The 219,448-nt window shown below is 65.8% G+C and carries 226 protein-coding genes, 4 tRNA genes and 2 pseudogenes (2 of these 232 running past the window's edge); 116 read left to right on the forward strand and 116 right to left on the reverse strand.

The features are described from left to right. The 4 genes from AC2D9V_RS09415 to AC2D9V_RS09430 form a co-directional block, all read left to right on the forward strand. Window positions 1-724, forward strand: the 3' portion of a protein-coding gene (locus AC2D9V_RS09415; RefSeq protein WP_484713813.1) for a phosphopentomutase. Its footprint begins 473 nt before the window's first position; the window shows 724 of its 1,197 coding nt (coding positions 474-1,197); its start codon lies off the left edge, out of view; the stop codon is at window positions 722-724. A 67-nt stretch (window positions 725-791) separates the two neighbouring features. Beyond that, a complete protein-coding gene (locus AC2D9V_RS09420; RefSeq protein ID WP_484713814.1) occupies window positions 792-1,769 on the forward strand; it encodes an adenosine deaminase in 978 nt (325 codons plus the stop codon). Next, complete coding sequence (gene upp, locus AC2D9V_RS09425; protein WP_484713815.1) at window positions 1,770-2,402, forward strand: uracil phosphoribosyltransferase; 633 nt, start codon at window positions 1,770-1,772, stop codon at window positions 2,400-2,402. It begins immediately after the preceding gene. A 1-nt stretch (window position 2,403) separates the two neighbouring features. Then, complete coding sequence (locus tag AC2D9V_RS09430; RefSeq protein ID WP_484713816.1) at window positions 2,404-2,694, forward strand: hypothetical protein; 291 nt, start codon at window positions 2,404-2,406, stop codon at window positions 2,692-2,694. A gap of 6 nt (window positions 2,695-2,700) precedes the next feature. On the opposite strand, the gene AC2D9V_RS09435 is transcribed toward AC2D9V_RS09430, so the two are convergent. Beyond that, window positions 2,701-3,723: a hypothetical protein gene (locus AC2D9V_RS09435; protein ID WP_484713817.1), complete on the reverse strand. Its 1,023-nt coding sequence runs from the start codon at window positions 3,721-3,723 to the stop codon at window positions 2,701-2,703. Between the two features lie 143 nt (window positions 3,724-3,866). On the opposite strand from AC2D9V_RS09435, the gene AC2D9V_RS09440 reads away from it, so the two are divergent. Continuing rightward, entirely contained in the window at window positions 3,867-4,799 is a 933-nt protein-coding gene (locus tag AC2D9V_RS09440; protein WP_484713818.1) for a DMT family transporter, read from the forward strand. Here AC2D9V_RS09440 and AC2D9V_RS09445 read toward each other — a convergent pair. The 4 genes from AC2D9V_RS09445 to AC2D9V_RS09460 form a co-directional block, all read right to left on the reverse strand. Beyond that, the gene (locus tag AC2D9V_RS09445; RefSeq protein WP_484713819.1) at window positions 4,757-5,350 is read right to left on the reverse strand and encodes a thymidine kinase; all 594 of its coding nucleotides are present in this window, start codon (window positions 5,348-5,350) and stop codon (window positions 4,757-4,759) included. The two genes, AC2D9V_RS09440 and AC2D9V_RS09445, sit on opposite strands and share 43 nt — an antisense overlap. Before the next feature lie 252 nt (window positions 5,351-5,602). Next, window positions 5,603-6,940 carry a DEAD/DEAH box helicase gene (locus AC2D9V_RS09450; protein WP_484713820.1) on the reverse strand — a complete coding sequence of 446 codons (1,338 nt, stop codon included), beginning with the start codon at window positions 6,938-6,940 and terminating at the stop codon, window positions 5,603-5,605. Between the two features lie 336 nt (window positions 6,941-7,276). Then, window positions 7,277-7,352, reverse strand: a tRNA-Ala gene (locus AC2D9V_RS09455). Window positions 7,353-7,467: 115 nt separating this feature from the next. After that, window positions 7,468-7,803: a TIGR02300 family protein gene (locus AC2D9V_RS09460; RefSeq protein ID WP_484713821.1), complete on the reverse strand. Its 336-nt coding sequence runs from the start codon at window positions 7,801-7,803 to the stop codon at window positions 7,468-7,470. Window positions 7,804-7,927: 124 nt separating this feature from the next. Here AC2D9V_RS09460 and AC2D9V_RS09465 point away from each other — a divergent pair, with 124 nt between their 5' ends. From AC2D9V_RS09465 to AC2D9V_RS09485, 5 genes are all read left to right on the forward strand, one after another. Next, window positions 7,928-8,620 (forward strand): M48 family metallopeptidase, encoded by a 693-nt coding sequence (locus tag AC2D9V_RS09465; protein WP_484713822.1) that lies wholly within the window; start codon window positions 7,928-7,930, stop codon window positions 8,618-8,620. Window positions 8,621-8,653: 33 nt separating this feature from the next. Then, on the forward strand, window positions 8,654-9,301 hold the full coding sequence (locus AC2D9V_RS09470; RefSeq protein WP_484713823.1) for a GntR family transcriptional regulator: 648 nt from the start codon (window positions 8,654-8,656) through the stop codon (window positions 9,299-9,301). A gap of 131 nt (window positions 9,302-9,432) precedes the next feature. Then, window positions 9,433-9,858 carry a GFA family protein gene (locus AC2D9V_RS09475; RefSeq protein ID WP_484713824.1) on the forward strand — a complete coding sequence of 142 codons (426 nt, stop codon included), beginning with the start codon at window positions 9,433-9,435 and terminating at the stop codon, window positions 9,856-9,858. A gap of 175 nt (window positions 9,859-10,033) precedes the next feature. Further along, the gene (locus AC2D9V_RS09480; RefSeq protein WP_484713825.1) at window positions 10,034-10,945 is read left to right on the forward strand and encodes a pirin family protein; all 912 of its coding nucleotides are present in this window, start codon (window positions 10,034-10,036) and stop codon (window positions 10,943-10,945) included. 31 nt (window positions 10,946-10,976) lie between these two features. Then, window positions 10,977-11,780, forward strand: coding sequence for a class I SAM-dependent methyltransferase (locus tag AC2D9V_RS09485; RefSeq protein ID WP_484713826.1), 804 nt, complete (start codon window positions 10,977-10,979; stop codon window positions 11,778-11,780). 35 nt (window positions 11,781-11,815) lie between these two features. Here the strand turns inward: AC2D9V_RS09485 and lpdA are convergent, their stop codons facing one another. From lpdA to sucC, 8 genes are all read right to left on the reverse strand, one after another. Further along, window positions 11,816-13,204 (reverse strand): dihydrolipoyl dehydrogenase, encoded by a 1,389-nt coding sequence (gene lpdA / locus AC2D9V_RS09490; RefSeq protein ID WP_484713827.1) that lies wholly within the window; start codon window positions 13,202-13,204, stop codon window positions 11,816-11,818. Between the two features lie 22 nt (window positions 13,205-13,226). Then, on the reverse strand, window positions 13,227-13,622 hold the full coding sequence (locus tag AC2D9V_RS09495; RefSeq protein ID WP_484713828.1) for an MAPEG family protein: 396 nt from the start codon (window positions 13,620-13,622) through the stop codon (window positions 13,227-13,229). Further along, window positions 13,619-14,035: a hypothetical protein gene (locus tag AC2D9V_RS09500; protein WP_484713829.1), complete on the reverse strand. Its 417-nt coding sequence runs from the start codon at window positions 14,033-14,035 to the stop codon at window positions 13,619-13,621. The genes AC2D9V_RS09495 and AC2D9V_RS09500 overlap by 4 nt, the downstream gene beginning before the upstream one ends. Continuing rightward, window positions 14,032-14,676 (reverse strand): HXXEE domain-containing protein, encoded by a 645-nt coding sequence (locus AC2D9V_RS09505; RefSeq protein ID WP_484713830.1) that lies wholly within the window; start codon window positions 14,674-14,676, stop codon window positions 14,032-14,034. Before AC2D9V_RS09505 ends, AC2D9V_RS09500 begins: the two co-directional genes overlap by 4 nt. A gap of 88 nt (window positions 14,677-14,764) precedes the next feature. Then, window positions 14,765-16,015 (reverse strand): 2-oxoglutarate dehydrogenase complex dihydrolipoyllysine-residue succinyltransferase, encoded by a 1,251-nt coding sequence (gene odhB / locus AC2D9V_RS09510; protein WP_484713831.1) that lies wholly within the window; start codon window positions 16,013-16,015, stop codon window positions 14,765-14,767. Between the two features lie 24 nt (window positions 16,016-16,039). Beyond that, a complete protein-coding gene (locus AC2D9V_RS09515) occupies window positions 16,040-19,006 on the reverse strand; it encodes a 2-oxoglutarate dehydrogenase E1 component (RefSeq protein WP_484713832.1) in 2,967 nt (988 codons plus the stop codon). A gap of 64 nt (window positions 19,007-19,070) precedes the next feature. After that, the gene (gene sucD / locus AC2D9V_RS09520; RefSeq protein WP_484713833.1) at window positions 19,071-19,955 is read right to left on the reverse strand and encodes a succinate--CoA ligase subunit alpha; all 885 of its coding nucleotides are present in this window, start codon (window positions 19,953-19,955) and stop codon (window positions 19,071-19,073) included. A gap of 73 nt (window positions 19,956-20,028) precedes the next feature. Then, window positions 20,029-21,222, reverse strand: a complete 1,194-nt coding sequence (gene sucC, locus AC2D9V_RS09525; RefSeq protein WP_484713834.1) for an ADP-forming succinate--CoA ligase subunit beta — start codon at window positions 21,220-21,222, stop codon at window positions 20,029-20,031. A gap of 269 nt (window positions 21,223-21,491) precedes the next feature. Here sucC and AC2D9V_RS09530 point away from each other — a divergent pair, with 269 nt between their 5' ends. Beyond that, the gene (locus AC2D9V_RS09530; protein ID WP_484713835.1) at window positions 21,492-22,823 is read left to right on the forward strand and encodes an aminotransferase class III-fold pyridoxal phosphate-dependent enzyme; all 1,332 of its coding nucleotides are present in this window, start codon (window positions 21,492-21,494) and stop codon (window positions 22,821-22,823) included. 75 nt (window positions 22,824-22,898) lie between these two features. On the opposite strand, the gene AC2D9V_RS09535 is transcribed toward AC2D9V_RS09530, so the two are convergent. From AC2D9V_RS09535 to AC2D9V_RS09545, 3 genes are all read right to left on the reverse strand, one after another. Next, on the reverse strand, window positions 22,899-24,098 hold the full coding sequence (locus AC2D9V_RS09535; protein ID WP_484713836.1) for a hypothetical protein: 1,200 nt from the start codon (window positions 24,096-24,098) through the stop codon (window positions 22,899-22,901). Window positions 24,099-24,171: 73 nt separating this feature from the next. Beyond that, the gene (locus AC2D9V_RS09540) at window positions 24,172-24,711 is read right to left on the reverse strand and encodes a class I SAM-dependent methyltransferase (RefSeq protein WP_484713837.1); all 540 of its coding nucleotides are present in this window, start codon (window positions 24,709-24,711) and stop codon (window positions 24,172-24,174) included. A 107-nt stretch (window positions 24,712-24,818) separates the two neighbouring features. Continuing rightward, window positions 24,819-24,983 (reverse strand): hypothetical protein, encoded by a 165-nt coding sequence (locus AC2D9V_RS09545; RefSeq protein WP_484713838.1) that lies wholly within the window; start codon window positions 24,981-24,983, stop codon window positions 24,819-24,821. A gap of 175 nt (window positions 24,984-25,158) precedes the next feature. Here AC2D9V_RS09545 and AC2D9V_RS09550 point away from each other — a divergent pair, with 175 nt between their 5' ends. Both AC2D9V_RS09550 and AC2D9V_RS09555 read left to right on the forward strand, forming a co-directional pair. Beyond that, a complete protein-coding gene (locus AC2D9V_RS09550; protein WP_484713839.1) occupies window positions 25,159-25,671 on the forward strand; it encodes a BrnA antitoxin family protein in 513 nt (170 codons plus the stop codon). A gap of 505 nt (window positions 25,672-26,176) precedes the next feature. After that, on the forward strand, window positions 26,177-26,665 hold the full coding sequence (locus AC2D9V_RS09555) for a VPLPA-CTERM sorting domain-containing protein (protein WP_484713840.1): 489 nt from the start codon (window positions 26,177-26,179) through the stop codon (window positions 26,663-26,665). A gap of 723 nt (window positions 26,666-27,388) precedes the next feature. Here AC2D9V_RS09555 and fsa read toward each other — a convergent pair. Then, a complete protein-coding gene (gene fsa / locus AC2D9V_RS09560) occupies window positions 27,389-28,042 on the reverse strand; it encodes a fructose-6-phosphate aldolase (RefSeq protein WP_484713841.1) in 654 nt (217 codons plus the stop codon). Between the two features lie 111 nt (window positions 28,043-28,153). On the opposite strand from fsa, the gene AC2D9V_RS09565 reads away from it, so the two are divergent. Further along, window positions 28,154-30,346, forward strand: a complete 2,193-nt coding sequence (locus AC2D9V_RS09565) for a primosomal protein N' (RefSeq protein ID WP_484713842.1) — start codon at window positions 28,154-28,156, stop codon at window positions 30,344-30,346. A gap of 108 nt (window positions 30,347-30,454) precedes the next feature. Here AC2D9V_RS09565 and AC2D9V_RS09570 read toward each other — a convergent pair whose 3' ends face one another. Both AC2D9V_RS09570 and AC2D9V_RS09575 read right to left on the reverse strand, forming a co-directional pair. Further along, complete coding sequence (locus AC2D9V_RS09570) at window positions 30,455-31,243, reverse strand: DsbA family protein (RefSeq protein WP_484713843.1); 789 nt, start codon at window positions 31,241-31,243, stop codon at window positions 30,455-30,457. A 52-nt stretch (window positions 31,244-31,295) separates the two neighbouring features. Beyond that, window positions 31,296-31,586, reverse strand: coding sequence for a DUF6958 family protein (locus AC2D9V_RS09575; RefSeq protein ID WP_484713844.1), 291 nt, complete (start codon window positions 31,584-31,586; stop codon window positions 31,296-31,298). A 96-nt stretch (window positions 31,587-31,682) separates the two neighbouring features. Between AC2D9V_RS09575 and AC2D9V_RS09580 the strand changes: the two genes are divergently transcribed. The 4 genes from AC2D9V_RS09580 to AC2D9V_RS09595 all read left to right on the forward strand — a co-directional run bounded on the left by AC2D9V_RS09580 (window position 31,683) and on the right by AC2D9V_RS09595 (window position 35,108). Then, window positions 31,683-32,915: an MFS transporter gene (locus AC2D9V_RS09580; RefSeq protein WP_484713845.1), complete on the forward strand. Its 1,233-nt coding sequence runs from the start codon at window positions 31,683-31,685 to the stop codon at window positions 32,913-32,915. Between the two features lie 95 nt (window positions 32,916-33,010). Further along, window positions 33,011-33,664: a peptide-methionine (S)-S-oxide reductase MsrA gene (msrA, locus tag AC2D9V_RS09585; protein WP_484713846.1), complete on the forward strand. Its 654-nt coding sequence runs from the start codon at window positions 33,011-33,013 to the stop codon at window positions 33,662-33,664. Window positions 33,665-33,766: 102 nt separating this feature from the next. After that, window positions 33,767-34,639, forward strand: a complete 873-nt coding sequence (locus AC2D9V_RS09590; RefSeq protein ID WP_484713847.1) for a 50S ribosomal protein L11 methyltransferase — start codon at window positions 33,767-33,769, stop codon at window positions 34,637-34,639. 160 nt (window positions 34,640-34,799) lie between these two features. Further along, complete coding sequence (locus AC2D9V_RS09595; protein ID WP_484713848.1) at window positions 34,800-35,108, forward strand: hypothetical protein; 309 nt, start codon at window positions 34,800-34,802, stop codon at window positions 35,106-35,108. A gap of 84 nt (window positions 35,109-35,192) precedes the next feature. Here AC2D9V_RS09595 and AC2D9V_RS09600 read toward each other — a convergent pair whose 3' ends face one another. Beyond that, a complete protein-coding gene (locus AC2D9V_RS09600; protein WP_484713849.1) occupies window positions 35,193-35,396 on the reverse strand; it encodes a DUF1127 domain-containing protein in 204 nt (67 codons plus the stop codon). A gap of 322 nt (window positions 35,397-35,718) precedes the next feature. Here AC2D9V_RS09600 and ruvC point away from each other — a divergent pair, with 322 nt between their 5' ends. From ruvC to folD, 20 genes are all read left to right on the forward strand, one after another. Continuing rightward, entirely contained in the window at window positions 35,719-36,228 is a 510-nt protein-coding gene (ruvC, locus tag AC2D9V_RS09605) for a crossover junction endodeoxyribonuclease RuvC (protein ID WP_484713850.1), read from the forward strand. After that, window positions 36,225-36,902 (forward strand): Holliday junction branch migration protein RuvA, encoded by a 678-nt coding sequence (gene ruvA / locus AC2D9V_RS09610; protein ID WP_484713851.1) that lies wholly within the window; start codon window positions 36,225-36,227, stop codon window positions 36,900-36,902. The genes ruvC and ruvA overlap by 4 nt, the downstream gene beginning before the upstream one ends. A 10-nt stretch (window positions 36,903-36,912) precedes the next feature. Continuing rightward, window positions 36,913-37,941 carry a Holliday junction branch migration DNA helicase RuvB gene (ruvB, locus tag AC2D9V_RS09615; protein ID WP_484713852.1) on the forward strand — a complete coding sequence of 343 codons (1,029 nt, stop codon included), beginning with the start codon at window positions 36,913-36,915 and terminating at the stop codon, window positions 37,939-37,941. A gap of 117 nt (window positions 37,942-38,058) precedes the next feature. After that, window positions 38,059-38,718: a hypothetical protein gene (locus tag AC2D9V_RS09620; RefSeq protein WP_484713853.1), complete on the forward strand. Its 660-nt coding sequence runs from the start codon at window positions 38,059-38,061 to the stop codon at window positions 38,716-38,718. A gap of 186 nt (window positions 38,719-38,904) precedes the next feature. Continuing rightward, entirely contained in the window at window positions 38,905-39,360 is a 456-nt protein-coding gene (locus AC2D9V_RS09625) for a PACE efflux transporter (protein ID WP_484713854.1), read from the forward strand. After that, the gene (gene speD, locus AC2D9V_RS09630) at window positions 39,353-39,799 is read left to right on the forward strand and encodes an S-adenosylmethionine decarboxylase (protein WP_484713855.1); all 447 of its coding nucleotides are present in this window, start codon (window positions 39,353-39,355) and stop codon (window positions 39,797-39,799) included. Before AC2D9V_RS09625 ends, speD begins: the two co-directional genes overlap by 8 nt. A 52-nt stretch (window positions 39,800-39,851) precedes the next feature. Beyond that, complete coding sequence (gene ybgC, locus AC2D9V_RS09635; RefSeq protein ID WP_484713856.1) at window positions 39,852-40,253, forward strand: tol-pal system-associated acyl-CoA thioesterase; 402 nt, start codon at window positions 39,852-39,854, stop codon at window positions 40,251-40,253. A gap of 187 nt (window positions 40,254-40,440) precedes the next feature. After that, entirely contained in the window at window positions 40,441-41,136 is a 696-nt protein-coding gene (gene tolQ, locus AC2D9V_RS09640) for a protein TolQ (RefSeq protein ID WP_484713857.1), read from the forward strand. A gap of 3 nt (window positions 41,137-41,139) precedes the next feature. After that, the gene (tolR, locus tag AC2D9V_RS09645; protein ID WP_484713858.1) at window positions 41,140-41,649 is read left to right on the forward strand and encodes a protein TolR; all 510 of its coding nucleotides are present in this window, start codon (window positions 41,140-41,142) and stop codon (window positions 41,647-41,649) included. A 5-nt stretch (window positions 41,650-41,654) separates the two neighbouring features. After that, window positions 41,655-42,788, forward strand: a complete 1,134-nt coding sequence (locus tag AC2D9V_RS09650) for a hypothetical protein (RefSeq protein ID WP_484713859.1) — start codon at window positions 41,655-41,657, stop codon at window positions 42,786-42,788. Between the two features lie 91 nt (window positions 42,789-42,879). Continuing rightward, the gene (gene tolB / locus AC2D9V_RS09655; protein WP_484713860.1) at window positions 42,880-44,211 is read left to right on the forward strand and encodes a Tol-Pal system beta propeller repeat protein TolB; all 1,332 of its coding nucleotides are present in this window, start codon (window positions 42,880-42,882) and stop codon (window positions 44,209-44,211) included. An 82-nt stretch (window positions 44,212-44,293) separates the two neighbouring features. Then, a complete protein-coding gene (pal, locus tag AC2D9V_RS09660) occupies window positions 44,294-44,815 on the forward strand; it encodes a peptidoglycan-associated lipoprotein Pal (RefSeq protein ID WP_484713861.1) in 522 nt (173 codons plus the stop codon). A 4-nt stretch (window positions 44,816-44,819) separates the two neighbouring features. Continuing rightward, window positions 44,820-45,659, forward strand: a complete 840-nt coding sequence (gene ybgF, locus AC2D9V_RS09665; RefSeq protein WP_484713862.1) for a tol-pal system protein YbgF — start codon at window positions 44,820-44,822, stop codon at window positions 45,657-45,659. Further along, window positions 45,650-46,861, forward strand: a complete 1,212-nt coding sequence (gene tilS / locus AC2D9V_RS09670) for a tRNA lysidine(34) synthetase TilS (RefSeq protein ID WP_484713863.1) — start codon at window positions 45,650-45,652, stop codon at window positions 46,859-46,861. The genes ybgF and tilS overlap by 10 nt, the downstream gene beginning before the upstream one ends. Before the next feature lie 82 nt (window positions 46,862-46,943). Next, window positions 46,944-48,863: an ATP-dependent zinc metalloprotease FtsH gene (gene ftsH / locus AC2D9V_RS09675; protein ID WP_484713864.1), complete on the forward strand. Its 1,920-nt coding sequence runs from the start codon at window positions 46,944-46,946 to the stop codon at window positions 48,861-48,863. A gap of 95 nt (window positions 48,864-48,958) precedes the next feature. Then, window positions 48,959-49,936, forward strand: a complete 978-nt coding sequence (locus tag AC2D9V_RS09680; RefSeq protein WP_484713865.1) for a magnesium transporter CorA family protein — start codon at window positions 48,959-48,961, stop codon at window positions 49,934-49,936. 18 nt (window positions 49,937-49,954) lie between these two features. Then, the gene (locus AC2D9V_RS09685; protein ID WP_484713866.1) at window positions 49,955-50,545 is read left to right on the forward strand and encodes an MOSC domain-containing protein; all 591 of its coding nucleotides are present in this window, start codon (window positions 49,955-49,957) and stop codon (window positions 50,543-50,545) included. Between the two features lie 209 nt (window positions 50,546-50,754). Continuing rightward, the gene (locus AC2D9V_RS09690; RefSeq protein WP_484713867.1) at window positions 50,755-52,431 is read left to right on the forward strand and encodes a formate--tetrahydrofolate ligase; all 1,677 of its coding nucleotides are present in this window, start codon (window positions 50,755-50,757) and stop codon (window positions 52,429-52,431) included. Between the two features lie 64 nt (window positions 52,432-52,495). Then, window positions 52,496-52,807 carry a chorismate mutase gene (locus AC2D9V_RS09695; RefSeq protein ID WP_484713868.1) on the forward strand — a complete coding sequence of 104 codons (312 nt, stop codon included), beginning with the start codon at window positions 52,496-52,498 and terminating at the stop codon, window positions 52,805-52,807. Window positions 52,808-52,811: 4 nt separating this feature from the next. After that, window positions 52,812-53,702, forward strand: a complete 891-nt coding sequence (gene folD, locus AC2D9V_RS09700; protein ID WP_484713869.1) for a bifunctional methylenetetrahydrofolate dehydrogenase/methenyltetrahydrofolate cyclohydrolase FolD — start codon at window positions 52,812-52,814, stop codon at window positions 53,700-53,702. Between the two features lie 33 nt (window positions 53,703-53,735). On the opposite strand, the gene pdeM is transcribed toward folD, so the two are convergent. Both pdeM and AC2D9V_RS09710 read right to left on the reverse strand, forming a co-directional pair. Next, window positions 53,736-54,383 (reverse strand): ligase-associated DNA damage response endonuclease PdeM, encoded by a 648-nt coding sequence (gene pdeM / locus AC2D9V_RS09705; protein ID WP_484713870.1) that lies wholly within the window; start codon window positions 54,381-54,383, stop codon window positions 53,736-53,738. Between the two features lie 79 nt (window positions 54,384-54,462). Then, on the reverse strand, window positions 54,463-56,856 hold the full coding sequence (locus AC2D9V_RS09710; RefSeq protein ID WP_484713871.1) for a ligase-associated DNA damage response DEXH box helicase: 2,394 nt from the start codon (window positions 56,854-56,856) through the stop codon (window positions 54,463-54,465). A 343-nt stretch (window positions 56,857-57,199) separates the two neighbouring features. Here AC2D9V_RS09710 and AC2D9V_RS09715 point away from each other — a divergent pair, with 343 nt between their 5' ends. From AC2D9V_RS09715 to AC2D9V_RS09740, 6 genes are all read left to right on the forward strand, one after another. Continuing rightward, window positions 57,200-58,012: a TIGR00282 family metallophosphoesterase gene (locus AC2D9V_RS09715; protein ID WP_484713872.1), complete on the forward strand. Its 813-nt coding sequence runs from the start codon at window positions 57,200-57,202 to the stop codon at window positions 58,010-58,012. Next, the gene (locus tag AC2D9V_RS09720) at window positions 58,009-58,962 is read left to right on the forward strand and encodes a DMT family transporter (RefSeq protein WP_484713873.1); all 954 of its coding nucleotides are present in this window, start codon (window positions 58,009-58,011) and stop codon (window positions 58,960-58,962) included. The genes AC2D9V_RS09715 and AC2D9V_RS09720 overlap by 4 nt, the downstream gene beginning before the upstream one ends. Beyond that, the gene (locus AC2D9V_RS09725; RefSeq protein ID WP_484713874.1) at window positions 58,962-60,740 is read left to right on the forward strand and encodes an SLC13 family permease; all 1,779 of its coding nucleotides are present in this window, start codon (window positions 58,962-58,964) and stop codon (window positions 60,738-60,740) included. Before AC2D9V_RS09720 ends, AC2D9V_RS09725 begins: the two co-directional genes overlap by 1 nt. A gap of 139 nt (window positions 60,741-60,879) precedes the next feature. Beyond that, window positions 60,880-61,620 carry a YebC/PmpR family DNA-binding transcriptional regulator gene (locus AC2D9V_RS09730; protein ID WP_484713875.1) on the forward strand — a complete coding sequence of 247 codons (741 nt, stop codon included), beginning with the start codon at window positions 60,880-60,882 and terminating at the stop codon, window positions 61,618-61,620. Between the two features lie 283 nt (window positions 61,621-61,903). Next, on the forward strand, window positions 61,904-62,110 hold the full coding sequence (locus tag AC2D9V_RS09735; RefSeq protein WP_103258861.1) for a cold-shock protein: 207 nt from the start codon (window positions 61,904-61,906) through the stop codon (window positions 62,108-62,110). Window positions 62,111-62,266: 156 nt separating this feature from the next. Then, window positions 62,267-62,680: a c-type cytochrome gene (locus AC2D9V_RS09740; protein WP_484713876.1), complete on the forward strand. Its 414-nt coding sequence runs from the start codon at window positions 62,267-62,269 to the stop codon at window positions 62,678-62,680. A gap of 3 nt (window positions 62,681-62,683) precedes the next feature. Here the strand turns inward: AC2D9V_RS09740 and AC2D9V_RS09745 are convergent, their stop codons facing one another. Further along, a complete protein-coding gene (locus tag AC2D9V_RS09745) occupies window positions 62,684-63,565 on the reverse strand; it encodes a LysR family transcriptional regulator ArgP (protein WP_484713877.1) in 882 nt (293 codons plus the stop codon). Between the two features lie 136 nt (window positions 63,566-63,701). Here AC2D9V_RS09745 and AC2D9V_RS09750 point away from each other — a divergent pair, with 136 nt between their 5' ends. The 7 genes from AC2D9V_RS09750 (at window position 63,702) to galE (ending at window position 74,011) form a co-directional block, all read left to right on the forward strand. Next, on the forward strand, window positions 63,702-64,085 hold the full coding sequence (locus tag AC2D9V_RS09750; RefSeq protein ID WP_484713878.1) for an ACT domain-containing protein: 384 nt from the start codon (window positions 63,702-63,704) through the stop codon (window positions 64,083-64,085). Next, window positions 64,078-64,680 carry a LysE/ArgO family amino acid transporter gene (locus AC2D9V_RS09755; protein WP_484714477.1) on the forward strand — a complete coding sequence of 201 codons (603 nt, stop codon included), beginning with the start codon at window positions 64,078-64,080 and terminating at the stop codon, window positions 64,678-64,680. The genes AC2D9V_RS09750 and AC2D9V_RS09755 overlap by 8 nt, the downstream gene beginning before the upstream one ends. Before the next feature lie 49 nt (window positions 64,681-64,729). Further along, a complete protein-coding gene (locus AC2D9V_RS09760; RefSeq protein WP_484713879.1) occupies window positions 64,730-65,623 on the forward strand; it encodes a DMT family transporter in 894 nt (297 codons plus the stop codon). Window positions 65,624-65,733: 110 nt separating this feature from the next. Next, entirely contained in the window at window positions 65,734-67,074 is a 1,341-nt protein-coding gene (locus tag AC2D9V_RS09765) for a DUF2793 domain-containing protein (RefSeq protein WP_484713880.1), read from the forward strand. Window positions 67,075-68,478: 1,404 nt separating this feature from the next. After that, window positions 68,479-69,783, forward strand: a complete 1,305-nt coding sequence (locus tag AC2D9V_RS09770; protein ID WP_484713881.1) for a UDP-glucose dehydrogenase family protein — start codon at window positions 68,479-68,481, stop codon at window positions 69,781-69,783. 153 nt (window positions 69,784-69,936) lie between these two features. After that, window positions 69,937-73,011 (forward strand): calcium-binding protein, encoded by a 3,075-nt coding sequence (locus tag AC2D9V_RS09775; protein ID WP_484713882.1) that lies wholly within the window; start codon window positions 69,937-69,939, stop codon window positions 73,009-73,011. 13 nt (window positions 73,012-73,024) lie between these two features. Further along, the gene (gene galE, locus AC2D9V_RS09780) at window positions 73,025-74,011 is read left to right on the forward strand and encodes a UDP-glucose 4-epimerase GalE (RefSeq protein ID WP_484713883.1); all 987 of its coding nucleotides are present in this window, start codon (window positions 73,025-73,027) and stop codon (window positions 74,009-74,011) included. Window positions 74,012-74,026: 15 nt separating this feature from the next. Here the strand turns inward: galE and AC2D9V_RS09785 are convergent, their stop codons facing one another. Continuing rightward, on the reverse strand, window positions 74,027-75,133 hold the full coding sequence (locus AC2D9V_RS09785) for a hypothetical protein (RefSeq protein WP_484713884.1): 1,107 nt from the start codon (window positions 75,131-75,133) through the stop codon (window positions 74,027-74,029). A gap of 115 nt (window positions 75,134-75,248) precedes the next feature. On the opposite strand from AC2D9V_RS09785, the gene AC2D9V_RS09790 reads away from it, so the two are divergent. The 3 genes from AC2D9V_RS09790 (at window position 75,249) to AC2D9V_RS09800 (ending at window position 77,886) form a co-directional block, all read left to right on the forward strand. Then, complete coding sequence (locus tag AC2D9V_RS09790) at window positions 75,249-75,986, forward strand: SDR family oxidoreductase (protein WP_484713885.1); 738 nt, start codon at window positions 75,249-75,251, stop codon at window positions 75,984-75,986. 195 nt (window positions 75,987-76,181) lie between these two features. Continuing rightward, complete coding sequence (locus AC2D9V_RS09795) at window positions 76,182-77,522, forward strand: 8-oxoguanine deaminase (protein ID WP_484713886.1); 1,341 nt, start codon at window positions 76,182-76,184, stop codon at window positions 77,520-77,522. 46 nt (window positions 77,523-77,568) lie between these two features. Continuing rightward, window positions 77,569-77,886, forward strand: a complete 318-nt coding sequence (locus AC2D9V_RS09800) for a ribonuclease E inhibitor RraB (protein WP_484713887.1) — start codon at window positions 77,569-77,571, stop codon at window positions 77,884-77,886. A 129-nt stretch (window positions 77,887-78,015) separates the two neighbouring features. Here AC2D9V_RS09800 and guaD read toward each other — a convergent pair whose 3' ends face one another. Then, window positions 78,016-79,299 carry a guanine deaminase gene (gene guaD, locus AC2D9V_RS09805; RefSeq protein ID WP_484713888.1) on the reverse strand — a complete coding sequence of 428 codons (1,284 nt, stop codon included), beginning with the start codon at window positions 79,297-79,299 and terminating at the stop codon, window positions 78,016-78,018. A 135-nt stretch (window positions 79,300-79,434) separates the two neighbouring features. Here guaD and mgtE point away from each other — a divergent pair, with 135 nt between their 5' ends. Both mgtE and AC2D9V_RS09815 read left to right on the forward strand, forming a co-directional pair. Beyond that, window positions 79,435-80,802 carry a magnesium transporter gene (gene mgtE / locus AC2D9V_RS09810; protein ID WP_484713889.1) on the forward strand — a complete coding sequence of 456 codons (1,368 nt, stop codon included), beginning with the start codon at window positions 79,435-79,437 and terminating at the stop codon, window positions 80,800-80,802. After that, the gene (locus AC2D9V_RS09815) at window positions 80,799-81,359 is read left to right on the forward strand and encodes a 5-formyltetrahydrofolate cyclo-ligase (protein WP_484713890.1); all 561 of its coding nucleotides are present in this window, start codon (window positions 80,799-80,801) and stop codon (window positions 81,357-81,359) included. The genes mgtE and AC2D9V_RS09815 overlap by 4 nt, the downstream gene beginning before the upstream one ends. Window positions 81,360-81,423: 64 nt before the next feature. On the opposite strand, the gene AC2D9V_RS09820 is transcribed toward AC2D9V_RS09815, so the two are convergent. The 13 genes from AC2D9V_RS09820 to AC2D9V_RS09880 all read right to left on the reverse strand — a co-directional run bounded on the left by AC2D9V_RS09820 (window position 81,424) and on the right by AC2D9V_RS09880 (window position 93,544). Next, complete coding sequence (locus AC2D9V_RS09820; protein WP_484713891.1) at window positions 81,424-82,740, reverse strand: ATPase; 1,317 nt, start codon at window positions 82,738-82,740, stop codon at window positions 81,424-81,426. 62 nt (window positions 82,741-82,802) lie between these two features. After that, window positions 82,803-83,300, reverse strand: a complete 498-nt coding sequence (locus AC2D9V_RS09825) for an A24 family peptidase (protein WP_484713892.1) — start codon at window positions 83,298-83,300, stop codon at window positions 82,803-82,805. Continuing rightward, a complete protein-coding gene (locus AC2D9V_RS09830; protein WP_484713893.1) occupies window positions 83,300-84,157 on the reverse strand; it encodes a tetratricopeptide repeat protein in 858 nt (285 codons plus the stop codon). Before AC2D9V_RS09830 ends, AC2D9V_RS09825 begins: the two co-directional genes overlap by 1 nt. Window positions 84,158-84,211: 54 nt before the next feature. Beyond that, window positions 84,212-84,766, reverse strand: a complete 555-nt coding sequence (locus AC2D9V_RS09835; protein ID WP_484713894.1) for a tetratricopeptide repeat protein — start codon at window positions 84,764-84,766, stop codon at window positions 84,212-84,214. 38 nt (window positions 84,767-84,804) lie between these two features. Further along, window positions 84,805-85,794, reverse strand: a complete 990-nt coding sequence (locus tag AC2D9V_RS09840; protein WP_484713895.1) for a type II secretion system F family protein — start codon at window positions 85,792-85,794, stop codon at window positions 84,805-84,807. 7 nt (window positions 85,795-85,801) lie between these two features. Beyond that, a complete protein-coding gene (locus AC2D9V_RS09845) occupies window positions 85,802-86,770 on the reverse strand; it encodes a type II secretion system F family protein (protein ID WP_484713896.1) in 969 nt (322 codons plus the stop codon). Between the two features lie 8 nt (window positions 86,771-86,778). Continuing rightward, window positions 86,779-88,125, reverse strand: a complete 1,347-nt coding sequence (locus tag AC2D9V_RS09850; RefSeq protein WP_484713897.1) for a TadA family conjugal transfer-associated ATPase — start codon at window positions 88,123-88,125, stop codon at window positions 86,779-86,781. A 113-nt stretch (window positions 88,126-88,238) separates the two neighbouring features. Continuing rightward, window positions 88,239-89,498, reverse strand: a complete 1,260-nt coding sequence (locus AC2D9V_RS09855) for a CpaE/TadZ family protein (RefSeq protein WP_484713898.1) — start codon at window positions 89,496-89,498, stop codon at window positions 88,239-88,241. Between the two features lie 246 nt (window positions 89,499-89,744). Further along, window positions 89,745-90,392 carry an OmpA family protein gene (locus AC2D9V_RS09860; RefSeq protein ID WP_484713899.1) on the reverse strand — a complete coding sequence of 216 codons (648 nt, stop codon included), beginning with the start codon at window positions 90,390-90,392 and terminating at the stop codon, window positions 89,745-89,747. Window positions 90,393-90,396: 4 nt separating this feature from the next. Next, window positions 90,397-91,791, reverse strand: a complete 1,395-nt coding sequence (locus AC2D9V_RS09865; protein WP_484713900.1) for a type II and III secretion system protein family protein — start codon at window positions 91,789-91,791, stop codon at window positions 90,397-90,399. 212 nt (window positions 91,792-92,003) lie between these two features. Next, entirely contained in the window at window positions 92,004-92,855 is an 852-nt protein-coding gene (gene cpaB, locus AC2D9V_RS09870) for a Flp pilus assembly protein CpaB (protein ID WP_484713901.1), read from the reverse strand. A 116-nt stretch (window positions 92,856-92,971) separates the two neighbouring features. Further along, complete coding sequence (locus AC2D9V_RS09875; RefSeq protein WP_484713902.1) at window positions 92,972-93,151, reverse strand: hypothetical protein; 180 nt, start codon at window positions 93,149-93,151, stop codon at window positions 92,972-92,974. A 192-nt stretch (window positions 93,152-93,343) separates the two neighbouring features. Then, window positions 93,344-93,544, reverse strand: coding sequence for a hypothetical protein (locus tag AC2D9V_RS09880; RefSeq protein WP_484713903.1), 201 nt, complete (start codon window positions 93,542-93,544; stop codon window positions 93,344-93,346). A gap of 345 nt (window positions 93,545-93,889) precedes the next feature. On the opposite strand from AC2D9V_RS09880, the gene AC2D9V_RS09885 reads away from it, so the two are divergent. Continuing rightward, complete coding sequence (locus tag AC2D9V_RS09885; RefSeq protein ID WP_484713904.1) at window positions 93,890-94,756, forward strand: lytic transglycosylase domain-containing protein; 867 nt, start codon at window positions 93,890-93,892, stop codon at window positions 94,754-94,756. A gap of 3 nt (window positions 94,757-94,759) precedes the next feature. Here the strand turns inward: AC2D9V_RS09885 and AC2D9V_RS09890 are convergent, their stop codons facing one another. The 4 genes from AC2D9V_RS09890 to AC2D9V_RS09905 form a co-directional block, all read right to left on the reverse strand. Beyond that, the gene (locus AC2D9V_RS09890) at window positions 94,760-95,047 is read right to left on the reverse strand and encodes a GNAT family N-acetyltransferase (protein ID WP_484713905.1); all 288 of its coding nucleotides are present in this window, start codon (window positions 95,045-95,047) and stop codon (window positions 94,760-94,762) included. After that, window positions 95,040-95,681, reverse strand: coding sequence for a 3-oxoacid CoA-transferase subunit B (locus AC2D9V_RS09895; protein ID WP_484713906.1), 642 nt, complete (start codon window positions 95,679-95,681; stop codon window positions 95,040-95,042). Before AC2D9V_RS09895 ends, AC2D9V_RS09890 begins: the two co-directional genes overlap by 8 nt. Further along, window positions 95,681-96,385 (reverse strand): CoA transferase subunit A, encoded by a 705-nt coding sequence (locus AC2D9V_RS09900; protein WP_484713907.1) that lies wholly within the window; start codon window positions 96,383-96,385, stop codon window positions 95,681-95,683. Before AC2D9V_RS09900 ends, AC2D9V_RS09895 begins: the two co-directional genes overlap by 1 nt. Before the next feature lie 69 nt (window positions 96,386-96,454). Beyond that, window positions 96,455-97,660 (reverse strand): META domain-containing protein, encoded by a 1,206-nt coding sequence (locus tag AC2D9V_RS09905; protein WP_484713908.1) that lies wholly within the window; start codon window positions 97,658-97,660, stop codon window positions 96,455-96,457. 170 nt (window positions 97,661-97,830) lie between these two features. Between AC2D9V_RS09905 and AC2D9V_RS09910 the strand changes: the two genes are divergently transcribed. Next, a tRNA-Leu gene (locus AC2D9V_RS09910) sits at window positions 97,831-97,916 on the forward strand. Window positions 97,917-97,994: 78 nt separating this feature from the next. Here AC2D9V_RS09910 and AC2D9V_RS09915 read toward each other — a convergent pair. The 4 genes from AC2D9V_RS09915 to AC2D9V_RS09930 are packed head-to-tail and all read right to left on the reverse strand — an operon-like array spanning window position 97,995 to window position 99,991. Next, complete coding sequence (locus AC2D9V_RS09915; protein WP_484713909.1) at window positions 97,995-98,498, reverse strand: periplasmic heavy metal sensor; 504 nt, start codon at window positions 98,496-98,498, stop codon at window positions 97,995-97,997. A gap of 2 nt (window positions 98,499-98,500) precedes the next feature. Then, window positions 98,501-98,836, reverse strand: a complete 336-nt coding sequence (locus AC2D9V_RS09920; protein ID WP_484713910.1) for a dihydroorotate dehydrogenase — start codon at window positions 98,834-98,836, stop codon at window positions 98,501-98,503. Next, window positions 98,826-99,434 carry an RNA polymerase sigma factor gene (locus AC2D9V_RS09925; RefSeq protein ID WP_484713911.1) on the reverse strand — a complete coding sequence of 203 codons (609 nt, stop codon included), beginning with the start codon at window positions 99,432-99,434 and terminating at the stop codon, window positions 98,826-98,828. The genes AC2D9V_RS09920 and AC2D9V_RS09925 overlap by 11 nt, the downstream gene beginning before the upstream one ends. Window positions 99,435-99,478: 44 nt before the next feature. Further along, on the reverse strand, window positions 99,479-99,991 hold the full coding sequence (locus AC2D9V_RS09930; protein ID WP_484713912.1) for an EF-hand domain-containing protein: 513 nt from the start codon (window positions 99,989-99,991) through the stop codon (window positions 99,479-99,481). 196 nt (window positions 99,992-100,187) lie between these two features. Here AC2D9V_RS09930 and AC2D9V_RS09935 point away from each other — a divergent pair, with 196 nt between their 5' ends. After that, window positions 100,188-100,601 (forward strand): DUF983 domain-containing protein, encoded by a 414-nt coding sequence (locus tag AC2D9V_RS09935; RefSeq protein ID WP_484713913.1) that lies wholly within the window; start codon window positions 100,188-100,190, stop codon window positions 100,599-100,601. Continuing rightward, window positions 100,594-101,202 carry an NUDIX hydrolase gene (locus tag AC2D9V_RS09940; RefSeq protein ID WP_484713914.1) on the forward strand — a complete coding sequence of 203 codons (609 nt, stop codon included), beginning with the start codon at window positions 100,594-100,596 and terminating at the stop codon, window positions 101,200-101,202. The genes AC2D9V_RS09935 and AC2D9V_RS09940 overlap by 8 nt, the downstream gene beginning before the upstream one ends. Here the strand turns inward: AC2D9V_RS09940 and AC2D9V_RS09945 are convergent. Then, window positions 101,122-102,132 carry a fatty acid desaturase gene (locus AC2D9V_RS09945; protein WP_484713915.1) on the reverse strand — a complete coding sequence of 337 codons (1,011 nt, stop codon included), beginning with the start codon at window positions 102,130-102,132 and terminating at the stop codon, window positions 101,122-101,124. The two genes, AC2D9V_RS09940 and AC2D9V_RS09945, sit on opposite strands and share 81 nt — an antisense overlap. A gap of 96 nt (window positions 102,133-102,228) precedes the next feature. On the opposite strand from AC2D9V_RS09945, the gene AC2D9V_RS09950 reads away from it, so the two are divergent. After that, a complete protein-coding gene (locus AC2D9V_RS09950) occupies window positions 102,229-103,083 on the forward strand; it encodes a helix-turn-helix transcriptional regulator (protein WP_484713916.1) in 855 nt (284 codons plus the stop codon). An 11-nt stretch (window positions 103,084-103,094) separates the two neighbouring features. Here the strand turns inward: AC2D9V_RS09950 and AC2D9V_RS09955 are convergent, their stop codons facing one another. Genes AC2D9V_RS09955 through AC2D9V_RS09965 form a run of 3 tightly spaced genes read right to left on the reverse strand, consistent with a single transcriptional unit; the run spans window position 103,095 to window position 105,277 of the window. Beyond that, complete coding sequence (locus AC2D9V_RS09955) at window positions 103,095-103,589, reverse strand: lipocalin/fatty acid-binding family protein (protein ID WP_484713917.1); 495 nt, start codon at window positions 103,587-103,589, stop codon at window positions 103,095-103,097. Further along, window positions 103,577-104,176, reverse strand: coding sequence for a hypothetical protein (locus AC2D9V_RS09960; RefSeq protein WP_484713918.1), 600 nt, complete (start codon window positions 104,174-104,176; stop codon window positions 103,577-103,579). The genes AC2D9V_RS09955 and AC2D9V_RS09960 overlap by 13 nt, the downstream gene beginning before the upstream one ends. Before the next feature lie 60 nt (window positions 104,177-104,236). Beyond that, window positions 104,237-105,277, reverse strand: a complete 1,041-nt coding sequence (locus AC2D9V_RS09965; RefSeq protein WP_484713919.1) for an aldo/keto reductase — start codon at window positions 105,275-105,277, stop codon at window positions 104,237-104,239. A gap of 96 nt (window positions 105,278-105,373) precedes the next feature. On the opposite strand from AC2D9V_RS09965, the gene AC2D9V_RS09970 reads away from it, so the two are divergent. The 5 genes from AC2D9V_RS09970 (at window position 105,374) to AC2D9V_RS09990 (ending at window position 109,457) form a co-directional block, all read left to right on the forward strand. Beyond that, window positions 105,374-106,012 carry an ImuA family protein gene (locus AC2D9V_RS09970; protein WP_484713920.1) on the forward strand — a complete coding sequence of 213 codons (639 nt, stop codon included), beginning with the start codon at window positions 105,374-105,376 and terminating at the stop codon, window positions 106,010-106,012. Between the two features lie 97 nt (window positions 106,013-106,109). Continuing rightward, a complete protein-coding gene (locus AC2D9V_RS09975) occupies window positions 106,110-106,682 on the forward strand; it encodes a YceI family protein (protein ID WP_484713921.1) in 573 nt (190 codons plus the stop codon). A gap of 3 nt (window positions 106,683-106,685) precedes the next feature. Continuing rightward, window positions 106,686-107,228 carry a cytochrome b gene (locus tag AC2D9V_RS09980; RefSeq protein WP_484713922.1) on the forward strand — a complete coding sequence of 181 codons (543 nt, stop codon included), beginning with the start codon at window positions 106,686-106,688 and terminating at the stop codon, window positions 107,226-107,228. Window positions 107,229-107,348: 120 nt separating this feature from the next. Beyond that, on the forward strand, window positions 107,349-109,067 hold the full coding sequence (metG, locus tag AC2D9V_RS09985) for a methionine--tRNA ligase (RefSeq protein ID WP_484713923.1): 1,719 nt from the start codon (window positions 107,349-107,351) through the stop codon (window positions 109,065-109,067). Between the two features lie 216 nt (window positions 109,068-109,283). After that, the gene (locus AC2D9V_RS09990; RefSeq protein ID WP_484713924.1) at window positions 109,284-109,457 is read left to right on the forward strand and encodes a hypothetical protein; all 174 of its coding nucleotides are present in this window, start codon (window positions 109,284-109,286) and stop codon (window positions 109,455-109,457) included. 78 nt (window positions 109,458-109,535) lie between these two features. Here the strand turns inward: AC2D9V_RS09990 and katG are convergent, their stop codons facing one another. After that, window positions 109,536-111,704, reverse strand: a complete 2,169-nt coding sequence (gene katG, locus AC2D9V_RS09995; protein ID WP_484713925.1) for a catalase/peroxidase HPI — start codon at window positions 111,702-111,704, stop codon at window positions 109,536-109,538. Window positions 111,705-111,865: 161 nt separating this feature from the next. On the opposite strand from katG, the gene AC2D9V_RS10000 reads away from it, so the two are divergent. Continuing rightward, window positions 111,866-112,753: a hydrogen peroxide-inducible genes activator gene (locus AC2D9V_RS10000; RefSeq protein WP_484713926.1), complete on the forward strand. Its 888-nt coding sequence runs from the start codon at window positions 111,866-111,868 to the stop codon at window positions 112,751-112,753. A 76-nt stretch (window positions 112,754-112,829) separates the two neighbouring features. On the opposite strand, the gene AC2D9V_RS10005 is transcribed toward AC2D9V_RS10000, so the two are convergent. After that, entirely contained in the window at window positions 112,830-113,897 is a 1,068-nt protein-coding gene (locus AC2D9V_RS10005; protein WP_484713927.1) for a dipeptidase, read from the reverse strand. Window positions 113,898-114,026: 129 nt separating this feature from the next. Here AC2D9V_RS10005 and AC2D9V_RS10010 point away from each other — a divergent pair, with 129 nt between their 5' ends. From AC2D9V_RS10010 to AC2D9V_RS10055, 10 genes are all read left to right on the forward strand, one after another. Then, window positions 114,027-114,392 carry a hypothetical protein gene (locus AC2D9V_RS10010; RefSeq protein ID WP_484713928.1) on the forward strand — a complete coding sequence of 122 codons (366 nt, stop codon included), beginning with the start codon at window positions 114,027-114,029 and terminating at the stop codon, window positions 114,390-114,392. Between the two features lie 113 nt (window positions 114,393-114,505). Further along, the gene (locus AC2D9V_RS10015; RefSeq protein ID WP_484713929.1) at window positions 114,506-115,876 is read left to right on the forward strand and encodes a PepSY-associated TM helix domain-containing protein; all 1,371 of its coding nucleotides are present in this window, start codon (window positions 114,506-114,508) and stop codon (window positions 115,874-115,876) included. Window positions 115,877-115,911: 35 nt separating this feature from the next. Further along, window positions 115,912-116,412: a copper chaperone PCu(A)C gene (locus AC2D9V_RS10020; protein ID WP_484713930.1), complete on the forward strand. Its 501-nt coding sequence runs from the start codon at window positions 115,912-115,914 to the stop codon at window positions 116,410-116,412. 80 nt (window positions 116,413-116,492) lie between these two features. Further along, complete coding sequence (locus AC2D9V_RS10025) at window positions 116,493-116,981, forward strand: TrmO family methyltransferase domain-containing protein (RefSeq protein ID WP_484713931.1); 489 nt, start codon at window positions 116,493-116,495, stop codon at window positions 116,979-116,981. A gap of 89 nt (window positions 116,982-117,070) precedes the next feature. Continuing rightward, on the forward strand, window positions 117,071-117,889 hold the full coding sequence (phnC, locus tag AC2D9V_RS10030; protein WP_484713932.1) for a phosphonate ABC transporter ATP-binding protein: 819 nt from the start codon (window positions 117,071-117,073) through the stop codon (window positions 117,887-117,889). Window positions 117,890-117,918: 29 nt separating this feature from the next. After that, entirely contained in the window at window positions 117,919-118,815 is an 897-nt protein-coding gene (gene phnD, locus AC2D9V_RS10035) for a phosphonate ABC transporter substrate-binding protein (protein ID WP_484713933.1), read from the forward strand. 62 nt (window positions 118,816-118,877) lie between these two features. Then, entirely contained in the window at window positions 118,878-119,759 is an 882-nt protein-coding gene (gene phnE, locus AC2D9V_RS10040; RefSeq protein ID WP_484713934.1) for a phosphonate ABC transporter, permease protein PhnE, read from the forward strand. Further along, a complete protein-coding gene (gene phnE, locus AC2D9V_RS10045; protein ID WP_484713935.1) occupies window positions 119,759-121,081 on the forward strand; it encodes a phosphonate ABC transporter, permease protein PhnE in 1,323 nt (440 codons plus the stop codon). The genes phnE (AC2D9V_RS10040) and phnE (AC2D9V_RS10045) overlap by 1 nt, the downstream gene beginning before the upstream one ends. 3 nt (window positions 121,082-121,084) lie before the next feature. After that, window positions 121,085-121,276 carry a hypothetical protein gene (locus AC2D9V_RS10050; RefSeq protein ID WP_484713936.1) on the forward strand — a complete coding sequence of 64 codons (192 nt, stop codon included), beginning with the start codon at window positions 121,085-121,087 and terminating at the stop codon, window positions 121,274-121,276. A 58-nt stretch (window positions 121,277-121,334) separates the two neighbouring features. Further along, window positions 121,335-121,925 carry an LbetaH domain-containing protein gene (locus AC2D9V_RS10055; protein WP_484713937.1) on the forward strand — a complete coding sequence of 197 codons (591 nt, stop codon included), beginning with the start codon at window positions 121,335-121,337 and terminating at the stop codon, window positions 121,923-121,925. On the opposite strand, the gene AC2D9V_RS10060 is transcribed toward AC2D9V_RS10055, so the two are convergent. Together AC2D9V_RS10060 and phnF are read right to left on the reverse strand one after the other, a co-directional pair. Beyond that, window positions 121,922-123,073, reverse strand: a complete 1,152-nt coding sequence (locus tag AC2D9V_RS10060; protein ID WP_484713938.1) for an alpha-D-ribose 1-methylphosphonate 5-triphosphate diphosphatase — start codon at window positions 123,071-123,073, stop codon at window positions 121,922-121,924. The genes AC2D9V_RS10055 and AC2D9V_RS10060 overlap by 4 nt on opposite strands. A gap of 44 nt (window positions 123,074-123,117) precedes the next feature. Then, window positions 123,118-123,825 carry a phosphonate metabolism transcriptional regulator PhnF gene (phnF, locus tag AC2D9V_RS10065; RefSeq protein ID WP_484713939.1) on the reverse strand — a complete coding sequence of 236 codons (708 nt, stop codon included), beginning with the start codon at window positions 123,823-123,825 and terminating at the stop codon, window positions 123,118-123,120. Between the two features lie 118 nt (window positions 123,826-123,943). Here phnF and phnG point away from each other — a divergent pair, with 118 nt between their 5' ends. The 3 genes from phnG to AC2D9V_RS10080 are packed head-to-tail and all read left to right on the forward strand — an operon-like array spanning window position 123,944 to window position 126,064. After that, window positions 123,944-124,387 (forward strand): phosphonate C-P lyase system protein PhnG, encoded by a 444-nt coding sequence (gene phnG / locus AC2D9V_RS10070; RefSeq protein WP_484713940.1) that lies wholly within the window; start codon window positions 123,944-123,946, stop codon window positions 124,385-124,387. Continuing rightward, a complete protein-coding gene (gene phnH / locus AC2D9V_RS10075) occupies window positions 124,384-124,953 on the forward strand; it encodes a phosphonate C-P lyase system protein PhnH (protein ID WP_484713941.1) in 570 nt (189 codons plus the stop codon). Before phnG ends, phnH begins: the two co-directional genes overlap by 4 nt. Before the next feature lies 1 nt (window position 124,954). Continuing rightward, the gene (locus tag AC2D9V_RS10080) at window positions 124,955-126,064 is read left to right on the forward strand and encodes a carbon-phosphorus lyase complex subunit (protein ID WP_484713942.1); all 1,110 of its coding nucleotides are present in this window, start codon (window positions 124,955-124,957) and stop codon (window positions 126,062-126,064) included. A 20-nt stretch (window positions 126,065-126,084) separates the two neighbouring features. Here the strand turns inward: AC2D9V_RS10080 and AC2D9V_RS10085 are convergent, their stop codons facing one another. Beyond that, window positions 126,085-126,369: a hypothetical protein gene (locus AC2D9V_RS10085; RefSeq protein ID WP_484713943.1), complete on the reverse strand. Its 285-nt coding sequence runs from the start codon at window positions 126,367-126,369 to the stop codon at window positions 126,085-126,087. Between the two features lie 25 nt (window positions 126,370-126,394). On the opposite strand from AC2D9V_RS10085, the gene AC2D9V_RS10090 reads away from it, so the two are divergent. From AC2D9V_RS10090 to phnN, 4 genes are read left to right on the forward strand one after another with little or no spacing between them, the layout of a single operon-like run. Next, window positions 126,395-127,252, forward strand: a complete 858-nt coding sequence (locus AC2D9V_RS10090) for an alpha-D-ribose 1-methylphosphonate 5-phosphate C-P-lyase PhnJ (protein WP_484713944.1) — start codon at window positions 126,395-126,397, stop codon at window positions 127,250-127,252. Then, entirely contained in the window at window positions 127,249-128,049 is an 801-nt protein-coding gene (gene phnK, locus AC2D9V_RS10095; RefSeq protein WP_484713945.1) for a phosphonate C-P lyase system protein PhnK, read from the forward strand. Before AC2D9V_RS10090 ends, phnK begins: the two co-directional genes overlap by 4 nt. A 4-nt stretch (window positions 128,050-128,053) precedes the next feature. Further along, window positions 128,054-128,737 (forward strand): phosphonate C-P lyase system protein PhnL, encoded by a 684-nt coding sequence (gene phnL / locus AC2D9V_RS10100; protein ID WP_484713946.1) that lies wholly within the window; start codon window positions 128,054-128,056, stop codon window positions 128,735-128,737. Further along, complete coding sequence (gene phnN / locus AC2D9V_RS10105; protein WP_484713947.1) at window positions 128,734-129,258, forward strand: phosphonate metabolism protein/1,5-bisphosphokinase (PRPP-forming) PhnN; 525 nt, start codon at window positions 128,734-128,736, stop codon at window positions 129,256-129,258. Before phnL ends, phnN begins: the two co-directional genes overlap by 4 nt. Here the strand turns inward: phnN and AC2D9V_RS10110 are convergent. Then, complete coding sequence (locus AC2D9V_RS10110; protein WP_484713948.1) at window positions 129,240-129,920, reverse strand: DUF1045 domain-containing protein; 681 nt, start codon at window positions 129,918-129,920, stop codon at window positions 129,240-129,242. The two genes, phnN and AC2D9V_RS10110, sit on opposite strands and share 19 nt — an antisense overlap. 95 nt (window positions 129,921-130,015) lie before the next feature. Here AC2D9V_RS10110 and AC2D9V_RS10115 point away from each other — a divergent pair, with 95 nt between their 5' ends. Together AC2D9V_RS10115 and AC2D9V_RS10120 are read left to right on the forward strand one after the other, a co-directional pair. Then, complete coding sequence (locus tag AC2D9V_RS10115; protein WP_484713949.1) at window positions 130,016-131,158, forward strand: alpha-D-ribose 1-methylphosphonate 5-triphosphate diphosphatase; 1,143 nt, start codon at window positions 130,016-130,018, stop codon at window positions 131,156-131,158. Window positions 131,159-131,209: 51 nt separating this feature from the next. Continuing rightward, on the forward strand, window positions 131,210-132,424 hold the full coding sequence (locus AC2D9V_RS10120) for an NAD(P)/FAD-dependent oxidoreductase (RefSeq protein WP_484713950.1): 1,215 nt from the start codon (window positions 131,210-131,212) through the stop codon (window positions 132,422-132,424). Between the two features lie 73 nt (window positions 132,425-132,497). Here the strand turns inward: AC2D9V_RS10120 and AC2D9V_RS10125 are convergent, their stop codons facing one another. From AC2D9V_RS10125 to parE, 3 genes are all read right to left on the reverse strand, one after another. Further along, window positions 132,498-133,214, reverse strand: coding sequence for an SH3 domain-containing protein (locus tag AC2D9V_RS10125; protein ID WP_484713951.1), 717 nt, complete (start codon window positions 133,212-133,214; stop codon window positions 132,498-132,500). Window positions 133,215-133,859: 645 nt separating this feature from the next. Beyond that, window positions 133,860-134,813 carry a COG2958 family protein gene (locus AC2D9V_RS10130; protein WP_484713952.1) on the reverse strand — a complete coding sequence of 318 codons (954 nt, stop codon included), beginning with the start codon at window positions 134,811-134,813 and terminating at the stop codon, window positions 133,860-133,862. Beyond that, on the reverse strand, window positions 134,813-136,768 hold the full coding sequence (gene parE, locus AC2D9V_RS10135) for a DNA topoisomerase IV subunit B (protein ID WP_484713953.1): 1,956 nt from the start codon (window positions 136,766-136,768) through the stop codon (window positions 134,813-134,815). Before parE ends, AC2D9V_RS10130 begins: the two co-directional genes overlap by 1 nt. Window positions 136,769-136,891: 123 nt before the next feature. On the opposite strand from parE, the gene AC2D9V_RS10140 reads away from it, so the two are divergent. Together AC2D9V_RS10140 and AC2D9V_RS10145 are read left to right on the forward strand one after the other, a co-directional pair. After that, complete coding sequence (locus tag AC2D9V_RS10140) at window positions 136,892-137,776, forward strand: NAD-dependent epimerase/dehydratase family protein (protein ID WP_484713954.1); 885 nt, start codon at window positions 136,892-136,894, stop codon at window positions 137,774-137,776. 220 nt (window positions 137,777-137,996) lie between these two features. Continuing rightward, a complete protein-coding gene (locus tag AC2D9V_RS10145; RefSeq protein WP_484713955.1) occupies window positions 137,997-138,866 on the forward strand; it encodes an AbaSI family restriction endonuclease in 870 nt (289 codons plus the stop codon). Between the two features lie 47 nt (window positions 138,867-138,913). Here the strand turns inward: AC2D9V_RS10145 and AC2D9V_RS10150 are convergent, their stop codons facing one another. After that, window positions 138,914-139,573: a glutathione S-transferase family protein gene (locus tag AC2D9V_RS10150; protein ID WP_484713956.1), complete on the reverse strand. Its 660-nt coding sequence runs from the start codon at window positions 139,571-139,573 to the stop codon at window positions 138,914-138,916. A 117-nt stretch (window positions 139,574-139,690) separates the two neighbouring features. Here AC2D9V_RS10150 and AC2D9V_RS10155 point away from each other — a divergent pair, with 117 nt between their 5' ends. The 5 genes from AC2D9V_RS10155 to AC2D9V_RS10175 all read left to right on the forward strand — a co-directional run bounded on the left by AC2D9V_RS10155 (window position 139,691) and on the right by AC2D9V_RS10175 (window position 145,771). Then, window positions 139,691-141,460 (forward strand): bifunctional helix-turn-helix transcriptional regulator/alpha/beta hydrolase, encoded by a 1,770-nt coding sequence (locus AC2D9V_RS10155; protein ID WP_484713957.1) that lies wholly within the window; start codon window positions 139,691-139,693, stop codon window positions 141,458-141,460. 260 nt (window positions 141,461-141,720) lie between these two features. Then, the gene (ppk2, locus tag AC2D9V_RS10160) at window positions 141,721-142,650 is read left to right on the forward strand and encodes a polyphosphate kinase 2 (protein ID WP_484713958.1); all 930 of its coding nucleotides are present in this window, start codon (window positions 141,721-141,723) and stop codon (window positions 142,648-142,650) included. Window positions 142,651-142,697: 47 nt separating this feature from the next. Further along, window positions 142,698-143,351: a DUF1007 family protein gene (locus AC2D9V_RS10165; RefSeq protein ID WP_484713959.1), complete on the forward strand. Its 654-nt coding sequence runs from the start codon at window positions 142,698-142,700 to the stop codon at window positions 143,349-143,351. After that, window positions 143,336-144,364: a nickel/cobalt transporter gene (locus AC2D9V_RS10170; protein ID WP_484713960.1), complete on the forward strand. Its 1,029-nt coding sequence runs from the start codon at window positions 143,336-143,338 to the stop codon at window positions 144,362-144,364. Before AC2D9V_RS10165 ends, AC2D9V_RS10170 begins: the two co-directional genes overlap by 16 nt. A 60-nt stretch (window positions 144,365-144,424) precedes the next feature. Continuing rightward, the gene (locus tag AC2D9V_RS10175) at window positions 144,425-145,771 is read left to right on the forward strand and encodes an MATE family efflux transporter (protein ID WP_484713961.1); all 1,347 of its coding nucleotides are present in this window, start codon (window positions 144,425-144,427) and stop codon (window positions 145,769-145,771) included. Here AC2D9V_RS10175 and AC2D9V_RS10180 read toward each other — a convergent pair. From AC2D9V_RS10180 to AC2D9V_RS10190, 3 genes are all read right to left on the reverse strand, one after another. After that, window positions 145,768-147,792: a capsular polysaccharide biosynthesis protein gene (locus AC2D9V_RS10180; protein WP_484713962.1), complete on the reverse strand. Its 2,025-nt coding sequence runs from the start codon at window positions 147,790-147,792 to the stop codon at window positions 145,768-145,770. The genes AC2D9V_RS10175 and AC2D9V_RS10180 overlap by 4 nt on opposite strands. A 23-nt stretch (window positions 147,793-147,815) precedes the next feature. After that, window positions 147,816-148,934 carry a polysaccharide biosynthesis/export family protein gene (locus AC2D9V_RS10185; protein ID WP_484713963.1) on the reverse strand — a complete coding sequence of 373 codons (1,119 nt, stop codon included), beginning with the start codon at window positions 148,932-148,934 and terminating at the stop codon, window positions 147,816-147,818. Between the two features lie 115 nt (window positions 148,935-149,049). Then, on the reverse strand, window positions 149,050-150,330 hold the full coding sequence (locus AC2D9V_RS10190; RefSeq protein ID WP_484713964.1) for a capsule biosynthesis protein: 1,281 nt from the start codon (window positions 150,328-150,330) through the stop codon (window positions 149,050-149,052). A gap of 153 nt (window positions 150,331-150,483) precedes the next feature. Here AC2D9V_RS10190 and AC2D9V_RS10195 point away from each other — a divergent pair, with 153 nt between their 5' ends. Together AC2D9V_RS10195 and AC2D9V_RS10200 are read left to right on the forward strand one after the other, a co-directional pair. Next, window positions 150,484-151,080: a riboflavin synthase gene (locus tag AC2D9V_RS10195; RefSeq protein ID WP_484713965.1), complete on the forward strand. Its 597-nt coding sequence runs from the start codon at window positions 150,484-150,486 to the stop codon at window positions 151,078-151,080. 92 nt (window positions 151,081-151,172) lie between these two features. Next, window positions 151,173-151,724, forward strand: a complete 552-nt coding sequence (locus AC2D9V_RS10200) for a hypothetical protein (protein WP_484713966.1) — start codon at window positions 151,173-151,175, stop codon at window positions 151,722-151,724. Here AC2D9V_RS10200 and AC2D9V_RS10205 read toward each other — a convergent pair. After that, the gene (locus AC2D9V_RS10205) at window positions 151,709-152,263 is read right to left on the reverse strand and encodes a TetR/AcrR family transcriptional regulator (protein ID WP_484713967.1); all 555 of its coding nucleotides are present in this window, start codon (window positions 152,261-152,263) and stop codon (window positions 151,709-151,711) included. The genes AC2D9V_RS10200 and AC2D9V_RS10205 overlap by 16 nt on opposite strands. Window positions 152,264-152,298: 35 nt before the next feature. Here AC2D9V_RS10205 and AC2D9V_RS10210 point away from each other — a divergent pair, with 35 nt between their 5' ends. Continuing rightward, a complete protein-coding gene (locus tag AC2D9V_RS10210) occupies window positions 152,299-153,366 on the forward strand; it encodes an NmrA family NAD(P)-binding protein (RefSeq protein ID WP_484713968.1) in 1,068 nt (355 codons plus the stop codon). Window positions 153,367-153,370: 4 nt separating this feature from the next. Continuing rightward, window positions 153,371-153,814, forward strand: coding sequence for a methyltransferase family protein (locus AC2D9V_RS10215; RefSeq protein ID WP_484713969.1), 444 nt, complete (start codon window positions 153,371-153,373; stop codon window positions 153,812-153,814). A gap of 55 nt (window positions 153,815-153,869) precedes the next feature. Here AC2D9V_RS10215 and AC2D9V_RS10220 read toward each other — a convergent pair whose 3' ends face one another. The 5 genes from AC2D9V_RS10220 to AC2D9V_RS10240 form a co-directional block, all read right to left on the reverse strand. Continuing rightward, window positions 153,870-154,379 (reverse strand): CarD family transcriptional regulator, encoded by a 510-nt coding sequence (locus tag AC2D9V_RS10220; RefSeq protein ID WP_484713970.1) that lies wholly within the window; start codon window positions 154,377-154,379, stop codon window positions 153,870-153,872. 288 nt (window positions 154,380-154,667) lie between these two features. Next, window positions 154,668-155,006: a ferredoxin FdxA gene (fdxA, locus tag AC2D9V_RS10225; RefSeq protein WP_484713971.1), complete on the reverse strand. Its 339-nt coding sequence runs from the start codon at window positions 155,004-155,006 to the stop codon at window positions 154,668-154,670. 51 nt (window positions 155,007-155,057) lie between these two features. Continuing rightward, complete coding sequence (locus tag AC2D9V_RS10230) at window positions 155,058-155,381, reverse strand: RNA-binding S4 domain-containing protein (RefSeq protein ID WP_484713972.1); 324 nt, start codon at window positions 155,379-155,381, stop codon at window positions 155,058-155,060. Window positions 155,382-155,384: 3 nt separating this feature from the next. After that, window positions 155,385-158,285: a helicase-related protein gene (locus tag AC2D9V_RS10235; protein WP_484713973.1), complete on the reverse strand. Its 2,901-nt coding sequence runs from the start codon at window positions 158,283-158,285 to the stop codon at window positions 155,385-155,387. Between the two features lie 3 nt (window positions 158,286-158,288). Then, entirely contained in the window at window positions 158,289-158,852 is a 564-nt protein-coding gene (locus AC2D9V_RS10240) for a tetratricopeptide repeat protein (protein WP_484713974.1), read from the reverse strand. 64 nt (window positions 158,853-158,916) lie between these two features. Between AC2D9V_RS10240 and AC2D9V_RS10245 the strand changes: the two genes are divergently transcribed. Next, on the forward strand, window positions 158,917-159,204 hold the full coding sequence (locus AC2D9V_RS10245; RefSeq protein ID WP_484713975.1) for an SCP2 sterol-binding domain-containing protein: 288 nt from the start codon (window positions 158,917-158,919) through the stop codon (window positions 159,202-159,204). Between the two features lie 7 nt (window positions 159,205-159,211). Then, entirely contained in the window at window positions 159,212-160,144 is a 933-nt protein-coding gene (locus AC2D9V_RS10250) for an alpha/beta fold hydrolase (protein WP_484713976.1), read from the forward strand. 96 nt (window positions 160,145-160,240) lie between these two features. Here AC2D9V_RS10250 and AC2D9V_RS10255 read toward each other — a convergent pair whose 3' ends face one another. The 6 genes from AC2D9V_RS10255 to cobS form a co-directional block, all read right to left on the reverse strand. Beyond that, a complete protein-coding gene (locus AC2D9V_RS10255) occupies window positions 160,241-161,014 on the reverse strand; it encodes an ion transporter (RefSeq protein WP_484713977.1) in 774 nt (257 codons plus the stop codon). 136 nt (window positions 161,015-161,150) lie between these two features. After that, window positions 161,151-161,492 carry an META domain-containing protein gene (locus AC2D9V_RS10260; protein ID WP_484713978.1) on the reverse strand — a complete coding sequence of 114 codons (342 nt, stop codon included), beginning with the start codon at window positions 161,490-161,492 and terminating at the stop codon, window positions 161,151-161,153. A 67-nt stretch (window positions 161,493-161,559) separates the two neighbouring features. After that, window positions 161,560-162,027 (reverse strand): transcription antitermination factor NusB, encoded by a 468-nt coding sequence (gene nusB / locus AC2D9V_RS10265; protein ID WP_484713979.1) that lies wholly within the window; start codon window positions 162,025-162,027, stop codon window positions 161,560-161,562. Beyond that, the gene (locus tag AC2D9V_RS10270) at window positions 162,024-162,524 is read right to left on the reverse strand and encodes a 6,7-dimethyl-8-ribityllumazine synthase (protein ID WP_484713980.1); all 501 of its coding nucleotides are present in this window, start codon (window positions 162,522-162,524) and stop codon (window positions 162,024-162,026) included. Before AC2D9V_RS10270 ends, nusB begins: the two co-directional genes overlap by 4 nt. Before the next feature lie 4 nt (window positions 162,525-162,528). Further along, complete coding sequence (gene ribB / locus AC2D9V_RS10275) at window positions 162,529-163,611, reverse strand: 3,4-dihydroxy-2-butanone-4-phosphate synthase (protein ID WP_484713981.1); 1,083 nt, start codon at window positions 163,609-163,611, stop codon at window positions 162,529-162,531. A 151-nt stretch (window positions 163,612-163,762) separates the two neighbouring features. Further along, window positions 163,763-164,521, reverse strand: a complete 759-nt coding sequence (gene cobS, locus AC2D9V_RS10280) for an adenosylcobinamide-GDP ribazoletransferase (RefSeq protein ID WP_484713982.1) — start codon at window positions 164,519-164,521, stop codon at window positions 163,763-163,765. Window positions 164,522-164,599: 78 nt separating this feature from the next. On the opposite strand from cobS, the gene cobT reads away from it, so the two are divergent. Next, complete coding sequence (gene cobT / locus AC2D9V_RS10285; RefSeq protein WP_484713983.1) at window positions 164,600-165,607, forward strand: nicotinate-nucleotide--dimethylbenzimidazole phosphoribosyltransferase; 1,008 nt, start codon at window positions 164,600-164,602, stop codon at window positions 165,605-165,607. A gap of 50 nt (window positions 165,608-165,657) precedes the next feature. Here the strand turns inward: cobT and AC2D9V_RS10290 are convergent, their stop codons facing one another. Next, on the reverse strand, window positions 165,658-166,410 hold the full coding sequence (locus AC2D9V_RS10290; RefSeq protein ID WP_484713984.1) for an FkbM family methyltransferase: 753 nt from the start codon (window positions 166,408-166,410) through the stop codon (window positions 165,658-165,660). Between the two features lie 137 nt (window positions 166,411-166,547). Next, the gene (locus AC2D9V_RS10295) at window positions 166,548-169,484 is read right to left on the reverse strand and encodes a hypothetical protein (protein ID WP_484713985.1); all 2,937 of its coding nucleotides are present in this window, start codon (window positions 169,482-169,484) and stop codon (window positions 166,548-166,550) included. 161 nt (window positions 169,485-169,645) lie between these two features. On the opposite strand from AC2D9V_RS10295, the gene AC2D9V_RS10300 reads away from it, so the two are divergent. From AC2D9V_RS10300 to AC2D9V_RS10310, 3 genes are all read left to right on the forward strand, one after another. Further along, complete coding sequence (locus AC2D9V_RS10300) at window positions 169,646-170,338, forward strand: SIMPL domain-containing protein (protein WP_484713986.1); 693 nt, start codon at window positions 169,646-169,648, stop codon at window positions 170,336-170,338. Between the two features lie 107 nt (window positions 170,339-170,445). Further along, window positions 170,446-171,615, forward strand: coding sequence for a hypothetical protein (locus AC2D9V_RS10305; protein WP_484713987.1), 1,170 nt, complete (start codon window positions 170,446-170,448; stop codon window positions 171,613-171,615). Continuing rightward, entirely contained in the window at window positions 171,615-172,388 is a 774-nt protein-coding gene (locus tag AC2D9V_RS10310; RefSeq protein ID WP_484713988.1) for a hypothetical protein, read from the forward strand. Before AC2D9V_RS10305 ends, AC2D9V_RS10310 begins: the two co-directional genes overlap by 1 nt. A gap of 45 nt (window positions 172,389-172,433) precedes the next feature. Here the strand turns inward: AC2D9V_RS10310 and AC2D9V_RS10315 are convergent, their stop codons facing one another. Continuing rightward, window positions 172,434-173,723 (reverse strand): O-acetylhomoserine aminocarboxypropyltransferase/cysteine synthase family protein, encoded by a 1,290-nt coding sequence (locus tag AC2D9V_RS10315; protein WP_484713989.1) that lies wholly within the window; start codon window positions 173,721-173,723, stop codon window positions 172,434-172,436. Window positions 173,724-173,915: 192 nt separating this feature from the next. After that, the gene (locus AC2D9V_RS10320; RefSeq protein ID WP_484713990.1) at window positions 173,916-174,239 is read right to left on the reverse strand and encodes a hypothetical protein; all 324 of its coding nucleotides are present in this window, start codon (window positions 174,237-174,239) and stop codon (window positions 173,916-173,918) included. A 154-nt stretch (window positions 174,240-174,393) separates the two neighbouring features. Here AC2D9V_RS10320 and AC2D9V_RS10325 point away from each other — a divergent pair, with 154 nt between their 5' ends. Next, window positions 174,394-174,549 carry a hypothetical protein gene (locus AC2D9V_RS10325; protein WP_484713991.1) on the forward strand — a complete coding sequence of 52 codons (156 nt, stop codon included), beginning with the start codon at window positions 174,394-174,396 and terminating at the stop codon, window positions 174,547-174,549. 40 nt (window positions 174,550-174,589) lie between these two features. Here AC2D9V_RS10325 and AC2D9V_RS10330 read toward each other — a convergent pair whose 3' ends face one another. Then, a complete protein-coding gene (locus tag AC2D9V_RS10330; protein ID WP_484713992.1) occupies window positions 174,590-175,042 on the reverse strand; it encodes an Lrp/AsnC family transcriptional regulator in 453 nt (150 codons plus the stop codon). Window positions 175,043-175,115: 73 nt separating this feature from the next. Here AC2D9V_RS10330 and AC2D9V_RS10335 point away from each other — a divergent pair, with 73 nt between their 5' ends. Further along, window positions 175,116-175,715 carry a LysE family translocator gene (locus tag AC2D9V_RS10335; RefSeq protein WP_484713993.1) on the forward strand — a complete coding sequence of 200 codons (600 nt, stop codon included), beginning with the start codon at window positions 175,116-175,118 and terminating at the stop codon, window positions 175,713-175,715. A gap of 24 nt (window positions 175,716-175,739) precedes the next feature. On the opposite strand, the gene AC2D9V_RS10340 is transcribed toward AC2D9V_RS10335, so the two are convergent. Both AC2D9V_RS10340 and AC2D9V_RS10345 read right to left on the reverse strand, forming a co-directional pair. Then, window positions 175,740-176,714 (reverse strand): hypothetical protein, encoded by a 975-nt coding sequence (locus AC2D9V_RS10340; RefSeq protein WP_484713994.1) that lies wholly within the window; start codon window positions 176,712-176,714, stop codon window positions 175,740-175,742. Between the two features lie 13 nt (window positions 176,715-176,727). Then, window positions 176,728-177,519, reverse strand: a complete 792-nt coding sequence (locus AC2D9V_RS10345) for a dimethylarginine dimethylaminohydrolase family protein (protein WP_484713995.1) — start codon at window positions 177,517-177,519, stop codon at window positions 176,728-176,730. Window positions 177,520-177,709: 190 nt separating this feature from the next. On the opposite strand from AC2D9V_RS10345, the gene AC2D9V_RS10350 reads away from it, so the two are divergent. Next, window positions 177,710-179,686: a Hint domain-containing protein gene (locus AC2D9V_RS10350; RefSeq protein ID WP_484713996.1), complete on the forward strand. Its 1,977-nt coding sequence runs from the start codon at window positions 177,710-177,712 to the stop codon at window positions 179,684-179,686. Window positions 179,687-179,915: 229 nt separating this feature from the next. Here AC2D9V_RS10350 and AC2D9V_RS10355 read toward each other — a convergent pair. From AC2D9V_RS10355 to AC2D9V_RS10390, 8 genes are all read right to left on the reverse strand, one after another. Further along, a tRNA-Phe gene (locus AC2D9V_RS10355) sits at window positions 179,916-179,991 on the reverse strand. Between the two features lie 59 nt (window positions 179,992-180,050). Continuing rightward, a complete protein-coding gene (locus AC2D9V_RS10360) occupies window positions 180,051-180,227 on the reverse strand; it encodes a DNA gyrase inhibitor YacG (protein ID WP_484713997.1) in 177 nt (58 codons plus the stop codon). Next, window positions 180,224-181,273, reverse strand: a complete 1,050-nt coding sequence (locus AC2D9V_RS10365; RefSeq protein WP_484713998.1) for a ribonuclease E/G — start codon at window positions 181,271-181,273, stop codon at window positions 180,224-180,226. The genes AC2D9V_RS10360 and AC2D9V_RS10365 overlap by 4 nt, the downstream gene beginning before the upstream one ends. After that, window positions 181,270-181,845, reverse strand: a complete 576-nt coding sequence (locus tag AC2D9V_RS10370) for a Maf family protein (RefSeq protein ID WP_484713999.1) — start codon at window positions 181,843-181,845, stop codon at window positions 181,270-181,272. The genes AC2D9V_RS10365 and AC2D9V_RS10370 overlap by 4 nt, the downstream gene beginning before the upstream one ends. A 6-nt stretch (window positions 181,846-181,851) precedes the next feature. Further along, window positions 181,852-182,070 carry a translation initiation factor IF-1 gene (gene infA, locus AC2D9V_RS10375; protein ID WP_050523081.1) on the reverse strand — a complete coding sequence of 73 codons (219 nt, stop codon included), beginning with the start codon at window positions 182,068-182,070 and terminating at the stop codon, window positions 181,852-181,854. 80 nt (window positions 182,071-182,150) lie between these two features. After that, the gene (locus AC2D9V_RS10380) at window positions 182,151-184,772 is read right to left on the reverse strand and encodes an HAD-IC family P-type ATPase (protein ID WP_484714000.1); all 2,622 of its coding nucleotides are present in this window, start codon (window positions 184,770-184,772) and stop codon (window positions 182,151-182,153) included. 134 nt (window positions 184,773-184,906) lie between these two features. After that, a complete protein-coding gene (locus tag AC2D9V_RS10385; protein WP_484714478.1) occupies window positions 184,907-185,473 on the reverse strand; it encodes a GNAT family N-acetyltransferase in 567 nt (188 codons plus the stop codon). A gap of 26 nt (window positions 185,474-185,499) precedes the next feature. Further along, window positions 185,500-185,910: a ketosteroid isomerase-related protein gene (locus tag AC2D9V_RS10390; RefSeq protein ID WP_484714001.1), complete on the reverse strand. Its 411-nt coding sequence runs from the start codon at window positions 185,908-185,910 to the stop codon at window positions 185,500-185,502. Window positions 185,911-186,051: 141 nt separating this feature from the next. Here AC2D9V_RS10390 and AC2D9V_RS10395 point away from each other — a divergent pair, with 141 nt between their 5' ends. Then, window positions 186,052-186,927 (forward strand): acyltransferase family protein, encoded by an 876-nt coding sequence (locus AC2D9V_RS10395; protein ID WP_484714002.1) that lies wholly within the window; start codon window positions 186,052-186,054, stop codon window positions 186,925-186,927. 102 nt (window positions 186,928-187,029) lie between these two features. Here AC2D9V_RS10395 and AC2D9V_RS10400 read toward each other — a convergent pair whose 3' ends face one another. Beyond that, entirely contained in the window at window positions 187,030-187,860 is an 831-nt protein-coding gene (locus tag AC2D9V_RS10400) for an SDR family oxidoreductase (protein ID WP_484714003.1), read from the reverse strand. 95 nt (window positions 187,861-187,955) lie between these two features. On the opposite strand from AC2D9V_RS10400, the gene AC2D9V_RS10405 reads away from it, so the two are divergent. After that, window positions 187,956-188,348 carry a winged helix-turn-helix transcriptional regulator gene (locus AC2D9V_RS10405; RefSeq protein WP_484714004.1) on the forward strand — a complete coding sequence of 131 codons (393 nt, stop codon included), beginning with the start codon at window positions 187,956-187,958 and terminating at the stop codon, window positions 188,346-188,348. 28 nt (window positions 188,349-188,376) lie between these two features. Here the strand turns inward: AC2D9V_RS10405 and AC2D9V_RS10410 are convergent, their stop codons facing one another. The 8 genes from AC2D9V_RS10410 to AC2D9V_RS10445 form a co-directional block, all read right to left on the reverse strand. Further along, window positions 188,377-188,742: a type II toxin-antitoxin system VapC family toxin gene (locus tag AC2D9V_RS10410; protein WP_484714005.1), complete on the reverse strand. Its 366-nt coding sequence runs from the start codon at window positions 188,740-188,742 to the stop codon at window positions 188,377-188,379. Next, entirely contained in the window at window positions 188,739-188,981 is a 243-nt protein-coding gene (locus AC2D9V_RS10415) for a type II toxin-antitoxin system Phd/YefM family antitoxin (RefSeq protein WP_484714006.1), read from the reverse strand. Before AC2D9V_RS10415 ends, AC2D9V_RS10410 begins: the two co-directional genes overlap by 4 nt. Before the next feature lie 65 nt (window positions 188,982-189,046). Further along, window positions 189,047-189,439, reverse strand: coding sequence for an arsenate-mycothiol transferase ArsC (locus AC2D9V_RS10420; RefSeq protein WP_484714479.1), 393 nt, complete (start codon window positions 189,437-189,439; stop codon window positions 189,047-189,049). Window positions 189,440-189,501: 62 nt separating this feature from the next. Continuing rightward, window positions 189,502-189,981, reverse strand: coding sequence for a UPF0262 family protein (locus AC2D9V_RS10425; protein ID WP_484714007.1), 480 nt, complete (start codon window positions 189,979-189,981; stop codon window positions 189,502-189,504). Between the two features lie 60 nt (window positions 189,982-190,041). After that, window positions 190,042-191,343, reverse strand: coding sequence for a histidinol dehydrogenase (gene hisD, locus AC2D9V_RS10430; RefSeq protein WP_484714008.1), 1,302 nt, complete (start codon window positions 191,341-191,343; stop codon window positions 190,042-190,044). Window positions 191,344-191,495: 152 nt separating this feature from the next. Beyond that, window positions 191,496-191,969, reverse strand: coding sequence for a DUF2948 family protein (locus AC2D9V_RS10435; RefSeq protein ID WP_484714009.1), 474 nt, complete (start codon window positions 191,967-191,969; stop codon window positions 191,496-191,498). Next, the gene (murA, locus tag AC2D9V_RS10440; RefSeq protein WP_484714010.1) at window positions 191,966-193,234 is read right to left on the reverse strand and encodes a UDP-N-acetylglucosamine 1-carboxyvinyltransferase; all 1,269 of its coding nucleotides are present in this window, start codon (window positions 193,232-193,234) and stop codon (window positions 191,966-191,968) included. Before murA ends, AC2D9V_RS10435 begins: the two co-directional genes overlap by 4 nt. A 5-nt stretch (window positions 193,235-193,239) precedes the next feature. Then, the gene (locus AC2D9V_RS10445; protein ID WP_484714011.1) at window positions 193,240-193,416 is read right to left on the reverse strand and encodes a hypothetical protein; all 177 of its coding nucleotides are present in this window, start codon (window positions 193,414-193,416) and stop codon (window positions 193,240-193,242) included. Between the two features lie 111 nt (window positions 193,417-193,527). Here AC2D9V_RS10445 and AC2D9V_RS10450 point away from each other — a divergent pair. Continuing rightward, window positions 193,528-193,602: transfer RNA gene (locus AC2D9V_RS10450), tRNA-Thr, on the forward strand. Between the two features lie 334 nt (window positions 193,603-193,936). Here the strand turns inward: AC2D9V_RS10450 and AC2D9V_RS10455 are convergent. After that, a complete protein-coding gene (locus tag AC2D9V_RS10455; RefSeq protein ID WP_484714012.1) occupies window positions 193,937-194,938 on the reverse strand; it encodes a hypothetical protein in 1,002 nt (333 codons plus the stop codon). Window positions 194,939-196,142: 1,204 nt separating this feature from the next. Further along, window positions 196,143-196,571 carry a YybH family protein gene (locus tag AC2D9V_RS10460; RefSeq protein WP_484714013.1) on the reverse strand — a complete coding sequence of 143 codons (429 nt, stop codon included), beginning with the start codon at window positions 196,569-196,571 and terminating at the stop codon, window positions 196,143-196,145. A 316-nt stretch (window positions 196,572-196,887) separates the two neighbouring features. Here AC2D9V_RS10460 and AC2D9V_RS10465 point away from each other — a divergent pair. Then, a pseudogene (locus tag AC2D9V_RS10465) lies at window positions 196,888-197,364 on the forward strand (NAD(P)H oxidoreductase); the annotation flags it as partial. Window positions 197,365-197,510: 146 nt separating this feature from the next. Here AC2D9V_RS10465 and AC2D9V_RS10470 read toward each other — a convergent pair. Continuing rightward, entirely contained in the window at window positions 197,511-198,536 is a 1,026-nt protein-coding gene (locus tag AC2D9V_RS10470) for an AraC family transcriptional regulator (protein WP_484714014.1), read from the reverse strand. Between the two features lie 82 nt (window positions 198,537-198,618). On the opposite strand from AC2D9V_RS10470, the gene AC2D9V_RS10475 reads away from it, so the two are divergent. The 3 genes from AC2D9V_RS10475 (at window position 198,619) to AC2D9V_RS10485 (ending at window position 201,401) form a co-directional block, all read left to right on the forward strand. Continuing rightward, window positions 198,619-200,139 carry a DUF1254 domain-containing protein gene (locus AC2D9V_RS10475; RefSeq protein WP_484714015.1) on the forward strand — a complete coding sequence of 507 codons (1,521 nt, stop codon included), beginning with the start codon at window positions 198,619-198,621 and terminating at the stop codon, window positions 200,137-200,139. A 364-nt stretch (window positions 200,140-200,503) separates the two neighbouring features. Further along, the gene (locus AC2D9V_RS10480) at window positions 200,504-200,731 is read left to right on the forward strand and encodes a recombinase family protein (RefSeq protein WP_484714480.1); all 228 of its coding nucleotides are present in this window, start codon (window positions 200,504-200,506) and stop codon (window positions 200,729-200,731) included. A 190-nt stretch (window positions 200,732-200,921) separates the two neighbouring features. Further along, window positions 200,922-201,401 (forward strand): hypothetical protein, encoded by a 480-nt coding sequence (locus AC2D9V_RS10485; protein ID WP_484714016.1) that lies wholly within the window; start codon window positions 200,922-200,924, stop codon window positions 201,399-201,401. A 30-nt stretch (window positions 201,402-201,431) separates the two neighbouring features. Here the strand turns inward: AC2D9V_RS10485 and AC2D9V_RS10490 are convergent, their stop codons facing one another. From AC2D9V_RS10490 to AC2D9V_RS10500, 3 genes and pseudogenes are all read right to left on the reverse strand, one after another. Continuing rightward, window positions 201,432-201,671: a thermonuclease family protein gene (locus tag AC2D9V_RS10490; protein WP_484714017.1), complete on the reverse strand. Its 240-nt coding sequence runs from the start codon at window positions 201,669-201,671 to the stop codon at window positions 201,432-201,434. Window positions 201,672-203,595: 1,924 nt separating this feature from the next. Further along, a pseudogene (locus AC2D9V_RS10495) lies at window positions 203,596-203,738 on the reverse strand (IS5/IS1182 family transposase); the annotation flags it as partial. A gap of 79 nt (window positions 203,739-203,817) precedes the next feature. Then, window positions 203,818-203,967 (reverse strand): EAL domain-containing protein, encoded by a 150-nt coding sequence (locus AC2D9V_RS10500; protein ID WP_484714018.1) that lies wholly within the window; start codon window positions 203,965-203,967, stop codon window positions 203,818-203,820. A gap of 79 nt (window positions 203,968-204,046) precedes the next feature. Here AC2D9V_RS10500 and AC2D9V_RS10505 point away from each other — a divergent pair. After that, window positions 204,047-204,816, forward strand: a protein-coding gene (locus tag AC2D9V_RS10505; RefSeq protein ID WP_484714019.1) for an IS5 family transposase whose coding sequence is annotated in 2 segments (ribosomal slippage) — window positions 204,047-204,383 and window positions 204,383-204,816 — 771 coding nt in all. Because the reading frame shifts where the segments join, the coding sequence is not laid out codon by codon here. Here AC2D9V_RS10505 and AC2D9V_RS10510 read toward each other — a convergent pair. From AC2D9V_RS10510 to AC2D9V_RS10535, 6 genes are all read right to left on the reverse strand, one after another. Further along, the gene (locus tag AC2D9V_RS10510; RefSeq protein ID WP_484714020.1) at window positions 204,747-205,718 is read right to left on the reverse strand and encodes a GGDEF domain-containing protein; all 972 of its coding nucleotides are present in this window, start codon (window positions 205,716-205,718) and stop codon (window positions 204,747-204,749) included. The two genes, AC2D9V_RS10505 and AC2D9V_RS10510, sit on opposite strands and share 70 nt — an antisense overlap. Before the next feature lie 531 nt (window positions 205,719-206,249). After that, complete coding sequence (locus AC2D9V_RS10515) at window positions 206,250-207,335, reverse strand: ABC transporter ATP-binding protein (protein ID WP_484714021.1); 1,086 nt, start codon at window positions 207,333-207,335, stop codon at window positions 206,250-206,252. Between the two features lie 7 nt (window positions 207,336-207,342). After that, window positions 207,343-208,659 carry an alpha-galactosidase gene (gene melA / locus AC2D9V_RS10520; RefSeq protein ID WP_484714022.1) on the reverse strand — a complete coding sequence of 439 codons (1,317 nt, stop codon included), beginning with the start codon at window positions 208,657-208,659 and terminating at the stop codon, window positions 207,343-207,345. A 93-nt stretch (window positions 208,660-208,752) separates the two neighbouring features. Continuing rightward, window positions 208,753-210,060 carry an ABC transporter substrate-binding protein gene (locus AC2D9V_RS10525; RefSeq protein ID WP_484714023.1) on the reverse strand — a complete coding sequence of 436 codons (1,308 nt, stop codon included), beginning with the start codon at window positions 210,058-210,060 and terminating at the stop codon, window positions 208,753-208,755. 33 nt (window positions 210,061-210,093) lie between these two features. Beyond that, window positions 210,094-210,966, reverse strand: coding sequence for a carbohydrate ABC transporter permease (locus tag AC2D9V_RS10530; RefSeq protein ID WP_484714024.1), 873 nt, complete (start codon window positions 210,964-210,966; stop codon window positions 210,094-210,096). A gap of 4 nt (window positions 210,967-210,970) precedes the next feature. After that, window positions 210,971-211,840, reverse strand: coding sequence for a carbohydrate ABC transporter permease (locus tag AC2D9V_RS10535; protein WP_484714025.1), 870 nt, complete (start codon window positions 211,838-211,840; stop codon window positions 210,971-210,973). A 203-nt stretch (window positions 211,841-212,043) separates the two neighbouring features. On the opposite strand from AC2D9V_RS10535, the gene AC2D9V_RS10540 reads away from it, so the two are divergent. Beyond that, window positions 212,044-213,057 (forward strand): LacI family DNA-binding transcriptional regulator, encoded by a 1,014-nt coding sequence (locus AC2D9V_RS10540; protein ID WP_484714026.1) that lies wholly within the window; start codon window positions 212,044-212,046, stop codon window positions 213,055-213,057. A 210-nt stretch (window positions 213,058-213,267) separates the two neighbouring features. On the opposite strand, the gene AC2D9V_RS10545 is transcribed toward AC2D9V_RS10540, so the two are convergent. The 3 genes from AC2D9V_RS10545 to AC2D9V_RS10555 are packed head-to-tail and all read right to left on the reverse strand — an operon-like array spanning window position 213,268 to window position 215,439. Further along, window positions 213,268-214,395 (reverse strand): NAD(P)/FAD-dependent oxidoreductase, encoded by a 1,128-nt coding sequence (locus AC2D9V_RS10545; protein ID WP_484714027.1) that lies wholly within the window; start codon window positions 214,393-214,395, stop codon window positions 213,268-213,270. Continuing rightward, window positions 214,392-215,072, reverse strand: a complete 681-nt coding sequence (locus AC2D9V_RS10550) for a peroxiredoxin (RefSeq protein ID WP_484714028.1) — start codon at window positions 215,070-215,072, stop codon at window positions 214,392-214,394. Before AC2D9V_RS10550 ends, AC2D9V_RS10545 begins: the two co-directional genes overlap by 4 nt. 55 nt (window positions 215,073-215,127) lie before the next feature. Next, on the reverse strand, window positions 215,128-215,439 hold the full coding sequence (locus tag AC2D9V_RS10555) for a hypothetical protein (protein ID WP_484714029.1): 312 nt from the start codon (window positions 215,437-215,439) through the stop codon (window positions 215,128-215,130). Window positions 215,440-215,445: 6 nt separating this feature from the next. Between AC2D9V_RS10555 and AC2D9V_RS10560 the strand changes: the two genes are divergently transcribed. After that, complete coding sequence (locus AC2D9V_RS10560; protein WP_484714030.1) at window positions 215,446-216,918, forward strand: bacterial transcriptional activator domain-containing protein; 1,473 nt, start codon at window positions 215,446-215,448, stop codon at window positions 216,916-216,918. Between the two features lie 781 nt (window positions 216,919-217,699). On the opposite strand, the gene AC2D9V_RS10565 is transcribed toward AC2D9V_RS10560, so the two are convergent. Continuing rightward, window positions 217,700-218,338, reverse strand: a complete 639-nt coding sequence (locus AC2D9V_RS10565; protein WP_484714031.1) for a GntR family transcriptional regulator — start codon at window positions 218,336-218,338, stop codon at window positions 217,700-217,702. Window positions 218,339-218,424: 86 nt separating this feature from the next. Continuing rightward, window positions 218,425-219,448, reverse strand: partial view of an aldehyde dehydrogenase (NADP(+)) gene (locus tag AC2D9V_RS10570; protein WP_484714032.1) — the 3' portion only. The gene runs 518 nt beyond the window's last position; only the last 1,024 of its 1,542 coding nucleotides appear in the window; its start codon lies beyond the right edge, outside the window; the stop codon is at window positions 218,425-218,427.

The raw sequence follows: 219,448 nt of genomic DNA on the forward strand, positions 1-219,448 counted from the left end.
CCTCCGGACCGGCTGGCCGATCTGCTATACCAGCGCCGACAGCGTCTTTCAGATCGCCGCGCATGAAGAGGCGTTCGGGCTGGAGCGCCTCTTGAAGCTCTGCAAGGACCTTGCGCCGATGCTGCACGCCCGGAAGGTGGGCCGCGTGATCGCGCGGCCCTTCACCGGGACTTGCGGGGATTTCAGGCGGACCGCGAACCGGAAGGATTTTGCCATTGCGCCACCGTCGCCGACGCTGCTCGACTGGGTGGCGGATGCGGGACGGGCGACCCATGCGGTTGGCAAGATCGGCGATATCTTCTCCATGCGCGGGATCGAGAAGCTGTGGAAGGGGAAGTCGGATGCTGATCTTTTCGAACATCTTTTTCGGCTTGGGGAAGAAGCTGAGGAGGGTTCCTTGACCTTTGCGAACTTCGTGGAGTTCGACACGCTTTACGGCCACCCCCGCGATGTTTCCGGCTATGCCCGTGCGCTGGAGTGGTTCGATGCTGCGCTGCCGCGGTTTCTGGCGACGCTGCAGCCGGGGGACCTTGCGCTCTTCACCGCCGACCACGGCAATGACCCGACCTGGCGCGGGACCGAGCATACGCGCGAACGGGTGCCGGTCGTTGGCTGGGGCGTCGGCGCGCGGGAGGTGGGCCTTTGCGGGTTCGTCGATGTGGGGGCGAGCGTGGCGGCGCATCTGGGGGTGCGGAGCGAGGGGCCGGGGCGGAGTTTCCTGTGACTGGCCCCCGGGGGTTTCACACCCCCGGACCCCCGTGGGATGTTTGTAGACGAAGAATGAGGCTGGGATGAACGGATTGCCGAAGGTCGAGTTGCACCTGCATCTGGAAGGTGCGGCACCGCCGGCCTTCATCGCGGGGCTGGCGAAGGAAAAGCATCTGGACATATCGGGCATCTTCGACGCGCGGGGGCATTACCGCTACAAGGACTTCTGGGATTTCCTGAAGGTCTATGAGGCGGCGACCTCGGCCCTGCAAAGCCCGCAGGATTACGCGCGGCTGACCCTTGCGGTGCTTGAGGAATCGGCCAAGTCCGGTGTGGTCTATTCCGAGACCTTCCTCAGCCCCGATTTCTGTGGCGGGCGGGATGTGGGGGCCTGGAAGGAATACCTTCACGCGATGCAGGAGGCGGCGGATCAGGCCGAGCGGCAGATGGGGATCACCCTGCGGGGGATCATCACCTGCATCCGGCATTTCGGGCCGGAAAAGGCGAGGGAGACGGCGCTTTGCGCGGCCGAGACGGCGGGGGACTGGATCGTCGGTTTCGGGATCGCGGGGGACGAGAAGGTGGGGGCCCCGAAGGATTTCCGCTGGGCCTTCGACTGCGCGCGCGAGGCGGGGTTGCGGCTGACGGCCCATGCCGGGGAATGGGGCGGGCCGGACAGCGTGCGGGACGCCGTGCGTGACCTGGAGGTCGAGCGGATCGGGCATGGGGTGCGGGCGATCGAGGACCTGGCGCTGGTTGACGAACTGGCCGAGAAGGGGATCGTGCTGGAATGCTGCCCGGGGTCGAACGTCACGCTGGGGATCTACAAGACGTTTCGCGACCATCCGATTGCCGAACTCGACCGGCGCGGCTGCAAGGTCACGATCTCGACCGACGATCCGCCCTTCTTCCACACCACGATGGCGCGGGAATACGAGGAACTTCACAAGGCCTTCGACTGGGACGAAGGGCAATTCCGGCGGATCGCAAAGGCCTCGCTTGACGCGGCATTCTGCGACGCGGATACCAAGGGACGGATCGCGAAGCTTCTGGAGGCATGAATGCTGGATCACCTGACCGTCGTCAGTCACCCCCTGGTCCAGCACAAGCTGACGCTGATGCGCGAGAAGGACACCTCGACCGCGTCGTTCCGGAAGCTTCTGCGCGAGATCAGCCTGCTTCTGGCCTATGAGGTCACGCGCGAGTTGCCGATGACGACGAAGCGGATCGAGACCCCGCTGGAAGAGATGGACGCCCCGATGATCGAGGGGAAGAAGCTGGCGCTGGTGTCGATCCTGCGCGCCGGAAATGGTCTTCTGGACGGGATTTTGGAGCTGATCCCGGCGGCGCGGGTCGGGTTCGTGGGGCTTTACCGCGACCCCGAGACGCTGCAGCCGGTGCAATACTACTGCAAGCTCCCTGAGAAGATGGAGGACCGGATCGCCATCGTTGTCGATCCGATGCTGGCGACGGGCAACTCCAGCGCGGCGGCGGTGTCGCTGTTGAAGAAAGCGGGGGCGAAGCAGATCCGGTTCCTGTGCCTCCTGGCCGCGCCGGAAGGGATCGCCAGGATGAAGCAGGCACATCCGGACGTGCCGATCGTCACGGCGGCGGTGGACAGCCATCTGAACGATCACGGCTATATCGTGCCGGGCCTGGGCGATGCCGGGGACCGGATGTTCGGCACCAAGTGAGATGACCAAGGGCCGGGCAATCCTGCGCGCTGCGGCTGTCTGGGCGGTGCTGGCCGGGCCTGCGGTGGCCGAGTTGCCGGGCCCCGCCGAACTGCCGCCGAAGGACTACGCCGGGCAGCAGTATGTCGACAGCAAGGGCTGCCTCTTCCTGCGGGCCGGGCCGAAGGGCAACGAAAGCTGGATCCCGCGCGTGACGCGCGACGGGGTGCCGATCTGCGACCAGCCGCCTTCGGGTCGTCGGGTGCCGGTGGCCGGGGAAGATCCTGAAGCCGGCGAGACGGCAAGTCCTTGACGGCGCTCAGGTGCTGCAGATGCCTTGCAGCGACACCCAGTCCTCATCGGGAATGAGTGGAGAGGGCGCGAGGCCCTTGTAGGGGTCGCCGCTGACCAGCCCGCCTGTCACGGTCCCGTCAGGATCGACTGCCACGGCGTAGGGCGTGGCCGGGACCTGCGCGGCGGTGAAGGCCTCGATCAGGGTGGCATCGGGCAGGGCGACCGGCTGGGCGCGGAGCGCGGCCTCACCATACCCTTCGATCGCGGCATCGGACAATTCGGCCGTGGTCAGAAGCTGGAAGGTCGCGCGGAGGCCCGCGTGTTTCAGAAGCGGCACGATCGGATCGGCGCTGCGGGAGCGGAGGCGTTCCACCAGCGCGGCCCCCGCCAAAGCCTCGGGTCCGTTCGCCTCTTCCGCAAGGCGGCGGGGCAGGATGATGACATCGCCGGGGAAGTGGAGCGGCTGCTCGACCCCTTCGGGCATGATGTAGAGGATGGGCGTGTCGACCGGGCCGAAGACCCGTTCGGAAAGGCCTGCAAGCGCCTGAAGGCCCAGCTGGTTGTCGCAAGGCGCGCCGGTCACGCGGGCAAGGTCGTCAAGCAGGCGCTGGCCGATCTCGGCCCGCTGAGCCGGGGGGACGACCGATGCGGTATGGGTGACAAGCGCCCCCGGCAGCCAGAGCAGCGCCAGCGCCACCACCGCCAGCGCCGTGCCGCCAAGGATCAGGCCACGCAGCCTTCCGGGCCGGGCCGTGGCCGCCCGGACGGCGGACCGGACCGCCTCGAGCGCTGCGATCATGTCGGGGTCGGTGAGCTCCAGGCTTTCGTCGCTGTCGGCCCCCGGGGCAAAGACCGGCGGTTCCTGCCCCCGGTTGATGCGTTCGACGGCTGGAAGCGACCAATGGCTGACCGCTTCGCCGCTTTTCGGGTCCGAAAGGACAAGCGTCGCATCACCCAGCCGCACCAGCACCTCGCGGCGCTGGTCAAGCGGCGTTTCGCGCCAGAGGCCCGAGCATTCCAGCCGCTGATACTTCTTCAGTGCCGTCATCGGGCCCGTTGGTTTCTGCCTGTTTTGCCGGAAGCTTAGCGCCTGAACGCGGCGGCCACAATCACCGACGGGAGGTCGCGTTCAGGCGGGCGGAGGCGGTTTCGCTGGGCCATGAGGGTGGGACGTGAGAAGGACTGACACGCGTGACACCGAACCGGACCCTTGCCGCATTTGGCGCCGTGCTGATCTATGCCTTCGTCATCGCCTTCACCGACAATTACGTGCGGGTGATCGCGGCCGATGGCGGGCTCTGGCAGTTTCACGCCACCCGGACGGCGATGGCCTTCGCGATCCTTGGACTGGTGGCAGTGCCCCTGGGGCTGCGGCTCTGGCCGAAACGCCCCGGCCCCGTCCTCGCGCGGTCGGCCATTCATGGCGCGGCGATGCTGATCTATTTCGGGGCGCTTGCCTTCCTGCCGGTGGCGCAGGTCGCGGCCGGCCTCTTCACCGCGCCGATCTTCGTGCTTCTGATCCAGCGTGTCGCCTACGGCCAGCCGATCCGGGGCCTGCAGGTCCTTGCCGTGGCCGTGGGCTTTGCCGGGGTCGTGCTGGTACTTGGTCCCGAAGCGGTGACTGGGGCGACCTTTGCCGCCCTGCTGCCGATCATCGCCGGGGCGCTTTACGCGATGGGCAACATCGCCACCCGCGAATGGTGCGCGGGCGAGACGGCCGAGACGGTGGTGGCCGGGTTCTTCGGCATGCTGGGGGTGATGGGGCTGGTCGGGATGGCCGTCCTCTGGGCCTTTCCGGTGCCGGTCCCCGAGGGGGCGGAAGGGTTCCTGCAACGCGGGCCGGTCTGGCCGAGCGGCAGTTTCCTCTGGTGGACCTTCGTGCAGGCGGCGGGGTCGTTGCTGGGCGTGGGCATGATCGTGAAGGCCTACCAGATCGCCGAGGCCTCGAAGGTCTCGGTCTTCGAATACGTCATCCTGCCTGCCTCGGCAGCCTGGGGCTTCTTTCTTTGGGGCGAAACGCTTGGCTGGACGGCGATCGCCGGCATGGCGCTGATCGTGCTGGCGGGCGTGTTGATCGCGCGTCAGTCGTCGGCAGACCTGTCGCCCACTGCCTCGCGCCAGTGACGGCGGCAGAGGCTGACATAGGTTTCATTCCCGCCGATCACCACCTGTTCGCCTTCCCGCAGCGCCCGCCCGTCCGGCCCCTTGCGGACGACCATGGTGGCCTTCTTGCCGCAATGGCAGATCGTGCGGACCTCGCGCATCTCGTCGGCCCAGGCGAGAAGGGCGGCCGAACCGGGAAAGAGGTTGCCCTGGAAATCGACGCGCAGGCCGTAGCACATCACCGGAACGCCAAGGTCATCGACCGCGCGGGCAAGCTGCCAGACCTGGTCCTTCGACAGGAACTGCGCCTCGTCGATGAAGACGCAGGCGACAGGTCCTTGCGAAAGCCGGGCCTTCAGTTTGGCGAAAAGATCCTCGCCCGGGGCGAAGGTGTCGGCGGGTTCACCAATGCCAATCCGGCTGGCGATCCGGCCCTCACCCGCGCGGTTGTCGAATTGCGCGGTGATGAGGTAGGTCACCATCCCGCCTTCGCGGTAGTTGTGCGACGCCTGCAGAAGCGAGGTCGATTTCCCCGCGTTCATGGTGGAGTAGTGGAAGTAAAGCTTGGCCATAGGTGCAAAGCCTAGCGGATCGGCGCGGGAGGCTGCAAGCCGATGGCGGGGTCCGCCGCCGAGACCGTGAGGTTACGGACCAGGCAAGCCTGACCCCAGCAGCGGCGGACCCTTGACACCAGCCGGCCTGAAACGGCCGGCGCACTCGTTACCACCCCGGCATTGCCGGTTACGCCACTATACCGAACCAAGTTTTCTCCAGGATTAACGAAGCCCGTCGGGCCCGGAAAAGGTTGCTGCATCCGGCGGGGGTCAGCCCGGACGGCGCTTCTGACCACCATCGGTGCGGCGCGGTGCGAAGCTTCCGCCCTGCGGCTTGCCGCCGGCCTGGCGCGGCTTCTGACCGCCGGGGCGCTGGCCCGGTGCGGGGGGCTTGGAGCCCGGCTTCTGCCCGCCCGGGCGCCCCGGACGCTGGCCACGGTTCTGGCCGGGCTTCGGTGCCGCCGCAACGATCTCGGCCGACCAGGGCGCGCCGCCAAGGACCGGGATCGGCTTTTTCAACAGCTTCTCCACGGCCTGAAGCTCGCCCATCTCGGCGGGGGCGCAGAAGGCGACCGCCGTTCCTGCCGCCCCGGCCCGGGCGGTGCGGCCGATGCGGTGGACGTAGTTTTCCGGCACGTTCGGCATGTCATAGTTGTAGACGTGGCGCACCGTCGGGATGTCGATCCCGCGCGCGGCGACGTCGGTCGCGACCAGCACGTCAAGCTCGCCATTCCGGAACTCGGTCAGGGTGCGGTCGCGCTGGTTCTGGCTTTTGTTGCCGTGGATGGAGCCGACCTTGAAGCCCCAGGTCGCCAGCAGTTTCGCCAGCTTCTCCGACCCGTGCTTCGTCCGCCCGAAGACCAGCGCCTGCTCGCCCGGGTGCTTTTTCAGGTACTCTTCCAGAAGCTTTGCCTTGTCGCCGTTCGGAATGAAGTGGACACCCTGCACGATCTTTTCGGCGGGCTTCCCCGGCGGGGCGACCTGCACCTTCACCGGATCGCGCAGGTAGGTGTCGGCAATCTCGCCGATGTCCTTCGGCATGGTCGCGCTGAAGAGAAGCGTCTGGCGTTTCAGCGGGATGTGCTTGGCGATCTTCCGCAAGCTGTGGATGAAGCCCATGTCGAGCATGTGGTCGGCTTCATCGAGGACAAGGTAGCCGCATTTCTCTAGGGAAACGTCGCCGCGTTCCAGAAGGTCGATCAGGCGGCCCGGGGTGGCGACCAGGACGTCAGTGCCCTTCGACAGCGCCTGCGCCTGCTTGAAAAGGCTCGCGCCGCCGACGACCATGGTGACCTTGACGGCTGTGCCCTTGGTGAAGACCTCGAAGTTGTCCTTGATCTGGGCGATGAGTTCCCGCGTCGGCGCAAGGATCAGCGCGCGGACATGCTTCGGCCCCGGCGGATGGCCGAGGTCGAGCAGGCGGTGCAGAAGTGGCAGCCCGAAGGCGGCGGTCTTGCCGGTGCCGGTCTGGGCAAGGCCCATCAGGTCGCGGCCCTGCATGATATGGGGAATGGCCTGCGCCTGGATCGGCGTGGGCTGCTTCAGGGTAGTTTTCTCCAGCGCCTTTAGGATCGCGGGGGACAGGCCGAGTTCGGCAAAAGTGGTCATGGTTCTTCCAACAGCAAAGGGCACGCGACCCTCGCCCCGGACGAATGCCCGTGACCGTGCCGCGATGCGGCGCCCCTGCGTGACGGTGGGAACCTGGTATCCGGGCCTTTCGGTGCTCACGCGGCACGGGCGTCGGACAGGGCGGACATGGGGGGAGAGGCGCCGGAAGTCAAGCAGGTTCTGTCCGGACGGGGTGGGCGGGAGCCGGGCCGTGGTGTCTTTAGCCGGATCAGCGGCTCTTGCCTCCGCGCTGGCCGGTTGGCCCCCACCCTGCACCCGGCGACCCGCCGAAAAAGAAAAAGGGCGGTGAAAACCGCCCCTTCCTCAGGTCTCTGTTGGTGGAGCCAGGGAGGATCGAACTCCCGACCTCTTGAATGCCATTCAAGCGCTCTCCCATCTGAGCTATGACCCCACCGGAGAGAGACATCGCGGCGTTCCCGCAGCGATGCCGGGTGTCTAAGTCAGGTCGCGGGGGGGTGCAAGGGGGAAAATTGCCCCCGAAACACGCCCACGCACCCCGGTCCGGATCAGACCTCTTCCTCGTCGCCGGCCACATCGGCCAGGTCGTCGAGGCTGACGTTGTCGTCGGCGTCGTCTTCCAGAAGATCGTCGTCGAGTTCCGTATCTTCGGCGGCGCCGGCGGGCAGGAGGTCATCATCGGCCTCGATATCCTCGACGAGCACATCATCGTCCTTCTCGGGAACGGCGCGCGAGATCACGCTGGCGGCCATCTTGCGACGGACGGATTCGATGTCCACGACCTCGCCCGTGTAGGGGCTGACGATCGGGGTTTTGTTCAGGTCGTAAAAGCGCTTGCCGGTGGTCGGGCAGATGCGCTTCGTGCCCCATTCTGCTTTGGGCATGGTCATCCCTTTGAGGTGTGGGTAACGCGAAAGCTGCCGCTTGCCACAGGTGCAGGCGACTGTCAAAGGCTTTTGTCGCCGGGCGGAAATGGCTATGGTCGGGGAAGGTTTCAAGGGGTTTTCCATGCCGGTCCTGCCGGGCTCTCCTCCTGTCGAGGTGCATCTGAAGCGGTCGGCGCGGGCGCGGCGATTCTCGCTCAGGGTGTCGCGGCTGGACGGGAAGGTCACGCTGTCGATGCCGCTTCGGGCACGGGAGGGGGAGGCGCTCGCGTTCCTGAAGGGGCACGAGGGCTGGCTGCGGGACACCCTGCAGGCGATGCCGGAAAGCGCGGTGCAGGCGGTGGGGATCGGGTCGGTGATCCCGGTGGAGGGGCGGATGCTGACGCTGGTCCCCGGGGCAGGGCGCGGGATCAGGGTCGAGGGAGACCAGCTTCTGGTCCCAGGCAAGCCCGAGACCGCCGGCGCCCGCGTGGCGGCCTGGGCGAAGGCGTTGGCCCGGGACAGGCTGGCTGCCGCCTCGACCCGTTATGCGGGGCTGGTGGGCCGGAGCTACTCCAGCCTTGCCCTGCGCGATACCCGGTCCCGCTGGGGGTCCTGCTCGCCCGATGGGCGGCTCATGTATTCCTGGCGGCTGATCCTCGCGCCCCCTTCAGTCCTAGATTACGTGGCCGCGCATGAGGTGGCCCACCTGGTGGAGCTGAACCATTCCCCGGCCTACTGGGCGGTGGTGACCCGCGTCTGCCCCGGCTGGAAGGCGGAACGCGCCTGGCTTCATGCGCATGGGCAGGCGCTCCACCGCTTGCGCTTTCAGGATTGACCGGCACCGCAGCGGGGTGCTTCCCTGCCGGGCATGGTCACGACCCGTCCCACCGACCCCAACGCCGCCGCGCATGAACGGCTGTACCGCAGCCTGCGCCAGCAGGTCATGCATGGCGAGCTTGACCCCGGGCAGGCGCTGACCCTGCGGGGGCTGGGCAAGACCTATGGCGTCTCGATGACCCCGGCGCGTGAGGCGGTGCGGCGGCTGGTGGCGGAAGGGGCGCTGACCTTGTCGTCGTCGGGGCGGATCTCGACCCCCGCCCTTTCGCCCGAGAGGATCGAGGAACTGGCGGCGATCCGGGCGCTTCTGGAGCCCGAGATGGCCGCACGTGCGCTGCCCCGCGCCCATTTCGCGCTGATCGAGCGGCTGGCGGCGATCAACATGGCCAACGGCGAGGCGGCGGTGAGGGGCGATGCGGTGGCCTATGTCCGCACGAACCTGGAGTTCCACCGGACGCTCTACCTGCGGGCCCAGACCCCAGCGATGCTGGCGATGTGTGAAACCGTCTGGCTGCAGCTGGGGCCCACGATGCGGGCTGTCTATGCCAGGGTGAAGCGGAGGGAGCCGCCGCAGCACCACCGGATGATCCTTGCCGCGCTGAAGGCAGGGGACGAACCGGGCCTTCGGTTGGCGGTCCGGACCGACGTGACCCAAGGGCTGCGGCATCTGGCTGGGTGAGTGACCACAGTGGTCAAATTTGACTTATCGTTTCAAATCAGTGTGTTGATCGTGGTCATTAGGGTTTTCGTCATGATTTCGTCCAGGCCCGCCACAGGCCGTGGCGCGGCAGACCGGAAAGGGTCCTGACAATGGATACGGACGACGACGTGCTGAATGCCGCCTGCCATTGCGGGGCGGTCGCCTTTACGGTGCGGCTTGCCGGGGGGCTGGCCAGCGCCCGGCGCTGCACCTGTTCCTATTGCCGGATGCGGGGAGCCGTCGTGGTTTCGGCGCGGCTGGACGGGATCGCGTTCCTGCGGGGCGAGGACAACCTGACGCTCTACCAGTTCAACACGCGGACCGCGAAGCACTGGTTCTGCAAGACCTGCGGCATCTATACCCACCATCAGCGCCGCTCGGACCCGACGCTTTACGGGATCAACCTTGCCTGCATCGAGGGGATGAGCCCCTTTGATCTTTCTGAGGTGCCGGTCATGGACGGGGTCGCGCATCCGTCGGACACCGGGAAGAACCGGGTGGCGGGGGTCCTGCGGTTCGTGCCGTCCGGCACCTGACCTTACCGCTCGTCGTCGACTTCGTCGCTCCTCGCCGAGGGCCAGCCGACGAGAAGACGAAGTCGCACGAGGAGGCGCGTCCGGTGCGCCCTCGCACAATTGGCCCCAAGATTTGCGCATTGGCCGATGACGCGTTTCGCCCCATCTTCAGCGCAACGCAATTCAGGAGGCCCCCATGTCCATCCGTCCCGTGATCGAGACCCGCCGCGCCCAGCCGCATATCGAAGGGGCGGGCGTCCACCTGCACCGCGCCTTCGGGTTCCAGGACCCGACCGAGGCGGACCCGTTCCTTCTGTTCGACGATTTCCGGGGCGATCGGCCGCGGGATTACATGGCGGGCTTCCCCTGGCATCCGCACCGGGGGATCGAGACGATCACCTATGTGCTGGCCGGGACGGTGGAGCATGGTGACTCCCTTGGCAACCGGGGCATCCTCGGGCCGGGGTCCTTGCAGCTGATGACGGCGGGGCGGGGCATCCTGCACCAGGAGATGCCGAAGGGCGATGCGATGGGCCGGATGCACGGTTTCCAGCTGTGGGGCAACCTGCCGAAAGCGCTGAAGATGACCGCGCCGCGCTATCAGGACATCGCCGGTACCGAACTGCCGGAGCGGTTCGAGGATGACGGCACGAGCATCCGCGTGGTGATCGGGGATTACCGTGGTGTCCGCAGCCCGGTCGAGGGGATCGCGGCGGAACCGCAGTACCTTGACGTATTTGTCCCGGCAGGCAAGCGGAAGACCTTCAAGGTCGATACCCGCCGCCGCGCCTTTGCCTATGTCTTCGACGGAGCGGCGAGCTTTCGGGACGCGGCGCGGCCCGAGGGCGTGCTGCTGGAGAAGGAAGTCGCGGGGCAGGAGGTTAACATCCGCGACCTTTCCGGCAATCGGACGCTGGTGCGCTTTGGCGCGGGCGACGAGGTGACGGTGACGGCGGGACCGGAGGGGGTGCGGTTCCTTCTGATCTCTGGCGCGCCGATCGAAGAGCCGGTGGCCTGGGCCGGGCCGATTGTGATGAACACCGAAGCCGAGTTGCAGCAGGCCTTCCGCGAACTTCGGAACGGCACCTTTATCCGCCCCGCGCATTGACGACCCGCTGGCAATTGACGCCTGCCCGGTGATGCTGCACCAAGTGCCGCAGCGCCGGTCAGGCGGCGTGCCGATGGAGAGTGCGTGGATGTATCTTAGGCCGCTGGGCGCGCGATACCGGGATTTTCTGACCTGGTTGCACAGTGAACTCCTGTTCGACTGGTACCTGGAGATCGGCTGCCGCACGGGCGAGTCCTTCGCCCCGGTGCGCAGCAAGACCATCGCGGTCGATCCCTTCTTCCGCACGTCGATCAATATCATCGGCCAGAAGCCGGCGCTGCATGTGTTCCAGTCGACCAGCGACGATTTCTTCGCCTCGGGCTTTCTGGAGCGCAACGGCATCCGGCTGGGCGCGAGTTTCCTGGACGGGATGCACCTCTTCGAATTCCTCCTGCGCGATTTCATCGGGACCGAAGCGGCAAGCGACCCCAAGGGGGTCATCATGATGCATGACCTTGTGCCGCATAACCTGAACATGACCACGCGGGACCTTTCGACCGTTCAAGGCCAGGCATGGACGGGCGATGTCTGGAAACTGCTGCCGATCCTGCAGCGCTGGCGGCCGGACCTCATGCTGACCATGCTGAACCTGCGCCCGACGGGGGTGCTGTGCGTGTCGAACCTGTCGCCGGGGAACCGGGTCTTGCAGGACAACTACGACGCCATCGTCGCCGAGTTCATGGAGCAGGATATCGAGAGCTTCGGCGTCGAGCGTTACTTTGCCAGTTTCCGGTATACCGATGCGATCGCGATGAAGGAGGCGGGCTTTCCCTTGTTCCAGCCGGTTGCGCTGGATCCTTCGCAGGCGCTGGTGCCGCGGCTGCACAGCACCTGACCCGGCCCCCGTTGGGGACCGGGACAGCGGTGGCCTCAGGCGTGGATCGCGCCGTCGCCGCAGGCAAGGGCGGCTTCACGCACCGCTTCGGACCAGGTGGGATGGGCGTGGCAGGTCAGGGCGAGGTCCTGCGCCGATGCGCCGAATTCCATCGCCACGCAGATTTCGTGGATCAGGTCGCCTGCCGCCGGGCCGATGATATGCGCGCCAAGGATGCGGTCGGTCGTGGCGTCGGCCAGGATCTTGACGAACCCTTCGGCCTGGAAGACGGCCTTGGCGCGGGCGTTGCCCATGAAGGGGAACTTGCCGGCCTTGTAGGCACGCCCCTCGGCCTTGAGCTGTTCCTCGGTCTGGCCGACGTTCGCGACCTCAGGCGTGGTGTAGATCACGCCGGGGATGACGCCGTAATTTACGTGGCCATGCTTGCCCGACAGGATCTCGGCGACTGCCATGCCTTCATCCTCGGCCTTGTGGGCCAGCATCGGGCCGGCGATGGCGTCGCCGATGGCGTAGAGGCCGGGGATGCTGGTCTGGAAATGCGCGTCGGTCTTGACCGTGCCGCGCGGCCCCATCTCGACCCCCAGCGCCTCAAGGCCCAGACCGGCGGTATAGGGCTTGCGGCCGGTGGCAACGAGGACGACCTCGGCCTCAAGCTTTGCCTCGCTGTCGTCCTTTTTCAGCTTGTAGGTGACGGTTGCGCCCGTCTTGCCCTTGGTCACCGACTGGACGGCGGCGCCGAGGACGAATTTGAGGCCCTGTTTCGCGAGGATGCGCTGGAAGGTCTTAGCAACCTCGGCGTCCATGCCGGGGGTGATGGCGTCGAGGTATTCGACGACGGTCACCTCGGTGCCCAAGCGGGCGTAGACCGAGCCCATCTCCAGCCCGATGACGCCCGCGCCGATCACGACCATGGTCTTCGGGATCCTGCCCAGGGTGAGGGCGCCGGTGGAGGTGACGACGGTTTCCTCGTCCACCTCGACGCCGGGAAGGCTGGAGGCTTCAGACCCGGTGGCGATGACGATGTTCTTGGCCGAGTGGACCTCGTCGCCGACCTTGACCTGGCCCGGCGCGGGGATCGTGCCCCAGCCCTTCAGCCAGGTGACCTTGTTCTTCTTGAAGAGGAACTCGATCCCCTTGGTGTTCTGGCCGACGACTTCGGCCTTGTATGCCTGCATCTTCGCCCAGTCGACCGATGGTGCGGCGCCGATCAGGCCCATCTTGGCGAAATTCTCATGCGTCTCGTGCAAAAGGTGCGTCGCGTGCAGCAGCGCCTTCGACGGGATGCAGCCGACGTTGAGGCAGGTGCCGCCCAGCGTCTCGCGCCCCTCGACGACAGCGACCTTCTGGCCGAGCTGGGCCGCGCGGATCGCCGAGACATAGCCGCCGGGACCGGCGCCGATGATGATGGTGTCGAAATCTGCCATGGTTCTGTCCTTTCGGCGGCCGTCAGAGAAGGGCCGCCACGATCATCGTCAGGGTTGCAAGGAAGCCTACCGCCCAGATGGCCGAGCGCCAAGGGCGCCAGCCGAAGGCGTAGGCGGGGATGTAAAGGATGCGGGCCGCAAGGTAGGTCCAGGCCGCGTATTGGGTGACCGGGGTGGACTGGTTGCCCAGCGTCACGACCACGACGGCAAGGGTGAAGAGGATCAGCGCCTCGAAATGGTTGTTGAGCGCGCGCTGGAGGCGGCCGGTGACGGTGGACATTTCGCGGCTGGGCGGACGGTCGCGGGGGCTGGAGGTGTAGCCGACGCCCAGTTCCTTGTTGGCCGGGATGGCAAAGACGGTGAACTGCAGGGCCTGCAGGAGGCCGGCGAGTGCGAGGGCGGTAAGCTCGGACGTCATTGGAAGGCCTGCGGGAGTTTCAGGGCGAGGACGGTGAGGTTGATTTCGTAGTAGCGCTTTTGCCAGTCGGGATTGCCGTCGCAGAGCGCCTTCACCGCGTCAAAGGGCGTGTCGGCGGCGGGGAGCAGGTTTCCCGGTTCTGCGGCGGCCTCAAAGGCGGCGATGGCCTCGGACGGGATGGCGTTCGCTGCCAGGATGGCGGCGGCGTCGGTCACGTCGCGCTGCCAGTTCTGCAGGATCTGCGCGTGGGTGGCAGGGTCAAGGGCAGAGCAGGTGAGGAAGATGCGATGCTCGGCGATGGCCTGGGAGAGAAGGATATCGGCGGCGGGGGTGCCGGTGGGGATGATCTGGGCGGTGGCACCGGTCGCAAGGAGGGTGAGAAGCAGGATCGGCAGGCGGAACGGGCGGGTCAAGCGGCTGCCCTCTTCAGGTTCGTCCGGGCTCGAATGACGATGGCGGCGTGGAGCAGCAGGACGAAGATCGCTGCGGCTGCGTGCTGTCCGGTCGAGGCGGTCCCCGTCAGCAGGATTGCCGCGCCGAGGGGCAGGAACAGGATTGCGGCGGTCCAGAGGCCGGGATTGCCCCGCCATAGCGCAAGGGCCTGTGCCAGATGCCCGGCGCCGTTGATGAGCAGAAACCAGCCGGCGGTGACGCCCCAACCGGAGTCAATGCTGCGGGTGGCCCAGATCACGGCCGCCAGAACGGCCCAGACGCCGAGGATGTTGATCCAGAAGACGTCTGCGATGCCGAGCGCGGGGCCTTTGGCCAGGTCGTTGACGAAAAGGCGGAAGCGGTCGGCGTCGTGCTCTTCGTACTGGTGGAGCATGTAGGCGGGGAGGGTGAGCCAGGTCAGGCGGTCTGGGAAGGGCCAGCCGGCGGTGAGGATCGGGGTCAGGGCGAGGAGGACGAGCGCCGCCAAGGTGCCGCCGTAGACCCAGTTGGCCTGGAGACGCTGGAGCATGGTTTCATCTGGCGTGCCCCCCACCCCCATCCCCTTCCCACGGCGGGGGAGGGGATGTGCTTCGGGCGCGGTGATGGGGGTGGGTCGGGTCATCACGGGATCCGGGTTGGGCTGGCGTAGGGTGCGTTACAGCGCACCATCCGGAGGTGCGCTGTAGCGCACCTTACGATGTCGACGCCGCTTACAAATCCATCAGTAGCCGACGCGGGTCCTCCAGCGCCTCTTTCACCCGCACCAGGAACGTCACCGCCCCTTTGCCGTCCACGATCCGGTGGTCGTAGCTGAGCGCCAGGTACATCATCGGGCGGATGACGATCTGGCCGTTTACCACAACCGGGCGGTCCTGGATCTTGTGCATCCCAAGGATGCCGGACTGCGGGGGGTTCAGGATCGGCGAGGACATCAGGCTGCCGTAGACGCCGCCGTTCGAGATGGTGAAGGAGCCGCCCTGCATCTCGGCCATCGAAAGCTTCCCGTCGCGGGCGCGGAGGCCAAGCTCGGCGATCTTCTTCTCGATCGCGGCAAAGCCCATCTGATCGGCGTCCCTTACCACCGGCACCACGAGGCCGGATGGCGTGCCGACGGCGACGCCCATGTGGACGTAGTTCTTGTAGACGATGTCGCCGCCGTCGATCTCGGCGTTGACCTCGGGGACTTCCTTCAGCGCGTGGCAGCAGGCCTTCACGAAGAAGGACATGAAGCCGAGCTTCACGCCATGCTTCTTCTCGAAGGCGTCCTTGTATTCGTTCCGCAGCGCCATGATGCCGGACATGTCGACCTCGTTGTAGGTCGTCAGCATCGCGGCGGTGTTCTGCGCATCCTTGAGCCGCCGGGCGATGGTGGCGCGCAGGCGGGTCATCTTCACCCGCTCCTCGCGCGCGGCATCCTCGGCCGGGATCGGCGCGCGGGGGACCGCGACCGGGGCGGGCGCCGGGGTCGGGGCCGCGGCGGGCGCGGGGGCGGCGACGGCCTTGGCCACATCTTCCTTCATGATCCGCCCGTCGCGGCCGGTGCCCTTGACCGCATCGGCGGAAAGTCCGGCCTCTGCCATCGCCTTCTTCGCCGAGGGTGCGTTCTCGACATCGGCGCGGGGGGTGACTTCCTCATGTCCCGCGCCAGGTGAGCCGACGGCGGCGGCGACCGCGATCTTCGGATCCTCGGTCTTTGGCTTCTGGGCGGTCGGCACCGCGGCGGCGGCCCCTTCGGTCACGATGGCAAGGCGGGCATTTGCCGCCACGGTCGTGCCTTCCGGGGCGATAATCTCGGCCAGAACACCGGTCACGGGGCTGGGAACCTCGACCGAGACCTTGTCCGTCTCAAGCTCGCACAGCATTTCGTCCTGCTTCACCGCGTCGCCCGGTTTCTTGAACCAGGTGGATACGGTCGCCTCGGACACGGATTCGCCAAGGGCGGGAACCATCACGTCAGTCATTTCAAAGTCTCCGGTCAGGGCGTGTCAGAGGCCCAAGGCTTCTGCGACGAGGGTTTGCTGTTCATGCTTGTGGCGCGAGGCAAGGCCCGTGGCCGGCGAGGCCGAGGCCTTGCGTCCGGCGTAGGACATGCGGGTCGGCTTGCCGCGAACCTTGGTCAGGATCGTTTCCATCTCGGGCTCGATGAAGGACCAGGCGCCCTGGTTCTTCGGCTCTTCCTGGCACCAGATGAAATCGGCCTTCGGGAAGCGGGCGAGTTCCTGGCCGAGAGAGATGGTCGGCACCGGGTAAAGCTGTTCGACGCGCAGGAGGTAGACATCGTCCAGTTTCTGCGCGTCGCGTTCGGCCAGAAGGTCGTAGTAGACCTTGCCGGAACAGAGGACGACGCGCTTGATCTTGTCGTCGGCCTTCAGCTTCTGCGCTGAGTTGCCCTTCTGCGCGTCGTCCCAGAGGACGCGGTGGAAGGTCGAACCGTCGGTGAAATCCTCGGCCTTGCTGACCGCCATCGGATGCCGGAGAAGCGACTTCGGTGTCATCAGGATCAGGGGCTTGCGGTAGGTCCGGTGCAGCTGGCGGCGCAGGATGTGGAAGTAGTTCGCCGGGGTGGTGCAGTTGGCGACGATCCAGTTGTCCTCTGCCGAGAGTTGCAGGAATCGCTCTAGGCGAGCGGAGGAATGCTCCGGCCCCTGGCCTTCGAACCCGTGCGGCAGGAGGACGACGAGGCCGGACATCCGCAGCCATTTCGATTCGCCCGAGTTGATGAACTGGTCGATCATGATCTGCGCGCCGTTGGCGAAGTCGCCGAACTGCGCTTCCCAGAGGGTCAGGGCGTTCGGTTCCGCAAGGCTGTAGCCGTACTCGAACCCGAGGACAGCGTATTCCGAGAGCATCGAGTCGATGACCTCATACCGCGCCTGGCCGGGGCGGATGTGGTTCAGGGGATAGTGGCGCTCTTCGGTGGTCTGGTCGATCCAGCCCGAGTGGCGCTGGCTGAAAGTGCCACGGGTGCAGTCCTGGCCGGCGAGGCGGACGTTGAAGCCCTCGACCTGGAGCGAGCCGAAGGCCAGCGCCTCGGCAGTCGCCCAGTCGAAGCCCTGGCCCTTGGCGAACATCTCGCGCTTGGCCTCAAGCTGGCGGGCCACGGTCTTGTGAATGTCGAAGCCTTCGGGCACGCGGGTCAGGGCCGCGCCGACCTCGGCCAGTGTCTCGGCCTTGATCCAGGTTTCGCCGCGCTGGTAGTTGTTCAGGTCCTTGGTCTCAAGGTTCTTCCAGCGGCCATCCAGCCAGTCGGCCTTGTTCGGCAGGAAAGCCTTGCCGGCCTCGAACTCCTCGTTCAGGCGGGCCTGGAAGGCGGCTTTCATGTCCTCGATCTCGCCTTCCGGGATCAGCCCGTCGGCGACGAGGCGGTCGGTGTAAAGCTGGAGCGTCGTCTTCTGCTTGCGGATGCGGTTGTACATCGCCGGGTTGGTGAACATCGGCTCGTCGCCTTCGTTGTGACCGAAGCGGCGGTAGCAGAAGATGTCGATGACCACGTCCTTGTGGAACTTCTGGCGGAATTCGGTGGCGACGCGGGCGGCATGGACCACGGCCTCGGGGTCGTCGCCGTTGACGTGGAAGATGGGCGCCTCGACCATCAGGGCGATGTCGGTCGGGTAGGGCGAGGTTCGGCTGAAGGCGGGTGCCGTGGTGAAGCCGATCTGGTTGTTGACGATGATGTGGATGCAGCCGCCGGTGCGGTGGCCCTTGATGCCCGAAAGCTGCAGGCATTCCGCCACGACGCCCTGGCCCGCAAAGGCCGCGTCCCCATGAAGGAGGATCGGCAACACCGCGATGCGTTCGGCCGCGTCGTTCATCTGGTCCTGCTTGGCGCGCGCCTTGCCGAGGACGACGGGGTTCACCGCCTCGAGGTGCGAGGGGTTCGCGGTGAGGGAAAGGTGGACCTTGTTGCCGTCGAACTCACGGTCCGAGGAGGCGCCGAGGTGGTATTTCACGTCGCCCGAGCCGTCCACATCCTCGGGCTTGTAGGACCCGCCCTGGAATTCGTGGAAGATCGCCCGGTAGGGCTTTTGCATCACGTTCGCCAGGATGTTCAGGCGGCCGCGGTGCGGCATCCCGATGATGATTTCCTTCACGCCAAGCGCGCCGCCGCGCTTGATGATCTGCTCCATCGCCGGGATCAGCGCCTCGCCCCCGTCCAAGCCGAAACGCTTGGTGCCCATGTATTTGACGTGAAGGAATTTCTCGTAGCCCTCGGCTTCAACGAGCTTGTTCAGGATGGCCTTGCGCCCCTCTCGGGTGAAGGCGATTTCCTTGCCGTAGCCTTCGATCCGTTCCTTCAGCCAGCCGGCCTGTTCGGGGTCGGAGATGTGCATGTACTGGAGCGCGAAGGTCCCGCAGTAGGTGCGCTTCACGATGTCGATGATCTCGCGCATCGAGGCGTGGGTCAGGCCCAGCACGTTGTCGATGAAGATCGGGCGGTCCATGTCGGCTTCGGTGAAGCCGTAGGACTTGGGGTCAAGCTCGGGCTGGTTGCCGCGCTCGGTCATGCCCAGGGGGTCGAGGTCGGCGGCAAGGTGGCCCCGGATCCGGTAGGCGCGGATGATCATCAGGGCGCGGATCGAGTCGAGGACGGCGCGCTGGATCTGTTCGTTGGAGAGCGTCACCCCCGCCTCGGCAGCCTTGGCGGCGATCTTCTGCCCGGCGGCCTTTGCTTCCTTGGCGGGCGGCGGGGCGGCCCATTCGCCGGTGAGGGCCGCGGTCAGGTCATCGGCAGGCTGCGGCGGCCAGTCGGCGCGCGCCCAGGAGGGGCCGGATGCGGCGCGCTTTGTGTCGACCTCGCTATCGCCCAGGGACTGGAAGAAGGCGGCCCATGCCGGGTCGACGGACGCGGGGTCCGCGGCATGGCGGGCGGCCAGCTGGTCGACGTAATCGGCGTTGGCCCCGTCGAGGAAGGACGAGGCGGCGAAGGCGGCGGCGGGGGATTGGTCGGTCATGACGGGTTTCCTTCATGGGGCGGGGCGTCCCCCGCCGGGAAAGTGAGTCGGGGAGACCCCCGACCTACGCCTCGATTGCTTTCAGAACCGCTTCACCGAGGCCCGCCGGGCTGTCGGCCACGACGATCCCGGCGCTTTTCATCGCCTCGATCTTCGACCCCGCGTCGCCCTTGCCGCCGGCGACGATGGCGCCGGCATGGCCCATGCGGCGGCCGGGGGGGGCGGTGCGGCCGGCGATGAAACCGGCGGTGGGCTTCCAGCGGCCCTTCTTCTTTTCATCGGCGAGGAACTGGGCGGCGTCTTCTTCCGCCGAGCCGCCGATCTCGCCGATCATGATGATCGAATGGGTCTCGGGGTCGGCGAGGAACATCTCGAGCACGTCGATGTGTTCGGTGCCCTTGATCGGGTCGCCGCCGATGCCGACGGCGGTGGTCTGGCCGAGGCCGACGTCGGTCGTCTGCTTCACGGCCTCATAGGTCAGGGTGCCGGAGCGGGAGACGACGCCCACGGAACCCTTGGAGAAGATCGACCCCGGCATGATGCCGATCTTGCATTCGCCGGGGGTCAGGACGCCGGGGCAGTTCGGGCCGATCAGGCGGGACCTCGAGTTGATGAGGGCGCGCTTCACTTTCATCATGTCGAGGACCGGGATCCCTTCGGTGATGCAGACGATCAGCGGGATTTCAGCGTCGATCGCCTCGAGGATCGAGTCGGCAGCGAAGGGCGGCGGCACGTAGATCGCGGTCGCATCGGCACCGGTCTTGGCGACGGCCTCATGCACGCTGTCGAAGACGGGGAGGCCGAGGTGTTCGGTCCCGCCCTTGCCGGGGGTCACCCCGCCAACCATCTGTGTGCCATAGGCGATGGCCTGTTCGGAGTGGAAGGTGCCCTGGCTGCCGGTGAAGCCCTGGCAGATGACGCGGGTGGATTTGTTTACGAGGACGGACATTCTTTTCTCCGTACGGCGGGGTTCACCCCGCCAATCAATGCGTGGCAAGGCGGGGCAGGCCCCGCCCTACGGGTTATCCCTTGACGGCTTTCACGATCTTCTCGGCCCCGTCCTTCAGGTCATCGGCGGCGATGACGTTGAGGCCGGAGTCGTTGATGATCTTCTTGCCAAGATCGACGTTGGTCCCTTCCAGCCGCACGACCAGCGGCACCTTCAGGCCCACCTCTTTCACCGCCGCGACGATGCCTTCCGCGATGATGTCGCAGCGCATGATGCCGCCGAAGATGTTGACGAGGATGCCTTTCACCTGCGGGTCGGAGGTGATGATCTTGAAGGCCTCGGTCACCTTCTCCTTCGTGGCGCCGCCGCCGACGTCAAGGAAGTTGGCGGGTTCCGCCCCATAAAGCTTGATGATGTCCATCGTGGCCATGGCAAGGCCGGCGCCGTTGACCATGCAGCCGATCTCGCCATCCAGCGCGATGTAGTTGAGGTCGAACTTCGAGGCGGCGAGTTCCTTCGGGTCTTCCTCGGTCTCGTCGCGCAGCGCGGCGATGTCAGGGTGGCGGTAGATCGCGTTGCCGTCGAAGCCCATCTTCGCGTCAAGAAGGCGGAGCGTCCCGTCCTTCAGCACGCAGAAGGGGTTGATCTCCAGCATGTCCATGTCCTTGTCGATGAAGAGCCGGTAAAGGTTCTTCACGATGCCCACGCATTGCTTGACCTGCGCGCCTTCCAGCCCCAGCGCAAAGGCGACGCGGCGACCGTGGAAATCCTGCAGGCCGGTGGCGGGGTCGATGGTGAAGGTGTGGATCTTTTCGGGCGTGTCGTGGGCCACGTCCTCGATCGACATGCCGCCCTCGGTGGAGGCGACGATCGAGATGCGGCTGGTCTTCCGGTCGATCAGGAAGGCAAGGTAGAACTCGCGGTCGATGTCGGAACCGTCCTCGATGTAGATGCGGTTCACCTGCTTGCCCGCCGGGCCGGTCTGGATGGTGACAAGCGTGCGGCCCAGCATCTGGCGGGCGAATTCGGCGGCCTCGCCGACCGAGCGGGCCAGACGGACGCCACCCTTGTCGCCTGCCTCGGGCTCTTTGAACTTGCCCTTGCCGCGGCCCCCGGCGTGGATCTGGCTCTTCACCACCCAAAGCGGGCCGTCAAGCTCCCCGGCGGCGGTCTTGGCGTCCTCGGCCTTCAGGACCACGCGGCCATCACTGACCGGGATCCCGTAGCTGCGCAGAAGCGCCTTGGCCTGGTATTCGTGGATGTTCATGGCGCGCCCCTTCGACAGCCGGGATTGATCAGCGGCGTTTTGGCACGGGTTGCGCGCGGTTCCAAACGCCATATGCCTGAAAAGCAGGGAAAATGCCCTGAAATTGACGGATGTGATCACGATTTGGAAATGTGTGATCACAGGCCTGAAATTCGTGATCACATGGTGGCGGTAACGCCAGATGCGACGGCGACTCACCCCCGTCCTGGTCAGATTGACAAGGATCGGGCCGCTTGCGAAGCCTGTGGCCAGACAGAAGGAGACCGATGATGCCCCGCCCAAGCGCCAATGACATCACGCAGGGGCCGCTGCCCCGGATCAGCCACGGACGCGGCGTCTATCTCTGGGACACCGATGGGCGGCAGTACATCGACGGCTCGGGCGGACCGGCGGTGTTCTCGGTCGGGCATGGCGATCCCCGCGTGAACGCGGCCGTCGCGGCGCAGATGGAGAAGGTGGCCTATGGCTATCGCTACCTTTTCACCAGCGATCCCCTGGAGGAGTTGAGCGACAGACTGTGCCAGGCCACGGGTCTTTCGGACATGGTCTACACGACCAGCGGGTCCGAGGCCGTGGAAAGCGCGGTGAAGATCGCGCTTCAATACCACTTCGACCGGGGCGAACCACACCGGGTGAACTTCATCGCCCGGAAACGGTCCTGGCACGGCAACACGCTGATGGCGACGGCCCTTTCCGGCTTCGAAGACCGCCAGCGCGCCTTTGCCGGGGCCTTGTCTGCGGTGGGCCGGGTGAGCGCCGCGAATGCCTACCGCCTGCCGACGGGGGTGAGCCGTGAGGGGCTGGTTGCCCACCTGGCCGCAGAGCTCGAAGCCGAAATCCTACGCCTTGGCCCTGAAACCGTGGCGGCCTTCATCTTCGAGCCGGTGGTCGGTGCCGCCGGTGGTGCCCTGCCCGCGCCAGAAGGCTATGGCCGCGCAGTGGCCGAGGTCTGTCGTCGCCACGGGGTGCTGGTGATCTGCGACGAGGTCATGTGCGGGTCGGGCCGGACCGGCGTCTGGCGCGCGTCTGAGGACGACGGTTTCATGTCTGACATCATCACCGTGGCGAAGTCGCTGTCGGGCGGTTACCTGCCCCTTGGCGCGGCGATCTACACGAAAGAGATCGCCGATGTGATGGCGGCGGGCCATGGCGGCCCCCTCACCGGGCACACCTACACCGGCCACACGGCCTGCCTTGCCGCCGGGCTGGCAGTGCAGAAGATCGTCGCTGACGAGGGGCTTCTGGCCCGCATCCGCGACAGGGGCCCGCGCTGGCAGGCGGAGTTGCGCACGCGGCTGGCACATCTGCCAGAGGTCGGGGACGTGCGGGGCCGGGGTTATTTCATCGGCGTCGAGGTGGTAGCGGACCCCGAGACCAAGGCCCCCTTTGCAGCCAGCCTGGGCGTCAACGGTCGCATCCGGGCCGAGGGGCTGCGGCGCGGGCTGATCTGCTATCCATCGGGCGGGCACGTCGACGGGGCGGCAGGGGATACGGTGATCCTCGCGCCGCCGTTCAATGCGACGGATACGGAATTGGACGAGATCGCCGACAAGCTGGTCGCGACGCTGGAGACGGTCATCGTCGGGCTTCACGGCGCCTGACGCTCATCGCTTCCTTCGGGCGCTCTTCGCTGACGGCGGCACCAGCGAAGAGCGCCCGAAGGAAGCGATGAGCTGTCAGTTCAGGAACACCGCGAACAGGATCGCATCGCCCGAGACGAGACGCTCGAAGTCCCGCCAGGCATCGGCGCTGATCCGTCGGCCCTTCTCGGCGTAAGGAAGCAGCCCCTCGCCCTGAATCCAGGTGACAAGGTCGACGGCAGGCGGATTTTCGAAGGCCTTTTTCAGATTGATCCCAGCCTCGGCCCCGAAGCGCCAATGCGGGATCAACGCCTCGCCCTTCAAGAGCGCCTCGGCATCGGCCAGCACCGCCTGCCAACGCTCCCCCGTCCCCGGCGGGACGTTGAGCCCAAGGCCCGAGGTCTGCCGGTCGTTCGGCACCCATTCGCGGTCATTGTCCGTCTCGGCCGCGACCAGCGACCAGAAGCGACGGTTCTCTTCGATCATCGACAGGAAGTGCCCGTGGGCATCCAGCGCGAGGGTCTTGTCCGGGGTCTTCGACAGGGCAAAAAGGACCATCGCCACCCGGTCGACCTGGCGGCCGAACATCATGTCGAGCGCGTTCGGTGGGGGAGTGTCGCCCCAAAGCGCATAGATCGCGGCCGAGGAGTCCATCACCCGCCGGATCGCGGGTTCGGGGTCATAGGCCATGGCGGTCGAGACGAAGCCCGACAGGAAATGGGTATAGGCCGTTAACCATGCCGCGTCGGCGGTGTCGAAGCGGATGACCGGGTCGGCGACCGGTTCCACGATCATCCGCGCGCCGCCAAGGGTCAGGCCCGCGACCGAGGCGATGTCCTCGCCCTCGCCGCGGGTGCCGTTCATGTCGATGTCGAACCAGAGATCTGCGAGGCGGATTTCCAGAGCGAAGTCCCCGTCACCGAGCTGCGACAGTGCGGTGCGGGCGCTCTCCATTTCGGCGTCAAGCCTGGTCAGAAGTGTCGTGAAATCAGCGGGTTCGAAGGTGCGGGCGTTCGGGTTTTCCGGAATCGGCAGGCGCAGGATGGGAAGTTCGGACCAGTCCGCGCGGACCCCGGTTTGCCAGCGAAGCTGCAGGGCCGCCTCGACGCCACCGAGGAAGCGGAGACCTGCCAGGGCGAAAAGTTCTGCATTCTCAGGGGTTTGGATGGCGGCTAGGCGATCCCTCGTCGGGCCGATGCCGGTGCGGGCGATTTCTTCGGAAATCGTTTCGGCACCGACCGGCGCGGCGAAGAGGGCGAGGGAGAGGAGGGCGGCGCGCATCATGGAAAGCCTCATGTCACTGACCGCGTGAAGTGTCTGCCCCAAGGCCGCGCGGGTCAATGGCGATGGCGGAGGGGTCCGGAATTCCTCAGGTCAGGATCAGAAGCGCCTGCCCGCGGGGGAGATTCTCGTCCCCCCATGACGGGGTGAACCCGGCGGCGCGGGCCTCGGCCTCCACCTCGGCCCGGGGACGGTGGTAGGGCGGGCGGTCGGCATGGGTTACGACGCCGTCCGGCTGGCGCGTGGGGCCTTCGGTGTCAGAGAGAAAGAGCGTTACGAGGCCTGCGCGGAGACGTGGAAACCGGGCGCGCAGGGTGGCCAGCGCAGGGGGCAGGACCGGGGCGGGAAGGTGGGTGAAGACGCCCCAGGCGATGGCGAGGGTGATCGTCGCGGGGATGCCCGGGAAGGCAAATTCTTCATCCTTTACAAGGTGATGCTCGGGCAGGCGGTCTGGCTCGGCAAACTCGTGCAGGCGCCCGTGCCGCATCAGCTCAAGCGAGGCATCGGTGCCCCAGTAGTGCCCCGGCTTGAGGTAAGGCACGGCCAGATGGCCGAGCCGAAGGGCGCCGCAGCCGATGTCGAAAAGGTGGTCCTCGGGCGTCATTCCCCGGGCCTGAAGGACGGCCATCTGCGCCCGCGCCGTCTCGCTCCAGCGGCCGCCGACGATGTCGCGGTGGCGGCCTTGCGCGATCGCCGCCTCATAGAAACCGGGGGCGAGATAGGGGGAGGCGAGGGTCAGCCCTTCGGGTCCTTCTTCGCCGCAGCCTTCATCCGGGCGAGGAGGTCTTCCTTCGTCTCGCGCGGTGGCTTGACCGACTTCGGGGCGCCTTTCTGGGCGTGGTCGGGGCCGCGGGGGGCCTTGCCGCCGCCCTTGGGGTTGCCGGATTTGCCGTAGTCCATGGGTCGATGCCTTTCACGGGATGGACAGGGGATGCAGGATAAGCCGGGCGCTGGCAAGGGGGAAGCGGGACGTCTTCAACGCGTCTTCCTTCGGTCTTCCTTCCGTCTCTGCGCGCGCCATGCTCGGGCGGCGTTAACCTTTCCCGGTCAGGGTGGCCGCAAAGGAGACCGCCCGATGCCCGACCTGACGAAACAGACCCCCCGCCAGCGCCAGAACATGACCTACATGATGGACGTGATGCGCCGCCTGGAATGGGACCTGCACAACACCATCGAACTGACCGGGCGCATCCCGGAGGAGTGGCACGAGATCGCCACTGCCACCCCGCGCCGGGCGGGGGTGAAGGTGAACCTGCGGCTGGAGGCCGACGTGGTGAAGTTCTTCAAGTCGATGGGCGAGGGGTACGGGCCGCGGATCAACGACGTGCTGCGGAGCTACATGCACGCGCGCCTCGCCGGGGTGATCCGGGGGGCCGAAACGGTGCCGCATTACCGGCGGCGGGAGGAACTGTGGGACGGGCCGAAGCCGCAGTTCGGGGACGCGGCGCGGGAGCTGGGGGAGGCGTGGGAGGAGGAGGGGCCTTCGGTCGTGCAGGGGCCCCGGGTGAAGATGCAGGAGGTGCTGCAGCGGAGGTATGGGGCGGAGGGGCTCCCGGTGGGGGAAGGGGTGGTGCCGCTGGTGAGGTGAGGGGGGTGAGGTACACATGGCAAGCGCACGGTTCTGGGGGCACTCAAGCGGTTACGAACGGCAGCTTTGTGGACTTTTCGGACGTTCGCCCTCGTCGCTGAATCTAGGGGCCGAGAAGAAGCGAGCTTAGCATCAACTCCCAGGCGCCAGCGAACTCGGCACCCGGCAGCAGCGCAAGACGTACACAATCAACGGCCTTATGCGATGACTGTTCACAAATCGACGTCGGGCCGCCGCGATTTTGCCCAAATTGTAGCAGGCCGCTTGCTCCGAGCTCTGCCTACTTTTACTCTCAGTCCTGTCGCGGGTGAAGCGATTCAGTGAGTGACGGGGAGGGGGTACAATGCATATTAGGACCATGGCTGCAGTCGCATTCGCAGCTGCCGTGTTTGTCACGTCGTCCACGACTGCGGCGACAGTGGACGCGCATTTCGATCTTCGGAGTGGCGGCAACGACACTAACGAAGCATCTTTCACCTATAGCTCCAACGGTGTCGACCTCACAGTGAGCGGCATCCGATGCAACGACGGGGCGGGGCCGAACCACGCCAGTTGCACGGCGTCCGACATCGACAGGAGTTCCGCCTACGGCATCTACTTCAACCAACCGAACGACAGCGACCACGAAGTCGATGGCCAGAATTCGAACGAGTTCATAAAGCTAAGCTTCGCCCCAGAGGTGACGCTGAAGAAGATCAAGTTTTCGTACTGGGACTGGAACGACAACGCGCTTGTCTACACTTATGACGGCGCGACGTGGGCCGAAGTCCTCGACATCGGCACAGGGTCGACCTTCTGGTACGAGTACACGTTCTCGACCCTCTATACCGGCTCCATGTTTCTTGTCGGTGCCAGGGGCGACAATGACGAGTGGAAGCTGAAGACAGTCAGCGTCAGCTACGAGCCGGCGGTCGTCCCGCTGCCCGCCGCCGGCTGGCTGCTCCTCGCGGGCGTCGGCGGTCTTGTGGCGTTGCGCCGCAAGAAGGCGGCCTAAGCTTCCCGGGGCGAAGTCCCGCCTGACCTATACTACGACGAGGGCGGTCTTCGGACCGCCCTTTACCGTCTTTGAAGCTAGGGCGTCAGGCGGAAAACGCGCCCCTGACCATCGCCCCGGGGTCCCGGAACGGGAGCGATCGCATGCAGATACCCTCCAACGTGTTGAGTGCTTCGGCCCGCGCGGACGTCCGCTTCGGGCTCTTAAGCTGACCTTGGGGGGCGGGCCGGGCGCAATCAGATTCGCTTTGGGCAAATCTGACGAAAGGGATGTAGGGGGGCGTGCGCTATAGCGCACTCTACGATGGGGCTGATGTGTGGGTTGGAGTTTGAAAGGGAGGCTCTGCTCTTGGCCTGGAAACAAGGCGCTTGCGCCGCCGGGCCGCGCCCTCCCTCCCCTCGGGAGGGCGCTTTGCAGCGGCGGTCACCCGAACTTCGGTGGGAGGGGTCGAGGCATAAAGTGCTTCGTTCGGTCGCTGGTGCGCCGGCACGAAGGAGGGAGCGGCGCTCGTGGTCGGCGGGGGAGGCGGGCTGAAGCCCGACCTACGGGGCGCGGGAGGCGGGGCAGGCCCCGACCTACGGGGTGTGCGAGGGTTGAGCCGGTGCTCCCACCCCCATTCCCTCCCCACGGAAGGGGAGGGGAGGTGCGGGGTGGGTGGGGTGGTTGGTGCGCCATGAATGCGCACCCTACGTGGGGCGGCGTGCGGTGGGGTGGAACCCCACCCTAAAGGATCTTCTGCCCCGTCTTCGCCCAGTCCGCCGTGAACTGGTCCAGCCCCTTGTCGGTCAGGACGTGGCTCGCCAGTGCCTTGATGACGGCCGGGGGGGCGGTGACGACGTCGGCGCCGATCAGGGCGCAGTCCTTGACGTGGTTCGCTGACCGGATCGAGGCGGCGAGGATCTGGGTCTTGAAGTCGTAGTTGTCATAGATCGTGCGGATGTCGCCGATCAGGTCCAGCCCGTCGAGGTTGATGTCGTCCAGCCGCCCGATGAAGGGCGAGATGAAGGTGGCCCCGGCCTTGGCCGCGATCAGCGCCTGGTTGGCCGAGAAGCAGAGGGTGACGTTGACCATGAAGCCCTCACCCGTGAGGACCTTGCAGGTCTTGAGGCCGTCCCAGGTGAGCGGGACTTTCACGGCGATGTTCGGGGCGATGGCGGCGAGTTTCCGCCCCTCGGCGATCATGTCGTCGGCTTTCAGCGCCACGACCTCGGCCGAGACGGGGCCCTGGACGAAGGAGCAGATCTCTTTCGTGACCTCGAGGATGTTGCGGCCGGATTTCAGGATGAGGGACGGGTTCGTCGTGACGCCGTCGACCATGCCGAGATCGTGAAGCTCACGGATCGCATCCACGTCGGCGGTGTCGATGAAGAATTTCATGGGGGCCTCCTCGGGCGATCAGGCGGGCGGTTGCGGAAGGTGCCGCGCCGGGGTTCTATGCTCTCGGGCCGGGGTTTACCCCAAACGGCTTCGAAGTGAAAGGCGGGACGGGTGGCGGACCGGGTCTATCAGGCGGGCGATCTGGTCGGGGTGCTGACGACTGAGCCCCTGGGCAGGGTGCTGGATTACCGTGCGCCGGAGGGGGGCTGCGGGGACGGCGATTTCGTCGAGGTGCCGCTTGGGCCGCGCCGGGTGCTGGGCGTGGTCTGGGGGCCGGGCGTTGGCGGCTGGGACCCGGCGAAGGTGCGGCCCGTGGGGCGCGTGCTGGACGCGCGGCCGATGCGGGGGGAGCTGCGGTCGTTCCTTGCCCGCGCGGCGGAGTACACGCTGACGCCGCTGCCGGCGATGCTGCGGCTGGCGACGCGGGCTCCGGGGCTGGGGGAGCCGGCCTCGGTGCGGCGGGTGTATCGGCTGGCGGGTCCGGTGCCGAACACCTTGACCGAGGCGCGGCACCGGGTGGTGGAGGCGTTGCGGGAGTTCCGGGGTGCCCCGGTGACTTTGGGCGAGCTGGCGGAGGCGGCGGGGTGCGGTGCCTCGGTGGTGAAGGGGCTGGTGAAGCTGGGGGTGGTGGCGGAGGAGGATGCGCCGCGGGATACGCCCTATCCGCGGCTGAAGGCCGATGTGGGGATGCGGCTGAAGGGCGAGCAGGTTGCGGCGGGGGATGCGCTCGTCGCCGACGTGGCGCGGGGGGGCTATGCGGCGACATTGCTGAAGGGGGTGACGGGGTCGGGGAAGACCGAGGTCTACCTCGAGGCGGTGGCGGAGTGTCTCAGGACGCGTCGGCAGGCCTTGGTGCTCTTGCCGGAGATCGCGCTGACGGCGGAGTTCCTGGCGCGGGTGGAAGAGCGCTTCGGCGCAAGGCCGGCGGAGTGGCATTCGGGTGTCACGATGACCGAGCGGCGGCGGCTGTGGCGGATGGTGTCCGAAGGCGGGGCGGAGCTGGTGGTGGGGGCGCGGTCGGCCCTCTTTCTGCCGTTCCAGGACCTCGGGCTGATCGTCGTCGATGAGGAGCATGACACCTCCTACAAGCAGGAGGATGGGGTTCTTTACCACGCGCGGGACATGGCGGTGTTAAGGGCGGCGATTGCGGGGTGCCCGGTGGTGCTGGCGTCGGCGACGCCGTCGCTGGAGACCTGGGCCAATGTCGAGGCGGGGAAGTACCGGCGGCTGGACCTCGGCTCGCGGTTCGGCGCGGCGGAGATGCCGGAGATGCGGGCGATCGACATGCGCGCGGAGAAGTTGCCTTCGGACCGGTGGATTTCGGAGACGCTGGCGACGAAGGTCAGCGCGGTCGTCGCGCGGGGGGAGCAGGCGCTCTTGTTCCTGAACCGGCGGGGGTTTGCTCCGGTGACGCTCTGCCGGGCCTGCGGGCATCAGGTGGGCTGCGACCACTGCGACGCGCGGATGGTGGAGCACCGGTTCCAGAAGCGGCTCGTCTGCCATCAGTGCGGGGCGACGAAGCCTGTGCCGGCGGCCTGCCCAGCCTGCGGGGTCGAGGGGCGGATGGCCGCCGTGGGGCCAGGGGTGGAGCGGCTGGCGGAGGAAGTGGCGGCGCGGTTTCCGGAGGCCCGGGTGGCGGTGCTGTCGTCGGACCTCTTCGGGTCGGCCCGTGCCCTGAAGGAAAAGATCGCCGAGATCTCGGGCGGTGGCGCGGACATCATCATCGGCACGCAGATCGTGGCGAAGGGGCACAACTTTCCCCTCCTGACGCTGGTGGGGGTGATCGACGCTGACCTCGGATTGCAGGGGTCTGACCTGCGGGCGGCGGAGCGGACGTTTCAGCTGATGCGCCAGGTGGCGGGGCGCGCGGGGCGGACGGCGGAGCGGAAGGGGGAGGCCTGGCTCCAGACCCACCAGCCGGAGCATCCGGTGATCCGGGCCATTCTGGGCGGCGATGAGGAGGCCTTCTGGCGCGCCGAGGCGGCGGAGCGGAGGGCCAGTGGCGTGCCGCCCTATGGGCGGATGGCGGGGATCATCCTGTCGTCGACGGATGTGGCGGAGGTGTTTGACTTCGGAGCAGAGCTCGCCCGGCGGTCGGAGCCCTTGAAGCGCATCGGGGCCGAGGTCTGGGGGCCGGCACCTGCCCCCATCGCCCGGGTCCGGGGGCGGCACCGGGTGCGGCTTCTGGTGAAGGCCGAGAAGGGGGCGCCGTTGCAGGCGGCGCTGGCGGAGTGGTTAGCGGGGGTGAAGGTGCCGCGGGACTTGCGGCTGGCGGTGGATATCGATCCGCAGAGTTTCTTGTGAGAGGGAAAGTCTCAGAATGGTGGGTTGGCACCCACCCAACGGCTTGCTGATCGCGCCCATTCCGGGCGAAGAGGTAGCGTGCGCTACGCACGGTGTCTTTCCCGCAGCTCAGGCCCTTCCGCAGGCCAGCGGCAGGGCGGCCAGTTCCGCCTCGATGATCTGCCGGACGTCCGGGGCAGGGATCACGCCGAGGAACAGCGTCCGGCCGATGACGGTGGCTGGGACACCCCGGAGGCCGAAGACCGTGGCTATTGCCTGCGCGCGGTCCAGCGCTGTTGCGATCTCGGGCGTTTGCATGTCGGCCAGCAGGCGCTGGGTATCGAGGCCGGCATCCTCTGCAATCGAGGCCACGCGGTTCATGTCGGTGACCATCCGCGTCCGCATCAGCCGGCTGTGCATCGCCTCGTAGCCACCTTGCCGGTCGGCGGCCAGCACCGCCTGGCTGGCAAGGGTTGAGGCGGCCCCGAGGAGGGGCAGTTCGTGCCGGATGAGGCGCAGCTCATTCGGTCGGGTGGCGATCTGCTCCTGCAGGATTTCGCTGAGCGCCTTGCAGTTCGGGCAGTTGAAGTCGGAAAAGAACGCGATCGGCAGGCGGGTGTCGGTGAGCGGTCCGAAGAGCGCGTTACAGGGATCGGCCCGTACCGCCGCGACCCGGGCTTCGTGTTCCGGATCCGGCGGGGCGGTCGGCTCAAGCCCGGCCAGAGCGGCTGACCCTGCCGAAAGGCCGCCGGTCGATTGCAGGACACGGAACGGCGCGAGGCCCGGCAGATCGCGAAAGGTCAGCCGCGATGGCCAGGACGACATGAGACGGGGAAGCCCTATCACCCAGGCCGCGACGGCGATGGCCCCGCCCGCAAGGACTGCCCGCCGCCGCCACACCTTTCGCCCTTCGGTCAAGCGGCGGCCCTCGGGCATCGGTACTGGTGGCAGGCTCGGCGCATGCTTGCCCTCATGCCCGCCATAATCGTACCGGCGCTTTGGGCGCCCGTGCCAGGAGCCCCTTCGCCTCGAGATCAAGCTGCACGCATTTGACCCACCAGCCGGCGGTTTCGCCCCCGGGAAACTGCGCGTCGGAGAGGTAGGGCTTAACCGCTTCGATGATCTCGGCCGGGGTGAGGCCGGGCGGGCTGTTCGGCAGAACCCCTTCCATGGCCGCGCGCATCTCGGCGTATTTTGCCGCATCCACGCGGTAGGTCTTGCCAGGCTGGCCGACGTTCTGAACCTCGATCCGGTCGGTCATGGCTTCCTCCTTCCGCATCGGCCAAGGGTGGCGCGGGATTGTGCCGGGCACAAGCTTTGCCTTTGCCTTGGCCCCCGATTTGGCTAGGTCCTGCGTATGGCCAATCTCCTGCCCCTGAACGAGACCCATCGGCTGCCCGCCTGGCGGCGGCCTGAGGCGCTGCTTTACCTCATGGCGGCGGCGATGCCGCTGAGCTTTGCGACCTGGTCGGCGCTGCTGAACAACTTCGTCATCGAGGTGGCGGCGTTCACCGGACGCGAGATCGGCTGGCTGCATACGGTGCGGGAGATTCCGGGGCTGCTGGCGGTCGTGGTCATCGCGATCCTTCTGGCGGTGCGGGAGCAGGTGTTGGCGCTGTTGATGCTGGCGCTCCTCGGGGCGGCGACGATGTTCACGGGGTGGTTCACCTCGTTCAGTGGCTTGCTGGTGATGACGCTGCTGTCGTCGATCGGGTTTCACTACTTCGAGACGGTGAACCAGTCGCTTCAGCTCCAGTGGATCGACAAGGCCCGCGCGCCGATCGTGCTGGGGCGGATCGTGGCGGTGGGGGCGGGGGCGAGCCTGGCGGCCTACGGGGCGATTGTCGCGCTTTGGGACAGTCTGGGGCTGGATTACAACACGGTCTACGTGGCCTCGGGCGGGCTGACGATTGCCATCGTGATCTTCGCGGCCCTTGCCTATCCGCAGTTCCAGTCGCCCCATGTCCAGCACCGGCATATCGTGCTGCGGCGGCGGTACTGGCTTTACTATGCGCTGCAGTTCATGGCCGGCGCGCGGCGTCAGATCTTTGTCGTCTTTGCCGGCTTCATGATGGTCGAGAAGTTCGGGATGCATGTCAGCGAGATGACGCTTCTCCTTCTGATCAACTACCTCATCAACATGGCGGTCGCGCCGGTGATGGGCCGGGCGCTGGAGCGGTATGGCGAGCGGAATGTCATGGGGTTCGAGTATATCGGGCTGACGCTGGTGTTCCTGGCCTATGGCGGACTTTACTGGTTCGGCTGGGGGATCGTGATCGCGGGGGCGCTATACATCCTGGACCAGTTGTTCTTTGCGCTGAGTTTCAGTCTGAAGACCTATTTCCAGAAGATCGCGGACCCCAAGGACATCGCCCCCACGGCGGCGGTGGCCTTCACGATCAACCATATCGCGGCGGTCTTCCTGCCGGCGGCGCTGGGGTATCTTTGGGCGACCTCACCGGATTACGTGTTCATGCTGGGGGCGGGGATGGCGCTCTTTGCGTTCGGCCTCATCTGCCTGATCCCGCGGCATCCGGAGCCGGGGCTGGAGACGGTGTTTTCGCGCGGGGTGCCCGTCGCTGCTGAGTAGGGGCGGCGGAGTAATCTCTTGGTGACCCTCTTGTAACGCGGGTTGGGATTTCCGCCGCGCGCATTACATTCGGCAGCGGAAACGGAGGTTCAGTCATGTTCTTCACCCGCAAGTCGATGGAAATGGTCACGGCCGACAAGGCCCTGCCGGGGCGGGCAGAGCCGTTGCCTACGGCGGAGCTGCATTTCCTGTCGGGCATCCCCCTGAAGTCGCCGGTGCCGGAGGGCATGGAAGAGGCGATGTTCGGGATGGGCTGCTTCTGGGGCGTCGAGCGGAAGTTCTGGCAGACCCCGGGCGTCTGGCTGACCATGGTCGGCTATGCCGGGGGCTACACGCCGAACCCGACCTACCGCGAGACCTGCACCCAGCTGACCGGCCATAACGAGGTGGTGCGGGTGATCTATAACCCGACGCTGGTGAGCTATGAGGAGCTTCTGAAGGTCTTCTGGGAAGGGCATGACCCGACCCAAGGCATGCGGCAGGGCAATGATGTCGGCTCGACCTACCGGTCGGGGATCTATGCCTACAATGACGCGCAGATGGCGGCGGCGAAGGCCTCGAAAGAGGTCTATGCGGCGGCGCTGAAGGCGGCGGGCATGGGGCCGATCACGACCGAAATCCTGCCCGCGCCGACCTTCTACTTTGCAGAGGACTATCACCAGCAATACCTGGCGAAGAACCCGGGCGGCTATTGCGGCGTGGGGGGCACCGGGGTGACCTGTCCGATCGGGGTTGGCGTCCGCGCCTGAGCGGGCACGAATTTTCTGCGAAAATTCGGGGTGCACGGCACCCGGTCCGGCTTGAACGGCCGGACCGGGGCGCGTAAGGGCGGGGGCAAAGGAGTGCTGCCGATGCCCACCTATTCCGCCCTGACCACGCTGCCCGGCGAGGAGGCCGCCCAGTCGCTTGCCGCCGCGATGGAGCGGATGGACCCTGAGCCCACGGGTGTCGGCGTCTTCGAGATCGAGGACGGATCGGGGCTTTGGGAGGTCGGCGGTTACTTCCTGGAGCCGCCGGACGGGGTGATGCTGGAGGTGCTGGCGGCTGCCTTCGGGGCAAAGCCCTTCGCGCTGTCGGAACTCCCGGAAGTGGACTGGGTGGCCCATGTCAGGCGCGAGCTTTCGCCGGTCGACGCCGGGCGGTTCTTCGTCTTCGGCAGCCACGATGCCGACAAAGTGCCGCCCGGCCGGGTGCCTTTGCAGATCGAGGCGACGGTGGCCTTCGGGACCGGCCACCACGGGACCACGCTGGGCTGCCTTCTGGCCTTTGACCGGCTGCTGGCCGCCGGGGTCCGGCCGGAGAAGGTCGCCGATATCGGCTGCGGGACGGCGGTTCTGGCGATGGCGGCGGCGGCGACGCTGCCGGACGCGCTGGTCATCGCCAGCGACATTGACCGGGTCGCGGTGGATGTTGCCGAGGCGAATGTGGCGATCAACGGGCTGGAGGGCCGGGTCGAGTGCCTGGAGGCGGCCGGGCTGGACCATCCGCGGCTTGCCGAGGCCGCGCCCTATGACCTGATCTTCGCCAATATCCTGAAAGGCCCGCTGATCGAGCTTGCGCCCGCGATCAGTGCAGGCCTTGCAACTGGGGGGCGAGCGATTCTCTCTGGCCTTCTGGTGGTGCAGGCCGAGGCGGTGACGGCGGCCTATGTCGCAGAGGGGCTTCGTTTGCAAAATCGCAACGATATTGGCGAATGGTCGACGCTTGAGCTACAGAAGATGTAAGATCGTGGACAATGTCCGGTTGCGGGCCGGATCGGTGAACGCCGGATGAACGCGCCGCAATTTCGCCATAAAACCGCAGCAACATCGCCTTTGTGCAGAGCTGCTACTCTGGGTGGAGATTATGTGGGTAGATCCTAACCTTAATGACTTTTACAGCCGCGTGTCGCGGATCGAGAAATCGCATGCAAAGGGCTATGGCTTCGAAGCCCGGGGGACGGTCAGCCGGAAGGCGTCGTCGCGGACGGGTTCGCGCCTGCTGAAACTTGCAAAGCCGCTGATCCTTGCCCTGGCGCTTGGCCTGGGGCTTAAGGGTGTGATCCACTATTATGTCGGCGCGCAGACCTATGAAAGCCGGGTGAGCGCCCTTGCCGCCGGGCAGGGCTTTGACCCGATCGGCGCCTATCTGATGTATCCCGATCCGGTCACGCTGGCGATCTCTGGCCAGTTGCAGGCGCTTCTGCCGCGCTGAGACGGCCAGCCGGAACATGAAAAAGGCCGCATCCCGGATGCGACCTTTGTCATTTGGCACCACCAGGTGCCGACCGGAGAGGTCTTAGCGGGCGATATCGTCGATGTCGCCGCGGCACAGACCGATATCGTCCAGTTCGCGGTCAGAAAGCTTGCTGAGCGCCTTGCGGGTGACACGCGCGTCGTTCCAGGCCGACAGGGCGGCGAAGACGTTCGACAGTCCATTCAGGGCACGGTAGGTGGTGATGGCGCCAAAGGGCGCCGGGCGGGTCGTCTCGACAGCGGCCATGGCTTGCATCCTTGTTCTCAAACTGCTCATTTCGAAGGCTTGTTCCTTCATGCCGTGCCAGATAGTCTTGCTGCATGTGCAAAGCAAGGCGAGGCGAGGCATGGCCGCCTTGCAATGGCTGCATGGCTCGCGTCACGATTTTTTCATGATTTACAGGATGTTCTGCGCCGGGCCCGCGGAAACTGTCGCTTTTCTGCGCCGCCTGGTCGCTTTCTGCAACTGCACAATTTCCGGGCGGCTGTCCGGGCGGGTGTGAAAGCCGTTGGCGGATGTTCCCTTTTCGTGCTAATCGGGACCCAAGAGCAAGAAAAGGGGCAGGGTGTTGCGTGTCATTGGGATCGATCCGGGATTGCGGAACCTCGGTTGGGGCGTGATCGACGTTGCGGGCTCGCGTCTCACCCATGTCGCGAACGGCATCTGCCATTCGGACGGCGAGGACGGGGATCTGGCGCAGCGCCTGGTTTCGCTTCACTCCCAGCTGTCCGAGGTCCTGCGCCAGTGGCAACCCGCGGCGGCGGCGGTGGAGCATACCTTTGTCAACAAGGACGCCGTGGCGACGCTGAAGCTGGGGCAGGCGCGGGGGATCGCGCTTCTGGTCCCGGCACAGTTCGGTCTGACGGTCGGGGAATATGCGCCGAACGCGGTGAAGAAGACGGTGGTGGGTGTGGGGCACGCGGCGAAGGTGCAGGTCGACCACATGGTGCGGCTGCAGTTTCCGGGGGTGGTGATCGCAGGGCCTGACGCGGCGGATGCGCTGGCGGTCGCGGTCTGCCACGCGCATCATCTGCAATCGGCGGGCCGGTTGCAGGCGGCGTTGAGGGCTGCGGGATGATCGGCAGGATTTCCGGTCGGCTGGATTGGCGCGGCCCCGACCATGTGCTGATCGACGTGCGCGGGGTGGGCTATATCGTCCATGTCAGCGAGCGGACGCTGGCCGGGTTGCCCGGCGTGGGCGAGGCGGTGTCGCTGTATACGGACCTCTTGGTGCGCGAGGACCTTTTGCAGCTTTTCGGCTTTCCGACCATGCTGGAGAAAGAGTGGCACAAGCTTCTGATGACCGTGCAGGGGGTTGGCGCGAAGGCCAGCATGGCGATCCTTGGGACGCTGGGGGCGGAAGGCGTGGGTCGGGCGATCACCTTGGGCGATGCGCGTGCCGTGCAGGCCGCGCCGGGTGTGGGACCGAAACTGGCGCAGCGGGTGATCCTGGAGCTGAAGGCCAAGGCGCCGGGGGTGATGGCAGCGGGCGCGGGGCTTTCGGCGAAGGCCGGGGCGGAGGACGTAGTGGTCGTCGAGGAGGCTGCGCCTGCGCCGAAGAAGGCTGTCCGAGTCGACGAAGGATCGCAACGGCGCGCGGCGGCTTCGGCCGATGCACTGTCGGCGCTGGTGAACCTTGGCTATGGTCAGGGCGACGCGGCGCAGGCGGTGGCGACCGTGGCCGGCGATCTGCCCGAGGGTGATGCAGCGGCGCTGATCCGGGCGGCATTGAAGGTTCTGGCCCCGAAATGATCGAAGCGGCATGAGTTCCGATCCCACCCTGCGGCCCGACCGGCTGCCCGAGGACACCGACAAGGCGCTGCGCCCGCAAATGCTGGCCGAGTTCATCGGGCAGGCCGAGGCGCGGGCGAACCTTGCCGTCTTCATCGAGAGCGCCCGGATGCGCGGTGAGGCGATGGACCATACGCTGTTCCACGGACCGCCGGGCCTTGGGAAGACGACGCTGGCGCAGATCATGGCGCGGGAGTTGGGGGTGGGGTTCCGGATGACCTCGGGTCCCGTGCTGGCGAAACCGGGGGACCTTGCGGCGATCCTGACGAACCTGGAGCCGCGGGATGTGCTCTTCATCGACGAAATCCATCGCTTGTCCCCGGTGGTGGAAGAGGTGCTGTACCCGGCCTTGGAGGATTTCGCGCTGGACCTGGTGATCGGCGAGGGACCGGCGGCGCGGACGGTGCGGATCGATCTGCAGCCCTTCACGCTGGTCGGGGCGACGACGCGGCTGGGGCTCTTGACGACCCCCTTGCGTGACCGCTTCGGCATCCCGACGCGGCTTGAGTTCTATTCCGAGGCCGAGCTTTACGAGATCGTCGCGCGGGGGGCGCGGCTGATGGGGTTGCAGGCCGAGCCGGAGGGCTGCCGCGAGATCGCGCGCCGCGCGCGGGGGACGCCGCGGATCGCGGGGCGGCTGCTGCGGCGGGTGGCGGATTTCGCGCTGGTCGAGGAGGGCGGGCGGATCAGCCGGGCGCTTGCCGACCGGGCGCTGACGCGGCTGGGGGTGGACAACCTGGGGCTGGATGGTGCCGACCGGCGCTACCTGACGCTGCTGGCCGGGAATTACGGCGGCGGGCCGGTCGGGGTGGAGACGATCGCGGCGGCGCTGTCGGAACCGCGCGATGCAATCGAGGAAGTGATCGAGCCCTATCTCCTCCAGCAGGGGCTGATCCTGCGGACGCCGCGCGGGCGGATGCTGGGGGCCAAGGCCTGGCGGCATCTCGGGCTGGAGCCGCCAAGGGGTCCGGGCCAGGCGGATATGTTCGAAGCGAAATGAGCGGAGCGCGTTCCGCGCAAGCCATTTGTCTCGTCGTCGGGCTTCGCCTCCTCCTCGGCTGATGGGGGTTTCACCCCCAAACCCCCAGGATACTTGGGCAGAAAGGAAACACGGTCAGTGAAGCGTGAAACGGAAGAGCAAGAGGCGGGGCTGCGGGTGGAGGACATCGCGGCGCTCTTCACCCGATCCGACGGGACCTATCTTTTCGCGCGCTGGGGGCGGCCGGTGGTGCCGGTGGTCTTTGGCGCGGCGGATGAAAGCCTGCCGGTGATCAAGGGCGCCTTCGAGGCGGTGGTGGCGCTCGCCGGGCACCGGATGGCCGAGACCGATCCGGACCTGGGCGCGAACCTGATGGTGTTCTTCGTCCGGAACTGGGAGGAGCTTCTGTCGGTGCCGGACCTGGACCGGCTGGTGCCGGGGCTGGCCGACCTCGTCGCACGGCTGGCGGGGGTGGGGGCGAACCAGTACCGGATCTTCCGCTTTGATCCCGCGGGGGCGATCCGGGCGGCCTTTGTCTTCCTGCGGATGGACGGCAGTCTGGCCGGGATGTCGGCCGATGTTCTGGCGCTGGCCCAGGCGGTGCAGACGATCCTTCTGTGGTCGGACCGGGCGTTCGACGGATCTTCCCCGCTGGCGCGGGTGGGCGACACGGTGATCCTCAGGCCAGAGATCGGGGCGGTGATCCGGGCGGGATACGACCCCGTGCTGCCGGTGATGTCGCGCGAGCCGGCCCATGCGCTGCGGCTGGCGGCGCGGTTGACGGCGAGAGACCACTAGCCAGGCGCCGGGCGGCCATGGACCGGGGGCTGCCGATGGTCCGGGTCGACCCGGGGACCGCAGTCTTTGGCGGTACTTTCGCGCTGATTTCACGCCGCTGTTCCAAAGGGCGTGCTAGGCCTGTGGCAGAGATTTTGCCTGAACCGATTTCCCGATCACCCGCGACGCCCAGATTTCGAGGCCATCATGACCCTGCGTTCCCCCCGCGAACGGCTGATCCAGACGCTGGCCTACGAGGTCGGGGGCCTGTGCCTTTCGGTCCCTCTGTTCGCCCTTCTCGGCGGGGGAACGGCAGGCGAGGCCTTTGCACTGATGCTGGCCCTTGCCGTGGCGGTGCTGGTCTGGTCCCCCATCCACAACAGCCTCTTCGACTGGGCCGATTTCCGCCTGAGCGGGCGCTTGGCGAGCGACCGGCCGCAACGCTGGCGGGTGCTGCATGCGATCAGCCACGAGGCGACGACCCTGGTGGTCACGCTGCCGATCCTGATGGGGCTGGGCGGACTGTCTTTCCGGGCGGCGCTACTGGCCGATTTGGGGCTGACGTTGCTCTACACGGTCTATGCCTATGTCTTTCACCTTGTCTATGACCGACTGCGCCCGGTGCGGGTGGCTGTCGGAAGCGGAGCCCTTGCACATGAATGACCTTTCCATCCCGGCGACAAAACCCGAACCCTTCGGCGTGCATCTGATGATCGACGGCTATGATGCCGATGGGCCGCTGATGACCGATCCTGTCGCCCTGCGCGCGCTCTTGGACGAGTTGCCGGCCGAGATGGGGATGCATGCGATCTGCGCGCCGATGGTGGTTTCGGTCGGGCCAAACTGCCACAAGGACCCCGGCGGGCTGTCCGGCTTTGTCATGATCGCGGAAAGCCACATCAGCTTTCACACCTTTCCGGCCCGGGCCTTCGTGACGATCGATCTTTACACCTGCCAGACCGGCCTTGACCGGCAACGGACCATCGACCGGTTGCTGCGGGCCTTCCAGCTTTCGGATGCCGATGTCCATGTGCAGGAGCGCGGCCTGCGCTATCCGGCTGCGAACCTGCAGGGAGGGCTGACATCCTCCGTCGCTTTGTGAGTGCCGGAGGACTGTGCTATCGCGAAGGCGGGCACAGTATGGGAGCTTGGACTTGTCGCATCGGCACGGCGTGCGCGTCTATTACGAGGATACCGACCTTGCCGGGATCGTCTATTACGCGAACTACCTGAAATTCATCGAACGCGCGCGGACGGAATGGGTCTCGGGCCTCGGGGTGGACCAGATGGATCTGCGCGCCCGCGAGGGGATCGTCTTCGCCGTCCGCCGCATCGAGGCGGACTACCTGCGTCCGGCGCGCTTCGGGGATGAACTGGTGGTGGAAACCGTGCTCCAGTCGCTGGGCGGGGCGCGGATCGTGCTGGACCAGGTGGTGCTGCGCGGGGGCGAACGGATCTTTGCGGCGGTGGTGACGCTGGTCTGCCTGGCCGAGGACGGGCACGCCGCTCGCCTTCCGGCCGAGGTGCGGGCGCGGCTGGCGGGGCCGGTCCACTGACGGCGGAAGGCTCGTCGTCGCCTTCGGCGCTCCTCGCGTGAAGAACCGACGAGAAGACGAAGTCGCACGAGGAGGGGGCACAGGCAAATCCCTGCCGGGTGCAGAGTTCTGTTGGCATTCCCGCTGTAATCTTGGTAGATTCGCCGCTAACGGAGCCAAAAAGGCCCGACCAACAAGAGCAGGCGTAATGGAAACGGACACCCTTGCGATGGCGCAGGAGATTGATTTCTCTCTGCTTGCCCTCTTTGCACGTGCAACGCTGACGGTGAAGATCGTCATGATCATGCTTCTGGTCATGTCGTTCTGGTCCTGGGCGATCATCATCCAGAAACACATCCAGTTCCGCCGCGCGCGGGGCGAGGCGTCGATCTTCGACCGGGCCTTCTGGTCGGGCGAGCCCTTGGACGAGCTTTTCGAGAAGATCGGGCCGGACCCGCAGGGCCAGTCGGAAAAGATCTTCGCGGCGGGCATGCTGGAATGGCGGCGGAGCCACAAGCAGGACGGCGGGCTGATCGCAGGGGCTCAGGCGCGGATCGACCGGGCGATGAACGTGGCGATCTCGCGCGAAAGCGAAAGCCTGAACAACGGGTTGAGTTTCCTGGCCACCACGGGTTCGACCGCGCCCTTCATCGGGCTCTTCGGCACGGTCTGGGGGATCAAGCACTCATTCGAAGAGATTGCCCTTTCCGGAAACACGAGCCTTGTGGTCGTGGCCCCCGGCATCGCCGAGGCGCTTCTGGCCACCGGGATCGGGCTGATCGCGGCCATTCCGGCGGTGGTCTTCTACAACAAGCTCAATGCCGACAGCGAGCGGATCATCGGCGGCTATGAAAGCTTTGCCGACGAATTCGCGACGATCCTGTCGCGCCAGCTGGATTCCTGAGCCATGGCCGCGAGTGTGGTGAAATCGGGCGGCGGCGGGGGCGGGCGGGGCCGCAGGCGCCGGGGCAGGTCGACCGCGATGAGCGAGATCAACGTCACGCCCTTCGTGGACGTGATGCTGGTGCTTCTGATCATCTTCATGGTGGCGGCTCCGATGCTGACCGTGGGGGTGCCGCTGGAGTTGCCGAAGACCGCGGCGGCGGCGTTGCCGACGGAACAGGAAGAGCCGCTGACGATCTCGATCACGCCGGAGGGTGGCATCGCGATCCAGAACACGGCTGTTTCGGATGCCGAACTCATCCCGAAGCTGACGGCCATCGCGGCCGAGCGCACGTCGAACAAGGTGTTCCTGCGGGCGGATGGCGGGATCCCATACGCGCGGGTCGCGCAGGTGATGGGCGCGCTGAATGCCGGCGGGTTCAACGAGATCAACCTCGTGACCGATGCGGACGGCCCAAGCTTTGGCGCGGATGGCGCGTCCAATGCGGAAACCGGCGAGAATTCGGGCGGCTGACCGGCATGCAGACGGGAACGATCTTTTCCGGGATCGGGCACGCAGGGCTGATCCTGTGGGTCCTTGTGGGGGACTGGCTGTTTCCGGTCCGCCCGCCGGAGGAGATCATCGCGACGCAGGTCAGCCTGATGACGAGCGAGGAGTTCGCGGCCCTTCAGGCGGCGACGCCGGTGCCGTCGGAAGAACCGGCCCCAGTCCGCCCCGAGCCGCGCCCCGAGCCAGTGGCCGAACCCGAGCCGGAGCCCGAACCCGTCCCGGAACCGCCGCCAGAGCCGGAACCGGAGCCAGAACCGGAACCCGTGCCGGAACCGACCCCGCCGCCGCCGAGCGACGTGGTGCAGGCCGAGACCGAGCAGGCCTTCGAATCTACCTCGACCGAGATCAACCCGACGCCCGAGGCGGCCGAGATCGTGGCGCCAAGCCCGGTCGAGGTGGAAGTGGAGGCAGAGACCTCGGACACGCCGACCCCGGCGGTCAGCGAGGAGCCGTCGGAAACGGTGGTCGAGCAGGAGACCCAGACCGAGGAAACGGTCGCCGAGGACACCGGCGATGTCCTGGAAACCGAGGCCAACCGCGAGCAGGACGAGGCGACGGGGATGATGACCTCGATCCGCCCACGGACCCGCCCCGAGGAGCTGCCCGAGCCGGAGCTTGCCGCCGCCGCGCCGGAGGACCCGCCGGTTTCGGAACAACTGACCGTCACGCCGGTGGAGGACGCCGCGACCGACGAAGCCATCGCGGCGCTGCTGGAAGAAATGGTGGAGCCCGCGGCCGAGGATACAGCGGCGGATACCGGAGGGCAGGACCTGCCGCAGGGACCGCCGCTGACCGGGGGCGAAATGGGCGACATCTCGAGTTCAATCGCGCGGAAATGGAACCTTGGGGCGGCCTCGACCGATACCATGTCGACGATGATCGTCATCCGCGTCAGCTTTGCCCCCGATGGCAGGCCTACCGACTTCGAGCTTCTGGAAGCCGAGGGGCCGACCCAGACCGGGATCGACAAGCTTTTCGAATCCGCGCGGCGGGCGGTGAACCGGGCCCATGCCGATGGCGGACTTCCGCTGCCGGCGGACAAGTACGAGACCTGGCGGGTGCTTGACCTGGTCTTCGATGCCAATGGAATGAGGCTGAGATGACGGTCCGGGCGATGCCGAAGACGGAAACCCTTCCGCCGCAAGCGCGGATGCAAAAGACAACGAACGGAGCACAAGGCGGATGAAAAAGCCGATGAGAACAGCCTTCCGGACCCTGCTGGCAATGGTCGTTGCGACCGGGGCACTGGCCTCGGCGCCGGTTCTGGCGCAGAACGCGCCGCCGCGGATCGTGATCGGTCCCGGGGTGATCGAGCCGATGCCGATCGCGGTGCCGACCTTCATCGACGAAGGTGGCGCGGGCGAGTTCGCGCGCGAGATCACCCGGGTGGTGATCTCGGACCTTGAAGGCACCGGGTTCTTCCGCACCATCGGTGAGGACGCCCATATCAGCCGGATCACGAGCTTTGACGGCGGCATCGCTTTCGAGGACTGGAAGGCGATCAATGCGCAGGTGCTGGTCACCGGGGCGGTTTCCGTGGCGGGCGACCGGGTTACGGTGAAGTTCCGCGCCTATGACGTCTTCAACGGCCAGGTGCTGGAAGGTGCGGCGCTGCAGTTCGCAGGGACAACGCAGGGGTGGCGGCGGATGGCGCACAAGGTGGCCGACGTGGTCTATTCCAAGATCACCGGCGAAGGCGGCTATTTCGACAGCCGGGTGGTCTTTGTCAGCGAGTCCGGTCCGAAGAACCAGCGGCTGAAGCGGCTGGCGGTGATGGACTATGACGGGGCGAACGTGGCCTACCTGACCGACAGTTCCGCAATCGTGCTGGCGCCGCGCTTTTCGCCCGCAGGCGACCGGATCATCTATACGAGCTACGAGACGGGGTTCCCGCGCATCACGCTGATGGATGTGGGCAGCCTTGAACGGCGGACGCTGGACGAACAGCCCGGCACCATGACCTTCGCGCCGCGCTTTTCGCCGGATGGCGGCACCATCGTCTTCAGCCTCGAGCGGGGCGGGAATACCGACATCTACACGCTGAACCTGTCTTCGGGCGGGCTGACGCAGCTGACGAACGCGCCCTCGATCGAGACCGCGCCCTCGTTCAGCCCGGATGGCAGCCAGATCGTCTTCGAAAGCGACCGCACGGGCGTGCCGCAGCTTTATGTCATGCCGGCGACCGGCGGCGAGGGCACGCGGATTTCGGGCGGGGAAGGGCGCTATGGCACCCCGGTCTGGTCACCGCGCGGCGACCTGATCGCCTTCACCAAGCAGAACGCGGGCCGGTTCCACATCGGCGTGATGCGGACGGATGGCAGCGAAGAGCGGCTTCTGACCGCGAGCTTCCTCGACGAGGGCCCGACCTGGGCGCCGAACGGCCGGGTCCTGATGTTCACCCGCGAGACGGCGGGGGAAAGCGGACAGACGAGCCTCTGGTCGGTGGACATCACCGGGCGGAACCTCAAGCAGATCCCGACCGAGGGCCCGGCGAGCGACCCCGCATGGTCGCCGCTTTTGCCGTGAATTGTGACGCGCCGCTGATTCACAGCGGCGCGCAAAGCTGTTAAGGTCACCCCAATCGAGCCAAGAAGAAGGATGAAGCCCCATGACCCTTGCCGTCAAATCGCTGCTGATCGTTGCCGCCCTGGCCCTTGCGGCCTGCAACAACCCTGACCGCTATGGCGCGGGTGGTGCCGGTGGTGCCGGCGGGCCGGGGTCGGGCATCGACACCACGGGTCTGGGTGACCCGAACAACCCGACCTCGATCGCCTATTTCAACCAGCGTGTCGGTGATCGGGTCCTGTTCGCGGTCGACCAGTCGACGCTGTCGCCCGAGGCGCGGACGATCCTGACGGCGCAGGCGCAGTGGCTGATGCAGAACACGGGCTATGCCGCGATCATCGAAGGCCATGCCGACGAACAGGGCACGCGGGAATACAACCTTGCGCTGGGCGCACGGCGCGCGGCGGCGGTGCAGAACTTCCTGATCAGTCAGGGCGTCCCGGCGACCCGGCTGCGCACCATCAGCTACGGCAAGGAGCGTCCGCTCGAGGTCTGCTCGGACGAGAGCTGCTATGCCAAGAACCGCCGTGCGGTGACGGTGCTGTCGGCCGGCGTAGGCGTCTGACGACATGCGGCGTCTCGGACTTCTGATCCTTCTGGCCCTGGCTGCCGGTCCTGCCCTTGCGCAGGACCGCGCCCAGACGCTGGCCGATATCCGCGCCGAGCTTTCGGCGCTGGCGGCCGAGTTCAACGCGCTGAAGTCCGAGCTGATCACGACCGGGGCCGCGACGAGCGGCGCTGCGGGCGGCGATGCGCTGACCCGGATGGACACGATCGAGGCGACGCTGGCGCGCCTAACCGCGCGCACCGAAGAGGTGGAGCTGCGGCTGAATCGGGTGGTGTCGGATGGCACGAACCGGATCGGCGACATCGAGTACCGTGTCTGCGAACTGACCGAGGGCTGCGATCCGACCTCGCTGGCGGCAACCCCGACACTGGGCGGAGACACGGGTGGGGCGGCTGTGGCCCCGGTGGTGACGGATCCGGCCACTACAACCGGTGACACCACTGGTGGGGCCCAACTGGCCGTAGCCGAGCAGGAAGACTTTGACCGGGCCAAGGGGGTGCTCGGTTCGGGTGACTTTCGCGGTGCTGCAGAGCTCTTTGCGACCTATGCCCAATCCTATCCTGGCGGACCGCTGATCCCCGAGGCACATTTCCTGCGCGGCGAGGCGCTGACCAGCCTGGGCGAGACCTCGGCTGCCGCGCGGTCCTATCTTGATGCCTTCAGCGCGGCGCCGGACGGACCCTTCGCGCCGGATGCATTGCTGAAGCTTGGCGAGGGGCTTGGGAAGCTTGGCCAGGTGCAGGAGGCCTGCGTGACGCTGGGCGAGGTCGGCATCCGCTATCCGGCCAGCATGGCGGCGACGCAGGCCAGCGTGGCGATGCAGGGCCTGGGGTGCCAGTAGACGGACGGGCCGAGGGCGACCGGCTGGTCGGGCTGATCCGCGATCGGCTGCCTGCCGGAGAGACCATCGGGATTGCAGTATCGGGCGGTGGGGATTCCACCGCCCTTCTGCATCTGGCGCTGGCGGCAGGTTTGAAGGTGGAGGCGGTGACGGTCGATCACCGCCTGAGGCCCGCAAGCGCGGCCGAAGCGGCGGGGGTGGCGGCCGCCTGTGCCGCGCTGGGCGTTCCCCATGCCGTGAAGGTGTGGGAGCACGGGCCGGTGCCGGGCAACCTGATGGATGCCGCGCGGCGGGCGCGGATGGGGTTGATCCTGACCTGGGCGCGGGAGCGCGGGATCGGGCATGTGGCGCTGGGGCATACGCGCGACGATCAGGCGGAAACGGTGTTGATGGGCCTTGCGCGGCAGGCGGGTCTGGCCGGGCTGTCGGGCATGCGCAGGCGCTGGACGGAAGGGGGTGTGACCCTGCACCGCCCGCTTCTTGACGCGGGCCGCGCGGAACTGCGCGGCTGGCTGACGGCGCGGGGCATCGGCTGGATCGATGATCCGACGAACGAGGATGCGCGCTTTGCCCGGATCCGGGCGCGAAAGGCGCTGGCGGCGCTTGGCCCCCTTGGGATCACCGCCGAGGGTCTGGCGGTGGTGGCGGCAAACCTGGCCGAGGCACAGGAGGCGCTTGCGGTGCAGGTGCGGGCGGCTGCTGCCTCCTTTGTCCAGCCCCTGGCCGGGGCGCTGACGATCGGCGACGGCCTGTGGCAGACCCCCGCCGAGGTGCGGCGCCAGGTGGTCGTGCGGGCGCTTGGCTGGCTGACCGGGGCAGACTATGCCCCGCGCGCGGCCGAGCTGGACCGGCTCATGTTGGCGATGCGCGGGGGGCGGGATGCGACGCTGGCGGGATGCCGGTTCCGCAGGGGCTGGCTTCTGCGCGAGGCCCGGGCACTGGGGGGGCCATGCCCGGTGGGCGAGGTTTGGGACGGGCGCTGGCGCATCACGGGTCCGAAGGGCGAAGTGCGCGCCCTTGGGGCCGAGGGGCTGCGCCAGTGCAGGGATTGGCGGGCGACGGGCCTGCCGCGCCCGGTGCTGGAGGTGACCCCGGCGGTCTGGCATGGGGATGTGCTGGTTTCGGCCCCGCTGGCCGGTTGGTCAAACGGCTGGTCGGCACAGCTTGACGCAGGCGAGCACCTTTTCGGACTATCCGATTGAACCCGCGCCCCAAAAGCTTATCTTGTGAGGCGACGGGGTCCGCGCCCAAGCCAGGGCAGGCGGACATTTGGGGAGATGCCTCGTGGGCAACGCGCGCAATATCGCATTCTGGGTCGTCCTGCTGATCCTGGTGATGGCCTTGTTCCAGCTGTTTTCCGGGAACTCGACGACGATGTCATCCCGGACGGTCAGCTATTCCGACTTCATCCAGCGGGTCGATGCCGGCCAGGTGCAGAACGTCACGCTGGATGGCGAGCGGATCGTCTTCCGGGCGAACGACGGCAACACCTATGTCGCGATCAAGCCGCAGGGCGAGATCCTGAGCAGCAACCTGACGCGCGAGCTGATCGAGAAGGGCGTCAGCGTCTCGGCCGAGCCGCAGGCGCAGTCGGGGTTCATGTCGCTGCTGTCGCTGTGGCTCCCGTTCATCATCCTCATCGGCATCTGGCTGTTCTTCATGAACCGGATGCAGGGTGGCGGGCGCGGCGGCGCGATGGGCTTTGGCAAAAGCCGGGCGAAACTGCTGACCGAAAAGCAGGGGCGGGTGACGTTTGACGACGTCGCCGGCATCGACGAAGCCAAGGAAGAGCTGGAAGAGATCGTCGAATTCCTGCGCAACCCGCAGAAGTTCAGCCGTCTGGGTGGCAAGATCCCGAAGGGCGCGCTGCTGGTCGGCCCTCCGGGGACGGGTAAGACGCTGCTCGCCCGCGCGATTGCGGGAGAGGCTGGCGTGCCCTTCTTCACCATCTCGGGTTCCGACTTCGTCGAGATGTTCGTGGGTGTCGGTGCCTCGCGCGTGCGCGACATGTTCGAGCAGGCCAAGAAGAACGCGCCTTGCATCGTCTTCATCGACGAGATCGACGCCGTGGGCCGTGCCCGTGGCGTGGGCATTGGCGGCGGGAACGACGAACGCGAGCAGACGCTGAACCAGCTTCTGGTTGAAATGGACGGGTTCGAGGCGAACGAGGGTGTGATCATCGTCGCGGCCACGAACCGCAAGGACGTGCTGGACCCGGCTCTGCTGCGTCCCGGCCGCTTTGATCGCCAGATCCATGTGCCGAACCCCGACATCAAGGGGCGCGAGAAGATCCTGTCGGTCCATGCCCGCAAGGTGCCGCTGGGGCCGGATGTGGACCTGCGGACCATCGCCCGCGGCTCGCCGGGGTTCAGTGGTGCTGACCTGATGAACCTGGTGAACGAGGCCGCGCTGATGGCGGCGCGCGTCGGTCGCCGGTTCGTGACGATGGACGATTTCGAGCGGGCGAAGGACAAGGTCATGATGGGCGCGGAACGGCGCAGCATGGTCCTGACCGACGACCAGAAGGAAAAGACCGCCTATCACGAGGCCGGCCACGCCATCGTCGGCATGGCGCTGCCGAAGTGCGACCCGGTCTACAAGGCGACGATCATCCCGCGCGGCGGTGCCCTGGGGATGGTGGTCAGCCTGCCCGAGATGGACCGCCTCCAGATGCACAAGGACGAGGCGAAGCAGCGCATCGCGATGACCATGGCCGGCAAGGCCGCCGAGATCATCAAGTATGGCGAGGAAGGCGTCTCCTCCGGCCCGGTGGGCGATATCCAGCAGGCCTCGGGTCTGGCCCGGGCGATGGTGATGCGCTGGGGCATGTCGGACGAGATCGGCAACATCGACTATTCCGAAGCGCATGAAGGCTATCAGGGCAACACGGCGGGCTTCTCGGTCAGTGCCGAGACGAAGCAGAAGATCGAGGCCGAGGTGAAGGCGCTGATCGACGAAGGCTATGAGACCGCGCGCCGGATCCTTCTGGAGAAGTCCGAGGATTTCGAGCGGCTGGCCAAGGGTCTTCTGGAATATGAGACGCTGACCGGCGACGAGATCCGCAAGGTGATTGCTGGCGAGCCGCTGACGGGCGACGACAATGCCGACAAGCCCTCGTCCGGTGGGGGCGGGGCTTCGGTCGCGGCGATCCCGAAGACGCGGGGACGTGCACCGAAAGCCGATCCGGAACCTGCGCCGCTGTAACAGGCACGTTACGCCAAAGGCCCCGCCCCGTGCGGGGCCTTTCGCTTTTCCGGTGGTCCCGCTAGGCTTTGCCAAGGGCGACGGCGGAGCGGCGGATGATCACGGCCTTCAGGTCACAGGGCAACCGGCTGGTCCGGATGGACCTTGCCCGCGAACACCTGCGCGATGCCCTCTGGATCGACCTTGACTGCCCGACCGCCGCCGAAGAGGACGCCGTCGAGGCGACCCTTGGCATCGACATCCCCACGCGCGAGGACATGCAGGAGATCGAGGTTTCCTCGCGCATCTACCGCGAAAGCGGTGCCCTCTTCCTGACCGCGCAGATCGTCGCCACCGTCGAGGCGCGGGATACCGAGATCGGCCCGGTGACCTTTGTCGTCTGCCCCGACCGGCTGGTGACGGTGCATTATCATCACCCCGGCTCGTTCCAGCATTTCGCCGACTGGGCCGCGCGTCACGACACGCCGCTGGCCACGGGGATTGATGCGCTTCTGGCTCTTCTCGACGCGGTGGTCGACCGGCTGGCCGACATACTGGAGGGCGAGGCGCGCAAGCTTGACGCGCTGTCGAAGGCGATCTTCGCCGCGCATCGCCCGGCCGGCAAGGCCGAGACGCTGGGCGCCGTCCTGCAGCGGATCGGGCGGGCCGAGGACCTGAACGCCAAGGTGCAGGAAAGCCTGAGCACCGTGACGCGGGTTGTCGGCTATCTGACCGTGCAGACCCCTGCCGCCGATGCCATCTGCCTGACCGATGCCGACCGCCCCGCCGCACAGACGCTTCTCCAGGACCTGAAGTCTCTGGGCGAGGTGGCGGCAACACAGTCCGCCAAGGTCCGCTTTCTGCTGGATGCGACGCTGGGGGTGATCAACATCCGGCAGTCGGACGTGATCAAGATCTTCTCGGTCGTGGCCTTTGTCTTCCTGCCGCCGACGCTGATCGCGAGTATCTACGGGATGAACTTCGATCACATGCCGGAACTCGCATGGCCCTGGGGCTATCCGATGGCGCTGGGGATGATGGTCGTCTCTGCGCTGGTGCCTTATCTTTTCTTCCGCTGGAAGAAGTGGCTTTAAGCGAAACGAGGGTTCCCGATGCCTGCGCTGATCCCAACATCCCTGACCGCCCGCGTCGTCTGGTTGGGCTTTCAGCCCGTGCCGGTGAAAAAACTGGTCATCACCGCTCGGCCCCTGGACGAGATGCCGCTGACCTTCGCGGGCTATGAGGGCGAGGTCCATGCCGGGCTAACGCGGCCCTCATGCAGCCGCGTGACGAAGCAGTATCCCAAGGGCACGGAAATCCGGAACGTCCGCCAGCTTTGCGTCGTCAGCGCCGAGGAGATGGCCGAGGTCGCCGCCGACATGGGGCTGGCGGCGATGGACTATGCCTGGGTCGGCGCCTCGCTTGTCCTGGAGGGGATTCCCGATTTCACCCATGTCCCGCCCGGAAGCCGGTTGCAGGGGCCGGACGGTGTGACGCTGGTCGTCGACATGGAGAACCTGCCCTGCCAGGAACCCGCAGTGACGATCGAAAAGGCGCTGCCCGGACAGGGCAAGGGCTTCAAGGCCGCGGCGAAGGACAAGCGCGGCGTGACTGCCTGGGTCGAACGGGAAGGCACGCTGCGGCTGGGGGACAGGATGACCCTGCACATCCCGGCGCAGCGGCCCTGGGCTTACAAGGTCTGAGGCTTCGCCCGGCCAGTGCAGCGTGGACTGCGGGCTCGGTCAAGGGTCACGCGTGATGCAGCCGCGGACGTGAGTTTCCGATCGGAAACGGTCTCTGGCGAATTTCGCGGGTTTCAGGTCGGAAACCTGCCTTGGATGGCTCGCTTCCCCCGGTATCACGTCGCAAACGGCACATGTGCCGGCACATAAGCCCGAGGGGGAGACGCAGAATGGCCTTCAAGACCGACATCGAGATTGCGCGCGAGGCGAAGAAGAAGCCGATCATGGAAATCGGCGCCAAACTGGGCATCCCGGCCGAGCATCTTCTGCCCTATGGCCATGACAAGGCGAAGGTGGGCCAGGAGTTCATCAAGTCGCTGGCCGGGCGCCCTGATGGCAAGCTGGTCCTCGTGACCGCGATCAACCCGACCCCGGCGGGCGAGGGCAAGACCACGACCACCGTGGGTCTGGGCGACGGGCTTAACCGGATCGGCAAGAAGGCGGTGGTCTGCATCCGCGAGGCAAGCCTTGGCCCGAACTTCGGGATGAAGGGCGGCGCGGCTGGCGGTGGGATGGCGCAGGTTGTTCCGATGGAGGAGATGAACCTTCACTTCACCGGTGACTTCCACGCGATCACATCGGCCCACAACCTTCTGTCGGCGATGATCGACAACCACATCTACTGGGGCAATGAGCTGAACATCGACGCCCGCCGCGTGGTGTGGCGCCGTGTCATGGACATGAACGACCGCGCGCTGCGTGACATCGTCGTCAACCTGGGCGGCGTGTCGAACGGCTTCCCGCGCCAGACCGGGTTCGACATCACCGTGGCCTCCGAGGTCATGGCGATCCTGTGCCTCTCAAACGACCTTGAGGACCTGCAGAAGCGGCTGGGCGACATCGTCGTCGCCTATACCCGCGACAAGAAGCCGATCTACTGCCGCGACATCAAGGCCGATGGCGCGATGACGGTGCTTCTGAAGGACGCGATGCAGCCGAACCTGGTGCAGACGCTGGAAAACAACCCGGCCTTCGTGCATGGCGGCCCGTTTGCGAACATCGCCCACGGCTGCAACTCGGTCATCGCGACCAAGACCGCGCTGAAGCTGGGCGAGTATGTGGTGACCGAAGCCGGCTTCGGCGCCGACCTCGGGGCCGAGAAGTTCTTTGACATCAAGTGCCGCAAGGCCGGGCTGAAGCCGGCGGCGGCGGTGATCGTGGCCACGGTCCGCGCGATGAAGATGAACGGCGGCGTCGCCAAGGCCGACCTTGGGGCCGAGAACGTGGACGCCGTGAAAAAGGGCTGCCCCAACCTTGGCCGCCACATCGCCAACGTGAAATCCTTCGGTGTCCCGGTGGTCGTGGCGATCAACCACTTCTATTCCGACACCGATGCGGAAGTGGCGGCGGTGAAGGCCTATGTCGCCGAGCAGGGGGCCGAGGCGATCCTCTGCAAGCACTGGGCCAATGGCTCGGCCGGGATCGAGGATCTGGCGAAGAAGGTCGTGGCCCTGGCCGAAAGCGGCGCCAGCCACTTCGCGCCGCTCTACCCCGACGAGATGCCCTTGTTCCAGAAGGTCGAGACCATCGCCAAGCGCATCTACCACGCGGATGAGGTGATCGCCGACAAGTCGATCCGCGACCAGCTGAAGGCCTGGGAAGCCGCCGGTTACGGCCACCTGCCGATCTGCATGGCAAAGACCCAGTACAGCTTCACCACCGACCCGAACGTGCGCGGCGCGCCGACCGGCCACTCGGTTCCGGTCCGCGAGGTGCGGCTTTCGGCGGGTGCCGGATTCATCGTGGTGATCTGCGGTGAGATCATGACCATGCCGGGCCTGCCCAAGGTGCCTTCGGCCGAGGTGATCCGGCTGAACGACGCAGGCCAGGTCGAGGGGCTGTTCTGATCGTCGCATTGCCCTTTCGCGGGGCTCCCCTTATCTCGGGGGAGCCTTTCGCAGGGAGACGATGATGCCGAAGCCCGCCGACTGCACCAACATGGCCCAGATCCGGGCCGAGATTGACCGGCTGGACGAAGACCTCGTCCGGCTGTTCGCAGAACGTGCGGGCTATATCGATCGCGCGGCCGAAATCAAGGCGCAGGTGGACCTGCCCGCCCGGATAGAGGCCCGCGTCGAGGAAGTGGTGGGAAATGTCCGCCGCCATGCCGCCACCTACGGGCTGCCGCCCGAACTGGTGGAGAAGCTCTGGCGGCGGCTGATCGACTGGTCCATCGCGCGCGAGGAAAGCAAGCTTGGACCGGACAGCTTGCGGAAGGGATGATCCGATGACGGCCAAGGTGATCGACGGCAAGGCCTTTGCGGCCAGGGTGCGGGCAGAGGTTGCGGCGCATGTGGCGCGGCTGCGCGAGGAGCACGGGTTGCAGCCCGGCCTTGCGGTGGTACTGGTGGGCGAAGACCCGGCGTCACAGGTCTACGTCAGGAACAAGCATGCTTCGACCATCGAGGTCGGAATGGCATCATTCGAACATCGGCTCTCGGCCGACACGTCGGAAGCCGACCTTCTGGCGCTGATCGACAAGCTGAACGCTGATCCAAAAGTGCATGGGATTCTCGTACAGTTGCCGCTTCCGGGTCACCTGAACTCGGAGCTTGTCATCAACCGGATCAACCCGGCCAAGGACGTGGACGGATTCCACATTTCGAACGTCGGGCTTCTGGGGACCGGGCAGAAGAGCATGGTGCCCTGTACGCCGCTGGGTTGCCTGATGATGCTGCGGGATCATCATGGGAAGCTTGCGGGCCTGAATGCCGTGGTGGTTGGCCGGTCGAACATCGTCGGCAAGCCGATGGCGCAGCTTCTTCTGGGCGACAGTTGCACGGTGACCATCGCGCACAGCCGGACCAAGGATTTGGCCGAGGTGTGTAAACGTGCGGATATCCTGGTCGCGGCGGTCGGGCGGCCGGAGATGATCACCGGCGACATGGTGCGCCCGGGGGCGACGGTGATCGACGTCGGGATCAACCGGATCGAGCGGGACGGCAAGGCGAAGCTGGTGGGCGACGTCCATTACGAGAGCGCGGCCAAGGTGGCGGGGGCGATCACGCCGGTGCCGGGCGGGGTCGGGCCGATGACGATTGCCTGCCTTCTGGCCAACACGCTGACCGCCTGCTGCCGGGCGCATGGGCTGACCGAGCCCGAGGGGCTGACGGCCTGAAACACTCCTCGTCGCCCTTCGGGCGCTCGTCGCTCAGCGCGGCATGGGGATGGCCAGGGCGCGGGTGCCGGTCAGGATGGCCAGTGCGTCGGGAGCCATGAGTGCGGTCAGGCTGGCATCCTGTGCCTTGAGGCCGCCGGTGTAGACCCCATAGGCGGGCAGGATCATCCGGGCCGAGTCGGCCAGGAAGCAGGGCTTCGACTGACCGGCAAGACGGGCCTTGGGGTGGTAGTGCCCTGAAATCTCTGCCTTTTCCTGCGGATCAGCGATGTGGCGGAAGGTGAAGGGCGTGAGCTTCAGCTCGGCACGGTGGGTGCCGCCGATCTCAACCGGACCGGGATCGTGATTGCCGGTGATCCAGGTCCAGTCGCGGCCGGCCATGAGGCGGGCAAGCCAGAGGCGGGCGGATTCCTCCAGCCCGTCGAGGGCGGCGAGGTCGTCGAAGCTGTCGCCGAGGCAGATCACCGTCTCGGCCCGGGTCGCCTCGAGATCGCGGTCGAGCTTTTCCAGCGTCGCCTGGGTTTCATAGGGCGGAAGGAGTGCGCCCCCGCGGCGGGCGAGGCGTTCGGATTTTCCGAGGTGAAGGTCGGAGACGGTAAGGGTCTGGCGGGCCGGCCAGAAGAGGCCCCCGGACGGCAGGAGGTGCAGCGTTTCGCCATGGAAGAAGAGCGCGTGGTGCATGGGTGCCTGCATGCCCCGGCGCTGCGCCGGTGGCAAGGGCGGAGCCTCCGGCGGGGATATCTGGGCAGAAAGGAAGGGCTCAGGTGAGGCCCGCAGCCTCCATCAGCGCCTGCGCCTGCGCGCTGGCGAGGCGGTCGCGGCCTTCGCCCTGCACGGGGATGCGGCCCGGTTCGAAGAAAAGCGGTGCCGCGAGGGGGGTGACGCGGGGCAGGCGGATGAGGTCGATCCGCGAGCCGACGCGGGCAAGCATCCCTTCGATCCGGGAAAAGTCGATCAGGCCACGGAGCGCCTCTTCCCGTGTGATCTGGAGGAGCAGGTGGTCGGGGTCATACTTTCGCAGCGTGTCGTAAAGAATGTCTGAAGAGAACGTTGCCTGCCGCCCGGTCTTGCGGCGGCCCTGGTGGCTGCGCTCGATTAGGCCGGAAATGATGGCGGTCGCGCGGAAGGTGCGTTTCATCACGGCGTTGCCCGATAGCCAGGTGTCGAGGCCTTCGCGGAGGGCCTCCACGTCGAAGAGGGGGGCGGGGTCGGTGACGGGGTCGAGGCCCCAGATCAGGGTGGCATAGTCGGTGGCGACGAAGCCCAGGGGGGCAAGGCCTTGGGATTCCATCTGTTTTGTCACCAGAAGGCCGAGGGTCTGCTGGGCGTTCCGGCCGGCGAAGCCGTAGACGACAAGGTGCTCGCGCCCGTCGTGGGGGAAGCTTTCGAGAAGGAGGGAGTGGGGGTCGGGGAGGCGCGAAACCTCACGCTGTTTGGCCAGCCACCAGGCGGTGTGGGCGGGGAGGTCGGGCCAGTTGGGCTGCTGGAAGATTTCCAGGATGCGGTCTGTCAGGAGCGTGGAAGTGGCAAACTTCGTGCCGTTGAAGACGGCGACTTTCGGGTCGCGGCCCGGGGTGCGCGAGACCTCGACCGTCATTTCGCGAAGTCCTTCGTATCGGACGATCTGGCCGCCGATCAGGAAGGTGTCGCCTGGGGTGAGGGTGGCGGCGAAGCTTTCCTCGACCTCGCCCAGGGGGGTGCCGCCGAACTGGTTCCTGAGCCGGACCTTCAGGGTTTCGATGTCGATGATCGTGCCGAGGTTCTGGCGGATCAGGGCGGCGGCGCGGGGGTCGCGGAGGTGCCATTTACCGTTCGTTAACTTCAATCGCTGCCAGCGGTCATAGGCCCTGAGCGCATAGCCGCCGGTGGCGACGAAATCGAGGCAGGCGTCGAATTCTGCTTGCGTCAGAAGGGCATAGGGGCCGGCGGTGATGACCTCGCGGTAAAGGTCACCCGCGTCGAACGGGCCGGCGCAGGCGGTGGCGAGGATGTGCTGGCAGAGGACATCGCGGGGCCCGGGGCCGCGCGGTTCGCCGTCGAGGTCATGGTCGCGGACGGCATCAAGGGCGGCCTGGCATTCCACGACCTCGAAGCGGTTCGCCGGAACGAGGAGGGCCTTCGAGGGTGCGTTGTAGCGGTGGTTGGCACGGCCGATCCTTTGCACGAGGCGTTTCACGTTCTTCGGCGCGCCGACCTGGATGACGAGGTCGACATCGCCCCAGTCGATCCCGAGGTCGAGCGAGCCGGTGCAGACGACGGCGCGCAACGCGCCAGCGGTCATCGCCTGTTCCACGCGCTCGCGCTGTTCGCGGGCAAGGCTGCCGTGGTGGATGCCGATGGGCAGGTCGTCGGTGTTCTGTAGCCAGAGGTCGTGAAAGAAAAGCTCCGCCTGCGCGCGGGTGTTGTGGAAGATGAGGGTCGTGCGGTGGCGCGTGATCTCGTTCAGGATCGCGGGGATGGCATAGCGGCCACCGCCGCCCGACCATGGGGGCGGGGCATCGGTTTCCAGCATCGAGATGTCGGGGTCGGGGCCGGGGTCAGCCTGAAGGATCGTGGTTGCAGGCGCAAGGAAGCGGGCGAGGGCCGGGGGGTTCTCGACCGTGGCAGAGAGGCCGACACGGCGGAGGCCGGGGTTCAGGGTCTGGAGGCGGGCGATCTGGAGGACCAGCTGGTCGCCGCGCTTGGATTCAGCCAGCGCGTGGATTTCGTCGATGATTACCCTTTGCAATCCTGCGAAAATCCGGGGGGCGTCTTCGTAGCTGAGGAGAAGGGCGAGGCTTTCCGGCGTGGTCAGGAGGATATGCGGCGGGTCGGCGCGCTGGCGGCGGCGCTGGGTGTAGGAGGTGTCGCCGGTCCGGTCCTCGACCCTGATCTTCAGGCCCGCGCCCTCGATGGGCGTGCCGAGGTTTCGACGGATATCGGCGGTGAGAGCCTTGAGGGGCGAGACGTAGAGGGTGTGAAGGCCGGGGGCTGGGTTCGTGCCAAGTTCGGCCAGGGTGGGCAGAAAGCCTGCGAGGGTCTTGCCGCCGCCGGTGGGCGCGATGAGAAGGGTGGCGGGATCGGCGCTGAGGGCCAGCATCTCCATCTGGTGGGGGTGGAGGGTCCAGCCTTTGGCGGCAAACCAGGCGGTCAAGGCGGGCGGCAGCGGCGTCATGAAGGAAGAGATAACGCGGTGGTGCGGTTTGGGGAACGGGGTGGGGGCGTGCGCCGGGTTAACCTGCTGATCCGGCTGAAAAACATGGGTCTTCCGGGCGTCTTCCTTGTGTCTTCCTTCCGTCTTCCGTCTGTCTTGCCCTGGTGGGCGGCCGGATTGCGTTAACCATAAGGTGCGAAAGGTCGGGGCGGGGCGAAGATTTTTCGGCGAAAATTCTTCTTTGCGGGCGGTTTTCCCGCAAGGCGTGGCGGATGCCGGAAGCTTGGGCTTTTCGGAGAAATTTCTTCCCCTTTCGCCGCCAATTCGCTTGCCGGAACAGCGCCCCGCGCCTAATCGGGGGGCCATGAGACTTCTCTTCCTTGGCGATGTGATGGGCCGGTCGGGCCGGACGGCGGTGATCGAGCGGTTGCCCGGCCTAAGGGCGGCCTGGGGCCTCGACTTCGTCGTGGTCAATGGCGAGAACGCGAGCCAGGGTGCCGGGATCACCGGGGACCACGCGAAGGAGTTGCTGGCGGCGGGGGCGGATTGCCTGACGCTGGGCGACCATGCCTTTGACCAGAAGGACATGCTGACCTTCATCGAGCAGGAGCCGCGGATCGTAAGGCCGCTGAACTTTTCCAAGGTGGCGCCGGGGCGGGGGGCGCGGGTCTTCGAGGCGACGCAGGGACGGAAGGTTCTGGTGACGCAGGCGCTGGGGCAGGTGTTCATGAAGCGGCCCTTCGATGACCCGTTCTCGGCGCTGGAGGCGGTGCTGAAGGCGCATACGCTGGGCGGTGTGGTGCAGGCGGCGGTGGTGGATTTCCACGCCGAGGCGACATCCGAAAAGATGGGCATGGGCCATTGGTGCGACGGGATGGCTTCGCTGGTCGTTGGCACCCATACGCATGTGCCGACGGCCGATGCGATGATCCTGCCCAAGGGCACGGCCTATCAGTCGGACGCGGGCATGTGCGGCGATTACGACAGCGTCATCGGGATGGAGAAGCTGGAGCCCCTGCGCCGGTTCATCACCGGTATGGCCAAGGGGCGGTTCGAGCCGGCAGGCGGCGAGGCGACGCTGTCGGGGGTCTATGTCGAAACGGATGACCGGACAGGGCTGGCGGCGAAGGTGCGGATGATCCGCGTCGGCGGGCGGCTGCAGGAGGCCTTGCCTTGACCGAGGTTGCGGCGGCCCCCCCACCCCATCCTTCGCCCGCGAGGGGGGAAGGAGGCTCGTTCTTCGCGAGCCGCTGGTTCTTTGTGCTGGTGCTGGTGGTGCTGGGCGTGGGCTGGGGGTCGACCCAGAGCCTGGGGAAGATCGCCACATCGACCGGGCATCAGCCGTTTGGGCTGATCTTCTGGCAGCTGGTGGTGGGAGCGCTGGCCCTGGGGGCGGTCTGTGCGGTGCGTCGCAAGGGTCTGGTCCTGACGCGCGAGGCCTTTCGATTCTATGTCGTCATCGCCTTCATCGGCACGATCATTCCCAACGCGACCTTCTATGCAGCGGTGGCGCGACTGCCGGCGGGGATCATGTCGATCCTGATCGCGACGGTGCCGCTGATTGCCTTTCCGATGGCGCTGGCGCTGGGGATCGACCGGTTCTCGAAGGAACGGGCGGCGGGGCTGGGGTTGGGCATCCTCGGGGTGGCGCTGATCGCGAGCCCGGGGGGCGCGGCGGTGGATCTGGTCTGGGTCGCGATCGCGATGGTGGGGCCGTTCTTCTATGCGATCGAGGCGAACTGGGTCGCGAAGAACGGGACTGCGGGTATGGATGCAGTGCAGGCGATGTTCGGCGTGTCGCTGCTGGGCGCGGTGCTGGTAGCGCCGCTTGCGCTGGGAACCGGGCAGTGGGTGGACCCGTTTCCGCCGGGGCGCCCGGAAGTTGCGCTGGTGATCAGTTCGGTGGTCCATGCGCTGGTCTATGCGTCCTATGTGTGGCTGGCGGGGAAGGCGGGGTCGGTCTTTGCCTCGCAGACGGCCTATCTGGTGACGGGGACCGGGGTGATCTGGGCGATGGTCCTTCTGGGCGAACGGTTCGAGCCTATGGTCTGGCTGGCGCTTCTGGTGATGCTGGCGGGCGTGGCGCTGGTGCAGCCGAGGGAACGGGCAAGGACTGTGGAGGCCTGATGTTCGGACTGGAGATCCCGGCGGAAGCAGCGCCTTGGGTCGCTCTGGCGATCCTTGGAGTGATGTTCGTCCTTTTTGTGCTGGAGCGCACGCCGGTGGAGGTGACGGCCATCGGCGGGGCTGCGGCGATGATGGTGCTGGGTATCCTGCCGGTGAAGGAGGCGACCTCGGTCCTTTCGAACCCCGCGCCCTGGACGATTGCGCTGATGTTCCTGGTGATGGGGGGGCTGGTCAGGACCGGGGCGGTCGAGATGGTCATCGCCGCGGCTGAGCGGCATGTCGGCGAGCGGCCGAAGACGACGATTGCCGTCCTTTTCGGCACGATTGCCGTCGCCTCGGCCTTCATGAACAACACGCCCCTGGTCGCGGTGATGATCCCGGTGGTGATCCAGCTGGCGGTGAAGCTGGGGACGGCACCGTCCAAGCTGTTGATCCCCTTGAGCTATATCACTGTCTTGGGGGGCATGATCACGCTGATCGGCACCTCGACCAACATCCTGGTCGACGGGGTCGCGGCGGATCAGGGGCTGGAGCATTTCGGCCTGTTCGAGATCGCGCCCCTGGGGATCGCGGTGACGATTGCCGGGGGGCTGTTCCTGGCGCTGTTCGGTAACCGTCTTCTGCCGGTCCGGCAGTCGATGGGTGTTCTGCTGAACGACCGGCGGAAGATGAAATTCTTCACCGAGGTCGCGGTCCCCGAGGACAGCAGCCTGATCGGCAAGGCGGTGCTGGATGTCGACATCTTCAAGCGCGAGGGCGTGCGGGTGATCGACGTGCTGAGGGGCGATGCCTCGCTGCGGCGGGACCTTGCGGGGGTGACGCTGGCTGCGGGGGACCGGGTGGTCTTGCGGACCGAGATGGCGGAACTGATGGGTCTGCAGGCGCGGAAGGACGTGCATCTGGTCGACAAGCTCAGTTCGGTGAAGACCGAGACGGTCGAGGTGCTGATCGGCCCCGGCTGCCGCATGGAGGGTCAGCGGCTGGGTGACATGCGGATCCGGCGGCGCTATGGCGTCTATGTGCTGGCGGTGCACCGGCGGAACCAGAACATCGGGCGGCAGCTGGATGACCTTTTGGTGCGGGTGGGCGACACGCTGCTTCTGGAAGGCGCGATCGAGGACATCCAGCGGCTGGCGGCGGACATGGACCTCGTCGACATCAGCCGTCCGCGGGTCATGGCCTATCGCCGTGCCAAGGCGCCGATCGCGCTGGCGGCGCTGGCGCTGATTGTGGGGCTGGCGGCGCTGGATGTGGCGCCGATCCTGCCCCTTGCGCTGATCGGGGTGGCGATCATCCTGGTCACGCATTGCGTGGACAGCGACGAAGCGTTCTCTTTCGTCGACGGGCGGCTGCTGGCGATGATCTTCGCGATGCTTGCCGTGGGCGAGGGGCTGGACCAGTCCGGCGCGGTGGCGATGATCGTGGCGGCGGTCGCGCCCTGGCTGGAGAACCTGGGACCCTTCCTTCTGATCCTTGCGGTCTACCTGATCGGGCTGATCCTGACCGAGTTCCTGTCGAACAACGCGGTCGCGGTGATCTACACGCCCATCGCCATCGAGCTTGCAGAAAAGCTTGGCCACGACCCGCGGCCTTTCGTGGTGGCGGTGATGTTTTCGGCCACGCTCGCCTTTGCCACGCCGGTCGGCTATCAGACCAACATGATGGTCTATGGGCCGGGGGGCTATCGCTTCACCGACTTCACGCGGGTCGGGCTGCCCTTGAACATCGTCGTAATGCTGGTCGCCTGCGCGCTGATCCCGGTGATCTGGCCGCTCTGACGGGCGGCTCGTCGTGCGACTTCGTCTTCTCCTCGCCTCTGCGTCGAGCGCAGCGAGCTTTGCGGGCGCGGGGGTTGCCCTTCGCCGCGGGGCCGGTGTAGAGGACGCCATCACCGAAATGGGACCGAGGTAGGGCCAAATGGCAGGCCATTCGAAATGGGCGAACATCCAGCATCGCAAGGGCAAGCAGGACAAGCTGCGCTCGAAGATGTTTTCCAAGCTGTCGAAGGAAATCACAGTCGCGGCCAAGATGGGGATGCCCGACCCGGACATGAACCCGCGCCTGCGGCTGGCCGTCAAGGCGGCGAAGGCGCAGTCGATGCCGAAGGACGTGATCGACCGCGCGATCAAGAAGAGCCAGATGGGCGACGGGGCGGATTACACCGAGATCCGCTATGAGGGCTACGGCGTGAACGGGATCGCGATCATCGTCGAGGCGATGACCGACAACCTGAACCGCACCGCGTCGAACGTGCGGAGCTATTTCACCAAGTGTGGCGGGAACCTTGGCACCACGGGCAGCGTCGCACACAGCTTTGACCGGGTGGGCGAGATTTCCTACCCCGCCTCGGTCGGGTCGGCAGATGACGTGATGATGGCCGCGCTGGACGCGGGCGCGGATGATGTCGAGTCGGACGAGGACGGGCACTGGATCTACTGCCAGGTCGAGAACCTCTCTGAAGTCTCGGACGCGCTGGAAAAGGCTCTGGGGGAATCGACGGAATCAAAGCTCGTCTGGCGGCCGCAGTCGCGGACCGAGGTTGATCTGGATACCGCGCAGAAGCTGATGCGTCTGGTCGACCTATTGGAAGAGGACGACGACGTTCAGACGGTGACGCACAACTTCGACGTCCCTGAAGACGTGGCGGCGCAGCTTTAGGGTCTGTCGGCCCCGCGCTGTCCCGGGCGTGCGCGGAATCTTCGAAAATTCCGCGGCGGAGCCTTTGAAGGCTCCGGTCCGATTTCTTCGAAGAAATCGGCGCGGCGGCAGGTCTTCTGCGCCTTGCCCCTTGTATTGTGCGCCGGGAGAGCGCATGTGCAGAGGGCGTAGCTTCTTCTCTTTCGTTCTGCTGTCTGCTTCGGCCCTCAGTTTCTCGATCGTGACGACACTGGGCCAGGCCATCGCAAGCTCGCGGGTGGCATATTTGACAGGAGATATCACGATGGCCAATGGCACCGTGAAATGGTTCAACGCCACCAAGGGTTTCGGCTTCATCGCCCCCGCAGGCGGATCGAAGGACGTGTTCGTCCACGTCACCGCGCTGGAGCGTGCCGGGATCCGGTCGCTGCCCGATGGGCAGGCCGTGACCTATGACATTGAGCAGGATCGCAACGGCCGTGAATCGGCTGTGAACCTGGCGCTGGCGTAAGCCTTTCCCCTTCCGGGGGACTGCGACGGGGGTGGCGAAAGCCGCCCCCGTTTCGCATTTGAAGCCCGGGTTCGGCAACGTGGCATGACCTGCATCAAGGACCAGGTCCGCGATCAGTCTGATCCTCTTGCCGGCAACATACGGAGGGTCCGGGGCATGAGGGGCATCTGGTTGGCGGTTACGGTTGCGTGTCTTGGCGGGATGGTCCTGGCCGAGGGCGAGGAGGTTGCGGGCGATGCCACGTCCGGCGCCCAGTTGTTCGAGACGCATTGCGCGGTCTGCCACGGGCGCGAGGCGACGGGGGACGGGCCGATGGCGCCGGTCCTCCTTGTGCCGCCGGCGGACCTGACGACGCTGGTCGCGCGCTATGGCGGGGTCTTCCCGCTGGAACGGGTGGCGGCGCGGATCGACGGGCGCGATCCCCTTGTCTCGCATGGCAGCGACATGCCGATCTGGGGCGGGTTCTTCGAGGGCAGGGACGTGGCGCTGCGGACGGATGCGGGGCAGCCGCTGCTGACCAGCCAACCGATCGCCGACCTGATCGCCTGGCTGCGCACGGTGCAGAAGTAGGCCTCAGGGGGGCACGAGGCTGCGCGCGGCGGAGGCGCGGATCGCGCGGGTCACCTGGAAGAGGGCGGGGGCGGCAAGGCGGGTGAACTGCCAGTGGAACGCCACGTCCAGTGGCGTATCCGGGACGAGTTCCCTCAGCACGCCGGTTCGCAGTGCGTCCCGGACGAGGTTTTCTGGGTTCATGCCCCAGCCGAGGCCGTGAAGGCAGGCATCGACGAAGGCCTGGGACGAGGCGATGCGGTGCGTCGGCAGGACCGGACGCCGCCCGACGACCTGCCGTGCAACCCAGCGTTCCTGGAGCCGGTCGTTTTCCGAGAAGGTCAGTGCCGGGGCCTTGGCCAGCGCCGCTGCGGTCACGCCATCCGAGAACCAGCGGTCGAGAAAGGCGGGCGAAGCCGTGGCGCGGTAGCGGAGCGCGCCGAGGGGAAGCGTGTCGCAGCCCTGAAGCGGCCCGGGATGGGCGGTTATGGCGGCAACCACTTCACCCCGCCGGAGCCAGTCCTGGCTGACGTCCTGATCGTCGATCACGAGGTCAAAGAGGAAGCCCTCGGTTTCGGCAAGGGCCGGGATGACCCAGGTGGCGAGACTGTCAGCGTTGACCGCAATCCGCAGGGTCTGGGGGCCGGGGGCGAGGCCGGGAAGGTCCGCAGCGAGGGTGCTTTCGAGGAGCGCGATCTCGTCATGGTGGCGGATGAGGCGGAGGCCGGTGTCGGTTGCGGTCGAAGGGCTGCCGCGGCGGATGAGAAGGCTGCCGGTCACCTCTTCCAGCGCCTTGATGCGCTGGCTGATGGCCGAGGGGGTGACGTTGAGTTCGGCTGCTGCCAGGTCAAATGAGCCGCGGCGATGGACGGCGGCGAGGGCGGCGAGCTGGGCGCGGTCGAACATTAGCTTCTCTAATCTTCAGTCAGAAAGATTAACTGGAGTGTGGCAGGCCGCCGCGATAGGTCAAGTCCTGGAAGCGCTGCGCATGGCTTTGGCGGAGGAGCCTCCGGCGGGGATATTTGGGCAGAAAGGATGACGCATGGCTGAGCGGGACCTGACGATCCTGTTGCGGACGATGGAGCCGGTTCTGCATCCAGAGCCCTATGGGTTCGCGGTCTGGGTGGGCGGCTCACTCTCGATCGAGCCCTTTGCGACAGTGCGCGAGGCCGAGGGGCTGACCGTCGTCGCGCCACTTGCCGCGATGCGGGTCGCGGGGATGCAGTCCGACCCATGGGCGCGGATCAGCCTGACGGTGGCAAGCGACCTTGCGGCGGTCGGGCTGACGGCGGCCTTCGCGACAGCGCTGGGGAAGGAAGGGATCAGCTGCAATGTGATCGCCGGGTTCCACCATGACCATCTATTCGTGCAATGGGACCGTCGGGACGATGCGATGGCGGCCCTTCGGCGGCTTTCCGATGCTTGAGGCGCTCGTCAGCGGCTATTTCGTCTCGCTGAGCCTGATCCTCGCGATCGGGGCGCAGAATGCCTTCGTGCTGCGGCAGGGCCTTCGGCGCGAGCATGTGGCGGCGGTGGTGGCGGTCTGCGCGATCTCGGATGCCGTGCTGATCGGGGCCGGGGTCGCGGGGTTCGGCGCGATTTCCGCGGCGATCCCCTGGTTCGGCGAGGCGATGCGCTGGCTTGGGGTGGCGTTCCTGCTGGTCTACGGCGCGTTGCGGTTCCGCGCGGCGGCGCGGGGCGGCGAGGCCTTGCGGCCATCCGAGGCGACGGCGGCGCCCTTGCGCAAGGTGCTGGCGACCTGCCTGTTGCTGACCTGGGCCAACCCGCATGTCTACCTTGATACGGTGGTGCTGATCGGCTCGATCTCGGCCCAGCATGCGCCGCACCAGGTGGCCTTCGGGGTGGCGGCGGCGCTGGCGAGCCTGAGCTTCTTCAGCGCGCTGGGCTTTGGCGCAAGGGCGCTGGCACCGGTCTTTGCCAGGCCCTCGGCCTGGGTCTGGCTGGAGATCGGGGTGGGCTGTGTGATGTGGGCCATCGCGGCGGCGCTGGCCTTCGGCTGAGGATGGCAGCAGGCTTGCCTTGGGCCACGCGCTCTGGTCAGTTCGCGGCATGGGTGAGGACAGGGACGGCAACCGCCCGGTCGAGGGCGTTCTGTGGATGGCGGCGACGGCGCTGGCCTTCGTCGTGGTGAACGGCATCGTCAAGCATCTGGGGACCGAATTGCCGGCGGCACAGTCGGCCTTCATCCGCTTTGCCTTTGGCCTCGTGATTCTTGCCCCGGCGCTGTGGGCGGCGCGGGGGATGCGCTTTCCGGCGTCGACCTGGCGGCTTTTCGGCTGGCGTGGTGCCTTTCACGTTCTGGCGGTGATCTGCTGGTTCTGGGCGGTGGTGCGGGTGCCGGTGGCCGAGATCGCGGCGGTCAGCTTTCTGAACCCGGTGATCGTGCTGGTTCTGGCGGCGCTGCTGCTGGGCGAGGGTCTGTCGCGGGGGCGGGTGCTGGCGGTGCTTCTGGCGCTGGTCGGGGCGCTGGTGGTCCTGCGGCCCGGGCTGCGGGAGGTCACGGCCGGGCACCTTTCGCAGCTGGCCGCGACCTTCCTTTTCGCGGTGAGCTACCTTTACGCCAAGCGGCTGAGCACCCTTGCCCCGGCCAGCGTTGTGGTGGCGATGTTGTCGCTGACGGTGGCGGCGGGCCTGATGCCGATCGCGCTTTGGGTCTGGCAGCCGGTGTCCGGGGTCCAGCTGGCCTGGCTGGCGGCGGTGGCGGTGGTGGCTACGCTGGGGCATTACACGATGACACGGGCGTTCCGGGCGGCGCCACTGGCGGTCACGCAGCCGGTGGTCTTCGTGCAGATCCTGCTGGCGAGCCTCTTGGGTGCGCTGGTCTTCAGCGAGCCGGTGGACGGGTTCGTCATCCTTGGCGGGGCGCTGATCGTGGCGGCGGTGAGCGTGAACACCTGGGCCGAGGCGCGGCGCGAGCGCGCGCTGCCGGAGCCCGAGGCATGACGCCGGGCGGGGTGTTGCGCCGCGGCCTGCCAAGCGCGCGGGCCGCTGAGCGGGCGTTGAGGAAGCTTTCCTAGGGTCACGGGCAAAGGCGATCCCAGAAGGATGACTCTATGCCCGATGATACGACGATCCTGTCGCTGCCCCTGATCCTTCCGGCGCAGGCGCAGAAGCACGTGACCCATAACGAGGCGCTGATCGCGCTGGACCTGATCGTCCAGCTTTCGGTGATCAACCGGACGCTCACAACGCCTCCGGCGGCACCTGCCGTCGGAGACCGACATATCGTGGCAGCGGGGGCGACCGGGGCCTGGGCCGGGCAGGCGGGCAGGATCGCACTTTTCTCGGAGACGGGGTGGCAGTTCACACAAGGGTTGCCCGGGTGGCGTGCGCATGTCCTGGCCGAGGGACAGACGGCGGTGTTTGACGGGACCGTGTGGAAGACGCCGTCCGAAGCTCCGCTGACAGTGCCGCAACTGGGCGTGGCGGCGGCGGCCGACGCGGTGAACCGGCTGACCGTCGCGGCACCGGCGACGCTCTTGAACCATGCGGGCTCGGGGCATCAGCTGAAGCTGAACAAGGTTGCGGCAGGGGACACGGCGAGCCTTCTGTTCCAGACCGGCTTTGGCGGCCGGGCCGAGATGGGCACTGCGGGGACGGATGACTTCAGCGTCAAGGTGAGTGCCAACGGCAGCGCCTGGTTCACGGCTCTGGAGGCAGAAGCGGCGACGGGCCGAGTGACGCTTCCTGCCCCGCTGCGTCTGGGCGGTCAGGCGGCGGACCCGGCCAGCCCGCCGAACGGGACGCTGTGGCTGAATACCACGAGCGGAGAGGTGAAGGTCCGGTCGGGCGGGCTGACCCTGCCCCTTGGCGGCGGTGGAGGCGGCGTCGCGGACGGCGACAAGGGGGACATCACCGTCTCCGGCGGGGGGGCGGTTTGGACGGTGGATCCAGGCGCGATCACGCTGGGCAAGCTGGCCAGCATAGCGACGGACAGCTTCCTGGGCCGTGACACTGCGGGCACCGGAGCGCCAGAGGTGATGACGCCGGCGCAGGCGCGGGCCATCCTGAACGTGGCGGACGGGGCGACGGCCAACGCCACGGACGCGGCATTGCGCGACCGCGCGACCCATACCGGGACGCAGGCCGTGACAACGATCACCGGGCTGGCGGCGGTGGCGACCAGCGGATCGGCCAGCGATCTTGGCGCGGGCACTTTGCCCGCGGCGCGGTTCAACGATACTGCCCACGGCAACCGGGCGGGGGGGCACCCTTCATGCCGCTGCGACCACCAGCGTGGCCGGGTTCATGTCCGGTGCCGACAAGACAAAGCTGGACGGGATCGCCAGCGGAGCCACCATGAACGCGACCGACGCGGCCCTGCGGGACCGGGTGACCCATACCGGCACGCAGGCCGCCAGCAGCATCAGCGACTTTGCCGAAGCGGTGGATGACCGCGTGGCGGCGCTTCTGGTGGCGGGGGCAAACATCTCGCTGAGCTACAACGATTCGGGGAATGCGCTGACGATCTCGGCCGCCGGGGGCGGGGGGGCGACGAACCTGAGCTATGACGCCGCGACCCGGGTCATCGCCAGCGACACCGGGACGGATGCCACGCTGCCGCTGGTCACCAGTGGGGCGGCGGGGCTGGCCCCGGCCTCGGACGGCGGCACGGTGAACTTCCTGCGCGCGGACGGGACCTGGGCCGCTCCGGGGGGTGGGGGCGGGGGTGCACCGGGCGGTGCGTCGGGCGAAATCCAGTGGAATAACGCCGGGACCTTTGCGGGCGCGGCCGATGTGGAGATCGAGGGCGGCCAGCTTCGGCTTCCCGCTATCGCGACCCCCGTCACCCCGGCGGCGGGAGGGCTGAAGCTTTTCGGGCGGTCGGTCGCCGGGCGGCTTCTGCCTGCTGCCATCGGGCCGAGTGGCCTTGATACCTCGCTTCAGCCCCACCTGGCCCGCAACAAGATTGCTTATGCGCTTCCGACCGGTAACGGGACCACGGTCAATACGATGGGGATCGTGCTGAATGCCGCAGGAACCGGCACGGTCAAGAACTGGGCGTCCACCAACCGCTACAGCAAGATGCGCGGCATCGAATACCTTGTCACCACGGCCTCGACGACAGCGCTTGCAGGCTTTCGGGGAACTGCCGCTCAGTTTAGCGTCGGGAGCAACGCCGCCGGGGATGGCGGTTTCCATTTCATCTGCCGTTGGGGACCTGCAACCGGAGTGGCCACGGCGACGACTCGGGCCTTTGTCGGCATGAACACCTCGACCGGTGCCGGCACGGACGTCGAGCCGTCGTCCCGCACCAGTCAGGCCGGCATGGGCTGGGATGCCGCAGACACGAACATCCAGTTCATGCACAACGACGGGTCAGGCGTCTCGACCAAGATCGATCTTGGGCCGAGCTTTCCGTTGCCGACCGTCGATCGTCAGCACGTCTACGAGATCGCCATGTTCAGCCCGCCAGGCACGACGCAGAGCGTGACCTATCAGATCACCGACCTTGTCACCGGCGCGGTGGCGACCGGCACCGCCACGACCGACCTGCCGGGGACTACGACCGCGCTAAACCCATATGCGGCATTCTCGGTCGGTGGCACGTCTTCGGTCATCGGCATCTGCCTCTTCAGTCTTTACGTCGAAACCGATTACTGAAAACGTGGGTGCCCATTCCGGGCGCCCGCGTACCGGGCGGGGTGGGCGGCGGGGGGGCCGGCCTGTCCCGCCCGGTTCCGTAGAGCCGGGGCCATCGTGTCGCGATCGGGAATGGTTCGTCTCACCTTTCACGGGTTGGATCGCCCGCGGTCGCCTGCTAGAGACTCCGGTGACATTTTCAGGAAGGATAGGTCATGCGGATTGCGATGATCGGAACGGGCTATGTCGGTCTGGTCTCGGGCGCCTGCTTTTCCGACTTCGGGCATGACGTGGTCTGCGTCGACCGCGATGCCGGCAAGATTGCGCGGCTGAAGGCAGGTGAGGTTCCGATCTTCGAGCCGGGACTCGACATCCTGCTGGCGAAGAACACGGCGGCCGGTCGGCTGTCCTTCACGACCGATCTGGCAGGAGCGGTGGATGGGGCGGAGGCGGTATTCATCGCGGTCGGCACGCCAACCCGGCGCGGCGACGGCCATGCAGACCTGACCTATGTGATGGCCGCTGCCGAGGAAATCGGCCGCGCGCTGACCGGCTATGCAGTCGTGGTGACCAAGTCGACGGTCCCGGTCGGTACCAATCGCAAGGTCGGCGACGTGTTGCGTCAGGCCAATCCCGAGGCAGAGTTCGACATCGCCTCGAACCCCGAGTTTCTGCGCGAAGGGGCCGCGATCGACGATTTCCGCCACCCGGATCGGGTGGTGGTGGGCGTGGAAAGCGAACGTGCTCGCAAGGTTATGGCCGAACTTTACCGCCCGCTGCGACTGCGCGATTCGCCAGTGGTCTACACGGGGCTCGAAAGCGCCGAGATGATAAAATATGCGGCGAACGCGTTTCTTGCGACGAAAATCACCTTCATCAACGAGATCGCTGCCCTGTGCGAACGCGTGGGGGCCGATGTGAAGGCCGTCGCCAAGGGCATCGGGATGGACGGGCGGATCGGCGACAAGTTCCTGCACGCCGGACCGGGCTATGGCGGCAGCTGTTTTCCCAAGGATACCAAGGCTCTGGCGCGTATCGGCCAGGACCACGCCACGCCGATCCAGATCGTCGAGACGGTGATCAAGGTCAATGACGAGGTAAAGCGCCGGATGATCGACAAGATCGTCGACCTCTGCGACGGGTCCCTGCGCGACAAGACCATCGCCTTCCTGGGCGTGACCTTCAAGCCGAACACCGACGACATGCGGGAAGCCCCGTCGCTGACCATCGTACCGGCCCTCGTCGGGGCAGGGGCCAAGGTCAGGGTCACCGATCCGCAGGGCCGCCATGAGGGCGAGGCGCTGCTTCCCGGCGTCAAATGGGTGGAGAATCCCTATCAGGCGGCGGCCGGGGCGGACCTTCTGGTCATGCTGACGGAATGGAACGAGTTCCGCGGCCTCGACCTTTCCAGGCTTGCCCGCAAGATGGCGACACCCCGGCTGGCGGACCTGCGCAATGTCTATGACCGCGACGAGGCGCTTGCGGCGGGCTTCACGGCCTATGCCGGGGTCGGTCGCTGACGGCCGTCCGGCCCGGGACGGCTCACGTCCAACCAGGCGGGTTTGCCGAAAACCCGAAGCAAATACCCCGCTTCCGTCCTGCCCGGCGCAAGGCTTTGGACACCTTCGACCTGCACCCTTGCCAGTGGGTAAGTGGGATTGTGCGGGGCTGGGGTGTATTCCTTCCGGGTGGTCGAGGTATTCTCAGCGGCACCGCTGGGCATGATATCCGGCATCAACGACATGGAGCTGGTCCGGCATGGCGACCGGCAGATGCTTTACACCGTCACGCGTGGCGGGGGCGGTCTGCTGGCGCTGGACGTCGGCACCACACTTTCACGTGTCGATCAGGATAGCCTTGCGGCAGGCATAACCCTGCCGGCCCCCGCGCGGATCGAAATCCTGACCTTCTCCGGGGTTCCGCGCCTTGTGATAACCGGCGCCAATTCCGGCGGCATCCAGACCTATGCCCTGGAAACCCAAGGCAGCCTCGCCGCTGCACAGAGCCTCGTCGGCGGCCTGTCGGGTGCCGTCTCGGCCCAGGCGGTGGTGACGGTCGGTGGCGCGACCTATCTTTACCTGGCGCGTGCCAACGAAAGCACGATCCACGCCTTTGTCGTCGGCCCGACGGGGGCGTTGACCCCTGCCGGATCCAGGGTTCTGGACGGCGGCCTGCCGGGGATCGACATCACCAGCCTTTCGTCGGTCACCGTCGCTGGCCAGACCTACCTGGTCGCCCTTTCGCTTGAGGCGGACGTGATCCGGACCTTCCAGATCGGTCCGGGCGGAAGCATCGGACTGCCGCAGATCATGGGTGCCCCGCACGGGCTGGGCATCGCCGATCCTGCAGCAGTGCGCGCGGTCGAGATCGGCGGGACGAGCTTTCTCGTCATGGCCGCGACGGGATCCTCATCGGTGTCCGTGATCGAGGTTTCGTCCGGCGGAGCGATGCGCGTCGCCGACCACGTGATCGACACGCTGGACACGCGCTTTGCGGGCGTTCAGGCGCTTGCGACCGTTTCTGAGGGCAACCGGGTCTTCGTCATCGCGGGGGGCAGCGATGGCGGGGTCGCACTGATGACGATGATGCCTGACGGGCGGCTGCTTCTGGTGGGCAGCCAACTCCAGACGCCGGGTCTGACGCTGCAGAACATCACCGCGATGACCGCCCGGATGCAGAACGGTCGTATCGAGCTTTTCGTTGCCGGCGAAGGGGCCGGGATCACCCGGCTGGAAGTCGACATCGGTGCCCTTGCGCAGATGCGCCTTGCCGGTCCGGCCGAAACCGTGCTGACCGGCACCTCGGCGGGGGATTTCCTGATCGGGCAGGATGGCAACGAGATGCTCAGCGGCGGTGCCGGGGCCGACATCCTGGCCGACGGCAGCGGGCGCGACACGCTTTTCGGCGGTGCAGGCGCGGATCTCTTCGTGCTGGGCCGGGATGGCGAGACGGACCTGATCGCCGACTTCCAGCTTGGAACCGACAGGATCGACATCTCTGCCTGGGGCCGGATTCACGCGCTCGCGGCTTTGTCCATCACGACGACAGCGTCCGGCGCGCGCATCGCCTTTGCCGACGAGATACTGGAGATCTCTTCCGCGACCGGGCAGCCGATTGCAGCCAGCGACTTCCGCCTCACGGACTTCATCGGTCTCTGGCACTCTGTGCCGCCAACAACGATGGGGGGCGGGATTCCCGGCACCAACCAGACCGACTTTCTGAACGGGACGGCGGGAGACGACATCTTCATCATCTCGGAGGGCCTGGACACTCTGGATGGCGGTGCGGGGTTCGATACGCTTGACTTTTCTGCCCTCGCCACCGGGATCCTGGTCAACCTTTCCGATCCGCGCTTCAGCAACGGCATCGCAGTCAACCAGAGCTACATCGGGATCGAAGGGATCACCGGCACAAGCTTCGGCGACATCCTGACGGGGACCGCGGTGGCCAATCGCATCGACGGCGGCGATGGCGCGGATCGGCTCTTCGGAGGCGGGGGCAATGACACACTTCACGGCAGTCTCGGCGCTGATATTCTTGGCGGCGGGCCCGGGGCCGATCTGCTTGACGGCGGCACAGGCATCGATCGCGCCAGCTACGGCGACGCGGCGGCAGGAGTGATCGCCGATCTGGCCCGGCCTGGCCTCAACCTCGGTGACGCCGCGGGCGACATCTACGTGGGGATCGAAGGTCTGGAAGGCTCGAACCACGCGGACACGCTGCGGGGCGACCCGCAGGACAACACACTCATGGGCCAGAGCGGCAACGACCGGCTCGAAGGTGGCGCCGGCAATGATGCGCTCTTTGGGGGAAATGGCAACGACACCCTGTTCGGTGGCGCCGGGTCGGACTTTCTCGACGGCGACTCTGGCGTGAACCTCGCGAGCTATGCCGACAGCGCCATGGGCCTGCGCATCGACCTGGCAGATACCGGACGGTCGACCGGTGACGCCCTCGGTGATCGCTATCGCGACATCCAGGGCTTCGAGGCCACCACCTTCGCAGACAATGTCTTCGGCGGTACCGGGGACGATCGCGTCTGGGGCCTCGGCGGCAATGACCGTCTGGAAGGACGGGCCGGCGCGGACTGGCTGTCGGGGGGGGCCGGGAGCGACGGGCTTTACGGAGGCGAGGGGGATGACACGCTGGCCGGGGGCCCGGGGTCCGACCTTCTGGAGGGGGGCTTGGGGTTTGACCTTGCCTCATACGGGGATGCGGGGACCTGGGTTGTGGTGGACCTGCAGGCGCCGGTGGCGAACCTCGGGGAGGCCTGGGGGGACGTGCTTTCCGGGATCGAGGCGGTGGAGGGCACGGGGTTCGGCGACCGGCTTCTGGGCGACGGCGGGGCGAACGGGCTCTGGGGCGGCGCGGGGGGCGACTGGCTGGACGGGCGGGGAGGCGACGACGTGCTCCGGGGCGGCGCGGGCGACGACACGCTGCAGGGCGGCACGGGCAGCGACACGCTGGACGGCGGCGAAGGGGATGACTTGCTACAGGGCGGTCCGGGGAATGACGTCTTCATATTCAACGGCGGCAGGGACACCATTGCAGACTTTACCGACGGGCAGGATCGCATCTGGCTTGAGGCCGATCTCTGGGGGGGAACCCCGCCGCCGGTCGCACGTTTGCTGGAGGACGCTGCGCAAACGGATACCGGGGTGATCCTGACGTTGCCGGGTGGGGCGGCACTGGACATCCCGGGCGTTTTCGACGCAACACTTCTTCGGGACGATTTCCTTTTCGTCTAGGGAAAGGCAGGTCATGGCCGATCGTGTGCTGGTTACCGGCGGGGCAGGCTATATCGGGTCGCATGCCTGCAAGGCGCTGGCGCGGGCTGGCTTTACGCCCGTGGTCTTCGACAACCTGACGACCGGATGGTCGGAGGCGGTGAAATGGGGCCCGCTGGTGTGCGGTGACCTGATGGACCGCGCCGGGATTGCAGTCGCCGTCGCCGAACACCAGCCGGTTGCGGTGATGCATTTCGCAGCACTCTCGCTGGTCGCGGAGTCCGCGGCAGACCCCGCGCGCTACTGGCGCGAGAACGTGGGCAGTGCGCTGAACCTGTGGGAGGCCTGCGTGGCGGCGGGGGTCCGCAACGTCGTCCTATCCTCGACCTGCGCGACCTACGGCGAACAGGACGGTGTCCTGCTGACCGAGGACACGCCGCAGCGGCCGATCAATGCCTATGGCGGATCGAAGCTGGCCGTCGAGCGGATGCTGCAGGATTTCGGCGCCGCTTTCGGGATCCGGCATGTGATCTTCCGCTATTTCAACGTGGCCGGGGCCGACACCGATGGCGAGCTTGGCGAACAGCACCTGCCCGAGACGCATCTCATCCCGCTGATGCTGGAGGCGGTTGCAGGCAAACGCCCGGCATTGACCGTGTTCGGTACCGACTACCCGACGCCGGACGGAACCTGCGTGCGCGACTATGTGCATGTGACCGACCTTGCGGCGGCGCATGTCCTTGGCCTGCAACGGCTTCTGGACGGCAAGCCCGGCGGGGTCTTCTGCCTTGGCACCGGGCGGGGCTTTTCCGTCCGCGAGGTGATCGACGCAAGCCGCGCCGTGACCAACCGGGAGGTGCCGTTCGTCCTGGGTGAGCGGCGTCCCGGGGACGCGGCGTCACTGGTTCTGTCGTCGGACCGGGCAATACGGGAACTTGGCTGGGAGCCCGCGCACTCGACCCTGCGCCAGATGATCGGCGATGCCTGGGCCTGGGCGCAGGGGCCCGGTTTCCGGGGCTGACCGCCGGATCGCGCGTCAGAGGTCCCAGTCGAGGGCGGGCTTCCTTGCCGGCATGGGCGCGGGGTCTGTCAGACCCAGCCAGCCGCCCCGGATCGGCAGCTTCCGTTCCGCGCCCCAGTCCCCGGTGACGGTCAGCACATCGCCTTCCAGCATCACCCCGGCAACCGACTGGCCCGACGGCCAGCTGATGGTGCCAAGGATATGGCGGACCTCGACCGTTCCCATGGGGTCTAGCGTCAGGAGGGCGGGTTGCCCGGCGGCGGTCAGGGGATCGGGGGTTTCCCGCGAGGAAAGGCCGAGGACCGGCAGCGCCGCCCCCTCCTCGACCCCGAGGCAACCCTTGTGCCGCCCGTTCCAGGGCGCATAGTCCCGCCCGCCGTTCGAATGCCAGAGCATCGTCAGGGGAAGGGCGCGGGCGTTCTTCAGGGAAAGGACCAAATCGCCCTCGGTCGGCCGGACCACGGCGATCCAGCCAAGGCGAGAGGCCGGATCCTCGACCCCGGCGGCGAAATCCTCGTGCTCGGGGCCCCAGGGGAAGCGGTGCAGGTTGACGGTGCCGCCGTCTGCGCCGGGAAACTCGGCCGCGTCTTCGGACCGCTTCGGGTAGGCAAGGCAGGACCGGCCTTGCGTCGTTTCGACCGGTTCGGCCAGCGTCTCCCACCAGCGCTTGCGCGAGAAGGAAAGCTTTGCTCCGTTCGGAACCGAGATCATCGCGTGGTTCGAGACCGGAAGGCTGCCCGTCCCGCCGATGAAGAGGTGGCGCTGGTAGACAAAAGGGTGTCCGTCGGTCAGCGAGAGTTCCTTCACCACGGTCGCGCCGAAGACCGCCCCTTCAAGAACGGCGCGCAGGGTTCCCGGACCCGCGGGCATCACCTGCCAGTCGCCATTGGCTGTCAGACCGTGCAGCCCCTCTGGTGAGGGGCCCATCGGAGCGGCCAGAAAATCGCCCGCCAGCCAGGACTGGTGCGGTGGGGCATCGCTGGGCACTTCCCACGGGGCCCAGGGCGCATGGTGCAGGGGCGCGATCTCGGCGCCCTCATCCTCGACGGCAATCGCCTGCAGCACGCCGCCGCGGGCCGCGAAGCTGGCACTGACGCCCTTTGCGCTAAAGGTGTGAAGCATCGGCGCTCTCCCTTCCCCGTGCCCGTGAAGGCTAGCGCGCGGTCGTGGCAAAGGGAACTGGCATGTCAGTTCCCATGTCGCTAGTCTGGCCCGGACGCGGGCAGGGAGTGCGGACATGGGACGGCTGGACGGAAAGACGGTGCTGGTGACGGCGGCGGGGCAGGGGATCGGCAAGGCCTCGGCCCTGGCCATGGCGCGCGAAGGGGCGCGGGTCATCGCCACGGATGTGAACGAGGCGCTTCTGCCCGAGCTGGGCGCTGCCGGGTGCGAGACGCGGGTCCTGAACGTGCGCGACCCTGCGGCGATCACCGCGACTTTTGCCGCCGTGGGCACGCCGGATGTCCTGTTCAACTGCGCTGGGTTCGTCGCGAACGGGACCATCCTCGACTGCGACGAGGACACCTGGGCCTTCAGCGTCGATCTGAACGTCACCGCGATGTACCGGATGTGCAAGGCGGTGCTGCCGGGAATGGTGGCGCGCGGGCATGGCAACATCATCAACATGGCCTCGGCGGTCGGGTCGATCATCGCGGCGCCGAACCGCTTCGTCTATGGCGTGACAAAGGCGGGGGTGATCGGGCTGACCAAGGCGATTGCGGCGGATTTCGTGACCAAGGGCATCCGCTGCAACTGCATCTGCCCCGGGACGGTCGAAAGCCCCAGCCTGAACGACCGGATGCGCGCGACGGGGGATTACGAGGCCGCGCGGAAGGCCTTCATCGCCCGCCAGCCGATGGGGCGGATCGCGACGGCTGACGAGATCGCGATGCTGGTCGTGTACCTGGCGTCAGACGAATCCTCCTTCACCACCGGGCATCCGCATGTGATCGACGGCGGCTGGTCGAACGTCTGACCGGGGCGCTTGCCCCCTCACCCTGGTCCTCTCCCCCGGGGGAAGAGGGGAAGCTCGGCCTTGTGGAACGCGCGCCCCTTGCCCTGCGGGGTGCGTCCGGCTAGCCTTGCCGCGCCGGGCAACCCGTGTCCTTCTCCCTTCTGACGGGCCGGTGGGGGTTCCCCATTGTCCGAAGGGTGCGCAAAGGGTGCACCCATGACTGAAATCCTGATCCGAAATGCCGATGTCGTGGTGACGATGAATGCCACGCGCGAAGAACTGTCCGTGGCCGATGTGCTGATCCGGGAAGGGGTGATCGCGGCCGTGGGACCGGGCCTTGTGGCACCGGGGGCCAAGGTGATCGAGGCCGGGGGCTGCGTGGTCACACCCGGCCTCGTGAACACGCATCACCATCTTTACCAGACGCTGACCCGCGCGGTGCCGGGGGGGCAGGATGCGTTGCTCTTCGGCTGGTTGAAGACGCTCTACCCGATCTGGGCGCGGTTCGGGCCGGAGGAGATGTTCGTCTCGGCCCAGGTCGGGCTGGCGGAACTGGCGCTGTCGGGTTGCACGCTGACCTCGGACCACCTCTACCTTTACCCCAACGGCGCGCGGCTGGACGACACGATCGCGGCTGCTGGGGAGATCGGCCTGAGGTTCCACCCGACGCGGGGGGCAATGTCCATCGGGGAAAGCGCAGGGGGCCTGCCGCCCGACAGCCTGGTGGAGCGCGAGCAGGCGATCCTTAAGGACATGGTCCGCGTGGTGGACCGGTTCCACGACCCAAAGCCCGGCGCGATGGTGCGGGTGGGACTCGCGCCCTGCTCGCCCTTCTCGGTCAGCCGCGACCTGATGCGGGACGCGGCGCTTCTGGCACGGGACAAGGGTGTGATGCTCCACACCCATCTGGCCGAGAATGACGAGGACATCGCCTATTCCCTGGCCAGGTTCGGCTGCCGTCCGGGGCAGTATGCCGAGGATCTGGGCTGGACCGGCGCGGATGTCTGGCACGCCCATTGCGTAAAGCTTGATGGTTCGGAAATTGAACTTTTCAGTCGGTCCTTGACGGGTGTCGCGCACTGCCCGTGTTCGAATTGTAGACTCGGCTCCGGGATCGCCCCGATCCGCGCAGTGCGCGACGCGGGGGTGAAGGTGGGGCTGGGGGTGGACGGGTCGGCCTCGAACGACGCCGGGAACCTGGTGGCCGAGGCGCGGATGGCGATGCTTTTGCAAAGGGTCGCGCGGGGGGCCGATGCGATGAGCGCGCGGGAGGCGCTGGAGATCGCCACGCTTGGCGGGGCGCAGGTTCTGGGTCGGGATGACCTGGGGTCGATCGAACCCGGAAAACGGGCGGACCTTGCCATCTGGGACCTGCAGGGGATCGAGGCGGCGGGGGCCTGGGACCCGGTGGCGGCTCTTCTTCTGTCCGGGCCGACGCGGGTGCGGGACCTGATCGTCGAAGGGCGGGTCGTGGTGGAGGCGGGCCAGATCGCGACCCTGGACCTGCCCCGCCTTCTGGAGCGGCAGCGGGCGCTCGCCCGGGCCCTGGCGGCCTAGCCTCTGGGACCTCGCTGCGCTAGAAGGGGGGGAAGGAGACCCGCCCATGTCGCACGATTACGGCGCCCAGCGGCGCGACACGTTCCAGACCTTCAAGCTGTCGAAGGGGGTGAGCCTGCCGAAGGAGGCGGTCGTCGAATTCGCCTTCTTCATCGAGGAACTGGATGCAAGCTGGCCCGCCTTCGAACGCGCCCTCCGGCTGGCCGGGTTCCGGACCCGGCGGCTGAAGGATGGTGAGACGCTGATCGCCTCATACGGACCGATGCCGGTCACCCCTGAGGCGATCTGGGAGCGGGAGCATGCGGCGACCGAGATCGCCCTGAAACACGACTTCTACCCGGACGGCTGGGAGTTGGCCGAGTGAGTGACCACAGTGGTCTGAATCAGGAAATCCATATAAATCAAATATTTGTCTGTTTCCGTTAGGGTGGTCTTAACTTTTCGCCGATGCCCGGAAGGGACGAATATTCTGCGAAAATTCGGGCGCCCGTGATTAGGCGCGGGCCACGCGGTTCCCGCCGACCCAGACCTCGGCCACGGCGCGGTCGTCGCCCATCATGATCGTTGGGAAAAGCTGCTGCCAGAGGCCCTCGGCCCGCCTTGTCGCCTGTTCGATGGCGGGGGTGGAGGCGAGGTCGATCACGACGAGGTCGGCCTCCATCCCCGGGGCGATGTTGCCGATGTGGGTATCGGCATGGAGCGCGCGGGCGGAGCCTTGGGTTGCGAGCCACCAGAGTTGCGATGGGTGCAGGGACTGGCCGCGAAGCTGGGCGACCTCATAGGCCGCGGCCATGGTGCGGAGCATCGAGAAGTTTGACCCGCCGCCGGTGTCGGTGGCCAGCCCTACCCGCAGGGACTGCGCGAGGGTCATGTCGAAGAGGCCCGAGCCGATGAAGGTGTTCGAGGTCGGACAATGGACGAGGCTGGCCCCCGCTTCGATCAGGCGTGACTTTTCGCGGCCGGTCAGGTGGATTGCGTGGCCGTAGACGGCACCTTCGCGCAAGAGCCCCTGCGCCTCGTAGGTGTCGAGGTAGTCTCGGGACTGGGGGAAAAGGTCCTTCACCCAGGCGATCTCGTCCGTCTGTTCGGAGAGATGGGTCTGCATCAGGCAGTCGGGGTATTCGCGCCAGAGGGCGCCAAGGGTGTGAAGCTGTTCGGGCGTGGAGGTGGGCGAGAAGCGGGGCGTAATGACATAGGAGAGGCGGTCGACCCCGTGCCACTTTTCCAAAAGCGCCTTGCTGTCGTCATAGGCTGATTGCGCGGTGTCACGGAGGCCTTCGGGGGCGTTCCTGTCCATGCAGGTCTTGCCCGCGAAAAGGCGCATGCCCCGGGACTGCGCTGCTGCGAAAATCGCATCCACGCTGGCCGGATGGATCGTGGCGTAGGAGCAGACGGTGGTGGTGCCGCGCGCAAGGATGAGGTCGAGGTAGCGGTTCGCGATCTCGGCCGCGTAGGCGGGATCGGCAAAGCGCATCTCTTCGGGGAAGGTATAGGTGTTCAGCCAGTCGATCAGGCGCTTGCCCCAGCTCGCGATGATCGCGGTCTGGGGGTAGTGGACATGGGCGTCGATGAAGCCCGCAGAAATGAGCTTGTCCCCGTGATGATGCAGGCGCGCCTGCGGATAGCGGGCGCGGAGGTCGTCGGCTTCGCCTACGGCTGCGATCTTGCCAGCCTCGATGGCGACGGCACCATGCCGCAGATGCCGGGCTGCATTCAGCCCGTCGCGGAAGGGGTCGCCCTCATAGCGCAGCACCTGGCCCAGAAGCAGATCGGTCATCGCGGTCCCCCGTTTACGGGAGCGACACTAAGCGCATTTCCCCGCCCGGTAAATTTGCCCGCCGCCCCTGTTTCCCTGAAACTCTTTTCGCTAAGGTCGCGGCAATCGAAGCGCGCTTGGTCTGACGGAGGCACTATGGCGGACGATCGGGCCGAGGCCGAAGACGAGGTCCTGGATCAGGACCGGATCGACGCCGTTCTGGCTGCGGTCGAGGCGGGGAATGGCGCTGCCGTCGATGCGTTGCTGGACCCGCTCCATGCGGCCGACATCGCCGACCTGCTGGAACAGATCGGTTCCGGGGAACGGCTGGCACTTCTGAAGCTGTGGTCGCATGAGATCGACGGCGAGATCCTGTCGGAAATCTCGGACGCGATCCGCGAGGAGGTGATCGAGGCCCTGCCCCGTGAGGTTGTGGCCGAGGCGGTCCGTGACCTTGAGACCGACGATGTGGTCGACATCCTGGAGGATTTGGACCAGCCGCAGCAGGAGATGATCCTTGAGGCGCTGGAGGATGCCGACCGGGTCGCCGTCGAACAGGCGATGGCCTATCCGGAGTATTCGGCGGGCCGCCTGATGCAGCGCGAGACGGTGGTCGCGCCCGAGCACTGGACGGTGGGCGAGGCGATCGATTTCCTGCGCAAGGCCGACCAGCTGCCGGACCAGTTCTACCACGTGATCCTTGTCGATCCGCGGATGAAGCCGGTGGGCTATGTCACGCTGGGGCGCATCCTGTCTTCGGGGCGGGACGTGCGGCTGCGCGAGATAACCGAAGAGAGCTTCCGCACGGTCGAGGCGACCGATGCCGAGGCGGACGTGGCCTATATCTTCAACCAGTATCACCTGATCTCCTGCCCTGTGGTCGATGCCGGGGGCCGGCTGGTCGGTGTCATCACCATCGACGATGCGATGAACGTGCTGGACGAGGAGCACGAGGAGGACATGCTGCGCCTTGCGGGTGCAGGGGATGCCGATGTCAGCGACGGGCCGTTCGAGACGGTGAAGCAGCGGTTGCCCTGGCTGGTGGTGAACCTCTTCACCGCCTCGCTTTCGGCGCTGGTGATTACCCAGTTCGAAGCGACGATTGCGGCTTTCGTGGCGCTCGCGGCACTGATGCCGATCGTCGCCTCGACCGGGGGGATCGCGGGGACGCAGTCGCTGGCGGTGGCGGTCCGGGCGTTGGCGACGCGGGACCTGACCAGTGCGAACGCCGGCCGCGTGGTGCGGCGTGAGCTGGTGGCGGGCCTGTTGAACGGGCTGGGGCTGGCGTTGATCCTCGGGACGGCGGGGGCGCTGATCTTCGGTGACTGGCACCTGGGCGCGGTGCTGGCGCTCGCCATGATGGTCAACCAGGTGGTGGCGGCGCTGGGGGGCGTTCTGGTGCCGCTGGGGCTGGTGCGCCTCGGGCTGGATCCGGCGCTGGCCAGCGGGACCTTCGTGACCACGCTGACGGATGTGATGGGGTTCTTTGCCTTCCTGGGGCTTGCGACGGTGCTGCTGATATGACCGGTTCGGACTTGAAGGACATCAAGGCCGCCGCGCGGGAGGCGGCCCTTGCCACGCGGAAGCTGGCCTTTGCGGCGGGGCAGGGGCAGGCGGCGGAAATCCTGGCCGATTACCTTGCGGGGCAGGCAGGCAAGGTCCTGTCGGGCTACATGCCGATGCGGACCGAGATTGACCCCCTGCCCGCGATGGCGGCGCATCAGGGACCGGTGGGGGTGCCGGTGATCATCGGCAAGGGCCAGCCGCTGCGGTTCCGCGAGTGGTCGCCGGGATGCCGGATGGTGGAAGGCACCTTCAAGGCGCTGATCCCCGAGGAGGGGGCCTGGGTCGAGCCGCAGGTGCTGATCGTGCCTCTGCTCGCCTGGGACCGGCGCGGCTATCGTCTGGGCTATGGCGGGGGCTTCTACGACCGGACCCTGGAGGGGCTGCGGGCGCGGGGGCCGGTCCTGGCGGTGGGCTTTGCCTTTGCCACGCAGGAGGTGGAGGCGGTGCCGACGGAGCCGACCGACCAGCGGCTGGATGCGGTGGTGACGGAGAAAGGCGTCACGGTCTTCACCTGACCGCCTGTCGATGCCCGCGGCACTCCTCGCTTCCGAGGAGAAGCCGAAGGCGAAGGACGAGGGGTCAGTGCGCGATGTCTTCCTGGCGGACGAACATGTTGCCCCAGGCGCGGTCGATGAGTTCGGGGGTCATCTGGTAGGGGATGTTCTCGAATTCGCAGACCGCGATCATCTGGTCGATCAGGAAGACCGGCTGGTAGTTCGCGTAATTGTTCTCGATGGTCGGGAACTTGACCTTCATCAGGTGCATCAGCGCGGTTTCGTCGAGCGGCATCTTCTTCTTGCGCGCGACCATGGCGAAGATCTTGAGGAAGTTCTCCTGGCTTGGGCCGTCGATCTTGATCTTGAAGAAGATCCGGCGGAGCGCCGCGCCGTCGAAGATCTGGTTCGGGTGGAAGTTGGTGGAGAAGATCACCAGCGTGTCGAAGGGGACGGTGAATTTCTCGCCCGATTGCAGCGCGAGGATGTCGCGGCTTTCTTCCAGGGGCACGATCCAGCGGTTGACGATCTTCTGCGGCGGTTCGGCCTGGCGGCCAAGGTCGTCGATGATGAAGATGCCGCCGGTGGCCTTGAGCTGGAGGGGCGCCTGATAGGTGCGGGCGGTTGGGTTGTAGGTCAGGTCCAGCATGTCGAGGCTGAGTTCACCGCCGGTGATCACGCTGGGGCGTTCGCAGTAGACATAGCGGTTGTCGAAGCGGTTCGAGGTGCGGCGCAAGGAGTTCGGGTCGTCCACCGCCATTTCGGCGGCCGAGTGCACGATCGGGTCATAGACGCTGATGATCTGGCCGGAGTATTCGATCGCGCGGGGGACATAGACCTTGTCGCCAAGGGCGGCGCGGATGCCGTGGCTGATCGAGGATTTACCGTTGCCGGGCGGGCCGTAGAGGAGGATCGAGCGGCCGGAGGTCACGGCGGGGCCGAGGTTGTCGATGAGATCCGGGGGCAGGATCAGGTGGCCCATGCCGGAGAGGAGCTGTTCCTTGTTCAGCTTGATGTCGCGGACGGACTGGCGCTTGATCTGGACGGTGTACTGTTCCAGCGGGACGGGCATCGCGCCGTAGTATTCGGACTGCGACAGGGCATCGAGCGCGCGGGCCTTGCCGGCATCGGTCAGCTCATACCCCATCTCGTTGCCGGCGGTCGCGTGCATGGTGCCGGTCGCAGTCACAAGTTTCTGCGTGCGGGCGAGGTCAACCAGTTCCTGGACCAGCGGGACCGGCAGGCAGACGACCTTGGAGAGGTTCGACACCTGGTCCTGGTTGGTGCGGAACATCGACTTCAGGAGGATGTCGCGCATCGTGACGATCGAAAGGCCGGTATCGGCGAGCGACCGAGGCGAGGGGGGCGGTTGTACACCCGACAGCGGGGCTTCGGCGTTCATGGGGCAAGCTCCGTGGACAATCGCGGCGAAAGGCTTGGATTGAGTCGTAATTGCGACTTGTGTCAGACTTGCGGCCAGATGGCGGCAACAAGATAGAAGACCACAATCATCGACAGGGCAAGCCCGAAGGGGAAATAGCGCCTTTGTTCCCAGCTGATCCAGTCCGGGGTCAGGCGCCTGATGGCGGGAATCCCTCGCGCAATCCGGTGCAGGATCAGCGCCCCGATCATCGAACCGGCGACAAGCATCAGGAAGAACACGATCGGCGTGCCGACGAAGATCCCAGACATGGCTGCGGCATACTTGGCATCGCCCGCTCCGAAGGTGCCGGTCGTGTAGAGGAGGTAGAGCGCCACCAGAACGATCGCCATGATCGCGAAGCCCCAGAGCCAGGCGGACCATGTCGGCACCGCCAGCCAGCCAAGGGCGGGCCAGACGGCCGCCATCGCGAGCACGGACTTGTTCGGGATCTTCATGCGCTTGAGGTCGCTTGTTGCTGCCCAGATTGCGATGGGCAGCACCGGGACCAGAAGGATCAACGCTCCGGTAGGGGTGATCATCAGAGAGCCACGTTCGCGTCCAAGGCTTCAAGGCTGCGGACGGCCGCCTCGAAATGCTGCGGGTGGGTGTCAACGGCCTGCTGCAGAAGGCCCTTGCCGGTCTTGACGTCGCCCTGCTTGATGGCGGCAAGCGCCATCGTGTAGAGGAGCTCCGCCCGTTCGGTCTGGGTCATGCGCACCACGGGCAGGTCATACTTGCGCTGCTTGGCGCGGGCGAGCACGAGGTTGTTCTTGGCCGTGAAGAGCGACGGGTCATAGGTCAGCGCTTCGTTGAAGAGCTTTTCGGCCCCGGCATTGTCGCCGCGCGTCAGTTTGGAGAAGCCCCAGTTGTTCAGAACACCGGCCGGGGTGGTCGTCAGGCCTGCGGCGATTTCGTAGAAGCTGTCGGCCTTCTTCCAGTTCTTGTCCGAGTCCGCCACCATCGCCTCGAGCCGGTAGCGGTCGAAGGATTCATGGGTGGGCGGGATCTGGTTCAGTTCGGCCTTGGCCTCGTCCCACTGATTGGAACGGATCAGGGCATCGGCCAGCATCACCCGGTCTTCGGGCAGGCCTTCGGTCGAATAGGCGACCTGGCGCCAGACCTGTGCGGCCTCGGTCGGCTTCTGTGCCCGGACCAGCGAGCGCGCAAGGCCGCGCTTGACATCGACCCGTTCGGGGTTCTCGGCGACGGTGCGGGCAAAGTAGGCGACGGCCTCGTCAGGGTCGCCCACCGTCAGCATCAGTTCGTTCAGGTTGGATTCGTCGATGACATTGACGTCCTTCAGCGCGCGTTCGACCTGCTCGTCGGTCGAGGGCTGACATGCCGCCAGTAGGACCGTGCCGCCAAGGCACAGCAAAACGAGACCAGGGTGGCGCATCTTTCGCGTCCTTTTTTGACTGCTCGATACTTTGACTGCTTTGGGCTGCGACCTCTACAGCTCGGTCAGAAGCACGTATTTGCCCTTTTCCTGCCGTACGAGGCGGAACCCGCCTTCTTGTTGTTCTGGAGTTTCACCATACACGCTTGCCTCGCTTTGCGCGATAGCGAGCTTGAGATTTTCGCGGATCGAGTCCGTTTGGCCACTGTCCTGGGCGAAGGCACGCTGGAACACGGCGCGCGCTTCGCCGTAGTTGCCCTGTTCCATCAGAGTGACGCCCAGGTTGTTCATGGCGGGAACGAAGGTCGCATCCTGTTCAAGCGCGCGGCGCAGCATCTTTTCGGCCTGCCCAAGGCGCCCCAAGGCGAGGTTGGCGGATCCGATGGCCGAAAGGGTATCGACCGAGATCCCCTCTTCGGCGGCTGCCCGGTAATAGGCCTTCAGCGCGAGTTCGTATTCCTGTGCTTCCATCAGGCGGTGGCCGACGATCAGCCCGTCGACCGCCTCGCCCCGGCGATCAACCCCGAAGGGCGCGTTGCGCGATACCGAAGGGGTGCAGCCGACAAGCACCAGCGTCGCCAAGAGCAGCGGGATGGACGAAAGACGCACGGAACCTCTTGACTGCCGCGGTTAGTTAGCCCTGGCCCTCAGCCGCCACCGGGACGTATATTGCCCAGCATTGTCACGATGCCGTAAACAGAAGGTCCGATCAGGATGACAAGCAAGGGCGGAACTGTAAACAGCATTGTGCCGAGCGTCAGCTTCGTCGGCAGCATGTTCGCCTTTTCCTCGGCCCGCATCACGCGCTTGTCACGCATGTCGGCGGAATAGACCCGCAGGGCATCTGCGATCGAGGTGCCGAAGGTGGAGGACTGGATGAGGGTGGTCACGAAGGAAGAAACGTCGGGCACGTCGACCCGTTCCGCCATGTCCTTGAGAACCGCCGTGCGTTCCTTCCCGGCTTTCACCTCCTGGGAGACCATGTCCAGTTCTTCGGCCAGAGCCGGATAGCCGACCCGGCTTTCCTTGCCGACCCGGATGATCGACTGGTCCAGCGACTGGCCGGCCTCGACGCAGACGAGCATCATGTCAAGCGCGTCAGGAAAACCCTCGATGATCTCGGTGCGCCGCTGCTGGAGGCGCTTGTCGACCCAGTACTTGGGCAGATAGTAGCCCGCAGCGCAGGGCAGCAGCGTGAGCATCAGGATCGTGTTGGTGCTGACCTCGCCCTGGAGCGAGCGAAGCAGAACAAGCAGCATCCCGAAAAGCAGGAACGAGATCGCCAGCACGAACTGCATCGCGTGATACATTCGGACGGCGTTCTTTGAGGTGTAGCCGGCCCGCAGCATCCGCATCTTCGAGGCGGAAAGCTCTTCCTTCTTCTGCGGCTCGAGGAACTTGGCGAAGCGTTCCAGCTTGTCGATCTTCTCGGTCCGCCGCAGCGCCCGCTTGGCGTCCTTTTCCGGGGCATTGGGCAGGGCATCCTTCAGCTCGCGAAAGCGGTCGCGCTGCTTTTTCATCACCGTGGGCAGGGCGATGAGGATCAGAAGCACCCCGAGAAGGCCTACCGCCAGAAGCGGCCCCATCGGTCCGAGCGTATCGGTCAGCCAGGTGTTGATGCTGGAAAAGAGGTTCATGGGCGCCTCATACCTTGATGTTGGTCATCACCTTCATGAAGATGATGTTGATGATCAGGAAGACGATCACGAAAAGGGCCGCCGGGATGAACGCTGGCGTTTCCCGGACGCCATCGTAGTAGTCGGGCTTGATGACGATGATCATCAGCAGCGCCACGATCGGGAAGGCGGACAGGAACATGCCGGACCACTTCGCCTCGGCGGTGATGGCCTTGACCCGCCGGAAAAGCTTGAAGCGCGCCCGGATCACCTTTGCAAGGCCATCCAGGATCTCGGCGAGGTTGCCGCCCGACTGCTGCTGGATGGACACGGCGACCGCAAGGAAGCGCAGGTCCTGGCTGTCCATCCGTTCGGCAAAGGCCTTGAGGGATTCCGTCACGTCGCGGCCGTAAGCCGCCTCGTCTGCGATGACGCCGAATTCGGACCCGAGCGGGTCGGGCACTTCCTTGGCCACGATGCCGATCGCGGTCGAGAAGGGATGGCCGACACGCAGCGAGCGCACCATCAGTTCGATGGCATCGGGAAGCTGCTCTTCCAGCAGCTCCATGCGCTGCTTGGCCTTGCGGTGAACCCAGGTGTAGACGCCGCCGATGCCGAACACCGCACCTAGGATGATGCGCACGACCGGCTCTGCGTTGGTGAAGAGCGAGAGCATCACATAGGCGAGAACCGATACCAGGGCCATGATCCCGACCAGGGCCTGCGGCGAGAAGGCGATGTTCGCGCGCTGCGCCTTCTTGGCCAGCATCGAATAGAGCGGGATGTTCCGCGCGTTGAGGTGCTGGTTCATCTCCTTGCGGAGCTGTTCCAGAACCTGTTCGCGGTTCGCGTTCTTCTCAAGCAGGGTCAGCCGGCGGCTGAGACGGCTGTTCAAGCTGATCGACTTGCCGAAGACGGTAAGGTAGATGCCTTCGACGATCACCACGACGGCGACGAAGATCAGGATATAGATCAGGGGTGCCGCGCTGATTTCCATGTCGCCTCTCAGATGGTCGGTTCGTAGATCGAGGCAGGCAGATCAAAGCCCCACTGGCGGAAACGGTCAGAGTAGGAAGACCGGATGCCGGTGGCGTTGAAGCGCCCGATGATGCGGCCCGAAGGCTCGATACCAAGGCGTTCGAAGCGGAACACTTCCTGCATCGAGATGACTTCGCCTTCCATGCCGGTGATCTCTGTGATCGAGGTCATCCGGCGTGTCCCGTCCTGCAGGCGGCTGGCCTGAACGATCAGGTTGACGGCAGACGCGATCTGACTGCGCATGGCCTTCAGTGGCATCTCGATCCCGGCCATGGCGACCATGTTCTCGAGGCGGCTGATCGCGTCGCGCGGGTTGTTGGCGTGGATCGTGGTCATCGAGCCGTCGTGGCCGGTGTTCATGGCCTGAAGCATATCGATGACTTCTTCGCCCCGGGTTTCTCCGACGATGATGCGGTCCGGACGCATACGAAGGGCGTTGCGCAGGCAATCCCTTTGGGTCACGGCACCCTTGCCTTCGACGTTGGCGGGGCGGCTTTCCATCCGGCCCACGTGGACCTGCTGGAGCTGGAGTTCGGCGGTGTCCTCGATCGTCAGCACACGTTCGTGGTTGTCGATGAACGAGGAAAGCGCGTTCAGCGTGGTCGTCTTGCCCGAACCCGTACCGCCGGAGACAACGATGTTCAGTCGGCAGGACACGGCGGCCTGCAGGTAGGCGGCCATTTCCTCGGTGAAGGCGCCGAAGTTCACCAGGTCCTGGATCTTCAGCTTGTCCTTCTTGAACTTACGGATCGAGACCAGCGAGCCGTCGACGGCGATTGGCGGGATCATGCAGTTGAAACGGCTGCCGTCGGCCAGACGGGCGTCGCAATAAGGGTTCTGTTCGTCGACCCGGCGGCCGACGGCGCTGACGATCTTGTCGATGATGCGCAGAAGGTGGCGTTCGTCGCGGAAGGTGACGTCGGACAGCTCGAGCTTGCCGGCGCGTTCCACGAAGATGCGCTTCGGGCCGTTCACGAGGATATCGTTGATCGTCTCGTCCTTCAGGAGGGGCTCAAGCGGGCCAAGGCCCATGACCTCGTCATAAAGCTCCTGGTTCAGGGCGATCCGGTCGTCCTTGTTCAGGGCGACCGACATCTCGTCGAGGGCCTCGGACGCGAGGCTTCCGATCTCGGTCTTGAGCTGCTGTTCGCTGGCGTTCTCCAGCGCTGAAAGGTTGAGGTCTTCAAGAAGGCGCTTGTGGATCTGCACCTTGAGTTCGGTCAGGCGTTCCTTGCGCTTCTTCTCGCGGTCGGCGGCCAGAGCCTCGGCCGCGGCCTTCTGCGAGACCGGTGCCTGCTGCACCCGGCCGGCCATGCCGGCCCTTTCAACGGCAGCCGTCGCGGGCGAGGTGGGCGTGCCGGCGCGGGGCGGAGACTTCGAAAAGCGGCTAAACACGGTTCATTCCCCTTCAGATGGGCCCATCTGGGTCAGGCCCTTGCGGCTTCTGCGGTCTTGTTCAGGTCATAAAGCGACTTCGCAAGCTTCTGCAGTTCTTTGCGAAGCGGGTTCTTGGCGGCATTCTCGGCAATCGGAAGACCGTGGTCGTTGGCCTGGGTCACCTGCTCGCCGCCGTCGGGCAATTGCACTTCGATATCGATATCGAGGCTCTCGGCCATCCGCTTGACGCGCGCCTTCGCGGAAAGGTCGGTGAATTTCGGCGCGCGGTTCAGGACGTAGCGCACCTTGTCATGCGGCAGCGCCTCGGCCTTGAGGGCACGGATGAAGCGCAGGATGTTCTGCGCCGACCGCAGGTCCAGTTCCAGAAGCGCGAAATAGACATGAGCGCGCTGCAGGACGGCCTCGGTCCAGCCCACGACGGTCGATGGCATGTCGACGATGACGAAATCGAAGTTCACCTGCGCGGTGTCGAGGATGCGTCCGATGTCTTCGGCGCTGACCATTTCCAGCGGCAGCATGTCGGCGGGGGCGGTGAAGACATGCAGCCGGTCGTTGAAAGTGAGCATCGACTTGATCAGGCTGTCGCTGTCCAGGCCCTGGGTATCGGTGAGGATTTCCAGCACCGCTTCCTTGCGCGGCAGATCAAGATAGGTGGCGATGGCGCCAAACTGCAGGTCGAGATCGATGACGCAGACGCGCACGTCTTCTGCATCGGGAAGATTGCAAAGCTCCCAGGCGAGGTTCGCCGCGAAGGTCGAGGAGCCGACCCCGCCCGCCATACCATGGACAGGAAGGATGACGCCGTTGCGATCGCCCCTGGGCTTGACGACGCCGGTAAAGGTGCCCGTTTCGGGATCATAGCCTTCGGGCAGTACCGGGCTGGGCTTGCGCAGCCGTTCGATCGCATCGTGCAGTGCGCCTTCCGGCAGAGGGTAGGGCACGAAGTCATCGGCCCCAAGCTTCTGCATCTGGTAAAGAACCGACGGGCTGACCTGGTTGGCGATGAGAAGGACCTTGATCTTCTTGGCCTTGGCCGCCTTGATCACGTCGTTCATCTTCGACAGTTCGCTTTCGTCCTCGCTGTCGACGGCGATTGCGACGAACTGCATGCCCGAGCTGTCCGGCTGTTTCAGGAAAACAAGCGCATCCTCGAAGTTGAGGTCGCCCCAGGCCTCGCCAAGCTCTTGTTCCATGTCGTCGATCAAGAGATCGAACCTCTGAACATCGCGCGAGATCGTGCAGGCCAGAATCGGCGCCGGATCGCTTTGAACGGTTGGTTTACTCGTCATGTCGTCTTGCGTCCTTTCAGCCCGTCGTCGGAACATGCTGAACTATAAAGGAATCGTGTCACGCTTGTCTTGAACCATTGTCACATGGCCAAGAGAAACGGCGGGCTTTCGTTGTCAGGCCGACACTGGTCAGGAATGGTGGCGAGAATTGGGCCAAAAATGCCTGTTTCTGCGGTTTCATCACGCTATGGAAACGACAAGGCCGGGCAACGATGCCCGGCCTTGTACAGGATTGGCGGCGAAAACCTACTCGCTTGCAACCTCTGACTGAGTGCCGGATATCCCTTCGACGGCACGCGTTGCACTCTCCACATATCCGCGCCAGATGATCTCGGCATACTTACCGTTCAGCACCAGGGGGTTCGATTCGACGAAGCCGGACACTTCGGTAACGGTGCGGCGGTTTCGCATCTCGGGCTGGGTGGTCTGGATGATGGGCTGCGTCTTGCCGAAGCTGACGACCGCCTCGAGCCGCGACTTGGAGATCCCTTGCGAGACAAGATAGGCCACGGCTGCCTGTGCCCGGCGCAGGCCGAGCCGCTGGTTGTATGCGGCCGATCCGACGAGGTCGGTATGCCCGAAGACCTTGAAGCGGACCTCGGGGAATTGCCGGATGAAGTTCGCCTGCTCGCGAAGGATCATGCGGGCTTCTTCGGTCAGTTCGGCGCTGTCGAACTCGAAGTTGATCGTGTCCCGGACCTCGGCATTGAAGCGTTCGGCGAGGGCGACGGTGTAGTTGATCTGCCCGGTCTGGAGCAGGGTATTGTTCATCGTCGCATTGCCGAAGGTACCCTTGTCAACACCGGACCCGAGTTCGCTCTTGCCGGCTTCTCCGCAGGCGGCAAGCGCGAGGAGTGCCGTGGCGGCTAGCATCTTGGGAAGCGTAGCGGTCATCGTATTACTCCATCACATAGCCATAGGAGGTGCTGAAATCCTGGCGGGCGACTTCACCGGCAGCGCCCGACTTGGCAACGCCGGAGGTCTGACCGAAGAGGAAGAACTCGCTTTCAGTCGGGATCCGCACCCGGTCCGTCGGCAAGGCCAGCGCGGCACCGGCGACCGGGGTCACCAGATGCGGCGTGACGATGATCACCAGTTCCGTCTGCGCCCGCTGGTATTCCGAGCTACGGAAAAGTGCGCCGAGCACCGGCACATCCCCGATCCACGGAACCTGCGTGGCAGCGTTGGTGAAGTCATCCTGCAGGAGGCCCGCGATGGCGAAGCTGTCGCCATCGCGCATTTCGACCGTCGTCGAGGTTTCGCGGCGCTTGAAGGCGGGGATGACGACGTCATCGCCGGTTGACAGGCCGTTCGCCACGTCGATCGAGGACACGGCCGCGTTGATCACGAGGTTGATGATGTCCTGGTCGACGACCGTGGGAATGAAGGTGAGCTGCACACCGAAGGGACGGTAGGTGATGGTCGTGCCACCGCCTTCGGATTCGCCGGGAACCGGATATTCGCCACCGGCGAGGAAGGTTGCTTCCTGTCCGGAGAGGGCGGTGAGGTTCGGCTCGGCCAGCGTGCGGACCATGCCTTTGCCTTCCAACGCTTCCAGCAGGACCTCGAACTCAAGCCCGCCGACCGACCCGCCGAAACGAACCCCGCCGGCGACATCCGAGCCAAGCGTGATACCCGTCCCGAGTCCGTTGCCCGGAGCAAGGAACGTTCCTGTTTCAGCCGCGAAACGACTGCCGTCGCTCATCGCGACGGACGAGCCGAAGCTCTTGGAAACGCTGCGGTTCATTTCGGCGAAGCGCACCTTCAGCATGACCTGCTGCGTGCCGCCCACCACCATCAGGTTCGAGACCCGATCCGGTGCGTAGCGGTTTGCCAGGTCCAGCGCCCGGTCCAGCTTGGCGGTCGAGGAGACCTGTCCCGACAGCACGATGCCGTCGTTCGCGGTGCGGACTTCGATCTGTTCGCCCGGAAGGATCTGCTGCAGACGCTCCTTGAATTCGGCCACGTCGGGAGTGACGTGCACGTCGACGTTCGAGATCAGCTGCCCGTCGGGTGACAGGAGCGTGAGCGTCGTGCGGCCCGGCGCCTTGCCGAGCACATAGATGGAACGGTCGGACAGCGTCGAGATATCTGCGATGCCCGGGTTTGCAATGGAGAGTTCCGCGAAGGGAACATCACTTTCAACGACAACGGCCCGGTTCATCGGGACGTTGAGTGCGCCGGTCGCCTGGCCCTGCAGTACACGCAGAACTTCGGCGGAAACGGGCGTCATGGCCGTGGACGCAAGCATCGCGCCCAGGTAGCCCGCAATAAGGAATCGTTTCATGTTCATGTGATCTGCCCTTTCGACCACGCCTCGGGAGGGTCTTGGTTGCCCTTAACATGCACACGATGACGGACGGGCTGTTTGTTTTCAATAATCAATCAGTTGGAATGGTTTCTTTATGTGGATAACGTGCAACAGGTCGCAATGGGTTGGAAAATGCCAAGGGCGCGGCCCCATATCCTGTGGCCGCACCCTCTGAAGTTGGTCACGCCGATGCGTCAGTTCGTGCAGGGGATCTCGATGTTCGTATCGACGAGTTCGCCGCCCTTGCGCTGCTGCAGGAAGCACTTGGGAGCTTCGACAACTTCGGGAGCGACTTCGACAACTTCCTCGACGATTCCGAGCAGTTCGTTGGTGTCGACCTCGATGTTTTCCGACACAACGCTCTGGTCGTCGCCGACCAGTGACATCGTCAGTCGCCCGGTCGCCTGCGCCTGGGTGAGGCGGGCAACCTTTTCGGGTGACACGGCCACGGTGATGGTGCCGGCTGTACCACCTGTGGATTGCCCCTCGTTGAAGGCGTCGTCGACCGCAATGATCTGCATGCCGGACTCGATCAGGCGTGTCGTCTCAACGCCGTTGATCGAACCGGTCCAGTAGACGTCGATCAAGTCGTCCGGCTGCACGAAGCTGGCCACACCCGAGGCGACGCCGACGGTGATCTGGAACGCCCGCATTCCCGGAGCCAGCTTTGCGGTAAGTCCCGCAAGCTCGCCTGGTTCAGTGACACGGCTGGCCAGAACCGGCTCGAACGCCTCGGTCTTGCGCATGATGTAACGCGGGCCATCGGCGTTCTCAGGGAAGAGTTCGGCCGCGTCGCGGAAGATCGTCGCGGGCAGGGCCTGCTCCGGCCAGTAGATCAGCTGGACATCGTCCGGTGTGAGGGCATCGCCGTAGTTCAGTTCCTTGTTGAAGACATAGACTTCAACAAGTTTGCCGGCCTTTGCGTTGAATTCGCGCTCTTTCTGAAGAAGGGCGTCTGTCTGCGCGATGTAGTCCTGGATCATGTAGACCGCTGCACCGGCAAGGGCCATGCCGAGCAAAAGGACCAATCCGAATACCGCTCTCATCTGCTACCTCTTGGTCTTCTTGTTTCAGGTCAAAATCCCAGAATGAAGCTAGTCGTGAACGAGCTTTCCTTCAAGCCAACGACCAGAAGCCTGAGACGGTTGTCGCGCTGCTGCCGCTATTCGAGAAACTTCGAATACTCGGCAATCGTGTCGCCGATGTAGACGGCCATGTCCACGATGGCCACCTGGATCGGCGGCATCACCAGGACGGCAAGGACCACTACTCCCGCCGTCAGCACCACCCAATCCACGGTGACTGCACCGGACTCGTCCGCAAGGAACGTCCCAAAGCTCATGTCCTGGCCTCCGCTTGGCAATCGGACCTTAACCATCAGCGTAGGGTCACTTGCGAATGCGGCGAAACTTTAGCCGACATCAGACAATTCCACGCCGTACTCTGATCCTTCGTTCAATTGAGCTCCCGCGTCACGCAAACGGCCGCGCCTTTTGAGCGCGGCCGGAGCATGGAACCATGTGGTTCCTCAGGATCACGGAGTGCCGTCGGCAGCCTTCATCTTCGAGCCGGCCTGCGAGACTTCCGCGCCGATGTCCGAAGCGAGGTTCGAGATCGCGGGCTGGACGAAGGTGAAGACGACGAGGCCCAGGCCAACGACAGCGGCGGTCAGGACCACCCAGTCAACGGTCACGGCGCCGGTTTCGTCGTTCAGGAAGGCGGAAAACTTGGTCATGTTGGCAGTCCTTTCTAGGGTTTGAACACTTGCTCAACCGCTTCGGCACCGTCTTCGTTCATCGTCGTCGCCGTTCGGTATGGGCACATATGGCCCCCCAATCGTGGCATCAGTTTGGACAACCCAAAAAGAAATCGCCGAAGCAGACAGAAAATCGCAAGATTCGCAGAAGTATAGGAAAATGAAGGGAAAAAAGCTTAATCTTTTCGAAAGCCTCCTCGGGTAGGACGTGGTTTTTCGGTCAAATCTGGCGGAAATGCCATTTTTTGCAGGTGAAAAAGCTGGTCGGAACCTGCCGAAACTGCGATTCTCCGGGAAAAGAACAACAAGAGCAGGCACCCGCCCATGCGGAAAACCAGACGGACTGCCGCAGTGATTCTCTGCGCGGCCCTACCCTTTTCGGCCCACGCCGACGACTTCAGCTTCAAGCGTATCAAGGTTGGCGAAAGCCAGCCCGGAAAGCGGATCACCGTGCAGATCGACCCTGAGGAACAGGCCCGCTTTCTGGCCGCGCTGCCGAAGGTGGATCCGGATGGCGTCGACGTCCCAGAACCGGAGCCGCAGACGGACAAGGCGGGGCGTGACAACGGGGTCACCCCCGGTGACGGCCCCGAATCGTCCTATGCGTGGTTCTGGGACAAGGTATCGCCCAGCCTGGCCGATGTGTCGGGGCGGTTTGATCTTGCGCTGTCGTCACTGTCCAAGGGGCCAGGCGGCGCGACGGTCCGTGCGCCCCGGATGCAGCACCTGCAGGAGATTGCCGACAGATACGGAACCGAGATCCTGAAGGCGACCCTGGACACCAGGGTTTCGCCGGCACTTGTTCTTGCGGTTATCGGCATTGAAAGCGCCGGACGGTCCGACGCGGTCAGCCATGCCGGTGCGGTCGGCCTGATGCAACTCATCCCGGCCACTGCTGACCGGTTCGGAGTCAGCGATTCGACCGACCCGGTGCAGAACATCAAGGGCGGGGTGGCTTATCTGGACTGGCTTCTGGGCGAGTTCGACAACGACCCGCTGATGGTGCTTGCCGCCTACAATGCCGGCGAAGGCGCGGTGCGGGCCAATGGTGGCGTGCCGCCCTATGCCGAAACGCGGGATTACGTGCCGAAGGTGCTGGCGGCATGGCAGGTGGCCCAGGGCCTGTGTCTCAGCCCGCCCGAGCTGGTGACGGACCCTTGCGTGTTCAGGATCCTGTCGACCGGCGGCTAAGGGTCAGGCGAAGACATCCGCCCATTCGGGATGCTTCTTGCGGGTCGCGTTCACGAAGGGGCATAGGGGCACGACCTTGAAGCCTTCCTCCCGCGCGGCGGCGACCAGCGCCTCGACAAGGGCCAGTCCCGCGCCCGTGCCGCGAAAGCTGTCGGGAACGCCGGTATGGTCGGCGATGATCAGCGTAGGGGTGGTGACGGAGTAGGTGAGTTCTGCCTCCTCCGCCCCCTTGCGGATCACGAAGCGGCCCTTGGTCGCCCCGTGTTCGCGTTCTACGACATGGTCAGTCAACGATCGTCGCCTCGGTTGCGGCGCGGAGTTCCGCTTCGGTCACGCCGGGGGCGAGTTCCACGATGTGCAGGCCCTTGTGGCCGACGTCGAGGACCCCGAGGTTGGTGATGATCCGGTCGACCACGCCCTTGCCGGTGAGGGGAAGCGTGCAGGATTTCAGGACCTTGGACTCGCCGTGCTTCGAGGTGTGGTCCATCACGACGACCACGCGGCCCACGCCGGCGACAAGGTCCATCGCCCCGCCCATGCCCTTCACGAGCTTGCCGGGGATCATCCAGTTCGCAAGGTCGCCGTTCTCGGCAACCTCCATCGCGCCAAGGATCGCCATCGCGATCTTGCCGCCGCGGATCATCGCAAAGCTGGTCGCGGAATCGAAATAGGCGGTCTGCGGCAGTTCGGTGATCGTCTGCTTGCCCGCGTTGATCAGGTCGGGGTCTTCCTCGCCCTCGAAGGGGAAGGGGCCCATGCCAAGCATCCCGTTTTCCGATTGCAGGGTCACGTTCACGCCCTGGGGGATGTAGTTCGCCACCAGCGTCGGGATGCCGATGCCAAGGTTCACATACATCCCGTCGCGCAGCTCCTGCGCTGCGCGGGCCGCCATGCCGTTGCGGTCCCACCCTTTTGCCTCGCTCATCACACGGCCTCCTTCTTGCGGACGGTCCGCTGTTCGATCCGCTTTTCATGCGTCCCGGCGATGATCCGGTGCACATAGATCCCCGGCAGGTGGATCGTGTCGGGCTCAAGCGACCCGAGCGGCACGATCTCTTCGACCTCGACCACGCAGGTCCGACCACAGGTGGCGGCGGGGACGTTGAAGTTGCGCGCGGTCTTGCGGAAGACGAGGTTCCCCGACGGGTCGGCCTTCCAGGCCTTGACGATCGACAGGTCCGCGACGATGCCGCGTTCAAGGATATAGGTCTTGCCGTCGAAGTCGTGATGCTCTTTCCCCTCGGCGATCACGGTGCCGACGCCGGTCGCGGTGTAGAAGCCGGGGATCCCCGCGCCCCCCGCGCGCATGCGTTCGGCCAGCGTGCCTTGCGGGTTGAACTCCAGCTCCAGCTCTCCGCTCAGGTACTGGCGCATGAACTCCGCGTTCTCGCCGACGTAGGACGAGATCATCTTCTTGACCTGCCGTGTCTCAAGAAGCTGGCCGAGGCCGAAGCCATCGACGCCCGCGTTGTTCGAGGCGACCGTGAGGCCCTTTACGCCGCTGTCCCGAATTGCCGCTATCAGAAGCTCAGGGATGCCGCAAAGGCCAAAGCCCCCGGCGGCGATCAGCATTCCGTCCTTCAAAAGCCCGTCAAGGGCCGCGCCCGCGTTGGGATAGACCTTGTTCATGCACTCCCCCACAAACTTTGCCCCATAAGGGTAAAGCTTGCGGGTGAAGTCAATCGCCGCAATGCGGCATCACGGGGCGAAAACCGCCGCCGGGGACCCATTGGCGAGCAGGACCAGGTGGCCCGCTTCGTCGAAGTCGAACTGGGTGACCCCGGCCAGGCGGTCGATGAAGGCGCGCTCGAAGGCCATGAGATCGTCAGGGCAGGCCATCATCGTCATGCCGCCGGGTTCGAGGGACAGCCCTTCCCCCGAAAGCGTCATGCCGCCCATGAAGCGGTTGCACCCGGCCTTGCCGGCGATACGCCCGCCGCGCAGGACCTCCAGCGTCACATCCGCGCCGTCGGGTTCGGTCACGCCCGGAAAGTCGACCAGCCGCCAGGTCCCTTCGAGAAGGGTCGCAGGATCGCCGCCGCAGCCAAAAAGCTCCGGCGATGTGTCGTCGGCATAGTTCGTCAGAGTGACGGCGAACGGGAATGGCATGCCGGTCATGGTGTCCCGGCAAAGTTTCGCGGTCACCTGGATCAGCATACCGTCGCCGCTGTCAAAGGCGGTGGACCCGCCGTCCTCGGTCGCTGCTGGCAGCGCAATCTCCCATTTCGTGCCGTCCTGACCCGAATAGACGACACCCTCTTGCGCGAGGGTCACCACCCATCCAGGCTCGTTCCCGCGCGCGACAAGGGGAAGGGTAGGTGAAATCACCGGAACACATTCCGGCAGGTCCGTCCCGCCCAGCGTGACCTTCGCCCGATTGCCTTTGGACCAGAAGCCGTTGCCTGCCCCGTCGCTGAACTTGGCACCGGAGGCAGCCTGTTCCGGCTGAAGCTCGATCACCTGAGCGCCGACCCGCAGCCGCGCAACCTCACCCGCAAAGCCGATGTCGACCAGCCGGTCGCCGCATTTCATCGTTGACGCAAAGCCAAGCGGCACGTGCCGCTGCAGGGCCAGTTCGCCAAGGTCCACGTCCGCCGCACCCTCGGGAACCGGAATCTCGGCCGTAAGCCAGACCTGCGCCCCGCCCGAGAAGAGCGCTGCCCGCAGGGTAAGGGGACCCGGATCCTCGGTCGACATGGTGAACGGCAGGGGAACCTGGCCTTCGGGCGTGCTGCGCAGTTCGGCCACCTGGCCGAAGGGGCCGTTCAGTACCACGAGGAGTTCCGCCCCCTCTGGCAATGCGATGCGCTCGCGGTAGGCGACAGAGCCAGTCACGTCCCGTGCCAAGGCGGCTCCGGACAGGGCCAGACCAGCCAGAAGGGACGTGAGGATGAGACGAGGCATGCTGAGACTCCTGAGGGACGAGAACACAGGACAGAGGATGCGGGGTCGAAAGCGTCACGTCAACGACTTGGCGTCCCCAAGCCTGCGCCGCAACACTGGTTCGGCCTCTGGCCCGGGATAAGCTTTCTACCTTTGCGTGGCCGCCAAACCCACTATGCTGTGGCGCAGATGCCCGCGTGGTGGAATGGTAGACACAGGGGACTTAAAATCCCTCGGCTGCAAGGCCTTGCCGGTTCAAGTCCGGCCGCGGGCACCAGGAGTTCGGGACCTTCGGGTCGCTCTCGCTTCGCAATTGCCGCTTGCCCCGGTCGCTTGCCGACCGGAAGCGTCAGGATCAGCGCCGCTTCAGCCCGCGTTCCAGCCTGTCGGCAAAGGCCTGCCGCTCGGCGTCAGTCATTGCAGCGATGCGCTGGGAGATAAGGTCGCGGCCAAGATCAAGACGGTCCATCGCCCGGCGCGAGATTGCCGACAGGGCCTCTTCCGTGGCGGCCGGATCGAATGGGACAGCGCGCAGGCTGGCCACGAGAACGGCAAAGTCGGCGCGCATTTCCTGCCGCGCCTCACGGAAGCCGGGCATCCGGTCGGCAAGGGCGCGGCGCAACTCTCGCCGGTCGCCATCGCTCAGGGCCTCGGTGAAGGGGCCGAAGGACATGTCGCGGGGCATGCCCCGGTCGCGCCCCTCGCGCATCCATGCCCCGGCGGCCAGACCCGCAACGGCAAGGTTCAGTGCGACCGAGATCGCCAGGGCGATCTTGATCCAGCGTGAGCCGCCCGGCACTTGCGGCACAGTGGGCGCGGGTGGTGGCGTCGCGGGTCCAGTGGGTGCGGCGTCGGTCATGCTCAGCCCTCCAATGTCAGGAATTCGGCATCGGGAAAGAGGTCGATCGCCTCGACGGTTCCGCCGGTCAGGTAGTCCAGCGTCGCGGGGTTGAGGTAACCGATCACCAGCCCCAGAACCAGGGTCGAGGTCACGCCCGCGAGGACCGCCCCGCCACCGAAGGCGAGCGCCAGCCGCTGCAGAACGCCATGGGACGGCGCCGGGCGGGGTGGTGCGGTCGCGGGTTTCGGCTGGGCCGCGATTGCATCGGCCAGCACCCGGTCCAGAAGATCGGGGTCCGCCGCAGGCCGGTTCGCGGCGGCCAGCGCCAGAATGTCGTCCAGGTCCTTATCGCGCATCATCATCATCCTCGTATCCCAGATCGGCCTTGCGCCCACTCAGACGCGCCGCCAGAGCGCGTTTGCCGCGCGCAGTCAGGCTTTCCACCGCTTCGATCCCGATCTCCATCACCGCAGCGATCTCGGGGTTGGTGAGGCCCTCGATGTGGCGCAGGACCACAGCCTGCCGCTGGCGGTCGGGCAGGTCGGCAAGTGCCGCCTCAAGTGCCGCCAGCCGTCCGGCCTCTTGCAGGCGGCCTTCGGCGCTCGGTCCGTCATCGACGGGGTCGGGCACTGCATCGAGCGCCACCTGCCCGCGCCGCGCCCGTGTCCGCTGCCGGTCGATGCAAAGATTGGTGGCGACCCGGTAGGCCCAGGTCGTCACCTTCGTCTCGCCCTGCCGCCACTCCGGTGCCATCCGCCAGAGCCGCAGCATGGTTTCCTGCGCCACATCCTCGGCCTCGGCCCGGTCGCCCCCCAGCATGCGCGCGGCATAGCCCATGACCCGGGGCGTGATGCGCCGGGTCAGGGCCAGTGCCGCGTGACGGTCGCCGTTGGCATAAAGCACCAAGAGCGCCTCGTCCGGCACGTCCGTGTCTGCGTCGTAGGCCATGTTCATGCCGGATCAGGTCTACCCCCTTGGCGCAGGCGGGCATAGCCCGTTCAGTTGAACCAGCCGTCCCGCATGCCATGCTTGCGCTTGCCGCGATGCTCGGCAAAGCGTTCGGCTGCAGCCTCGGCCTCGGCCTGCGAGATGGCACCATCGTTGTCGGTGTCGATCCGGGCAAACCGGTTCTCCAGCGGGCCTTCGCCCATTTCGTCCGGCGATAGGCTGCCGTCGCCATTGTCGTCCATGCGCTCGATCATCCGGGCGGTACGGTCCTGAAGCTGCTCGTTGAACCGGGCAAGCTGGCGCGCGGCCAGTTCGTCGGCATTCAGGGACCCGTCGCCATTGCTGTCGGCTGCGGCGAACATCGCGGCGCGGTGGGCTGCAAGCTCTTCCTGCGTCACTTTGCCGTCCTGGTCCGCGTCGATGGCGGCAAACATCTCGGCAAGGCGCGGCCCGCGCTCGCCCTCATCGGGGGCGGTCTGGGCGATCGTGCTGGAGCCAAGTGCCGACACGAGGACGGCGCCTGCAAGGGCAAGAACGGCGGCAGAGGTTTTCGGAAGGGTCATGTGTCTCTCCTTGATGCGGGGCCGCTTTGTCGACCCGTCTGCAGCTTTCACGCGGCGGCCGACGGTTTCCGTCGCCGTCTTTGTGGCGACTTTCGCCGGGGTCTTTTCGCAGCCCCTGTCGCAGGCTTTCCAGTCAGGTTATGCTGGCATGCCTGACCCTGGGATGCGTCCCGTCCGTCACTTTGAAAGTCATACCATGTCCCAAGCCCTCTCCCCGATCACCGTCCCCGACGCCGAGGACGAGCGCCCGCTGCGCCCGGCCCTGATGCGCGGCTGGAATCGGCGCTGCCCGAACTGCGGGGAGGGGCCGATGATGCAGGGCTATCTGACGGTGCGCGAAGCCTGTCCGACCTGCGGCGAGGCGCTGCATCATCACCGGGCTGATGACGGGCCGGCCTACCTTACGATCCTTGTGGTCGGCCACCTCATCGCACCGGCCCTGCATGTCGCCTATTCCCACTTTGACCCCGACCCGTTGTTCATCGCGGTTTTCTTCTCGCTTCTGACCTCGGCTTTGTCCCTGTATCTCCTGCCACGGCTGAAGGGGGGCCTCGTCGCCCTGCAATGGGCCAAGCGGATGCATGGCTTCGGAACCGCGCCGGATGTCTGATCCGATCCGGGCCGCCGCCACGGTGATCCTGACCCGACAGGGCGGGAACGGCCCCGAGGTGCTCATGGGGCAGCGCGGGGCCGGTGCGGTCTTCATGCCTTCGAAGTTCGTCTTTCCGGGGGGCGGGGTCGATCCGTCCGATCATGCCGCCCCGCGCCCGGGCTACCTGGAGGACGCCTGCACCCGGCGGCTGGGGCTTTACTCCGGGGCCGATGCACCGGCGCCCGATGTGATCGTTGCCGCCGCACTGCGGGAATTGGCCGAAGAGACGGGCCTTGCGGTTCCCTCCGCGGCGATAGGCGCCTTGCGTTTCGTCTTCCGCGCCATCACGCCGCCCGGGCGCAGCCGCCGGTTCGATGCCCGCTTCCTTCTGGCGGATGCCGACATCCTGCCCGGTGACCAGAACGATCTCTCTGCCGCCTCGGGCGAGCTTGCGCACCTGCGCTGGCTTCCTCTGCCCGAGGCGCGGGCGCTGGACCTGCCGTTTATCACCGAAGTGGTGCTGGCCGAGGTTGCCGCGCTATTCGCCGGCCATGACCAGCCCGGCGTCCCGTTTTTCGACAACTCCGGCGACACCCCGCGCTTCCGCCGGATTGTCTGACCGGGCCGCGCCGCCCTTGTCGACCGGGAAGATCGGGTGCGGCACCGGGTCTTTGGCGCGGAAGAGGAATTCTTTGAAGATCCTCACGTAGCTTGGATAGACATAGCCGTCATTGCGCCGCAGGTAATGGTCTCGATTGCTGAAGTAGAGCGACGGAAGCCGGTACCAGGCCACGCCCGGGTGCATGTGGTGCACGACGTGGAAGTTGTTGTTCAGGAACAGCAGCGACAGGGGCCCACGGCTTTCGATGATCACCGTGCGGGCCCGCGCCGCCTCATGCGCGCGGTGTTCCAGGTAAGTGCGGATCTTCAGGGCGCTCCAGCCAAGGTAGGCCGCCAGGACATAGGCCCAGATCGGCATCGTGCCGACCGACAGAAGCCACCAGACCACCAGCGCAAGCCCCGGCAGGTGCAAGGCCCAGGCCAGGATCACCCGGCGGTCGCCCTTCAGGGCAAGGCCGAAGTCAAGCGCCAGAAGTGACCAGAGCGAAATCGCAGGCCCGATCAGCATCCGGCCGAAGAGGGTGTTGTTGAACCGCAGGACGGCCTTCCAGCCCCCCGACAGCCGTGCCCAGACGGCGGGGTCGAGGTAGTTCGACTCCGGGTCGTCATAGGGGTCGGTCAGCGCCGGGTCGAAATGGTGCTGCAAATGCAGGTCCTTGAAGCGCAGGTAGGGCACGAAGACCGTGATCCCGGGAAAGACCAGCGCCTCGGACAGGGTCTGGTTCGCAAAGGGGTGGCCGTGCAGTACCTCATGCGTCAGCGACGAATACTGGGCAATCGCCAGGGCGGCTGCCAGCACCGCAAGAACCGGCGAGATCTGCCAGAGGAGGGTGGTTGCCAGTCCCCAGAGGGCGTAGGTTGCGGTGAATACGATCAGGGTCGGCCATTCGATGGCCCGTTTTTCTGGTGTCACGATCTTGCTCGACAAGAAGAAGTCCGCCCTAGGTTAGCAATCCTCGCCTTGGTCGGGAATTCAGGATATTGTCACGGAAAGTCAACCAATGTTGCATAAACAGGACGACTAATGGATAAAGTCGACAAGCGTGACCGTGCCCCGGTCTTTCGCACCCGTCTGGCCGAGGCAATGGCCGCACGCGGCCTGACCCAGGCCGAGCTTGCGCGTCAGACCGGCGTCGACCGTTCGACCATCTCGGCCCTGCTGCAATCGGGTACGCGGCTGCCCAACGCCCAGCTTGCCGCCGATTGTGCCCGGGCGCTGGGGATCAGTGCCGACTGGCTTCTGGGGCTGTCGGGCCGGCCCGAACCCATCGCGGACCTTCTGGCCGCCTCGCTGACGCTGACCGAAGCACCGCGCGCGCTGATCGACGAGCGCATCTTCGCCTGGCATCAGGAAGCCGCCGGCTACAAGATCCGCCATGTCCCGGCCACCCTGCCAGACATGCTGAAGATCCGGGCAATGGTCGAATGGGAATACACCCCGCAGCTTGGCCGGTCCGCCGACCAGGCGATCGGGGCCTTCGAGGATCGGCTGCAATGGATGCGCGGGGCGGGATCTGACTATGAAATCGCGCTGCCCCGGCATGAACTGATCGCCTTCGCGACCGCCAGCGGATACTACGAGGGCCTGTCGGCGGAACTGCGGATGCAGCAGCTGACCCACCTCATCGCACTGTGCAACCAGCTCTACCCGTCGCTGCGCATCTGCCTTTTCGACGCCCGCAAGCTCTTTTCGGCCCCTGTCACGATCTTCGGCCAGCAACTGGCGGTGATCTATCTTGGCCGGCACTATCTTGCCTTCCGTGACTCCGTGCGGGTCGAGACGATCACCCGGCACTTCGACTTTCTCGTCCGCGAGGCCGAGGTCGGCGCGCGCGACATGCCGGCATTCCTGCAATCCCTTTGCGACCGGGTTGCCTGATCGCCAAGTCTTCAGAAGGGTTGCAGCCGAGCCGAGACATAGCCGTTGAAGGCAAAGATCTCGGCCGCCGCGTCCAGCCGATCCTTCGGGATCGCCCCGCGATCAAGGACAAAGCCGAACTGGCCGGTGGGCGTGCCGACGGCAAGCGTCCGGTAGCCACTGTCGACCCAGAGAACCCACCAATCCGCCTGTCCGTCGACCGACAGCCGACCTGGACCGATGGGCCGCGCCAGCGCGTCGACCTTGCGCGCCTCGCCGTCGAGGCACAGCGTGCCCTTGACCGCAAAGCCACCGGGGGCAGGATCAACCGTGATAGCCCCGGACCTGCAGCCGCCCGAACTGGCGGTAAAGGCGGCCACCTGCTGCCAGCTTCCGGTCACCTGTGACGGGGCGAAGGCGGCCGCCGACCAGATCGGCGCCTCGGCATCCCGAAAGCCCGCGTCATCGCGCTGGGCTACCCCGCAGCCTGAAACCAGAAGGATCGCCGCAAGGGTCACTCGAAACATTGGGTTGCCCGTGCTCCGTTATCCAGAAGGATGTCATGGCAGCCCAGAAGCGGGTCAAGCGGCGAACAGGTGCCCGAGCGGGCAAGGCAAAGACCCTCGCACTGGCTTTCGCGGGTGCAGCGCTGGCCCCCGTCGCGGGTTGGCCGGATGCAGACCATCAGCCCGCCGCCGGTATCCTCCCAGCTGCCGCGCCTGCGCTCACATGCAATCTGCAGTTCGGACTTTGGGGGCGGCGGGGGCGCAACCTCGGCTTCCGCGGCTTCCGGCGCGGCGGCTTCGGCTGAGGTGGCTGCGGCCGAGGTGGCTTCGGTTTCGGTCACGGTCCCGGCAGCCAAGGGCTGCGTATCCGGCAACGGGGCTGCGACCTCGGTTTCCGGGGCATCTGCCGGCTCGGTCGCCGACATCGCTGTCGCTGTCCCGGCGGGCGGAGAGGCTGGCGGGGCATCCAGCGCGGTCACCTCGATCACGCCGCCGGTGACCGCATTGGGGGTCACATCGCCGACGCCCGTCGTGGTCGTGCCGGTCTGACAACCGGCAGCGAGGCCAGAGAGGACAAGCATCAGGCAAAGACGGGGCAGGAGGGACATCAGGCTCCTCGGGTCGCGCAGCCCTGATGTGCCCTGAACCGACCGACGCTGCAAGGCCGGTCAGTAAGGCGCGGGATAGGTCCGGTGGGTTTCCGCAATCTCGGCAAGGACTTCGGGCGAAAGGGTGACCGAGGCCGCGCCGAGGTTCGTCTTAAGCTGCTCCAGCGTCGTCGCCCCGATGATCGGGATTGCCGAAAAGGGCCGCGACCGGCAGAAGGCAATCGCCATCTGGCAGGGATCAAGCCCGTGCCGCGCCGCGATGCCAAGATAGGCCGCGACGGCCGGGAAGACCTGCGGCGTGATCCGCCCGCTCAGGTCGGCATTCAGGCTGCGGCGTGATCCTTCGGGGATGACGTCGCCTGCATACTTGCCCGACAGAAGCCCCGTCGCCAGCGGCGAGAAGGCGAGGAGCGGCATGTCCTCGGCCAGGCTCAGCTCGGCCCAGTCGGTGTCGAACTGCCGGCAGAGCAGGCTGTATTCGTTCTGGACCGTGGCCATCCGCGGCAGGCTGAGGGAGTCGGCCAGATGCAGCCAGCGGGCCGCCCCCCAGACGCTTTCGTTCGAAAGGCCGATAGCGCGGATCTTGCCTTCCACCACCAGCGCCTGCGCGGACAGGAGGATTTCGGTCATCTGCGCCGTCTCGGCCGCGCGGTCGATGCCGGTCGGGGCATAGGTCCATTGCTGGCGGAAGTGATAGCTGCCCCGGTTCGGCCAGTGGAGCTGGTAAAGGTCGATGTAATCGGTCTGCAACCGCCGCAGCGATCCCTCCACCGCCTCGCGCAGGCTTGCCCCGCTGATCGGTTGGCCTGGCCGCACGAACTGGCTTCTCCCGGTGATCTTGGTGGCGATCACCAGCCGGTCACGTCCGCCCCGCGCGGCAAGCCAGGTTCCGATGATCTCTTCCGTCCGGCCGACCGTCTCGGCCCGCACGGGGTTTACCGGGTACATCTCGGCCGTGTCCCAGAAGGTGACGCCATGGTCCAGCGCCATGTCGGCCTGGGCATGGCCATCGGCTTCCGTGTTCTGGGTGCCCCAGGTCATCGTGCCAAGACAGATCTCGGAAACCGTCAGGCCGGTCTTGCCAAGGGTCAGGGTCCGCATCTTGCCTCCTTTGTCAGGGCTGCAAGCTAGGGTGGATCGCAGCCGGGGCAAAGGGCCAGACTTGAGAGCGTAAAGTGAACAAGCTACCTTTCCTGCATGAGTCTGCCAATCCACCACCAGGCCGCACCGCGGCCCCGTGACCTGCAACCCCTGGCCGGGGACCTGACGCTGCTGCGGGGGCGGCTGCACGAGGTTTGCGGCCCGTCACGGATCAGGCTGGCGGCGGGGGTGATGGCGCGGTCGGAGGGGCCGGTGGTCTGGATCCGGCCCGGCTGGGGGCCGGAGCGGCTGAATGTGGCGGGACTTCAGCCGCTGGCCAACCCTGCGCGGCTGATCCTTGTGCAGGCCGACCGGGACGAAAGCGCCCTCTGGGCAGCGGAAGAGGCGCTGCGGTCAGGTGCCGCTCCGCTGGTGGTGGTCGAGACGACAGCACTTCTCGGCCTGACCCCCGTCCGCCGCCTGCATCTTGCCGCCGGCGCGGGGGCCGAGGCGGCGCATCAGGGCGGCGCGGTGCCGCCCCTGGGGCTTCTCCTCACACCGGGGCAGGGCGGCGCGCCGGGGGTGGAAAGCCGCTGGCACATGGCGCCCCTGCCCAGCCGGGGGCTTCTCTGGTCGGACGAGGCGTCTTGGGTCCTGACGCGCCTGCGCGCCCGGCTTGCGCCGCCCGCCCGCTGGCGGCTTGGCCGCAAGGGCGACGCGCCCGAGACGCTGGAGCGTCTGTCACCCGAACCCTGATTCCGGGACCCGCCCCGCCCGCGCTGGCCGACCGCACGACAGATTGATTACGTGCAGGCCGTTCTACCTGATAGGCAGGTGCCGGAAGGGGACCCCGATGCCCAAAGCCCTGCTCGCCGCCCTGATAGTCCAACTCGCGCTGGTCTTTCCGGCACTGGCGGCGCCGATCGCCTATCGGCTTGATCCCGAAGCCTCCACCGTCGCCTTCGAGACCGACTTCGGGCCCGACCTGATCACCGGCGCGATCCCGCTCAAGGAGGCGGACCTTCGGCTGGACTTCGACAACGCGGCCAACTGCACCATCTCGGTCACGCTGGACGTCTCCGGTGCCACCGCAAGCTTTCCCTTTGCTGCGCAGGCTCTGCGCGGCCCGAAGGTGCTGGATGCGGCGACCCATCCGCAGATGACCTTCGAAAGCACCTCGATCACTGGCGCGGGCGAAACCGCCGAGGTGACCGGCAACCTCACGATCCGCGGGGTGACGCGACCCGTGACCCTTGTCGCCCAGGTCTTCCGCCCCCAGGGCAGCGCCGCCGATGACCGCAGCCGCCTGACAGTGCGCCTGACCGGGCGCGTCAACCGCAGCGATTTCGGGGCGACCGGCTGGTCGGACATGGTGGGCGACGAGGTGCGCATCGTCATCACCGCCCGTATCGACGCGATAGGCTGACCCATGGCGCTTCGGAACGGTCCGGCCGAATTCGGCCTTGTCACCCGCCTTCTGCACTGGGGCACCGTGCTTCTTGTCGTGGCCCAACTGGCCCTTGGCAACCGGATCACCGAGATGCAGCCGGGCCTTTCCAACCTCTGGCTTTACGGGCTGCACAAGACGCTCGGCTTTGCAATCCTCGCGCTGGTGCTTGCCCGCATCGCCTGGCACATCGCCAGCCCGCCGCCCCCGCCCCTTGGCCCGCGAAACGCAGCCTTCTGGGGCGCACGCGTCGCGCACTGGTCGCTCTATATCCTGCTCCTCGCCATCCCGCTGACCGGATGGGCCGGAAGCTCCGCCACCGGCATCGACGTGATGATTGCCGATCGCTGGACTGTCCCGCCCCTTGTCGCTGCATCGGCGGAGGGCGAGGCCTTCTGGTTCCGCTTGCATGACATCCTGACCAAGGCGCTGTTCGGCCTTGTCGTCCTGCATATGCTGGGGGCGATGAAGCGCGAGATGGAGGGGGACGGCACCTTGACCCGGATGATCCGCGGCCGGCCCTGACCACGCCTTCTCTGCGAAAACGCGGCCTGAATTTTCGCAGAAAATTCGTGGGTCCCGCAGCGCTGGCCCTTTGCATCGGCTTGGGCTAAATCAGCGCCGGACTCACGCAAGGGCGCAGACATGGCACGCATCCTCATCACCTCCGCCATTCCCTACATCAACGGGATCAAGCACCTGGGGAACCTCGTGGGCTCCCAGCTTCCGGCCGACCTCTTCGCCCGCTTCAACCGCGCGATGGGGCATGAGGTGATGTTCATCTGCGCCACCGACGAACACGGCACCCCGGCCGAGCTTGCCGCCGCCAAAGCCGGGAAGCCGGTCGAGGTCTATTGCGCCGAAATGCACGAGGTGCAGAAGGACCTCGCCGCCGGGTTCCGCCTCTCGTTCGACCATTTTGGCCGCTCCTCATCGCAGCGCAACCACCGCCTGACCCAGCATTTCGCGGGCAAGCTCGCCGAGAACGGCCTGATCGCCGAGGTTTCGGAAAAGCAGGTCTTTTCCATCGACGACAACCGCTTCCTGCCCGACCGCTACATCACCGGCACCTGCCCGAACTGCGGGTATGAGGCCGCGCGGGGCGACCAGTGCGAGAACTGCACCAAGCAGCTTGACCCGACCGACCTCATCAACCCACGCTCGTCGATCTCCGGCTCCACCAATCTCGAAGTGCGCGAGACGAAGCACCTCTACCTGAAACAGCGCGCGCTCAAGGACAAGCTGGAGGCCTGGATCGACTCGAAGACCGACTGGCCGATCCTGACCACATCCATCGCGAAGAAATGGCTGAACGACGGTGATGGCTTGCAGGACCGCGGCATCACCCGCGACCTTTACTGGGGCATCCCGGTGAAGAAGGGCGACCAGCCCTGGCCGGGGATGGAGGGGAAGGTCTTCTACGTCTGGTTCGACGCGCCCATCGAATACATCGCCGGCACCGCCGAATGGGCCGATGCGAACGGCCATGACGACGCCGCCTGGGAACGCTGGTGGCGCACCGACAAGGGCGCTTCGGACGTCACCTATTACCAGTTCATGGGCAAGGACAACGTGCCCTTCCACACCCTTTCCTTCCCCGCAACGATCCTGGGGTCGGGTGAGCCGTGGAAGCTGGTCGACTACCTCAAGTCCTTCAACTACCTCAACTATGACGGCGGCCAGTTCTCGACCTCGCAGGGCCGCGGCGTCTTCATGGACCAGGCGCTGTCGATCCTGCCCTCGGATTACTGGCGCTGGTGGCTTCTCTCTCACGCGCCGGAATCCGCCGACAGCGAATTCACCTGGGAGAATTTCCAGGCCTCGGTGAACAAGGACCTTGCCGATGTGCTTGGGAACTTCGTCAGCCGCGTGACCAAGTTCGCCGTTTCGAAGTTCGGCAACGAGGTGCCCGCCGGCGGCCAGTTCGGCCCGCTCGAAACCGCGCTTATCGCCGATCTTGGCGCACGGATCACCGACTACACCGCCCACATGCAGGCGATGGAGGTCCGGAAGGCCGCCGCGGAACTTCGCGCGATCTGGGTCATCGGCAACGAATACCTGCAGGCCGCTGCCCCATGGTCGGTGGTCAAGACCGATCCCGCGCAGGCCGAGGCGATCATCCGCCTCACCCTGAACCTGATCCGGGTCTATGCCATCCTCTCCGCCCCCTTCATTCCCGATGCGGCTGCGGCGATGATGCAGGCCGTCGGCTCGGACGATCATGCCTGGCCGAAGGATGTGTCCGCCGCCATGCGCAGCCTTGCGCCGGGTCATGCGTTCACGGTTCCCGAGAACCTTTTCCGCAAGATCACCGACGAGGAACGCGCCGAATGGCAACAGAAGTTCTCGGGTGTGCGGACCTGACCCGGCATTGTCGCAGCGGGTTCCGTAGCGGCAAGCAGTGAACAATTTCCTTCGCAGGTGCAGAAACGCCGGCGGAACGTGCGAATTTCCGCCGATCATGGATCTGATCGGGAAGAAATTCCGCCAACTCCACGAACTCGGGGAACCGCGACAAGGCGCAAGGTGCTATCTTCGGCTCATCGGACCCGAGTCGCTGCCACCTCAGAGGAGCCCGAAATGACTGATGTGTCGCATACGCGCCAAACGGCGCCGTCGCGTACCAGATCGTTCAGAACCTATGCTGCCGTCCTTCTGTTCCTGTCCGTCTATGCCGGTGTGCTTGTCGTCGTCTTCGCACCGCGGGATATGATCTCGGCCGAAACCGGGGCAATCTTCGCCGAATCGGACTAGACCCAAGAAGGATGACGCCAGAATTGCGAACGGCCCGGGACGAAGGTCCCGGGCCGCTTCCATTTCGCGCGCTTCGCTTCAGCCCCGAAGGTCGAAGCGGTCTGCTTCCATCACCTTGACCCAGGCAGCAACGAAGTCCTTCACGAACTTCTCCTTTGCGTCGTCCTGGGCATAGACCTCGGCATAGGCCCGGAGGATCGAGTTCGACCCGAACACCAGGTCCGCCCGCGTCGCCGTCCACCTCACGGCCCCGGTCTTGCGGTCGGTCAGCTCGTAAAGGTTGGTGCCCTTCGGAACCCACTTGTAGGCCATGTCGGTCAGACCGGCGAAGAAGTCGGTGGTCAGGGCGCCCACGCGGTCGGTGAAGACGCCATGCTTGGTACCGCCATGGTTCGTCCCGATCACCCGCATCCCGCCGATCAGGCAGGTCATCTCGGGTGCGGTCAGGCCCATCAGCTGCGCGCGGTCAAGCAGAAGTTCCTCGGCCGAGACGGCATAGTCCTTCTTCATCCAGTTGCGGAAACCATCCGCCACCGGCTCCAGCACCTCGAAGCTGTCGGCGTCGGTATGGGCGTCCGTGGCGTCGCCGCGACCGGCGTGGAAGGGCACCGTCACGTCGAAGCCCGCCGCTTTCGCGGCATGTTCAACGCCGACATTGCCGGCCAGTACGATCACGTCGGCAACCGAGGCGCCTGCCGCCTTCGCGATCGGCTCAAGCACCGACAGCACGCGCGCCAGACGGGCGGGTTCGTTCCCCTCCCAGTCCTTCTGCGGCGCAAGACGGATCCGCGCGCCGTTCGCCCCGCCCCGGTTGTCCGACCCGCGGAAGGTGCGGGCCGAATCCCAGGCGGTGGCGACCATGTCCGAAACCGACAGGCCCGAGGCTGCGATCTTCGCCTTCACCGCCGCCACGTCCCAGGCGGTCGATCCCGCCGGCACCGGGTCCTGCCAGATCAGGTCTTCCTGCGGCACCCACGGCCCCAGATAGCGGACCTTCGGCCCCATGTCGCGGTGCGTGAGCTTGAACCAGGCGCGGGCGAAGGCGTCCGAGAACGCGGCCTGATCCTTTGCAAAGCGCTCCGAGATGGCCCGATACTTCGGGTCCATCTTCATCGCCATGTCTGCGTCCGTCATCATCGGCATCCGGCGGGTCTTGCCGTCCTCGACATCGACCGGCATGTCCTCTTCCCTGATGCCGATCGGCTGCCACTGCCAGGCCCCAGCGGGCGACTTCACCAGCTCCCAGTCATAGCCGAGCAACAGCTTGAAATAGCCGCCGTCCCACTTCGTCGGATGCGTGGTCCAGGCGCCTTCCAGCCCCGAGGTGATCGTATCGCGACCGACCGAGCGGGCAGAGTGCACCATCCAGCCAAGGCCGCCTTCCTCGATCCCGGCGCCTTCGGGTTCGGCCCCGATCCGGGCCGCGTCGTTGTTGCCGTGGGCCTTGCCGACGGTGTGGCCGCCTGCGGTCAGGGCAACGGTTTCCTCGTCGTCCATCGCCATGCGGGCAAAGGTCTCGCGCACGTCATGGGCGGTACGCAGCGGGTCGGGCTGGCCGTCAACGCCTTGCGGGTTCACGTAGATCAGGCCCATGACCACGGCGGCCAGCGGGTTTTCCAGGCTCGTCCGGTCTTCCTTGGACGGATAGCGTTCGTCCTTCAGCCACTCTTTCTCGGAGCCCCAGTAGACGTCCTTTTCGGGGTGCCAGATGTCTTCGCGCCCGAAGCCGAAGCCGAAGGTCTTGAGCCCCATCGATTCGTAGGCCACCGTTCCGGCCAGCACCATCAGGTCGGCCCAGGACAGGCGGTTGCCGTACTTCTTCTTGATCGGCCACAGCAGGCGGCGGGCCTTGTCGAGGTTGGCGTTGTCCGGCCAGCTGTTCAGCGGCGCAAAGCGGTGGTTCCCGGTGCCCGCACCACCGCGCCCGTCGGCCATGCGGTAGGTTCCGGCGGCGTGCCAGCTCATCCGGATGAAGAGGCCGCCGTAATGCCCCCAGTCGGCGGGCCACCAGTCCTGGCTGTCGGTCATCAGCGCAACGAGATCGGCCTTCAGCGCGGCGAAGTCCAGCTTCTTCACCTCTTCACGATAGTTGAACCCGGTCAACGGGTTAACCTTGGTGTCATGCTGGTGCAGGATGTCGAGGTTGAGGGTCTTTGGCCACCAGTCCGTGACCGTTTGGGTCGTCGTGGTGATCGCGCCGTGCATGACCGGGCATTTGCCCGCGCCGGGGATATCGTTTCCGTCCATCTTGCGTTCCCTCTTGCTGGATAGATGCCAGATAAAGTCCGCTTCGCCTCGCCTTCAAGGGTAAGGCGGCGCAGATCAACACCGGGCGATAATCTCTTTGGTAATGCAGCTGCCCGATAAAGGGAATTCGCATTTTCCAATGCATGCGATAAGTCAGGATTATGAACCGGATCACCCTCAGACACCTGCGCTACTTCGATGCCCTGGACCGCCACCGGCACTTCGGCCGGGCGGCCGAGGCCTCGTCGATCTCGCAGCCCGCCCTCTCGCTGCAGGTGAAAGAGCTTGAGGGCATCCTTGGGGCCGCATTGGTCGAACGGGGCGCGCGCCAGATCCGCCTGACCGCTCTGGGCGAGGAGTTCGCGCTCCGCGCGCGGGAGGTTCTGCGTGCTGTCGACGAACTTGGAACGCTGACGCAGGCCACGGCCGGGCCTCTCTCGGGACGGTTGCGGCTGGGCGTGATCCCGACCGTCGCGCCCTATCTTCTGCCGCAGGTGATGCGGCACCTTTCCAGTCAGCACCCCGCGCTCGACCTCCGCCCGCGCGAGGCGATCACGTCGAAACTGGTGCGCGACCTTGGCGAGGGGCGTCTGGATCTGGCGCTGGTTGCCCTGCCGGTCTCCGAGCCGTCGCTTGCCGAGCACACGCTCTTTGAGGAAGAGTTCCTGCTGGTGCGCCATGTCAGCGCTGGCGAGGCCCCGGTCCCCTCCCTCGCCGATCTTCCCGCCGCGCCGCTCCTTCTGCTGGAAGAAGGGCACTGCTTCCGCGACCAGGCGATTGCTGCCTGCAAGCTACCCCCAAGCCGGACGGGCGAGATCATGGAAGGCTCTTCCCTCTCGACCCTCGTCCAGATGGTCGGTGGAGGCATCGGGGCGACGCTGATCCCCGAAATGGCCGCAGCGGTCGAGACCCGCTCGGCCGAGGTCGTCCTGCACCGCCTGCCGGAACCCCGCCCCAAACGCAGGATCGGCCTTGTCTGGCGCCGATCGAACCCGCTCTCCGACCGCTATTCGGACCTGGCCGAAGGGTTGAGGACGACTTTCGCCTGAGCCTCCTCGTGCGACTTCGTCTTCTCGTCGGTTCCTGCACTGCCGGGCATGACGACGTCATCGACAAGCGGCCCGGTCAGACCCCCCAGGTCCGCTCCAGCACCCGCAGCCAGTTGCCATGCGCAATCTGTCGGATCAGCGCCTCGCCCAACCCCATCTCGCGCATTGCCCGCACCAGCACCGGCAATCCCTCGACCCCGCCGATGTCCTGCGGCACCGTGGCCCCGTCGAAGTCCGATCCGATGCCGACGTGATCCTCGCCCGCCACCGACAGCATGTGTTCGATGTGGCGCTTCACCGGGTCCAGCGTCATGTCGGCACTTTCCCGGCCATCCGGTCGCAGAAAACAGGTCGCAAGGTTCAGCCCGGCGATCCCTCCGCTTTCACCGATCGCCCGCAGTTGCCAGTCCGTCAGGTTCCGGCTGGAAGGGCAGATCGCATGGGCATTGGAATGCGTCGCCACCAGCGGCGCATCGCTAAGTCTTGCTACAGCGCGGAACCCGGCCTCGTTCAGGTGGCTGAGGTCCAGCATGATCCGCAGGCCATTGCATTCCCGCACCAGCGCCTGTCCTGCCCCGGTCAGCCCCGGCCCGGTGTCGCCGGTTGACGGGAACCGGAACGGCACGCCATGGCCAAAGATTGTCGGTCGGCTCCAGACCGGTCCAAGCGACCGCAGGCCCATCGCGTGGAACAAGTGCAGCGCGTCAAGGTCCGGCCCGATCGCCTCGGCCCCCTCGAAATGTAGCACGCCGGCGACCACGCCTTCAGCCATCGCCGTGCGGATATCTCCTGCCGTCCGGCACCAACGGAACGCGCCTTCTGCCGCCCTCTCCAGCCACAGAAGATGCCCCAGCATCTCGACCGCCACTGGCAAGGCGGCGTGATGGTCGATCAGATCAGGCAGCGGCAGGTCATAGGGCGGCGCATCCATCATCCGCTCCAGCGCTGCCAGATCGCCGGTCTCGGGCGAGGGGACCCAGACCGCGAAGAATCCGCCCGCAAAGCCCGCCGCCTGCATCCGCGGCAAGTCCAGGTGCCCGGCCCCTTCACCGCGCAGCCACATCGCCTCTCGCGCGGGGCCGGCCTCCGCGACCTTCAGAACGATGTCGTTATGTCCGTCGAAGACGGGAATGGTATCGCGCATCCGGGACTCCTCGGGTCGCCCCGGCAGTCAATCCGCAACCTTGGCTGAAGGCAAGGCGGGCGCATCTGTCGCGGTAACGGCCGGGAATGTCCGTTGACGCGAGGCAGAAGTTGGGCCATGCCGATTGCCATGATGGTGAGGGCCTTCTTCAGCCTGCATCGGGTGGCGCTTCTGGTCGCCCTGACCGTCGCGCTGGTCGCGACGGGGTTCTCCCACCGCATGCCTTCCCCGCAGGACGAGGCCGTCACCTACGCCCTGGCGAATGGTCTTTCGCTTGCCGATCTCTGCGCCGGGGACCTTGATGGCGACGGCCAGCGCGACCCGCATTGCATGGCCTGCCAGATCGCCGGCAGCGCCGGTCTGCCCCCCGCGGCCCCCGGCCTGATCGACCTCGAAGTCGCCTTCGTCGCCCGCGTCATCGCACCGCGCGAAAACCGGGCCGTCGCCCGCGTCCTTGACCCCGCGCACACACCGCAGGCCCCGCCCGTCGCCTGACCGGCGGCGCCTGCCTTTGCCCGCTCCGGGCTGACCCCTTCCGCCGCCGAACCGTGCCACCCGCGAGGCCCTTCCGGCCCGCGCTTCCTCACGCGCTTCTGCAAGGCAACCCAATGTCGACAGACACTAAAACACCGAACCGTCTCTACTTCGCCGCCTGGCGCTGGCACTTCTATGCCGGTCTCTATGTCGTCCCGTTCCTCATCATGCTGGCCGTGACCGGCCTCATCATGCTCTGGGTCAGCTCGATGACCGAGCTCAACGGCGAACGCGCCCGCATTACGCCCGGCACCGACCTCCGTCCCGTCAGCCAGCTCCAAGCCGCGGCCGAGGCCGCCGTGCCCGGCAGCACCGCCACGCAATACATCTCGCCCATGGGGCCGGACCGCGTGGCCGCCTTTGCCGTCGCCGTGGGAGAGGATACCACCGGCGTCACCCTCAACCCCTACACCGGCGAGGTCGTCGAGACCTTCCCCTGGCGCGCCGGCTGGTATGACTTTGCGACCGAAATCCACGGCACGCTTCTGATCGGCGACACCGGCGACTGGCTGATCGAGGCTGCGGCGAGCCTGGGCCTTCTTCTCGTCATTACCGGCATCTACCTCCACTGGCCGCGCACAGACGGCTGGGGCAAGGCGCTGACGGTTCAAACCGCCGCCAAGGGCCGCGCCTTCTGGAAGTCGCTGCATGGCGCGATGGGCCTCTGGGTCAGCGTCCTTTTGGTCATCTTCCTGATCTCGGGCCTGTCCTGGGCCGGGCTCTGGGGGTCGAAGTTCGTGCAGGCCTGGTCCACCTTCCCGGTCGAGAAATGGGACAACGTGCCCCTGTCCGATGCCACCCATGCCGAGATGAACCACGGCGCCGCCAAGGAAGTGCCATGGGCGCTGGAACAGACGCCGATGCCGATGTCGGGCTCGCTTGCGGGCGTGCAGGCGATCCAGGGGCCGGTCACCATCGACGCGGTCACGGACTTCGCCGGAACGCTGGGCTTCGACCGCCGCTTCCAGCTGAACCTGCCGGCGGATGAAACCGGGGTCTGGACGATCAGCCATGACAGCATGTCGAACGACGGGCCGAACCCCGCCGCCGACCGCACGATCCACATCGACCAGTTCACCGGCAACGTGCTCGCAGACGTGCGCTATGCCGACTATTCGGTCTATGCGAAGATGATGGCCTGGGGCATCGCCTTCCACGAGGGCGACCTCGGGGCCTGGAACCTTGCGCTGAACACCCTCTTCTGCCTTGCCGTCATCCTGATGTCGGTCTCGGGCATCGTGATGTGGGTGAAGCGCCGCCCGGCCGGGGCCCGCCTCGGCGCCCCTCCGCGTCCGGCAGACATCCCTTACGCCAAGGGCGCGCTTCTCATCACTCTTGGCCTCTCGCTTGCCTTCCCGATGCTCGGCCTCGTCCTTCTGGCCGTGATCGTGCTGGACCTCGTGGTCTTTTCGGCTGTCCCGCCGCTGAAGCGGCTGGTCAGCTGATGCATCTTCCCCTTCCCGTGAAAGGAGTCCTTCCCATGACCCGTGTCCTGGCCCTTCTGGCCGCCCTCTTCGCCACCCCCGTCCTCGCGCATGAGGTGAAGATGGGCGATCTCCAGATCATCCATCCCCACATCCCGCAACCCGCCGCCAGCGCCAAGGCCGCCGGGGGGTTCATGGCCATCGTGAACAACGGCACCGAGACCGAGCGGCTGATCGGGATCGAAAGCGACATTGCCGCCAAGTCCGAAGTCCATGAATCGAAGGTCGACGCGAACGGCGTCGGCACGATGACCCATGTCGACTTCATCGAAATCGCGCCTGGCGATACGGTCAGCCTCGAACACGGGGGCTATCACATCATGTTCATGGGCCTGAAGGGCAAGCTCACCGAAGGCGAGATGCACAAGGCAACCCTGATCTTCGAACGCACGGGCCGGGTAGAGATCGAGTTCATGATCGACCCGCCGGCCGGCATGGGCGAGATAGACCATTCCACCATGGACCACTCCACCATGACCCACGGGGCCAGCGACTGATCGGTTCCCGGACGGTCCGCGCTGTTGCGGCGGTTGGGGTTGGGGTGCAGGATTGGGCTGGCCCTTGAAAGGACTGGCCCATGTCTCTGACCCCAACGGATGGCATCAGGCCGGGTGAGGTTGCGCTTTCCCCCGACCCGGCCCTAGCCGAGGACGCGCGCCTCTGCTTCATCGGGCGTTTGTCCACGCCCTGGTCGCGCGGCAACTGCCCGAAGAACCTGCGCGAGGCACGCGAGAAGGGTGGGGCGTTCGCTGCCCAGATCGACCCGCCCTTCCGCCCGGGCCTCAGCGGCCTGACGGCGGGTCAGGCCGTGATTCTCCTCTACTGGGCCGGCCTTGCCCGGCGGGACCTCATCCTGCAAAGCCCCGCGCATCGCGAAGGCCCCATGGGCGTCTTCGCGATCCGCTCACCAGCGCGGCCGAACCCGGTGGCCGTCGCGGTGGTCCGGCTTACCGCCATCGACCCGGATACCGGCCACCTGAAGTTCGACGCGCTCGATGCCTTCGACGGCACGCCCCTTATCGACATCAAGCCCTGGCTTCCCAGCGTCGACGTGCCCCCCGGCTGACGCGCCCACCGTCACGCAAGTTTCACACACCCGCGAAGCGACTGTCACACTTGACCCATAGGACCGCCCCAACCAATCGGGGGTGATCGATGCTGGAAGTGCGGTCGGTGACACGGATGTTCGGCCCGAAGGCCGCTGTCGACGACGTCAGCTTCTCTGTTGACCGCCCCGCCTTCGTTGGCATCATCGGCCGCTCCGGCGCCGGCAAGTCCACCTTCCTGCGCCTGATGAACCGCCTGATCGATGCCTCCTCGGGCGAGATCACTGTCGACGGCCGCAACGTCCTTGCGCTGAAAGGGGCCGAGGCCCGCGCCTGGCAGTCGCAATGCGCGATGATCTTCCAGCAGTTCAACCTTGTCCCGCGGATGGACGTCGCCTCGAACGTCCTCCACGGCATCCTGAACCGCCGGTCGTCGTTCCAGACCATGTTCAACCTCTGGCCCCGCGCCGACATCCTGAAGGCGCTTGAGATCCTGGACCGCCTCGGCATCGTCGAACAGGCCCCGAAACGGGCCGAGGCCCTCTCCGGCGGCCAGCAGCAGCGCGTCGCCATCGCCCGCGCGCTGATGCAGGACCCGAAGATCATCCTGGCCGACGAACCCATCGCCTCCCTCGACCCGATGAACGCGCAGATCGTCATGGACACCCTGAAGCGCATCAACGTCGAAGATGGACGGATGGTCATCGCCAACCTCCATACGCTCGACACTGCACGCCGCTACTGCGACCGCGTCATCGGCATGCGCGACGGCCGCATCGTCTTTGACGGCACGCCCGACCAGCTATCCACCGGTGTCGCCCGCGACATCTACGGCGCGGACGAAAGCTTCAACGAAGCCGCCACCTCCACCGCCATTCCCGCCGACAGCAAGGCCGACCGTTCCTACGCCGACCTGATGCTGTCCTGATTGTCCTGCTGCCAACGAACGGAGTTCCCATGAAGAAGCTCATGACTGCCACCGCCCTGACCGCCATCCTCGCCTCGGCCGCGACGGCGCAGGAAATCACCGAATTCAACATCGGCATCCTCGGCGGCGAGAACGCCCAGGACCGCCTGACCAACCAGGAATGCTTCCGCGCCGCCATCGAAGAGGCACTGGGTGTCCCGGTCAAACTCTTCGCCCCGGCCGACTATGACGGCGTGATCCAGGGCCTCCTCGGCGGCACCATCGACTACGCCTGGCTCGGCGCCTCGGCCTATGCCAAGGTCTACCTGACCGACCCGAATGCCGTGGAACTGAAGCTCACGAAGCAGAACCTTGACGGCTCGACCGGCTACTACTCCATCGGCTTCGCCCGCGCCGACTCGGGCATCAACTCGATGGATGATGCCAAGGGCAAGGTCTTCGCCTTCGCCGACCCGAACTCCGCTTCGGGCTACCTGATCCCCGGCGCCGAACTCAAGGAGGCCTATGGCGATCTGGAAGCCTACTTCGGTGAAGTGAAGATGTCGGGCGGCCACGAACAGACCATCGTCGGCGTCGCGAATGGCGATTTCGATGCGGGCGTGTCGTGGGCTGATGGACTGGGCAACTGGGAAGACGGCTACAACTCGGGCGCGTTCCGCCGCGCCGCCGATGCCGGCCTCGTCGACATGAACAACCTCGTCGAGATCTGGCGCTCGAAGCTGATCCCCGAAGGCCCGCTGGTCATCCGCTCGGCCCTGCCGCAGGACGTCAAGGACAAGGTCACCCAGCTGACCGCCGATCTGTGGGAAACCAACCCCGATTGCGCCTACAACGTCGCCGCCGGTGACGCCAAGGACTTCGTGCCAGTCGAACACTCCGTGTACGAAGGCGTTGTTGCTGCCCGTAAGCTTCAGGAAGGCATGTAATCCCGAAAGCGAACGCCGGACCCCGTATCCCCGGGGTCCGGCTTTTCAGTCCCGGAATCCCCATGGTCGATGTCGCCTTCGGGCCCAGTGAGGGCAAGCGTCCCAACCTCAAGGACCCCCGCGAGGGCTATCTCGACATGGTCCGCCGCAAGCGGATGTATGGCGGCATCCTCCTCGTCATCTTCGTCGCGCTCATGGTTTCCGGCTGGCAACTGGCCGAGGAACGCAACGCCGGCGACTTCTGGTCCGGCCTGCCGCAGATCTTCGACTTTCCTGCCGAGGTCCTGTCCGAAGCCTGGACCAACCGCGCCAACCTCCCCGGCCTGATCTGGGAGCATTTTCCGGCCCTGATCGAAACGGTGAACATCGCTGCCGTCGCCACGCTGATCGGCGCACTCGCCGCCATGGCGCTGTCGCTTCTCGCCACGCGCGGCCTTGCCCGCTGGCCGCGCCTGATCCCCGTCTTCCGCCGCAGCATGGATGCCTTGCGCGCGATCCCCGAGATCGTCATTGCGCTCGTCCTGATCTACATTCTCGGCGGTGGCCCAGTGCCCGCGGTCATCGCCATCGCGCTCCATACTGGCGGGGCGCTGGGCAAGCTTTTCTCCGAGGTTGCCGAGAACGCAGACCTGAAACCCGTGGAGGGCCTGGCCTCGGTCGGCGCCAGCTGGTTCCAGCGGATGTGGCTGGGGGTGATCCCGCAGGTGGCCCCAAACTGGCTGAGCTACGCGCTCCTCCGGTTCGAGATCAACGTGCGGGCCTCCGCCATCCTCGGCTTCGTGGGTGAGGGCGGTATCGGCCATGACCTCAAGATCGCCATGCAATGGGGCCAGGGCCGCTACGACCAGGTGGTGGCGATCTTCCTCCTCCTCTTCCTGACCATCGTGCTGATCGACCGGGTCTCGGACCACTACCGCCACAAGCTCGTGAAGGGGTCTGATTGATGACCGCAACCCTCTCCCCCTCACTGGCTGACACCGTCACCCGCAGCTTTGCACGGCGCACGCGGCTTGCCTTCGCGATCCCGGCGGCGATCATTGCCTACCTGATCTACGCCGCGATCAGCTTTGACGTCGCTGGCCTCGTGCAGCGCGCCCGCTTCGACAATGCGGCGATCCTCCTGTCCGACTTCTGGCAGCACAAGATCCACGTCACCCGCGACAATGCCTCCGGCAACCTAAGCGTCTCGGTCGAGGGCGAGACGCGCCATGTCTACGCGCCGGACAGACTTCCCGACTGGGTGACCGTTACCGGCGACGTGACGACCATCGACCTGACCGGCGGGCATATAATCACCTACGACTCCGGTGGCGCGCGGTATGAGGTGCCGGGCTACGGCACCATCGACATCCGCATGGAAGGCGGCCGCCCGGTCCTGACCGCGCCCGAACCGATCCCCGACTGGATCAGCGTCTCGCAGAACCGCATCAACGTGACGACTGACGCCGGGCGCTTCAGCGTCAGTCGCAACCGGACCGAGACCTTCCGCTATTTCGCAGGGTGGGAGCTTTTCTTTTTCACCCTCGACAGCCCGTTCTACGGCAAGTCCTGGGGCCAACTCGTCGCGCTTGCCACAACCGGCGACCGGATCGACCCCGACCGGACGAACCTCGGCTACATGGTCCACGAATTCTGGACCAACGCCATGTGGCGGCACGGCGACGTTGCCTGGGCGATCTTCGAGACGATCCTGATGGCCTTCCTCGGCACCATGATGGCCGCCATCGTCGCCTTGCCGCTCGCCTTCCTCGCCGCGCGGAACTTCATGCCTTTGGGCGTCTTCCGGGCCGCGGTGCGGCGGGTCTTCGACTTCGTGCGCGGGGTGGACGGGCTGATCTGGACCATCATCCTTTCCCGCGCCTTCGGGCCGGGGCCGATGACCGGGGCCATCGCCATCGCCATCACCGATGCGGGCAGCTTCGGCAAGACCTTCTCCGAGGCGCTCGAGAACATTGACGAAAAGCAGGTGGAGGGCATCCGGTCCACCGGTGCCAACGCCGTCCTTCGCGCGCGCTTCGGCGTCATCCCGCAGCTGATGCCGATCCTCCTCGCCCAGGTGCTCTACTACCTCGAATCGAACACCCGCAGCGCCACCGTCATCGGCGCCATCGTCGGCGGCGGCATCGGCCTTCTGCTGACGCAGGCGATCATCACCCAGAAGGACTGGGAAGAGGTCGCCTACTACATCGTCCTCATCATCCTGATGGTGATGCTGATGGACAGCCTTTCCGGCTGGCTCCGCCGCAAGCTGATCAAGGGGGAATGACCCATGTATGACCACGATCTCCGGCTCTGGTACCGCGATCTCTTCCTCCACTCCGCCCGGCGTCGCGCTGCGGCCGAGGCGCGGACGCGCGCGGCGGTGAACTGGGAAAGGCCGCTTCCCAAGGCAGAGCTGGCCGCCGTCGCACCCGAGTTTGAAGTGTTAAGCGATCATGAACGCCCACAAACAAGCCATTGAAAATAATACGGATTCCAAATTTGACCACTGTGGTCACCGCCTGTCGTCCTCGGGCGGGGTGACCCATTCCACGGCCCAGGTGGTGAACTCCACCTTCGAACCCTGGACCGAGGTGGGCGAGGGCGCGCGGGTCGTGAACTCCACTTTCGAGGCGTATTCCTACTGCGACCGCTTCGCCGACATCGCCAATACGACCGTGGGCCGGTTCTCCAACATCGCCGCGATGACCCGCATCGGCCCGACCGACCACCCCTTCACCCACGCCGCCCAGCATCACTTCCTCTACCGGTCCTCCTACTACTGGGACGACGTCGCGGATGATCCGGATTTCTTCGCCGTCCGCGCCGCCCGCCGGACGGTCCTCGGGGCCGATTGCTGGGTCGGTCACGGCGCGATCATCAAGCCCGAGGTCACCGTCGGGATCGGTGCCATCGTCGCCGCCGGGGCGGTGGTCACCCGGGACGTCGACCCCTTCATGATCGTCGCCGGCTGCCCCGCCCAACCCCTCCGCTCCCGCTTCGACCCAAGGACGATCGACCGCCTTCTTGCGCTGGAATGGTGGACCTGGGACCACGCCCGCCTCCGCGCCGCGCTGGCGGACTTCCGGTCCCTGAAGGCCGAGGCCTTTCTCGAGAAGTACGGCGCCTAGGCTTCCGCAAACCGCCGGGCAAGCTCCCCAGACAGATACGCAACCCGCCCCGCTGACAGGGTCATTTCCACCCGCCGCGTCCCGGGGTTCATCGCAATCAAGTCAGCCCGCATCCCCTCGGCCAGCCGGCCCCGGTCGGCCAGCCCCATGATCTGGGCCGGGGCCTCGGAGATCATCCCCCAGGCCGCGGGAAGATCACGCAGCCCCGCATCAACCAGCGCCCAGACCGCCTGGGGCAGGGCGGGGTAGTAGTAGTCCGACATCAGCGCGTCGACCAATCCGTCAGCCACCAGTCCCGCCGCCGCGATGTTGCCCGTCTGGCTGCCGCCCCGCACCACGTTCGGCGCGCCCATCAGCACCGGCTCACCCGCTGCATGGGCCGCGCGGGCGGCCTCGACCGTGGTGGGGAACTCCGAGATCCTTGCCCCGATCCCGCGAAAGAAGGCGCGGGTCGCAGGCGTGGCGTCGTCATGCGAGCCCATCGTCACCCCAAGCCCGGCGAACTGTCCGGCAATCGCCGTGAGGGCCGTCGGGACCTCCGGCTCCTGCGCCGCGGCGGCGCGGACGACGGCCAGCATCTCCTCGGCCGTCCGGCTGGTCTGCGAAGCCCAGCTTGCAAAGCGGTGGGGTCGGGTCTCGGCCATCTCCATCGCCTCGGGGAGGTGGTTGTTGAAGACCACGAAGTCCACCCCATGCGTGGCGACCGCCTCCAGCACCGCCGGGTGCTGGTCGATGACATGGGTTTCAAGCCGAAGCTGGACCCGGACATCCGCCAACAGATTACCTCGCGCCCGGTCGAGCGCGGTCAGAAGGGCCGTCGCCGCCTCACCCGAACGGAATCCCCCCTCCCAGCTCCAGCTCTGCGCGAGCCAGGCCGTCGTGATCCCGTTCGCCGCCAGCTCACCCGCCACTGAAGCAAGGCCCCGCACCTTGTCGAAGGGCGCGGTCGGGCGCGGCGAAAGGTGCCGCTCGAACCCGTCGCCATGGAGGTCGATGATCCCCGGCAGGAGCAGGTATCCGGACAGGTCAACCTCGCGCCCGGGCCCGCCGCTGATCGTGCCGTCCCGGATCGTCAGCGGATGGTCCGTCAAGGCCCTATCCACGAGGGTCTGGCCATTCACAAGGCGGAGCGAGGGAAGCGTCGGCATCAGGCGGTCCGATTAAGAGGGCAAGATCACAGCGCCATGACAGATCAGGCGGCGACGGTCAGCGTCACCCTCTCTCCCGCGAACCAGGTGGTACCATACTCGACCGGCACCCCGCCCGCATCGACGTTCACCGCCACCGATTGCAGGACCGCCGCACCGGGCCGCACCATGAGCGAGAGGGACAGGACCGGGTCGGCCAGTTGCGCCGTCAGGCGCGTCTCGCGGCGGGTGTAATCGTCCAGCCCCAGCGCGGCGAGGGCCTTGGTGATCGACCCCTCGGCGACCACGCATTCCGGCAGCCCGGGGAAGCGCGCCGCCGGGAAGACCGACCGGAACGCCGCCAGCGGATGACCATCCGCCAGCGAGATGCCTTCGACCACATGCACCTCTCCGCCTGCCGGCAGGGCGAGAACCCCGGCCTCCTCGGCATCGGCCGCCCGGGTCTCCGCCCGGGTAATCCGGCGCGAGGGGGTCTGTCCGACCGCCAGCAGGTTCTGGTGAAAGCGCACCCTCTGGCCCAGCCGGTACTCGGTGGGGCGCGCCGTGACAAAGACCCCCGACCCCCGCCGCGCATGGACAAGACCCGCTTCGGCAAGGCTCGCCAAGGCATGCCGGACGGTATGGCGGTTCACCCCGAAGCGGGTCGCCAGCGCCTCTTCGGTCGGCAGCTTGTCACCCTGGCGATAATGGCCGCCGCGGATTTCCGATGTCAGGGTCGCGGCGATCGCCGACCAGATCGGGCTTCGGGTCAAGGCATTCCCCCGTCATCAAAAATTCACAACTCTCCCATTGGCCGCAGCCGCCGGGTCGCGTAGTATTTGTATAGTTGTATAGAGAAATAGACAACCCCCGCAAGATGTCGAGGTGCCGATGCCCGAGGTCGATCCCACCGCCCGGAAAGAGTGGATTTCCACCCTGGCCAAGTCCCCGCCCGCCGCGTTGCAGCGGCTGATCGCCGAACTGCCGGAACATGATCTTCTGCGCGCGGCCGAGGTTGGTGCGGTCATGGTGCGGGGGCGTCTTGGCGGGACCGGTGCGCCCTTCAACCTGGGTGAAATGACGGTCACCCGCTGCTCCATCCGGCTGGCAAACGGCACGGTCGGCCATGCCTGGGTGCAGGGCCGCGACAAGGATCACGCCCGGCGCGCCGCCGTGGTTGACGCGCTGATGCAGACGGATGCCGCGGGCGATATCGCGCGCCAGGTGATCGCCCCCCTGGCGCAGGCCTTGCAGCAGAAGCGCGCCGCCCGGGCCGAAAAGGCCGCTGGCACGAAGGTCGATTTCTTCACCATGGTCCGGGGGGAAGACCAATGACCGCCGCTGCCCTTTCCGGGGGGTTCTCCGACGCCCCGGTGCAATCCGCCCGCGCCTTCCGCCAGGTCCTCGAGGCCATGGCCCGCCCCGGCATGATCCGCGAGGTCACGGGGGCCACACCGCCCGCGCCCCTTTCGGTTGCTGCGGGTGTCGTCCTTCTGACCCTTGTCGATCCGACGACGCGGCTGCACCTTGCCGGTGCCGCCGACTGCGCCGATGTGCGCGACTGGGTGGCCTTTCACCTGGGCGCGCCACTGGTCCGCGCCGAAGAGTCTGACTTTGCCCTGGGGCGGTGGGAGGACCTGCAACCCGTCAGCCGGTTCCGCATCGGCCAGCCTGACTACCCCGACCGCTCGGCCACCCTGATTGTCGAGATGGACCGCCTTGTGAACCACGGCCCCGCCCTGACCGGTCCGGGGATCGAGCTTGTGACCTGGCTGAACCTGCCCGAAACGGCGGCCTTCCGGGCGAACCGGGCGCTCTACCCGCTTGGGTTCGACACCATCCTGACCGCAGGAAATCGGCTGGCCGGCCTTCCGCGGTCCACCCGCGTGGAGAAGCTGTAAGATGTATGTCGCAGTTAAAGGCGGTGAGCGCGCCATCGACAACGCCCATGCCTGGCTGGCCGAAGAGCGGCGGGGCGATCCCGCGGTGCCGGAACTCAGCATCGCCCAGATCCGCGAGCAGATGACTCTGGCGGTGAACCGGGTGATGGCGGAGGGTTCGCTTTACGACCCAGACCTTGCGGCGCTGGCAATCAAACAGGCGCGGGGTGATTTGATCGAAGCCATCTTCCTGATCCGCGCCTACCGCACCACGCTTCCCCGGTTGGGCGGTTCGACCCCGGTGGACACGGCCGCGATGGCGGTCGACCGCCGGATCAGCGCCACCTTCAAGGACCTGCCGGGTGGGCAAGTGCTGGGGCCGACCTTCGACTATACCCACCGTCTTCTGGACTTTGCGCTGATGGCGGAAGGTGATGCACCGCTGTCGAAGACGGGGCTGACGTCCTCTCCTGTCCAGGCGGACGAGGGAACCCCACCCCGCGTCCCACATGTCACCAGTTTTCTCAACCGCGACGGCCTGATCGAGACTGCGCCGCCCGATGACACCCCGCCCCCCGACCTGACGCGCGAGCCGATGGAGCTTCCCGCCGGCCGTGCCTTGCGGCTGCAGGCGCTGGCCCGGGGAGATGAGGGCTTTGTCCTCGGCCTCGCCTATTCCACCCAGCGCGGCTATGGCCGGACCCATGCCTTCGTGGGCGAGCTTCGCATCGGCCGCGTGGCGGTCGAGGTCGAGATCCCCGAGCTGGGCTTCGCCGTCGAAATCGGTGAAATCGAGCTGACGGAATGCGAGACCGTCAACCAGTTCAAGGGCAGCCGCAGCGAACCGCCGCAATTCACCCGGGGTTATGGCCTTGTCTTCGGGCAGTCCGAGCGCAAGGCGATCTCGATGAGCCTTGTCGACCGCGCCCTGCGCTGGAAGGAGCTCGGCGAGGATGACGCGGGCGTGCCGGCGCAGGACGAAGAGTTCGTTCTGATACACTGCGACAACATCCAGGCGACCGGGTTCCTCGAACACATCAAGCTGCCGCACTACGTGGATTTCCAGGCCGAACTGGAACTGGTGCGCCGCCTGCGGGCCGAGGCGCAGGCGATGCGGGAGGCGGCGGAATGAACCCTATCGCCCTTGTGGACCTATACCCCGCCTTCCGGCTCCTTCGCCCAGTCCTGACGTGGATCAACGCCAGAACGCATTTCGCGACCGTCTTCGATCCAGACATAGACCAGATAACCATCCTCAACTTCAGTGCGAAGGCTCCGAAGCCGCTGCCATTCGCGCCAAGTCGTCCGCATTACCAAGGCTCCGATGACGGGGAGTACGGCGACGAAGCTGGCAGCCCAGCCACCTTCTGCAATTGCGCAAAAGGTCATTGCACCCGCACTCGCCGTCCAGATTGTCATGAACAAAAACCAAAACATTTTCGATCATCCGAAAAGGTGGCACGTGTCTGACTACAACTTCGCATACCTTGACGAACACACCAAGCGCATGATCCGCCGTGCGATCTTGAAGGGGATTGCCGTGCCCGGCTACCAGGTCCCCTTCGCCAGCCGCGAGATGCCGATGCCCTATGGCTGGGGCACGGGCGGGGTGCAGGTGACAGCCGCCAGTCTGGTGCCGGAGGACCGGCTGAAGGTGATCGACCAGGGCGCGGATGACACGACCAACGCCGTCTCGATCCGCCGCTTCTTCCAGCGCACCGCCGGTGTGACCGTGACCGAGGCGACGACGGAGGCGACTGTGATCCAGACCCGCCACCGCATCCCCGAAACCCCGCTGACCGAAGGCCAGATCCTTGTCTACCAGGTGCCGATCCCCGAACCCCTGCGCTTCCTTGAACCGCGTGAGACCGAGACGCGGAAGATGCACGAGCTTGAGGAATACGGGCTGATGCATGTGAAGCTTTACGAGGATATCGCCCGCCACGGCCAGATCGCCACCTCCTACGCCTATCCGGTGAAGGTCGAGGGGCGGTATGTGATGGACCCCTCGCCGATCCCGAAATTCGACAATCCGAAGCTGACCGCCAACCCCGCGATCCAGCTGTTCGGCGCAGGGCGCGAACAGCGGATCTATGCGATCCCGCCCCATACCAACGTGGTCAGCCTCGATTTCGATGACCACCCCTTTCAGGCGACGAAGGCCGCGCATGACTGCGATCTCTGCGGAGCCAGGGATAGCTATCTGGACGAAGTCATCACCGATGACGCGGGCGGGCGGATGTTCGTCTGTTCGGACACCGACTATTGCGCCGGGCGGCGGGCCAGGGGCCACATTGGGCGGTTGGGAGATGCGGCATGACCCTCCACACCACTGAATTTTCGCAGAAAATTCGTGAATTCGACCAGCCTTTGCTGAGCGTCGACGGCTTGACCAAGCGCTACGGGTCCCGGATCGGCTGTCGGGACGTCGGCTTCGACCTTTACCCCGGCGAGGTCCTCGGGATCGTCGGCGAAAGTGGGTCGGGGAAGTCCACGCTTCTGTCCTGTCTTGCCGGCCACCTTCGCCCTGACCTCGGCCGCATAGCCTATGACGGACGCGACATCCTGGCGATGTCCGAGACCGAGCGGCGACGGCTTTCCCGCACCGACTGGGCCTATGTCCACCAGAACCCGCGCGACGGGCTTCGGATGGGCGTCAGCGCCGGCGGTAATGTGGGCGAACGCCTCATGGCGATCGGCGCGCGGCATTATGGCGAGATCCGGGACAAGGCGGCCGACTGGCTGGGCCGGGTGGAAATCGCCGCCGACCGGATCGACGACCGCCCCTCGGCGTTCTCAGGCGGGATGCAGCAGCGCCTGCAGATCGCCCGCAATCTTGTGACTGCACCGCGCCTTGTGTTCATGGACGAACCCACGGGCGGGCTGGACGTCAGCGTGCAGGCCCGCCTTCTCGACCTTCTGCGCGGGCTGGTGCGCGACCTCGGCCTAAGCGTCATCATCGTGACCCACGATCTTGCCGTCGTCCGCCTGCTGGCGCACCGGCTGATGGTGATGAAGTCGGGCTGCGTCGTGGAACAGGGCCTGACCGACCAGGTGCTGGACGATCCCCAGCACGCCTATACCCAGCTTCTCGTCTCGTCAGTCCTGCAGGTGTAAGGCCATGATCCGCATCGAGAACTTGTCGAAATCCTTTACCCTGCACAACCAGGGCGGCGCGGTGATCCCGGTCATGGTCGGGGCCGCGCTGACAGTCGCGCCCGGTGAATGCGTCGGCCTGAGCGGGCCGTCCGGTGCGGGCAAGTCCACCCTGATGCGGATGGTCTATGGCAACTACCTCGCCGCCGGGGGCCGCCTTCTGGTAGGCGATCTTGACGTGACACAGGCCGAGCCGCGCGAGATCATTGCGCTCCGGCGCCATACGCTCGGCTACGTCAGCCAGTTCCTGCGCGTCGTCCCCCGCGTCCCGGCCCTTGACGTTGTGGCCGAGCCTCTCCTCGCCCTTGGCACTCCGCTGGCCGAGGCGCGCGACCGCGCCGCCACCCTTCTGAAACGCCTGAACATCCCCGAACGTCTCTGGTCCCTCTCCCCTACCACCTTCTCGGGCGGCGAGCAGCAACGCGTGAACATCGCCCGCGGCTTTGCCCATGCCTACCCGGCCCTTCTTCTGGATGAACCAACCGCCAGCCTTGATGCCGCCAACCGCGAGGTGGTGCTGACTCTCATCGAAGAGGCGAAGGCGCGGGGTGCGGCGATCCTTGGCATCTTCCACGACGAAGCCGCCCGCGTCCGGGTCTGCGACCGTCTGATCGATGTGGGGCAGTTCACCCCGGGGCTTGCCGCATGATCTTTGCCGTGGTCGGGCCATCCGGCGCAGGAAAGGACCTTCTGATCCGGGGCGCGCTGGCCGCCCGCCCCGATCTGCGGCTGGTCCGCAGGGTCATCACCCGCCCTGCGGATGCCGGGTCCGAGGATCATGAACCGGCCACCGAGGAAGAGTTCCTCGCCCACGTCGCGCGCGGCGATTTCGCGCTCTTCTGGCATGCCCACGGGCTGAGCTATGGCCTGCCGAAAAGGGCCTTCGACGGGCCGGGCGACGTGATCTTCAACGGCAGCCGCGCGGTCCTTTCCGATGCGGCGCGTGTCTTTCCCGGCCTCCGCGTGATCGTGGTCACCGCCCCGGATGACATCCTTGCCGCCCGCCTTGCCGCGCGGGGGCGTGAGAGCCTTGACGAAATCCGCGCCCGGCTGGCCCGCGGGTCATTTACCGTGCCCGAAGGGATCGACACCCGCAGCGTGGTGAACGATGGCACGGTCGAAGACGGCGTCGCGCGGTTCCTGCAGGCGCTTCAGCCGGTCAGCGGATAGCGATGCAGAAGATGGAACCGGCCCGTCGTACCCTCGCCGAACAGGCACAGATCCTCGATCACGAAGGGCCGGGGCAGCACGGGCGCGAAATGCGCGGAGAGGGCGTCCATCGTCGGACCCGGTTCGGGAAGCCGGTCGGTCAGCGTCAGGTGAAAGCGGAACTCTTCCATCACGTAGGGGTAGCCCCAGCACTGCAAAAGATCACGCTGGCGCGCGGTCAGGCTTTCGGGCCGACGACGGGCGATCTCGGCCTCGGTCAACGGCGCGCGAAGGTCGTTGGTGCCTTCGACGACTGCTGCGGCAAGCTCCAGCAGGGCGGCTTCGCAGCCCATCGGGGTCAGCGCGAGGAAGCCTTGCAAGTCCTCGATTACCAGGCCCTCGCAGACCACCGGCGGCAACTTTCCGGCCAGCGCCGCGACACGGGCGGCAACCTGATCGTGATCCAGCCCTTCGGCCACACGGAACGGCGCACGCAGGGTGCCGTGGAACCCGTAGCGGCGGGCTTCGGCGGTCAGGACGGCGGGAAAGGGAATGTCCGGCAGCTCCGGCTGGGGAACCATTTCGCCTTTCGCGGCATCCCAGCCCAGCCAGGCGGCGGCACGATCGGCAAAGGCCCCGGCGCGCGGGGCATAGTAGACGGCAAGGCGCTTCAATTGGTCCATGGCGCGGGGCCTAGCTTTGGCCTGTCACAGCGGTGTGACACATTCATGGCAGTTGGCGCAGCGCTTGGCACCATCCAAGGACAGGAAAACGGACGATGACCGAAACGATTCTCGCCAACGCAACGCTGGTTCTTGAGCGTGAGGTGTTGCGTGGCAGCCTGCGCCTTGCCGAAGGCCGGATCGCCGGGATTGCCGAGGGCGGCACCATTCCCCCCGGCGCGGTCGATTGCGGCGGCGACCTTGTCCTGCCCGGCCTGATCGAGCTGCACACCGACAACCTTGAACGCCATATCGAGCCGCGCCCCAAGGTCGCCTGGCCGCATCTTCCCGCTATCGTCGCCCATGACGCCGAGCTTGCCTCGACCGGGATCACGACGGTCTTCGATGCGCTGCGGGTGGGGTCATTGATCCTGTCAAGCAAGACCGGCAGCGGCGAATACGCGCGAGCGATGGCCGATGAAATCCTCGGGCTTCGGCGCGAAGGCGCCCTGAAGATCAGCCACTTCCTGCACCTTCGCGCCGAGGTCTGTTCCGAAACGCTGGTGGAAGAGCTGGCCAAGTTCGGCCCGGAGGATCAGATTGGGATCGTATCGCTCATGGATCACACGCCGGGCCAACGCCAGTTCCGGGACCTGTCGAAGCTGAAGGACTACTACACCGGGAAGTACGGGCTTTCCGAAGCCGACTGGGCCGATCACGTCACCACCCAGAAGGCACTCCGCGACCGGGTGGGAGAGATACACGAGGCTGCCGTGGTGACCGAGGCCCGCCGCTATGGGGCGGTCCTCGCCAGCCATGACGACACGACAGCGGATCAGGTCGCGACCAGCGCCGGCCACGGTGTCCATTTCGCCGAGTTTCCGACGACGCGCGAGGCTGCCGCTGCATGCCGCGCGCATGGCATAAAGGTGATGATGGGCGGGCCGAACCTGATCCGCGGCGGCAGCCATTCCGGCAACGTCGCGGCACGGGAACTGGCCGAGGCGGGGCTTCTGGACATCCTGTCGTCGGATTACGTGCCGTCCTCGCTTCTCTCCGGGGCACTTTTCCTTGGCGATCTCTGGGGCGACGTCGCGCGCGGGGTGGCGACGGTGACCAAGGCCCCGGCCGAGGCGACCGGCCTCGCCGACCGGGGCGCATTGCGCGAGGGTCTCCGTGCCGACGTGATCCGCGTCGCTCGCATCGGCCGTGCCGCGGCCCTGCGCGGTGTCTGGGTGGCCGGGCATCGCGTCGGCTGATTGAAGGCCCGCGCGGGCTGGGCTAAACCCCTTGGCAAACGGGGGGGCAGGATGCTGGGCTTTCAGGCGGAACCGGGACACCAGCATTATGACGTGGTGATCATCGGCGGGGCGATCATGGGGTCGTCCACCGCCTGGTGGCTGCGGAAGCTTGGCTTTTCCGGCCGGGTGCTGGTGCTGGAACGGGACCCGACCTATGCCCAGGCCGGCACGACGCACACCAATTCCTGCATCCGCCAGCAATTCTCGACCGACCTCAACGTCCGCATCTCGCAATTCGGGGCCGAGTTCGTGCAGAACCTGCGCGGCTTCATGGGGGACGACGGGCGCGTGCCCGACCTGAAAATCCAGAACTTCGGCTATCTCTATCTGTCTGATAACGAAGCCTTTTCGGATGTGCTTCGGACAAACCAAAAGGTCCAGCTTGCCGCCGGCGCCGAGACGCGGCTGCTGACGCCGGACGAGATTGCCGCCGAATTTCCCTTCTACCACGTGGACGATCTCGACCTTGGGTCGATCAATACCAGGGACGAGGGCTACTTCGACGGCTCCACCGTCTTCGACTGGTTCCGCCGCCAGGCGCGTGAGGCCGGGGTAGAGTATGTGGCGGACGAGGTGGTGGCGATGACCCTCTCGCCCTCAGGCGACCGGGTGGTCTCGGTCACGCTGCGGTCTGGGCGGGTGATCGGCTGCGGCGTGGTCGTCAACGCCTCCGGTCCCCGCGGGGCGCGGACGGCGGCGATGGCGGGGATCGCCCTGCCGGTCGAACCGCGCCGCCGCTTTACCTGGGTCATCCAGGCCGAGCGCCCGCTGGACCGCCCGCTGCCCCTGACCATTGACCCCTCGGGCGTCCACATGCGCGAGGTGGGGGGCGGGACCTACATGATCGGGGGCCATGCCGACCACGATCCTGCGGCGGATTTCGACGATTTTGCAATGGACTACGCGATCTGGGACGAGAAGGTCTGGCCCGCCATCGCCACCCGCATCCCGGCCTTCGAGGCGGTGAAGGTACTCAGCGAATGGGTCGGCCATTACGACTACAACACGCTGGACCAGAACGCGGTGACCGGGCCGCATCCGGTGGTTTCCAACTTCCTGTTCCTGAACGGTTTTTCCGGCCACGGCCTGCAGCAATCCCCCGCGATGGGGCGCGGGACGGCGGAGTGGATCCTGCAAGGCGGCTACCGGACCCTTGACCTGACTCCGTTCCACTATGATCGGATCGCTGCAGGTCAGGCGATGGTGGAGGCGGCCATCATCTGAGCCTCGTCTCTGGTGGAATAATCGCTCTGAATCAAAAGTTTAGCTGGAGTATCCGCCGCCGACTGCCCCTTGGCTAGCCGCCGATGCAGTTCAGCCGGAGGCCGTCGGGAAAACGCCATTCGACAAGGTCGCGGCCACCCCGCAGGCGCGCGCCGTCGCGGGACTGGAAGGAATAGCGCAGGCTTCCGGCCACCCGCTGCAGCCGGTATGTCTGGCCGCCGATCTTCACATCCGCCTGCCCGCCGCCCTCATGGACCTCGACCGTCATCGGGCCGCCATTCAGGCAGGTGAAGCGCGCCCGGGCCTCGATCACCGGTTTCGACGGCTTGGTCATCCCGAGACCGCCCTTCGCAAGGTCGAGGAACCGGGCCGAGGCCCAGCCGGTGGCCCCGTTGGACCGGCGCACCTCATACCAGATGTTGCCGTCAGCCTTGCAGCCGAACGCAATGGCTCGTCCCCGGTCGTTCAACCCGCCTTCTGCGCCCGAACAGGTGTTCGTGCATTGCCCCGGCGCCCAGGAGACGCGGCCCGTGGCGGTGACCCCGCGTTCGTTGGGCCCGATCTGCGACACGATGGCCTCACGCGATGAGGGGCCACGGCGCATGTTCAGCGTGTCATTCGCGGCGACGCCGGTGACGGTCAGGGCCGTGCCCCGGGCGGGGTTGCAGATCGCCTCGGCCGCGGCGGGGGCCGCCATGAGGAGGGAAAGGGCGAGGGCGCGGAGGAGCATGGGCGGATCCCGGGCTGCGACGGTCAGGGGGAGGGTGGCCGGGGAAAGCGCATCGGTCAAGTTTCATCGTTGCGTGGCGAACGGGCCATGCATTTCAATGGGTTGGCTGGGGCGGAGCGGTCTTTATTCCGTCTTCCTTGTGTCTTCCTTGTGTCTTCCTTCCGTCTCTACGCGCGGTGGGCGGAAGTGGCGTTAACCATGCGGGTCGAATCGGTGGGGTGGGTCGCCGGGGTGGCCGCGCCACGGGGAGGCGCCGTGCGCTGCGGCGGGGAGAGTCGGGCTGAAGCCCGACCTAAGGGTGGGTCGTAGGGTGGGGTTTCACCCCACCATCCGGGCGCGGGGTTTGGTCGGGTGGAACCCCTACGCTTGCTGTGCAACGCCATGGTGCAAAGCTGACCGCGACCAGCACGCGGGGGTGAGACGCGGCCCCGGCCTTACCGGGGCGAAAACGGTCCAGTGGACCGTTTTCAGCGTCGAACGCCCGAGGCCACTGCCGAGGGCCTGGAGGGGCGATACATCGCGCCCGCCCCGGGGGGCGGGTCGGGCGCGGTCAGATTTGCTTTGGCCAAATCTGACGGGGTGAGCGGCGGCGATGCGCCCACTTTGCGTGGCGAAATCAGCATATAGATTTTCTTCAGCCCCGAACGCCCGCGCAAGCTTGCTAGGGCCTAGTCAGGTGGTGGCTTGGAACCCACCTTACGCTTGCTATGCCCACAAAGGCCTGTGGGTCTCCCCAGTCTGATAGAATTGCCTCACAAGCTTGATAAATCTTCTGAAATCAGAATTCTGCTCAACCAATCTATTCACCGTTCCCCAGTCAATTGCGCTTTTATCTGATGCAGGCAGCAGAATCTGGCTTTCGGCAGGGTTAACAGCGTCAAATCGGATCAGTCCAATGCCATGCAAAGACGACAGTATTCGCAATTCATTCAGAGTCTGGCCACCTTGTATCTCGGTTGCCACCAAGTATCCATAGTCTGCCCAAGATGAGTTGCTGACCGTCTGGAAGAATGTTTCCCGAACGTTTGTGGAGTTAATATGCAGTTTAAGCTCGAAGGACCACAAGCGCGTTTTAGTTTCTGCCATCTCCTTTACGGTATCAGCGACGTCACGATCCCAGCCATTTGACAAATCTTCCAGGGCAACAATGTCGGGAAACAACCAGCGATTGCCGTTCTGACCGCGATTGTTCATGGAGCGTTTTTCATCAATTCGAAGGCTGAATAATGAGAACTCATTCCATAAATACTCACAGAAGGCTGGATAAAGATCAGACTCCTTTTGTCCGCCTGGGGAGGACCGAAACGTCGAAGGATCTGTAGCAACTGGCGTTCGAGGAAGTGTGAGTGAATTCGCCTCATCTTCAAGCGACATACTAGAGTAGTAATACTTGCGCGGACGCTCTTCAGTTGTTCGGACCTGAAAACGTGTCTCTAGCGCTGGTCGCTGTGCTCCGATTTCTGCTACAATCTGCTGCGCCATGGCTTCATCCGAGTGCAGCGGCATCTTGCGTGCGGTACTGGCAGTCCGCTTGTTCTGCGTTGCGTCTGGATATGTTTTCATTATCCAGAGAGCGATCTCTCTAGCAGTAAATCTCTGATCCGGGTTCGACTTTAGCAGTTCGGGCACGAATTTCGTGATACTGAATTTATCGCTCATCACAGATCCAGCTCCTCCACGAACCGCGCGTTCTCCTGGATGTACTGAAACCGCAATTCCGGCTTCTTGCCCATCAGGCGCTCCACGAGGTCGGAGGTATCCCCCGGTTCGTCCTCGTCGATGCTCACCCGGATCAGCTTTCGCGTCGCGGGGTTCATCGTGGTGTCCTTCAGGTCCTTGGCGTCCATCTCGCCCAGACCCTTGAAGCGCTGGACGTCGATCTTGCCTTTGCCTCCCAATCCCTTCGCCAGCCACTCCTCTTTCTCGGCATCATCCGCCACATACATCCTCCGCGCACCCTGGGTCAGGCGGTAGAGGGGCGGGCAGGCGAGGTAGAGGTGGCCCTTGTCGATCAGGGGGCGCATCTGGGTGAAGAAGAAGGTCATCAGGAGGCTGGCGATATGCGCGCCGTCGACGTCGGCGTCGGTCATGATGATGATCTTTTCATAGCGGAGGTCGTCGAGCTTGAAGCGGGTGCCCATCTGGACGCCGAGGGCCTCGCAGATGTCGCGGATCTCGGAGTTCTCGTTCAGCTTTGACGACGCCGCGCCAAGGACGTTCAGGATCTTGCCCTTGAGGGGGAGGAGGGCCTGCGTCTCGCGGTTGCGGGCGCCCTTGGCGGAGCCGCCGGCGGAGTCGCCTTCGACGATGAAAAGCTCGGTCCCCTCGCGGTTCTTGGCGGAGCAGTCGGTGAGTTTGCCGGGGAGGCGGAGTTTCTTCGTCGCCGTCTTGCGCTGGGTTTCCTTTTCTTCGCGCCGCCGCAGGCGTTCCTCGGCGCGGAGGACGAGGAAGTCGAGGATGGCTCCGGCGGATTTCGGGTCGGCGGCAAGCCAGGTGTCGAAATGGTCGCGGACGGCGTTTTCGACCCATTTCGCGGCTTCCTCGGTGGAGAGCCGGTCCTTGGTCTGGCCGACGAAGGAGGGTTCGCGGATGAAGATGGAGAGGAGCGCGCAGCCGCCCGTGAGGAGGTCGTCGCGGGTGATCTGGTCGGCCTTGCGGTTCTTGACGCGTTCCCCGTAGGCGCGGATGCCCTTCAGGATCGCGGCCCAGAACCCGGCCTCATGCGTGCCGCCTTCGGGCGTGGGGACGGTGTTGCAGTAGGAATGGAGGTAGCCGTCCTGCGCGGGGGTCCAGTTGATCGCCCATTCGACTGAGCCGGGGACCTGGTATTTTTCCTCGAACGAGACGCGACCGGCGAAGGGGCGTTCGGCGTAGGTGGAGACCTTGCGGAGCGAGTCGTTCAGGAAGTCGGCGAGGCCGCCGGGGAAGTGGAAGGTGGCTTCGGTGGGTGTGTCGCCGTCGGGGATGGCGGATTTCCAGCGGATCTCGACGCCCGAGAAGAGATAGGCCTTGGACCGCGCCATCTTGTAGAGGCGCGCGGGCTTCAGGGTCTGGTGGCCGAAGATTTCCGGGTCCGGGTGGAAGGTGACCCAGGTGCCGCGACGGTTGGGGGTGGGGCCGAGTTTCTGGATGGGGCCCTGGGGGATGCCGCGGGAGAAGGATTGTTCGTAAAGCTCCTTGTTGCGGGCGACCTGGACGGTCATTAGGTCGGAAAGCGCGTTCACGACCGAGGAGCCGACGCCGTTCAACCCACCGGAGGTGGAGTAGGCCTTATTGGAGAACTTTCCCCCGGCGTGGAGGGTGCAGAGGATGACCTCCAGCGCGGATTTGCCGGGGAACTTGGGGTGCGGGTCGACCGGAATGCCGCGGCCGTTGTCGCGGACGGTGACAGACATGTCGGCGTGGAGTTCGACCTCGATGCGGTTGGCGTGGCCAGCCACCGCCTCGTCCATCGCGTTGTCGAGGATTTCGGCGACCATGTGGTGGAGCGCGCGTTCGTCGGTGCCGCCGATATACATGCCGGGGCGCTTGCGTACGGGTTCCAGGCCTTCGAGCACCTCGATCGAGGAGGCGTCATAGGTGGTACCGGCCTGGGAGAGAAGGTCGTTCGGCATGGGGGCGTCCTTGCAAGGGTCCCGCCATTAGATCACCCAAGGGGGCGGAGGCGCAAGATGTGGGGTCTGGTCGGGGGCGTGCGGGAGGCCTAGCTTGGGTGGGACAGCAGGGGAGGTGTGGCGATGCGGGTATTCTTCACGGGCGGGTCAGGCAAGGCGGGGCGGCATGTGGTGCCGTATCTGGTGGCAGAGGGGCACCGGTTGCTGAACTTCGACCGGGTGCCGCTGGGGGCGGCGGGGGCGCATGACCTGATCGGCGACATCTGCGATGCCGGGCAGGTCTATTCGGCGCTGCGGACCCATGCGGGCTATGACGAGATGGACGAAGGGCCGGGGCGCCTGTTCGATGCGGTGGTGCATTTCGCGGCTGTCCCGCGTTATGGCATGGTGCCGGATACCGAGACCTGGCGGGTCAACGTCGTCGGGACCTACAACGTCATCGAGGCGGCGCTGAAGATGGGGATCCGGAAGGTCATCATCGCCTCATCCGAGACGACCTATGGGGTGTGTTTCAGCGACGGGGTGGTGGACCCGAAGGTGCTGCCGCTGGAGGAGGATTACGACATCGACCCGATGGACACCTACGGCACCTCGAAGAAGGTGAACGAGGTCACGGCGCGGAGCCTGCAGCGGCGGTTCGGGGCGGATGTCTATGCGCTGCGGATCGGGAACGTGATCGAGCCGCATGAGTATGCGACCCTCTTCCCGCCCTTGGCCGAGGACCCGGGGCTGCGGCGGCGGATCACGTTCAGCTACATCGACGCGCGCGATCTGGGGCAAATCGTGGATCTGTGCCTGAAAAAGGACGGCCTCGGGTTCCAGGTGTTCAACGCGGTGAACGACGAGAACGCGGTGCCGCAACCGAACTCAGAGCTCTTGCCGCGCTTCTTCCCGAACGTGCCCCTGTCGCGGCCGGTGGGGGAGCGGGAGGGGCTGTTGTCCAACCGGAAGATCCGGGAGGTGCTGGGGTTCAAGGAAGAGCACAACTGGCAGAAGTATGTGAAATAGAGCTGGCGGCGGACCGGGGGGTTTCACACCCCCCGGACCCCCCGTGGGGTATCTGTGCAGAAAGGAAGAGGCTTCCATCGGACGTGAAGCGTCTGGTCGCTTGGGCCATTACGCGTGGCGTTTCCTGTTTTTGAACGCACTAACGGCAAGGCCTTGATGCAAGTTTTGGGCTGTGTTTTGTAGCGAATTTCAGGATGGTCGACATTCATGGAGAATCCTCATGAGTCGCGAAGACTACATCTTGCGATCCTTGGCAAAGGTGGCTGCAAAAAGGTGGGAACACTATGCAGTTAATCGGATTTTTCACAGACTAAATGATTCTGAAATTGAATTCGTCTGCCAGCAATGCATCCGCGGTGAGCAGAACAGACTTTACATTGCTGACCTCTTCTTCCCTCAGCTTGACCTCTATCTGGAGATTGATGAGGATCATCATGAAAGTGATTCTGCCAGAATTAACGATGCGAGACGGCGACTAGATATTGCTGAAGCCTCGAGTCTTCTTGAGCATCGAATTGCAGTTGGAGACGGATCCCTCGCAGAATTTGATGAGAAGATCGATCAGTTCATTGAGATCATTCGAGGAAGAAAACAAGATGCCGTTCGCAGCAAGACGTTTCGGCACTGGAACTACCACGAGCGCTTCACCGCAAAACCGCACCTTGATCGCGGGTTTGTGGAAGTGGGTCCGTCTGCAGCGTTCCGATATCAACGCGATGCACTTCGTTGCTTTGGATACGCCGGTGGTCACTACCAAAGGGGCACCTGGGATTTACCCCTGCACATCCAAGACGCGATTGGTCTGAAGGGGCGCAGCACGGTCTGGTTCCCAAGACTTTATGACCAGCCGAACTGGAACAACTCTTTATCTGAAGACGGCCTGACCATTATCGAAAGAAGCAAGGACCAGAGTTTCCACTACGTCGAGCACTGGACCAGTCGGATCGTGATCGCAAGGTCACGTGACGAGCTGAATCGGACTCTCTATCGTTTCATTGGAGTTTTTGAAATTGATCCTAAGTACCGGGCGGGTAGCGAGCACAGATTTAAGCGCGTCGCCACGAAGGTAAACACCCATACACCAGTGTAGGCGGCGCTTGGGAATTGATTTTGAGTGTACGGGCGACCCTGCGAGGATCACGCCGGTTCGGCCATCCTTGCCGCCCACATCTTCTGGAACGCTGGGCGCGCCTGGCATTTCTCCAGCCAGGCCTTCACCGCCGGGAATTCGGCCAGCAGGGTCGGGTGGCCCTGGGCGTAGCGGAGGCATTCGCCGAGGTTGATGTCGGCCACGGTGAAGCGGTCCCCGACAAGATAGGGGTGGGAGGCAAGATGCGCCTCGAGCCGCTTCAGGGGGCGGCGGAGCTTTTCGGCGTTGATCGCGATCTGGCCCTGGCCTTCAGGGGTCTTGTCGCCGCCTGCGCCCTGCACGTTCAGGATTTCCAGCGCCGGGGTTTCGACGGCGGTGACGGCAAGAAGCGTCCACTGGTCGATCAGCGCCTGTTCGGCGGGGGTCTTCGGCCCGAGGTCGCCGCCACGGGTGCGGGCAAGGTGGTTGGTGATCGAGAGCGATTCTGTCAGCGTCAGGTCGCCCTCGACGAAAGCCGGGATCTGGCCCTGGGGGTTCACCTTCAGGAATTCGGGCGAGGCGGTGTTGAGCGGCGCCCCGGGCGCGCTCGCCTCGGGCAGCCGATAGGCTTGCAGAACAGGCACATGGGTGAAGGGAAGGCCTAGTTCATAGAGTAGCCAGAGCGGGCGCGAGGCGCGACTGCGGAAGGCACCATAAAGGGTGATCATCGGGGATGCTCCTGAATTATGCCACAAAGCCTATGTCTTTGTCCGGGGAAGCTGAAGGGGGGCGCTGCACGGCGCCCTTGTCTTGATGAACCGACACAAAGGCTCCACCTCTGATCCATGACCGAGTCGCGGCCCTCTGTCACCGCTGCAGCCTTGACCGATCACGACCACCGGGCCGAGATCGTCGAGCGGCTTTACGACGTGGCGATCGATCCGATCCGCCTTGAAGAGCTGATGCAGGTCTGGGAGGACCGGGCTGCGCCGTTGCGGGATGCCGCGATCCCGCTGGAGGACCCCGAAATCGAGGCGCATATGGCCCGCGCCCGGGTGTTCCTGGCCCGCTACGAGGCGACCCTAGGCGAGGAGGCCCCCCGGTCACCGCTTGCCGGCATCCCGCGCTCGGCTGCGTTTCTGAGCGATGGTGGCCCGACGATCCATGCGGCGAACCGCCCGGCGGAGCTGGCCTTCGGGATCAGGGATGGCGGGCCGTTTGCCTGCCTGCCGTTCGAGGAAGCGGACCGCAGTCTCTTGGCCGGCGCCATCCGCCGGGTGGCGGGTCGGAAGGCCGAGCGGGGTGTGACGATCCGCATCCGCTCGACGGTGACGGGAAGCCCTGTGATCCTGCGGGTCAGTCCGGTCGAGGGTGGGGGTGGGGTGCGGCCCCTGGCGCTTGTGGTGTCGACCGAGCTGGTCTGGCCCGACGGATTTGCCGAGACGGTGCAGGAGGCCTTCGGGCTGACCCCGGCAGAGGTCGAGATCGTGCGCGGCGTTACGCTCGGCCTGCCCTTGCGCGACATTGCCGAGGCGAGGGGCCGTTCAGTCGAGACGGTGCGGACGCAGGCGCGGTCGATCCTGGCCAAGACCGAGACGCACAGTCAGGCGGAACTGGTGCGGGTGGTTCTGGGCCTGATGGACGTGGCCTCGGTGCCTGCAACAGGCGAGGTGGCGGCGGTTCGGACCGGCGGGCTGTTGCCGCGCCCGGCGCAGGAGATGCGGGCGCCGGACGGGCGGCGGCTGACCTGGATCGAGTTCGGTGATCCCTGCGGGGTGCCGGTGCTTTACATGCACCTCGACTTCGGGCTGATCCGCTGGCCGGCTGCGGCCGAGCGTGCGGCGGCTCTGCGGCGGATGCGGGTGATCGTGCCGATCCGGGCTGGCTATGGCCGGACCGAGGCCTTGCCGAAGGGCGTCGATCATCTGGACGGCGTCACGCGGGACTATGCGGCGGTGCTGGACCACCTGGGGGTGAAGGGCGCGGTTGTGGTGCCGATGGGGGCGGACCTGCGCTTTGCGCTGAACCTTGCTGGCCGGCGCCCGGACCTTGTGCTGGGCGTGGTCGGGGCTGCCTGCCAGCTGCCGATCCGCACGCCGGGGCAGTATGACCGGATGGACAAGTGGCAGCGGTTCATCCTGGCCAATGCGCGCTATGCGCCGAAGGTCCTGCCGTTCCTGGTGCAGGCGGGCTTCAGCCTGGCGCGGCGGCTGGGCAAGGAAGCCTTCTTCCGGCAGGTCAACGGCGGCAGTGCGGCGGATATGGCGGCATTCTCGCGCCCCGAGATCCGGGAGGCGGTGCTGGAAGGCTCGGAGGTCTGCATGGCGGCGAAGTGGTCGGCGCATGCGGCCTTCACCGCGGAATGCATCGGGTCGGAGAAGGACTGGTCGGCGGTCGTGCGGGCGGCGACGGTGCCGGTCCTGCTGTTGCAGGGCGACCAGGACCCGCAGGCCCCGGTCCTGACGATGCAGGAACTTGTGGCGGACTATCCGCATCTTCGGATGCGAATCCTTCCGGGAAACGGGCAGCTCCTGCTCTTTTCCGAATGGCCGACGGTGCTGGACGAAGTCGCGGCGCTGGCGCAGTCCCATGACAGATTGACGCAAGGTCAGTGAAATTGCCGGCCTTACCGCAGTTGGGGTATGAAGCCGGCGGCCCGGTCGTTTAGCCGGGAGAAAGCCGCGTCGGATTGGCGGCAGCCCCAATTTCAGCAATCCCGTTCTTGAAACCGGGGCGGCAAGGTCTGGACCCTTGCCGCCCTGTACGCCCCCGGAAGGTGGAATTGATCCGAATCAAGGCGCCGTCCGCCGAAATGTGCCAGCTCTTTTCCGGATGAGGGGGGAGGTCGCGGCAGCGGCCCTTGAAGGAGGCGGAGATGGAAGACAGTCAGGCCGTTCCGGTGCCGGAAGCCGAGGTGCGTGCACAGACAAGCGGGCCGAAGCAGTTCCCTGCGGTCAGCGAAAGCGGTCTGCGGAAGGCATTTGAATCGGGTCGCTATCCCTATGCCCGTCTCATGGGCCGGGCGACCTATGAGGCCGAGAAGGCGAAGCTGCAGGCCGAGCTTCTGAAGGTGCAGATCTGGGCGCAGGAGACCGGGCAGAAGTTCGTGATCCTGATGGAGGGGCGCGACGCGGCGGGCAAGGGCGGCACGATCAAGCGGTTCATGGAACATCTGAACCCGCGCTATGCAAGGGTCTGCGCGCTGACGAAACCGAGCGACGTGGAAAAGGGGCAGTGGTTCTTCCAGCGCTACATTGCGCACCTGCCGACGGCGGGCGAAATGGTCTTCTACGACCGGTCCTGGTACAATCGGGCGGGCGTAGAGCGGGTGATGGGCTTCTGCAGCCCGACAGAATATCTGGAATTCATGCGCCAGGCGCCGGAGTTCGAGCGGATGCTCGTCCGGTCGGGCATCCGGCTTTACAAGTACTGGTTCAGCGTGACGCGCGAGGAACAGCGCGCGCGGTTCCTGGCGCGGGAAACGGACCCCCTGAAGATGTGGAAGCTGTCGCCGATCGACAAGGCGAGCCTTGACCGCTGGGACGACTATACCGAGGCGAAAGAGGCGATGTTCTTCTACACCGACACGGCGGACGCGCCCTGGGTGATCGTGAAGTCGGACGACAAGAAGCGGGCGCGGTTGAACTGCATGCGGCATTTCCTGTCGACGGTTGATTACCCGAACAAGGACCATGCAGTGATCGGCACGCCTGATCCGCTGATCGTCGGGCGGGCGGCGCAGGTTCTGGGGACTGTGCCGGACATCTACGACGCGGCCACGCATCCGGCGATGCAGCGGGGGTGAAAGACGTGCCCTTGGCAGGCGCGGGGCGGGACATTACCTTGCCCTGCATGACGCGGGCCGTTCTTATCGCAGGGCTGTTGACAGCGGGTGCCGCCCCTGCGCTGGCGCATCCGCATGTCTGGATCGATGCCGGGGTCGAGGTCATCCTGAACGACCGGAACGAAGCGACCGGCCTGCGCATCAGCTGGACCTATGACGACCTCTATTCCCTTTACGTCGTGGGCGACATGGGGCTGGACCCGGACTGGGACGGCAAGCTGACCCTCGAGGAAGAAGCGCGGCTTTCAGGGTTCGACATGAACTGGGACCCGGGCTTTCCCGGCGATACCTATGCGCTTCTGGGCGAGGCGCCGCTGGCCCTGTCGCGCCCGAAGGACTGGACCGCGAGCTATGCCGAAGGGAAGATCACCTCGACCCATCTGCGGAGTTTCGATGCACCGGTTCCGGTAACGGGGACTCCGCTGGTCGTGCAGGTTTACGATCCCGGCTACTATGTCGCCTACACCATTCCGACTGATCCGGTCGTGACCGGCGGACAGGGCTGCAAGGCGCAGGTCTTCGTTCCCGATCTTGATGCCGCCGAACAGGAGCTTCTGGCGGCCCTCTCCGAATACACGCCGGACATCGACCTCGAGGCCGAGTTCCCGGCCGTGGGGGCGAAGTTCGCCGAGGAAGTGCGGGTCACATGCGCCGCACCCTGATGCTGACCGGGCTGGCGCTGGTGGCGGGCCTTGGCCTTCTGTGGCTGACCGGTGCGCTGGACGGGGTTGCCGCTTGGGTCGCCTCGGCGCAGCGCGCGGCGCAGGACCAGCTGGCCGGGGCGATCCGGGCGCTCCGGGCGCATGAGCCGGGGGCGCTGATGGCGTTCTGGGCGGTCTGCCTGGGATACGGGGTGCTGCATGCCGCCGGACCCGGACATGGCAAGCTGATCATCGGCGGCTATGGCGTGGCGCGGCGGGTGCCGGTCGGCCGGCTGGCCGGTCTGGCGCTGATCTCCAGCCTGGCGCAGGCGGCCGTCGCGGTGGCCCTGGTCTATGCGCTGGTGGCGGTTCTGGGCCTGACGCGCGGTGCGGTCGAGACGGCGGCCGAGGATTGGGTGACCCCGGTCGGCCATGCGATGATCGCGGGGCTTGGGCTTTGGCTCGTCTGGCGGGGGATCGGAGGTTTGCGGCGGCAGGCGACGGCCGGAGGGGGTCACGCTGTCGCCGTTGCGGCTGGAGCGGGTCATCACCACGACCACCACGATCACGCGGATCACGGTCACGAACATCACCACCACGGCAAGGATCACGCGCACGGTCACGCGCATCATGCGCATGGCCACGGCACAGAGGACGCGGGCCATGTTCACGGGCCGGACTGCGGCCATGCCCATGGCCCGACAATCGAGGAGGTGGAGGGGGTCCGCAGCTTTCGCGACGCTCTGGCGCTTGTGGCAGGCATTGCCCTGCGGCCCTGTTCGGGCGCGCTTTTCGTGCTGATCCTGACCTGGCAGCTGGGGATCGCGATGGCGGGCGTGGTCGGTGCCTTCGTGATGGGTCTTGGGACGGCGGCGGTCACGATCGGCGTAGCGGTGATGGCCGTCTGGGCGCGGGAGGGGGCCTTTGCCGCCCTGCCGCAGGGCCGGGTTGCGCGGGCGATCCCGGTGGTCGAGCTTGGGCTTGGCGGGGTGATCGCGGCGGCCGCGCTGGGCCTTCTGGCGCAAAGCCTCTGACCCCGGGGCAGTAAGGCCCGGCCTTGTGAAGCGCGGGCGGGGCGCGTAAGCCTGCGACCCATGACCGACCAGATGACCAAGACCACCCACGCGAGAGAGACGCTCGCGCTGGGTCTGCCGCTTGCCGGTGCGCAGCTGGCGCAGATGGCGCTGCATGTCACCGACGTGGTGATGGTCGGCTGGTATGGCGTCTTGCCGCTGGCGGCGGTGGTGCTGGGGGCATCGAGCTTTTTCATCATCTATGTGCTGGGGTCGGGGTTTGCCAAGGCGGTGATGCCGATGGTCGCCTCGGCCGTTGCGCGGGGGGACGAGGCACAGGTGCGGCGCGACACGCGGATGGGCCTGTGGCTGTCGATCGCCCTCGGCTTCGTCCTGCTGCCGGTCTTCTGGGGGTCGGGTGAGATCCTGCTGGCGCTGGGGCAGGACCCCGAGGTGGCGGCGGTGGCGCAGGGGTATCTGCGGGTCGTGGGCTTTGGCCTCGTGCCGGCGCTGTGCCTGACGGTCTTGCAAAGCTATCTTTCGGCGCTGGGACGGACGCAGGCCGTGCTGTTCGTGACGATCGGGGCGGTCGGTGTGAACATTCTGGTCAACTGGCTTCTGATCTTCGGCAACGGCGGTTTCCCCGAGCTTGGCGCGCAGGGGGCCGCGGTGGCGACCATCGTGACGCAGGTGGCGTCGCTTCTTGCGCTGGGGCTTTATGCAGGGCTGCATGCGGACCTGCGGCGGTTTCACCTCTGGCAGCGGTTCTGGCGGCCGGACTGGCATGCGATGCGGCAGGTCTGGCGGCTGGGCGTGCCGATCGGGCTGACCGGGCTGGCGGAGGGCGGGCTTTTCCAGGCCTCGGCGCTGATGATGGGCTGGATCGGGACGGTGGAGCTTGCCGCCCACGGCATCGCGCTGGAGGTGGCGGCGCTGACCTTCATGCTGCATGTGGGCCTGTCGAGCGCCGCGACGATCCGGGTGGCGCATTTCGACGGCGTGGGGGACCGCGTGGCGCTGCGGCGGGCGGCGAAGGTGGCGATTGTGATCTCGCTGGGGGTGGCGCTGGCTTCGGTCGCGCTGTTCCTCGCCGTGCCTGGCCCCATCGTGGGGCTTTTCCTCGACATGGCGAAGCCGGAAAGTGCCGCGATCCTCGCCTATGGCGTGGTGCTTCTGGCGGTGGCGGCGTTGTTCCAGCTGGCCGACGGGATGCAGGTGATCGCGCTGGGCCTTCTGCGCGGCATCCAGGATACCCGGGTGCCGATGTGGCTGGCGGCGGTCAGCTACTGGCTGATCGGCATCCCGTGCAGCTATGTGCTGGCCTTCCCACTGGGCCATGGCGGCGTCGGCCTGTGGTTCGGGCTGGTCATCGGGCTGGTCTGCGCGGCGGCCAGCCTGATGTGGCGGTTCTGGCGGCTGGTGCGCTAACGCCAGAGACAGGCGTGGCCGGCGAACCGGCCCTGCAGCTTTGCAAGAAGCCGGTTCATCCGCCCCGGATGCGGCACTTCGCCCGTGGCGAGACGGTCGAGCGCCACTTCGGGCGGGCAGGGGCGGCGGCTGACCGGGTCCCAGTAGCGCGGGTAGGCGATCAGCGCGGCATGGGCGAGGGTGCTGAGGTCGGCGGGCTTGCGCCAGGGGGGCACGGGGCTGAGGTCGCGCGTGAGGCCGTAGCCCGCGTAGAAGGGTGCGCCGAGGCAGGTGACGGGGACGCCGCGGATCAGCGCCTCGAACCCAAGAAGTGAGGTCATCGTCCAGACCTCCTGCACCTTGGCGAGGAGGGCGGCGGGGTCGGCTTCGGTGAGGATGAGGTCGACGAGGCCCTGCAACTGGTCGGCCGGGATCGCCCCTTTGCGAAGGCCGGCGAGCACGTCAGGATGCGGCTTGTAGATCACCACCGCCCCGGGATTGGCGGCCCGCACGGTCTGAAGGAGGGCGAGGTTCGTCCTGACCGCGCCCGCGCCTTTCAGGATCGAGGCGTCATCCTCGACCTGCCCCGGCACGAGGATGCGGTGGCCTTCGGGGAGCGGGGGGAGCGGGGCGGAGGCGAGGTTGTATTTCGAAAGCCCCTCAGTCCGCAGGCGCGCAAGGAGGCGTTCGGCCCGGGTTCGGCCCCCCGGGGGAAGGGGGGCGGCGATAAGGGCGTCAAGCTGCGAGGGACGGGTGGGGTCATAGTAGATGCCAAGGGTGTCGGTCACGAGGCTGAGGGGCGGCACGAGTTCTGCGCCAAGCCCACGTGAGCGCAGGAAGCCATCCTCGACCCTGAGGCAGGTGGAGTTCGGGGCAAAGCCCGCCGGTTCCTTGCCGGCCCAGAGGAGAAGGTGCCGCCCGGTCTGGCGGGCCAGCGCATCGGCCTTGGCGGGATCGTCCTGGAACCTGAGCGCGCGGGTGCCACCGAAGATCTCTTGCAGGCGCGGGCGTTTCCAGAGCCGCATGCCGGCGGCGACATGGCCCTGACGGTCGGCCCGGAAGGTGCGCACTTCGGCCTCAAGCTGGTCGATGACGTCGTCAAGGCTGCAAAGCCGGTCGCGGCAGGGGTCGTACCAGAGGGGGGCGAGGATCATTGCCCCGGCGAAGAGCTCTTCTACCGTCAGGCGGCGCGTGCGGCGGGGAAGGGGCTGGCGGTCGTCGGTCAGGCCCCAGCCGGCGTAGAAGGGCTGGCCGAAGACATGGGGGCGGTGGCCGTGGAGGAACGCCTCGAAGCCCATCTGGGATGAAACGGTATAGACGGCGGCGGCACCAGTCAGAAGGCGGTGCGGTGAGACCGGCGCGGCTAAGAGGCTGACCCGGTCGCCGGCATCCGCGGCGCCGTAGTGACCGGGGCGGAGGCCAGCGCTGGTCTCCGGGTGGCTGCGGATGACGATCCGCGCGTCCGGGTTTTCCTGCAGGGCCGCCGCCAGCATGTCGCGGAAGGTGGCATCCGATGCGTTGCCGTGGCGGATTGAGGCGTCGCCGCGCGTCTGGTCGATCACAAGGACGTAGCCGGGGTCCGGGATTGGCAGGCTTGGGTCGTGAATGTTGTATTTTGATAAGTCGAGGTGCTGCAAGCGGGCCATTTGAAGCCTCGCGGCGTCGAGAATGTTCGATTGATGAAAGTCATGAGATGCAAGGATCTGCTCCATCCACGACGAGGCGCTGCTGTCGAAATGCACGCCGATAGGATCCACGAGGAGGCCCAGCGGTGGCTCGCGCCTTGTCCGGCCCATGTGGACCGAGCGCAGGAAGGCATCCTCAACCCGGACCAGCGGCACCGCCCGGCGCGCAGCAACCACCTCACCCCGCCAGGCGGTCGGGCTGTGGCCCCAGACGAGGACACCGTCACCGGGGCCTGGAAGTCCGAAGCGCAGCTCATGCCCGGCGAGCGCGAGCATCCGGTGAAGCCGGGCGTCGCGCAGGAAGGACAGGTTCTGGTGCCAGAGGCGTCGGGGAACCCCCGGCAGGGGCGTCTCCATGGCTTGCGCCTTTCGGGGCGTCGTCAGTTGCTTCCGTTCAGCGCGTTGACCGAGTTGGTCAGCGTCGAGACCGTCCCGGTCGAGCCGGTGATGGCGCTGAGCGTCTTCTGCCACTGCACGAAGGGGGCCTCGGTCACGTAAAGCGTGTCGCCGTCGCGGATCTGGAAGTCGCGCGCCTCGAAGATGCTGGAAGGCTCGGTCAGGTCAAAGACATAGACCATGCGCTGCGGGCCGACCAGATCGCTGCGTCCGAGGACGGCATTGGCGACTGCGGGATCCTCGTCGCGGAAGACAAAGATGCCGGTCGGATCGGCAGTCGCAGTGGAAAGGCCGCCGGCGGAGGCGATCGCCTCAAGCGCGGAGAGCCGTTCGGATTCGAACGGCACAAGGCTTTGCCCGCCGGTCGCGCCCAAAGCGACGAAATTGCGGCTGTCGGCATCGACCACGATCTTGTCGCCGGGGCGCAGGGCGATGTCGAGCTTGGGGTTGCTGTAGAGGTCCGACAGCCGGACCGAACCGGTCTGGTTGCCGCGCGTCACACGGATGATGGCGATCCCCGGATCGACGGTGACGCCACCGGACTTGGCGAGCATGGTGGCGAGCGTCCGGGTCGAGGCTTCGATCGGGAAGACCCCCGCGCCGGTGGCCTGGCCGGAGATCGACACGCTGGACCCGGTGCCGGCAGTGCGCACCACCGAAACCTGCGGGTCGGGAGTCTGGCCTTCGAGAAGGCGGGTGATCGTCTGCCGCAGCCCCTCGGGCGTCTGGTTCGCGGCGAGGATGCGTCCGGCATAGGGAATGAAGATGAACCCCTCGCCATCGACCTGAACCGTGTTCAGCGCCGAGATGCGCTGCCCGGAATTTCCGAGAAGGGGTTCGTCCTTGACGTTTTCATAGACGGTGATCGAAAGACTGTCGCCCGGCGCGATGACGTCGGAGGGGATCAGTGCGGCGTTGCGGAACGCCTCGCTGAACCCAAGGCGCGGCACGACATCGGTGGTCTCGGCCACGCTGCGGGTGACGTTGACGATGAAGGCATCGCCCTGAGTGTCGGTGCCCTTGCCGAAGATTTCGTTCTTTGTCGGGCCGGAACGGGGAAGATCGCAGGCCGCCAGGATGAAAAGGACAGATATCGGAAGCAAGGCCCGATACGCGACGCTTGAAATTCCTGACACGGACGCCCCCGAAGGTTCTTTTTCGCCTTTTGCGCGAACACTAGCGGATGCAATCCGGTCTTGCCAGCGCCATGCCGCCATTTCAGCGGACAACCCGCAACTTTTGCCGTGGTGCGGCAGAACCCGATTGCAGGGCCGAATAGGGATCATCCGGCGAGAGCATCATGTCGGCGAGTTGCCGCAGAAGCGCCCGCCTGCCGCGTGAGGAATAGAAGCCGCCGACGACCTGCGAGGTTTCCAAGAGGAAGTGCCGGTAGTCGCGATAGGCGCGGGTATCGGGGCGGACGGGCGCGGCGAAGAATTCGTCCAGAGGTTGTGTCGAGACGAACTGGGGCTTGGCATAGACCGCCGCGCCGAAGCTGCGCAGCGGCAAGCCCCGCCACAGCGCCTGCTGGCCGGCGGTGGAGTTCACCGTGACGGCAGACCGCGCCTCGTTCAGAAGTTCGGCCAGTTTGCCGCCGCGCACGAAATGCACACGGTCGGCCAGACCGTGAAGCGCGGCAAGGCGCCGGATCTCAGGTTTCAGGGGAACGCGGCCGTCTTCCAGCGGATGCGCCTTGAAGACAAGGTGGTGATGCCGGGGGGCGCCTTTGGCGAAGCCGTCCATCACCAGGGCGAGGAAGTCCGTCATGCTGGCGAAGGGCGAATGGTCGCGAAAGCTTGCGTCGTGTTCAAGCTGGAGGATGGCGAGGTGGTAGGGAAAGCCGCCGCCGCGGATGCGCCAGGTTGCCAGCCGTCGTTCCAGCCGGTGAAAGGGCATGAGGAGGAAGCGCTGGAGATAGAGGCGGAATTCCTGCCCGACCGTCAGTGCCCGGTGCGGCCGGAAGTTGGCATAAGCGCGAAAGCCGAGGGCGACGAAGCCGTGGTAGAGTGCCCCCCAGAACATGTGCTGGCGCATGTCGCCCCAGGTGGCCGGGGTGTCGGGCAGGTCAAGGTCGACCTTCGCCAGCGCGGCCTGCATCGTGGGCAGGTCCAGCCCCATCAGCCGGGAGTTGCCGTTCGATCCGCCGCGTTCGTAGGTGATCCAGTAGGGGCGGAGGTAGCCTTCCTCGAACACATGGATGGTGATGCCCCGCTTCCGCGCCTCGGCAATCGCCTGGGCGTGGATGGTACGGGTGTCGCCGTAGACCACCAGATCGGTGATCCGGTGCTGGTCAAGGAGGCTTTGGCAGGTGTGGGGCCAGTCGTCATGCCCGCTGGTAAAGGGGATATAGCCAGGGCCCGGCCAGAAGACGCGGTCGCCGAGGTTGAAGCCGACACGCCAGACCTCGGCCCCCGCGGCGCGCAGAAGGCCGCCCAGCCGGTGGAACCAGGGCCCATGCGGGCCTTGCAGGAAAAGGAAGCGGCGGGGGGCTGCGGTCAAGCGGGCGGTCCGGCTGAGGGGGTCGGGTGGGTGTCTGGCGGGAAACTACAGCAGAATTCGTGAGAAAAGGTGAAGAGATCAAGACCACCCCCGCCGCAGGCTTGCAAGGGTGGGGCCATCGGCTTAGGTCGGGGGAAGGAAAAGGGGGCGCCCATGTTCACCGGAATTGTCACCGATATCGGCCGGATCGTATCGACCGAGCGTGCGGGCGACTTGCGCGCCCGGATCGCGACGCGATATGACGTCGCGGGGATCGACATCGGCGCCAGCATCGCCTGCGACGGGGTCTGTCTGACGGTCGTCGCGCTGGGCGATCAGCCGGAGGGCTGGTTCGACGTCGAGATCTCGGGCGAGACGGTGTCGAAGACCAATCTCGGGACCTGGGGCCCGGGCAAACGGGTGAACCTGGAACGCGCGCTGAAGGTAGGGGACGAGCTGGGCGGACACATCGTCTCGGGCCATGTCGACGGGCTGGCCGAGGTGGTGGCGGTGCGGCCCGAGGGCGGGTCGGTGCGGGTGCGGTTCCGCGCGCCCGAGACACTGGCCCGATTCATCGCGCCAAAAGGGTCGATCGCGCTGAACGGCACCTCGCTGACCGTGAATGAGGTCGAGGGAGCGGAGTTCGGGGTGAACTTCATCCCCCATACCCAGACCGCGACGACCTGGGGCGAGGTCAAGGTCGGGGACCGCGTGAACCTCGAGGTCGATACGATGGCGCGCTATGTGGCGCGGCTGCGCGAGTATGACTGAGGGCTGAGCGGGGGTTTCACACCCCCGCACCCCCGTGGGATACTTGGGCAGAAAGGAAGCGCGAATTTGAGTCAAACTCTTCGGGGTTTCTGATGACCGGGATCGGGCACAATCGCGGGCCGTCGTTGGAGGGCGGGGTCTCCTGGCGGAAGCACTGCTGGTCGGCGGCGCGCGCGCGGCTGGTGCCGACGCTGCCGATCGAGGTGGTGCGCCTGCGGGTGAAGCGGGCGAAGGAACTGGGGCTTGATTACCGGACCTATGCCGGGGTCAGGGCGGCCACGGGGCATGACGTGGTGGCGTTTCTCTTTTCCTCCAACGCCTTGCGGGTGTCCGTGCTGCGCCCGGCGATGCCGGACGGGCGGGCGATGAAGCTGGCTGAAGTGCGGTGCGGGCGGCTGGCCCTGGCGGTGGCACCCCTGACGCCGGGGATGGTCGCTGCGGCCAATCCGGTGCTGGACGGGGTGCACCCGGCGCCCTTTGCGCTGGCGGGCTTTGCCGAGATGCGGGATCGGGTGCGGGCGGCACTGGGCAAGGTGCCGTCGGACCAGGTGATCCTTGTGGGCGACCTTGGGCTGGAGCGCGACTGGTGCGCGGCGGGCCGGCTGGCGGCCTACCTTCCGGGCGAGCACTATTTCGCGGTCTGAGCGGCGGCGAGGATTTCCCCTGCAAGGGGCTCTCCTGCCGCGCGGGCGAGGATGACGGCCCCGACCATGAGCGCGAGGTCACGAAGGGCACCTGCCCGCGCCTCTGGCTCTGCGGCGAGGCCAGTGATCACCTGTTCCAGTCCGGTGGCGAAGGCCGTGCGCACGGCCGGGCCGGCACGGGCAATCTCGGGGCCGAGGGCGGCGGCGGGGCAGCCTTCAGCCGGGGTCGCGACATGGTCGGGCGAGAGATAACGGTCACGAAACTCCGTTGCGCCTGACATTGGGGCAAAGCGCGCGAAAGCCTCGGCCAGGGCCTCGGCGAGGAGGTCGTCCTTGCCGGCGAAGTGCCGGTAGAAGCCGCCATGCGTCATCCCCGCAGCGGCCATGATGTCATTCAGGCTTGCGCCTTCGATCCCGCGGTCGCGAAACATCCGCCCCGCCGCCGCCAAGATCCGCGCCCGGCTTTGATCCTTTGCTTCCGCCGACATCCGCATGGCTGACGCTCCCGCTTGACAGTTTAGATGTTGTATATCATCCATAATAGATGACAAGCATCATCTAAATGGAGGATCAGATGTCGAAGCCAAGGATTCTGGTGACCGGGGCGACGGGCAAGACCGGCGGGGCGGTGGTGGAGGCGCTGGTGCGGCAGGGCTACCCAGTCCGGGCGCTGGCGCGGGGGCGGGATGCGCGGACGGCGCGGCTGGAGCGGCTGGGGGCCGAGATTGCCGTGGCCTCGGCCCATGACCCGGACCAGCTGGCGGCGGCATTGCAGGGCGTGCACCGCGCCTATTACGTGCCGATCTTCGCGCCCCACGCCACGCAGGCGGCGGCGGCCTTCGCGGCGGCGGCGGAGGGGTCGTCGCTTGAGGCGGTTGTGCAGATGAGCCAATGGCTGTCGCACCCCGCGCATCCTTCGATCCTGACGCGCGAGACCTGGCTGATTGACCGGATGTTCGCGCGGCTGCCGGGGGTGGCGCATGTGATCGTGAACCCCGGCATGTTCGCCGACAATTTCCTGCGGGTGATCGACATGGCGACGCTTCTGGGCATGTTCCCGGTGCTGACGGGAGACAGCCGCTCGGCGCCCGTGTCGACCGAGGATATCGCCGCGACGGTGGCTGCCATCTTGGCGGACCCGGCGCGCTTTGCCGGGCAGCGGCTGCGGCCGACGGGGCCGCGGCTTCTCTCGGGGAACGACATGGCGGCGGCCATCGGCCGGGCGACGGGGCGGCGGGTGCGGGCCATGAAACTGCCGTTCGCGATGTTCCTCAAGGTCGCGCGGCTGGACGGGGTGAACCCGCACGAGGCGCTGAGCTGGCGCGACTACGTGCGCGACCACAAGGCCGGGGCCTTCGAACTGGGCGAGGCGGTGACGGATGTGGTTTCCCGGCTGACCGGTCGCCCGGCAGAGGATTTCGAGACCATCGCCCGGCGCTATGCTGCCCGGCCCTTCGCCCAGCCGACGCTGGTCAACCGGGCACGGATGCTGGCGCGCATGGCCGTGCTGCCCCTGGTCCCGGGCCTGAGGATCGACGCCTACGCCCGGGCACACGCCTTCCCCGCAGCCCCACGCCCACGTCTGTCAGCCGAGGATGGGCGCTGGCGGCTGGATCACGGCGCTCCGGTTCTGGCGGAGTAGCGCGATGCTCAAGAACCGCATTCCGCCACCAATCCTGACGATGGCGCTGGCGCTGGTCATGGGTCTGGCGGCCGGCTGGCCCGCGCCGGACCCCTTACGCTGGGCGCTGGCCTTTCTGGTCTTCATGGCGGCCGGGGCCTTCGGCTTTCCTGCGCTGAGAGCGTTCCGGCAGGCAAAGACCACGATCAACCCGGTGCAGATCGACCGCGCTTCGGCCCTGGTGACCGGCGGCATCTACCGATGGTCGCGGAACCCGATGTATGTCGCCCTGACGCTGCTGCTGGCGGCCTGGGCGCTGCTTCTGGGCGGGACCTGGGTCTGGGCGGGGCCGCTGCTGCTGGTGCTGTGGCTGGACCGGTTGCAGATCCTGCCGGAAGAAGCGGCGATGCGCGTCCGCTTTGGCCCGGCTTATGACGCCTACTGTACGCAGGTCCGCCGCTGGCTTTGAAACATGAAAAAGCCGCCGCTTCCCGGGGAAGCGGCGGCCTTGTTCTGGCGGGCGATCAGGCCGCGCGGCCGAGAAGCACGCTGTCGACCTGCTTGGCCGCGCCAGCCTCGTCCACGCCGGACACGGCCGCGACTTCGCGGGTCAGGCGTTCAAGCGCGGCTTCGTAAAGCTGACGCTCGGAATAGGACTGTTCGCGCTGGTCGTCTGCACGGTGGAGGTCGCGGACCACTTCAGCAATCGACAGAAGGTCGCCCGAGTTGATCTTCTGCTCATATTCCTGGGCGCGGCGCGACCACATCGCCCGCTTGACCTTGGCCTTGCCCTTCAGCGTGTCTAGCGCCTTGGTCACCACATCGGGGGCCGAAAGGGCACGCATGCCGATGTCGATGGCCTTGTGAGTGGGAACCCGCAGGGTCATCTTGTCCTTCTCGAAGGAGATGACGAAAAGCTCCAGCTGAATCCCGGCGATCTGCTGTTCTTCGATCGACATGATCTTGCCCACGCCATGCGCGGGGTAGACCACGAAATCGTTCGGACGGAATTCAGGCTTCTTCGACTTGGTCATTCAGAGTTCCCCAGTTCGTCAGCCTGTTTCCGCGACAAACTCCGCCCACCAAAGCGCCCAAGCCCTGGTGCGTGGAGTTGGAATGTCACTAGGAACAAGGGCTCAGGCGTTAAGCGCTAAGCCGACAGGCAGGCTTCCATACTTGTTTGTAAACAAACCATAACACAAAATGGCACGGAATCCAACTGGCCTCGCAAGCGGTTGCAGGCTTGTAACAGGCTGGAAACGCTTGGCTATCGCGAAGCTGTGAGAGGTTAGTGACGCGAATCGGGCGAATCGGACCTGAGGTCAGCCGCCGGCGCCGGGAGCTTCGGAGAAGTACTTCTCAAGCTTGCCGGTTTCGCCGTCCCGCTCTTCATAACCGGGCAGCGGGTCTTTCTTGGTCACGATCACCGGCCACTGGACCGCATACTTGCGGTTGAAGGCCACCCATTTCTCCATGTCCGGTTCTGTGTCCGGGCGAATGGCATCGGCAGGGCATTCGGGTTCGCAGACGCCGCAGTCGATGCATTCGTCGGGGTGGATGACGAGCATGTTCTCGCCTTCGTAGAAGCAGTCCACCGGGCAGACCTCGACGCAGTCGGTGTATTTGCAGGCGATGCAGTTGTCGACGACGATATAGGTCATGGGCTGGCTCTGATCCGGTGTGTCAGGTGCTTGCTAGTGCAGGCGGGCCGATCATTCAAGCAGGTGGTGCGTCGTGGCGCCACTGTCAAGATCGCTGTACAGGTCCTGCGCCTCGGTTGCCGGGCCGCGGCGCTGGCCGAGGGCGAGGATGCGGATGACACGGATGCGCGATCCCTGCGGGAAGGTCAGCACGTCGCCGGCGGCAATGTCGCGCCCGGGACGGCTGACGGGGGTGCCGTTCACCCGGACATGGCCCTGCGAAATCAGGTCGGCGGCGATGGCGCGGGTCTTGCAGAACCGCGCCTGCCACAGCCATTTGTCCAGCCGCAGTTTCGCGGCGGCGTTGGGGTCAGGCCTGCCCGAGGGGCCGGCCAAGCCCTAGACCTTGCCCTTGAGCGCGAGGAGCGCGGCAAAGGGGTTGTCGGGATCGATCGGCTTTTCCTGGCGGGGTGGACGCGCCTCGAAGGACTTCTGCCGGTCGTCCCGGTCGGGCTTGCCGCCCTTCGCGTGATCGCGGCGATCGCCCTTACGGTCGCCTTTCGGACGGTCGCCCTTGGGCTGGTCGCGGCGGTCGCCCTTGGGCCGGTCGCCTTGCGGACGCTCGCCCTGCGGACGCTCGCCCTGCGGACGCTCGCCCTGCGGGCGGTCACCGCGCGGGGTGCGGGCCTCGCTTTCCTTCCGTTCGGGGCGGGGGCCGCGTTCGGGCCGCTGGAAGCGCGGCTTCGGCGCCCAGGTGAAGGTGTAGAAGACCTCCATCTCGGGGGCCGCTTCGAGCGTGGGCTCGGCCACCGGGGCAAGGATCGAGACTTCCTCGGGGATCGGCACGCCGGCGGCGATGGCCGCGGCGGCCTCTTCCGAGATTTCCGGGGCCTTCGGGGCCTCGGCAGCCTTGACCTTCACCCGTTCGCCCTTTTCGCCCTTGTAGCCAAGGCCGGCCATCAGGTCAGCGAACTGGTCCAGCGTCATCCCGGTGATCGACAGCATGTCGGGCGTCGCCTCGAACCCCGCGCGGCTGTCCTTCTGGCGCAGGATGTCCGCGAGGCGCTCCAGCATGTCGATGCGGATCGCGCGCGACCCGGCGGGATGGTAGCCCGCGAGCGTGTAGTGCTGTTTCGGCACCTCGGCCACGTTCGGGATGGTCACAAGGCCCGGGGGCGGGGATTCGGGGAATTCCTGCAGGCCGTTCCAGAGCGACCACAGCACCAGCCGCAGCCGGGTGGGGGCGGGTTTCAGAAGCGCGGGCAGGAAGATCGTGAACTGGCCGAAGCGGACGCCATGCTTCCGCAAGGCGCCCCTTGCGTCCTGGTCCAGCTCCTTAACCTCGGCAGCGACGGTGTCGCGCGGCAGGACGCCCATCGCCTCGCTGAGGCGGAACGCAAAGCCGCGGGCAAGGCCGGTCAGCGCCTCGTCCCGAGCCATGGCGAGAAGGGGTTCGAACTGGGCGGCAACCTTGCGGTCAATGAAGTGCTGCAGCCGCCGGCGGACCTTTTCGATCACCTCGGGGCCGGCCTCGTCATCGACAAAGGCTTCAACGGTGGGTTTCGCGGCCTCGGCCCCCTTCACCAGCTTGCCGACGGCGTTGGTGCCCCACATGAGGCCGCCCTGTTCGGTGAAGTCCAGCTCGGTATCGGGTGCGTTGTAGAAGCGGTCGGCGCGCAGGTGGAATTCGGGCTTCAGGGCCTGAAGCGCCGCCTGCGCCAGGGTGCGCGCGGCATCCGGCGTCGTGCTGGCATCCTGCTTGAAGCGGAAGCCCTCCAGTTTCCCGGCGAATTCGCCTTCGACCGTCACTTCGCCCTTGTCGTTCACTTCGGCCACCAGAGCCTCCTTCTGCTTCAACCGGCGAAGAAGGACACTTGTCCGCCGGTCAACAAATCTTTGCGTCAGCGCGGCATGGAGCGCGTCCGACAGGCGGTCTTCTACCGCGCGTGTCTCATCGCGCCAATGGGTTTCGTCTGCAACCCAGTTTTTCCGCTGGGTCACGTAGGTCCAGGTCCGGATATAGGCGAGGCGACGCGAGAGCGTGTCGATGTCGCCTTCGGTCTTGTCGATCCGCTTGATCGCCGTGGCCAGCCAGTCCGAGGGGATCCGCCCGCCGCCAAGACCGCGCCCGACGAGGAAATCGAAGATCCGGGTCAAGAGGGTAACATGTTCCGGCCCGGTGGAGGAACGGAAATCGGGGATCCGGCAGACATCCCACAGAAGCTGCACGCGCTTTGGTTCGGTCAACTTGTCCTGCACCTCTGGCAGGGCGCTCAGCGCCTTCAGCGCCAGCACGTCATCGGCATCCCGCGCGCGGGTGAGCCATTCGTTCGACGTGGGTTCCTCAAGACTGCGGATCAGCCGGTCGGCGCTGCCGAAATCCAGCCGTTCGTTGCGCCAGTGCAGCTTCTTCACCGGGGAGAAGCGGTGGTTCTCGATCGCCTCGACCAGGTCTTCGTCGAAGGGGCGGACCTCGCCGGTGACGCCGAAGGTGCCGTCCTCGGTATGGCGCCCCGCCCGCCCGGCGATCTGGGCCAGCTCGTGCGGGTAAAGCGCGCGCATGCGGCGGCCGTCGAACTTGGCCGTGGCCGAAAAGGCCGCGTGCTTGATATCAAGGTTCAGGCCCATGCCGATGGCATCGGTGGCGACCAGGTAATCCACGTCGCCGTTCTGGTACATTGCCACCTGAGCATTGCGCGTCCGCGGGCTGAGCGCCCCCATCACCACAGCGCAGCCGCCCTTCTGCCGCCGGATCAGCTCGGCGATGGCATAGACGTTCTCGACCGAGAAGCCGACGATGGCCGACCGTTCCGGCATCCGGCTGATCTTCTTCGACCCGGAATAACGCAGGGTCGACATCCGGTCGCGTTTCATGAAGGTCACGTTGGGCACAAGGCCCGCAATCGCGCCCCGCATGGTGTCGGAGCCAAGGAACAGCGTCTCGTTCAGGCCCCGCGCCCGCAGGAGGCGATCGGTGAAGACATGCCCCCGGTCGGCGTCGGCGCAAAGCTGGATCTCGTCCACAGCAACGAAATCCGCCCCGATCTCCAAGGGCATCGCCTCGGTCGTGCAGACCCAGTATTGCGTGCGCTCTGGGACGATCCGTTCCTCGCCCGTAACCAGCGCCACGACCGAGGGGCCGACCTTCGCGACAATGCGGTCATAGACCTCGCGCGCAAGCAGGCGCAGCGGCAGGCCGATGACGCCGGTCCGGTGGGCGAGCATCCGCTCGATCGCGTGATGGGTCTTGCCGGTGTTCGTCGGCCCGAGGACCGCCGTCACCCGCCGGGGGGCGTCCATGGATTAAAGCTCCTGACCCGTCGCCTGGGTCTCAAGCCGTTCGACGACCTCGATCACGCTTTGCATCTGCGGATGGATGTCCAGCGCAGCCTTGTAGACCTCCAGCGCCCGTTCGGGGTTGCCCGCCTCTTCGAGCATGGTGCCGAGGCCGGAGAGCGCCCCGAAATGCCGCGGGTTGAGTTGCAGCACCTTCGCGATATCGGCGATGGAAGGTCCGAATTCCCCTGCCTGGTAAAAGGCCGTCGCCCGGGCGTTCCAGCCTTCGGCAAAGCTGGGGTCCTGGTCGATGATGGCGGTGAAATGCTCGATCGCCAGCGCGGTATCGCCGATTGCCATCGCATCGCGCCCGCGTTGAAGAAGAAGGTCCAGCGCCGGCGAGCCGGACTTCGACCATTCGATCCAGATTTCGGATTCGATGCGCCCGGCCTCTTCCGCCCCGGCTGTCTTGAGCCTGTCAAAAAGCCCGTCCAGTTTGGCGGTGTCTTCGGCGATGACAGCAGTGCCGGTCAGAAGGACCAGCAGAAATGCCGTAACGGCACGATTGAGAATGCGGAGCAGGGAACCCATAACGTGAAGGTAACCGATCCGCCGGCGATTGCCAGTGCCAGAGGGTCACGAAGGAGAGACTTGGATGAGCGAGATGATCGACGCGGCAGTAAAGGCCCTGAGCGCGAAGCTTTCGGGCGGGTTCGACGGGGTGGCGAAGTTCGTGATCCCGGGCGAGGGGGCGATCATGCTGGACGCCTCGGGCGTGCGCGCGGGCGATGAAGAGGCCGATGTGACCCTGACGGCCCAGGCGGACGTGTTCCGTGCGATCCTTGACGGCGACATGGGGGCGACGATGGCCTTCATGACCGGCAAGCTGAAGGTGGACGGCAGCATGGGCATGGCGATGAAGCTGGGCTCGGTCCTGGGGTGAGACGCGCGTGATCCTGGCGCCCTTTCATGCCGAACTTGCCGACGCCCCCCCGGGGGCCACGGCGGTCTGGCTGAAGCCCGGGGCGATGCGGATCCGCGTGGCCTGGTGGAGGGCAGGTGACAAGGGCACCGTGGTCCTTCTGCCGGGCCGGACCGAATGCATCGAGAAATACGGCCGCGCCGCAGGCGATCTGGTCCGGCGCGGCTATTCGGTCATCACGGTCGACTGGCGCGGGCAAGGCCTGTCCGACCGGGCGCTGCCGGATCCGATGTCGGGCCATGTGGGCGATTTCGCCGAGTATCAGGAAGACCTTGACGCCGTGCTTGCCGAGGCGCAGCGGGCGGGCCTGCCGCAGCCCTTCTTCCTGTTGGCGCATTCGATGGGTGGCTGCATCGGCCTTCGTGCGCTGATCCGCGGCCTGCCGTTCCGCGCGGCGGTCTTTTCCGCGCCGATGTGGGGGATCACGATGGCCGCCTGGCTGCGCCCGGTGGCGAAGGTGGTAACGGCCATGGCCGGGCCCTTCGGCCTTGCCCATCGCTATGCGCCGACGACGGGGCCGGACTGCTATCTTCTGCAGGTGCCCTTTGAAGGCAATGTCCTGACCACGGACCGCGAAATGTGGGCCTATATGCGTGACCAGGTGCGGGCGGTGCCCGAATTCGGGCTGGGTGGGCCGTCGCTCGCCTGGCTGCGGGCCGCCCTTTCGGAATGCACCGCACTTGCGGCCATCCCGGCCCCGCAGGTTCCGGCGATCTGCGGGCTTGGCACGGCGGAAAAGGTCGTTGACGTGCCGCCCGTGCATCTGCGGATGGCGGGCTGGGCGAACGGGCAATTGGACCTTTACCCCGGGGCGGAGCACGAGATCATGATGGAAGGCCCGGCGGTGCGGGCGCGGTTCTTCGACCGGGCCGCCGCCCTTTACGACGCGCACCGCGGCTGACGCGCGCTTATCCCTCCCTTCAGTCGGTCTTCGTGGAGGACACGGCGAAGCCCGACTGAAGGGAGGGATGAGGCCATTTCGGATCATCCACCCGGATCAGCCCCTGGCGTCCAGCTTGCGTTCGATCTCGGTCAGCCGCTCCAGCACCTTCGACTCGAAAGCCTCGTCCTTCTCGCGCTGACCTTCCTCTGCGGCTTCCTGCATCGAGTTCACGATCAGGCCGACGATCAGGTTCAGGACCGCGAAGGTGGTGATCAGGATGAAGGGCACGAAGAAGGCCCAGGCATAGGGATAAACGGCCATGATCGGACGCACGATTTCGCCCGACCAGCCTTCCAGCGTCATGATCTGGAAGAGCGTGAAGGCGGTGGCGGAGAGGCTGCCGAACCATTCAGGAAAGCTTGCCCCGAAGAGTTTCGTCGCCATCACGGCGGCGATGTAGTAGATGATCATGATCAAGAGGAACACCGACCCCATCCCCGGCAGGGCGCGCCCCAGCCCGTCGACCACCCGCCGAAGGCTGGGCACCACCGACACCACCCGCAGCACCCGCAGGATGCGCAAGGCGCGCAGGACCGAAAAGCTGCCGGTCGCGGGGAGAAGCGAGATCGCGACGATCAGGAAGTCGAAGACGTTCCAGCCCGACCGGAAGAACCGCAGGCCCTGGGCGTAAAGCCGCAAGCTTAGTTCGATCACGAAGATCGTCAGGCAGATGCTGTCGATGGTCAGGATCAGCCCGCCCGCCCGCGCCATCACCTCGGGGAAGGTTTCAAGCCCCAGGGTCACGGCATTGATCAGGATGACGGCAATGATGAACCGGGTGACGACTGGGCGGTCAAGGAAGGCGGCAATGGACGGTCGGCTCAGCATGGGGGCTCCGGATTGTGGGCGGCACCCGGTGGATATGTGGTGGCAGGTGCAGCGGGTCCAGCCCGGCCCGGGGCGTTGTCCGGCAAGGCGGTTAACCCACGACGGGATTTGCACAATCCTTGGGCGATGCGCGCGTTCAGTCCGTCCGGTCGGCGACGAATTCCATTGTCCGCCCGACCGGGTTGCTGAGGATCATCCTTCCGGCCCCGTCCAGCCGCGCGTCGGTCATCCCGGCCAGCGCGGTGAGGAAGGCCTGCTCTTCCGCAAGCTGGGGGCAGGCCATCCGGGTTGACCGGATCGCGCCGAGATCAAGCTTGGGTAAGATGGCCCGGTTCGCAGCGCCCCAGCGGTTGCAGGGCGCACGGCCATGCAGCGCCCCATCGGCCCCGATATGCAGCGTCGCCCCGGCTTCGAAGGCCACTCCGTCGAGTGCGACGAGCCGCCAGGCGATTCCGGTCAGGTCTTCGGTCTTGGGCATCGCGGGCATCCCATCAGAGCAAGGGCAGGGGGCGGATCACCGACCACTGGCACCGTCCCGTGCCGGATCAGAACGCCTCGGGCCGTGCCTCGCGCGCCATGTGGTCAAGGACGGCGTTTACGAACTTCGGTTCCTTCCCGTCGGGGAAGAAGGCCTTGGCGACATCGACATATTCGGTGATCGCCACCTTGGGCGGCGTGGCGCTGTCCACGATCTCGGCCCCCGCGGCGCGGAAAAGGGCACGCAGCACGGGGTCGATCCGGTCAATCGGCCATGCCGCGACCAGCGCCCGGTCGGTCAGCTGGTCGATCTTCGCCTGCCAGTTCACCGCTGATCCCACCACGCCGCGGAAATGGTCCACGTCGCCCTCGGCGAATTCGCCCTCTTCGTAGACCGCGCCGAAGCGGTGCGTCTCGAATTCCCGGGTCACGGCCTCGACCGTCTGGCCCGAGACCTCCATCTGGTACAGCGCCTGCACGGCATAAAGCCGGGCGGCGGATTTCATCTGGCGCTTCTGGTCGCGAGTGGACGTCATGGACGGAAACCGATCCCCTTGGATGCTCCGGCCCACTTGCGCGAAAGGGCGATCAGGTGCAAGGCCGCCGCTGCGGCACCGCCGCCCTTGTCCTGGCCGGCGGGGTCCGCACGCACTTCGGCCTGTGTCCGGTTCTCGACCGTCAGGATCCCGTTCCCGATGCAGGCCCCCTGCAGCCCCAAGAGGCTGATCGCGCGCGAGCTGTCATTGCAGACCGTGTCGTAGTGCGTCGTCTCGCCCCGGATCACGCAGCCAAGCGCGACGTAGCCGTCGAACTTCGCCAGCCGTTCGGCCATCGCAATCGCCGTCGGCACTTCCAGCGCGCCCGGAACCTCGACCACCTCGATCTCGGCACCGGCCTTCCCGGCAACCGCCTTCGCCCCGGCGATCAGGTTGTCGGCGATGTCGCGGTAATAGGGTGCCACGACAATCAGAAGCTTCACCGGCTTGTCAAAAGCCGGGAGAGGCAGCGAGTAGTGGGTTTCCGATCCGGCCATGAGCTTACTCCTTTATCGGGCGGGTGCCCGCGATCGCCAGCCCGTAGGCATCAAGTCCGACAAAGCGCGGCGCGGCGGAATTCGTCACCAGCGTGATCGCCGACAGGCCGAGCGACGACAATATCTGCGCCCCAAGCCCGTATTGCCGCAGCGTCTGGGGCGAATGCTCGCCCGGCGCCACCATCTTCATCGTCGTGTCGCGCAGAAGAACGACGACCCCGCGCCCCTCGGCCGCGATGATCCGCATCGCCGCCGGCAGATCGCCCGCGCCGCCGATGCCCAGCACATCCTCCATCGGGTTCAGCGCGTGAACCCTCACAAGGACCGGGCCGGGAGATGCAAGGTCACCTTTGGACAGTACGATATGCTCATCCCCATGCGTCTCGTCGGCATAGACCCGCATCAGCCAGTCGCCGCCATGCACCGACTGAACCGCCCTGACCGCCTTTTCAGTGATCAGGTTGTCGTGCCGCCGCCGGTAGGCGATCAGATCGCTGATTGTGCCGATCTTCAGCCCGTGCTTCTGCGCGAAGGCAATCAGGTCCGGCAGCCGCGCCATGGTGCCGTCGTCGTTCATGATCTCGCAGATCACCCCGGACGGGTTCAGCCCGGCAAGGCGGCTGACGTCGACAGCAGCCTCGGTATGGCCTGCGCGGACCAGCACCCCGCCATCCTTGGCCCGGAGGGGGAAGATATGGCCCGGCGTCGCGATGTCGGCCGCGCCCTTGGTCGGGTCGATAGCCACGCTGACCGTCCGCGCCCGGTCGGCGGCCGAAATGCCGGTGGTCACGCCTTCGCGCGCCTCGATCGAGAGGGTGAAGGCCGTCTCGTGCCGGCTGGAGTTCTTCGGGCTCATCAGCGGCAGCCCCAGCGCGTCGATCCTGTGCCCCGGCAGGGCAAGACAGATCAGCCCGCGCCCATGCGTGGCCATGAAGTTGATCGCCGAGGGCGTGCACATCTGCGCCGGGATCACGAGATCGCCTTCGTTTTCGCGGTCCTCGTGGTCGACAAGGATGAACATACGCCCGTTGCGGGCATCCTCGATGATCTCTTCGATCGAAGAGATGGCGTCGGCGAAATCGTTCATGGGCGGCGTCCTGCAGGGCTGCGGTGCCGATGTATCGTGAAGGCTGCTGAAAGGCCAGAGGCCGGGATCGTGCAATGACGCAGAGACGATCTGCGACGGCGCGTGCCCCCGCACGCTGCCAACCATCCCGGTGCAGGGCGACGGCAAAAACTCACCCTGCCCGCGCCGCCAGTACCGCCAGCGCCGCCGCTTCGGCCAGTTGCTGCGCGGCTCCCAGGATATCGCCCGTCTGCCCGCCGATGCGCGCCTGTGCCGACCGGGCCAGAAGCCACGTTGTGACCGCGACGACCGCCAGCATGGGTATGACGGCCCAGCCCGCGAACAGGATGGCGATGACAACGGCCAGGGACGCCCCGGCAAGCGCCACTTCGGGCGTGGGTCGCCCTGTCGCCTTGCTCAGGCCCGTGTCGTGCGCGTTCGGCAGGGCGGACATCACCACCGCCATCGGGGCACGGCTTACGGCGCCGACGGCCACTAGGACCCAGGGGCTGCCGGCGGCGAGAAGCGTCGCCAGCGCCGACCAGCGCGCAAGGGTCACGATCACCAGCGCGAGGACGCCGTAACTCCCGACCCGGCTGTCTTTCATGATCTCCAGCCGCCGTTCGCGCGTCCAGCCGCCGAAAAGGCCGTCGGCGGTATCGGACAACCCGTCCTCGTGCAGGCCCCCGGTCAGGATCGCCCCCAGCCCAAGGACCAGGGCCGCCACCACGCCGGGCGGAAAGCCAAGCCAAAGCGCAAGGGCCGCAACGGTGGCCGCGATCCCGCCCAGGACCGCGCCGACCAAGGGCCAGGCCCAGGCCGAGGCTGCCCCGGTTGCCTGATGGTCAGGCAGGGGCAGGCGGGTCAGAAGCCCCAAGCCCGACAGAAGGTCAGGCACGAGGCGTGGCGTGATGTCGCGAAAGCTGGTCAAGGCGGCTTATCCCGGCTGGCACTTGGGCAGACCATGGGGTAGCCCCAAGCGGACCCAGGTTCAACAGCCGAGAGACCCATGCCCTTCCAGACCCTTGCCGATGTCCGTGCCGCCCTTGCCGATCTTCCGGTTGCGGATCAGGGGGCCGTTGCCGCTGCCGAGGCGCGGAACGGGCAGCTGACCAAGCCCCCGGGCGCGCTGGGCCGGCTGGAGCGGCTGGCGATCTGGATGGCCGGCTGGCAGAGCACCGAAAAGCCCCATGCCGATGCGCCGCAGATCGTGATCTTCGCGGGAAATCATGGGGTTGCGGCGCGCGGCGTGTCGGCTTTTCCGGCCGAGGTGACGGTGCAGATGGTGGCGAACTTCGCCCATGGCGGGGCGGCGATCAACCAGCTGGCCCGGGCCTTCGGGGCGAGGCTGGACGTCCATGCGCTGGACCTCGACCGCCCGACTGCGGACTTCACGGAAGGCCCCGCGATGACCGAGAGTGAAGTCGTGGCGGCACTCCGGACGGGATATGAGGCCGTCGATCCGGTCGCCGACCTTCTGGTCGCCGGAGAGATGGGGATCGGCAATACCACCGTCGCTGCGGCCCTTGCAGCGGCGCTTTTCGGCGGGTCGGGCTGGGCGGGGCGCGGGACGGGCGTCGACAATGCCGGCCTTGCGCGGAAGGAGGCTGCGGTGGCGGCGGGGCTTGAGCGGCACAGGGATGTGCTGGGCGACCCGCTTCAGGTCCTGCGCTGCCTTGGCGGACGCGAGATCGCGGCGATGGCCGGGGCGATCCTTGCTGCGCGGATGCACCGGGTCCCGGTGATCCTTGACGGTTTCATCGCCTGCTCGGCGGCCGCCGTCCTTGCCAAGGCCGCGCCGGGCGCGCTTGACCATTGCATCGCCGGGCACCTGTCTGCCGAGGGCGCGCATGGGCGGCTTCTGGCCGAACTGGGCAAGGAGCCGCTTCTGTCGCTTGGCCTGCGGCTTGGCGAAGGGTCGGGTGCCGCGCTGGCGATCGGGGTGGTCAGAGGCGCTGTCGCCTGCCATTCCGGCATGGCCACCTTCGCCGAGGCCGGGGTGGCGGCAGGGGGCTGAACAGCGCCCGCGATCCGAAGCAGATCACCTCTTTCGGGATCCCCCGGCGATCACGAACCTTTCCCGCGTAAGGCGAGAACATCGTAATGCGATCCGGCACCATAACGCTGAAACTGCGTGAACCCGCCGCCTTGTAACGCAGCCTTCAGCATGGGCGGGTCGTGCCACGCTTCGTCGACTTCATAGAAGACGGCCGACATGCGTTGCAGATGTCGCGAGCGAAGCAGCTGGTCAATGACGACTGCCTCATGGCCCTCGACATCGATCTTTATGATGATCGGTGCGTTGCCTTGCACAAGGTCGTCCAGCTCGTCTGCGCACAGGGTTCGAACCGTTTCAACGTCGGGGTCTTCGTCCTGGAAGGCATCCTCCAGTGACGCCCCGCCGCTGTGCGCGTCCCGTTTCCTGATCTGTGCGGACCCGTTAGAACCAGAGACAGCCGCCGAGACCGGAGTGATCAGGGATCCGAAGCCGTTCGCTGCAATGTTCTCCACCAACAGGCCATAGGTGGAAGCCACTGGTTCAAAGGCATAGGCTTGGGTGCATCTTCCGGTCTTGGCGGCGATCAGACTGTAGAGACCCTGGTTTGCACCGATGTCCAGAAACACGAAATCCTCGCCAAAGGTCTGAAGAAGATCGGAAAGGGCCGTGCCGTAGGTGCCATTATAGCAAAAGCGAAACGTGGCATCCTCCCAGTTGGCGCGCATCAATACGCCATAGCGCGAACGGACAACCCGTGTTCCTGCCAGACGGTGAAACTTGCGGCGAATCCTGAATGGCAAATCCGTCAGAGTAAATCGCATGCGGCTCTCGCTCGGAATGCAGATCCGGAGAAGCTTAGCTGAGACTCAGCCTAACGCAACGAACAATACGGCCACCTTGAGGCGGAGCCTGGTAACGGAAGGGCCGAGGCTCTGCCGACGGATCCGGGAGAGGTGGGTCAGGCCTTCGGCATCGCCAGCGTCACAAGCTTGCCGCCCTTCTGATAGCGCACCTCGTTGGCGGTGATCGCCTTCACCGTGCCGCCGTCAATCCTGTCGCCGACCTTGACCTTCTTGTAGCGCCCGTTCGCCTGGCGGATCAGGGCGTAACGCTTGGATTCGGTGCCATAGGTGCCGATCAGGCTGATCCGGGAGAGGTTGATGGCGTTCCGGTAGGTCGCCTGCTTGGCGACGCTGGCCTTGGTCGGGATCTTCGGCGCGGCCTTTGCGGGTTCGGGTTCCTCGACCTCTTCCAGCTCTTCCGGCTTCAGCTCCGGTGCCGGTGCGGCGGCGGCGGCCACGACCTGGGCTTCCGGTTCGGGCTGCGGCTCCGGCTCTGGCGCGCGGACGGCGGCGGCAACGGCGGCCTCGACAGCACGCGAGAGGTCTCGCGGGCGGGCCTCGGGGCGGCGCGAGATCGCGACGATCGAGGGATTGCTGGCCTCAAGCGCTGCGGCGGCGGCAAGGTCGGCCGCAGCCTGCGCGGCAAGCGAGGCGGCTTGGGCGCCAAGGTCGGGGCTTTCCGCCGGGGCGGCGGCAGCGGCGGCGGCCACGACGCTGGCCGGGCGCGCCAGCGGGCGCAGGCCCGCGACCGCGGTCGGTGCCTCGGTCGCGAGGGCCGCATCGTCATCGGTCGCCGGGGCAAGTCCTTCGGGGCGCGGCCGGGGCCGGAAGCCGGCCATCGCCGGATCGGCAGGGGCAGGGGTCAGGGCCGGTTCTTCCGTCGCCGTCACCAGCGAGGCATCCCCGGCGGTCGGCGCTTCGGTCGACTCGGGGGCGGCTTCGGGTGCGACGGGGGCCGCAGCCAGGGCGGCGGCGATTGCCACCTCGCTGCGCGGCGGGGGGACGCGGGGCGGGGGGCCGGCAATCAGAAGTACGCCTTCGGGGCTGAGGATCCCCTCCGGCGTCGGCATGACAAGGCCATTCGCATCGAACCGGTATACGGTGCCGAAGGCCGGGGGTGGCATCGGGGCTGCAGGGGCGGTGTCGGCCACGGCGGCCGGGGCGGGCAGAGCCAGCGCATCAAGGGCAGGGGGGGGCGAATCCATGGCCGCGAGGAAGATCTCGTCCTGATCCTCGACCGGCGCCTGCGCGGCGGTAAGGTCGGTCGTGACCTGCGTGCCGGGGGCAGGTTCGGGGGCAGGTTCCACCTCAGCCACCGTCGCTTCCGCAGGCGCCGCCGCAGCGGTTTCCGCAGTCGGTGCGGGATCAGCGGCGGGGGCTTCCGCAGCCGTCCCTTCAGCGGACGGGGGGGCAGTTTCAGCAGGCGCGGCTGCGCCCTCCAGCGCCACGCCGACCGGAACATCCTCGGTCGCCAGCGCCCCGACATCGACCGGCGCTACCCCCTCGGCCTCGGGCAACGGCGCTTCCATCCCCTCGGGGTCCTGCATGTCGGCGAGCATCTCTTCGTCGACACCGGGCACCGGCGCATCGATGACCTGGCCCACGTCCTGCTGGGTCGACCCGTTGCGCGACAGCCAGAAGGAGGACCAGGCCGCGATCACGGCGAGGAAGAGGAGCAAAAGCCCCACCAGCACCATGAAGACAACGCCGCTCCGGTTGCGCGGCGGAGCGGCGGTTCCGAAAGTTCCTCCCGGCCGGGCCGGGGATTTCGTCGCCGGTGCCCCGCCAAGCGAGGCGGCCGCGGCGTCGGTGCCGAGGACCTTGCCCTTTGGCTTGGGCCGCGTGCCGGGAATGGAAGGGGCGGTCACCGGACCGGCAAAACCCTTTGGCGGCGTCGGCCGCGGGATCTGTTGGCCAGAGCGCGGATCGGCCCTGCCACCCTGGGCCGCCGGGCCGACGGGTTTTGCAGGCGTGGGTTCAGGCATAGCGCTGCGGCGGCTGGCAAAGGCCGCAATCGCTGCACTCGAGGGGGCAGGGGGGATGTCGTCGTCAGCAGCCCGAAGGTCACGATCCTGCGGCCCGGGGTCATCGTCGGGGAAGGCGCTGGTATCGGTCACATGAGCGAAGGGCGCCTCTTCGACCTCGGGGAGAGGCTCGGACCCCGGGGCAGGGGCGGCAGAAGGCTCGTCCGTAAGGGGCGCGTCATCCAGCGCCTTTTTCAGGGCCACTTCGGCGGCCTCTTCGGCACCTTCGGCCGGCGAGGGTGCGGCGGCCTTGGTCACGGCTGGCGGCACCGTCGCGTCCGACGCCACGGGCCCGGTCTGCTGGGCAGCAGGTTCAGGCAGCGGGACATCGCCCGCCGGTTCGGCGACGGGCTCGGGCAGGTCGGCGTTCAGGGCCTCTTCAAGCCCGACGAGGGGCGCGTCATCCGCATCTGCGGCGACAGGTTCGGGCAGCGCGTCAGGTGGCGGCGCTTCGGCAACCGGCGCTTCGGCGACCGGCGGCTCGCGGTGCAGGATCGTGACGACATCGCGGTCGCGGTCGACGACTTCGCCCGGGGCAAGCAGCGTTTCGGCCGCGGTTGTCGGTCCGAACCAGGCCTCGCCGACAAAGGAGCCCTCCGGCGGGATCGCCACGAAGGAAACAGGGTTCAGCCGGTGCGTGGTGGCAAAGGCCTCGGCCTCGTCCAGCGTTTCGCGGGCGACGACTGCGACCTTGACCGTCGCCCCCTTGCCGGACCAGTCGAAGACCAGGTCCTCGACCGCATAGGGCGTGCGGCCCTCCAGCGCCTCGGCGATCTGGCGGCGCTTGTCGTTCCGGCTGGGTCCGGGGGCGGTGACCTCGGTGTATAGGATCTGGCTGTTCGGGAGGATGATCTTGCAGGTCATTCCCGCGGGCGAGACACCGAGCGCGGCCTTGCGAAGCTGGTCGACGCCATCATCCAGGTCGGGGGCATCGAAGGCGACTTCGCCGATAGACAGCCAGCCCTTCGGGTTCCGGTGCAGAAGCGCGATGGCATCGCGCGACAGGTCAAGAGCGAATGTCGGTTTCATGGGCCGGGTCTAGCACGGAAAATCAGGAGGCGGGAACGTGTCGCGCAAGGTTGGCGCACAACTACAGCAGCTTTTCGCCTAAGAAAAGAAGAACGGCCAAGGATCGCCTTGCCGGCTGCGTCATAACGCTGAATTGTCGCGCCAGTCCAAGGAGAAGACCCATGCGCCTCATCCAAGCCCTGACCCTAAGCGCTGCCCTGGCGCTGCCGCTGGCAGCACCCGTCCATGCCGAAGGCGCGGTTTCCACGATCACGGTCACCGGAACCGGCACAGTACAGGCCCCTCCGGACCTTGCCACACTGATGATCGGGGTGACCACGCAAGGGGAAACCGCCGCGGCGGCGCTGACGGCCAACAGCGGCGCGGTCGAAACGGTGACCGCCCGGCTGTCCGCCAGCGGGATCGAAGCACGCGACATGCAGACCTCGAACCTGTCGATCAACCCGAACTGGACCAGCTTTGACGGCTCTTCGAGTCCGACGATCTCGGGTTATGTGGCCACCAACCTGCTTACGATCCGCGTCCGCGATCTTGGCGGGCTTGGGTCGGTGCTTGATGCGGCGGTGGCCGACGGGGCGAACACGCTGAACGGACTGACCTTCGGGATGGCAAAGCCCGAGCCAGCGCTGAACGACGCGCGCAAGGCCGCGGTCGCCGATGCCCGGGCGAAAGCCGAGCTTCTGGTTGCCGCAGCGGGCATGAAGCTGGGCCGGATCGTCACGATCACCGAAGGCGGTGCCTGGTCCGACCCCGCGCCGATGTTCCGAGACAGCGCCGCCGCAGCGGTGCCGGTGCAGGGTGGAGAGCTTGCGATGACCGCGAACATCACGGTTCAGTTCGAAATGACGGAGTGAGTGATCCTTCGCCTGCAAGATTTTTTTGCAGCGCGGACGTTTTGGCCTGATTTTGCCCAAGTCTGCTGACAAGAGGGCGCTCGGGACGTCGGGGTTATGGCACTGCAATGATACGTGGACTGGTTAACGTGCTGTTTGTCGCCTGCATTGCTGCGGCGGCGATCGCGGCAGTCGTGATCTGGCCGCGTGCCTTCGAGGGGGTGCTTCCCGACTCGATGCTGGAAGGTCTTTCGGCCATTCAGGCCGACCCGGAGCCTGAGGCCGGGACAGCAAGGACCGGTGATCTCCCGGCAGACTTCCTCGTCGACGGACCGGATGGTCTGGTCGCCGAAGGTCCGATTGCAGCGATGGCGGGAAATGTGCCGGTCTTCATCCGCGACGTGATCGCAGGCTATTCGACTGCGGTTTCCGATGATGCCCCGGCCGAGATCACCACGATCCGGCCCATCATGGGATGCCTGCCGACGCCGCCCCTGAAGGGCTCGGTCGTCGGTCATGTCGTCGCCGGACAAAGCGGCCTTGCGCTGGGTCTGCTGACCTACGACGACGCTGATCTGGCCGAGGCGGTGCAGGCCTTTGTCGACTCCTATCGCGAGGGTACGGTGCGTGACGCGACCAACGCCGTCGCAGCCTCGGTGCCCGACAGGCTTGCTTACCATTCCTACGATGTGCTGGTGACCGAAGTCTCTGCTCCGGTCTATCTGGTGCTGCAGACCGGCCCCGAGAACCGGATCTGGAACATTCACGCCGCCCCCGGCGTGCGGATCGAACGCGTGGTGCTTCTGGGCGGCGGTCAGGTCGGTGTCGCGAATCTCGATCCCGTCGTTCCGGTCGAGGTCATTCAGCAGGACGGGCTTCAGACCTGCGGCATCCGGCCTGCGTTGCCGTTGAACGCGGGACACGCCCTGCGCGTGGCGGCAGCATCCGGGGATGCCGCTGCGGCGACGCAGCTTGGCGCGCATGACGAAGCGGTCGCCGCCTACGGCCAGTGGTTTCTGGACACCTTCGGCGTTGCCGCCGGTCCGAGCCGCGTCGGGTTCGACCGCGGCACGGCTTCGCTGATCGGACCGGTTCCTGACGACGACACGCCCGATCTGACACCGAGGCCAGCCTTTGCGGCCATCGAGGGAGCCAAGATCCGCACAACAAAGGATGTCTTCTTCGAGATCCCGGGTCAGGTTGCCGCGGGCGAGGATTTCGCGGGCCGGGTCAGGGCAATCGCGACCGCATTTGCCTTCGGCGACCTGGCCAACCTGCGGCAAGGGGCTGATTTCTGATGCTGCGTCTGCTGATTGGCACGGGGATCCTTCTGATGGCGGTCGGCTTCGGGGCTGCCGGCTGGCAGTACTGGCAGGGGCTTCCACCTTCGCCCGCTGTCTCGGACGAACCGCCGGCTTCCGCTTCGGACCGTCTTGTCTGGCTGATCTCGCCCACGGGCGCGGTGGTGCCCGAGGCCGAGAACCGGGCCTTCCTGCTGCAGGACCGGCTGGTGCCCGAGCGGATGGCGCGGATCGAACTGACCGCCCAGCTGGACGGACTGCTGCTGGAAGGCGAGACCCTGCCGGCGGCGCAGTATCTGCAGGTTCTTGCCGACATCCGGGCACCGCGGCTGGCGCAGACCCTGTGCCCGATCCTGACCGCAGAGCTTGCGGCCTCCTGCACGGTCCATTCGGCGCGGGTGATCCCCGGCAGCGTCAATGCCGTCCGGGGTGAGGCGCGCTTTGCGCTTGAGCTCGCCTATCGACAGGACGTTGCGGGCGTGGAACTGCCGGACCTTGCTGCGCATGTCCTGAAAGGCGAAGAGGTGCAGCCCGACCCTGCGGTTTTGCCGCCCCCCGGCAGTGTCGAGGCCGCACTGGCGGAACTTCTGGCAACGGTGCGGACGGCCTGCGGGCCGGAAGAGCGCACGGCGACCTGCAGGGTGCTTGGACTGTCGCTGGATTGGGCGCCGGGGGCGGCGCGGCAGGCATCGGCGCGGATCGCCTGGCTGGAACCGCTGCCCGAAGGGATGACTAGCCTGTCACCTGTCCCGCCGCCGCCGGGGGGCTGACGGCGAAGGGGAGGGGGCGCCTGCGGCCCCCTTCGTTGCTGCCGGTCAGGCGGTGGCCTTTGCCAGGGCCTGGTCCAGATCGGCGATGATGTCGCGCACATCCTCGATCCCGATCGACACGCGTACCACGTCCGGTGCCGCCCCGGCCTTGATCTGCGCCTCTTCGGAAAGTTGGCGGTGGGTGGTCGAGGCGGAGTGGATGATCAGCGACCGCGTGTCACCAAGATTCGCGACGTGGCTGAAGAGCTTGACGTTGTCGATCAGCTTCACGCAGGCCTCGTAGCCCCCCTTCACGCTGAAGGTGAAAAGGGCGCCGGGGCCCTTCGGCGTGATCATCTTGGCGAGGTTGTGGTATGGCGAGGATTTCAGGCCCGGATAGGTGACCTTGCCGATCCGCGGATCCTGCTCCAGCCATTCGGCGACGATCTGCGCGTTCTGGACGTGACGGTCCATCCGCAGGGCAAGCGTCTCGATCCCCATCAGGGTGTAATGCGCGCCTTGCGGGTTCATGGTCATGCCGAGGTCACGTAGGCCGATAGCGATGGAGTGGAAGGTGAAGGCCATGTTCCCCAGCGTCGGGTGGAAGACGAGGCCGTGGTAGGCGGGTTCGGGCTGGGAGAGGGACGGGAACTTGTCATCCTTCGACCAATCGAACTTGCCCGAATCCACCACGATCCCGCCGGTGACGGTGCCGTTCCCCGTCAGGTACTTCGTGGCCGAGTGGACGACGAGGGTCGCGCCATGCTCGATCGGGCGGCAGAGGTAGGGGCTGGCGGTCGTGTTGTCGACGATCAGCGGGATATGCGCCTGGTTCGCCACGCGGGCGATGGCGGGAAGGTCGGAAAGCGCGCCGCCGGGGTTGCAGATCGTCTCGCAGAAAAGGGCGCGGGTGTCGGCGTCGATGGCTTTCTCGATCGCTTTCGGGTCGTCGAAGTCGACGAACTTGGCCGACCAGCCGAACTTGCGGATCGTGTTCGAAAACTGCTGGATCGTGCCCCCGTAAAGCTTGGTCGATGCGACGATGTTGCGCCCCGGGGCCATGATCGGGAACAGGGCCATGATCTGCGCGGCGTGGCCCGAGGAGCAGGCGATGCCGCCCGCGCCGCCTTCAAGTGCCACGACCCGGTTCGCGAGGGCCGAGACGGTGGGGTTCGTCAGGCGGGAGTAGATGTAGCCTACTTCCTGCAGGTTGAAGAGCTTCGCGGCGTGGTCGGCGTCGCGGAAGACGTAAGCCGTGGTCTGGTAGATCGGCACCTGCCGGGCACCGGTGGCGGGGTCCGGGGCAGTCCCGGCATGAATGGCAAGCGTTTCGAAGCCGAGGGGTCTGTCGGTCATGGGTCGTCCTCCCTTGTCTGGCCGCGAGGGTAGGCGCGAAAGACGGGGCTGGCAACGGGGACCTGACCACAGTGGTCAAAATCGCTTTATCTTGCAAAAGCAGCACCTTGGTTGTGGTCATTAGGGAAATCCTCATCTTTTCCACAGGGGTCGGAGAGAGGTTTGATCCCCATCGGCCATCCGGTCCAACGGTCACCGGGTGCCAGCCACAGCGCCAAGCGCGACCACCCGGTCGTGCAAGGCAAGGTTCATGGTCGTGAAGTCGGCGCGGAAGCGGTCGACCGACATCACCCAGAGCAGGAGGCCACGGAAGGTCTCGGAGTGGACGAGGCGGGTGCCGCCGTTTTCCGCTTCAAGCCGGAAGGAATGCTCGCCGTCGAAGAGGCGCGGCAGGCCAAGGCGGCCGAGCCAGCGCAGCTTTTGCCCCGGAACGGCCGAAAGGACGCGGGGGCGGAAGCTCATCGCCGTCTGGCCTTCGGGCTGGACGGTGATGCGGAGGCGACCGCCGGCCTGCAACGGGCCAGAGAGGTGGCGGATGAAGGGGTTCCACTCCGGGAGCCTGCAAGGCGATGATGCCGATTAATCAACGTGCGACTGTTGATTTGCGTCAACGCGCGCAGCCACGCCTTGCGCCATGTATCCCGTGTAGGGTCAACTTAAGGGGTGTCTGATGAACCGGCTTGTTTCCTTCCTGTTGCTTGCGGCCGCGTTGGGGCTTTCCGCCTGCGACCAGACCGGCACCTATCCGATAAGCGCCGACCAGTGCGGGCCGACCGATCCGGTCAAGGATCTGGACGCGGCTGACTGCGTGGTTCCGGGGACATGAGCCGCCCCTGATCCGTCGGGTTGACCTGCCGCACCAGGCGTCAGGCCCTGTCGTCCTTGGGGCTGCCCATGACGACGAAGGTGGTGATCGACTGCACCTGCGGCAGGACGCCGAGGACGTCGGTGTGCCAGTGCTTGTAGGCGGCAAGATCGGCTGTTTCGACCCGCAGGAGGTATTCGACGGTGCCGGTGATGTTGTGACATTCCCGGACCTCGCGGGCGCGGGCGACGGCGCGTTCGAAGGCCTCTTGCGCGGCCTTGGTGTGGGTGTTGAGGCCGACCGTGACATAGGCGACAAAGCCGATGCCCAGCTTTTCGGGGTCGAGGACAGCGCGGTAGGACCGGATCACGCCCGCCCGTTCCAGCGCCTGCACCCGGCGGAGGCAGGCTGAGGGCGACAGGCCCACGCGTTCCGCCAGCGCGAGGTTGGGCTGGCGGGCGTCGCGGGACAGCTCGCGCAATATCCGGTGGTCAATATCATCAAGTGCAGTCATTTGTTGCAAGGATAGTTGTACTCGTCGCATGTTTGCAATCCCGAGGCACCCAAGCTGGTGCAGGATTGCGCGCATGACCCAAGAGCTGTTCCTTGCCCTTCTGGGCTTTGCCTTCGTCACCTCGGTCACGCCGGGGCCGAACAACATGATGCTCCTGGCGAGCGGCGTGAACTTCGGCTTTCGCCGGACGGTGCCGCACATGCTGGGGATTTCGGCCGGCCATTCGGTGATGGTGTTCCTCGTGGGCCTCGGGCTTGCGGGTGTGTTCAAGGCCTGGCCGGTGGCGCTGACGGTGCTGAAGGTGGCGTCGGTGGCCTACATGCTGTGGCTGGCCTGGAAGATCGCCCACGCCGGCAGCCCCGGCGAGGGGCGGCAGCGGCCGGAGCCGATGACCTTCCTGCAGGCGGCGGCGTTCCAGTGGGTGAACCCCAAGGCCTGGGCGATGGCCTTGGGCGCGGTCTCGGCCTATGTGACCGTGCCATCCGTCGGGGCTTATGCGGCGGTGGCGCTGGCCTTTGCGGCGGTGAACCTGCCGTCCGTTTCGGTCTGGGCAGGTGCGGGGCAGGCCTTGCGGCGCTGGCTGGACGGCCCAGGGCGGCTGAAGGCGTTCAACTGGACGATGGCCGGCTTGCTGGTGCTGTCGCTCTGGCCGGTGGTGACGCTGGAGATGTGAGTGCATGCCGGTGTGAAGCCCGGCCTACCGCGTCCACAACCCCTCGCGGCGCAGCGCGTTGCGGATCATCTGTTCGCGGTGGGGCAAGCGGGCGCGGTCGAAAAGCGCGCGCGCCTTCTTGCCCTGGTTCTGGTACACCATCGCCTTCAGCGCCGGCCAGTCGCGCAAGGCGGGGCGGATGGCCTTGTCCTTGGCAACCTCTTCCAGCACCGCGACGGCGTGGTCGCTTTCCCGGGCATAGAGGAGCGGCAGGGCGCGGTAGTGGCAGGTGGCGCTGCCGTCGAGGGCGGCAAGTTCCGGCCCCGGGCGGCCACCGCCGAAGGACTGGATCACGAGGGGGAGGGCGATCTGGTCAAGCCAGGGGTAAAGTTCCTGGCAGACGAGTTCCGGGGGCGGGTCGTCGCGGATCGCGCGGGCGTATGACAGGAAGCGGTCCCCAAAGGCGCGGGGGCTTTCGTGGAAGAACCACCCGGCGTTGAAGTAGAGGTAGCGTTGCCAGTAGCCGTCGGGCTGGGACAGGTCGAGCGAGGCGTCGAAGTCAAGGCCGAAGCGGTCGTAGAGGGATTTCCAGGTTTCGGCCGGGGTGGGTCCGTAAAGTTCCACCGCGGGCCAGGTGTTCTCGCGCCGCATCGAGGCGGAAGGGCGGGTGAAGTCGAAGGGGATGGCCGACAGGGGGCCGGTGACCAGCGTGTCGGTGTCGAGAAAGAGGAAGGGCGCGTCGGGTAGGGCGGAGAGCGACTCGATCTTGTTGCCTTGCGGGTAGTCGGCCCCGAAGACGCGGGCCTCGAAGGGCAGGATCGTGGCGCCGAGGTCGGCGAGAAGGGCGCGGGTCCGGTCGGACATCCGGGGATCGCCCGGCCATTTTCCGCCGGGCTGCGGTTCGGCAATGTAGAGGGTACCGGGGAAGTCCTGGTCGGAATGACGCAAGGATGCGGCAAGCAGGATCGCCTCATGCTCCAGCCGGCCGGCCTGGCCGACCGCAAGGAGGTTGAAGCTCATGGCCGCCGGATCATCATTGGGGAGTGAAGCGCAAGGAGAGGCAGGACATGCCGCCGTCCAGCTTGGCGCATTCGGAATTGCCGATCTCGCGCACCGTCAGGCCCGCGGCGGTGATCGCGTCGCGCGTGCGGGGAAAGCCTACAGGCATCAGGACGAGGTCGTTGAAGCGGATCGTGTTTGCTGCGGCCTCTTCCCCGTCGGCCACGTCAATCACGCGGTAGCCCGTGAAGCAGCCGGAGGCGGAGAGGCGCTTGGTGGAAAGCACCGTGTCCACGTCGAGAAGCGAGCAGTCGGTCTTGAAATGGAGGACACCGGGGGGCGTGTGAACCTCACGCACCTTGTGGCCCCAGGGGGCGACAAGCGTTGTGAGTTCGGCGATCCCGGCGGCGTTGGTCCGGGCCGAGCGACCGACGAGGATTTCCCGCTCGGTCACCAGGATATCGCCGCCTTCGATGAAGCTGTCAGCGCCGGTGATCGCGACGACCTGACCGTAAAGCGCCTTCAGATGCGGGGCCATCTCGGCCGCCTCGCCCAGCCGCGAGGGCGCGCCGGGGCGCATGACGACGGCACCCTGTGGCAGGCAGAGGGCCGTGTCCTCGACGAAGACCGAGTCGGGATAGGCCTCAAGCGGCGGGAGTTCGACGACTGTGGCCCCGGTTTCCTTCAGCGTGGCAACATAGGCCGCATGGTGCGCCTGCATGAGCGCAAGGTCGGGGGTGCCGGTGTCGACCGCGCGCAGGCCCCGGATGATCGAGGCTGAAGGCTGTCGGGTGATGGCATGCGTGAAATGGATCGAGAAGGACATGGCGCGGGCCCCGGTTGCTGGCCGTCTGTGTCGCACCCCGGCAGGTCCTTCGCAAGGGTCCGGGCGGCTGAAGACCACCGGAGGGACCGGACCATGATCGCGACGGGTGGGGCGGCCCGGGTCCAGATCGATTAGGCTTCGCTTAACGGACAGGTCCTACGCTTTCCCGCGTTAAAGCTGGGTTGCGGGCATGGCCACCTATCTTGTCACGACATCGAACTGGAACGATCCCGACTTCTGGGCGAAGGTCGACGGGTCGGGCGGCGGCCATACCCTGTCCTTCGCCGGGCTTCCCGCAGGCTTCTCTATCCAGTTCGGCGAAGGAACGCGGCTGTCTCTCAGCAACGGCAAGACGTCATTCGTGGTCGGCACCCGTTCGACCGCGGAGTCGGCTGACGCCGTCCTTCCCGGGGGCACGACGCTGGCGGACTTTCCCACGATCCTGGGCTCGCAGGGCGGTGACCGGATCACGGCCACCGACGGTGTGGACCTTCTGGCGGGCGGCGCAGGCAATGACGGGGTGTCCGGAGGTAACGGCGGTGACATCCTTTCCGGCGGCTCAGGCCGGGACACGATCGACGGCGAGGCCGGCAGTGACATCATCGCGGGCGACGCTGCACGGCCCGTCGTGATGGCCGAGACGGACTTCTCGGGCGGTGTGCCCCCCTGGATCACCAGACCGGATGGCACCGCCCTGAACGTCCTCGGCAAACTCAACAACGGCGATCCCTTCCTTGGTCCCTTCGCGGGCAACGGCAAGGGAACCGAAACCGCGCGCGCTACGGTCGAGTTTGCCGAAGGTGCGACGCATGGGGTCGTCACCTTCGACTTCGTCGTTCTGGACAGCTGGGACGACTCGGTGACCTGGGGCCTGGCTGAAAGCCTCGTTGTCCATATCAATGGCGAGCCCGCGTTCAGCATCCTTGGCCTGGGGCTTCAGAACCCGTCCGGCAGCTTTGACGGCGGGCGATGGGAAATCGGGACCAACGCAAAGATCGGGCATCTTGGCGGCAGTTCCGCATGGACCGACAGCATCGTTCCCGTGCGCATCGTCCTTTACGACCCGCCGCCCAAGGTCAGCATCGGCTGGGGTTCCACGACGAACCAGTCGGTTCATGACGAATCCTTCGGCATCGACAATTTTCGGGCCGTTTCCCTGAGCGAAGAGTCCGGCGGCGACGCGGATGAAGTGCACGGCGGCAGCGGATCGGACCTCATCTTCGGCGGCGACGGCAATGACAGTCTGTTCGGCGGAGCGGACAGGGACGCCTTCGAAGGCGGGGCTGGCGACGATTCCATCGTCACCGGCACCGGACGTGACACGATCGTGCTGACCCGCGGCAGCGGAACCGACACCGTCAGGGATTTCGCCACGGTCAGGTGGGGCGACGGTACGACCGAGGACCGCATCGACATCTCGCAGTTGCGCGGCGGAAGCGGCCCCGGCGGGACGGTGCTCTGGCGTGACATCGTCGTCGGCCGGACGCCAGATGGCGATGCCATGCTGAGCTTTCCCGAGGGCGAGCGACTTATCCTGACGGGTGTCCCGCCCTCGCAGTTCGGCACCTACATCGGGGCGCAGAGTTTCGGCATTCCCTGCTTCACCGCCGGCACGCTGATCCGGACCCTGACAGGTGAGGTCCCGATCGAACGGCTCCGCACCGGCGACCTGGTCCAGACGCGCGACAACGGTCTGCAACCGCTCCGCTGGGTTGCGATGCGGCGGCTTTCCGCCGGTGAACTCAGGGCGCAACCCGACCTCCTGCCGATCCGGATCGCGCCCGGCGCGCTGGGAAACGACCGGTCGCTGCTTGTGTCGCCTCAGCATGGGATGCTTGTCGGCTTCCCTGGCGGCGGCGAGGGGCTTGCGCGCGCGATCCAGCTGGCCCGGATGCGCGGCGGCGGGGTGCGCGTCGCCAGGGGTGTGAAGTCGGTCACGTACCTTCATCTCGCCTTCGACCGGCACGAGGTCGTCTTCTCGAACGGCATTCCTTCAGAGAGTTTCCACCCGGGCAAGCGCGCGCTTGCCGGCCTTGCCGCCGAGGCAAGGGCAGAGTTTGCCCGCCTCTTTCCCGACCTCGCAGCCTATGGCAGCCCGGCGCGCGACTACCTTCGCAGCAGAGATCTTCCTCCGCGGCTGTCGACGTTGCCGCTTCTCAGGGTCTGATTGCCCCGGGGCGCAGAGGTCGGCAGGCGGGTGGCGACACATGTGCCGGGCAAGGCCTGATGAGCGTGCCGGGCTGCCCGGATCGAACCGCCCGGCAGGACCGGGCACAGTCTCCCGCCGGGCGTTTGCCGAGACCATAGGTCAGTCTTCTTCTGCGTAGACTGACTCTCGCCGCACGTGCGAGACCGGTGCCGACTGACCCTGCAGTGCAGATCTAAAGGGATTCAAGTGGTGCCCAGAGCCGGAATCGAACCAGCGACACGCGGATTTTCAATCCGCTGCTCTACCAACTGAGCTATCTGGGCACCGTTTGGTAGCGGGGTCATAGCCAAGGCCCGCAGGGCTGTCCAGAGTGAAAACGCCGTCAGTGCGGCTTCGGTGGCGCTGTGTCGTCGGAGGGGCGGTCGGGGTCTTCGGTGTCCTCGGCGGGGACGCGGTAGCTTTCGCTGAACCAGCGGCCGAGGTCGATGTCGGCGCAGCGGCGCGAGCAGAAGGGGCGATACTCGGCCGTGGTCGGCTTGCCGCAGATCGGGCAGGTCATGGCCGGTATCCGGCAAGTAGGCCGGCCAGCGGCAGGCGGTCGCGCTTGCGGGTCAGTTCGTAAAGACCAAGCGTGGTCCAGCCGGCCAGGTTCACCTCGCCATCGCTTTTGAAGGCGGCCTTCAGGACCTGGTCGAGGATGCTCCGGTCACGTTTCGGCACTGGCGCGAAATCCACCACGACCTGGCCGCCAAGACCGCGCAGGCGCAGTTGCCGCGCAAGGTCGCGGGCGGCGGCGATATTCACCTTCAGCGCGGCGGCGGGAGAGGTGTCGGGGCCGGTGTTCACGTCGACCGCGACCAGCGCCCGCGTCGGCTCGATCATCATGTGCCCGCCGCCGTCAAGCTTAACCCTTGGGGAAAGGAGTTCCGCAATCGCCTCATGCAGGCCGTGGCGGTCAAAGCTGCCCGGTTCGGTGTCGGCCTCGTCCACGGCGGGGTCCAGCCAGTCGCGGAAGGCGAGGTCCTGCGCGCCCGGACCGTCGAGCAGAAGCTCCGGCCCGCCGTTGGTATCGGCCAGGATCGCCTCGGCGAGGCCGCGCATCGCGGCGATGTCCTCGGCCACCGCCTCGGGCTCGGCATCCGCCGCCGACGACCGGATGATCAGGCCAAGCCCTGGGGCGGCCCCGGCCATCCCGGCGGTGGCGAGGGCGGCGAGGTCGTCGCGCAGCCCCTCGTCCTTGATCCGGCGCGAGATGTTCAGGCCGGGCGCATCGGGCGTGATGATCGCGAAGCGCGACTTGAAAAGAAGCCGTGTCGTCACCGGCAGAGCCTTGCCCGCCTCGGCAGGACCGGTCAGTTGCACGAGAAGCCGCTGCCCCGGTGCCACGCCCGAGATCTGCCGCAGGAAACCCGAGCCGTCCGGGAGCTTCAAGAAGATGCCGCCCTGTCCCTTGACGGGCCGGTCGGCCACCGCCCGCCAGATCGCACCGGGCAGGGGCACATCGCCCTCGGGATCGACCGCCAGCTCCTCGATCTGTCCATCCACGACCAGGGCCGCCGCCTGGCGACCCGCGATCTCGTCCAGAACCAGAAGTCTGCCCTTCATTCCCGTCTCCAGACCGGATAGCCGATCGCATCAAGCAGGGCCGCCGTTTCGGCCACCGGCAGGCCCATGATCCCGGTAAAGCTGCCCGAGATCCACGGGATGAACGCCCCGGCCAGCCCCTGGATGCCGTAGCCGCCCGCCTTGCCCTGCCATTCGCCGCTGGCAAGATAGCTGTTCAGCTCGGCGTCCGACAGCCGCTTCATCTTCACCGCGCTTACGCTTTCGCGGGCAATAACCCGCGCGCCCCGGCGCACTACAACCGCCGTGATCACCTGGTGCCGCCGCCCGCCAAGCGCCACGAGGAAGGCCGCCGCCTCTCCGGCATCCGCGGGCTTGCCCAGGATGCGGCGGCCGATTGCCACCGTGGTATCCGCGCAAAGGACGATGTCGTCGGGCCCCGCCGGGACCTCCAGCGCCTTTTCCCGCGCCAGCCGCGCGGCATAGGGCAGGGGAAGCTCGCCCTTCCTTGGGTCTTCGTTGATGTCGGGCGGCAGGATAAGGTCCGGCACGATCCCCAGCTGCGCCAGAATCTCCTTCCGGCGCGGGCTCGCCGATCCCAGGATCAGGCGCAAGGCGACTTACTTGAAGCGATAGTTGATGCGGCCCTTCGACAGGTCGTAGGGCGTCATCTCGACCTGCACCTTGTCGCCCGCCAGAACCCGGATGCGGTTCTTGCGCATCTTGCCTGCCATCACCGCGATCAGCTCATGGCCGTTCTCGAGTTCGACCCTGAATGTCGCGTTCGGCAGGAGTTCCTTCACGACACCGGGGAATTCGAGAATGTCTTCCTTGGCCATGGTCTCTCCATTGCAGATGGGCCCGCTGGGCATGTCCGGCAGGCTTCCGGCGCGCCGTATGCCCCCGAAAGGCCCGATATTCAAGCGGATTCGTGTCCTTGCACGCCAAAGGCACGCAGGCGGATCAGCTTTTCAACCTCCAGTACCGCAAGGAAGACAACCCCGACACCCAGGATCACCAGTCCATCGGCCAGGGGCACCGCGACCGTGCCAAGGATGGCCTGCAGCGGCGGCAGATAGGTGATGGCAAGCTGTGCCACGGTGACCAGGGCCACCACCAGCCAGACCACCGGCGTGCCCCGGACCGCCGCCCAGGTCATCGAGGTGCCGTGGACACGTCGGACGAAGAACAGATGGAAGATTTCCAGCACCACAAGCGTGTTCATCGCCATCGTCTGTGCCAGCGCAATGGAATGGCCCGCGGCCAGGGCATTGGCAAAGACCGCAAAGACCGCCCCCACGAACAGGCCCGAAACCAGGATCACATGCCACAGCAGCGTCCCCGACAGGATCGGTGCGTCGCGCAGGCGGGGCGGGCGGCGCATGGTGGCGGGCTCCGTCGGCTCGAAGGCCAGGGCAAGCCCCAGGGTGATCCCGGTGATCAGGTTCACCCACAGGATCTGGACTGCCGTGATCGGCAGCGCCAGCCCCAGAAGCAGCGCCAGCATGACCACCAGCGCCTCGCCCGCGCTGGTCGGCAGCTCGAAGCCGATCACCTTGCGCAGGTTGTCATAAACCGTCCGCCCCTCGCGCACCGCAGCCTCGATGGTGGCAAAGTTGTCATCGGCCAGCACGAGGTCCGCCGCCTCCTTCGCGGCTTCGGATCCCTTGCGGCCCATCGCGATTCCGACGTCCGCCTGCTTCAGCGCCGGGGCGTCATTGACCCCGTCGCCCGTCATCGCGACCGACAGCCCGTGCGACTGCAAAGCTGCCACGAGGCGCAGCTTGTCCTCGGGGCTGGTGCGGGCGAAGATGTCGGTCGCCATAACCTCGCGCGCCAGGGCTGCATCGTCCAGCCGGTCCAGATCGGCCCCCGTCAGCACCCGGTCGTGATGGGCAAGGCCGATCTCGCGGGCAATGGCGGTGGCCGTGCCGGCATGGTCGCCTGTGATCATCTTGACCGCGATGCCCGCCGCGCGGCATTCCGCAACGGCGGCCACGGCCTCGGGTCGGGGCGGGTCGATCAGGCCAAGAAGCCCCAGAAAGGTCAGACCATCCGGCGGCGCGCTCCGGTCCAGATGCGGAGCCGCCCCCTCGGCCAGCGCTAGGACGCGCAGACCCCGGTGTGCCAGAGCTTCGGCCCGGCGGTGCCAGTCCTGCAGGTCCACGCCCTGGCACATCTGCAGCACCCGTTCGGGCGCGCCCTTGACCAGCACCTTCGGACCATCCGGCCCATCGCTCAACACGGCCATGAAGCGGTGGCGGCTGTCGAAGGGAATGGCGTCAAGCCGCTTCGCCGTCACGCGGACCCCAACCTTGCGCGCAAAGGCCAGAAGCGCACCTTCCATCGGGTCGCCCTCGACCTGCCAGTCCGCCGCCTTCCGGTGCAGCCGGGCGTCGTTGCAATGGGCGGCCGCTTCCGCAAGCCGCGTCAGGTCCCCGCCGGGATCAACCGTTCCGTCCGGCGCATAGCCATTGCCGCCGACCGCAAAGCTTCCCTCGGGCGTTTCCGCCACCACGACCATCATCTCGTTCCGGGTCAGCGTGCCGGTCTTGTCGGTGCAGATGACCGAGACCGCGCCGATGGCCTCGATCGCGGGCAGGCGTCGCACGATGGCTTGCCGCCGCGCCATCGCCTGCGCCCCGATGGCAAGCGTGATCGTCATTACCGCCGGCAAGCCTTCGGGGATCGCCGCCACCGCCATACCGACAACCGCCATGAAAAGCTCGCGGAAGGGGAGGTGTTCGGCGACGTAACCCCAGGCCAGAGCAAGCCCCGCGACCAGAAGGATGATCCCTGAAAGCCAGCGTGCGAAACGGTCCATCTGGTCGACAAGCGGCGTCTTCAGGTCAGTGACCCCGGCCAGAAGGCCGCCGATCCGGCCGATCTCGGTTTCAGCGCCGGTCGCCACCACCAGCCCGCGGCCCGTGCCTTGCGTGACCAGCGTCCCCGACCACAGCATCGAATGACGGTCGCCCAGCAGCGCCTCGTGCGCCGCCGGGCGCGTGTCCTTCTCGACCGGCACGGATTCCCCGGTCAGCGCGGATTCCTGCGCGGCGAGCCCATGCGCCTCGACCAGTCGCAGGTCGGCCGGCACCCGGTCCCCGGCTTCCAGAAGGACGATGTCTCCGGGCACCAAAGCCTCGCCCGGCAGGCTGATGCGCCGTTCGTCGCGCAGGACGGCCGCCTGCGGCGCCAGCATGTCGCGGATCGCGGCCATGGCCGTCTCGGCCTTGCCCTCCTGCAGAAAGCCGATGACCGCATTGGCCAGAACTACCGCAAGGATCACCCCGGTATCGACCCAATGCCCCAGCCCCGCCGTCACCCCCGCCGCGCCCAGAAGGACCAGCACCAGCACGTTCCAGAACTGCGAAAGGAAGCGCGTGACGGGCCCCCTGCGCCGCGTTTCCGGCAGACGGTTCGGCCCGTGTCGCTCCAGCCGTGCCGCTGCTTCGGCTGCGGTCAGGCCCGAGTTCGTCGCGTTCAGCCGGGCCAGGGCCGCGGCGACGGACAGTGCGTGAAAGGGCGGCGGTTCGGTCATGTTCCCATAAGGATGCACGGCGGCCCCGGCTGAAGCCAGCCGTGGCGAAGAAGTTAAGGAATACCTAACAGAAAAGACTAACGCTTTGATTCAGCGCAAGTTTGCGAAATTGACCACTGTGGTCAGCCTAGATCCTAAAGGGCCCGCATCCAGAACTGGAGGGATTTTTCCGTCTCCTCCGCCTCGCCGAGGTCCTTCCAGCTGAACCGGGCGATGGCCCCCGGAACGGTCTCATACCCCCGGCCCCGCCAGAAGGCGTCGTTCGACCGGTAGACGGCGGGCCGGGCAGGGTGATCGTCGGGCCGGATCACCGAACAGAAGGCGACGTGGGTCCGCCCCAGGGCGCGGGCATGGTCCTCGCGAAGGTCGATGAAGCGGTGCCCAAGCCCGATGCCCCGGTAGGGCCGCAGCAGAACGGACTCCGCACCGTAGAGGATTTTCTCCGGCGGGATCCCCTGTTCCCGGAAGGGGGCCGAGAACTCAGGGGCGTGGTCCTCCATCGGGGTCGAGGTCGATGCCCCGACAAGCTTCCCCTCGTGAAAGGCCGCTACCAAAAGCGCTCCCGGGGTATCCCGGTAGGTCCGCAGATACTCCCGCTCGTATTCGGGTGAGCCGTCGTAAAGGTAGGGCCAGTCCCGGAACACCGTAATCCGAAGCCCGGCCACGGCATCCAGAGCCGCCTCAAGGTCGGCGCCACGCATGGGCCGGACATCGATCTCGTCCGCGTTCACGCGCTCACCTGCCGGATCCAGTCGTTCAGATTGTAGAAGGTGGTGATGCGGGTGATCCTGCCGCCCCGCACCTCGAAGAACCCGCCGGCGGGCAGGACGTAGGTCTGGCCCTTCGCCTCGGGCAGGCCCGGGTCGGTTTTCAGGTAGGTGCCGTGGACCACGAACTCCGCCGCCCCTCGGGTGCCGTCCTCGTTTACGAAGATCACCATGTCCTTCAGGGTCTCGCGGTAGCTGACCCCCATGTGGCTGCAGAATTCGCGGAACTTCGCCTTCCCGATCCGGTGGCCGCCTTCGTTCACTCGGTGCTCCACGTCGTCATCAAGGCAGGCGAGCATGCCCTCCGGGTCGCCGGCGTTGAAGGCGGCGTAGTAGCGGGTGATGAGGGCGAGGGTGTCGGGATGCGGCATGGCGAGGCTCCTGAGGATCGGAGGGCACCCTAGCGAGCCTGGGGAGCGCCGCCAAGATGGTCCCGGCGGGGCAGGGGAGGCCGACGGCCGGTGGCGCCAGATTCGGCTTCTTTTCCGGGCAAGACCCTGTAGGCTTTCGGGATGGAGCCGAAGTCCGATCCGCCCGCCGTGGGCACGCGAAACGGGTTGGTCGACTACTGTCGACTGATCGCCGCCTTCGGGATCCTTTGGTTCCACACCGAGACGACCGGCTATCGGATCGGCTACATTGCGGTGCCTTTCTTTCTGGTCCTGCTTTCCCTGCCGTCGCGGTCGGGCCTGGCCGACCGGGCGCGGCGGCTCTTGTGGCCCTTCCTGATCTGGTCGGTCATCTATGCCCTCGCCCGGATCGCCCCGGCGCTGCACGCTGGAGACCCGCTTTTCGGGTGGTGGAGGCCGTCGATGATCTTCACCGGGACCTCGACGCATCTCTGGTTCCTGCCCTTCGCCTTTCTCGTCGCCCTGACGGCCCCGGTTTTTCGGGGGTCGGGGCTGGCTCTGGTCGCGCCGGTCCTTGCGGCCGGGACCCTGGTGCTGGTGGGAGAGCCGGAGATGCCTCCCCTTTACCAGTGGTCCTTCGGCCTGATCCCGGCGCTGGTCGGGTTCGCCTGGTACCGCGCGGGGGTCTGGGCGCTGGTGCCTCTGGTGGCGAGCTTTGGGGTGCTCGAACTCTTCCGCCCCTCGCCGGACAACCTCGTGATCCTGGCCGGATCGGGGCTGGCGATCCTGGTCCTGTCGATCCGGACCGCGCCGACCCGGTTTTCCGATTGGTGCGCGCGGGTCTCGGTCTGGGTCTACCTGGCCCATGTCCTGGTGATCCAGCGGGCGGTCACGATGGGGTTCGAGGGACTGGGCCTTGTCCTTGCCACGGCGGTCGGGTCGCTGCTGCTGGCGGTCGGGATCGATGCGGTCGTCATGCGCGTGAAAGGGGCGGCGGGCGGGAGGGGCAAGGTGACCACAGTGGTCAAATCAGGGTAACTGTTGAAAAACAATAGTTTGAGCGTGGGCGTTAGGGATTCCTTTATTTGCTGAGCCCACCCCCATCCCCTCCCCACGAAGGGGGAGGGGAGGTGCGAAGCGTCAGAGGGCGGCGCGGATCGTCTCGGCGATGGGCGTCGTCGGTCGGCCGATCAGGCGGCTGAGGGTGCGGCTGTCATCGTGCAGCGCACCTTCCGCGGCGCGGGCGTCGCTGTCGGCGAGGACCTGCGCGAAGCCTTCGGGCAGGCCGAAGCCGGTCAGCGCGGCGGCATAGTCGGCTTCCGGCATCGAAGCATAGGCGACGGGTTTGCCAGAGGCCTTGGCCACTTCGGCGGCTAGGTCAGCCCCGGTATGGGCGGTATCGCCAGCAAGCTCGTAGGTCTTGCCTGCATGGACCGGGTCGAGTGCAGTGACGGCAACCGCTTCGGCATAGTCCTTGCGGGCGGCGGAGTTGACGCGCCCCTCTCCTGCGGCACCAATGATCGCGCCGTGGGCGATGGCGGCGCCGAGTGCGCCGGTGTAGTTCTCGGTGTACCAGCCGTTCCTGAGGATCGTGGCGGGGATGCCGCTGTCCCGGATCGCGGCCTCGGTCGCGATGTGGTCCTGCGCGAGGAGCATCGGGTTGGAGTCGCCCTTGAGGATCGAGGTGTAGAGGATGCGCTTCACCCCGGCCGCTTTGGCGGCTGAGATAGCCTTCTTGTGCTGGCCGGCGCGGTCGTTGAAGTCGTTCGAGGAGATGAGGACGAGGGTGTCGACCCCCTTGAGCGCGGCCGGATCGGGGGCGGTGTAGTCGAAGGCGCGCACCTCGACCCCGAGGTCGGCGGCCTTGGTCGGGTTGCGGGCTAGGGCGACGAGCGTGGTCCCGCGCGCCTGAAGGGCGGCGATGGCGAGACGGCCGAGATGGCCAGTGGCGGCGGTGATGGCGATGGTCATGGGTTACTCCCGTTGTTGACGGAAGACAGCTAGCCATGATACTTATGAAAAGGAAGTACGCACAAATTTGTTAGTGTATCGAAGGGGCGCACAGCATGATCGACCGTACCGCACAGGACCTGTTGGACGGCTGGCAGCTGGGGAACGTGCTGGCGGCGGACTGCCCGTCGCGGGTGATCCTGAGCCACCTGACGAACCGTTGGGGCGCGCTGGTGATGGTGGCGCTGGCCACGGGCCCGCACCGTTTCGCCGAGTTGCGGCGGAAGGTTGGCGGGGTCAGCGAGCGGATGTTGAGCCAGACGCTGAAGGACCTGGAGGCGGACGGGTTCGTCCTGCGCACCGCGCATCCCGTGGTGCCGCCGCATGTGGATTATGAGCTGACGGAGTTGGGGCGGGAGGCCGCGGCGCATGTGGTGGCGCTGGTCGGCTGGATCGAAGAGGCGCTGCCGGAGATTATGGCGGGGAAGATGGCGGTGGCGGCGGAGTGAAAGGTGGGGTGGTGGGTTGGCACCCACCCTACGCCAGCGTGACATCGTAGGCGGCAAACTGACGGTCGGCTGTAAGGATGGGAAGAGCCTCGGTCCGTGCTTGAGCGATCAGCAGCCGGTCGAAGGGATCGGCATGATGTGCCGGAAGGCGTCCCGCCTCGGCGGCATGGTCCCAGGTGATGGCCAAGGGCGAGAACCCCGTGCGCCCGGCGATGTCGACGATATCGTCTTCAAGCCAAAGCTTGCCGAGAGCACACTTGATCTCGATCTCCCAGATGCTGACGGCGCTGAGAAAGCGTTGTTCTGCCCCCCGCAGGGTCTCGCGCATGGGCGGCGTCAGGCGCGGATCATCGGCGAGCGCCCAGAGCAGGACATGCGTATCGACAAGGATCATGCAGGATCGACAGTCGAGGCCATGCTGTCCTGAAAGCCCGGCGGCAGGTCATCGAAATCTTCGGTAATGCGAATCCTGCCCCTGAGCGCCCCGAAGAGTGGCAAATCGGCAGTCCTGGCCGGGGCGGTCAGGCGGGCCACCGGCTTTCCGTGCCGGGTAAGGATGATCTGCTCACCCCGTTCAGCGCGACGGATCAGGTCGGCAAAGCGGGCTTTGGCGTCGGCGATCGCAATCTGCATCTGGCACCTCTGACCAGAATATAGGTCATATTGAGACCCGCGGCAATGGTGCGCTGTAGTACACCCTATTCTGTCGGCGGCCCGAACCGCTCCAGCATCCGCGTCCTGATCTGGTCGCGCGCCTGCCGGTAGGCGGCGAGCTTCGCCTCGCGCGTCTCGCCCAATCCCGTGGGGTCGAGGATCGGCCAGTATTCGACCTCGAGGTGGTGATAGCGCGTCAGTTCCAGCGCCATGCGTTGCGAGGCGGGGGAGAGGGCGATGATCAGGTCGAACTGGGACAGGTCATCGCCCCAGTCCTGCATCTCGTCGAAAGAGCGCGACCGGTGGCGGGACAGTTCGATCCCCAACTCCTTGCAGACGGCGACGGAGAAGCCGTCGATCTCCATGTCGTTCTTGACGCCTGCCGATTGCACATAGGCGCGCTGGCCGTACATCTGCTTCATCAGCCCTTCGGCCATCGGCGAGCGGACAGCGTTGTGGTCGCAGCAGAAGAGCACCGACTGGGGGAAATCGCCCAAGGTCAGCCCCAGTGCAGGACGCAGATCAGGGTGAAGAGGCGGCGGGCGGTGTCGCCGTCGACCTCGGCCTTGCCGTCAAGCCGTTCGCGCAGGATGGATGCACCTTCGTTGTGGATGCCGCGGCGGGCCATGTCGATGGCCTCGATCTGGCTGGGCGGCAGGCGCTTCACGGCGTCGAAGTAGCTTTCGCAGATCTGGAAGTAGTCCTTCACCACCTGGCGGAAGGGACCGAGGGAGAGGTGGAACTCGGCCGCCTTCTCACCCTCTTCGGTCGAGATGTCGAAGACGAGCCGGCCCTCGCGGATGGCAAGCTTCACCCGGTAGGGGCCCTCCGGCATCTCGCGGTCGGGGCGGCGTGCGGGAGTGAAGGAGTTCTCTTCCAGGAGGTCGTAGATCGCGACCCGGCGTTCCTGTTCGATCTCGGGCGTGGGGCGGACAAGGCCACGCTCGTCGATCTCGATATGGCAGATGCGGTTGGTCATCGTAAGCTTTCCGGCGGCAACCGTCAGGTGATGCCCGACCGGCGGGCTGCGTGCAAGCCTTCAGCCGTTCAGCCGGTCAAGCCGGGCGCGGACGGAGAGGCCGTGGGCCTGCAGGCTTTCCGACTGCGCGAGGCGTTCGGCGGCGGGGCCGATGGCCTTGAGCGCCTCGGGGGTCATCTTCGCCAGCGTGGTGCGCTTCATGAAGTCGAGGACCGAGAGGCCGGACGAGAAGCGGGCCGAGCGGGCGGTGGGCAGGACGTGGTTCGGGCCGCCGATGTAGTCGCCGATCGCCTCGGGGGTCCATTGGCCGAGGAAGATCGCGCCGGCGTGGGTGATCTTTTGGCTTAGGCTGTCAGGGTCGGCGACGCAGAGTTCAAGGTGTTCGGGGGCGACGCGGTTCGAAAGGGCGGCGGCCTCGGCCAGGTCGCGGGTGACGATGACGGCGCCGTGCTGCGCCCAGGAGGCCCCGGCGATGGCGCGGCGGTCGAGGGTTTCGAGGCGCTTTGCGACGGCGGCGGCGACGGCCTGGCCGAAGGCGGCGGAGGGGGTGATCAGGATCGACTGCGCGCTTTCGTCGTGCTCGGCCTGGGAGAGGAGGTCGAGCGCTATCCAGTCGGGGTCGTTAGCGTCGTCGGCGATGACGAGGATCTCGGAGGGGCCGGCGATCATGTCGATGCCGACGCGGCCGAAGACCCGGCGCTTGGCGGCGGCGACGAAGGCGTTGCCGGGGCCGGTGATCTTGTCGACCGGGGCGATGGTTTCGGTGCCGTAGGCGAGGGCCGCGATCGCCTGGGCGCCGCCAATCCGATAGACTTGGTCTACTCCTGCGATCCGGGCGGCAAGGAGGACGAGGGGGTTCACCTTGCCGTCCGGCGTGGGGCAGGTGATGACCAGCCGCTCCACCCCCGCGACGCGGGCGGGGATCGCGTTCATCAGGACTGAGGAGGGGTAGGAGGCGAGGCCGCCCGGCACGTAAAGCCCGGCGGCGGTGACGGGAGTCCAGCGCCAGCCGAGGGTGGCGCCGCTGCTGTCGGTCCAGCTTTCATCCTGGGGTCGCTGGCGGTCGTGATAGGCGCGGATGCGGGTTGCGGCGAGTTCGAGGGCGGCGCGATCTTCGGGCGCGACGCGGGCGATCTCGGCGTCGATCTCGGCCGGCGAGAAGGCGAGCGTTTCGGGCGTGAGGGGAAGCCGGTCGAAGCGGGCGGTCAGGTCGATCAGGGCCCGGTCGCCCCGGGCGCGGACATCGGCGATGATGGTGGCGACGGCCTGATCCACATCCTCGGCCTCTTCCCGCTTCTGGCCGAGGAGGGCGGAGAAGGCGGCCTCGAAGCCGGGATCGGCGGTGTTCAGGAAAACGGGCATCGGGGCCTCCGGCTGGTCGGGGTCAGATAGCGCGGGGAAGGCCCGGCCTCAAGGCACGATGGTCGGGCAGGGGGCGGCGATTTCTTCGAAGAAATCGTGCCGGAGCCTTTGAATGCTCCGGTGCGGAGTTTTCGAAAACTCCGCCCGCGCCATCAGTCGTGGTGTGGAACCTTGCCTGAGGGCGCGCGGTAGGGGCGCGTCACGTCATCCAGCCGCACCTCCAGCGCCTCGACGTCAAGCGCGATGGCGCCGTCGCCGGCGAGCGTCAGGGTGAGGCGGCCGGTGCCGTCGTCGCCGGGTGCGAAGTCGAGCGAGAGGAGCGACAGCACGAGGTCCTTGTCGGCGCGGTCGAAGCCGAAGCTTTGCACGCGGCGGACGTCCTCGACCACCAGAAGGGACCGGACACGTTCATAGGCGCGACCGACGGCCTCGGCCTCGGCGCGGTCTTCCCAGCGGAAGCGGTTGAGAAAGAGGGCAAACCGCCGGCGGCGGGCGTCGAAGGTCATCTCGGTCACCGGCAGGACGGCATCCTGCACCAGGGTCGAGATGACCTTCAGGTCCTCGGCATCCTGGGCGATCAGCCGCAGCGGGCCTTCGCCGCCATCCTCGAAACGGGCGTCGGTCATGCCGAGATGCGCTCGATATGCGCCCCGCAGGCGCGGAGCTTTTCTTCCACCCGCTCATACCCACGGTCGAGATGGTAGACGCGGGAGACGACGGTCTCGCCTTCCGCCGCAAGGCCGGCAAGGATCAGCGACACGCTGGCGCGCAGGTCGGTGGCCATCACCGGCGCACCTTTCAGCTTTTCGACCCCGGTGACGGTGGCAGTGCCGCCATGAACCTCGATCCGGGCACCCATCCGCGTCAGTTCGGGCGCGTGCATGAAGCGGTTCTCGAAGATCTTTTCTTCCAGCACCGAGGTCCCCTCGGCGGTGCAGAGAAGCGCCATCATCTGGGCCTGAAGGTCGGTCGGGAAACCGGGGAAGGGTTCGGTCGTCACGTCCACCGCGCGGACACGCCCGTTCTTGCGGGCGACCTTGAGGCCCCAGTTGGTCTGGGTGACGGAGACGCCGGCCGCGTCCAGCTTTTCGGCGAAGGCCCCGACGAGGTCGAGCGTGCCGCCGATGCATTCCACCTCGCCGCCGCAGATCGCGGGGACAAGCATGTAGGTGCCAAGTTCGATCCGGTCGGTCACCACCTGGTGGGTGGCCCCCCCCAGCCGGTCGGTGCCTTCGATGGTGATGGTCGACGTCCCCTCGCCCTCGATCTTCGCGCCCATCTTCTTCAGGCAGCGGGCAAGATCGACAATCTCGGGTTCGCGCGCGGCGTTCCTGATTTCGGTGGTGCCCTTGGCAAGCGTGGCCGCCATGAGTGCGTTCTCCGTGGCCCCGACCGAGACGAAGGGGAAGTCGACGACCGCGCCCTTCAGCCGGCCGCCGGGGGCCTTGGCGTGGACATAGCCGTCGCGCAGGTCAAGATCGGCCCCCATCGCTTCGAGCGCGCGCAGGTGCAGGTCCACGGGCCGCGCACCGATGGCGCAGCCGCCGGGCAGCGAGACGACCGCATGGCCGTAGCGCGCGAGCATCGGACCAAGGACAAGGATCGAGGCGCGCATCTTGCGGACGATGTCGTAATCGGCCTTGAAGTTGGTGATCGAATGGCTGGAAAGCGCAAGGACGAGGCCGTCCTGCAGGCTGGCCACTTCGGCCCCGAGCGACTGCAGCAGCTGCGTCATCGTGCGGATGTCGCTGAGGCGCGGCGCGTTGGTCAGCGTGAGCGGCTCGTCACTGAGGAGCGTTGCCGGCATCAGGGTGAGGCAGGCGTTCTTCGCCCCTGCGATCGGGATCGACCCGGACAATGCCCCGTTGCCGCGCACCAGTATCGAATCCATCCGCCCTAATCCTTGCCCTTGGTGTCGCCCGGCGCCATTCCGGCGTCGCGGGCCTTTGCCTGTGCCTTCCGCCGCGCCATGTTTGCCTTGAGGGCCGCCTTCAGCCGCTCATCGCGGGAGGCGGGTCTCTGGCCCCGGTCCGGCCGGTCATCACTGCCTGGCGTGTCCGAGGGTTTGCGCATGGCGAGACTTCTAGCGCAAGCCCGGGACCGGGTCCAGAGATGGAGGAAAGGGCCGAGAAATCCCCCTTGCACCCTGCGTGCTTTGCGTCTATCTCCGCCGCCACCAACGGCGCTGCAGTAGCTCAGTGGTAGAGCACTCCCTTGGTAAGGGAGAGGTCGAGAGTTCAATCCTCTCTTGCAGCACCATATAATCTCCTTGAAAAGATTATTCTTTTGCCGCTTTACGGGAAGGGGGACACCCCCACTGTTTGGCACAGAACAGCACACAAATGCATGGGTATGTGGCAAGTTTTTGGCAAGTTTTGTTCCCGGCCTGTTCACCTTCTACGAAGGAAACCCCGACGGATTCGATAGATTGCCGCTGTTGCGGGTATGCTCGTCCATGCGGCGAAGCGCCTTCAGGATGGCACCGATCTCGTGGCGTTCGAGCCGCGACCGCGCGGTGAGGCTACCGCAACAGAACAAGTCTGGCGCAGAAAACCGACAGACCCAGCCAGAACCCCATCCAGGGATCACGCGTTCAGGCAAGGCGCGGCGCTCTCGGAGCCGTGTCCCTGGTGATGAAAGCATAGCGGCCGAACGTCCCCAGCTTGGTCGGCACCCTATCCATCAGCCCCTGGATATATTCCGCCCATTTACCCTCTGCCAACGCTGCGTCCACTTCTGTCAGCCCCTCGGAGATCGTTGCGAACTCCCCGGCTTCGACAAGTGGCCAGATCGACATCCGGCGATTGGCATCCTCGAGCGATTTCAGCTCGGTCTCCAACCGACGCACTGCGTCCGGGTTGGTTCTTTGGGCGGTGATCTCCGCCTTGATGTCGATCGCCCTCTTCAGGTTCTTCTGATACTTCGTGATTTCCAGAAGCTTCGTCTGGTAGCCCTGATACATGTCCCGGAAGCTCACTCCGTACATGGCCAGCTGCATCACGTTCGAAGCAAGGTTAGCCATCGGGATGATGATCGACCGCACAACGATGGTCGATTTCACCACCGACACACCAGCCTGGATCGCCTTCTCGGCCGTGGCTAGATAGGTGAAAGCATCCTTGCCCATCACCGCAGTCGCTACCTTCACGAATGCTTCCTGGTGCTTGTCATCCAGCCGCGAGATCCCGGTCCAGGGATCAGTGATCGAGGCAGCCCGGTAGCCCACCGCGTTGTTGATCATGTCCTTCCGGATCGGGAAGCCATCAGCCCCGAACACAGACTGGATGTAGGCCCTGAGATCGTTCGGCACCATTTCCCAGCTGTCCATGTGGACCTTGTCCTGGCTCTGCGACAGATCAACGAACTCGTCTGCCCGCTTGCCCTTGTCCCGGTCCCAGATGGTCTTCAGGTTGTCGACGAGCTTGCGGTTGAACTCCTGGCCCAGCTCCTCTTCCGCCTGGCGACCGGCCCAGGCTCCAAGCATCTCGCCCATGTGGGTGTTCCGCTCAAGCGCAGCCAGCGCGTGAGGAGCCATGTGACGCTCGTAGGCCACCACATTGCCCTTGGCATCATAGACCGGCAGGAGAGCCTCCACAGGCCCTCTGGTGGCGTTCCGCAGGCGTTGCTGAATGATACCCAGGTAACGCCCTGAGATCACCCCTGCCGTCGTCCCAGAGATCGTGCGACCAGTGCGAGGATCCACACCCGAAGCCGACTGCTGAACCGTCTGCATGGCACCCTGCGTGTAGGTCCCGTTACCGGCCAACCTAAAGAACCCCTAAAGACCGGAGGCGAGAAAGTAGGGGTATCCCGACATTGTAGAATGTTGGGTAAGTTGTTCGCCGACCTTGGAGAAAAGAACATCCGGGAGCATAAAATCTGCCCTGCCGCTACTTTCTACTCCTAAAGGATAAACTGCCCGGAAGGTTCCGCTCAAGACCTAAAGAACCCCTCAACATCAAACACCATTTTCTGTGCAAGAGAAAATGCAAGAAAAGGAGATGATGCCGTCAAGAAATAGTAGACTCAAGAGTTCACTTTGTTCAGCTCTGATCGGCGCCAGTAACCTTTCGTATTCGATCAGTTGAATTGGCTCGGCCCAGAAAATTTGCATTGACCATCCAAAAATGAGGTGTATAACGGGGCTCGCCCCACCGGGGCCGTATAGCTACCGCGCGAAAAATTTCGGTCTCAATTGCACGCGGAACGGTGCAATACACAAAGGAGCAATTTCCCAGCTGTTCCTGAGCTAGTGCTTTCTTCCAGATAATGGGTCGTTACAATTCAGAATTCTATCGGCATCAATATGCACCGACGCAGAGCATCAGACTGGTCGCTTGGACGCCGCGAAAAGACGAGGTCGATACAATCGTCGAGTGTACCTACGATGGGGATGACTTCGCATTCATAAAGACTGAATCTAAGGGCTCTATCTCATTGGTTCGGTACAAAGAGAAAACACAGTAGTCGGAACCCTGGCCCCTGAGAATTCGGGTCGAACTTGCTTGGGCCAAAGAAATTTCCTAGACCGCGCTCCCCTCGGATGGCCAGATGACCCTCAGGCGTTGCAGCGTCACCGAGATCAAAGGCGGATTGCAGCCCTTTGCTATAGCGGCCACCTTTCGGCGGCTTGGTGCGAAGATCGGCCAGTCACGTGGTTGAGTTGAGACTTCGGGTGTGCAGCTTTGGCAACCGTATCATGTGGACCTGCTACTTGCGAAAGATCGCCACCAGCTCGATGCCCTTGGTCGGACCATTCAAGTGGCGACCATTTGGCCTCTCAAATTGGAATTGTCGGTTTAGCCTACAAGAAGATAACTGACGTATACGATGACCCATCTTCCGTTCCGCCTCTCCAGGATACGTGTCTCGTGGCTGAGCCCGGGCATGTCCATTTCAGCCTCGCCAGCGTCCGGTGCGTACTGGTCGAACGTCACCCAGGCCATGTCGGTGCCGACCCGAACAACGAGATTCTGGCGCTGGACCGCACTTGCCGAAGCATTGAGGTCGGGATTGTCGGCAAATTGCTGCCGCGTAGTGTCAGCGATACCGTCCCAGCCACGCTGCCACATGACCCCGCCGCGCTGCCACCAGCCCCCGCGCCGAACGTATGCTTCCGGTGCCCAGCATTGGGCAAACGCCTCGAAATCCTTTTCCCAGAACGCGCGGGTTTCGGCTTCCAGAACAGCCAGGATCTCGACGGCAACTGCAGGTTCGTTGCTTTCCATCCCGCCCCCCCGGATCTCCGTGAAAACTATCATTCCCTTGAGTTTGCAGCAACTGACCACGAAACAAAACCGGTCACACGTTCCACTCTGTGGATTGGGAAGTGGCTGGCCCGTCATAGCACCAGGTTACAATCCTTACCGCGTGGGACGGGAGCCTAGGCAAGCCGGTTGGTCGGGAAGGACTTTCGTGGCATCGTGTCAAGCAGGTCTGGAGAAGGAAGAGTGATTGGATATCCTGCTTGTGGTGACACATCCGCGCTCGCACTCGCTAACCCATGCCGTGGCGCAGGCCTTTGCCTAGGCGGCCGAGACGTCGGGGCATCGAGTGGTTTGGGCTGACTTGCATGCGGAAGGGTTCGATCCAGTCCTGCGGGCGGCGGACGAGCCGGACTGGGACGACCTGACAAAGACCTATTCGCCCGAGGTTCAGGCCGAGATGGCGAGGATCGAGGCGGCGGAGGCGACGGTTATCGTCTTTCCAGTCTGGTGGTGGTCAATGCCGGCGATGCTGAAGGGCTGGATCGATCGGGTCTGGAACCATGGTTGGTCCTATGGCGACGGTGCGCGCTATCCGCATCGCAAGGTCTGGATGCTGGCTGTCGCAGGCAACACGGGCGCGCAGTTTTCAAAACGCGGCTATGACACCGCGATGGTAACGCAGATCGAGACCGGCGTACTGCGCTATTGCGGGGTCGAGGAGCCGCGCCTCATCATGCTCTACGGAACACTTGAGGGGACGGCGGAGTGCGAGGCCGTCATCGCTGCAGCGCGGGCGCTGGGCGCGGAGTTCTGAATAGGGCGCCTGCGCGGGACGAGGGGGGAGTGGCCATACGATGGAGAGATAGAGAAGGGCCCGGTGCATCATCAACCCCACCGTTGCAAAGGGTGGAAAGCAGCCCCTTCGTGCAAGACTTGTTCCCGTGCTAGACAGCCGCTAAGTCAGGCGTCGTACAGTCGAACTGCCGCTCGCCAAAGCCCTGGTGTTGTTCCCAGCCACCTTCTGAAAGCGTTCACAAAAGCGCTGGCGGTCGCGTAGTCAAGGGTTGCAGCGATATCGGCAATGCTCAGGTCGCCCAACCTCAGAAGGTCCTTTGCGGCCGCCTTGCGGACGTCGTCCTTGACCGCTTCGAACGTGGTTCCCTCGTCCCGCAACCGGCGGCGCAGGGTGCGGGGGTGCAACCCCAGCCGGTCCGCCAGCGTGTTCATTCCCGCGTGACCCATCAGCATCGAGGGGCGCAGCAGATGCCGGACGTGCTCGGCAAGCGACAGCGAATGTCCCTCAACCGCTTCCAGCAGCCGTGTCAGGGCAACGTCATGCAGGGCCGGGTCGGCCTCGGGCAAGGGAATCTCAAGCGACGCCGCGCGCAGGACGAGCCCTGTCTGAACCTGGCCGAAGCGGATCGGACAGCGTCCAAGCCGGTGGTAGGGCGTCGGGTCCATCGGGGCGGACCGGGTCACGAGAATTTCCTCGGGCGCTACCGCCCCGCCGGTCAGTTCCGCAACAAGGTTGCATCCGACGGCAAGGACAAGATCGTAGATCAGAGGCGAAACCCGGGCCGAGTGGTCATAGACGCCATAACCAAGAATGACGTCGCGATCCGACCGCATCAGGTAGACGGCGCCCCCGGTGGAGTTGCGTCTCTGAAAGGCGACAAAATCGCCGATCGCCTCACCCAAGGTAGACGCGTGGCGCAGGACGGCTCCAAGGGGGCCGAGCGCGGCGAGTGTCTGGCGCTTTCCCAGAAGGATGCCAAGATCCTCCCGCCCGGTCAGGCGACTGGCATTGTCGAGAACCGATAGAAAGGCAGCATAGGGGACAAAGGCATCCGGCCTGATGTCGCCTTGCGTTATCCCGGTCCCGTCCAGCACCGCTGCGAGGTTGGTGCCGAAGTCGTGCAGCAGGTCCGGCAAAAGCAAGAGCGAAGCCGGGCGTTGCCGGGCCCCCGGCAGGTTCGCATCGGTCATTGGTGTCCCCAAATCACAACGGCTCTTCAACCAGACCGACTATCGTTCCCTCGACCATGAGTCTAGCGAGGAGGATCGCAGAATGCGCATTTCGACACTTGCCGTTGCCGCCCGGTTGCTTTTGGGAGCGGCAATGACCACTGCCGCGATGCCCGCGCTGGCCGACACCTACAAGATGACGACCGAGGTCGCGCCTGGCGTTTCCACGCCCGACACGCTCGAGACATCGATCGGGACTCTGAAGCTGACGGACGGCTTCCCAACCGAAGAAACCCAGGCGACGGTATGGGACAACCTTGACCGCTCGCGCGCCCTGCAGGCCTTTCTTCTAGCGATCCCGATCGTGAATCAGGCCGGAATGCGCGACAGCCTTCTGAAGTTCGGCCCGGTCAACAAGACCAACGTGATCTGGGAAAACCTTGTCGATGCGCGCACGGTCGAGCTGACCGCCAACGACAACACGATCTACAACTTCATCTGGCTGGATACCAAGAACGGTCCGATGGTCATCGAGATTCCGCCCAAGGTTCTGGGGTCGTTCAACGATTTCTGGTACAGGTGGGTGGCCGACGTGGGCATCACCGGGGCCGACAAGGGCGCAGGTGGCAAGTATCTGATCCTGCCTCCGGGCTATTCTGGCGATGTGCCTGACGGCTACACCGTCGTGCGACCGACCACCTACGGGCTCTGGACCTTCTTCCGGGCCTTCCTTGTGGACGGCAAGACCGAACCGGGCGTGCAGGGGGTCCGCGACCATCTCAAGATCTATCCTCTGGCCGAAAAGGCCAACCCGACGCCCGTCACGCTGGTCAACGCCTCGGGCATCCCGTCGAACTTCGTGATGCCGACGGATTATTCGTTCTGGGAACTCCTGAACACGGTGATCCAGGAAGAGCCGCCCGAAGGGGCGGACCCGACCACGCTCGGCCTCTTTGCCTCGATCGGGATCGAGAAGGGCAAGCCCTTCGCACCGGATGAGCGCATGAAGGCGATCCTGACCGATGCGGCGAACATCGGCGCGGTGACCGCACGCGCTCTGGCACTGGACATCCGGGGGCGGGACCCGTTCTTCTACCCGGACAGCAAGAGCAACTGGAGACTGCCGTTCTTCGGCGGCTACAGCTTCCAGTCGCAGCCCGGCGTGGCCAACCTCGACGGCGCGGTCTTCTACTACATGTTCGCCACTGGCGTCACACCCGCGATGGAAGCGAAGATGGTCGGCCAAGGATCGCAGTATCCTTGGACTGCGCTTGATGCGGACGGCAATCCGTTTGACGGAGGCAAGACCTATCGGCTGACCCTACCCAAGGATGTGCCGGTCAAGGACTTCTGGTCCGTGATCGTCTATGATGTGCAGACCCGCTCGATGCTGCAGACCGACCAAGTGCGACCAAGCGTGTCGAGCCAGGACACGGACCTGCAGGTGAATGCCGACGGCTCGGTCGACATCTACTTCGGCCCCACAGCACCCGAGGGCAAGGAAAGCAACTGGGTCCAGACGATCCCCGGCAAGGGCTGGTTCACGTTGTTGAGGCTCTACGGTCCGCTGGAGCCTTGGTTCGACAAGAGCTGGCGCCCGGGCGAGATCACGGTAGTGAAATAGTGGGCTGAGTATCCACTTACCTCAAGGGGAACAACCGTCCGCTATGGGCCGACACCTACCTCCTGCTCGCAAAGGGCGAAAAGCGGACATTGCCATAGACTAGGAAAAAGTCCGCTTCTGGTACGATCCGCTCTCATGACTGAGGAGTTCATGACTGCCTAACCAACGTGAGGCAGTCTTGCACAGGGGCGGACATGACGGCAGGGCGGTGGCCGAGCGGGTCTCGACGGCCCGGCAGGGGGCGAGTGGGCTTGGTCTCGAAGCGCAGGGCAAGGTGATGGAGAATTTCGCCGTCTAGCGCGGGGCTGAGGTCCTGGCGCGGTTCACTGAGGTCGAGAGTGGGTGCAAGGCAGACCGCCCGGAACTGGCGAAGGCGCTGCATCTGGCGAAGGTCACGGGAGCGACGCTGGTGATCGCCAAGTTAGATCGGTTGAGCCGGAATGCCGTGTTTCTGCTAGCGCTGCGCGGCAGCGGGGTGCGCTTCGTGGCTGTGGACAAGCCGGAGGCGAACGACCTGACCGTGGGCATCACGGCGCTCGTGGCCCAGGCCGAGCGCGAGGCGATCTCCCGGCGGATGAAGGAGGCGCTGTAGGGCGCCAGTTGGAAGCGGTGCATTGGCTTTGCTCGCCGCGCTCGGAGTTGGCATGGGGGTCAGGAAGTCGTTACAGCGCGAGGGTAATGCTTACTGCTGTTCCCATTTTCGTGCAGCGACCTTGATGCATGTCATGGATGACGGACGGTGTTCAGGTCGGATTGCCGTGTGGGCTAACGCGGAGGCCTTGATGTCTGAGCATTCCAAAGCGACGGCGGCTGTTGCCGACACGGTGCAGTTCAAAGCTGAAACCGTTGCCGACCTCCTGCACGACGTGAGCCGAGAGGCGGTATACTGGTCGGCGCTATTCCCCAATGGAGTAAAGAACCAGTTCAGCGAGACGGTACTCAAGCCGAATTACACAGGCCTGACGGCGGAGATGAGAAAGCTTCCGGCTACATCAAGGTCCTTCGACTTGAGGCACCGACCTGACCTTGCAATCTTCCCTTGTTCCAACTCCAAAGAGGGGCTGGCCTTGGCGTTTTACGCAAAGACAGATCTCGCGTTTGCAATGGTGGCGTTTCTTTGGTCAGAGGCCGGATGGTTGAACGATGACCTCCGCTTCGCCCCCGCAGATAGGATCGCAACGGACATTGGGGAAATGCTTGTCAGAGCGGTGCGTCTCGGTACGTCGTTCGAAGTCGTCGATCAGTTTCACTGTAACGGTTGATTGCTTCGACCACGAAGGCAATCTTGGCCCTCAGCAGGTTCCGTAGTAGCCCCGTGAGTATCGGCAGTACTCCCTTGCCACTCCGGCCCTGATCATCACGTCAGCGAGGTCTCTACCGTCCGGAAGAAAGCATTGGGCGACAAGCCGTCCAAATCGATCGATGTCAAGAACTCCGCAGCGTAGGCGCTTGCCCGAAATCAGTCCGTTCAGGGTGGCCGTCGCAGCTGAACCACCAGGATCATCCCACTCCGGTGCATCGAGACCCCACACTCGAATGCGCCGTGATTAGCCACCAAGAGTGAAAGTGTCTCCATCCAGGACCTTGCTTACCCTCGCCTCGATTACGGATTGGCCTGCCACGTCTGTCGCCTGTGCAAAGCCTACACAAAGTGCGAACATCAGTGGCAGCAGAGGCGAAGTCAGTCGGCTTGGCACAGCAGGATGCCCCGTTTCTTCTTCCGTCAGCTTGCCTGAGCTCGCGCTGCGTTGGCAAGCTGGACTGCAACAACCGCGCAGCAATCAGTCTTGTCCGGCTTCCTCAAGACTTGCTGGTGAAGGCTCGGTGCCAGCCAGAGGGACTTGTGCGATCAAGTGTGTGGAAAAGAGTGGCCTCTCCCACTGCGAACCAACAGATCGGGATGCGCTAACCGGTGCCTTTCGCCACCCGTTTCTGCGATTCAACTGGTCTGCCAAGGGAACTCGGCTCTGGATCGCCTGAAGCTCGCGCAAAAGCCGCTCGCTCTCCATCTCGACCCGAACGAGCTCATTCTTCCGTTTCCGCAACTGGGATACACTCATTTCTCCGCAGCCATTTGCGACGGCCGCAAGCACTCTGAGCATGTGCTCGGCCTCCGCAACGAAATCATGTTCTGGCTGCTGCGATCTCCAGAATGCGACAATGTTGCCATAAGATCCCAACCCAAGCGCTAAAGCGATGGATCGTGCTTGTACGCAGTTGCGACAGGCGCGCTCGAGAGACGACCGAACCTCAGCGATAAGCTTGACCTGCTTGGAATGCGAGCCGGTCATCAACCTGAGGCCCAGGATCGCAAGAGCTGATCCGGCGAGCACACAGAGCGAAACCAGATTGTAGACATGCAGGAGTTCCTTGTCATTCAAACGGCGCCCCTGGCAGCTTCGGCGCTTCCTTTGCTGTTGTATTGATCGCCGAAGATCTCACGTACTCTACGAGCATAGTTGCGGATCTCTGAAGGGATCTGGCAGCCCTCTCTTGCCATGACTTCAATCGTTCGACCGCAGGCAAGGTGAAGTCGAACATCCGAGGTCCGGGTTGCGTGCTCCCGGGCCTCTGCAACGACCTTCAGTGCCTCCTTTTGCCATTGCCGCATTTGAAATCTCCTCCAAGGACATCTGAGTCCTGAGGAAATCGATGTAAGGTAAACACCGAGTTAATGGGCGATCAGCTCGGAGTCAGCTCTACCTGAGGATGCGGAATGCTGGGTCTGCTCCATGACGCGTGTCGTCGATGCACCTAGATTTTGCGCCGCTGCTGCAGAAGCCTCTGCCAGACGAAAGAGCGCATCCGCCGTTGCCGTGAAACCTTCAAGCTGTGCCAAGGAGGCGGCTGCGAGAGCCTGGTTCTTGAATTCACTCGGATGCATGGGGTACCTCTGTTTGTTGCGTGCTTGATCGTACTGCAACCCAATGATGAACAAACCGTTAACGCTCCCCCGCAGTCTGCGCACAGTATACAATGAAATGCGGGATCATTGGCTGCAATGTTTGCTGACAAACAAAGGGTTGGATTATGCAGCGGATAGATATTGACGAGGGGCGCCTCAACATATCTTGTAGATTTGGCGATCTGGAAGCTGCAGCCAGAAGCTGTACATCGATAGATTTCGATACCTTTAGGGTTGCAACTGTTTCCGTGGGCGCGACAATCTGACCGCAGCGTGTAAACTAAAGTGGACATCATGATTGCTGATGTTGTCTAAACCATACAAGCATTGATGTGCCTTCTGGACAGAGCTAGCTAGGCCTGCGCGCACCATTGCCAATGGCCTTGAACAAAGAGCCGCTGCCAGGTGTTGGCGAGTAACGACACCACCGGCGTGCCGACACTGACCGGCATGAGCGCGAGCTTCATAATTGCCATCGGAGGCGTGAAGAGCCTGTTCATCGCCGCGACGCCGAACGAGTCATCCGCCTCGTTGCGCGGCGTCGATGAGGTCTGCCGCCCGCGCTTGGCAGTGCGCGTGACCTGCCACGTCATCGTGGGATGAACCAGATCGTTAGCGAGCCGCAGCGCTTGAGCGCATCGTTGTAGCTGGGCCAGTTCCTGTTCTTGAAGGTCGGTGGTGTCGGTCTGCTAATGCAGACCAGCTACTGCGCTGGATTCACGAAATGAATCCCATCATGCGATTATGCACCAGAGCCGTCCTGAGCCTAAGCGTCACTGACTGCTTTCTTGCGACATTTTGATGGCTATGTCTGCCGTACTCATCGGTGATCCGAAGAAATAGCCTTGGAGAAAGTCGCATTCCATCCGACGCAACAGATCTGCGTGGGCAGCTGTTTCCACGCCTTCGGCGACGATCTTCATTCCTAGGGTCAGGACCCATTAATTGGCTTGAGGCCTCCCTGGCTGCGTGATTCAAGCTCCCGAACTGACGGGGGTGAAGATGAACAACCTTTTCTGGCTGACCGGCGAACAGATGGCGCGGTTGACGCCGTTCTTTCCGAAGAGCCATGGCAAGCCGCGTGTAGATGATCGGCGGGTGCTGAGTGGGATAATCTTCATCAATCGCAATGGTTTGAGGTGGTGCGATGCGCCGAGGGAGTATGGCCCTCCGAAGACGCTCTACAACCGATGGAAGCGGTGGGGTGACATGGGGGTCTTTGCCCGGATGATGGAGGGCTTGGCCTCCGAGGGTACCGAGCAAAAGACCATCATGATCGACGCGACCTATCTGAAGGCGCACCGCACGGCTTCGAGCCTGCGGGCAAAAAAGGGGGGCCCGATGACCAGCGCGGGCGCCTGATCGGGCGCACGAAAGGTGGGCTGAACACCAAGTTGCATGCCGTCACCGATGCAAAGGGGCGTCCGCTGAAGTTCTTCATGACCGCAGGCGAGGTGAGCGACTACACCGGAGCTGCCGCCCTGCTGGGCAGCTTGCCTGCTGCCGAATGGATGATCGCGGATCGTGGCTATGACGCTGACTGGTTCCGGGAAGCATTGAAAGACAAGGGGATAAGCCCCTGCATCCCTGGGCGGAAGTCTCGTGGCAAAGCCGTCCGCTACGACAAACGGCGCTACAAACGGCGCAACCGGATCGAGATCATGTTCGGCCGACTGAAAGACTGGCGCAGAGTCGCAACCCGCTACGACAGATGCGCAAAGACCTTCCTCTCCACTGTCGCCCTCGCCGCAACCGTCATGTTCTGGCTTTGACGATCAATGAGTCTGGAGCCTAGTGCGCTGTCGCTAAGAGGTCGGAGGATTGCGAACTCATCCCCTCCCATTCGTGCTATCAGGTCTCCCTCACCACACAATCTGCGCAGCACCTCCGCGACATGGATAAGGAGTCTGTCTCCTGCCCAGTGTCCCAAGGTGTCGTTGACTGACTTGAACCTGTCGAGATCTACGCAGAGGACGGCGAAGCTTCGGCCACCCTTCCTAAGCCCCGCAATCCATGCCTTCAACTGTACCTCAAGATGGCGACGATTGGACAGTCCGGTCAGCGGATCTTCCTTCGACTCTCGTGCGACCGTCCTGGCGAGGTCGAATAACCTTCGATTTTCCTTCTCAAGCCGTACCAGTTCCTCAGAGAGCTTGTGCTGAGTTTCAGGATCTGTTTGCGCATTACCTAGCTCAAGCTTGCTCAGTGCATTTTCCGGTCCCTCCTCCAGCTCGATAAGCGAGCAAAGCCACCATCGCTGCCGAGTTTCTGGATCCGTGAGGGGTGTCCAAGTCATGCGGACAGGGAAGGGCTCCCCGTTCTTTCGGTTGGTGAGCGTTCTGACGGAGAATCTTTCCCAATTCATCAGCGCTTCGATGATGAGCAGGTGCATCCCCTGCTCCATGTCCCGTCCGATCAGGATTGTTCCGCGCCGGCCGATGACATCATCGAACGAGTATCCAGTTGTCTCGCAGAACGCTTTGTTGCACCAGCGGAACACCATGACTGCACCGTCTTCTTCGTCCGCTATGGCCAGCCCGAGGGCTTCGCTGCACCTTGACGGCAATTGCCGAAGCAGCGCGTCTGGGATGACGGAAAGCGCCGGAGAGCTCATTGGAGCACCAAATGCCAGTCCTTTTTGCGGCATTGTGCCTTGGATGCCATCAGTAAACAACGAGCTTACCTTTTTCGATCGTCGGACAGATCCGAGGGCCCTGATGATGTTACCGGACCCTGATGAAGTGTCCGCCTCCGGACGGCATCGATTTTCCAAGGTGTGCTGCGAGGATCCTCTAACCCTTAAGGCTGGCCCAGTGGTCGTCGAGCGACATATACCGCTCGTCATCAGGCTACTTGAACCATTCGGACGACAACCGACCGTTCCGCTCACCCCGGCTCACATTCACTTTCCAGCCAACCGCCCGCGCCGGTGCGACCGGATCCAGAACCTCCACAAAGCCCATCGGTTGTTTCCCGCGACGGGCGCCGGAAGAAACTCTCCCAACCCTCAACCCGTCATGGGGCGACTGGCGCTCCGCTCACCCTGGCCGACGTGAAGGGCGGAAAGCAGACCCCGGCGTTACGCTGCGCAGTGCCAGATGAGGGGCTCAGATGACGCGACTTTCACAGCTTTCTCGAGGCTGACAAGTGGTCTTTCCTTAGGGACCATCTGAATGGGGCGTCACACGGACAGGCATCGAATGGCCTACCGCACCCGTTTGCCGTCAGCGCCAAAGAGCATCGCATCCTTGCTTAAGAAATCCGCGTGGATCGTGCTGCCCGATGAGACCGAGCCCGGCAGATGCTGATCCAGAGCGACGGTTACCCCCACCCCGGCGTTCGTTCGGCCGTAGACGAGACTACCCGAGCCAAGGTGTTCGACACTGTCCACAGTCAGGCCAAGTGGGCCGTTTGGCGACAGGCTGACATGACTGGGGCGGATCCCGACTTCGACGGGCTGACCTTCGGTCAGTGTCATGTCGGTTGACCGGAGGACCAAGGGCTCTGCACGATCCTCGATCTTCACGGTTATGGCCTGCCCGTTCACTGCGATAATGCGCCCGGGCAGGAAATTCATCCGCGGATTGCCAAGAAAGCCCGCCACGAAGCGGTTGTCGGGGTCATGGTAAAGGTCAAGCGGCCGGCCCTGCTGTTCGATCCGGCCTGCGCGGAGAAGGACAAGACGATCAGCCAGCGTCATTGCCTCGACCTGGTCATGGGTGACGTAGATCATCGTCGCGCCAAGGCGGCGGTGCAGGTTGGCGATCTCGACTCGCATCGAGACGCGAAGCTCGGCGTCGAGGTTGGAGAGCGGCTCGTCGAAGAGGAAGACCTCTGGCTTGCGCAGGATGGCCCGGCCAATGGCGACGCGCTGACGCTGACCGCCGGACAGCGCCTTGGGCTTGCGGTCCAACAGCGCGGAAAGGCCAAGGGTCGCGGCCACCTCTTCCACGGCGGCGCGGATTTCGGCCTTGGGGCGGCCGGCGATGCGCATGGCGTAGCCCATGTTTTCGGCCACGGTCAGATGCGGGTAAAGCGCGTAGGACTGGAACACCATGGCCACGCCACGGTTGGCGGGATCTGTCCGCGTCATGTCGCGCCCGCCGATGGCGATGGTGCCCGAGGTGGTTTCCTCCAGCCCCGCGATCATCCGCAGAAGGGTGGACTTGCCACAGCCCGAGGGGCCGACGAAGACGCAGAATTCGCCGGGCTCGACCTTCAGGTCGACGCCGTGGATCACATGCGTCTCGCCGAAGCGTTTCGTCACCTTATGAAGGTCAAGCCCGGCCATGGTCGCCTCAGGCCGCACGCAGGGCTTCGGGGATGAAAGCCCCGTGAGCGTCTAGCAGGCGGTCGACAAGGTCGGCAATCTGCTGGGTGTCCAGTTCCGCCGCGGTGTGCGGGTCCAGCAGCGCCGCGTGCAGCACATGGTCGCGCCGGCCGGTCAGCACGGCCTCGACCGTCAGTTTCTGCACATTGATCTGGGTCTGCATCAGGCAGGCCAGTTGCACCGGAATGTCGCCCACGACGGTCGGCTGCACCCCCTGCCGATCCACCAGACAAGGCACCTCGACGCAGGCGTCTGCGGGCAGGTTGGTGATGGAGCCGTTGTTGGGCATGTTGCCGTAGATCACGCGGGGGGTGCCGGTCCAGACGGAATGGATGATTTCCGACCCGTATTCGGGTGACCGGCGGACCTCGATGGGTTTCGACGGGTCCTTCAGGTCAGCCGACATCGCCTGCCAGCCCGCAATCTGGCTTTCGCAGCGGCGGGGGTATTCATCCAGCGGGATGTTGAACTCCTGGATCAGGTCGGGGCGGTGGCTCTTGATGTACCACGGCACGTATTCCGAGAAGTGCTCAGAGCTTTCGGTGACGAAATAGCCGAAGCGGCGGAACACGTCATAGCGGACGCGGTTGGTGTCGGGGATGCGGTCCTCGTCGATGACGCGCTGAATCAGCGGATAAAGATCGCGCCCGTCGCGGTGGCGGAATTTCAGGTAAAAGGCCACGTGGTTCACACCGGCAACGAGATAGTCGATATCCTCAACCGGAACGCCGATGTCGCGCGACAGCTCTTCTGCCGTGTGGCGGACGGAATGGCACAGGCCCACGGTGCGGATGGAAGACCCACGGGCAAGCCCCATGCAGTTCATCGCCATCGGGTTGACGTAGTTCAGGTGCCAGACATCAGGGCAAAGCCGCTCCATGTCACGGGCCATGCCCAGAAGGACCGGGATCGTGCGCAGGCCGCGCATGATGCCGCCGATGCCCAGCGTGTCGGCGATGGTCTGTTCCAGCCCCGCCGCCTTCGGCAGGGCGAAATCCGTGGTGGTACCGGGCTTGTAGCCGCCGACCTGGATCATGTTGATGGCAAAGTCCGCACCGTCCAGCGCGCTGGCGCGGTCGGTCGTTGCCTCGATCACCGCGCGGGTGCCAAGCGCCTGATTGATTCGGCGGGCGACGATTTCGGATTCCCCAAGCCGTTTGGCGTCAATGTCATACAGGCTGAACCGTGTCTCGGAGAGTTCGGGGTAACTCAGGATATCGCCGATCAGGTTCTTGGCAAAGACGGTGCTACCGGCACCGATGAGAGTGATCTTGGGGGCGGGCATGGTGGTGTCCTTCGGGCGGTCGGAAAGGGAGGGTTGAGTGGGGGCGCAGGGAAAAACGGGAGGAAACCGAAACCCTGCGCCCCCCGGGGGCCGTTACTGGAAGAGAGCGTTGATCTCTTCGTTGGCGGCCGAAAGCACCTCGGCCGGTTCACCCTGGCCGAGCATGATCTTGTCGAGCGCGGTCTTGAGGATCACGTCCACCTCGTTGCCGCGTTCAGTCATCGGGAAGGAGAAGGTCGATTCCGCATTGGCCAGCTTCGTGAAGGCCGACACGTCCACGCCGCGCGCGGCATGGGCCGCGATGGCAAGGTCGACCGCCTCGGGGCGCGCGGGGAAGACGACGCCCGCCTGGCCGACGATGCTCTGGCATTCCGACGAGCCGAGGAATTTCACCCATTCCCAGGCCGCGTCCTTGTTGGGCGAGCCCGACCAGATGGAGTCGGCCAGGCCGTTGAACATGGACTTGCGACCCTCTGGGCCGGCCGGCAGCGGCGCGAAGCCGATCTTGAAGTCGGCATTGTCAAGGTAGCCGCCGATCATCCACGACCCGTCGGTCGCCATCACGCCCTGACCCGATGTGAGGAGCGCGAAGGCACCCAGCTTGCCGGCCATTTCCTGCGTGGGCATGAAGCCCTTGTCGAGCGACAGGTTCTGCAGCCAGTCGATCGCCTCGGCAAGTTTCGGGCTGTCGACGAAGTATTTCGATCCCCAGGCCTGGTCGATGTACTGGAAGCCGTTCGACACCGCGAGGTAGGACCATTCGGTCTGGCCGAAGGCCGACAGCGGCGAGGAGACGTAGCCGTAGGTCGCGACCTGCGTCTTGTCGAAGCCTTCCTCGTTGCCGCGCTTGCCGTTCTTGTCGACGGTCAGCTTGGCGATGGTCTGTTCCCAGGTGCCGCCGTCCTGCGGGTTCCAGGTCAGGTTTTCAAGGTCAGACGGCGTCAGGCCCGCTTCGGCCAGCTTGTCGGCGTTATAGACGATGGCGACGGTGTCCCAGTCCTTGGGCATGCCCCACTGGCGGCCGTCCTTATTCCAGGTCTCGGCAAGGCCCGGGATGAAGCCCGACATGTCATAGCCGTCCGCGGCGATGCGGTCGGTCAGGTCTTCCATCACGCCGTTCACCAGGAATTCCGGGTAGCGGCTGACGTGGTTCACGAAGACGTCCGGCGCGGTGCCCGAGACGAAGCCGGTGGTCAGCGTCGTCCAGTAGTTGTCCCAGCCGTCCTGGGTGATCTTCACGGTGATGTCGGGGTTCTTGGCCGTGAAGGCATCGGCGCACTGCTGGTAGACGGGGGCCTGGTTGCCATCCCACATCCAGTAGGTGATTTCGGTCTGCGCCATGGCCGGGGCGGTCATCGCCGTGCCCGCCAGAAGCGCCCATTTCATCGTCTTGAGACCCATAGTTTCCTCCTCCTCAGGTGTTTTCCTTGGGGTTCACTTCATGCCGCTGGTCTGCAGCGACTCCACGATCCGGCGGCCGAAGAAGACCAGCAGGAACAGGATGGGGATGATCGACAGCATCACGGCCGCCATGAGGCCGGTCCAATCGGGCTGGGCCTGGCCGGTCTGGGCCTGAAACTCGGCCAGCGCCACGGCCAAGGGGCGGACGCTGTCTTCGCGGCCCACGAGGAAGGGCCAGAAGAAATCGTTCCAGGCGTTGATCGACAGAAGAATCGCCAGCGTCGCCATCGGCCCGCGCTGCAAGGGCAGGGCGATGTGCCAGAAGATCTGGAAATGCGATAGGCCTTCCAGCCGCGCGGCCTCTTCAAGCTCTTTCGGGGACGAGATGAAGAACTGCCGCAGGAAGAAGACGGCGAAGGGCACCATCAGGATGTTCGGCGCGACCATGCCTGCGAAAGTGTTGATCAGGCCTAGCTCGCGCACGAGCACGAAGTTGGGGATGAAGAGCACGATCGACGGGATCATCGTGGCCGACAGGAAGGCCACGAACAGCGCGTCTCGCCCCGGAAAGCGCAGCCGGGCGAAGGCATAGGCGGCAAGGGCCGAGAAGAACAGCTGCCCGGTGACAAGGATCGCGGTGTAGATCACCGAATTGCGCAGCGCGAGGCCGAAGTCGATCGGTGCAGCGCGGATCGAGGTGAGGACGAGGTCGGTCTCGAACCCCAGCACGCGGGCGAAGTTCTGCAAAGTGAAGGTCGGCGGCACCAGGTCCGACGCACTGCCAAAAAAATCGCGCGGCAGGGTCATCGCGGTCTTCAGCGCCACCCAGACCGGCAGAAGCGAGATGATGGCCAGCAGGATCAGCGCGAAGTAGCCAAGGGCGCGGGAGAGGGTGAGGTTCCGCATGGCCCTACCCAAGGTCCGACTGGCCAGCCCGCATGGCGCGCATCTGCACCAGCGTTACAGCGATAAGGATCACGAACAGTACCATCGACATGGCCGAGGCGAGGCCCATGTTCGAGAACTTGAAGGCCGTCTCGTAGATGTAGAACATCACCACCTTGGTCGATCCGGCCGGCCCACCGGCCGTAGTGACGGCGATGGTGTCGAAGATCTGGAAGGACCCGATCACACTGGTGACCAGCACGAAGACCATGACCGGGCGCAGAAGCGGCAGCGTGATCGTGCGGAACATCTGCCATTCGCGGGCGCCGTCCAGCCGCGCCGCCTCATACAGGTCGCGCGGGATGGCCTGGAGGCCTGCATAGAAGAGAAGCGCCGTGAACCCCACATGCCGCCAGATGTTGATCCCCGCGACCGAGATCAGCGCCTGGTCGGGCGAGGCGAGGAAGGGCTGCGGGGCCGCGCCGATGGCCTCGATGAAGACGTTGGTCATCCCAATCAGCGGGTCCAGCATCAGAAGCCAGACAAGCCCGGCGACCACGTTCGAAATCAGATAGGGCGCGATCATCACGGCCCGCACCCAGACCTGCCGCGCCAGCCGGTCGGCCAGAACGGCGATGAAAAGCGCCAGCGCCGTCTGCAGCGGGATGTTGTAGGCCACATACAGCAGCGTCAGCCGCAGGCTTTCCCAGAAGGTCCCGTCGGCCCAGAGCTTTTCGTAGTTCGACAGGCCGACCCAGCGGGGGGCCCGCAGAAGGTTCCAGTCGGTCAGGCTGATTTGCGCCGCGCGCAGCGTGGGCAGGACGTAGAACACGACTAGACCGACCAGCGCCGGAGCGATGAAGAGATACCCCATCATCGCTTCGCGCTGGCGCATGGACATGCGCCTTCCGGCCGCTTTCAGCGGTTGTCCTGACCGTTTCAACTGTGGCCTCCCTGCCGTCCACCCTGCGGCGGACACTTGCTAACACGTGTTAGCGAGTGGCCAAAAGCTGCCGCGCCTCGCCCCGCTTGTCAACAGATTCCTCAACGGTTACTCGTGTCAGTCAGACAAGGACGGGCAAGATGACACGAAGCAGGGTGACCAGCCATGACGTGGCCCGCGCGGCCGGTGTTTCGCGCACCACGGTCTCGATCGTGCTGAACCGTTCCAACTCTGTCGTAATCGGCGATGAAACGCGCAAGAGGGTCGAAACGGTTGCGGCCGAACTTGGCTACCGCCCGAACACGGCCGCGCGAATGCTGAAAAGCGGGGTGACCGAGACGGTCGGCCTTGTCGTCACCGAAAGCCGATCGCTGACGGTGGACGGCTATATTCCGTTGTTGTTCAATGGGGTGGGCAGTGTGCTGCGGCGCAAGGGATATCATCTTCTGCTGGAAACCCTGTCACGCACCCGCGGCAAGAACCCCTACACCGATCTCGTCGAATCCCGCCGGATCGACGGGCTTTTGCTGCTTAGCCCGCGCAAGGACGACACGGCCCTGATCGAACTGATCGAGTCCGACTACCCCATCGTGCTGCTTGGCTCCATCGGGCACCCGAAGGAGGTTTCGGTGGATACGCCAAGCACCACAGGGTTGCGGGAGGCAGTCGATCATATCGTGTCACTGGGCCATCGCAGGATCGGCAGTGTCCCCTTTTCGCCGCCGGGGTTCTCGGCGGCGGACATGCGTCTTGCAGAACTACGCGGCTTTCTCTCCGGCCATGGAATCGACATGGCCGATGGTGCGGTGGTTCACGGCGACTTCGGCGCGGAGAGCGGGTTCAAGGCCACACTCAAGCTGATGGCAGCACACCCCGAAACGACAGCCATCTTTGCCGGCAATGATACGATAGCCCTTGGCGTGCTTGGGGCGCTGGCACAGCTTGGCCGGTCAGTGCCGGGCGATGTTTCCGTGGTCGGCTTCGACGACCTCCCTTTTGCAGCTTATGTTGCCCCACCCCTCACGACTGTGCGCGTCGATGCCGTCCACCAGGGCAAATGTGCCGCCGAAGCGCTGATCCAGCGGTTGACAGGCAAACCCGTGCCCGAGCCGCGTCAGAAGTTTACCTCAGTTTTCGTTCCAAGAAGCTCGACATTGGCTGTCCGCTAAGGGCGGAAAGCGGTCTGACAGGTGCAGCCTTGCAAATGACGTGACAAGGGAAGAGCGGACATCCACGCCTTGTGCAACGAAGCCCATTAACGCACGAGGGGTAGCATCTTCCAGACTGAGAGCAGAGTTTAAGGCGCTCAGTGGAATTGTGCCCCCCTCACAAAATCTTCGAGCGCGGAGGGCACCGCTTCAAGGGTAGGGGCCGGGACCTTACAGTCCAAACCACCGGGCTCGGCGAATAGAGCCGAAATGCTCTTTATCCACGCGCAGGGCTTCGGAAGCGCCATGGAAGGTGCCGAAGGGCTTTGGACCAGACAGGAAATCCACATCTACCCGGCCGATCCGGTTCGCACCGAACTCAATGTAGCACGAGCCCGCACCGGGGTTGCGCGCCGTCTCGGCCTCGTTCCGCAACCGCGAGATGATGTTGGCGGCCACGGTGCGGGCGGCGCCTTCGGCATAGACTCCGGCCTTCGGCACCCCCGTATTGGCCAGATCGCCCACGGCATAGACGCCGGGGAACTTGGTCAGCAGCGTGAAAGGATCCACCGATACCCAGCCTCCTTCGGTCAGACCAGCCGACACGACCACATCCGCCGCACGGTTCTTGGGCACGCCAAGGAACAGATCGCAAGGCAGGGAGGTGCCATTGTCCAGCATCACCGACTTGCCCTCGACCGCCGTCACGCGGGTGTTGGGGATGAAGGTGATACCGCGCTCGGCAAAGGCGCCGAGGATTGCTTTCGACGTGTCGGGAGAGGGAGGAACCGGCGAGGGCAAGGGGTTGACGACGGTGATCCGCGTCAACCCATCAAGTCCGCGGGACTTCATGTAGTCATGCATCATCAAGGCGCATTCGGCCGGGGCGGGCGGGCATTTGTAGGGCGCGCCGCAGACCCCGACCACCACATCGCCGCCCCGGAAACCGGGCAGGACCCTGGACAGATGCGCCGCACCGGGGACGGAATAGAATTCGTTCACGCCCAGCACCACACCAGGGGTTGAGCTGACATCGTAATCCGCGCCCAGGGCGATGACCAGGATGTCGGCTTCGTGCACGCCCCTGTCGGTCGTCACGCGCCTGGCCTCGGCGTCGATGGCCGTGATGGTCTCGCGCAGCAGGCGCACGCCGGGCTTGGCAAAGGCGGCATAAGGGGTGCGGATCATCGTCTCGGACTGGCGGCCAAACAGCATGTCGAGTTTCGAGTAACCGAAGACAAAGCCGTCGGACTTGTCGATCAGGGTGATGTCGATACCGTCACCCAGCGCCTCGGACAGCGATGTCGACAGTTCCAGCCCGCCGAAACCGGCGCCGAGGATCAGGATACGCGGCTTCATGCAGTCTCTCCCTTGGTGAGGCCGGGCTGCGCCACGATGCGCAGATAGGGTTTGGGCGCGGCCCAGCCGTGGGGGTACAGGCCTTTGGCCTCTTCGTTGCTGACCGAGCCTGCGATGATCACATCGCGCCCGAAGGTCCAATCGGCCGGGGTCGCGACCCGGTGGGTGGCGGTCAGTTGCAGGCTGTCGATCACGCGCAGGATCTCGTCGAAGTTGCGGCCCGTGGTCATCGGATAGGCGATCATCAGTTTGATCCTCTTGTCCGGTCCGATGATGAAGACGTGCCGCACGGTCTGGTTGTCGGCGGCGGTGCGGCCTTCGGCGCTGTCCCCTGCGGTGGCAGGCAGCATGTCGTACAGCTTGGCCACGGAAAGCGTAGGATCGCCGATCATCGGGAATTGCGGCATCGCGCCCTGGGTTTCGGCGATGTCATCGGCCCAAAGCGCATGCTTGTCGACCGGATCGACCGAAAGGCCCAGAACCTTGACACCGCGCTTGGCGAATTCCGGCGCCAGATGCGCCATCCGGCCCAGTTCGGTGGTGCAGACCGGCGTGAAATCCTTGGGATGGGAAAAGAGCACTCCCCACGAGCCATCCAGCCAGGCGTGAAAGTGGATGGTGCCCTGGGTGGTCTGGGCCGTGAAGTCAGGCGCGATATCATTGATGCGAAGTGACATGGGTTCCTCCCTTTGGGTGCTGATTGTCGGTACAGTTTGGGGGCGCTATGTTCCGTCAGCGTTCCCTTTGGCATCGGCCCTTGTGACGCAATTCGATGACGGCGGGACGGGGTTGGGGTGAGGGCATATGCGCGTTGAAATTCAAGTCCTTGGCGGTTTTTCGGTAACTGTCGATGGGATTGCAGTCGCGCCCGGCCTGTGGCGGCGCGATCGGGCCGCGGCCCTGGTCAAGCTCTTGGCGGTTACTCCGCAGCACCGGATGCACCGCGAACAGGTCGTGGATCTCTTCTGGCCGGAGACTGATTCGGAGACCGCAGGAGCTGCCCTGCGGAAGGCGGTTCACTTCGCTCGCAAGGCTCTTGGCCATAACGACTTGATCGCCACCAACGGGGATAGCCTGGCCCTGGCCCCTTCGGCGGATCTGGTGATCGACGCCGAGATCTTCGAGGCCGCCGCCAGGGCGGCCCTGCGCCAGTTAACGCCCGAGGCTTGTGGCGCTGCCGCCGACCTGTACCGAGGGCAGCTTCTGCCCGACGACCTCTATTCCGACTGGCTTGACGCCCCGCGCACCACGCTGGCGCAGCGCCATGTAGACGTCTTGCGCGCGGGCCGGCTGTGGCAGCGGCTGATCGCGGTGGACCCCAGCGACGAACCGGCGCAGTGCGCGCTGATGCAGGCCTCGCTCGACTCCGGCAACCGCGCCGAGGCGATCAGGATCTTCAACCAGCTGCGCCAGAGACTGCAAATGGAGATCGGGCTTGGCCCCTCGGCCGAGGCTGTGGCGCTATATGAAAAGGCGCTGGCCATTCCCGCCGTTGATCCGGTCAGCCAGACCGACCGCATCCGCGCCTCGCTCGCCTGGGGGCTTTTGCATCTGCACAGCGGCGACTTCGACAAGGCCCGTGCCGTTGCCGAGGAGACCCGCGCCCTCGCGATGGCGGCGGGTCTGGCGCGCGAGGTTGGCGAGGCAAGCGCCTTGATGGGCCTGTGCGCCATGATGCAGGGGCGCTGGAAAGAGGTCTTTCAGTCCGAGTTCATTGCCTGGGCCCGCAAGACGCCCGACAAGGTCGCCCAGGTTTTTGACGGCCACCTCTGCCTTGCCGAGTTCTGCCTGTGCAACGCCAAGGGCCACCATGAAATCGGGCTGGCGGCGCAGGAATTGCTCTCTGTCGCCGAAGGGGTCGGATCGACGGCAGGCCGTGGCCTTGCCTTGATGATCCTGGGCGAAGTGGCGCTGTTCTCGGGGCAGCTCGGTGAAGCCGAGCGGCTGTTGACGGAAGCAGAGGCGCTTCTGGCCAAGGCAGAGGCGTCCGCTGGCCGGGTGCTTGCGCTGGAACGGCTGGCCGAGATTGCGTTGTCCAGCGGGCGGAACTGGCACGCCAAACGGCTGATCGCGCGGGCGGAGGGCATCGCCGCGTCCTCCTGGCTTGCGCCGCATCTGCAGATCCGGCTGAAGGGCCTGGCCGTGCGGGCGGCGGGGTCGAAGGAAAAAGCGCTGGAGGCCATTCAAGAAGGCGATCGGCTATTGTCTCAGCACAGTCATGGGTGCCAGCCGTGTTCGATGGGGTTCCGGGTTGCTTCCGCCTCTGCGCTCGCCGAGATGGGCGAGCTGGAGCAGGTCAGCCGAAGGCTGGACGAGGCCGAACGGATTTCTGCCATGTGGCATGGCGGGCCTTGGGTGGCCGCAGTCTGGGAAGCCCGCGGCATCCAGCGCCGGGCCGAGAAGAACAACGTCCGGGCGGTGTCGGCCTTTGAAGAAGCGGCCAGCCGCTACGCGTTCCTTGGCCGCCCAACCGATGAAGCCCGATGCAGGGCGCAGATCCCGGGGGCGTCCGCAGATGCCTGACCTGGCGCAAAATGGATATTGGTTTCGATTTACCGGAGCGACCGCCGATCTGTTAAACTAGAAAAGGCTTCGGTATGTCGTAACGGGCAGTTTTGCAGAAGATCGACGACCAATTATTGCTTTGTAGTGCGATCCGTGGCCTGCATTCCGTCAGTATCACTAGTTGCTCGTGTCTTTGGCTACGGCAGATGGCGATCTGGTAGTGTATCTGCGACTGACCGCTTTTGTGAAATCGCTTCATTTCGAACAACTCGTGCTCTGAGGCCGCTATGGGCCGAGAGCGACCTATGCGCCGTTAAGGGCGGAGAGCTGCCCCAGGCAGCGGCAGCATCGCATCCGCAGAAATCCGGGTTAGCTGTCATTGGTTACTTAAGGGCTTAGTGCAGTTCAGTGGGGCCAGAAGGCACGACACACGCGAGCAATCGTTCCCGCTGGCAGGCACACAGTCCCTTCTATGCTCCCTGGGGGGACGAGCAAGCTGCCAGTGCCAAAACCAAGTGGCGCGCGCTTCCGAGAGCGGCGCTTCAGTTTACGATGAGAGATGGCGAATGCGTTCGGGCGATCTGAGCTTGCCCAGGCGTCGCGCTGCCTCCGACACTTGTGACTTCTCGGTTTTCTCAGGGAACACTTCGCCGATAAAGCGTCCACTTGGCGCAGGGGATGGGTCTGACGTCGAACTTTCTTCGACCGGAAACCATTTCAGTCGTTCGGAGTGAGAAACGGAAGGGCCAGCAACTGAAGTTCGTTCGTGCATGGGTCGAGTTTGCCGCCCTCAAGCGACTTAAGCGGGACGTCTTGACCTGATTGCAGCGACCAGGCCGGTGCCTGCAGTCAGAACGTGGTTGCGCAGGAACGGCACCGCGGTCTTTGAGTCCCGCTTGCGGCAAAGCTCCAGAAGCTCCCTATGTTCGCGCGCGGCGGTCTCGAATTCCTCGGTCAGGGTCAGTTGCAGGCGGACAAAGCGTTCGACCTGAAGGTTGATCGCCGCCAGCATCGCCATGGATTGCTGCTTTTCGGCCGGTTGCAGCAGGCGCGCGTGGAAAGCCGCGTTCAGGGACCCCCAGCGCGACATTTCGCGGTCAGCGTAAACGCGCTCCAGTTCGTTCAGGATAAGGGCGCAGGCATCAAGGTCGGCATCGGTCATACGTGGGAGCGCATGTTCCAGCATATGGCATTCAACGAGCGCGCGGAGCTCGAACAGCTCCATCACCTGTTCGGTCGGCAAGGTCGAGACGACCGCCCCTTTGTGCACGCGGGTTTCGATCAGGCCCTCTGCCTCTAGCTGGCGGAACGCCTCGCGGACAGGCATGCGACTGCATTCGTACTCTGCCGCCAGGGCCTCTTGCACCAGCGCCTGACCGGGCTGGAACTCGCCGTTCAGGATCCGCTCACGCAGCGACGCGGCCAAGGCTTCGGGCACGCTGAGCCGCGTTATGCGATGTTTTTCTGAGGCTTTCCTGTCCGTCATCATGGCGTGGTGCTTTGGATCCAGAGGGCAACACAACCTTAGTCGCTTGCTTCGGGACCCGGCAAGAGGGCCTGCGGCAGGTTCTGCCAGGCGACGGGCCGCAGGAACCGGCGGATCGCCAGACTGCCGACCGATGTGCTGCGCCCGTCGGATGTCGCCGGAAAGGGTCCGCCATGGACCATGGCATGGGCGACCTCGACCCCGGTGCCGAAGCCATTGGTGATGACGCGCCCTGCGAGATCGGCCAGATCGGGCAGCAGCGCACGCGCCGCCGGATGGTCGTCGGGGACGATGTGCAGGGCTGCCGTCAGCTGACCCTCGAGGGCGTGGACAATCCGGGCAAAGTCCTCCAGCCCATCGCACAGGACCACCAGGGACGCGGCCCCAAAAACCTCGTCCTGCAGCGCCGGGTCCGCAAGGAATCGGGCGGCGGAGGTACTGAAGAGCGCCGGGCCCTGCATGGTCGGGCCGGCTTGCGGAACCATCGTCTCGGTCCGCACGGCGGGATGCGCTGCAAGGCGGGCGACGCCCGCTGCGTAGGACTGGGCGATGGCCGGGGTCAGCATGACTTGCGGAGCACTGACTGAAAGGGCGCTCGCCGCGGCAGTCACGAACCGGCGCGCGGCAGGGCTGTCGACGGCGATGACAAGGCCGGGGTTCGTACAGAATTGCCCGGCGCCGAGCGTCAGCGCGGTGACGAAGTCGGCTGCGATTGCCTCGGCACGCTCCTGCAACGCAGCCGGAAACAGGAAAACTGGGTTGATCGAGCTCATCTCGGCATAGACCGGGATCGGCACGGCGCGCGCTTGCGCAGTCTTCAACAGCGCGAGCCCACCAGAACGCGATCCGGTAAAGCCGATGGCGCGGATGCGCGGGTCGGCGGCCAGCGCCTGCCCAATCCGGCTGCCTCTGCCGTAGACGAGGGAAAACGTACCCTCGGGCATGCCGGTATCATGCACCGCCTGACGGACCGCCTGTCCGACGAGTTCAGAGGTGCCGGGATGCGCCGAATGCGCCTTGACGATCACCGGACAGCCTGCCGCCAGCGCCGAGGCCGTATCG

Source organism: Tabrizicola sp. T46 (genome assembly GCF_057219895.1).

Excerpts from the sequence above, each read along its gene's own strand:
- AC2D9V_RS10405 (WP_484714004.1), top strand. The coding sequence starts at position 187,956 with ATGATCGACCGTACCGCACAGGACCTGTTGGACGGCTGGCAGCTGGGG.
- parE (WP_484713953.1), bottom strand. The coding sequence starts at position 136,768 with ATGCCGAACGACCTTCTCTCCCAGGCCGGTACCACCTATGACGCCTCC.
- mgtE (WP_484713889.1), top strand. The coding sequence starts at position 79,435 with ATGGCGGACGATCGGGCCGAGGCCGAAGACGAGGTCCTGGATCAGGAC.
- AC2D9V_RS10335 (WP_484713993.1), top strand. The coding sequence starts at position 175,116 with ATGACCCAAGAGCTGTTCCTTGCCCTTCTGGGCTTTGCCTTCGTCACC.
- AC2D9V_RS10425 (WP_484714007.1), bottom strand. The coding sequence starts at position 189,981 with ATGACCAACCGCATCTGCCATATCGAGATCGACGAGCGTGGCCTTGTC.
- AC2D9V_RS09790 (WP_484713885.1), top strand. The coding sequence starts at position 75,249 with ATGGGACGGCTGGACGGAAAGACGGTGCTGGTGACGGCGGCGGGGCAG.
- AC2D9V_RS09865 (WP_484713900.1), bottom strand. The coding sequence starts at position 91,791 with ATGAACATGAAACGATTCCTTATTGCGGGCTACCTGGGCGCGATGCTT.
- AC2D9V_RS10385 (WP_484714478.1), bottom strand. The coding sequence starts at position 185,473 with ATGCGTGGCGCCGACCTTGAGGCGGCTCTGGATGCCGTGGCCGGGCTT.
- AC2D9V_RS09445 (WP_484713819.1), bottom strand. The coding sequence starts at position 5,350 with ATGGCCAAGCTTTACTTCCACTACTCCACCATGAACGCGGGGAAATCG.
- AC2D9V_RS10485 (WP_484714016.1), top strand. The coding sequence starts at position 200,922 with ATGTCTGAGCATTCCAAAGCGACGGCGGCTGTTGCCGACACGGTGCAG.
- AC2D9V_RS09925 (WP_484713911.1), bottom strand. The coding sequence starts at position 99,434 with ATGAACATGGCCTACGACGCAGACACGGACGTGCCGGACGAGGCGCTC.
- AC2D9V_RS10310 (WP_484713988.1), top strand. The coding sequence starts at position 171,615 with ATGCTGCGTCTGCTGATTGGCACGGGGATCCTTCTGATGGCGGTCGGC.
- AC2D9V_RS09710 (WP_484713871.1), bottom strand. The coding sequence starts at position 56,856 with ATGACGCCGCTGCCGCCCGCCTTGACCGCCTGGTTTGCCGCCAAAGGC.
- speD (WP_484713855.1), top strand. The coding sequence starts at position 39,353 with ATGAATGACCTTTCCATCCCGGCGACAAAACCCGAACCCTTCGGCGTG.
- katG (WP_484713925.1), bottom strand. The coding sequence starts at position 111,704 with ATGGACGGAAACGATATCCCCGGCGCGGGCAAATGCCCGGTCATGCAC.
- AC2D9V_RS09760 (WP_484713879.1), top strand. The coding sequence starts at position 64,730 with ATGGGTGAGGACAGGGACGGCAACCGCCCGGTCGAGGGCGTTCTGTGG.
- sucC (WP_484713834.1), bottom strand. The coding sequence starts at position 21,222 with ATGAACATCCACGAATACCAGGCCAAGGCGCTTCTGCGCAGCTACGGG.
- ybgF (WP_484713862.1), top strand. The coding sequence starts at position 44,820 with ATGCGGCGTCTCGGACTTCTGATCCTTCTGGCCCTGGCTGCCGGTCCT.
- phnN (WP_484713947.1), top strand. The coding sequence starts at position 128,734 with ATGATCTTTGCCGTGGTCGGGCCATCCGGCGCAGGAAAGGACCTTCTG.
- AC2D9V_RS10470 (WP_484714014.1), bottom strand. The coding sequence starts at position 198,536 with ATGACCGATGCGAACCTGCCGGGGGCCCGGCAACGCCCGGCTTCGCTC.
- AC2D9V_RS09830 (WP_484713893.1), bottom strand. The coding sequence starts at position 84,157 with ATGCGCCACCCTGGTCTCGTTTTGCTGTGCCTTGGCGGCACGGTCCTA.
- AC2D9V_RS09880 (WP_484713903.1), bottom strand. The coding sequence starts at position 93,544 with ATGACCAAGTTTTCCGCCTTCCTGAACGACGAAACCGGCGCCGTGACC.
- AC2D9V_RS10400 (WP_484714003.1), bottom strand. The coding sequence starts at position 187,860 with ATGACCATCGCCATCACCGCCGCCACTGGCCATCTCGGCCGTCTCGCC.
- AC2D9V_RS10025 (WP_484713931.1), top strand. The coding sequence starts at position 116,493 with ATGTCTCTGACCCCAACGGATGGCATCAGGCCGGGTGAGGTTGCGCTT.
- AC2D9V_RS10305 (WP_484713987.1), top strand. The coding sequence starts at position 170,446 with ATGATACGTGGACTGGTTAACGTGCTGTTTGTCGCCTGCATTGCTGCG.
- AC2D9V_RS10245 (WP_484713975.1), top strand. The coding sequence starts at position 158,917 with ATGAGCGAGATGATCGACGCGGCAGTAAAGGCCCTGAGCGCGAAGCTT.
- ruvB (WP_484713852.1), top strand. The coding sequence starts at position 36,913 with ATGAGTTCCGATCCCACCCTGCGGCCCGACCGGCTGCCCGAGGACACC.
- AC2D9V_RS09530 (WP_484713835.1), top strand. The coding sequence starts at position 21,492 with ATGCCCCGCCCAAGCGCCAATGACATCACGCAGGGGCCGCTGCCCCGG.
- guaD (WP_484713888.1), bottom strand. The coding sequence starts at position 79,299 with ATGACCGATCTGCTTCTGGGCCAGGTGCTGCGCTATGAGGGCGACCCC.
- AC2D9V_RS10010 (WP_484713928.1), top strand. The coding sequence starts at position 114,027 with ATGATGGTGAGGGCCTTCTTCAGCCTGCATCGGGTGGCGCTTCTGGTC.
- AC2D9V_RS09960 (WP_484713918.1), bottom strand. The coding sequence starts at position 104,176 with ATGTCCCTCCTGCCCCGTCTTTGCCTGATGCTTGTCCTCTCTGGCCTC.
- AC2D9V_RS10530 (WP_484714024.1), bottom strand. The coding sequence starts at position 210,966 with ATGCGGAACCTCACCCTCTCCCGCGCCCTTGGCTACTTCGCGCTGATC.
- AC2D9V_RS09450 (WP_484713820.1), bottom strand. The coding sequence starts at position 6,940 with ATGACCACTTTTGCCGAACTCGGCCTGTCCCCCGCGATCCTAAAGGCG.
- AC2D9V_RS10330 (WP_484713992.1), bottom strand. The coding sequence starts at position 175,042 with ATGACTGCACTTGATGATATTGACCACCGGATATTGCGCGAGCTGTCC.
- AC2D9V_RS09885 (WP_484713904.1), top strand. The coding sequence starts at position 93,890 with ATGCGGAAAACCAGACGGACTGCCGCAGTGATTCTCTGCGCGGCCCTA.
- AC2D9V_RS09975 (WP_484713921.1), top strand. The coding sequence starts at position 106,110 with ATGCCCAAAGCCCTGCTCGCCGCCCTGATAGTCCAACTCGCGCTGGTC.
- AC2D9V_RS10270 (WP_484713980.1), bottom strand. The coding sequence starts at position 162,524 with ATGGCCGGATCGGAAACCCACTACTCGCTGCCTCTCCCGGCTTTTGAC.
- AC2D9V_RS10210 (WP_484713968.1), top strand. The coding sequence starts at position 152,299 with ATGTCGAAGCCAAGGATTCTGGTGACCGGGGCGACGGGCAAGACCGGC.
- AC2D9V_RS09685 (WP_484713866.1), top strand. The coding sequence starts at position 49,955 with ATGCCTGCGCTGATCCCAACATCCCTGACCGCCCGCGTCGTCTGGTTG.
- AC2D9V_RS09575 (WP_484713844.1), bottom strand. The coding sequence starts at position 31,586 with ATGACCGACCGGATCGAGGTTCAGAACGTCGGCCAGCCTGGCAAGACC.
- phnL (WP_484713946.1), top strand. The coding sequence starts at position 128,054 with ATGATCCGCATCGAGAACTTGTCGAAATCCTTTACCCTGCACAACCAG.
- phnE (WP_484713935.1), top strand. The coding sequence starts at position 119,759 with ATGACCGCAACCCTCTCCCCCTCACTGGCTGACACCGTCACCCGCAGC.
- AC2D9V_RS09495 (WP_484713828.1), bottom strand. The coding sequence starts at position 13,622 with ATGACGTCCGAGCTTACCGCCCTCGCACTCGCCGGCCTCCTGCAGGCC.
- AC2D9V_RS09955 (WP_484713917.1), bottom strand. The coding sequence starts at position 103,589 with ATGTTTCGAGTGACCCTTGCGGCGATCCTTCTGGTTTCAGGCTGCGGG.
- AC2D9V_RS09430 (WP_484713816.1), top strand. The coding sequence starts at position 2,404 with ATGACCAAGGGCCGGGCAATCCTGCGCGCTGCGGCTGTCTGGGCGGTG.
- AC2D9V_RS09965 (WP_484713919.1), bottom strand. The coding sequence starts at position 105,277 with ATGCGGACCCTGACCCTTGGCAAGACCGGCCTGACGGTTTCCGAGATC.
- nusB (WP_484713979.1), bottom strand. The coding sequence starts at position 162,027 with ATGACGTCCACTCGCGACCAGAAGCGCCAGATGAAATCCGCCGCCCGG.
- AC2D9V_RS09460 (WP_484713821.1), bottom strand. The coding sequence starts at position 7,803 with ATGCCCAAAGCAGAATGGGGCACGAAGCGCATCTGCCCGACCACCGGC.
- AC2D9V_RS09860 (WP_484713899.1), bottom strand. The coding sequence starts at position 90,392 with ATGACCGCTACGCTTCCCAAGATGCTAGCCGCCACGGCACTCCTCGCG.
- AC2D9V_RS09470 (WP_484713823.1), top strand. The coding sequence starts at position 8,654 with ATGGTCACGACCCGTCCCACCGACCCCAACGCCGCCGCGCATGAACGG.
- infA (WP_050523081.1), bottom strand. The coding sequence starts at position 182,070 with ATGGCCAAGGAAGACATTCTCGAATTCCCCGGTGTCGTGAAGGAACTC.
- AC2D9V_RS10050 (WP_484713936.1), top strand. The coding sequence starts at position 121,085 with ATGTATGACCACGATCTCCGGCTCTGGTACCGCGATCTCTTCCTCCAC.
- AC2D9V_RS10360 (WP_484713997.1), bottom strand. The coding sequence starts at position 180,227 with ATGACCTGCCCGATCTGCGGCAAGCCGACCACGGCCGAGTATCGCCCC.
- AC2D9V_RS09815 (WP_484713890.1), top strand. The coding sequence starts at position 80,799 with ATGACCGGTTCGGACTTGAAGGACATCAAGGCCGCCGCGCGGGAGGCG.
- ruvA (WP_484713851.1), top strand. The coding sequence starts at position 36,225 with ATGATCGGCAGGATTTCCGGTCGGCTGGATTGGCGCGGCCCCGACCAT.
- AC2D9V_RS10260 (WP_484713978.1), bottom strand. The coding sequence starts at position 161,492 with ATGCCCAAGACCGAAGACCTGACCGGAATCGCCTGGCGGCTCGTCGCA.
- AC2D9V_RS09845 (WP_484713896.1), bottom strand. The coding sequence starts at position 86,770 with ATGGAAATCAGCGCGGCACCCCTGATCTATATCCTGATCTTCGTCGCC.
- AC2D9V_RS10290 (WP_484713984.1), bottom strand. The coding sequence starts at position 166,410 with ATGCGATTTACTCTGACGGATTTGCCATTCAGGATTCGCCGCAAGTTT.
- odhB (WP_484713831.1), bottom strand. The coding sequence starts at position 16,015 with ATGACTGACGTGATGGTTCCCGCCCTTGGCGAATCCGTGTCCGAGGCG.
- lpdA (WP_484713827.1), bottom strand. The coding sequence starts at position 13,204 with ATGGCAGATTTCGACACCATCATCATCGGCGCCGGTCCCGGCGGCTAT.
- AC2D9V_RS09950 (WP_484713916.1), top strand. The coding sequence starts at position 102,229 with ATGGATAAAGTCGACAAGCGTGACCGTGCCCCGGTCTTTCGCACCCGT.
- AC2D9V_RS10235 (WP_484713973.1), bottom strand. The coding sequence starts at position 158,285 with ATGGACGCCCCCCGGCGGGTGACGGCGGTCCTCGGGCCGACGAACACC.
- phnG (WP_484713940.1), top strand. The coding sequence starts at position 123,944 with ATGCCCGAGGTCGATCCCACCGCCCGGAAAGAGTGGATTTCCACCCTG.
- AC2D9V_RS09540 (WP_484713837.1), bottom strand. The coding sequence starts at position 24,711 with ATGGCCGTCCTTCAGGCCCGGGGAATGACGCCCGAGGACCACCTTTTC.
- AC2D9V_RS10410 (WP_484714005.1), bottom strand. The coding sequence starts at position 188,742 with ATGATCCTTGTCGATACGCATGTCCTGCTCTGGGCGCTCGCCGATGAT.
- AC2D9V_RS10145 (WP_484713955.1), top strand. The coding sequence starts at position 137,997 with ATGAGTCGCGAAGACTACATCTTGCGATCCTTGGCAAAGGTGGCTGCA.
- metG (WP_484713923.1), top strand. The coding sequence starts at position 107,349 with ATGGCACGCATCCTCATCACCTCCGCCATTCCCTACATCAACGGGATC.
- AC2D9V_RS10415 (WP_484714006.1), bottom strand. The coding sequence starts at position 188,981 with ATGCAGATTGCGATCGCCGACGCCAAAGCCCGCTTTGCCGACCTGATC.
- AC2D9V_RS09855 (WP_484713898.1), bottom strand. The coding sequence starts at position 89,498 with ATGACGAGTAAACCAACCGTTCAAAGCGATCCGGCGCCGATTCTGGCC.
- AC2D9V_RS10150 (WP_484713956.1), bottom strand. The coding sequence starts at position 139,573 with ATGATCACCCTTTATGGTGCCTTCCGCAGTCGCGCCTCGCGCCCGCTC.
- AC2D9V_RS09800 (WP_484713887.1), top strand. The coding sequence starts at position 77,569 with ATGTCGCACGATTACGGCGCCCAGCGGCGCGACACGTTCCAGACCTTC.
- AC2D9V_RS09850 (WP_484713897.1), bottom strand. The coding sequence starts at position 88,125 with ATGGCCGGCCGGGTGCAGCAGGCACCGGTCTCGCAGAAGGCCGCGGCC.
- AC2D9V_RS09770 (WP_484713881.1), top strand. The coding sequence starts at position 68,479 with ATGCGGATTGCGATGATCGGAACGGGCTATGTCGGTCTGGTCTCGGGC.
- pal (WP_484713861.1), top strand. The coding sequence starts at position 44,294 with ATGACCCTTGCCGTCAAATCGCTGCTGATCGTTGCCGCCCTGGCCCTT.
- AC2D9V_RS09920 (WP_484713910.1), bottom strand. The coding sequence starts at position 98,836 with ATGCGCGATAAGGACCTGGACGACATTCTGGCGCTGGCCGCCGCGAAC.
- cobT (WP_484713983.1), top strand. The coding sequence starts at position 164,600 with ATGCCCTTCCAGACCCTTGCCGATGTCCGTGCCGCCCTTGCCGATCTT.
- ribB (WP_484713981.1), bottom strand. The coding sequence starts at position 163,611 with ATGAACGATTTCGCCGACGCCATCTCTTCGATCGAAGAGATCATCGAG.
- AC2D9V_RS10005 (WP_484713927.1), bottom strand. The coding sequence starts at position 113,897 with ATGCGCGATACCATTCCCGTCTTCGACGGACATAACGACATCGTTCTG.
- murA (WP_484714010.1), bottom strand. The coding sequence starts at position 193,234 with ATGGATTCGATACTGGTGCGCGGCAACGGGGCATTGTCCGGGTCGATC.
- AC2D9V_RS10420 (WP_484714479.1), bottom strand. The coding sequence starts at position 189,439 with ATGGCCGAAGGGCTGATGAAGCAGATGTACGGCCAGCGCGCCTATGTG.
- AC2D9V_RS09725 (WP_484713874.1), top strand. The coding sequence starts at position 58,962 with ATGTTCGGACTGGAGATCCCGGCGGAAGCAGCGCCTTGGGTCGCTCTG.
- AC2D9V_RS10220 (WP_484713970.1), bottom strand. The coding sequence starts at position 154,379 with ATGACCAAGTCGAAGAAGCCTGAATTCCGTCCGAACGATTTCGTGGTC.
- AC2D9V_RS10020 (WP_484713930.1), top strand. The coding sequence starts at position 115,912 with ATGACCCGTGTCCTGGCCCTTCTGGCCGCCCTCTTCGCCACCCCCGTC.
- AC2D9V_RS10175 (WP_484713961.1), top strand. The coding sequence starts at position 144,425 with ATGACCGACCAGATGACCAAGACCACCCACGCGAGAGAGACGCTCGCG.
- tolB (WP_484713860.1), top strand. The coding sequence starts at position 42,880 with ATGAGAACAGCCTTCCGGACCCTGCTGGCAATGGTCGTTGCGACCGGG.
- AC2D9V_RS09505 (WP_484713830.1), bottom strand. The coding sequence starts at position 14,676 with ATGACCCGACCCACCCCCATCACCGCGCCCGAAGCACATCCCCTCCCC.
- AC2D9V_RS09695 (WP_484713868.1), top strand. The coding sequence starts at position 52,496 with ATGCCGAAGCCCGCCGACTGCACCAACATGGCCCAGATCCGGGCCGAG.
- AC2D9V_RS09905 (WP_484713908.1), bottom strand. The coding sequence starts at position 97,660 with ATGCCTCGTCTCATCCTCACGTCCCTTCTGGCTGGTCTGGCCCTGTCC.
- AC2D9V_RS10315 (WP_484713989.1), bottom strand. The coding sequence starts at position 173,723 with ATGACCGACAGACCCCTCGGCTTCGAAACGCTTGCCATTCATGCCGGG.
- AC2D9V_RS09535 (WP_484713836.1), bottom strand. The coding sequence starts at position 24,098 with ATGAGGCTTTCCATGATGCGCGCCGCCCTCCTCTCCCTCGCCCTCTTC.
- fsa (WP_484713841.1), bottom strand. The coding sequence starts at position 28,042 with ATGAAATTCTTCATCGACACCGCCGACGTGGATGCGATCCGTGAGCTT.
- AC2D9V_RS09980 (WP_484713922.1), top strand. The coding sequence starts at position 106,686 with ATGGCGCTTCGGAACGGTCCGGCCGAATTCGGCCTTGTCACCCGCCTT.
- AC2D9V_RS09650 (WP_484713859.1), top strand. The coding sequence starts at position 41,655 with ATGCAGACGGGAACGATCTTTTCCGGGATCGGGCACGCAGGGCTGATC.
- AC2D9V_RS10085 (WP_484713943.1), bottom strand. The coding sequence starts at position 126,369 with ATGTTTTGGTTTTTGTTCATGACAATCTGGACGGCGAGTGCGGGTGCA.
- AC2D9V_RS10550 (WP_484714028.1), bottom strand. The coding sequence starts at position 215,072 with ATGTCACTTCGCATCAATGATATCGCGCCTGACTTCACGGCCCAGACC.
- AC2D9V_RS10240 (WP_484713974.1), bottom strand. The coding sequence starts at position 158,852 with ATGGGTTCCCTGCTCCGCATTCTCAATCGTGCCGTTACGGCATTTCTG.
- AC2D9V_RS10155 (WP_484713957.1), top strand. The coding sequence starts at position 139,691 with ATGACCGAGTCGCGGCCCTCTGTCACCGCTGCAGCCTTGACCGATCAC.
- phnK (WP_484713945.1), top strand. The coding sequence starts at position 127,249 with ATGACCCTCCACACCACTGAATTTTCGCAGAAAATTCGTGAATTCGAC.
- AC2D9V_RS10200 (WP_484713966.1), top strand. The coding sequence starts at position 151,173 with ATGACCGGGATCGGGCACAATCGCGGGCCGTCGTTGGAGGGCGGGGTC.
- AC2D9V_RS09755 (WP_484714477.1), top strand. The coding sequence starts at position 64,078 with ATGCTTGAGGCGCTCGTCAGCGGCTATTTCGTCTCGCTGAGCCTGATC.
- AC2D9V_RS10350 (WP_484713996.1), top strand. The coding sequence starts at position 177,710 with ATGGCCACCTATCTTGTCACGACATCGAACTGGAACGATCCCGACTTC.
- melA (WP_484714022.1), bottom strand. The coding sequence starts at position 208,659 with ATGCCCGCCCCCAAGATCACTCTCATCGGTGCCGGTAGCACCGTCTTT.
- AC2D9V_RS10525 (WP_484714023.1), bottom strand. The coding sequence starts at position 210,060 with ATGGGTCTCAAGACGATGAAATGGGCGCTTCTGGCGGGCACGGCGATG.
- msrA (WP_484713846.1), top strand. The coding sequence starts at position 33,011 with ATGTTCTTCACCCGCAAGTCGATGGAAATGGTCACGGCCGACAAGGCC.
- AC2D9V_RS09480 (WP_484713825.1), top strand. The coding sequence starts at position 10,034 with ATGTCCATCCGTCCCGTGATCGAGACCCGCCGCGCCCAGCCGCATATC.
- AC2D9V_RS10300 (WP_484713986.1), top strand. The coding sequence starts at position 169,646 with ATGCGCCTCATCCAAGCCCTGACCCTAAGCGCTGCCCTGGCGCTGCCG.
- AC2D9V_RS10080 (WP_484713942.1), top strand. The coding sequence starts at position 124,955 with ATGTATGTCGCAGTTAAAGGCGGTGAGCGCGCCATCGACAACGCCCAT.
- AC2D9V_RS09765 (WP_484713880.1), top strand. The coding sequence starts at position 65,734 with ATGCCCGATGATACGACGATCCTGTCGCTGCCCCTGATCCTTCCGGCG.
- AC2D9V_RS10110 (WP_484713948.1), bottom strand. The coding sequence starts at position 129,920 with ATGGACCAATTGAAGCGCCTTGCCGTCTACTATGCCCCGCGCGCCGGG.
- phnC (WP_484713932.1), top strand. The coding sequence starts at position 117,071 with ATGCTGGAAGTGCGGTCGGTGACACGGATGTTCGGCCCGAAGGCCGCT.
- phnD (WP_484713933.1), top strand. The coding sequence starts at position 117,919 with ATGAAGAAGCTCATGACTGCCACCGCCCTGACCGCCATCCTCGCCTCG.
- AC2D9V_RS09840 (WP_484713895.1), bottom strand. The coding sequence starts at position 85,794 with ATGAACCTCTTTTCCAGCATCAACACCTGGCTGACCGATACGCTCGGA.
- AC2D9V_RS10555 (WP_484714029.1), bottom strand. The coding sequence starts at position 215,439 with ATGGCCAAGAGCCTTGCGAGCGAAGTGAACCGCCTTCCGCAGGGCAGC.
- AC2D9V_RS10170 (WP_484713960.1), top strand. The coding sequence starts at position 143,336 with ATGCGCCGCACCCTGATGCTGACCGGGCTGGCGCTGGTGGCGGGCCTT.
- sucD (WP_484713833.1), bottom strand. The coding sequence starts at position 19,955 with ATGTCCGTCCTCGTAAACAAATCCACCCGCGTCATCTGCCAGGGCTTC.
- AC2D9V_RS09875 (WP_484713902.1), bottom strand. The coding sequence starts at position 93,151 with ATGAGCTTTGGGACGTTCCTTGCGGACGAGTCCGGTGCAGTCACCGTG.
- AC2D9V_RS10000 (WP_484713926.1), top strand. The coding sequence starts at position 111,866 with ATGAACCGGATCACCCTCAGACACCTGCGCTACTTCGATGCCCTGGAC.
- AC2D9V_RS09895 (WP_484713906.1), bottom strand. The coding sequence starts at position 95,681 with ATGAGCGAGGCAAAAGGGTGGGACCGCAACGGCATGGCGGCCCGCGCA.
- pdeM (WP_484713870.1), bottom strand. The coding sequence starts at position 54,383 with ATGCACCACGCGCTCTTCTTCCATGGCGAAACGCTGCACCTCCTGCCG.
- AC2D9V_RS10535 (WP_484714025.1), bottom strand. The coding sequence starts at position 211,840 with ATGCGCCAGCGCGAAGCGATGATGGGGTATCTCTTCATCGCTCCGGCG.
- AC2D9V_RS10380 (WP_484714000.1), bottom strand. The coding sequence starts at position 184,772 with ATGACCGAACCGCCGCCCTTTCACGCACTGTCCGTCGCCGCGGCCCTG.
- AC2D9V_RS10325 (WP_484713991.1), top strand. The coding sequence starts at position 174,394 with ATGAACCGGCTTGTTTCCTTCCTGTTGCTTGCGGCCGCGTTGGGGCTT.
- AC2D9V_RS09420 (WP_484713814.1), top strand. The coding sequence starts at position 792 with ATGAACGGATTGCCGAAGGTCGAGTTGCACCTGCATCTGGAAGGTGCG.
- AC2D9V_RS09465 (WP_484713822.1), top strand. The coding sequence starts at position 7,928 with ATGCCGGTCCTGCCGGGCTCTCCTCCTGTCGAGGTGCATCTGAAGCGG.
- fdxA (WP_484713971.1), bottom strand. The coding sequence starts at position 155,006 with ATGACCTATATCGTCGTCGACAACTGCATCGCCTGCAAATACACCGAC.
- AC2D9V_RS09970 (WP_484713920.1), top strand. The coding sequence starts at position 105,374 with ATGAGTCTGCCAATCCACCACCAGGCCGCACCGCGGCCCCGTGACCTG.
- AC2D9V_RS10130 (WP_484713952.1), bottom strand. The coding sequence starts at position 134,813 with ATGAGCGATAAATTCAGTATCACGAAATTCGTGCCCGAACTGCTAAAG.
- AC2D9V_RS09600 (WP_484713849.1), bottom strand. The coding sequence starts at position 35,396 with ATGGCCGCTGTCGAGACGACCCGCCCGGCGCCCTTTGGCGCCATCACC.
- AC2D9V_RS10015 (WP_484713929.1), top strand. The coding sequence starts at position 114,506 with ATGTCGACAGACACTAAAACACCGAACCGTCTCTACTTCGCCGCCTGG.
- AC2D9V_RS09590 (WP_484713847.1), top strand. The coding sequence starts at position 33,767 with ATGCCCACCTATTCCGCCCTGACCACGCTGCCCGGCGAGGAGGCCGCC.
- AC2D9V_RS10340 (WP_484713994.1), bottom strand. The coding sequence starts at position 176,714 with ATGAGCTTCAACCTCCTTGCGGTCGGCCAGGCCGGCCGGCTGGAGCAT.
- cpaB (WP_484713901.1), bottom strand. The coding sequence starts at position 92,855 with ATGAGAGCGGTATTCGGATTGGTCCTTTTGCTCGGCATGGCCCTTGCC.
- AC2D9V_RS09825 (WP_484713892.1), bottom strand. The coding sequence starts at position 83,300 with ATGATCACCCCTACCGGAGCGTTGATCCTTCTGGTCCCGGTGCTGCCC.
- AC2D9V_RS10345 (WP_484713995.1), bottom strand. The coding sequence starts at position 177,519 with ATGTCCTTCTCGATCCATTTCACGCATGCCATCACCCGACAGCCTTCA.
- AC2D9V_RS10475 (WP_484714015.1), top strand. The coding sequence starts at position 198,619 with ATGCGCATTTCGACACTTGCCGTTGCCGCCCGGTTGCTTTTGGGAGCG.
- AC2D9V_RS10165 (WP_484713959.1), top strand. The coding sequence starts at position 142,698 with ATGACGCGGGCCGTTCTTATCGCAGGGCTGTTGACAGCGGGTGCCGCC.
- AC2D9V_RS09435 (WP_484713817.1), bottom strand. The coding sequence starts at position 3,723 with ATGACGGCACTGAAGAAGTATCAGCGGCTGGAATGCTCGGGCCTCTGG.
- phnE (WP_484713934.1), top strand. The coding sequence starts at position 118,878 with ATGGTCGATGTCGCCTTCGGGCCCAGTGAGGGCAAGCGTCCCAACCTC.
- AC2D9V_RS09735 (WP_103258861.1), top strand. The coding sequence starts at position 61,904 with ATGGCCAATGGCACCGTGAAATGGTTCAACGCCACCAAGGGTTTCGGC.
- AC2D9V_RS09715 (WP_484713872.1), top strand. The coding sequence starts at position 57,200 with ATGAGACTTCTCTTCCTTGGCGATGTGATGGGCCGGTCGGGCCGGACG.
- AC2D9V_RS09820 (WP_484713891.1), bottom strand. The coding sequence starts at position 82,740 with ATGAACGCCGAAGCCCCGCTGTCGGGTGTACAACCGCCCCCCTCGCCT.
- AC2D9V_RS10390 (WP_484714001.1), bottom strand. The coding sequence starts at position 185,910 with ATGCCGCATCCCGACACCCTCGCCCTCATCACCCGCTACTACGCCGCC.
- upp (WP_484713815.1), top strand. The coding sequence starts at position 1,770 with ATGCTGGATCACCTGACCGTCGTCAGTCACCCCCTGGTCCAGCACAAG.
- AC2D9V_RS09915 (WP_484713909.1), bottom strand. The coding sequence starts at position 98,498 with ATGACCGACGCCGCACCCACTGGACCCGCGACGCCACCACCCGCGCCC.
- AC2D9V_RS09935 (WP_484713913.1), top strand. The coding sequence starts at position 100,188 with ATGTCCCAAGCCCTCTCCCCGATCACCGTCCCCGACGCCGAGGACGAG.
- galE (WP_484713883.1), top strand. The coding sequence starts at position 73,025 with ATGGCCGATCGTGTGCTGGTTACCGGCGGGGCAGGCTATATCGGGTCG.
- folD (WP_484713869.1), top strand. The coding sequence starts at position 52,812 with ATGACGGCCAAGGTGATCGACGGCAAGGCCTTTGCGGCCAGGGTGCGG.
- AC2D9V_RS10195 (WP_484713965.1), top strand. The coding sequence starts at position 150,484 with ATGTTCACCGGAATTGTCACCGATATCGGCCGGATCGTATCGACCGAG.
- AC2D9V_RS09795 (WP_484713886.1), top strand. The coding sequence starts at position 76,182 with ATGACTGAAATCCTGATCCGAAATGCCGATGTCGTGGTGACGATGAAT.
- AC2D9V_RS09750 (WP_484713878.1), top strand. The coding sequence starts at position 63,702 with ATGGCTGAGCGGGACCTGACGATCCTGTTGCGGACGATGGAGCCGGTT.
- AC2D9V_RS09990 (WP_484713924.1), top strand. The coding sequence starts at position 109,284 with ATGACTGATGTGTCGCATACGCGCCAAACGGCGCCGTCGCGTACCAGA.
- AC2D9V_RS09550 (WP_484713839.1), top strand. The coding sequence starts at position 25,159 with ATGCCCGACCTGACGAAACAGACCCCCCGCCAGCGCCAGAACATGACC.
- tolQ (WP_484713857.1), top strand. The coding sequence starts at position 40,441 with ATGGAAACGGACACCCTTGCGATGGCGCAGGAGATTGATTTCTCTCTG.
- AC2D9V_RS10395 (WP_484714002.1), top strand. The coding sequence starts at position 186,052 with ATGGAGCCGAAGTCCGATCCGCCCGCCGTGGGCACGCGAAACGGGTTG.
- AC2D9V_RS10365 (WP_484713998.1), bottom strand. The coding sequence starts at position 181,273 with ATGAAGGGCAGACTTCTGGTTCTGGACGAGATCGCGGGTCGCCAGGCG.
- AC2D9V_RS10255 (WP_484713977.1), bottom strand. The coding sequence starts at position 161,014 with ATGCTGAGCCGACCGTCCATTGCCGCCTTCCTTGACCGCCCAGTCGTC.
- AC2D9V_RS10515 (WP_484714021.1), bottom strand. The coding sequence starts at position 207,335 with ATGGCCGGGCTTGACCTTCATAAGGTGACGAAACGCTTCGGCGAGACG.
- AC2D9V_RS09625 (WP_484713854.1), top strand. The coding sequence starts at position 38,905 with ATGACCCTGCGTTCCCCCCGCGAACGGCTGATCCAGACGCTGGCCTAC.
- AC2D9V_RS10445 (WP_484714011.1), bottom strand. The coding sequence starts at position 193,416 with ATGCGCAAACCCTCGGACACGCCAGGCAGTGATGACCGGCCGGACCGG.
- AC2D9V_RS10545 (WP_484714027.1), bottom strand. The coding sequence starts at position 214,395 with ATGAAGCCGCGTATCCTGATCCTCGGCGCCGGTTTCGGCGGGCTGGAA.
- AC2D9V_RS10500 (WP_484714018.1), bottom strand. The coding sequence starts at position 203,967 with ATGAAGATCGTCGCCGAAGGCGTGGAAACAGCTGCCCACGCAGATCTG.
- AC2D9V_RS10120 (WP_484713950.1), top strand. The coding sequence starts at position 131,210 with ATGCTGGGCTTTCAGGCGGAACCGGGACACCAGCATTATGACGTGGTG.
- AC2D9V_RS09900 (WP_484713907.1), bottom strand. The coding sequence starts at position 96,385 with ATGAACAAGGTCTATCCCAACGCGGGCGCGGCCCTTGACGGGCTTTTG.
- AC2D9V_RS09475 (WP_484713824.1), top strand. The coding sequence starts at position 9,433 with ATGGATACGGACGACGACGTGCTGAATGCCGCCTGCCATTGCGGGGCG.
- AC2D9V_RS09515 (WP_484713832.1), bottom strand. The coding sequence starts at position 19,006 with ATGACCGACCAATCCCCCGCCGCCGCCTTCGCCGCCTCGTCCTTCCTC.
- AC2D9V_RS10435 (WP_484714009.1), bottom strand. The coding sequence starts at position 191,969 with ATGACCGACGCCCGTTTCGAGGATGGCGGCGAAGGCCCGCTGCGGCTG.
- AC2D9V_RS09545 (WP_484713838.1), bottom strand. The coding sequence starts at position 24,983 with ATGGACTACGGCAAATCCGGCAACCCCAAGGGCGGCGGCAAGGCCCCC.
- AC2D9V_RS10460 (WP_484714013.1), bottom strand. The coding sequence starts at position 196,571 with ATGGAAAGCAACGAACCTGCAGTTGCCGTCGAGATCCTGGCTGTTCTG.
- hisD (WP_484714008.1), bottom strand. The coding sequence starts at position 191,343 with ATGCCCGTTTTCCTGAACACCGCCGATCCCGGCTTCGAGGCCGCCTTC.
- AC2D9V_RS10060 (WP_484713938.1), bottom strand. The coding sequence starts at position 123,073 with ATGCCGACGCTTCCCTCGCTCCGCCTTGTGAATGGCCAGACCCTCGTG.
- AC2D9V_RS09690 (WP_484713867.1), top strand. The coding sequence starts at position 50,755 with ATGGCCTTCAAGACCGACATCGAGATTGCGCGCGAGGCGAAGAAGAAG.
- AC2D9V_RS09730 (WP_484713875.1), top strand. The coding sequence starts at position 60,880 with ATGGCAGGCCATTCGAAATGGGCGAACATCCAGCATCGCAAGGGCAAG.
- AC2D9V_RS10180 (WP_484713962.1), bottom strand. The coding sequence starts at position 147,792 with ATGGAGACGCCCCTGCCGGGGGTTCCCCGACGCCTCTGGCACCAGAAC.
- AC2D9V_RS09785 (WP_484713884.1), bottom strand. The coding sequence starts at position 75,133 with ATGCTTCACACCTTTAGCGCAAAGGGCGTCAGTGCCAGCTTCGCGGCC.
- AC2D9V_RS10115 (WP_484713949.1), top strand. The coding sequence starts at position 130,016 with ATGACCGAAACGATTCTCGCCAACGCAACGCTGGTTCTTGAGCGTGAG.
- tolR (WP_484713858.1), top strand. The coding sequence starts at position 41,140 with ATGGCCGCGAGTGTGGTGAAATCGGGCGGCGGCGGGGGCGGGCGGGGC.
- AC2D9V_RS10215 (WP_484713969.1), top strand. The coding sequence starts at position 153,371 with ATGCTCAAGAACCGCATTCCGCCACCAATCCTGACGATGGCGCTGGCG.
- phnH (WP_484713941.1), top strand. The coding sequence starts at position 124,384 with ATGACCGCCGCTGCCCTTTCCGGGGGGTTCTCCGACGCCCCGGTGCAA.
- AC2D9V_RS09930 (WP_484713912.1), bottom strand. The coding sequence starts at position 99,991 with ATGACCCTTCCGAAAACCTCTGCCGCCGTTCTTGCCCTTGCAGGCGCC.
- AC2D9V_RS09940 (WP_484713914.1), top strand. The coding sequence starts at position 100,594 with ATGTCTGATCCGATCCGGGCCGCCGCCACGGTGATCCTGACCCGACAG.
- AC2D9V_RS09680 (WP_484713865.1), top strand. The coding sequence starts at position 48,959 with ATGATCACGGCCTTCAGGTCACAGGGCAACCGGCTGGTCCGGATGGAC.
- AC2D9V_RS09580 (WP_484713845.1), top strand. The coding sequence starts at position 31,683 with ATGGCCAATCTCCTGCCCCTGAACGAGACCCATCGGCTGCCCGCCTGG.
- ppk2 (WP_484713958.1), top strand. The coding sequence starts at position 141,721 with ATGGAAGACAGTCAGGCCGTTCCGGTGCCGGAAGCCGAGGTGCGTGCA.
- AC2D9V_RS09485 (WP_484713826.1), top strand. The coding sequence starts at position 10,977 with ATGCTGCACCAAGTGCCGCAGCGCCGGTCAGGCGGCGTGCCGATGGAG.
- AC2D9V_RS10140 (WP_484713954.1), top strand. The coding sequence starts at position 136,892 with ATGCGGGTATTCTTCACGGGCGGGTCAGGCAAGGCGGGGCGGCATGTG.
- AC2D9V_RS10205 (WP_484713967.1), bottom strand. The coding sequence starts at position 152,263 with ATGGATGATATACAACATCTAAACTGTCAAGCGGGAGCGTCAGCCATG.
- AC2D9V_RS09740 (WP_484713876.1), top strand. The coding sequence starts at position 62,267 with ATGAGGGGCATCTGGTTGGCGGTTACGGTTGCGTGTCTTGGCGGGATG.
- AC2D9V_RS10295 (WP_484713985.1), bottom strand. The coding sequence starts at position 169,484 with ATGAAACCGACATTCGCTCTTGACCTGTCGCGCGATGCCATCGCGCTT.
- AC2D9V_RS09745 (WP_484713877.1), bottom strand. The coding sequence starts at position 63,565 with ATGTTCGACCGCGCCCAGCTCGCCGCCCTCGCCGCCGTCCATCGCCGC.